At 31.6% G+C, this 230686-nt stretch carries 213 protein-coding genes, 17 tRNA genes, 3 rRNA genes, 1 other RNA gene and 2 pseudogenes (2 of these 236 running past the window's edge); 90 read left to right on the top strand and 146 right to left on the bottom strand.

Annotated elements, in window-relative coordinates; all coding sequences use genetic code 11:
- The 5 genes from ACWJKE_RS13900 to ACWJKE_RS13880 form a co-directional block, all read left to right on the top strand.
- Positions 1-57, top strand: the end of a protein-coding gene (locus ACWJKE_RS13900) for a [Fe-Fe] hydrogenase large subunit C-terminal domain-containing protein (protein ID WP_462952673.1). Its footprint begins 1290 nt before the window's first position; 57 of the gene's 1347 nt are visible here — the last part of the coding sequence; its start codon lies beyond the left edge, outside the window; it ends in the stop codon at positions 55-57.
- Between the two features lie 86 nt (positions 58-143).
- Positions 144-668, top strand: a complete 525-nt coding sequence (locus tag ACWJKE_RS13895) for a phosphatase PAP2 family protein (protein WP_165412351.1) — start codon at positions 144-146, stop codon at positions 666-668.
- A 60-nt stretch (positions 669-728) separates the two neighbouring features.
- Entirely contained in the window at positions 729-1382 is a 654-nt protein-coding gene (locus ACWJKE_RS13890; RefSeq protein WP_216303783.1) for an HAD family hydrolase, read from the top strand.
- 167 nt (positions 1383-1549) lie between these two features.
- Entirely contained in the window at positions 1550-1987 is a 438-nt protein-coding gene (locus tag ACWJKE_RS13885) for a hypothetical protein (RefSeq protein ID WP_462952672.1), read from the top strand.
- A 149-nt stretch (positions 1988-2136) separates the two neighbouring features.
- Positions 2137-3000, top strand: a complete 864-nt coding sequence (locus ACWJKE_RS13880; RefSeq protein WP_216303781.1) for a hypothetical protein — start codon at positions 2137-2139, stop codon at positions 2998-3000.
- Positions 3001-3047: 47 nt separating this feature from the next.
- On the opposite strand, the gene ACWJKE_RS13875 is transcribed toward ACWJKE_RS13880, so the two are convergent.
- Both ACWJKE_RS13875 and ACWJKE_RS13870 read right to left on the bottom strand, forming a co-directional pair.
- The gene (locus tag ACWJKE_RS13875) at positions 3048-4604 is read right to left on the bottom strand and encodes an ABC-F family ATP-binding cassette domain-containing protein (protein ID WP_462952671.1); all 1557 of its coding nucleotides are present in this window, start codon (positions 4602-4604) and stop codon (positions 3048-3050) included.
- A 284-nt stretch (positions 4605-4888) separates the two neighbouring features.
- Entirely contained in the window at positions 4889-5950 is a 1062-nt protein-coding gene (locus ACWJKE_RS13870; RefSeq protein ID WP_462953225.1) for an IS30 family transposase, read from the bottom strand.
- A gap of 261 nt (positions 5951-6211) precedes the next feature.
- On the opposite strand from ACWJKE_RS13870, the gene ACWJKE_RS13865 reads away from it, so the two are divergent.
- On the top strand, positions 6212-7387 hold the full coding sequence (locus ACWJKE_RS13865) for a class I SAM-dependent rRNA methyltransferase (protein ID WP_216303780.1): 1176 nt from the start codon (positions 6212-6214) through the stop codon (positions 7385-7387).
- Between the two features lie 176 nt (positions 7388-7563).
- On the opposite strand, the gene ACWJKE_RS13860 is transcribed toward ACWJKE_RS13865, so the two are convergent.
- From ACWJKE_RS13860 to ACWJKE_RS13820, 9 genes are all read right to left on the bottom strand, one after another.
- Positions 7564-8616, bottom strand: a complete 1053-nt coding sequence (locus ACWJKE_RS13860) for a TolB-like translocation protein (RefSeq protein WP_462952670.1) — start codon at positions 8614-8616, stop codon at positions 7564-7566.
- 33 nt (positions 8617-8649) lie between these two features.
- Entirely contained in the window at positions 8650-9354 is a 705-nt protein-coding gene (locus ACWJKE_RS13855) for a 2-phosphosulfolactate phosphatase family protein (protein ID WP_462952669.1), read from the bottom strand.
- An 89-nt stretch (positions 9355-9443) separates the two neighbouring features.
- Positions 9444-9953, bottom strand: coding sequence for a VanZ family protein (locus tag ACWJKE_RS13850; RefSeq protein WP_462952668.1), 510 nt, complete (start codon positions 9951-9953; stop codon positions 9444-9446).
- 193 nt (positions 9954-10146) lie between these two features.
- Positions 10147-11052: a PhzF family phenazine biosynthesis protein gene (locus ACWJKE_RS13845; RefSeq protein ID WP_462952667.1), complete on the bottom strand. Its 906-nt coding sequence runs from the start codon at positions 11050-11052 to the stop codon at positions 10147-10149.
- A 60-nt stretch (positions 11053-11112) separates the two neighbouring features.
- A complete protein-coding gene (locus tag ACWJKE_RS13840; protein ID WP_216303775.1) occupies positions 11113-12108 on the bottom strand; it encodes a CPBP family intramembrane glutamic endopeptidase in 996 nt (331 codons plus the stop codon).
- A gap of 399 nt (positions 12109-12507) precedes the next feature.
- Positions 12508-13455 (bottom strand): PucR family transcriptional regulator, encoded by a 948-nt coding sequence (locus tag ACWJKE_RS13835; RefSeq protein WP_462958901.1) that lies wholly within the window; start codon positions 13453-13455, stop codon positions 12508-12510.
- Between the two features lie 13 nt (positions 13456-13468).
- The gene (locus ACWJKE_RS13830) at positions 13469-14578 is read right to left on the bottom strand and encodes an ABC transporter ATP-binding protein (protein ID WP_462958900.1); all 1110 of its coding nucleotides are present in this window, start codon (positions 14576-14578) and stop codon (positions 13469-13471) included.
- Positions 14579-14854: 276 nt separating this feature from the next.
- Complete coding sequence (gene mnmL, locus ACWJKE_RS13825) at positions 14855-15793, bottom strand: tRNA modification radical SAM protein MnmL/YtqA (protein WP_462953437.1); 939 nt, start codon at positions 15791-15793, stop codon at positions 14855-14857.
- Between the two features lie 115 nt (positions 15794-15908).
- Entirely contained in the window at positions 15909-16985 is a 1077-nt protein-coding gene (locus ACWJKE_RS13820) for a hypothetical protein (protein ID WP_216303771.1), read from the bottom strand.
- A gap of 248 nt (positions 16986-17233) precedes the next feature.
- Here ACWJKE_RS13820 and ACWJKE_RS13815 point away from each other — a divergent pair, with 248 nt between their 5' ends.
- Positions 17234-18286, top strand: a complete 1053-nt coding sequence (locus tag ACWJKE_RS13815) for a YkvI family membrane protein (protein ID WP_216303797.1) — start codon at positions 17234-17236, stop codon at positions 18284-18286.
- 70 nt (positions 18287-18356) lie between these two features.
- A complete protein-coding gene (locus ACWJKE_RS13810; protein ID WP_462958899.1) occupies positions 18357-19295 on the top strand; it encodes a radical SAM protein in 939 nt (312 codons plus the stop codon).
- 153 nt (positions 19296-19448) lie between these two features.
- Here ACWJKE_RS13810 and ACWJKE_RS13805 read toward each other — a convergent pair whose 3' ends face one another.
- The 5 genes from ACWJKE_RS13805 to ACWJKE_RS13785 form a co-directional block, all read right to left on the bottom strand.
- Complete coding sequence (locus ACWJKE_RS13805) at positions 19449-20138, bottom strand: phosphatase PAP2 family protein (RefSeq protein ID WP_216303770.1); 690 nt, start codon at positions 20136-20138, stop codon at positions 19449-19451.
- Between the two features lie 37 nt (positions 20139-20175).
- Complete coding sequence (locus ACWJKE_RS13800; RefSeq protein WP_216303769.1) at positions 20176-20841, bottom strand: S24 family peptidase; 666 nt, start codon at positions 20839-20841, stop codon at positions 20176-20178.
- Positions 20842-20929: 88 nt separating this feature from the next.
- Positions 20930-21307: a DUF3783 domain-containing protein gene (locus tag ACWJKE_RS13795; RefSeq protein ID WP_216303768.1), complete on the bottom strand. Its 378-nt coding sequence runs from the start codon at positions 21305-21307 to the stop codon at positions 20930-20932.
- Positions 21308-21338: 31 nt separating this feature from the next.
- Positions 21339-21854 carry a peptidylprolyl isomerase gene (locus tag ACWJKE_RS13790; protein ID WP_216303767.1) on the bottom strand — a complete coding sequence of 172 codons (516 nt, stop codon included), beginning with the start codon at positions 21852-21854 and terminating at the stop codon, positions 21339-21341.
- Between the two features lie 155 nt (positions 21855-22009).
- Positions 22010-22390: a hypothetical protein gene (locus ACWJKE_RS13785; protein WP_220286267.1), complete on the bottom strand. Its 381-nt coding sequence runs from the start codon at positions 22388-22390 to the stop codon at positions 22010-22012.
- Between the two features lie 250 nt (positions 22391-22640).
- Between ACWJKE_RS13785 and ACWJKE_RS13780 the strand changes: the two genes are divergently transcribed.
- Positions 22641-22937, top strand: coding sequence for a zinc ribbon domain-containing protein (locus tag ACWJKE_RS13780; protein ID WP_165412371.1), 297 nt, complete (start codon positions 22641-22643; stop codon positions 22935-22937).
- A 126-nt stretch (positions 22938-23063) separates the two neighbouring features.
- Here the strand turns inward: ACWJKE_RS13780 and ACWJKE_RS13775 are convergent, their stop codons facing one another.
- The 17 genes and pseudogenes from ACWJKE_RS13775 to ACWJKE_RS13695 form a co-directional block, all read right to left on the bottom strand.
- Entirely contained in the window at positions 23064-24428 is a 1365-nt protein-coding gene (locus tag ACWJKE_RS13775; protein ID WP_220319869.1) for an MATE family efflux transporter, read from the bottom strand.
- Between the two features lie 220 nt (positions 24429-24648).
- Positions 24649-26097 carry a HAMP domain-containing sensor histidine kinase gene (locus ACWJKE_RS13770; RefSeq protein ID WP_462952666.1) on the bottom strand — a complete coding sequence of 483 codons (1449 nt, stop codon included), beginning with the start codon at positions 26095-26097 and terminating at the stop codon, positions 24649-24651.
- Positions 26090-26779: a response regulator transcription factor gene (locus ACWJKE_RS13765; protein ID WP_216303795.1), complete on the bottom strand. Its 690-nt coding sequence runs from the start codon at positions 26777-26779 to the stop codon at positions 26090-26092. The genes ACWJKE_RS13770 and ACWJKE_RS13765 overlap by 8 nt, the downstream gene beginning before the upstream one ends.
- Positions 26780-27116: 337 nt before the next feature.
- Positions 27117-28442 (bottom strand): pyrimidine-nucleoside phosphorylase, encoded by a 1326-nt coding sequence (locus ACWJKE_RS13760; protein ID WP_216302050.1) that lies wholly within the window; start codon positions 28440-28442, stop codon positions 27117-27119.
- A gap of 68 nt (positions 28443-28510) precedes the next feature.
- Complete coding sequence (gene deoC, locus ACWJKE_RS13755; RefSeq protein WP_462952665.1) at positions 28511-29161, bottom strand: deoxyribose-phosphate aldolase; 651 nt, start codon at positions 29159-29161, stop codon at positions 28511-28513.
- 1 nt (position 29162) lies between these two features.
- Positions 29163-30212, bottom strand: coding sequence for a LacI family DNA-binding transcriptional regulator (locus tag ACWJKE_RS13750; RefSeq protein WP_462952664.1), 1050 nt, complete (start codon positions 30210-30212; stop codon positions 29163-29165).
- 376 nt (positions 30213-30588) lie between these two features.
- The gene (locus tag ACWJKE_RS13745) at positions 30589-31113 is read right to left on the bottom strand and encodes a VanZ family protein (protein ID WP_220286263.1); all 525 of its coding nucleotides are present in this window, start codon (positions 31111-31113) and stop codon (positions 30589-30591) included.
- A gap of 163 nt (positions 31114-31276) precedes the next feature.
- A complete protein-coding gene (locus ACWJKE_RS13740) occupies positions 31277-32215 on the bottom strand; it encodes a polysaccharide deacetylase family protein (protein WP_462958898.1) in 939 nt (312 codons plus the stop codon).
- 346 nt (positions 32216-32561) lie between these two features.
- On the bottom strand, positions 32562-33773 hold the full coding sequence (vanT, locus tag ACWJKE_RS13735) for a serine racemase VanT catalytic subunit (RefSeq protein WP_220319872.1): 1212 nt from the start codon (positions 33771-33773) through the stop codon (positions 32562-32564).
- Positions 33770-34819: a D-alanine--D-serine ligase VanG gene (vanG, locus tag ACWJKE_RS13730; protein WP_220286261.1), complete on the bottom strand. Its 1050-nt coding sequence runs from the start codon at positions 34817-34819 to the stop codon at positions 33770-33772. The genes vanT and vanG overlap by 4 nt, the downstream gene beginning before the upstream one ends.
- A gap of 4 nt (positions 34820-34823) precedes the next feature.
- Positions 34824-35648 (bottom strand): glycopeptide resistance accessory protein VanW, encoded by an 825-nt coding sequence (gene vanW, locus ACWJKE_RS13725; protein ID WP_462958897.1) that lies wholly within the window; start codon positions 35646-35648, stop codon positions 34824-34826.
- Positions 35649-35790: 142 nt separating this feature from the next.
- Positions 35791-36030, bottom strand: coding sequence for a hypothetical protein (locus ACWJKE_RS13720; protein ID WP_462958896.1), 240 nt, complete (start codon positions 36028-36030; stop codon positions 35791-35793).
- Positions 36031-36095: 65 nt separating this feature from the next.
- Complete coding sequence (locus tag ACWJKE_RS13715) at positions 36096-37067, bottom strand: D-alanyl-D-alanine carboxypeptidase family protein (RefSeq protein WP_462952658.1); 972 nt, start codon at positions 37065-37067, stop codon at positions 36096-36098.
- An 848-nt stretch (positions 37068-37915) separates the two neighbouring features.
- A pseudogene (locus tag ACWJKE_RS13710) lies at positions 37916-38146 on the bottom strand (aldo/keto reductase); the annotation flags it as partial.
- Between the two features lie 6 nt (positions 38147-38152).
- Positions 38153-39256, bottom strand: coding sequence for a sensor histidine kinase (locus ACWJKE_RS13705; protein ID WP_462952657.1), 1104 nt, complete (start codon positions 39254-39256; stop codon positions 38153-38155).
- Complete coding sequence (locus ACWJKE_RS13700; RefSeq protein WP_462952656.1) at positions 39234-39944, bottom strand: response regulator transcription factor; 711 nt, start codon at positions 39942-39944, stop codon at positions 39234-39236. Before ACWJKE_RS13700 ends, ACWJKE_RS13705 begins: the two co-directional genes overlap by 23 nt.
- 224 nt (positions 39945-40168) lie before the next feature.
- The gene (locus ACWJKE_RS13695) at positions 40169-40876 is read right to left on the bottom strand and encodes a M15 family metallopeptidase (protein WP_220286256.1); all 708 of its coding nucleotides are present in this window, start codon (positions 40874-40876) and stop codon (positions 40169-40171) included.
- Positions 40877-41240: 364 nt separating this feature from the next.
- Here ACWJKE_RS13695 and ACWJKE_RS13690 point away from each other — a divergent pair, with 364 nt between their 5' ends.
- Together ACWJKE_RS13690 and ACWJKE_RS13685 are read left to right on the top strand one after the other, a co-directional pair.
- Entirely contained in the window at positions 41241-41693 is a 453-nt protein-coding gene (locus ACWJKE_RS13690) for a YsnF/AvaK domain-containing protein (RefSeq protein WP_216302062.1), read from the top strand.
- A gap of 62 nt (positions 41694-41755) precedes the next feature.
- Positions 41756-42211 carry a YsnF/AvaK domain-containing protein gene (locus ACWJKE_RS13685; RefSeq protein WP_253198099.1) on the top strand — a complete coding sequence of 152 codons (456 nt, stop codon included), beginning with the start codon at positions 41756-41758 and terminating at the stop codon, positions 42209-42211.
- Positions 42212-42381: 170 nt separating this feature from the next.
- On the opposite strand, the gene ACWJKE_RS13680 is transcribed toward ACWJKE_RS13685, so the two are convergent.
- From ACWJKE_RS13680 to ACWJKE_RS13655, 6 genes are all read right to left on the bottom strand, one after another.
- The gene (locus tag ACWJKE_RS13680) at positions 42382-43077 is read right to left on the bottom strand and encodes an ABC transporter permease (RefSeq protein WP_462958895.1); all 696 of its coding nucleotides are present in this window, start codon (positions 43075-43077) and stop codon (positions 42382-42384) included.
- A 194-nt stretch (positions 43078-43271) separates the two neighbouring features.
- Entirely contained in the window at positions 43272-43967 is a 696-nt protein-coding gene (locus ACWJKE_RS13675; protein ID WP_220286255.1) for an ABC transporter permease, read from the bottom strand.
- Positions 43960-44883, bottom strand: coding sequence for an ABC transporter ATP-binding protein (locus tag ACWJKE_RS13670; RefSeq protein WP_220286254.1), 924 nt, complete (start codon positions 44881-44883; stop codon positions 43960-43962). The genes ACWJKE_RS13675 and ACWJKE_RS13670 overlap by 8 nt, the downstream gene beginning before the upstream one ends.
- Positions 44884-45042: 159 nt before the next feature.
- On the bottom strand, positions 45043-45978 hold the full coding sequence (locus tag ACWJKE_RS13665) for a sensor histidine kinase (RefSeq protein ID WP_462958894.1): 936 nt from the start codon (positions 45976-45978) through the stop codon (positions 45043-45045).
- Position 45979: 1 nt separating this feature from the next.
- The gene (locus tag ACWJKE_RS13660; RefSeq protein ID WP_462958893.1) at positions 45980-46678 is read right to left on the bottom strand and encodes a response regulator transcription factor; all 699 of its coding nucleotides are present in this window, start codon (positions 46676-46678) and stop codon (positions 45980-45982) included.
- Between the two features lie 150 nt (positions 46679-46828).
- Positions 46829-47794, bottom strand: coding sequence for a MerR family transcriptional regulator (locus ACWJKE_RS13655; RefSeq protein ID WP_462958892.1), 966 nt, complete (start codon positions 47792-47794; stop codon positions 46829-46831).
- Positions 47795-48020: 226 nt separating this feature from the next.
- On the opposite strand from ACWJKE_RS13655, the gene ACWJKE_RS13650 reads away from it, so the two are divergent.
- The 4 genes from ACWJKE_RS13650 (at position 48021) to ACWJKE_RS13635 (ending at position 52568) form a co-directional block, all read left to right on the top strand.
- Positions 48021-48695, top strand: coding sequence for a response regulator transcription factor (locus tag ACWJKE_RS13650; RefSeq protein ID WP_462958891.1), 675 nt, complete (start codon positions 48021-48023; stop codon positions 48693-48695).
- The gene (locus ACWJKE_RS13645; RefSeq protein WP_253198104.1) at positions 48692-49684 is read left to right on the top strand and encodes a sensor histidine kinase; all 993 of its coding nucleotides are present in this window, start codon (positions 48692-48694) and stop codon (positions 49682-49684) included. Before ACWJKE_RS13650 ends, ACWJKE_RS13645 begins: the two co-directional genes overlap by 4 nt.
- Before the next feature lie 128 nt (positions 49685-49812).
- Positions 49813-50604 carry an ABC transporter ATP-binding protein gene (locus ACWJKE_RS13640; protein ID WP_462958890.1) on the top strand — a complete coding sequence of 264 codons (792 nt, stop codon included), beginning with the start codon at positions 49813-49815 and terminating at the stop codon, positions 50602-50604.
- Positions 50604-52568, top strand: a complete 1965-nt coding sequence (locus ACWJKE_RS13635) for an FtsX-like permease family protein (RefSeq protein WP_462958889.1) — start codon at positions 50604-50606, stop codon at positions 52566-52568. Before ACWJKE_RS13640 ends, ACWJKE_RS13635 begins: the two co-directional genes overlap by 1 nt.
- Positions 52569-52783: 215 nt before the next feature.
- Here the strand turns inward: ACWJKE_RS13635 and ACWJKE_RS13630 are convergent, their stop codons facing one another.
- The 9 genes from ACWJKE_RS13630 to ACWJKE_RS13590 form a co-directional block, all read right to left on the bottom strand.
- A complete protein-coding gene (locus tag ACWJKE_RS13630) occupies positions 52784-54646 on the bottom strand; it encodes a glycosyl hydrolase family 18 protein (protein WP_216302070.1) in 1863 nt (620 codons plus the stop codon).
- A 101-nt stretch (positions 54647-54747) separates the two neighbouring features.
- Positions 54748-56955 (bottom strand): glycosyl hydrolase family 18 protein, encoded by a 2208-nt coding sequence (locus ACWJKE_RS13625; RefSeq protein ID WP_462952653.1) that lies wholly within the window; start codon positions 56953-56955, stop codon positions 54748-54750.
- Positions 56956-57001: 46 nt separating this feature from the next.
- Entirely contained in the window at positions 57002-59020 is a 2019-nt protein-coding gene (locus tag ACWJKE_RS13620) for a hypothetical protein (protein ID WP_216302071.1), read from the bottom strand.
- A gap of 407 nt (positions 59021-59427) precedes the next feature.
- Positions 59428-61497, bottom strand: a complete 2070-nt coding sequence (locus tag ACWJKE_RS13615) for an FtsX-like permease family protein (protein WP_462958888.1) — start codon at positions 61495-61497, stop codon at positions 59428-59430.
- Positions 61487-62254 (bottom strand): ABC transporter ATP-binding protein, encoded by a 768-nt coding sequence (locus ACWJKE_RS13610; RefSeq protein ID WP_216302073.1) that lies wholly within the window; start codon positions 62252-62254, stop codon positions 61487-61489. The genes ACWJKE_RS13615 and ACWJKE_RS13610 overlap by 11 nt, the downstream gene beginning before the upstream one ends.
- Before the next feature lie 94 nt (positions 62255-62348).
- Positions 62349-63383 (bottom strand): sensor histidine kinase, encoded by a 1035-nt coding sequence (locus tag ACWJKE_RS13605; RefSeq protein WP_216302074.1) that lies wholly within the window; start codon positions 63381-63383, stop codon positions 62349-62351.
- Complete coding sequence (locus ACWJKE_RS13600; protein WP_216302075.1) at positions 63380-64048, bottom strand: response regulator transcription factor; 669 nt, start codon at positions 64046-64048, stop codon at positions 63380-63382. Before ACWJKE_RS13600 ends, ACWJKE_RS13605 begins: the two co-directional genes overlap by 4 nt.
- A gap of 159 nt (positions 64049-64207) precedes the next feature.
- Positions 64208-64522, bottom strand: a complete 315-nt coding sequence (locus tag ACWJKE_RS13595; protein ID WP_462953426.1) for a hypothetical protein — start codon at positions 64520-64522, stop codon at positions 64208-64210.
- Between the two features lie 348 nt (positions 64523-64870).
- On the bottom strand, positions 64871-65284 hold the full coding sequence (locus ACWJKE_RS13590) for a hypothetical protein (protein ID WP_462953425.1): 414 nt from the start codon (positions 65282-65284) through the stop codon (positions 64871-64873).
- A 292-nt stretch (positions 65285-65576) separates the two neighbouring features.
- Here ACWJKE_RS13590 and ACWJKE_RS13585 point away from each other — a divergent pair, with 292 nt between their 5' ends.
- On the top strand, positions 65577-66386 hold the full coding sequence (locus ACWJKE_RS13585) for a MerR family transcriptional regulator (protein WP_462958887.1): 810 nt from the start codon (positions 65577-65579) through the stop codon (positions 66384-66386).
- A 218-nt stretch (positions 66387-66604) separates the two neighbouring features.
- On the opposite strand, the gene ACWJKE_RS13580 is transcribed toward ACWJKE_RS13585, so the two are convergent.
- On the bottom strand, positions 66605-67363 hold the full coding sequence (locus ACWJKE_RS13580) for an MBL fold metallo-hydrolase (protein WP_216302087.1): 759 nt from the start codon (positions 67361-67363) through the stop codon (positions 66605-66607).
- Positions 67364-67472: 109 nt separating this feature from the next.
- Here ACWJKE_RS13580 and ACWJKE_RS13575 point away from each other — a divergent pair, with 109 nt between their 5' ends.
- From ACWJKE_RS13575 to ACWJKE_RS13555, 5 genes are all read left to right on the top strand, one after another.
- The gene (locus tag ACWJKE_RS13575) at positions 67473-67886 is read left to right on the top strand and encodes an Lrp/AsnC family transcriptional regulator (protein ID WP_462954841.1); all 414 of its coding nucleotides are present in this window, start codon (positions 67473-67475) and stop codon (positions 67884-67886) included.
- 132 nt (positions 67887-68018) lie between these two features.
- On the top strand, positions 68019-68555 hold the full coding sequence (locus tag ACWJKE_RS13570; protein ID WP_462952649.1) for a PadR family transcriptional regulator: 537 nt from the start codon (positions 68019-68021) through the stop codon (positions 68553-68555).
- A 127-nt stretch (positions 68556-68682) separates the two neighbouring features.
- On the top strand, positions 68683-69099 hold the full coding sequence (locus ACWJKE_RS13565) for a YjdF family protein (RefSeq protein WP_462952648.1): 417 nt from the start codon (positions 68683-68685) through the stop codon (positions 69097-69099).
- A gap of 33 nt (positions 69100-69132) precedes the next feature.
- The gene (locus ACWJKE_RS13560) at positions 69133-69843 is read left to right on the top strand and encodes a helix-turn-helix transcriptional regulator (protein WP_462958886.1); all 711 of its coding nucleotides are present in this window, start codon (positions 69133-69135) and stop codon (positions 69841-69843) included.
- Between the two features lie 186 nt (positions 69844-70029).
- Positions 70030-70881 (top strand): pentapeptide repeat-containing protein, encoded by an 852-nt coding sequence (locus ACWJKE_RS13555; protein ID WP_462958885.1) that lies wholly within the window; start codon positions 70030-70032, stop codon positions 70879-70881.
- A gap of 402 nt (positions 70882-71283) precedes the next feature.
- On the opposite strand, the gene ACWJKE_RS13550 is transcribed toward ACWJKE_RS13555, so the two are convergent.
- From ACWJKE_RS13550 to ACWJKE_RS13475, 16 genes are all read right to left on the bottom strand, one after another.
- A complete protein-coding gene (locus tag ACWJKE_RS13550; RefSeq protein WP_462958884.1) occupies positions 71284-72477 on the bottom strand; it encodes an ArsA family ATPase in 1194 nt (397 codons plus the stop codon).
- Between the two features lie 19 nt (positions 72478-72496).
- Positions 72497-72721, bottom strand: a complete 225-nt coding sequence (locus tag ACWJKE_RS13545; RefSeq protein WP_216302092.1) for a hypothetical protein — start codon at positions 72719-72721, stop codon at positions 72497-72499.
- Complete coding sequence (locus tag ACWJKE_RS13540) at positions 72722-73900, bottom strand: ArsA family ATPase (protein ID WP_462958883.1); 1179 nt, start codon at positions 73898-73900, stop codon at positions 72722-72724.
- An 83-nt stretch (positions 73901-73983) separates the two neighbouring features.
- Positions 73984-74472 carry a MarR family transcriptional regulator gene (locus ACWJKE_RS13535; protein ID WP_462958882.1) on the bottom strand — a complete coding sequence of 163 codons (489 nt, stop codon included), beginning with the start codon at positions 74470-74472 and terminating at the stop codon, positions 73984-73986.
- Positions 74473-74582: 110 nt separating this feature from the next.
- A complete protein-coding gene (locus ACWJKE_RS13530; protein WP_462958881.1) occupies positions 74583-75785 on the bottom strand; it encodes a BaiN/RdsA family NAD(P)/FAD-dependent oxidoreductase in 1203 nt (400 codons plus the stop codon).
- A 231-nt stretch (positions 75786-76016) separates the two neighbouring features.
- Positions 76017-76883: a phage holin family protein gene (locus ACWJKE_RS13525; protein WP_216302096.1), complete on the bottom strand. Its 867-nt coding sequence runs from the start codon at positions 76881-76883 to the stop codon at positions 76017-76019.
- Positions 76884-77170: 287 nt separating this feature from the next.
- A complete protein-coding gene (gene rlmH / locus ACWJKE_RS13520) occupies positions 77171-77650 on the bottom strand; it encodes a 23S rRNA (pseudouridine(1915)-N(3))-methyltransferase RlmH (RefSeq protein ID WP_220319886.1) in 480 nt (159 codons plus the stop codon).
- Positions 77651-77861: 211 nt separating this feature from the next.
- On the bottom strand, positions 77862-78659 hold the full coding sequence (locus ACWJKE_RS13515) for an ABC transporter permease subunit (protein ID WP_462954834.1): 798 nt from the start codon (positions 78657-78659) through the stop codon (positions 77862-77864).
- A gap of 50 nt (positions 78660-78709) precedes the next feature.
- A complete protein-coding gene (locus tag ACWJKE_RS13510; RefSeq protein ID WP_462953418.1) occupies positions 78710-79507 on the bottom strand; it encodes an ABC transporter permease subunit in 798 nt (265 codons plus the stop codon).
- Between the two features lie 5 nt (positions 79508-79512).
- A complete protein-coding gene (locus ACWJKE_RS13505; protein WP_216302107.1) occupies positions 79513-80397 on the bottom strand; it encodes an ABC transporter ATP-binding protein in 885 nt (294 codons plus the stop codon).
- A 41-nt stretch (positions 80398-80438) separates the two neighbouring features.
- Entirely contained in the window at positions 80439-81053 is a 615-nt protein-coding gene (locus ACWJKE_RS13500; protein WP_462952643.1) for a TetR/AcrR family transcriptional regulator, read from the bottom strand.
- Between the two features lie 248 nt (positions 81054-81301).
- A complete protein-coding gene (locus ACWJKE_RS13495) occupies positions 81302-81799 on the bottom strand; it encodes an SEC-C metal-binding domain-containing protein (RefSeq protein WP_216302109.1) in 498 nt (165 codons plus the stop codon).
- A 125-nt stretch (positions 81800-81924) separates the two neighbouring features.
- On the bottom strand, positions 81925-82488 hold the full coding sequence (locus ACWJKE_RS13490; protein WP_216302110.1) for a GerMN domain-containing protein: 564 nt from the start codon (positions 82486-82488) through the stop codon (positions 81925-81927).
- Positions 82489-82630: 142 nt separating this feature from the next.
- The gene (locus tag ACWJKE_RS13485; RefSeq protein WP_216302111.1) at positions 82631-83416 is read right to left on the bottom strand and encodes an MBL fold metallo-hydrolase; all 786 of its coding nucleotides are present in this window, start codon (positions 83414-83416) and stop codon (positions 82631-82633) included.
- A gap of 25 nt (positions 83417-83441) precedes the next feature.
- Positions 83442-84698 (bottom strand): UDP-N-acetylglucosamine 1-carboxyvinyltransferase, encoded by a 1257-nt coding sequence (locus ACWJKE_RS13480; RefSeq protein WP_165411760.1) that lies wholly within the window; start codon positions 84696-84698, stop codon positions 83442-83444.
- A 222-nt stretch (positions 84699-84920) separates the two neighbouring features.
- Positions 84921-85079 (bottom strand): DUF1540 domain-containing protein, encoded by a 159-nt coding sequence (locus ACWJKE_RS13475; protein ID WP_165411761.1) that lies wholly within the window; start codon positions 85077-85079, stop codon positions 84921-84923.
- A 248-nt stretch (positions 85080-85327) separates the two neighbouring features.
- Between ACWJKE_RS13475 and ACWJKE_RS13470 the strand changes: the two genes are divergently transcribed.
- From ACWJKE_RS13470 to ACWJKE_RS13445, 6 genes are all read left to right on the top strand, one after another.
- Positions 85328-85876, top strand: a complete 549-nt coding sequence (locus tag ACWJKE_RS13470) for a hypothetical protein (protein ID WP_462958880.1) — start codon at positions 85328-85330, stop codon at positions 85874-85876.
- 38 nt (positions 85877-85914) lie between these two features.
- Positions 85915-86463: a 2'-5' RNA ligase family protein gene (locus ACWJKE_RS13465; protein ID WP_216302113.1), complete on the top strand. Its 549-nt coding sequence runs from the start codon at positions 85915-85917 to the stop codon at positions 86461-86463.
- Between the two features lie 79 nt (positions 86464-86542).
- Complete coding sequence (locus tag ACWJKE_RS13460; protein ID WP_165411764.1) at positions 86543-87028, top strand: dUTP diphosphatase; 486 nt, start codon at positions 86543-86545, stop codon at positions 87026-87028.
- A 143-nt stretch (positions 87029-87171) separates the two neighbouring features.
- Positions 87172-87564 carry a DMT family transporter gene (locus tag ACWJKE_RS13455; RefSeq protein ID WP_220319897.1) on the top strand — a complete coding sequence of 131 codons (393 nt, stop codon included), beginning with the start codon at positions 87172-87174 and terminating at the stop codon, positions 87562-87564.
- A gap of 74 nt (positions 87565-87638) precedes the next feature.
- Positions 87639-88832 carry a S8 family serine peptidase gene (locus tag ACWJKE_RS13450; protein WP_216302114.1) on the top strand — a complete coding sequence of 398 codons (1194 nt, stop codon included), beginning with the start codon at positions 87639-87641 and terminating at the stop codon, positions 88830-88832.
- A 372-nt stretch (positions 88833-89204) separates the two neighbouring features.
- Complete coding sequence (locus ACWJKE_RS13445; protein ID WP_165411766.1) at positions 89205-89714, top strand: ferritin; 510 nt, start codon at positions 89205-89207, stop codon at positions 89712-89714.
- 143 nt (positions 89715-89857) lie between these two features.
- On the opposite strand, the gene ACWJKE_RS13440 is transcribed toward ACWJKE_RS13445, so the two are convergent.
- From ACWJKE_RS13440 to proC, 7 genes are all read right to left on the bottom strand, one after another.
- Positions 89858-91087: a competence/damage-inducible protein A gene (locus ACWJKE_RS13440; RefSeq protein WP_220286238.1), complete on the bottom strand. Its 1230-nt coding sequence runs from the start codon at positions 91085-91087 to the stop codon at positions 89858-89860.
- 73 nt (positions 91088-91160) lie between these two features.
- Positions 91161-92903 carry a MutS-related protein gene (locus tag ACWJKE_RS13435; protein ID WP_462952640.1) on the bottom strand — a complete coding sequence of 581 codons (1743 nt, stop codon included), beginning with the start codon at positions 92901-92903 and terminating at the stop codon, positions 91161-91163.
- 46 nt (positions 92904-92949) lie between these two features.
- The gene (locus ACWJKE_RS13430) at positions 92950-93897 is read right to left on the bottom strand and encodes a phosphoglycerate dehydrogenase (RefSeq protein WP_462958879.1); all 948 of its coding nucleotides are present in this window, start codon (positions 93895-93897) and stop codon (positions 92950-92952) included.
- Between the two features lie 38 nt (positions 93898-93935).
- Positions 93936-96866, bottom strand: coding sequence for an insulinase family protein (locus tag ACWJKE_RS13425; RefSeq protein WP_220286235.1), 2931 nt, complete (start codon positions 96864-96866; stop codon positions 93936-93938).
- Between the two features lie 397 nt (positions 96867-97263).
- Complete coding sequence (locus tag ACWJKE_RS13420; protein WP_220286234.1) at positions 97264-98127, bottom strand: methionyl aminopeptidase; 864 nt, start codon at positions 98125-98127, stop codon at positions 97264-97266.
- 196 nt (positions 98128-98323) lie between these two features.
- Positions 98324-98599, bottom strand: a complete 276-nt coding sequence (locus tag ACWJKE_RS13415) for a hypothetical protein (protein WP_216302119.1) — start codon at positions 98597-98599, stop codon at positions 98324-98326.
- Between the two features lie 277 nt (positions 98600-98876).
- The gene (proC, locus tag ACWJKE_RS13410) at positions 98877-99686 is read right to left on the bottom strand and encodes a pyrroline-5-carboxylate reductase (protein WP_220286233.1); all 810 of its coding nucleotides are present in this window, start codon (positions 99684-99686) and stop codon (positions 98877-98879) included.
- Between the two features lie 155 nt (positions 99687-99841).
- Between proC and ACWJKE_RS13405 the strand changes: the two genes are divergently transcribed.
- The gene (locus tag ACWJKE_RS13405; protein WP_165411774.1) at positions 99842-99988 is read left to right on the top strand and encodes a small, acid-soluble spore protein, alpha/beta type; all 147 of its coding nucleotides are present in this window, start codon (positions 99842-99844) and stop codon (positions 99986-99988) included.
- A 122-nt stretch (positions 99989-100110) separates the two neighbouring features.
- On the opposite strand, the gene ACWJKE_RS13400 is transcribed toward ACWJKE_RS13405, so the two are convergent.
- The 14 genes from ACWJKE_RS13400 to ACWJKE_RS13335 all read right to left on the bottom strand — a co-directional run bounded on the left by ACWJKE_RS13400 (position 100111) and on the right by ACWJKE_RS13335 (position 112737).
- Positions 100111-100992, bottom strand: coding sequence for a DegV family protein (locus ACWJKE_RS13400; protein ID WP_220286232.1), 882 nt, complete (start codon positions 100990-100992; stop codon positions 100111-100113).
- Positions 100993-101121: 129 nt separating this feature from the next.
- Positions 101122-102072 carry an acetyl-CoA carboxylase carboxyltransferase subunit alpha gene (locus ACWJKE_RS13395; RefSeq protein ID WP_216302122.1) on the bottom strand — a complete coding sequence of 317 codons (951 nt, stop codon included), beginning with the start codon at positions 102070-102072 and terminating at the stop codon, positions 101122-101124.
- Between the two features lie 42 nt (positions 102073-102114).
- Entirely contained in the window at positions 102115-102975 is an 861-nt protein-coding gene (gene accD, locus ACWJKE_RS13390; RefSeq protein ID WP_165411777.1) for an acetyl-CoA carboxylase, carboxyltransferase subunit beta, read from the bottom strand.
- Positions 102976-103085: 110 nt separating this feature from the next.
- Positions 103086-104429: an acetyl-CoA carboxylase biotin carboxylase subunit gene (locus tag ACWJKE_RS13385; RefSeq protein WP_216302123.1), complete on the bottom strand. Its 1344-nt coding sequence runs from the start codon at positions 104427-104429 to the stop codon at positions 103086-103088.
- Between the two features lie 50 nt (positions 104430-104479).
- Entirely contained in the window at positions 104480-104926 is a 447-nt protein-coding gene (gene fabZ / locus ACWJKE_RS13380; protein WP_165411779.1) for a 3-hydroxyacyl-ACP dehydratase FabZ, read from the bottom strand.
- Between the two features lie 69 nt (positions 104927-104995).
- Positions 104996-105514 (bottom strand): acetyl-CoA carboxylase biotin carboxyl carrier protein, encoded by a 519-nt coding sequence (accB, locus tag ACWJKE_RS13375; RefSeq protein WP_216302124.1) that lies wholly within the window; start codon positions 105512-105514, stop codon positions 104996-104998.
- A gap of 2 nt (positions 105515-105516) precedes the next feature.
- On the bottom strand, positions 105517-106758 hold the full coding sequence (fabF, locus tag ACWJKE_RS13370; RefSeq protein ID WP_216302125.1) for a beta-ketoacyl-ACP synthase II: 1242 nt from the start codon (positions 106756-106758) through the stop codon (positions 105517-105519).
- 31 nt (positions 106759-106789) lie between these two features.
- Positions 106790-107530: a 3-oxoacyl-[acyl-carrier-protein] reductase gene (gene fabG / locus ACWJKE_RS13365; protein WP_165411858.1), complete on the bottom strand. Its 741-nt coding sequence runs from the start codon at positions 107528-107530 to the stop codon at positions 106790-106792.
- Between the two features lie 67 nt (positions 107531-107597).
- Positions 107598-108536 (bottom strand): ACP S-malonyltransferase, encoded by a 939-nt coding sequence (gene fabD / locus ACWJKE_RS13360; RefSeq protein WP_216302126.1) that lies wholly within the window; start codon positions 108534-108536, stop codon positions 107598-107600.
- A gap of 30 nt (positions 108537-108566) precedes the next feature.
- Complete coding sequence (gene fabK, locus ACWJKE_RS13355; RefSeq protein ID WP_216302127.1) at positions 108567-109499, bottom strand: enoyl-[acyl-carrier-protein] reductase FabK; 933 nt, start codon at positions 109497-109499, stop codon at positions 108567-108569.
- Between the two features lie 309 nt (positions 109500-109808).
- Complete coding sequence (acpP, locus tag ACWJKE_RS13350; RefSeq protein ID WP_216302128.1) at positions 109809-110039, bottom strand: acyl carrier protein; 231 nt, start codon at positions 110037-110039, stop codon at positions 109809-109811.
- Positions 110040-110059: 20 nt separating this feature from the next.
- On the bottom strand, positions 110060-111043 hold the full coding sequence (locus ACWJKE_RS13345; protein WP_216302129.1) for a beta-ketoacyl-ACP synthase III: 984 nt from the start codon (positions 111041-111043) through the stop codon (positions 110060-110062).
- A 19-nt stretch (positions 111044-111062) separates the two neighbouring features.
- Complete coding sequence (locus ACWJKE_RS13340; RefSeq protein ID WP_165411859.1) at positions 111063-111515, bottom strand: MarR family winged helix-turn-helix transcriptional regulator; 453 nt, start codon at positions 111513-111515, stop codon at positions 111063-111065.
- Positions 111516-111663: 148 nt separating this feature from the next.
- Positions 111664-112737 carry an NAD(P)H-dependent flavin oxidoreductase gene (locus tag ACWJKE_RS13335; RefSeq protein ID WP_216302130.1) on the bottom strand — a complete coding sequence of 358 codons (1074 nt, stop codon included), beginning with the start codon at positions 112735-112737 and terminating at the stop codon, positions 111664-111666.
- Between the two features lie 313 nt (positions 112738-113050).
- Here ACWJKE_RS13335 and ACWJKE_RS13330 point away from each other — a divergent pair, with 313 nt between their 5' ends.
- Complete coding sequence (locus ACWJKE_RS13330; protein WP_462958878.1) at positions 113051-114577, top strand: ABC transporter ATP-binding protein; 1527 nt, start codon at positions 113051-113053, stop codon at positions 114575-114577.
- Positions 114578-114837: 260 nt separating this feature from the next.
- Complete coding sequence (locus tag ACWJKE_RS13325) at positions 114838-115485, top strand: tRNA-uridine aminocarboxypropyltransferase (protein WP_216302132.1); 648 nt, start codon at positions 114838-114840, stop codon at positions 115483-115485.
- 28 nt (positions 115486-115513) lie between these two features.
- On the opposite strand, the gene ACWJKE_RS13320 is transcribed toward ACWJKE_RS13325, so the two are convergent.
- The 4 genes from ACWJKE_RS13320 to ACWJKE_RS13305 all read right to left on the bottom strand — a co-directional run bounded on the left by ACWJKE_RS13320 (position 115514) and on the right by ACWJKE_RS13305 (position 119864).
- Positions 115514-115825, bottom strand: coding sequence for a demethoxyubiquinone hydroxylase family protein (locus ACWJKE_RS13320; RefSeq protein ID WP_220286229.1), 312 nt, complete (start codon positions 115823-115825; stop codon positions 115514-115516).
- Between the two features lie 415 nt (positions 115826-116240).
- Positions 116241-117770, bottom strand: a complete 1530-nt coding sequence (gene hutH / locus ACWJKE_RS13315) for a histidine ammonia-lyase (RefSeq protein ID WP_220286228.1) — start codon at positions 117768-117770, stop codon at positions 116241-116243.
- 38 nt (positions 117771-117808) lie between these two features.
- A complete protein-coding gene (locus tag ACWJKE_RS13310; protein WP_216302135.1) occupies positions 117809-119116 on the bottom strand; it encodes a Na+/H+ antiporter family protein in 1308 nt (435 codons plus the stop codon).
- Positions 119117-119585: 469 nt separating this feature from the next.
- Positions 119586-119864, bottom strand: a complete 279-nt coding sequence (locus ACWJKE_RS13305) for a hypothetical protein (protein WP_462958877.1) — start codon at positions 119862-119864, stop codon at positions 119586-119588.
- A gap of 269 nt (positions 119865-120133) precedes the next feature.
- Here ACWJKE_RS13305 and ACWJKE_RS13300 point away from each other — a divergent pair, with 269 nt between their 5' ends.
- The 8 genes from ACWJKE_RS13300 to ACWJKE_RS13265 all read left to right on the top strand — a co-directional run bounded on the left by ACWJKE_RS13300 (position 120134) and on the right by ACWJKE_RS13265 (position 131835).
- Complete coding sequence (locus ACWJKE_RS13300; protein WP_462958876.1) at positions 120134-123202, top strand: tetratricopeptide repeat protein; 3069 nt, start codon at positions 120134-120136, stop codon at positions 123200-123202.
- 57 nt (positions 123203-123259) lie between these two features.
- Positions 123260-125287, top strand: coding sequence for a urocanate hydratase (locus ACWJKE_RS13295; RefSeq protein ID WP_462958875.1), 2028 nt, complete (start codon positions 123260-123262; stop codon positions 125285-125287).
- Between the two features lie 21 nt (positions 125288-125308).
- On the top strand, positions 125309-126562 hold the full coding sequence (hutI, locus tag ACWJKE_RS13290) for an imidazolonepropionase (protein ID WP_216302138.1): 1254 nt from the start codon (positions 125309-125311) through the stop codon (positions 126560-126562).
- A gap of 30 nt (positions 126563-126592) precedes the next feature.
- The gene (gene ftcD / locus ACWJKE_RS13285) at positions 126593-127489 is read left to right on the top strand and encodes a glutamate formimidoyltransferase (RefSeq protein WP_216302139.1); all 897 of its coding nucleotides are present in this window, start codon (positions 126593-126595) and stop codon (positions 127487-127489) included.
- A gap of 68 nt (positions 127490-127557) precedes the next feature.
- Complete coding sequence (locus ACWJKE_RS13280) at positions 127558-129237, top strand: formate--tetrahydrofolate ligase (RefSeq protein WP_216302140.1); 1680 nt, start codon at positions 127558-127560, stop codon at positions 129235-129237.
- Between the two features lie 48 nt (positions 129238-129285).
- Positions 129286-129906, top strand: a complete 621-nt coding sequence (locus ACWJKE_RS13275) for a cyclodeaminase/cyclohydrolase family protein (RefSeq protein ID WP_165411798.1) — start codon at positions 129286-129288, stop codon at positions 129904-129906.
- A 169-nt stretch (positions 129907-130075) separates the two neighbouring features.
- Positions 130076-131089, top strand: coding sequence for a formimidoylglutamase (hutG, locus tag ACWJKE_RS13270; protein ID WP_216302141.1), 1014 nt, complete (start codon positions 130076-130078; stop codon positions 131087-131089).
- 158 nt (positions 131090-131247) lie between these two features.
- Positions 131248-131835 (top strand): ECF transporter S component, encoded by a 588-nt coding sequence (locus ACWJKE_RS13265; RefSeq protein WP_268064044.1) that lies wholly within the window; start codon positions 131248-131250, stop codon positions 131833-131835.
- 103 nt (positions 131836-131938) lie between these two features.
- On the opposite strand, the gene ACWJKE_RS13260 is transcribed toward ACWJKE_RS13265, so the two are convergent.
- Together ACWJKE_RS13260 and ACWJKE_RS13255 are read right to left on the bottom strand one after the other, a co-directional pair.
- Entirely contained in the window at positions 131939-134611 is a 2673-nt protein-coding gene (locus tag ACWJKE_RS13260) for a YhgE/Pip domain-containing protein (protein WP_220286223.1), read from the bottom strand.
- A gap of 229 nt (positions 134612-134840) precedes the next feature.
- Entirely contained in the window at positions 134841-135404 is a 564-nt protein-coding gene (locus ACWJKE_RS13255) for a TetR/AcrR family transcriptional regulator (protein ID WP_220286222.1), read from the bottom strand.
- A 511-nt stretch (positions 135405-135915) separates the two neighbouring features.
- Here ACWJKE_RS13255 and ACWJKE_RS13250 point away from each other — a divergent pair.
- Positions 135916-136560: an undecaprenyl diphosphate synthase family protein gene (locus ACWJKE_RS13250; RefSeq protein ID WP_216302144.1), complete on the top strand. Its 645-nt coding sequence runs from the start codon at positions 135916-135918 to the stop codon at positions 136558-136560.
- A gap of 192 nt (positions 136561-136752) precedes the next feature.
- On the opposite strand, the gene ACWJKE_RS13245 is transcribed toward ACWJKE_RS13250, so the two are convergent.
- The 5 genes from ACWJKE_RS13245 to ACWJKE_RS13225 all read right to left on the bottom strand — a co-directional run bounded on the left by ACWJKE_RS13245 (position 136753) and on the right by ACWJKE_RS13225 (position 140204).
- On the bottom strand, positions 136753-136962 hold the full coding sequence (locus tag ACWJKE_RS13245; RefSeq protein ID WP_462958874.1) for a hypothetical protein: 210 nt from the start codon (positions 136960-136962) through the stop codon (positions 136753-136755).
- A 172-nt stretch (positions 136963-137134) separates the two neighbouring features.
- On the bottom strand, positions 137135-137812 hold the full coding sequence (locus ACWJKE_RS13240; RefSeq protein ID WP_462958873.1) for a nitrite/sulfite reductase domain-containing protein: 678 nt from the start codon (positions 137810-137812) through the stop codon (positions 137135-137137).
- A 61-nt stretch (positions 137813-137873) separates the two neighbouring features.
- Complete coding sequence (locus ACWJKE_RS13235; protein WP_462958872.1) at positions 137874-138536, bottom strand: hypothetical protein; 663 nt, start codon at positions 138534-138536, stop codon at positions 137874-137876.
- A gap of 281 nt (positions 138537-138817) precedes the next feature.
- On the bottom strand, positions 138818-138943 hold the full coding sequence (locus ACWJKE_RS13230; protein ID WP_258280600.1) for a hypothetical protein: 126 nt from the start codon (positions 138941-138943) through the stop codon (positions 138818-138820).
- A gap of 61 nt (positions 138944-139004) precedes the next feature.
- The gene (locus tag ACWJKE_RS13225; protein WP_462958871.1) at positions 139005-140204 is read right to left on the bottom strand and encodes a M23 family metallopeptidase; all 1200 of its coding nucleotides are present in this window, start codon (positions 140202-140204) and stop codon (positions 139005-139007) included.
- Between the two features lie 211 nt (positions 140205-140415).
- Here ACWJKE_RS13225 and ACWJKE_RS13220 point away from each other — a divergent pair, with 211 nt between their 5' ends.
- Together ACWJKE_RS13220 and ACWJKE_RS13215 are read left to right on the top strand one after the other, a co-directional pair.
- Complete coding sequence (locus tag ACWJKE_RS13220) at positions 140416-141402, top strand: DnaD domain protein (RefSeq protein WP_216302149.1); 987 nt, start codon at positions 140416-140418, stop codon at positions 141400-141402.
- Positions 141395-142375 carry an ATP-binding protein gene (locus ACWJKE_RS13215; protein ID WP_216302150.1) on the top strand — a complete coding sequence of 327 codons (981 nt, stop codon included), beginning with the start codon at positions 141395-141397 and terminating at the stop codon, positions 142373-142375. The genes ACWJKE_RS13220 and ACWJKE_RS13215 overlap by 8 nt, the downstream gene beginning before the upstream one ends.
- A 169-nt stretch (positions 142376-142544) precedes the next feature.
- Here the strand turns inward: ACWJKE_RS13215 and ACWJKE_RS13210 are convergent, their stop codons facing one another.
- The 13 genes from ACWJKE_RS13210 to ACWJKE_RS13150 form a co-directional block, all read right to left on the bottom strand.
- The gene (locus ACWJKE_RS13210; protein ID WP_220286220.1) at positions 142545-143876 is read right to left on the bottom strand and encodes an amidohydrolase; all 1332 of its coding nucleotides are present in this window, start codon (positions 143874-143876) and stop codon (positions 142545-142547) included.
- Positions 143877-143902: 26 nt separating this feature from the next.
- The gene (locus tag ACWJKE_RS13205) at positions 143903-145681 is read right to left on the bottom strand and encodes an adenine deaminase C-terminal domain-containing protein (protein ID WP_220286219.1); all 1779 of its coding nucleotides are present in this window, start codon (positions 145679-145681) and stop codon (positions 143903-143905) included.
- 131 nt (positions 145682-145812) lie between these two features.
- Positions 145813-146865, bottom strand: a complete 1053-nt coding sequence (locus tag ACWJKE_RS13200; protein ID WP_462958870.1) for an ABC transporter substrate-binding protein — start codon at positions 146863-146865, stop codon at positions 145813-145815.
- Positions 146866-146910: 45 nt separating this feature from the next.
- Positions 146911-147945 (bottom strand): ABC transporter ATP-binding protein, encoded by a 1035-nt coding sequence (locus tag ACWJKE_RS13195; RefSeq protein WP_216302154.1) that lies wholly within the window; start codon positions 147943-147945, stop codon positions 146911-146913.
- Positions 147946-148000: 55 nt separating this feature from the next.
- A complete protein-coding gene (locus tag ACWJKE_RS13190) occupies positions 148001-148786 on the bottom strand; it encodes an ABC transporter permease (protein WP_165411814.1) in 786 nt (261 codons plus the stop codon).
- 1 nt (position 148787) lies between these two features.
- Positions 148788-149615: an ABC transporter permease gene (locus ACWJKE_RS13185; protein ID WP_216302155.1), complete on the bottom strand. Its 828-nt coding sequence runs from the start codon at positions 149613-149615 to the stop codon at positions 148788-148790.
- A 299-nt stretch (positions 149616-149914) separates the two neighbouring features.
- Positions 149915-149989: transfer RNA gene (locus ACWJKE_RS13180), tRNA-Thr, on the bottom strand.
- A gap of 5 nt (positions 149990-149994) precedes the next feature.
- Positions 149995-150071: transfer RNA gene (locus ACWJKE_RS13175), tRNA-Asp, on the bottom strand.
- A 5-nt stretch (positions 150072-150076) separates the two neighbouring features.
- A tRNA-Val gene (locus tag ACWJKE_RS13170) sits at positions 150077-150152 on the bottom strand.
- A gap of 13 nt (positions 150153-150165) precedes the next feature.
- Positions 150166-150240, bottom strand: a tRNA-Glu gene (locus tag ACWJKE_RS13165).
- A gap of 85 nt (positions 150241-150325) precedes the next feature.
- A tRNA-Asp gene (locus tag ACWJKE_RS13160) sits at positions 150326-150402 on the bottom strand.
- A gap of 5 nt (positions 150403-150407) precedes the next feature.
- A tRNA-Val gene (locus ACWJKE_RS13155) sits at positions 150408-150483 on the bottom strand.
- 11 nt (positions 150484-150494) lie between these two features.
- A tRNA-Glu gene (locus tag ACWJKE_RS13150) sits at positions 150495-150569 on the bottom strand.
- Between the two features lie 337 nt (positions 150570-150906).
- Here ACWJKE_RS13150 and ACWJKE_RS13145 point away from each other — a divergent pair.
- Positions 150907-152136, top strand: coding sequence for a BaiN/RdsA family NAD(P)/FAD-dependent oxidoreductase (locus tag ACWJKE_RS13145; protein ID WP_462958869.1), 1230 nt, complete (start codon positions 150907-150909; stop codon positions 152134-152136).
- 333 nt (positions 152137-152469) lie between these two features.
- Here the strand turns inward: ACWJKE_RS13145 and ACWJKE_RS13140 are convergent, their stop codons facing one another.
- Positions 152470-153219, bottom strand: a complete 750-nt coding sequence (locus tag ACWJKE_RS13140) for an acyl-[acyl-carrier-protein] thioesterase (protein WP_253198110.1) — start codon at positions 153217-153219, stop codon at positions 152470-152472.
- A 282-nt stretch (positions 153220-153501) separates the two neighbouring features.
- Here ACWJKE_RS13140 and ACWJKE_RS13135 point away from each other — a divergent pair, with 282 nt between their 5' ends.
- On the top strand, positions 153502-154095 hold the full coding sequence (locus tag ACWJKE_RS13135; protein ID WP_165411817.1) for an ECF transporter S component: 594 nt from the start codon (positions 153502-153504) through the stop codon (positions 154093-154095).
- Positions 154096-154152: 57 nt separating this feature from the next.
- Here ACWJKE_RS13135 and ACWJKE_RS13130 read toward each other — a convergent pair whose 3' ends face one another.
- From ACWJKE_RS13130 to ACWJKE_RS13110, 5 genes are all read right to left on the bottom strand, one after another.
- The gene (locus ACWJKE_RS13130; protein ID WP_216302157.1) at positions 154153-154338 is read right to left on the bottom strand and encodes a DUF1858 domain-containing protein; all 186 of its coding nucleotides are present in this window, start codon (positions 154336-154338) and stop codon (positions 154153-154155) included.
- A gap of 203 nt (positions 154339-154541) precedes the next feature.
- Positions 154542-155828, bottom strand: coding sequence for an adenylosuccinate synthase (locus ACWJKE_RS13125; protein ID WP_216302158.1), 1287 nt, complete (start codon positions 155826-155828; stop codon positions 154542-154544).
- A 139-nt stretch (positions 155829-155967) separates the two neighbouring features.
- Positions 155968-157380, bottom strand: coding sequence for an NAD(P)/FAD-dependent oxidoreductase (locus ACWJKE_RS13120; protein ID WP_216302159.1), 1413 nt, complete (start codon positions 157378-157380; stop codon positions 155968-155970).
- 220 nt (positions 157381-157600) lie between these two features.
- Entirely contained in the window at positions 157601-158563 is a 963-nt protein-coding gene (locus tag ACWJKE_RS13115; protein WP_462958868.1) for a 3'-5' exoribonuclease YhaM family protein, read from the bottom strand.
- A gap of 279 nt (positions 158564-158842) precedes the next feature.
- Positions 158843-160021 (bottom strand): C40 family peptidase, encoded by a 1179-nt coding sequence (locus ACWJKE_RS13110; RefSeq protein ID WP_462958867.1) that lies wholly within the window; start codon positions 160019-160021, stop codon positions 158843-158845.
- 510 nt (positions 160022-160531) lie between these two features.
- On the opposite strand from ACWJKE_RS13110, the gene ACWJKE_RS13105 reads away from it, so the two are divergent.
- Positions 160532-160690: a CopG family transcriptional regulator gene (locus ACWJKE_RS13105; protein WP_165411823.1), complete on the top strand. Its 159-nt coding sequence runs from the start codon at positions 160532-160534 to the stop codon at positions 160688-160690.
- A gap of 595 nt (positions 160691-161285) precedes the next feature.
- On the opposite strand, the gene ACWJKE_RS13100 is transcribed toward ACWJKE_RS13105, so the two are convergent.
- The 15 genes from ACWJKE_RS13100 to ACWJKE_RS13030 form a co-directional block, all read right to left on the bottom strand.
- A tRNA-Thr gene (locus ACWJKE_RS13100) sits at positions 161286-161361 on the bottom strand.
- Between the two features lie 19 nt (positions 161362-161380).
- Positions 161381-161707 (bottom strand): TM2 domain-containing protein, encoded by a 327-nt coding sequence (locus tag ACWJKE_RS13095; RefSeq protein WP_216302162.1) that lies wholly within the window; start codon positions 161705-161707, stop codon positions 161381-161383.
- Between the two features lie 144 nt (positions 161708-161851).
- Positions 161852-162229 (bottom strand): hypothetical protein, encoded by a 378-nt coding sequence (locus tag ACWJKE_RS13090; protein WP_216302163.1) that lies wholly within the window; start codon positions 162227-162229, stop codon positions 161852-161854.
- 2 nt (positions 162230-162231) lie between these two features.
- Positions 162232-163287 (bottom strand): ParM/StbA family protein, encoded by a 1056-nt coding sequence (locus ACWJKE_RS13085; RefSeq protein ID WP_216302164.1) that lies wholly within the window; start codon positions 163285-163287, stop codon positions 162232-162234.
- A gap of 345 nt (positions 163288-163632) precedes the next feature.
- Positions 163633-164964, bottom strand: a complete 1332-nt coding sequence (locus tag ACWJKE_RS13080) for a replicative DNA helicase (protein WP_216302165.1) — start codon at positions 164962-164964, stop codon at positions 163633-163635.
- Positions 164965-165055: 91 nt separating this feature from the next.
- Complete coding sequence (lonC, locus tag ACWJKE_RS13075) at positions 165056-166960, bottom strand: Lon family ATP-dependent protease (protein ID WP_216302166.1); 1905 nt, start codon at positions 166958-166960, stop codon at positions 165056-165058.
- Positions 166961-167030: 70 nt separating this feature from the next.
- Positions 167031-167474: a 50S ribosomal protein L9 gene (gene rplI / locus ACWJKE_RS13070; protein ID WP_216302167.1), complete on the bottom strand. Its 444-nt coding sequence runs from the start codon at positions 167472-167474 to the stop codon at positions 167031-167033.
- Positions 167474-169465: a DHH family phosphoesterase gene (locus ACWJKE_RS13065; protein WP_216302168.1), complete on the bottom strand. Its 1992-nt coding sequence runs from the start codon at positions 169463-169465 to the stop codon at positions 167474-167476. Before ACWJKE_RS13065 ends, rplI begins: the two co-directional genes overlap by 1 nt.
- 13 nt (positions 169466-169478) lie before the next feature.
- Positions 169479-170486: a DUF2232 domain-containing protein gene (locus ACWJKE_RS13060; RefSeq protein WP_462958866.1), complete on the bottom strand. Its 1008-nt coding sequence runs from the start codon at positions 170484-170486 to the stop codon at positions 169479-169481.
- Between the two features lie 15 nt (positions 170487-170501).
- A complete protein-coding gene (locus ACWJKE_RS13055; protein WP_216302170.1) occupies positions 170502-170816 on the bottom strand; it encodes a MazG-like family protein in 315 nt (104 codons plus the stop codon).
- Between the two features lie 278 nt (positions 170817-171094).
- On the bottom strand, positions 171095-171358 hold the full coding sequence (rpsR, locus tag ACWJKE_RS13050; protein WP_165411833.1) for a 30S ribosomal protein S18: 264 nt from the start codon (positions 171356-171358) through the stop codon (positions 171095-171097).
- Positions 171359-171383: 25 nt separating this feature from the next.
- Positions 171384-171824, bottom strand: a complete 441-nt coding sequence (locus tag ACWJKE_RS13045; RefSeq protein ID WP_165411834.1) for a single-stranded DNA-binding protein — start codon at positions 171822-171824, stop codon at positions 171384-171386.
- 11 nt (positions 171825-171835) lie between these two features.
- Complete coding sequence (gene rpsF / locus ACWJKE_RS13040; RefSeq protein ID WP_165411835.1) at positions 171836-172123, bottom strand: 30S ribosomal protein S6; 288 nt, start codon at positions 172121-172123, stop codon at positions 171836-171838.
- Positions 172124-172219: 96 nt separating this feature from the next.
- Entirely contained in the window at positions 172220-172438 is a 219-nt protein-coding gene (locus ACWJKE_RS13035; RefSeq protein WP_462958865.1) for a DUF951 domain-containing protein, read from the bottom strand.
- Between the two features lie 28 nt (positions 172439-172466).
- Positions 172467-172718 carry a DUF3343 domain-containing protein gene (locus tag ACWJKE_RS13030; protein WP_216302172.1) on the bottom strand — a complete coding sequence of 84 codons (252 nt, stop codon included), beginning with the start codon at positions 172716-172718 and terminating at the stop codon, positions 172467-172469.
- Positions 172719-173045: 327 nt separating this feature from the next.
- Between ACWJKE_RS13030 and ACWJKE_RS13025 the strand changes: the two genes are divergently transcribed.
- The 3 genes from ACWJKE_RS13025 to yyaC are packed head-to-tail and all read left to right on the top strand — an operon-like array spanning position 173046 to position 175913.
- The gene (locus tag ACWJKE_RS13025; protein WP_462958864.1) at positions 173046-174200 is read left to right on the top strand and encodes an aminotransferase class V-fold PLP-dependent enzyme; all 1155 of its coding nucleotides are present in this window, start codon (positions 173046-173048) and stop codon (positions 174198-174200) included.
- 10 nt (positions 174201-174210) lie between these two features.
- Complete coding sequence (gene ytvI, locus ACWJKE_RS13020; protein WP_216302174.1) at positions 174211-175263, top strand: sporulation integral membrane protein YtvI; 1053 nt, start codon at positions 174211-174213, stop codon at positions 175261-175263.
- 47 nt (positions 175264-175310) lie between these two features.
- Positions 175311-175913, top strand: a complete 603-nt coding sequence (yyaC, locus tag ACWJKE_RS13015) for a spore protease YyaC (protein WP_216302175.1) — start codon at positions 175311-175313, stop codon at positions 175911-175913.
- Between the two features lie 196 nt (positions 175914-176109).
- Here yyaC and ACWJKE_RS13010 read toward each other — a convergent pair whose 3' ends face one another.
- The 12 genes from ACWJKE_RS13010 to rpmH form a co-directional block, all read right to left on the bottom strand.
- Positions 176110-176613: a DUF4446 family protein gene (locus ACWJKE_RS13010; RefSeq protein WP_216302176.1), complete on the bottom strand. Its 504-nt coding sequence runs from the start codon at positions 176611-176613 to the stop codon at positions 176110-176112.
- A gap of 38 nt (positions 176614-176651) precedes the next feature.
- Positions 176652-177500 (bottom strand): ParB/RepB/Spo0J family partition protein, encoded by an 849-nt coding sequence (locus ACWJKE_RS13005; protein ID WP_216302177.1) that lies wholly within the window; start codon positions 177498-177500, stop codon positions 176652-176654.
- 3 nt (positions 177501-177503) lie between these two features.
- Positions 177504-178274 carry a ParA family protein gene (locus ACWJKE_RS13000; protein ID WP_216302178.1) on the bottom strand — a complete coding sequence of 257 codons (771 nt, stop codon included), beginning with the start codon at positions 178272-178274 and terminating at the stop codon, positions 177504-177506.
- Positions 178275-178523: 249 nt separating this feature from the next.
- On the bottom strand, positions 178524-179303 hold the full coding sequence (gene noc, locus ACWJKE_RS12995) for a nucleoid occlusion protein (RefSeq protein ID WP_220286214.1): 780 nt from the start codon (positions 179301-179303) through the stop codon (positions 178524-178526).
- A gap of 303 nt (positions 179304-179606) precedes the next feature.
- Positions 179607-180326, bottom strand: a complete 720-nt coding sequence (gene rsmG, locus ACWJKE_RS12990; protein ID WP_462958863.1) for a 16S rRNA (guanine(527)-N(7))-methyltransferase RsmG — start codon at positions 180324-180326, stop codon at positions 179607-179609.
- A 19-nt stretch (positions 180327-180345) separates the two neighbouring features.
- The gene (gene mnmG / locus ACWJKE_RS12985; RefSeq protein WP_220286213.1) at positions 180346-182235 is read right to left on the bottom strand and encodes a tRNA uridine-5-carboxymethylaminomethyl(34) synthesis enzyme MnmG; all 1890 of its coding nucleotides are present in this window, start codon (positions 182233-182235) and stop codon (positions 180346-180348) included.
- Between the two features lie 8 nt (positions 182236-182243).
- Positions 182244-183620, bottom strand: coding sequence for a tRNA uridine-5-carboxymethylaminomethyl(34) synthesis GTPase MnmE (mnmE, locus tag ACWJKE_RS12980; protein WP_220286212.1), 1377 nt, complete (start codon positions 183618-183620; stop codon positions 182244-182246).
- Between the two features lie 66 nt (positions 183621-183686).
- Entirely contained in the window at positions 183687-184313 is a 627-nt protein-coding gene (jag, locus tag ACWJKE_RS12975; RefSeq protein ID WP_165411847.1) for an RNA-binding cell elongation regulator Jag/EloR, read from the bottom strand.
- Between the two features lie 141 nt (positions 184314-184454).
- The gene (gene yidC / locus ACWJKE_RS12970; RefSeq protein WP_216302183.1) at positions 184455-185117 is read right to left on the bottom strand and encodes a membrane protein insertase YidC; all 663 of its coding nucleotides are present in this window, start codon (positions 185115-185117) and stop codon (positions 184455-184457) included.
- A gap of 20 nt (positions 185118-185137) precedes the next feature.
- Positions 185138-185347 (bottom strand): membrane protein insertion efficiency factor YidD, encoded by a 210-nt coding sequence (gene yidD, locus ACWJKE_RS12965; protein ID WP_216302184.1) that lies wholly within the window; start codon positions 185345-185347, stop codon positions 185138-185140.
- On the bottom strand, positions 185319-185684 hold the full coding sequence (gene rnpA, locus ACWJKE_RS12960) for a ribonuclease P protein component (RefSeq protein ID WP_165411863.1): 366 nt from the start codon (positions 185682-185684) through the stop codon (positions 185319-185321). The genes yidD and rnpA overlap by 29 nt, the downstream gene beginning before the upstream one ends.
- Positions 185685-185742: 58 nt before the next feature.
- The gene (gene rpmH / locus ACWJKE_RS12955; protein WP_165411850.1) at positions 185743-185877 is read right to left on the bottom strand and encodes a 50S ribosomal protein L34; all 135 of its coding nucleotides are present in this window, start codon (positions 185875-185877) and stop codon (positions 185743-185745) included.
- A gap of 540 nt (positions 185878-186417) precedes the next feature.
- On the opposite strand from rpmH, the gene dnaA reads away from it, so the two are divergent.
- The 26 genes and pseudogenes from dnaA (at position 186418) to ACWJKE_RS12825 (ending at position 213742) form a co-directional block, all read left to right on the top strand.
- Positions 186418-187770, top strand: a complete 1353-nt coding sequence (gene dnaA / locus ACWJKE_RS12950; protein ID WP_165411851.1) for a chromosomal replication initiator protein DnaA — start codon at positions 186418-186420, stop codon at positions 187768-187770.
- A 271-nt stretch (positions 187771-188041) separates the two neighbouring features.
- Entirely contained in the window at positions 188042-189148 is a 1107-nt protein-coding gene (dnaN, locus tag ACWJKE_RS12945; protein WP_216302185.1) for a DNA polymerase III subunit beta, read from the top strand.
- Positions 189149-189192: 44 nt separating this feature from the next.
- Positions 189193-189399 carry a S4 domain-containing protein YaaA gene (gene yaaA / locus ACWJKE_RS12940; RefSeq protein WP_165411853.1) on the top strand — a complete coding sequence of 69 codons (207 nt, stop codon included), beginning with the start codon at positions 189193-189195 and terminating at the stop codon, positions 189397-189399.
- A gap of 141 nt (positions 189400-189540) precedes the next feature.
- The gene (gene recF / locus ACWJKE_RS12935) at positions 189541-190632 is read left to right on the top strand and encodes a DNA replication/repair protein RecF (RefSeq protein WP_216302186.1); all 1092 of its coding nucleotides are present in this window, start codon (positions 189541-189543) and stop codon (positions 190630-190632) included.
- A gap of 40 nt (positions 190633-190672) precedes the next feature.
- Positions 190673-190936: an extracellular matrix regulator RemB gene (gene remB / locus ACWJKE_RS12930; protein WP_165411855.1), complete on the top strand. Its 264-nt coding sequence runs from the start codon at positions 190673-190675 to the stop codon at positions 190934-190936.
- A gap of 20 nt (positions 190937-190956) precedes the next feature.
- Positions 190957-192861 (top strand): DNA topoisomerase (ATP-hydrolyzing) subunit B, encoded by a 1905-nt coding sequence (gene gyrB / locus ACWJKE_RS12925; RefSeq protein WP_216302188.1) that lies wholly within the window; start codon positions 190957-190959, stop codon positions 192859-192861.
- Positions 192862-192998: 137 nt separating this feature from the next.
- Positions 192999-195569 carry a DNA gyrase subunit A gene (gene gyrA, locus ACWJKE_RS12920; RefSeq protein WP_304518724.1) on the top strand — a complete coding sequence of 857 codons (2571 nt, stop codon included), beginning with the start codon at positions 192999-193001 and terminating at the stop codon, positions 195567-195569.
- Between the two features lie 531 nt (positions 195570-196100).
- A 16S ribosomal RNA gene (locus ACWJKE_RS12915) occupies positions 196101-197618 on the top strand.
- 292 nt (positions 197619-197910) lie between these two features.
- A 23S ribosomal RNA gene (locus tag ACWJKE_RS12910) occupies positions 197911-200836 on the top strand.
- A gap of 190 nt (positions 200837-201026) precedes the next feature.
- Positions 201027-201143 (top strand): 5S ribosomal RNA (gene rrf, locus ACWJKE_RS12905).
- Together the 16S, 23S and 5S rRNA genes with 2 tRNA genes alongside form the textbook arrangement of a ribosomal RNA operon.
- Before the next feature lie 8 nt (positions 201144-201151).
- A tRNA-Ile gene (locus tag ACWJKE_RS12900) sits at positions 201152-201228 on the top strand.
- Between the two features lie 5 nt (positions 201229-201233).
- A tRNA-Ala gene (locus tag ACWJKE_RS12895) sits at positions 201234-201309 on the top strand.
- Positions 201310-201434: 125 nt separating this feature from the next.
- Positions 201435-201953 carry an HDIG domain-containing metalloprotein gene (locus ACWJKE_RS12890; protein ID WP_462958862.1) on the top strand — a complete coding sequence of 173 codons (519 nt, stop codon included), beginning with the start codon at positions 201435-201437 and terminating at the stop codon, positions 201951-201953.
- Between the two features lie 174 nt (positions 201954-202127).
- Entirely contained in the window at positions 202128-202643 is a 516-nt protein-coding gene (locus tag ACWJKE_RS12885; protein ID WP_216304407.1) for a transcription repressor NadR, read from the top strand.
- Between the two features lie 25 nt (positions 202644-202668).
- A complete protein-coding gene (locus ACWJKE_RS12880) occupies positions 202669-203832 on the top strand; it encodes a DUF362 domain-containing protein (RefSeq protein ID WP_462958861.1) in 1164 nt (387 codons plus the stop codon).
- 30 nt (positions 203833-203862) lie between these two features.
- Complete coding sequence (locus ACWJKE_RS12875; RefSeq protein WP_462954344.1) at positions 203863-206550, top strand: UPF0182 family protein; 2688 nt, start codon at positions 203863-203865, stop codon at positions 206548-206550.
- 260 nt (positions 206551-206810) lie between these two features.
- Complete coding sequence (locus ACWJKE_RS12870; RefSeq protein ID WP_216304408.1) at positions 206811-209027, top strand: hybrid sensor histidine kinase/response regulator; 2217 nt, start codon at positions 206811-206813, stop codon at positions 209025-209027.
- 172 nt (positions 209028-209199) lie between these two features.
- Positions 209200-210597 carry an FAD-dependent oxidoreductase gene (locus tag ACWJKE_RS12865; RefSeq protein ID WP_462958860.1) on the top strand — a complete coding sequence of 466 codons (1398 nt, stop codon included), beginning with the start codon at positions 209200-209202 and terminating at the stop codon, positions 210595-210597.
- Between the two features lie 40 nt (positions 210598-210637).
- Positions 210638-210874 (top strand): annotated as a pseudogene (locus tag ACWJKE_RS12860) (DUF1667 domain-containing protein); the annotation flags it as partial.
- Between the two features lie 50 nt (positions 210875-210924).
- Positions 210925-212208 carry a serine--tRNA ligase gene (gene serS / locus ACWJKE_RS12855; protein ID WP_216304411.1) on the top strand — a complete coding sequence of 428 codons (1284 nt, stop codon included), beginning with the start codon at positions 210925-210927 and terminating at the stop codon, positions 212206-212208.
- A gap of 167 nt (positions 212209-212375) precedes the next feature.
- A tRNA-Ser gene (locus ACWJKE_RS12850) sits at positions 212376-212466 on the top strand.
- 27 nt (positions 212467-212493) lie between these two features.
- A tRNA-Ser gene (locus ACWJKE_RS12845) sits at positions 212494-212584 on the top strand.
- A 124-nt stretch (positions 212585-212708) separates the two neighbouring features.
- Positions 212709-212799: transfer RNA gene (locus ACWJKE_RS12840), tRNA-Ser, on the top strand.
- Positions 212800-212826: 27 nt separating this feature from the next.
- Positions 212827-212917: transfer RNA gene (locus ACWJKE_RS12835), tRNA-Ser, on the top strand.
- Between the two features lie 169 nt (positions 212918-213086).
- On the top strand, positions 213087-213614 hold the full coding sequence (locus ACWJKE_RS12830) for a GNAT family N-acetyltransferase (RefSeq protein WP_216304412.1): 528 nt from the start codon (positions 213087-213089) through the stop codon (positions 213612-213614).
- 51 nt (positions 213615-213665) lie between these two features.
- Positions 213666-213742, top strand: a tRNA-Arg gene (locus ACWJKE_RS12825).
- A 250-nt stretch (positions 213743-213992) separates the two neighbouring features.
- On the opposite strand, the gene ACWJKE_RS12820 is transcribed toward ACWJKE_RS12825, so the two are convergent.
- The 3 genes from ACWJKE_RS12820 to ACWJKE_RS12810 form a co-directional block, all read right to left on the bottom strand.
- A complete protein-coding gene (locus tag ACWJKE_RS12820; RefSeq protein ID WP_462958859.1) occupies positions 213993-214877 on the bottom strand; it encodes a phosphatidylserine decarboxylase in 885 nt (294 codons plus the stop codon).
- A 27-nt stretch (positions 214878-214904) separates the two neighbouring features.
- Entirely contained in the window at positions 214905-216506 is a 1602-nt protein-coding gene (locus tag ACWJKE_RS12815) for an ABC1 kinase family protein (RefSeq protein WP_165414905.1), read from the bottom strand.
- Positions 216507-216576: 70 nt separating this feature from the next.
- Entirely contained in the window at positions 216577-216891 is a 315-nt protein-coding gene (locus ACWJKE_RS12810) for a phasin family protein (protein WP_216304414.1), read from the bottom strand.
- A 182-nt stretch (positions 216892-217073) separates the two neighbouring features.
- Between ACWJKE_RS12810 and ACWJKE_RS12805 the strand changes: the two genes are divergently transcribed.
- The 17 genes from ACWJKE_RS12805 to ACWJKE_RS12725 form a co-directional block, all read left to right on the top strand.
- Positions 217074-217150, top strand: a tRNA-Arg gene (locus ACWJKE_RS12805).
- A 91-nt stretch (positions 217151-217241) separates the two neighbouring features.
- Entirely contained in the window at positions 217242-217682 is a 441-nt protein-coding gene (locus tag ACWJKE_RS12800; protein ID WP_220287564.1) for a nucleoside deaminase, read from the top strand.
- A gap of 20 nt (positions 217683-217702) precedes the next feature.
- A complete protein-coding gene (locus ACWJKE_RS12795) occupies positions 217703-217933 on the top strand; it encodes a (2Fe-2S)-binding protein (RefSeq protein ID WP_220287561.1) in 231 nt (76 codons plus the stop codon).
- 238 nt (positions 217934-218171) lie between these two features.
- Positions 218172-218933: a DeoR/GlpR family DNA-binding transcription regulator gene (locus tag ACWJKE_RS12790; protein ID WP_216304568.1), complete on the top strand. Its 762-nt coding sequence runs from the start codon at positions 218172-218174 to the stop codon at positions 218931-218933.
- A 14-nt stretch (positions 218934-218947) separates the two neighbouring features.
- A complete protein-coding gene (pfkB, locus tag ACWJKE_RS12785; RefSeq protein WP_216304569.1) occupies positions 218948-219877 on the top strand; it encodes a 1-phosphofructokinase in 930 nt (309 codons plus the stop codon).
- A gap of 15 nt (positions 219878-219892) precedes the next feature.
- Entirely contained in the window at positions 219893-220339 is a 447-nt protein-coding gene (locus ACWJKE_RS12780) for a PTS sugar transporter subunit IIA (RefSeq protein WP_165414897.1), read from the top strand.
- A gap of 33 nt (positions 220340-220372) precedes the next feature.
- A complete protein-coding gene (locus ACWJKE_RS12775; protein WP_258876463.1) occupies positions 220373-221743 on the top strand; it encodes a PTS fructose transporter subunit IIC in 1371 nt (456 codons plus the stop codon).
- A gap of 102 nt (positions 221744-221845) precedes the next feature.
- Complete coding sequence (locus ACWJKE_RS12770) at positions 221846-222112, top strand: HPr family phosphocarrier protein (protein ID WP_165414899.1); 267 nt, start codon at positions 221846-221848, stop codon at positions 222110-222112.
- 93 nt (positions 222113-222205) lie between these two features.
- Entirely contained in the window at positions 222206-223915 is a 1710-nt protein-coding gene (gene ptsP, locus ACWJKE_RS12765) for a phosphoenolpyruvate--protein phosphotransferase (RefSeq protein WP_220287559.1), read from the top strand.
- Between the two features lie 279 nt (positions 223916-224194).
- A complete protein-coding gene (gene lgt / locus ACWJKE_RS12760) occupies positions 224195-224962 on the top strand; it encodes a prolipoprotein diacylglyceryl transferase (protein WP_220287557.1) in 768 nt (255 codons plus the stop codon).
- Positions 224963-225170: 208 nt separating this feature from the next.
- Positions 225171-225260: transfer RNA gene (locus ACWJKE_RS12755), tRNA-Ser, on the top strand.
- A gap of 10 nt (positions 225261-225270) precedes the next feature.
- An RNA gene (gene ffs / locus ACWJKE_RS12750) (signal recognition particle sRNA large type) lies at positions 225271-225536 on the top strand.
- Between the two features lie 462 nt (positions 225537-225998).
- Complete coding sequence (gene ltrA, locus ACWJKE_RS12745; protein WP_462952630.1) at positions 225999-227408, top strand: group II intron reverse transcriptase/maturase; 1410 nt, start codon at positions 225999-226001, stop codon at positions 227406-227408.
- A gap of 300 nt (positions 227409-227708) precedes the next feature.
- Complete coding sequence (gene dnaX, locus ACWJKE_RS12740) at positions 227709-229322, top strand: DNA polymerase III subunit gamma/tau (RefSeq protein WP_220287849.1); 1614 nt, start codon at positions 227709-227711, stop codon at positions 229320-229322.
- A 227-nt stretch (positions 229323-229549) separates the two neighbouring features.
- Positions 229550-229888, top strand: coding sequence for a YbaB/EbfC family nucleoid-associated protein (locus ACWJKE_RS12735; protein WP_165414974.1), 339 nt, complete (start codon positions 229550-229552; stop codon positions 229886-229888).
- Between the two features lie 42 nt (positions 229889-229930).
- Positions 229931-230527: a recombination mediator RecR gene (recR, locus tag ACWJKE_RS12730; protein WP_165414975.1), complete on the top strand. Its 597-nt coding sequence runs from the start codon at positions 229931-229933 to the stop codon at positions 230525-230527.
- Positions 230528-230587: 60 nt separating this feature from the next.
- Positions 230588-230686 carry the beginning of a DUF2508 family protein gene (locus tag ACWJKE_RS12725; protein ID WP_216304594.1) on the top strand. 183 nt of this gene lie beyond the right edge of the window, so 99 of the gene's 282 nt are visible here — the first part of the coding sequence; the start codon lies at positions 230588-230590; its stop codon lies off the right edge, out of view.

Raw genomic sequence — 230686 nt, 5'->3', positions numbered from 1 at the left:
ACTGTTGATGATTTTAAAGATAAAAACAAAACCAAAATATTCAACAGAGAATTTTAGATAATATTTTGCAATATAAATGCAAATTAAAATATGGTATAATACTCAGTAATTAATATATTTTTTTGCATTCAAAGGGGGGTTTTATGAAAGGATTACTTGAATATATAAGCGATAAAGATATTAGCCTGCTTAGAATTATAAATAATTCTTGGAAGTGTAGGTTTTTAGATATTATAATGCCAATTATGACTTACTTAGGTTCTTTTTCTTTTATGTTTATATTCTGTACCCTTGCTTTTCTATTTAATAGTACTATTGTTCACACCATAGCTATTAAAGCTATGATTTCTATAACAATCAGCACTGGCATTGGTAAGATTCTCAAAGTAAGCGTTACTAGATTAAGACCTTTTATAACAGTTCCAAACTTGAACATAAAAAAAATAGGCATAGATAAATACTCCTTTCCGTCAGGTCATACTACTGGTGCATTTTCATTAGCTATAATAATAGCTTTATATTTCCCTATATTTGGGTTTATAACTATACCCATAGCTTGTTGTGTAGGAATTTCTAGAATTTACATAGGCGTTCATTATCCTACCGATGTTATTATGGGTATTTTTATCGGAAGTACTTGTTCTTTTCTTACTTACAGATTTTTTTAATTTTAAATCCTAGTATTTAATTACATTTCGACCTGTTATACTTATATAAGAGGTGATTAAATGCTAAAAAATATTAAAGCTGCAATTTTCGATTTAGACGGAACCCTAATAGACTCTATGTGGGTTTGGGATAGAATAGATAAAAATTATTTTAGAAGCAGAAATATAGATTTACCTAAAAATCTAAAAACCCAAATAGAGCACCTTAGCTTCAATGAGACTGCGGCATATTTTAAAAATAATTTCGGTATATTAGATACTATAGACGAAATTAAAAATGAATGGAACGATTATGCCCATGAGGAGTATCTTAATAATGTAAAACTAAAGCCCGGTGTAGTTGAGTTTTTATCTTTACTTAAAACCCTGAATATAAAAATCGGTCTCGCTACAAGTAATAGTAAATTTTTGTTAGAAGCTGCACTACATGCTAATAATATATACCATTATTTTGACTGCATAACTCTAACTGATGAAGTATCTCGCGGGAAAGACTTTCCCGATGTATATTTACTTGCCGCTGAAAAATTAGGCGTAATCCCAGAGGAATGCATTGTATTTGAAGATATACTTCCTGCAGTTAAAGGTGCAAAATCCGCCGGAATGAGAGTAGTCGGTGTCTATGATGATTTCTCCAAAGAACAAAGGGACGATATTGTTAATCATGCAGATATGTATATAATAGGATATAACGAGTTAACTACAGCGATTTAAGACTCATGTGTATACATGAGTTTTTTTGTGAATGTTTTTGTTTTCTATCGAATAGAATATACTAAGAATAAATATAACTATTTAACATATGCACAAACTTGCCGATTAAACTCTATCATATTAATATATCATTATCTAAAAGAAGTAATTTACAAGGAGAGATACTATTGCTCATTTTTCTTTTTTCTATTCTTTTGATATGCTTTGGTATTTATTGTTATATTATGGACCAAAAATTATCAACTCAAAAAACCCAGCTAAAGGTTATCTCTAGGCAAAATAGAGAACTCAAATCAAAAATTGAAACTTCACGTTGTGCTGAGGGTCCTATTGTAATAAAATACAAACTACCTCTTTTTAAAAGCGGAACTATAAAAGAGAGTTGTAGTTTGTATTTAAGTCCTATTGAAATTTCACCTGTTCTATCTAATATAGTTAAAAGTACGACCGTAGAGATTCAAGATTCCGCTGATATTTTTGATATTTCATGGTATGAAGTATCTATAAACTCTCAGACCAACATTAATAATAAAGGATGGATAAAAAAAGATAACATAATTACCCTGGACGACACTGTTAGTCACCAAGAGGAGATTCCTACTTAAAAAACAAAAGGCATATATCCATAAAATATATGCCTTTTAAAATTAATCTTTATTTCCATCAGTAATTAGTTTTTTCATTTTCAGAATGCTAATTATGTTATAATTTATAAATCAAACTAACAATCTTGTTAGAACTAAAGGGGTTTAATATGAGAATAATATCTAAAAGCAACCTATGTACAAATAGACCATATATAAATTTAAAAAAACTTTCAATAAAAAGTTCATTGAGAGTTGGTGAAATTACTGAAGCTGGTTTTAAAAGTACTTATATAATAAATCAACATACACAAAGCTTATCTACTAATGAGAATTACATTCTACAATTTAGTAAAGGAATTCAGAAAATAACACTTGATACAGAGCTACTCCATGAACTCTTATTAGTTGAAGTTAATTATTCATCTAAAAGTAGTAATAAATCTGCTAAATTCAAAGTCTACCTTGTCTTAGATAATATAAAATATTCCTTACCATTTAGTTCATTTCAAGATATTTATGATAACTGTATGGATATCCTAGCTAGAGAACTTGATGGAAAAGAAGAATTAACTTACATAAAAGAAAGCTTTAACAATTTAGAAAATGATGAAATCTCAGTAGATATAGAGTTGAATTTAGAAAGATTACAAGAATTTAAAAATAAGGTAAACTACAAACGAAATATTTATTACTTTGTTATAAATAACATTGCTTCAACTACTTCAAAGTATGATATTAACACTAAACCTAAAGAGATACTAATAAGTGATACTTTAAAAGTTCTAAGATACAACCCTTCTACAAGGCTTTATATCATACTAGAACCTATTGATGAAACAACTAAAATAAAATTAAACGAAAGTGATATTATTTGTAACCTCGGTGAAATTGATTTTCCTACTGTTAGCATATGCACGGGTTATGGGCTTGGAAAATTATTAGATGTTAAAAATAATGTTATTCCAAATACTAATACATTATCATTATTTGCAAATATTCTAGACCTAGGATTAGAAGTTTTAAAAAAGTGATATATATAAAAAGAGCTAGAAATTATTCTAGCTCTTTTTGTTGTAAATTATACGATTTTAGTTGTCCATTCTTCACAGTTCCATACATCTGTTACTACGTCTTGATAGAATTCTGGTTCATGACAAACTATAAGTATACTTCCTGTATATTCTTTTAGGGCCCTCTTGAGCTCTTCTTTAGCATCTACATCTAAATGATTGGTAGGCTCATCTAAGATCAATATATTAGTTTCCCTGTTTAGGAGTTTCGCAAGTCTTACCTTTGCTTGCTCTCCACCACTAAGCACAGTAATTCTACTTTCAATATGCTTTGTAGTAAGTCCACACTTAGCAAGCGCAGATCTTACCTGACCCTGAGTGAAGCTAGGGAATTCTTGCCAAAATTCTTCAATACAATTATTTCGGTTGACTCTCTTTATTTCTTGCTCATAGTATCCTATATATTGATAATCTCCTACGTTTGTATGCCCTGAAACAGCTTTTATATCACCCATAAGACTCTTCAACAATGTTGTTTTTCCAACACCATTAGCCCCAACTAAAGCAATCTTTTGTCCTCTTTCCATATATAAATTTAATGGTTTGGATAATGGACTATCATATCCAGTAACTAAATCCACAGTTTTAAATAATATCTTCCCTGAAGCTCTTGCAGATTTAAAATCAAATTGCGGCTTTGGTTTATCTTTTGTAATTTCCATTTTATCAATTTTATCTAATTTCTTTTGTCTTGATTTTGCCATACCACTTGTAGATGCCCTTGATTTATTTTTAGCAACAAAAATCTCTAGTTTGGTAATTTCTTTTTGTTGTCTTTCATAATCAGCTTCCATTTGCTTCTTTTTAGCATCATGAACTCTCAAAAATTCGTTATATGAACCTATATATCTAGTTAGTTTTTTATTTTCCACATGATATATTATATTAATTACGCCGTCTAGAAATTCAATATCATGAGATATTAAGATAAATGCATTTTCATAATTTTGAAGATATCTCTTAAGCCACTCTACATGCTGCTCATCCAAAAAGTTAGTAGGCTCATCCAGTAGTAGAACATCTGGAGCTTCTAATAAAAGTTTTGCAAGAAGAATTTTCGTCCTTTGTCCTCCGCTTAAATCTGCAACATCATTTTCAAGGCCAACATCTTTAAGTCCAATTCCTACAGCTACCTCATCTATCTTAGAATCAATACCATAAAATCCATTATTATCGAGCTGATCTTGTATTGTTCCCATTCTATCTAGTAACTTTTCTAGTTCCTCAGGTGATGCCTCGCCCATTTTTTCTGTTACACTAAGCATTTCATCTTCTAAGTCAAAAAGATATTTAAAAGCATCCCTTAAAACTTCTCTAATAGTTCTTCCCTTTTCCAAAACCGTATGCTGATCCATGTATCCCACTCTTACGCTACTTGACCATTCAACATCGCCCTCATCTGGCATAAGCGAACCTGTAATAATATTCATAAATGTTGATTTACCCTCTCCGTTAGCACCTATAAGTGCTATGTGCTCCCCTTTAAGTAATCTAAAAGATACATCTTCAAATATTACTCTATCACCAAATCCATGGCTCATATTTTTTACTACCAATCTACTCATTTGTATTTCTCCTTACTATAGTATGATTTTATATATTTATAATTTTAAAACTATTTCTAGTTATATATCTATTTGTTCTTAATAATTAGATGTTGTATATAGATTCCCATGCAAAGAAAATACGTCCAATTTTATCTAAATATGCTTAATTCGAGTGTGCATTGAAAAATGACACATATACTAGTGTAATTTATAATTGTCTTTATGTCAAAACAATTTTATGGATCTTATATTACTGTAGATTGCAATATAAAATGTCCGAAATTTTCAAGAAAAATATAATGTTAAGTTGTAATGGTTTTCTGTTCCATCATATTGGCAGATAAACCGTTGAAAATCCTTCTTGGATAATTGTTGATCCAGTGCTGTATTCGCATAATTTGTTTTTTAGAGAATGCTGAAATATCCACACCTTTTGGGATAAATCGTCGTATCATTTTATTGATATTTTCGTTTGTGCCTCGCTCCCATGAACTATATGGGTGAGCATAATACACTTTAGTTCTCTTTCGTTTATTTCTTACTGAGTTCTCAATACCCTCGAAATCAAGGTTCTCACAGCCGTTATCACAGGTGATTGTTTTAAATGTTTTCGAGAATAACATTCCCATTTTACGCTCCAATTTGTCCAATTCTTTCACGACAGCCGCCTGTGATTTAGATGGTATTTTAAAGACTAACTCCTTACGAGTTACTCTTTCACTTAACACCATCAAGACAGTTTTTGTACCCTGTTTGCCAACTACAGTGTCCATTTCCCAGTGGCCTATCTCATCACGTGCAGCTACCGCTGCAGGTCTCTCCGATATGCTAGTTCCTTTGGTATTGTTATACGCTGATCTTATTTTTTTATAGTTTCTCTTTTTAGCATTCTTTTTAACAGGCAGATCTTTGTTACTTATATTTAAAAACAAATTATTATCCAAATAGTTATACACAGTTTTGAAGCAAATAGTTGTTTCAAATTGTAGATCTTTATTTGTGATATTTTGAATAGCTGCATACGGAGATTCGCCATCTATACCAATAGCTTTTTCTAAGTACTTCACCAATTTATGATCTTTTCCTATTTTTAATGCAGGACCTTTAGCGGTACCTTGTTTGTCATGCTCTGACTGCCCAATTTCTGCGCTATATTCCATGCGAGTGGTTAAGTCACTATTCAATAGTTCTACAATTCCTTTAGCAATTTCACGCCTTATTGTACGTTCTGAACGCCCACCTATTTGCTCCGCAATACGAGTTGAATTAAGTCCCATTTTGTGTAAAGCTTCTAACTTTATGCGTTCCTCGTATGTTATGTGTTTACCTTTTCTGCTCTGTGTGATAAAATCTAATTGACTCATTTGAAATCCTCCCGTATATGTTGGTTTAGTCACTTAACATTATACAAGAGTATTTCTCTTGAGTCTTTATTTTTTGTTACTCTTCGGTCATTTCATTATACAACTTACCGGATCTTATATTACAAATTAATTCAGTGTGGTATACTACTATAGATAAATAGCTTAATATTTTATTAAAGATTGTTTTAACTATAAAAAATATAAGAGACATAATAATTATAAATTGTTATGTCTCCTTAAATAACACAGGAGGAATTTAAAATGGCTTGCAAATTTTACTTATATAAAGGTAAAGGCAGAAATTCAGAAAATGGACACCTTTGGATATATGCAAATGAAATCGAAAACTTTGATGGTGAATATGAAAATGGAGATATAATTGAGGTGTACAATTTTAGACAGGAGTTTATAGGGAAAGGTTTCATAAATGACGTTTCTAAAATTGCCATAAGAATAATGACAAGAGATATTCACGAAGAAATAGATGAAGAGTTTTTCAGAAAAAAACTTGCCGCTGCATGGAAATATAGACAAACCGTTATAGATACTTCTAGCTGTAGATTCTTGTTTGGAGAAGCAGATTTTGTACCTGGAATGATTATAGATAAGTATGAAGACTATTATGTTATTCAATCTTTAGCACTAGGAATCGACAAATATAAAGATATAGTTGTTAAGTTACTAATGCAGGAATACAGTGCAAAGGGTGTCTATGAAAGAAGTGACGCTAGAGTTCGCGAGCTTGAAGGAATGGAGAAAACAACAGGATTCTTAACCGAACCCTTCGATACCGATATAGAAATTATTGAAAATGGAGTTAAGTATTATGTAGATATTGCAAATGGTCAAAAAACCGGATTTTTCCTAGATCAAAAGGAAAACAGAGCAGCTATCCACAGATTATGCAAAGATGCTGATGTTTTGGATTGTTTTACCCACACAGGTTCCTTTGCGCTTAATGCAGGTATAGCTGGGGCTAAAAGTGTACTTGGAGTAGATATTTCTGAATATGCAGTAGATTGTTGCAGAAAAAATGCAGAGCTTAACGGACTTTCAGGTACTGTTAAATTTGAATGCCATAATGCCTTTGATGTATTAAGAGAATGGTCAAGAGAAAAAAGACAATATGACGTAGTAATACTTGATCCCCCAGCCTTTTCAAAGTCACGTTCTACTATAGACGGCGCAACACGCGGATATAAGGAAATTAACCTACGTGGTATTAAATTGGTTAAACCGGGCGGATATTTTGTAACTTGCTCTTGCTCTCATTTTATGTACCCTGATATATTTAGAGATACAATAGCCGATGCAGCATTAGATGCTAAAAGAACACTTAGACAAGTTGAGTTTAGAACTCAAGCATCAGACCATCCAATACTATGGAATTCTGATGAATCCTACTACTTGAAATTCTACATATTCCAAGTAGTTTAAAAAAATAAGAGTTTGCCCTATGAACTTTCTCCTGTGTGGCTTGCAATATGAGCTTGAAACATGAAATTTCATTAAGAAATTCTAATCTTTTCTGCTCTTCTTATTGCAAAGCACCCTGGTGCAAGGCACCCTGGTGCAAGGCACCCTGGTGCAAGGTCACTATGGAGAAATCCATACTAATATTTAATATTCATATCAAAAATAAAACTTGAAACTTTAGGATTAAATATGTTTTTTAACTCTTTGGAATTTATATTATAACTAAATATAGCCGTTGGATAGCAGAGTATTTCACTTATCATTACTTCTTTGTTATTTTTAGGCACTCCTGTAAAATATACAAGGCTGTCATCTTTGGACATTTCTACTAAAGCAGGATATGCAATTTTACTTACAATTGAATTGTTATCATTCGCTAAAGTGCTATCTGTTAATATAGTAGTTAAATGCCCTGTATCTAAAGACAACTCATATATACCAACCCCAGGATTTTCATTTATATCAGAACCACCGATAAGAACCTTTTTATAATTAGAATTATATGAAAGCGAATCTACTAGTGAAGCTTTTATCGTAGCAATTTTGCTTAATTTATTTCCATTTGAATTTACTTTAAAAATAGTATGAATCAATGGTTTTAGTTGTCCTTCATTTTTTTTCCAACTATTTAATCTTAAGCTATTCGAACAGGTTGATATAAGCAAATTATTATGTTTAATGCTAAAAGTATCTACTTCTCTATCTGAATCAGTATTGTCAATTATGTCATATGATTTTGTTTCAATTTTTATTTTAGCAACCTTAACTATTCCATGAGGAGCATTTAAAAAAAATATTGAATTATCATCCGAAACTCTGGGATGAGCTTTTCCAGACTTATTATCTGTAACTTGGAAATTTTTATTATCCTTTAAATTATGCAAATAAATTTGCCAAGGATCATAATCATTTAAAGCATCTACATAGACTATTTTAGAACTATCCTTATATAAATCACCAGTAATACATACCTGTCTATCAGTTATAAGATATTTCTCAATTTTACTTTTAACATCCAACGATAATATACTACCTTTATTATCCATGGAAAAAGCAGATATAATTAGTTTATCTTGTGATGATTCACATGGCTCATTTTTTTTAGCAGTAATTTTATTGATTAGAATATATCCAACTAACATAACTACCAATAAACTAAAAATCACAATTTTATAACTATTTTTCACCAACCAATTGCCCCCTAAATTCTTGATAACATTTTCTTAAACTATAATCCCATCCTTATATTCTGGAACAATATCTATAATATCTTTTTTGCAACAGTATTCTAAATCTGCTTCTAATCCTAACTGTGTGATCCTTTTATAATGACTTGCATATTTTATAAAACCATGAATATCTTCATTATTCTTATAAATATAATGTGAAGTTACAGCAATATCCGAAAGTTCTACTTCTATTTCTTTTAACACACAATCAATTATGTACCCACTGCATAAAAAATCATCTATAGAAAATTCACCGTAAGTTCCAGCATTGACTATTACTACATCATTATTTAAAGATACTATTCTATTTGCAGTAGCCTTAGCATTAATCATTGCCCCTATTAAGATGTTGCTTGCACCCACGCAGCCTTTTATAGCTTTAGTACCATTAGTTGTAGTCATAACAAGAGTTTTGCCTTCTATAGTGTCTCTAGTGTATTCTAATGGAGAATTTGAATAGTGAAATCCTTCTATTTTCAATGCGTTCCTCTCTCCACCAAGCATAAACTCTTCTTTGCTATTTCTCACAATCTCAGCTGCCGCGTCAACTGTTAAAACAGGAATTACGCCTTTGCATCCGTTGTTCATCGCAGTAGTTATTACACTAGTTGCCCTAAGCATATCTATTACTACCACTGTTTTATTTGCTATTTTCTCTTTTTTTATATCATCCGCAGAAATTATCATATCTATTTTCATATGTTTTTCCTCCCCTAATAATTCTTTTTGTCTTATGTGTCGCTAATATAATTATAGTACATATTACTATTTTATATAACAGTTTAGGATTATATAACTAATAGTGCTAACAATATAACCACACAAATTGTCCCGATTAATGCAATAATATTAAGAATTTTATTTGTTTTAAAATCTGTTTTGAATAATCTACGAAGAACAAGATAAATTACAATTCCAATAATTCCTCCAAGAGTATTTCCTATAAGGTCAGTTATATCAGTCGCACCTATTTCAAATATAAACTGCAATACCTCATAGAATAAACTCACACTTGCTATCGGAGCAACTTTTTTTAAGAAAGACCAGTTGCTTTTCAACATACTAACGTAAAGTCCAAAAGGAATAAATACAATTATGTTTTTATATATTTCTGAAAATTCAATCTTGTTATTCACTATTACCGATTCATGAAATGGAATTAAGTTAATGCCATGGAAACGGTCTAATTCCTGAATTGAAAATTGCATTTTAAATACTATAATCCAAGTTAATATGAGCAAATACACTATCAATAAGCAAGTTGTTAATAACTCTTGTTTCGTTCTTTTATTTTCCATTTATAACCTCCGCAACGTTTTTTATAAAGATTATTATTTATATTCCAGTGAATTATATCGCTTTTTTACATAACATTATTTTTCTTAATTGATACATACTTTTAAACAACCTTGAAGCAACCGCTATAAATATATCACCATTGTTTCCCATGCAATTATATGCTTTTATAATCACAAGTTCTATCTCAATAACTTAGATATTACTTACAATAAAATCACCTTTAATTATTACTTTACCTGTACCTCCAACTCTCACCATAATATCATCATTCTCTCTATAGGCATATATATCAATTGCACACGGAACTTTTACTATATATCCCTGTTCAGCTTTTATTGATATACTTCTTCTATCAGTATAATGATTCTTTAACAAATACGCACCTAATGCTGCATTTCCAATACCGCATGCCGGATCTTCAATCCCCTCTCTTGCACATATATTTCTTGTATGAATATTAAATGCGTCATCTTTAGTTTCAAAACAAAACACTTGCACCTCTCTTACACCAATAAAATCACATAGATCTTTTAATTGACTTATGTTCCTTTTAACATTCATTAATCCATCTAAAGATTTTATTGGTACAACTAAGTGGCCTAATCCAGTATTTATACATTGTAGTGGTAAATTATCCATTATGTCATCATCATTAATTCCTAAAACTTTAGCTATTTTATACTTTTCCTCAATAATTAGTCCAAATTCAACAGTTTCTTGTTTCAATTTAACAACCATGTCATTATACTGCTCTTCAATATTAACTTCTTTTATTCCATCTTTTGTCTTGATTAAATATTTTTCTTTTATTATTGGACTTAATTTTCCTGCTTTTTCAAGTGCAATAAATGCAGCTACCGTAGGGTGACCTGCAATTTTGACTTCATTATCTGGAGTAAAATATCTAATATCAAAATCTATTCCATCTTCATCACTTTCGGTAATATACACCGTTTCGACTAAATTAAGTTGACGAGCAATATTTTGCATAACATAATCTTCTAACTCACCTTGATGAATAAATACAGCTGCGGCATTCCCACCTCGTCCATTATATGTAAAGCTATTTATGACGCAAAATTTTTTTATTACATCCATTTATGTTTTACCCCCCTACTCTTAATCAACTTAATGTTTTAGAATACCTAGATTTAATCGTTATCCCTCACTCATCTTACCCTTATACTCTTTAGTAAATAGAAATGGTAGGAATACAATAGCACAAAATATTAAACCTAATACTAAATATTTTGCTGTTATTACTGTGTCATAGGCACTACTCTCATTAATAATCATACTATTATTAATTAAATGAATAATTATAACTGACCAAATGTTTCTAGTTTTCATATAGACAAACCCAAGGAAAATACCAAGAAGAATACAATAGAAAATATGAGATATTACACAGTAAATAGGGGTTGATGGGCTATATAACATAAAGCAAAGTGGTAAATGCCATATTCCCCATATAAATCCTAATATAATAACGCCAAGTTTTTTACCAAATAAAACTTGAAGTTTTGGCTGTAAGTATTCTCTCCATCCCAGTTCTTCTCCAAAAAATATTATAAAAGATGAAACAACACCAATTGGTACAATAATAGTAAGTAAAGCAATACGCATCATAGTCTTTTTTAGTATTTCAGATAAATTACCATCAACAAGTCCACCAAACATAACTATAATTAATTTAAGTACAATATACAATAAACCTAATAGTATAACAGTCTTAAAGTTCTTTTTAAAAACCATACTAATTTTTTCAAAACGATTATCTTTGTTAATCATTATTATAGTAAAAGCAAATATACTAGCTATAATTACTAGTGTATTTATAACAATTGATACATGTCCCGGAAAAGCAAAAACTCCAACAACTAAAATAATGATACATAAAACACTAAAAATAATATAGAACGTAAAGAAATCCATCAATCCCTTAGAAATACTATTTTTTTCATAATAAATTCTTATCCCAATAGCCGCTAACGCAGGATAAAGCATCTGTACTATAGCAAATGCTTGGACACCACTCGCATCAATATGTTTATAAACAAAAAACATTATTAGACCCATACCAAATGTAATTGAAAAAGTAGCTAATAAGAATGCTAATATTTCATTTTTAATTTTAGTCAAATTTGTGTCCATAAAATCTCCCCCTTCAATAAACTATTTTTAAATAATTAGCTTTTATTCCCACCAAACTGCTACAAACATTATACCACTATTTACCATAGCAAAAAAAGAAAACTTCAGTGGAGTATAAATCTCCTTCTGAAGTCTTTATATGATAATTTAATCTTTCTTTTAAAACTTATAATTACAGCGCTTTTGCTCTTTTTGAGATAAGCTCTTTTTTCTTAGAAAATGCTAACGAAAGTATATATTACGCAGAATGCGTTTGAACAAGCCTTAGTAATTCACAATTTATTTTATTTTTAGCATATGCAAATAAAATAAATTTTAGAAGTACTTAGCGATGTGAACGCATTCCAGTAATATATACTTTTCGTTATAGCATACTCTAAGAAAAAAATTCCCCATGCCCTATTCCTTATTTTCTTTCCATATTAAAAAGGCTATAAGAAATACAGATGCATCTTTAAAGTTCCTAATATCAAAATTTGTTTCTTTCTTAATCTTATCCAATCTATAGATCAGGGTATTCCTATGAACATATAGTTTCCTAGCAGCATCACTAATATTAAGACCACAATTTACAAATTGCTCAATAGTTGATATCATTTCACTATCGAAAGCATCGAATTTGTCTTTTAACATATATAAAAGTTCCTGCTTAATTTTTATGTCTATGTTATAGACGATTTTCTCAAACAACATTTTATTATAACTAAATATATGATCTTTTATATCAAATTTTTTCCCTAGCTGCATACATTGAACAGCATCATTATAAGCTTTTTTAAACTCGTTTATATCATAAGCTCTATCTCCATAACTTAGATAACATTTACAATACAAATCTGATGATATGGATTCCTTTATACTTTCTGTATGTTCTTGTATTTCAGCAAAGTCACCAATTACAATAATACTATCATTATATATTAAACTTACAACTGGTTCTTTATCATATATTTGTTTTATTATGTTGAGAGATTCATAATTACTTCCATCTGAACTTATTAATATGATATAACACCCATTTTTGAGAAAAGGTAAATTGTAATTAATATTATCAATAGAAATTTCTCTATTCTCTAAAATATCAATAACTGCTTGTTCTTTAGTTAAAAAATGCTGGGTATATTTATTTTCAATAACATATTTAAGTAAGAATGTACAATTTTCATACTTCTTCTCTAAACTTATTATGCCTTTAACTCGTCCAAGCATAATAGTAAAGTTAGTTATATTTGAATTTTCAATATTTAAGTCACTAATATATAAAGCAATCCCATCTTCGGTAACTATATCAAATGGTATGTTTGAAGAGTGACTTAAATCCTTCAGGAATTCAGTAAAATTGTACATAGTACGTTTCCCCCTATATTATCGTGTTCTCCGTTTCTTTATCAAATATATGAATTTTATTAGTATCTAAAGCAATCTTAATTTTTTCTCCAACTATAGCTTTGGACGATCCATTTACTCTAGCTACAATACTTGTATTTCCTTTTGACAAATAAATATTAGTCTCCGCACCCATAAGCTCCGTAACGTCAACTTTGGCTTCTATAACTGAATTTTTATTTTTTTCAATAAAGTCAATACCGTCATCAATATCTTCTGGTCTAATTCCCATTATAACAATTTTGCCTATATAGTCTTTTTCTTTTACAGCTTCTGCCTTATCCTTCGGTAATATTATAGTTTCATTATCGAAAGAAAGCACAACTTCACCATCTTTTTCTAAAACCTTAGCTTCCATAAAGTTCATTTGAGGACTTCCTATAAACCCAGCAACAAACATATTAACTGGATGTTCATATATGTTATGAGGAGTATCTACTTGTTGCACTAATCCATCTTTCATTACAACTATTCTTGTCCCCATAGTCATAGCTTCTGTTTGATCATGCGTTACGTATACAAAAGTTGTTTGAAGTTTATGATGGAGTTTTGCTATTTCTGTTCTCATTTGAACTCTAAGTTTAGCATCTAAATTCGATAGTGGCTCGTCCATTAAGAATACCTTTGGACTTCTTACTATAGCTCGTCCAAGCGCTACTCTTTGCCTTTGTCCACCTGACAATGCCTTTGGTTTTCTATCAAGCAAATGTTCTATATCAAGGGTTTTAGCTACATCAGTAACCTTTTGTTTTATTTGATCCTTTGGCATTTTTCTTAATTTTAATCCAAATGCCATGTTATCATATACAGTCATATGAGGGTACAATGCATAGTTTTGGAAAACCATTGCTATATCTCTATCTTTGGGTGCCACATCATTTACTAATTTATCTCCAATATATATTTCCCCTTGTGATATCTCTTCAAGACCTGCTATCATTCTCAAAGTTGTTGATTTACCACAACCAGATGGTCCTACAAAAACTATAAATTCTTTATCTTTTATTTCAAGATTAAAATCTTTAACCGCTGTTACATTCCCTGTATAAACCTTGTATATGTGTCTTAATGATAAATTTGACATAATATATCCCCCCCTATATGTTTCTATATATATATATTAAACCTTTAAAAGCTATTTATCTATTTGCAAAACACACAAAAATTGTAAAGTTAATTTGTAGAAAGACACAACTGACCCTTTATTAAATTATCACCTGCGGTGCTGCAACATCTTCACAGAAGATACATTGACGACTTCAGAAGGAGATTTATACTCCCACTGAAGTTTCTCTTTGTTATTGTATGTAACTCCCACTCATAAAAGTGGGAGACTTTCCTTCTGAAATGTCGTCAAAACCTAATCCTTAAAATTTTTCCCTTGATATAAATCTAATTCCTTTAATCTGTTATCTATTCCATTTAAAACTTCCCATTTTTTCAAACTCCACATAGGGCCTATTAGTAACTCCCTTGGTGCGTCGCCTGTTAATCTATGAATAACCATATTAGGTGGAAGCATAGTAATTGACGTACAAATTATATCTATATACTCATCTTGCTGCAAAAACTTCAGCTTTTCTTGTTTGTAAAGGCTAACCATAGGGGTATCTTCCATAAGATGAAGTAGATGCATTTTTATACCCTTTATATTTTTATGTGCCACGTAGTCTATGGTTTTTAGCATGTCCTCCCTACTCTCTCCAGGAAGTCCAAAAATGGTATGCACCACCACATCAATGTTTCTCTTATTAAGCTCACTTAGAGCCTCCTCAAATCTCACTAATTTATATCCCCGATTAATAATTTTTGCGCTTTCATCACTACTAGTTTGAAGCCCTAGTTCTACCCATGTGTATACTCTATTAGAATATTCCTCTATAAGATCTAATACCGCATCGTCTAAACAATCAGGCCTTGTAGCTATAGCAAGAGCCACCACTCCTTCTTGTGATACTGCCTCCTCATATTTTTCTCTTAATACATCGATATTTGCATAAGTATTTGTATAAGCCTGAAAATAAGCAATGTATTTCCCTGTTTTCCATTTTTTATTCATCATAACCTTTATATCTTCAAATTGCTTTGTAATAGAAAAATCCCTATTCCCAGCAAAATCTCCTGAGCCCCTTTCGCTACAAAACAAACACCCTCCACTACTAATAGTCCCATCTCTATTTGGACAAGAAAATCCAGCGTCCAAAGCAATTTTAAAAACCTTATTACCGAACTTGTCCCTTAAAAAATAATTTAAACTGTGATATCTTTTGTCACTCCATATTTTCTGCACTAATATCATCCTTTCTTTATTTAAAGACCATTTAAATAAACTAACTAGTCGTAAGACTAGTTAGTTATTTGAAGATTCAAACCCTATATCAATTATACCTTATAGTCTGTGAACAGTGCATTATTTATAATTTATCTACGGTAAAAGTCTTTAAATCAAGTTTCCATTTACCAATTATATCTGCTTCCGAACTGTTAACATTTGGTTTAGGCATTACTTCATAAGTCATAGTATCCTCACCAAAAGAAGAAAATACAATTTGAACTTTTTCTACAGGATAGTCTTTTTCAAAATTAACAGGAATCATATCTCCATTATCTACATTATAAACCCTAATATATTTGCCCGTTTTTTCCTTATTATACTGTACAAGCAAAAATTTTTCATCTAAGGAGAAGGTCATAAATTCTACTTTACAATCAAGCAATAAATCTATTGAAATTAATTCCTTTCCAATTGGTTTTTCCTTAGCTACTTCACCCGATCCTCCACCTTGCGGGGACTCCTCAGTTGGATTTGTAGCACTTCCCTGAACTGCTAGAGATTGATCAATGTTAACAATACCAATAAATGAGTTTTTGTTATAAGTACTAACTGCAAGTTTATCTCCTTCATAACTAAAATTTATAGAGCTGAATTCTTTTGTAGGCACCACTACTTTATATAATCGCGCTCCATCATCTTTCGAATATACATATTTAGGAAACCCCGCTTTATCAATAATTAAATTGGTTTTTACATTTTTTTTATCTCTAAATCTAATACCCATGTCCTCCACAAAAGCTTCATTTTGTGGTGTATTGGTTATTTCGCTTATTTTATATTCAGCCCCATCTTTAATAATTCTGATAGAATATTCATCAAGGCATGACTGAGAGCTATCCATCGATGTTCTTGTAACTCTAACCTTAAAAACCCCACTTCTACCAACTTCATTACTTTCTGTAACTTTATAACCTTTTATCTTCATATCACTAATTGGCATATTAGAAACTTTTTCAGATAATTCCTTACTATATAGTTTTTTACCATTTTCATAATCTTCCTTCATTATAAAATTCATATAGCTCTCAACTACATTAGTTGCAGTTTTAATTTCAAAAGCATTAACTTTTGGCTTTTCTTTATTCTCTTTTTTTGAACATGATGTAAAAGACAAAATACAACACGCTATTAATAAACAACTTAAAATTTTTTTCAATTTTTCACTCCCTTTAATCCAATTTTAATTTAATTATGGAAATTATAATTACTTTTATACTTAGGATTTATAAAATCAAATTCATTATGCTAATTATAGTTTCCCTCTAAATAAATTTTTAATTTATAAAATCATCATTTATTATTAAACAATGCACATATATTTAGAAAGACAAGCATCTTATTTAAGTATGACTATTAATTTAATAATTTTGTGGGGGAGATTTTTTGAAAAAAACAATTGGTCAAATGTTTCAAATTTCAGCTGTATTTATCGGAACAATAGTCGGTGCAGGCCTTGCTTCCGGTCAGGAAATAACTCAATTTTTCAGTACTTATGGGTATATGAGCTTCTGGGGAATCCTCATATGTGGTTTAATCTATATTTTAATAAGTTCTATTATAATTTCTATTAGCCTAAAACATAAATTAAGCTCCTATACTGAGCTTATAACCCTTATAAGCCCCGGTTTTTTTGGTGTAATTACCGATGTTTTTACAAGTTTTTTCTTAATTAGTGGAGCCTCCATAATATTAGCTGGAAGTGGTGCGCTTCTTCATCAATATTTTGGTGTTTCAAAATGGGTAGGAATTTTACTTATGTCTGTAATCTCTTTATATACCTTACTTAAAGATACCAAAGGATTAATAACAATAAATTCCTTTATAGTACCTGCTCTTACTACAATCATTGTAACTATATTTGTATTGTATTTAGTATTCTACAAAGATATAGTAAGCGCTTCCTATATAAAACAAATCCCCTCTTATAAAACCCAAATTGTCCCTGTCCAATGGTTTTTTTCAGCCGTGCTCTATGCCAGTTATAACATGCTATCCTGTAGTGGTGTTCTAGTCCCAATAAGTCAAGAAATAAAGCATAAACGTATTCTTATTCCCGGAGTTATAATAGGCGCTATAGTTTTAACCATATTATGCTATTTTGTTAATGTGATGCTTTTATTAAACATTCCTCAAATTTTTAAATATGAAATTCCACTTCTATATATTACAAACCGTTTTGGCACACTAATGCAGATTCTTCTGCTTTGTGTAATTTTTTGTGAAATGTTTTCAACTGAAGTTTCTAATATATATAGCGTAGGCAAGACCCTTGAGAAAAAGTTTAATATTTCTTATAAAAAAGCGGTCATATTAATACTTATTATATCTTTGCCTATTTCTCAAATTGGCTTTAAAAATTTAATTAAAGTCCTTTATCCTGGCTTCGGTGCAATAAGTTTTATTTTTTTGATTCAATGTATTCTATTTTATAGAAAAACTTCTAAAAATCAGAATTGACATTATATATATTGCGCTGTACAGTTCTTATATATTCTAAAGATTTAAATTATAAAACAAGGAGATAAAGATGATTAATAAAGGCACTAGAGAATTAGATAGTTCATATTTTTTAAAATTGTTAAAAAAATGCAATTTATGTCCTAGGAAATGTTTTGTTAATAGATTAGGTGGAGAATTAGGCTTTTGTAGAGCTTCTAAGGATGTAAAAATAGCTAAAGCTTCCCTGCATCACTGGGAAGAGCCCTGTATTTCTGGCGTAAATGGCTCTGGAACTGTATTCTTTTCCAATTGTAATCTGAAATGTGTATTTTGTCAGAATAATAAGATAAGCCATGAAGATGCTGGGAAAACGATATCTATCTATCGCCTTAGTGAAATTTTTTTGGAGCAGCAGGAAAGAGGGGCCCTTAATATAAATTTAGTTACCCCTACTCACTATGTACCCCAAATAATAGAAGCCTTGAAACTTGCTAAAAATAAAGGCCTTAATATTCCTATTCTCTATAATTCAAGTGGCTATGAAAATATAGATACCATTAAAATGCTTCGAGGGTTTATTGATGTTTATTTACCAGACTTAAAATATTGTAGCAATAAATATGCTATTAAATATTCAAAAGCGCCTAATTATTTTATTGTAGCTTCTGCCGCTATTACTGAAATGGTTTCGCAAGTAGGAGAAGTCAAATTTGATGCTGATGGTATAATTCAAAAGGGAGTAATCATTAGGCACCTTATGCTACCAGGCTTATTATTTGATTCTAAGAAAATAATAGATTTTATATATAACACCTTTAATGATTCAGTATATATCAGCTTAATGAATCAATATACCCCTATGCAAGTCGCAATTAATTATCCTGAAATAGACAAGAAAGTAAACCCTAATCATTATGAAGCTCTAATTGAGTACTGCTTAAACCTAGGCATCACCAAGTGCTTTATTCAAGAAAGCGAAAGCTCATCTTCGACTTTCGTACCTGACTTTGATTTAAGCGGAGTATAATGCTAAAAGGTCCCCATGATTTTAATCATGGGGACCTTTTAGCATATAATCATTCCATATAGGTTGCGCTTTGATCTTTATGAATCATCTCCTGCGGAGCTGGATTAATGACTTCAGAAGGAGATTTATACTCCCACTGAAGTTCTTTCTTTATTACAGTATAGGACTCCCCCCTATAGAAGTGGGAGACTTTCCTTCTGAAATGTCATTAAAATCAAACTTTATATTCTTAAAAGAAAAATACAATACACAAGCGAATATTATGCCTGCAAGCACATCTACAAAATAATGTTGCTTTATAAACATAGTAGATAGAATTATAAAAACAGCTGCAGTAACACAGATCATTTTAATAGATTTACAAACCTTTTCCGATTCATAAATATATAAAGCTACTAACACTGAATTTAAAACATGAATGCTTGGGAAACAGTTATAAGGATTATCAGCCATGTATAAGCTTAAAACCAAATTACTGAAGAAATCCGTTCCTGTTATCATGGGCCTTGGAACACAGGTTGGATAAAAATAATATATTATATAACATGTAATCATACCTATATTTAAAGTTATAAGTAGCTTTAGATACCTTCCTTTATCTACTATACATAGGATAGTCGCAAAAATTGCTATAAATATATACCAAGATATATAAGGTAATATAAAAAATTTATTAAAGGGGATGAGCTTATCTACAAAAGTAAATAGGTCGTTAGTATCTCCTCTATATTGATTTAACATTGGATATGTCATACTTATTAATGGTATACTTAGTCCCAGTAGGCCTCTTTTAATAATATCCTTCCATTCTTGTAGCGCTACCTTCTTTTGTAGTTGTTCCATTTTATCTCCTCCTTCCCTCCTTAATAAAAGCTATATTTTATACCTTAAACTCTACTCTATCTAACCTTGCAATTATCTTTATATCATTATGTTTAACTGTATCAGTTCTTAATGAAACTCTATTGCTTATTAACAATATTTTATTACTATCTAATTTTTTTATTTGTCTTAACACTCTTTCTCCATTGTAATCCACTAGCGAAATAGCATTATTTTCTATTTCATGTGTCAAATGAGCAAAAGCAATGTCCCCACTACAAATTCTAAACCCAAGCATATCGTCATTCTCTATTTCTAAAAACAATACTTTATCTTGAGCATATCCTTCTACTTTATTTGATATTATTGGCATTTGTTTTACACCTATTGCTTTAGCTAAATCATATTTATAAATAGAAACATCTTTTAACACTGAGCTAAACGCATCATTCCATACCTCGTTTACTTTTCCCACGCTAGGTCTTTCGAGCTTTGGTTTTCTTTCTTCTACATACTCAGCGGCTTGAAATGATACAGATGTATCTTCAATTTCTTCCCCTAAGATTTTAGAGATTTTTTCTAAAAATTTCTCATTTATAATCTTTTTTCCCATTTCAACTTCATTAATAAAATTTTCAGAAACTCCGATTTTTTTACCTAATTGTTTTTGACTTATCGCTTTTGATTCTCTTACCTCTTTAATTCTATCTCCTACTCTGCTCATAATTCTCCACCTTTCCAGTTGAATAATTTTCCGTAAAATATAAATCTCCTGCTATCTTGCAGAAGATTTATATTTTGTGCCACATGCCTTATTCCATTTTTCTATAGGCTTCTCTTTCTTCAATTAGATGTTGCATAAGATAATTAACCGTCCAGTTTATAGATGTTGGTGTTACAGCGGCTAGTATTGTATTACTGCTTTTAATTTGCCTTATACTATCAATTAAATCATACAGTTCCTTATCTTTATAACTATTAAATAGAAGTAATTTTTCGTGGGGTAGCTCGATTTTATTTTTTTCACTTTCTATATTCTCTAATACTTCTTTAATTGTTACATTGCCCATATTTTTCTCAATTACTTTGCAAGGTAACATATTTTGTTTTGATAGTAAACTATTAAGTTTTTCTTCTTCATCCTCGTTTAGTCCATATGCAAGGATAAGTTTTTCATTAATAAGCTCCACAATATATACCCCCTACAATTTAATATTTTTATTACATTTTTTCTGGCTGATCGTACTCAATTCCTAAAGTATCAACGCTCATGCTTTTTATTCTTTGCACCTTACGTGGCATATCTCTAAAATCTCTTTCTACCTTAGCTATTTCTAAAGCATGCTCCATACCCTCAGTTACTTTTCCAAAAGCTGCATAACTTCCATCTAAATGATAAGAGTTAGCTACCATAACAAAAAACTGGCTTCCTGCTGAATCTGAATCATTAGATCTAGCCATTGATAGAACACCAACTGAATGCTTTAAATCATTTTTAAATTTATTAGAAGAAAACTCACCTTTTATTGAATAATCTGGTCCACCAACACCTGTTCCCTCAGGGCAGCCACCTTGAATCATAAATCCTGGAATTACCCTATGAAAAGTAAGTCCGTTATAAAATCCCTTGTTTATAAGACTTATAAAATTATTTACCGTGTTAGGTGCAACTTCTGGGAACAATTCAGCCTTTATTACTTTTCCATTTTCCATATTAATTGTTACTATTGGATTCATATATTTATCTCTCCTTCTATTATGTATTCATTATAAATTATATCACATTTTATGTTATTTACTAATTTTTATATATAAGCCGTATATTTAGTAATCTAAAAAAATAACTAGTAACTTCCCTAGTTATTTTTTTAGATGATGCGCCTTGCAAAAAGTTAAATAACTTGATGACCGACACTTATTTGCAAAATCATTTTTTCTTGAGGGTTCTCTAATTTTATATGAATGTTACCTCCAGGAAGTATTATTAGAAAATGTTCATCTAGCATGTCTACCTCTCGATTTTTTTCAATATTTACTGTATCTATTTCTAAGTTTCCGTAAGCCTCCGCTATATTGTATTCATATCCAATGTTTAAACTACCAAAGTTAGTTATATTTTCTAACTGTTTATCCTCATTTGCAATGATTAAATGTGCGATATTTTTATTTTCTTCGGATTTACATACTAGATGATTTATAATACATAAACAATCACTTTGAACTGGATTATTGATAATTATACAATTAATTTTTTTTGCTTCTTCAATTTCCATATTAAATATATCCTGACCTATATGGTGTTCATTATTATTTTTTAATTGAAATACTCTGATTTTATCACCTTATTTCTGTTGTTCTTTGTATAGTTTAGTCTATTCTTATAGTCATGATATTGCTATACTTAATTAAAATAAAATATGTAACATCTTCATGTTTTTTAGTCACAAATACACATTATATTAAATAATATATTATTAAGTCTATGCATTAAATTCAGACTGCCCCATAAAAAGGAGGAATATTATGCCTTCCGCACCCAATTTGGACAAAATTAAAGATTCAATAAGCAATAGTTTAGATATTATATCAAACAAGTCTGAATATTTTATTGAAATATCAAAACTTAAATATAAAATCCATTCTGAAGAGAACAGTATGGAAGATCTCTACAAAGATATAGGAAAAGAACTGTACGCAATTTTTAAAACTAATAATCACATTGATGACTCCCTTTTAGATTATTGTAAGACATTAAAAAAAATAGAAGCCCGAATAAAAAATCTAGAAAAAAAGCTCAATAAAATTGATAATAAAAAATAAATAAAAAAGTATATATTACTATTAATGCATTCATTTCGCTATGAACTACTAATTTCAATGCATTATACGTAATATATACTTTGTTTTGCGCATGAAAATATTTGTTATTTATTTTAACGTACCCTGTTATGTAATTACATCCATGCCTTCAGCATGTAGTTTATTTAAATGTCTTATCTCTACAAAAATAAACACGGCTGTTATAATTGAAGCTAATGCATCTGAACTAGGTCCCGATAACCATACACCATCTAATCCAAAGAACCTTGGCAGAATAAATAGTAATGGTATGAGGAGTATTACTTGTCTGCTTAATCCTAAAAATATGGATATTTTAGCTTTACCTATAGCTTGGAAGTAGTTCGAACTAACTATTTGAAATCCTATTATAGGGAGCATAAACAGGTATATTCTAATGCCATGGCTACCTATTACTATTAGTTCTGGATCTTTATTAAACAAACTTATAATTTGTTTTGGAAATACCTGTATAATTATAAATCCAGTTGTAGTAATAGTTGTAGCTGCGATTATTGCTAATCTTAGGGCATGTTTTACTCGTCCATAGTTTTTTGATCCATAATTGTATCCGATAATTGGTTGACACCCTTGGTTAATTCCAAAAGTAGGCATTAACACCATCATCACCACACTCATAATAACTCCCATGGCTCCGAGTGCCATGTCCCCACCATATTTAACTAAACTTCTATTAGAAATAATAGACACTATACTTGCAGCAAGTTGCATTGAAAATGGCGACATACCTATAGCAAAAATGCTTTTTACAACCTTAGCATCTAATTTTAAATTTTTATAGCGTATTTTTAGCACACTATTCCCACCAAAGAAATAGGATAATACCCATATCATACTTACAGCCTGAGAAAGAATAGTTGCAATAGCTGCACCTCTAGTTCCCATATGAAAAACAAAAATGAAAATTGGATCTAAAATTGTATTTAATACTCCCCCAATCAACATTGTAACCATAGCTGCTCGCGGGTTACCCTCAGACCTTATTATATTATTCAGTCCAAATCCTACACTTTGAAATATTCCGCCTATAAGTATTATTGTTATGTATTCCTTAGCATATGGCAATATATCTTTACTCGCTCCAATTTTAAGTAACAGGGGTTCTAAAAATATAAGCCCTAAAATAGTTACTACAATTGAAAGTATAATAAGAAGAGTAAAGGCATTTCCTAAGATATGTTCTGCCTCTTCTTTTTTTTGTTGTCCAAGTTTAATAGATATAAGTGCGGCACTTCCAATTCCCACAAGCATCGCAAACGCCATAATCATAATAGCAATAGGAAATGTAACTGTAACTCCTGATAGTGCAAGTTTTCCTATTCCTCTTCCTATAAATATTCTATCTACAACATTATATAAACCATTAACTAGCATCCCTATAATGGCAGGAATTGAAAACTTCATAAGTAATTTACCTATATTTTCCTCTCCTAATTGTTTTGAGCTATCCAAAAAATCTCCTCCTCGTATGTATAATTATATCATCTTATCACAAAAGCTATCATTAATACAAAAAAGTATATAATATTACAAATTAGTTTAACGATATTTTAGAATAAAAGTCCTCCTCTTCTATAAGATGGAGTTACGGACTATAACAAATAAAAAACTTCAGAAGGAGTATAAATCTCCTTCTGAAGTCGTCGATGCATTATCTCCGTACCCCTTTAATTTAATTTAATTTAATTATAAATTTGCAACCTTTATCTATATCGCGCCCTAAATATATACTTCCTCCATGCTTTTCAATTATTGCCTTTGATATTGCAAGTCCAAGTCCTGTACCACCATTTTTAGAGTTTCTTGTAGCGTCTACCCTAACAAAAGGCTCAAAAATATCTCCTTCAAATTCCTTAGATATTCCTACTCCATCATCTTCAATAATAATTACAGCCGTGCCATCATCTATTAACAGCTTGATACTAATAGTAATCCCTGGACCATTGTATTTAATACTATTTAGTATAATGTTACTTATAGCTCTATCTAAATTTTTTCTATCAAACGGTATTTCAACTTCATCTTCGGTAATATCAAATTCATATTGAACACCTTTTTGCTCCATCATTGGTACATACCCGGCAATAAGTTCTCTTAAAAACTCGCCTACATCATGATTTCCTATATCTAATTTATATTCCGTACTTTCAACACGAGAAAATTCAAAAAGATCTTGAATTAAGTCATTTGCTCGTCTACTATTATTATTAATAACTTTTAATAACTTATTTTTATCTTCTGATGAGATATCCTCATTTTCTAATAAGAATTCTGAATACCCCAATATACTTGTTAATGGATTTTTTAAATCATGAGATATATCAAGAATCATCCTCTTCCTGTTATGTTCCGCTTTTTTCTTTAGTAGCTTTTCTTGCTGTATTTTTTCAGCCATTAGATTAAAAGCATCTTTTAGTTGACCTATTTCATTCAAAGAATTAATTTCAACTCTCGCTGAATATTCTCCATTTTTTATAGTATTAACCCCTTGTAATAGTTTTTTTAATGGTTTAACAAAAATCCTTGATGTGAGTTTAGAATAAAGTACCATTGTAGATATTAAAAATATAAATATTATAAAGGGAAATATATTTAAAAAAATATGTCTTGTGTTTTTAGGTTTAGCGGCTTCTTCTATTTGATCTTTATGTTCAAGCCCCCAGGTATATGCGTCAAAAATACTGTCAGGCATAGCAGTTATTAAAATAAAGTCTTTATTTTCTCCATATTTACTAGAATAAAAATAACCATCTTTTAAATTATTAGTAATCATATCATTATAATAATCTAGTGAGTACTTAAATCCTGCTTTATGGTTACTTCCATTTTCCATCACAATAACTAGGTTTTTATCAAGCACTTCAACATATCCCTTATGTTTTATAAAATTCGTTACATTAATATCCTTATAATTTTGTTTTATCATATACTGTGCTGTAGCCTTATCCGTTGATGGATCAACATAATCAATAGAAATGTAAAAAAATAAAGCACCCATGGCTAGCATAAATATTGCAATTATAATAACCAAAAATAAAATGTAATTTTTAAATAATTGAGTTTCCATCTTCTTACTTTTAAAATATGTTGCTATCTTTTTTAATTTATTTCTATTAATCATGGTTCTTCTCCATTTTATATCCTATACCTCTTATTGTTTTTAAATATTTAGGATTTTTAGGATCGTCTTCAATTTTCTCTCTAATATGGCTTATATGTACCATAATAGTATTAGAATCTCCATAATATGTATTCCCCCAAACTATTTCATATAACTGTTTTTTGGTATATACCTTTCCTGGATTCTCTAAAATAAACCCAAGCAGCCTATATTCCTTTGGATTTAAAACTATCTCTATATTGTTTTTATAAATAATACAACTTTCCTTGTCTAGCATCAACTCTCCAATTATTATTCCAGTTTTATAAGTTTTATTAGAATATTTATAATACCGTCGTAGCTGAGCCTTAACTCGTGCAATTATTTCAATGGGACTAAAAGGTTTTAATACATAATCATCAGCCCCTAGTCCAAGGCCAAGGATTTTATCCGACTCTTCTTCTCTTGCAGTAATAAAAATCACCGGTATTTCGCTAGTTTCCCTAATCTTTTTTAAAACCTTAAATCCATCAATTTTCGGAATCATAACATCAAGTAGTGCAATATCTATATCTTTATTTTCAAATATATTTAAAGCTTGCATACCATCTTCTGCTGTGAATATTTGATATCCTTCTTTTGATAAATGAATCTCTAGCAATTCTCTAATATCCTGTTCATCTTCTACAATTAGAATATTCATCATATATCTCCCCCCAGCTTATATACATTGTACCTCTAAACTGCACTTTAACTCAAATAAAAAAAGAAAAAAGTATATATTACTGGTGCTTGCTCAAATGCATTTTCCATAATATATACCTTTCTCAGCCTGCTAAAATAATGTAAATCATATAATTTCTAATGAAAAAAGAATAGAGGGTATTCCCCCTCTATTCTTTACTTTATTAAATCATCTCCTGCGGAGCTGCAATATTAACGACTTCAGAAGGAGATTTATACTCCCACTGAAGTTTTCTATTTGTTAGGGTATGTAACTCCCACTTATATATGTGGGAGACTTTCCTTCTGAAATGTCGTTAAAATCTTGTCGTACCGTCTTTCGTAACAATACCTTTGATTAATGACTTAGCTATTATTTTTTCTTGTACTATTTCATACGCATCTAATACCATTTTTACAGATAATTTTTGTTTTTCAACACTACTTGCATAAACAGTTGCAATAGCCTCACCCTTGTTTACAAAATCTCCGATTTTCTTATGAAGAACAATTCCCACTGATAAATCTATTTTGCTTTCTTTAGTTTCACGCCCAGCCCCTAAAACTAAAGCAGCCTTTCCTATGTCGTCAGCTTTTATTCCTTTCACATAGCCTTCATGGATTGATATAATGGGCTCTATAATAGCTGGCACTGGGAATATAGATGGATCGTCTACGTAAGCTGGATTTCCACCTTGTGATACTACAAGTTCTCTTAATTTCTGGATACCTTTTCCTGATTTTATAATATCCACAAGCACTTTTCTCGCCTGCTGCGCGTCCGTTGCTTTTCCTCCTAATACAAGCATATGTGCTCCTAAGGTTAAACAAAGTTCTGTAAGATCTTCTGGACCTTCACCTTTTAATGTATCTATAGCTTCTTTTACTTCTAAAGCATTACCAACTGCGTACCCTAATGGTTGGTCCATATCAGTTATTACACCAATAGTATTTCTACCTACATTAGTTCCTATATCAACCATCTCTCTTGCAAGTTCAAAGGCATCATCCTCATTTTTCATAAATGCACCACTACCTGTTTTTACATCGAGTACTATGGCATCTGCTCCAGAAGCTATTTTTTTACTCATTATACTTCCTGCAATTAAAGACATATTATCAACAGTCCCGGTAACATCACGAAGTGCATATATTTTCTTGTCTGCTGGTGCTAAATCAGCAGTTTGACCACCTATAGCAATTTTGGCTTTGTTTACATTTTGCATAAACTTTTCAATTGACATGGCAACTGAGAAGCCTTCAAAAGATTCTAGCTTGTCAATAGTTCCACCAGTATGTCCGAGTCCTCTTCCTGACATCTTAGCAACTGGCACGCCTGCTGCTGCAACAATAGGCCCAAGAATTAAAGTAGTTGTATCACCTACACCACCAGTACTATGCTTATCAACCTTTACACCTTCAATAGACGATAAATCAATAGTTTCACCACTATTCACCATTGCCATTGTTAAATCTTTAGTTTCTCTCTTATTCATTTTTTGAAAGTATATAGCCATAAGCAATGCTGAAACTTGATAATCCGGGATAGTTCCATCTGTATATCCACCAACAAAAAAATTAATTTCTTCTGTAGTAAGTTCGTTGCCATTTCTTTTTTTTATTATTAAATCATTCATTCTCATACTAATCACCCCTAATTATTCATTTTAAATATATTTATATGTCTTCAAATTTAATAATTATAATTTGACTATTTAAATCCCTGGACTATTGCTATAGAACTACTAGCTCCTACTCTACTAGCGCCTGCTTCAATAACAGCTTTTGCATCTTCAGCTGTCCTTACTGCTCCAGACGCTTTAACTCCCATTTCTGGTCCTACAGTCTCTCTCATTAATTTTACATCATGAATTGTTGCTCCACCTGTTGAAAATCCTGTTGAAGTTTTTACGAAGTCCGTTCCAGCTTCTTTAGCTATTTGACATACCCTAACTTTTTGTGCATCTGTTAAAAGACAAGTTTCTATTATTACCTTTACTAGTGCGTATCCTTTACAAGCACCAACTACTGCTTTAATTTCATCTTTTACTACATCAAACTTGTTTGATTTTATAGCACCAACATTAACTACCATATCTATTTCCTGCGCACCATTTTCAATTGCTTGTTTTGCTTCAAATGCTTTAACTTCTTTTGTTGTAGCTCCCAGTGGAAAACCAACAACGATACAAGTTTTTACGTTACTTCCTTCTAATTCTTTTCTTACAAGTGATGCGTAATATGCATTAGCACATACTGAAGCAAATCCGTATTCTTTAGCTTCAGAACAAACTTTTATAATTTGGTCCTCGCAGGCTTCTTGTTTTAATAGTGTATGGTCTATATATTGTTCTATTTTCATATTAATCTTCTCCTTTATTTTTTATAAAATTATTTCCTATATACTTTTCTGATCCTTTTAAGAGAATCTCTGGCAAAATAGTTACTCTTTTAATTTCGGTAGGCTTGTTACTATTTAAATTTTCTAATAACATTCTCATACCAATTCTGCCAAGTTCAATAGATGGCCCATTAATAAAACTAATGTCCATCCCTATTATATTTAACATATCAAGCTTATCAAACCCAATAATCGCCATATCACGCGGTACATCTATTTTTTCTTCATAAAAAGCTTTTATGCATCCCAAAATCATGGTATTACTACTTACAAAAATAGCAGTAGGTCTATTATCCATTTTCAATATTTGCTTTGTGATTTCATAAGCAGTTTCATATTTGTAGTCACCATAAAAAATATATTCCTTTGCTACAGGAATATTATTAGCTTCTAATGCTTTTTCATATCCTAGCAATCGTTCTTTTGCAGGTCTAGAATTCATATTTCCTGTAATTATAGCAATTTTTGTGTGACCTGCTTCTATTAAAGTAGTTGTTCCAGCATAAGCCCCTTTTATATGATCTATAAAAACTCCACTAAAATCAAGATACTCAACATGCCCATCAATTAAAATTATTGGAATTTCTAAGCTTTTAAGAGCATTTAAGTTTTCACTATTACCTGAATCTTTGTAGAACGTTGGAGTTATAAGGAGTCCTTGAATCCTTTGCTGCTTAAGAACATTAATAGCTTTTAGTTCCTTATCTTTATTCTCATCAGTATCACAAAGAATTATATTTAGATTATGTTCATCCGCAATTTCAGTTACACCTTTAATAATCTCCCCAAAAAACAAATTGTTTATATCAGGAACTATAACTCCAATAGTATTAGTTTTACTTTTGGATAGGCTTCTAGCTATAGCACTAGGTGTATAATTTAGATCTTTTATTACCTTTTGAACTTTTTTTCTTGTTTCATCTTTTACATAACCTGAATTGTTTAACACTCTTGACACTGTTGCATGTGATACTTTAGACTTTTGCGCAATATCACTTATTGTCACTGTCATTTTAGCCATCCTCACTTTCAGGAAAACGATTGTAAAATTCTAAATAAATACCCTTAAGACTCAATTTTCTGAAATATGTTACCGCTTTCACATTTAGTATACTGCAAGGTTATGTAAATTTCAATAGGATTTATTCGACATTTTTATGAATTTTATAACTCTATGTTTGTCTTTCAAAACATGTAGTCACCATTTGAAATATGTCAGAAATAAATAAGATGTACTTTTGGTACACAAAACAAACGCCTAAGGACTATTTCAAAAAGTATACTTTATGAAATAGTCCTTAATACACCTTTTGGATGCTGCATGTAAAAATATAACAGGCATGCCAGTATTAAATAATATGATGGAAAGGAATAGGCAATAAAGAAATTCAGAATCTCATTCTCACCATGAATAAATAATATAATATACAAGGTAATCCGATGGCAGATAGTATTGTGATTGCAGTATGTACTTTTTTCTCATCTCGTAATATACACAATAAAAACTTATACCCTAAAATACCAATCAATCCACCCAAACAATTTAGAAATATATCATCAATGTCTGATGCTCCAATGCCTAAAAGCCCCTGAATGATTTCAACAAACAAACTCACTATAAATATAAACAACAAATTGGTTATTACTCTTTTATCATTTTTGAATAATGACAAATATGTACCAAGTGGAATAAAAATAACTATATTGCCACCCACATTACCAAAAGCAAATGCTTTTATATTCGCAGAACTGCCAGATATATATTGCATTATACTATAAAAAGGAATGAGATTGATTGACCTATGCTCCAAATGCGAAATTCTTGATAACAACAATATTTTACTTAATAAAAGTATGTAACAAATGAAAACACCATATAAAAAGACTGTTTTAATTCTCTCTCGTTTATTCATAATACCTCCATTTATTCCTCTATTGATTTATTTAATGGTGCATGGAAGCTAATCGATATGATGTTCTGTACACTAAAATAAGCGAACTATTAGATATTAAAAAAGCTACGGAAGATTAATAATTTTTCTTAGCTTTTTTTTAGCTACTAAATGAATTTTAGCCCTATTTCAATGTTCTAAATTCATATCCTTTTTCTTTTAAATACCTTATGATTCTAGGTAATGCTTTAGCCGTTTCTTCCTTACCATATGTATCATGCATCAAAAGGACTACCTTTTCAGTAGTTCCTATAGATGCTTTTGTTAACTCGAATATTTCATCTGCAGTTTTCTTTTTCCCCTCTGAATCGAAATCATAGGCATTCCAATCAATCTCATACATATTGTTTTCCTTTAATCTAGTACTAAACTCATCCAAATTAGGGTCATTATAGTGTTTTCTAGACATATATCCACCTGGCATTCTCAGAACTCTTGTATGAAAATCTTGTCCAATAATTCCTCTTATTACCTCATTGGTTTCATTAACTTCATTCATGTAGGTTCCTATATCAATCTTATTCCCAGGATATATCTTTTTTAAATCGTGGCTATATGTATGATTTCCTAAGGCATGACCATCTTCAAAAGCTCTTTTTACTATCTGCTTACTTTTTTCATCAGCTTCTACGCTTTTCCCAATTAAAAAGAAAGTTGCTTTCACTTCTTCTTCATTTAATACATCCAATATTTTAGAAGTCACCGTGACAGATGGCCCATCATCAAAAGTAAGAAAAACCATTTTTTTACCATCTTTCTTATTACTCATTAAACCCTTTAATTTTGAAATATCATAGGTATACTTATCCCCTTTTTCGTTCACATTTGACCCCTTGATAAGACCTCTATCCGTTGTACTACCTTCATTTTTAGGTTTAGTTTCTTCAACATCCTTAACTATTTCTACCCTACTAGCTTGTCCATCTTTATTATAAAAATGATTATATACCTTATAACCCCCAGAAAAACTTCCAATAATTAAGGATAATATTAAAATATTCTTTATTGTTACAAGGCCTTTGTTTTTTCGCCTATTTCTTCTTATCATTTGTGTTATTTGCATTATTTTTTCTCCTCATATAATCTAGTTATGAATTTTATCGCTTTAGTTCTCACAGGGACAATTAAAATGGCCGCCCAAAGCTTCCCATTCCCATACAGAATATCAATAACGGCTCGGGCTTCTTCTCAGCATTTCCCTATTATTTCATAGGTTCAAATTCTGGTTCAGAAGTAAAATTATTTTCATGATCAATAAATGTTATGCATACATTATTATTTTCTAAGTGTACTGAAACTGCTTAGCCATTTTGATCCTTGCTTTGTTTATAACGTACATTTATATACTATTCCTTTTTTTTAATAATTATATTAATTTCAATTGTAATTACTTGTAAATTTTTGCAGATTCATAAAATTACCCTTTTCAACCGACCTCCTAAACGACTTAGCAGTTCACTGGCAATTGTCCCAGCATTTTTAGCTAATTGTTGTGCTGTAATTTTCTCTGGGCCATCACAACCAATCAATGTAGCAATTTCATTTTTACGAGCATCAGGAATATCGGTGACATCAACCATGAGTTGATCCATACAAATCCGGCCAATTGTTGGTGCAAAGCAGCCGTGAATCAAGACATAACCCACTCCACAGGAAAGGCTTCTCGGCAGGCCATCTGCAAAACCTATAGGAAGAATGGCAACGCGTGTCTCCCTTTGTGCAATAAATTGACGGCCATAGCTGACACTTTCTCCTGTATAAATTGTTTTTACGAGTACAATTCTCGCTTTTAAAGCCAGAACAGGTTGCAAATTTATCTGCATTCTTGTTTTATTATCGGGCGAACTTAATGCACCGTATAGTGCATCTCCGATTCTGACATAATCGCATTGGAGTTCTGGATAGTTCAAGACTCCATAACTGCTTTGAATGTGAATTTTAGGTAATGTATGCCCAAGTTTCTCAAGCCGATGCAACAGTGCATAAAAACTATGAAATTGATTTATGGTAAATTCAGTATCATCTGCTTTTGTGCTATCTGCGACGCATAGATGAGTGAAAATTCCACAAACCTTCAAATTCTCGCATCCCAGGATTTTATCAATCTCCATCGTGTTGTTGCAGCGTTCACCCAAACGATGCATACCAGTATCAATTTTGATGTGAACCTGTATAAGTTTTCCGAACACATTAAGCTGTTTTGCGTGGTCATAATCGGTTATCGTCTGCATCAAATTGTAACAAAGCATTTCTCTAGACCTCTTCGGTGAGGTATAACCTAAAATCAGTATATTGCCTTCAATTCCGTGCATCCGCAAATGGATAGCCTCGTCTATTGTGGCAACGGCGAAAGATTTAACGCCCAATTGGTTTAGATTGGCTGCTACCTCCACATCGCCGTGCCCATAGGCATTGGCTTTCACAACAGCCATCAATTCGCATCCATCTGAAAGAACCTCACTTAAGGCTTTCACATTATGTTTTAAGTTGGTTAAATTGATTTCAATCCACGCTCTGTCCATATGTGTTTGTTTTGAATTAAATTCCATTCTTTTCGTTTTTTTTAAAATCATACTGCTAAGGTTCGCAGTATCTTTAGGGTCTAATGTTAGTGTCCTCATCGTCTCATCTCCAGCATTATTAGGGAATCTACAATTTTATCAAAAGTCATACCAATTCCTTTAAGCATATTGGGATAGCGGCTATGAGAAGTAAACCCGGGAATGGTATTGACTTCATTAAAAATGATATCTCTATCCGGTGTTAAAAATAGGTCTACCCGTGCAAATCCGGAACATCGCAGCGCCTGATAAATTATGACAGATGTCCGCTTGATCCGCACAGCCATATCTGCGTCAATGCGGGCAGGCATATGAATTTGGGAGGTTTTCGGGGTGTATTTTTCGATATAATCATTAAACCCATTCGACAGTTCTATCTCATCCACCTCTCCAATAGTAAGTGAATCATTGCCAAGGACAGCGCAACCAACTTCGAATCCATTGATTGCTTCCTCTATGAGGATCTTATTGTCATACTGAAAGGCGACAGCGATCGCACCTTGAAGTTCGCTCTCTTGCGAAACCTTTGTGATGCCAAGAGAGGACCCTCCACTTACGGGTTTAACAAACATTGGAAATTTTAAGGGAACAATCCGCTCCATCAGTTCTGCATCGGAAATCTTAGATCTAAGCAAAATTGATGGGGGCGTTTTTACTCCAGCCAAATGAACGATTTTATGGGCAATGTCTTTGTCCATGCACATTGCCGAGCTCAACGTGTCGCATCCTACAAAAGGGATACCAGCCATCGTCAATAAACCTTGTACTGTTCCGTCCTCACCGTTTTTTCCATGAAGGACGGGAAAAACCACATCAATTCTGGTCGCAATTATCTTATCATCATAAAACTCAAGCATCCCATGAATATGCCGATCAGGTGAAATAATAGCCGGAACACAGGCCCCAATATCCATCCATGTATTGTCACGAATTTGCTCCGGTGAACCATCATATCTCATCCAAACTCCCCACCGCGTAATACCGATTAGGATTACATCGTAATATTCCAGGTTAAGGCTTATAATAACAGAATAAGCAGATTGTAAGGAAACCTCATATTCGCTAGAACATCCCCCAAATATGATTGCAATTGTTTTCTTTTTCATTGTATTATTCTCCTTTTTCTATAATTTCTATATCATCATGCAACTGATATCCTATTTCACATATATTGTTATAAAGAAGACTATCGTAAAACTGTTGTAATTTTTCATCTGACTTTCTTTGATAAATAGATACATGCTGAAATACATTGCACCCTTTTCTATAATAGGATATATCTCGATCAAATATTTCGTACGTGAAATCTAGCTCTTTATTTGTCAAAATACAACCTTGCATATAGCTGTCATCGAATGTAATCTTTATTTGGAATATGGAATTTGTCTCATTTTTAACCTTTAAATCCAACCATCCCTCGCTGACAGTAGCATCCGTAGCTTCGGGAATATCACTTGCTTCTGATGAAAATATTTTAATATCGTGGGTATGTCGCTCTACAATTGTAAGTGGGGTGTGGATCAGCAACCAAAAAACTAAATTACTTAATTGACAAAGTCCACCACCATACTCCCCTACTATTTTTCCATCCTGTAAGACTAATCCATCTTTATAATTTTCATAACGGTCGGCTGATTTGACAAGTTGCCAAAAGGAAAAGGTTTCTCCAGGTTGTATTAAAATATTGTTAACTGTTTTGGCAGCAAGTTTTAGGTTATATACTTTATTAATTTGATATTGTAAATCAAATCCACTGTTGTCGTTTATCAACAAAGACCCTGCTTCGAATACCTTGTAGGGTAATTCATTATCTTCTTTCGTTTTCGCATAGCTGTTTTTATCAAAATACATATGTATGTAGAAGAAATTTTTTCTTTGCATTTTTCTAAGTGGCAATAAAAATGGGAATATCTGTGTAATTCTCTTCCGTGTCATATAATCTATCCTTCCATCTATTTATTTGTAATATCTTTTCCTTACTCTCTAATATTACAAGAATTAGTTTAAGAAAATTGTAATTAAATCTTAAGATTTCTTAAGATTACAATTTATTAAGCAATATAATTAAACAATAGTTTTAATTTTTTTTTGCAGCATTTTTATTGATTTTATCATTTGCATCATATGGAGATATATTCATTATTGAAAACAAATCTGAAAATAGCTTACGTACTGCTGTCTGCCCCGCATAATATTTCATTGAGTTTGGTTCCTCTATAGTAACTATTAAGCTTACCTTTGGATTACTTGAAGGGGCCATACCTACAGTTGAATTTACAGTAATTATATTTAAATACAACAATACAGTATTCTGCATTTATCATATTATAAATTAGGTAATCATTATACGAGTAGTGTTGTTAATAAGTTTTTATGGGAAGCTTATTTTTTCCCTAAGCTGTTGTACACTGTTAATGCATCGGTAATATTGTACTGCTCAGATTTGTGATTTCCCTTAGCACCGACTGTAATCAAAATATATTCTTTCCCGCCTACTTTAGCGAGACTTGCGAGGCATAGACCAGCCTTATCGGTATACCCAGTTTTTCCTCCTAAAATTTTTCCGCCACCAATATTTGAACCGTTAAGTTTTTCAAACATTGTACTGTTAAATGTTATCCCATCAGGGTGCTTATTCGTGGATTGGGTTGAATAGCTGGAAGAAGTGAAAATCTTACGGAATGTATCATTTTTAAGTGCATAGCTAAGAATTATAGTCATATCCTTAACCGTTGTATAGTGATTTTTATTGTCAAGTCCAGTCACATTGTCAAAATGGGTGTTATTCATACCGAGCTCTGCCGCCTTTTGGTTCATCATCTTTACAAAGTTCTGCTCTGAACCAGCAATTTTGTCGGCAAGCCCAATAGAACACTCCCCACCACTTGGTAGCAGCGCCCCGTATAGCAGGTCAATTGCACTGACTTGCTCATTCGGTAAGAAGCCGGCCATTGAAGCATCTGCATTGTACAGCTTTTTAAACATAGAATTAGGGAGTTCTATTTTTTCCTGCAAATTTGACAAATTTTCTATTGCAACAATTGCGGTAATTATTTTGGTCAAGGACGCAGGATTAATTTTTTCTTCACTCTTTTTCTGCATCATGATAGTGTGATCATTTAAGCAGACCAGAATCGCATGAGGACTATTCAGATTATTTGAAGATATAGAACTAGATGGGTCAGATGCTACCATTACCGAGGGCCTCAGCGTGGTTTTATTATCGCCACTCTTATCATGTAAAGATCGGCCTCCAACGATAGTAATAGATTTATATACGAGAAGGACAATGACAACCATCAATAATAATGACAAAAAAATTACTTTTGTTTTCTTCTTAGGTTTTTTAAGCATAATAAAACATCTCCTTATTTTGTGCTGGTTTTGTTTAATCACAGAAGATTGCACTTTTCTTCTCTTATGTATTATTTATTCATCACGTTTTACAGGAGTAAAATTATAAACTCCTTAATTTAATATTTTTAAAACTCATCCTTTTAACCATTTAAAGGATTGCTATTTTAATAACCTGTTTATTTTATGGTATTTACATATCTCGCCTTACCCTCAAAATATATATCTCACCTGGATGTTACCTTTCCATATCTCTGCACCTAGTTTATTATCATGTTCAAAACATATTTACTCTTCAAAGCTTGTACATTACCTTCTTCACTATCTTATTTCTAATATTACCAAAAGGAGTTTAAGAAAATTGTAATTAATTCTTAAGATTTCTTAAGATTACAATTTATTAAGAAATATTATTACAAAGCTTTGGTCCCAATTCTCATATTATAAACAACCGCTCCATAAAAAAAATAAAAAGGCTACATTCCTTTAAATTATCTTAAAGGGAATGTAGCCTTTTTATTTGGATATTTATTCTGAAGTCATAAATTGACTTTATTAAGAATTTTGCGGTAACTTCTAAATTTTTTTACCATTTTATATACCCAAAATCCTAAAATTGATCCTAAAACATTTAATATAATATCATCAATATCCAAGAACCTAAACTAAAAACTAACTGTATTATTTCAATTGATAAACTTACTGCAATTGTATAAAGAAGATATTTTTCAACTTGTTATATTCATTAAATACCTGTAGCCTAAGATGCTTTTATATTAATAGCTACAGATGTGAATTAACCTATACCATCCTTAGGTAATTCACTTTATTACTCTTATATCAGCTATTTATGGAAGCTTATTACCCGCCGCCCTATATATCTCATACCACTCAATCCTTGTTAGTTTAACCTGCGAGGCCTTACAAATATCCTTTAAACGCTTTTGGTTTGTTGTACCCACTAATGGCTGGATTTTAGCAGGATGCCTTAGAATCCAAGTAATTGCAATTGCTGTATTTGATACACCTCTAGTAGCTGCAATTTCGTTTATTTTATTGTTTAGCTCTGGGAATTTATCACCTTATTAACTATCCAAGGGCAATTTAATTATAAAAGCAGTTCTCTCATAATTGCTTTCAACAAAAATTTCACCTTCATGAAGCTCTATTATACTTTTGGTTATAGCGAGACCTAATCCTGAACCTCCAGTAAATCCTGAACGTGATTTTTCAACTCTATAGAACCTTTCAAAAATAAAAGGTACATCTATACTTGGTATTGGCTCACCATAATTAATTATCTCTATAACCGCACTATTATTTTCTTTCCTAGTACATATGTCAATATACTCAGTCCCACTACCATAGTTCATGCCATTAGAAATTAGATTTTCAAATGCCCTAGCCATTTTAACTGCATCAGCCACTATTAAGAGTTTATCCTCCGAAAAATATGTCCTACACTCTATATCTACTTTTCTAAACTCTAGCCTAAATTCCAATACCATTTGATTTATTAGTTCAATTACGTTTATTAATTCTTTATTTAATTTTAAAGTACTATTCCTCATTATAGTATACTGAAATAAATCATTGATTAAATTATTCAATCGTTTTGATTTTTCATAGGCAATATTTACATAATATCTAAGTTCAACTTCATCTTTATATTTATCCTTATCTATGAGTTCAAGATATCCTAGTATTGATGTTAATGGAGTTCGTAAATCATGAGATACATTTGTTATTAATTCATACTTTGTTTGTTCGGATCTCCGCTCTTCCTCTATTGATTTATTTAATTTTTCTATTATTTCATTCATATTTTTAGCTATTTTCCCTAGCTCTGCTTTCGATTGTTCTGGTATCTTTTTATCTATCCTACCCTCTGCTATAGCTTTTATATGTTCATCGACTTCTACAAAGTACTTAATCTTCTTGTAAAGCAATAAATGGGAATAACTTATAAAAATTATTATCCATAGTGCAATTGCTATCTTTATAAAATCGTAATGTAGCCTTGCCCTATAAATTCTATCTAAAACTTGTTGTGAATAGATTACACCTATTTCCAAAAAAAACTTCCACATAATATACATTACTGCCATTGTTAATGCTGATAATAGAAAAGCAAGTAATATATTAAAAACTACTTTTAACTCTAATTTATATATAAGTTTTCTTTTCAATTTTATACCCTACTCCCCATATAGTATGAATAAGTTTCTCACCATCTAAAACCTCATCAAGCTTATCTCTTAATTTACTCATGTGAGTCATAACTGTATTATTAGATTGATAATATTTTTCCTTCCAAACCCTTTGAAATATTTCTTCTGCACTAAAAACTCTCCCTGGATTATTAGCTAAGACGTGTAATATTTCGAACTCTGTAGAAGTTAAAGCAATAATCTTATTATATACTTCTACCCGATGAGTGGATTTTTTAATTTTAAGTGGTCCTATAACTATAATATCTCTATCTTTTAATTCGTTGCTATTTTTATCGAATTCGTAAATTCTTCTAAATATAGACTTAACTCTAACCATAAGCTCTAAAGGATTAAATGGTTTTACCATATAATCATCAGCTCCTGACAATAGCCCTTTTATTTTATCTGAATCTTGATTTTTAGCACTTAACATAATTATAGGTATATTAAGCTTCTCGCGAACTTTGTTACACACTTCTATACCATCAATTTTAGGCATCATTATATCTAGTATTATAAGATTTATATTATAATTATCTATAACCTGCAAAGCTTGTTCCCCATCATATGCTTTGTAAATATTATGTCCTTCATTGGTTAAATATATTTCAATTAAATTAACTATTTCTTTATCATCATCTACAACTAATATATTTTTACCCATATAATCACTCCATTTATTTGTTCAGATAGCATTTTGTTCAATATATAACTTCTAAGCGTACTTAAGGTTGAAACTTATACATTTTTAATAAGTATATAACTTAAAAATATATTTGTCGAACATAAATATAGAAACACAAAATATGGAGGATTTATTCCAAGTTCATTTACTAAAAACACAGGTAATATCATACCAAACATACTTTGATTATATGCTTTGATTGTTTAAGATCCTAAAAACTCCTCCAAAGTAATATCTTTTGAGTAAATTTTCTCTGAATTCTCGACACCTACATACCTTACATGCCAAGGTTCATAATTATAACCTGTAATATCTTCTTTTCCTTTTCCATATCTTATTATAAATCCAAATTTATAAGCATTCTCTTGAAGCCATTTACCTTCTTTAGTGTTTTCAAAACCTGTACTCTTTTCAGCATTAGTTATATCCATTGCTAACCCTGATTGATGCTCACTTTTACCTACCGTTGCCACATACTTATATGTATACCCTTTCCCTCTTATTTTAATACTATTTTCATATAACTCTTTTTGAGTTGCATAAGACCTATAACCAGATAATGCATAAAGTATAATTCCTTCCTCCTCACCTTTATCAAATAGTCTTTTAAGTGCATCTACTGCATTCCCTTCCATTTGCATTTCTTCATTTGACACGTTAGGATAAATTTTAACCTTTGCCACTTTTAAATTATGTGGAACATAATCCTTATCCAGAGTATTTTTTCTATTCACTAACATTAACTCTCCATCATCTACATTGCTATTGTCATTAGACATATCTTTAATAGATTCAATATAAGCATTCCTTTCAATTACATCCCCTATAACTTTTATACTACCATATTTGCTGTTTATATACATTAAGCATACAATTCCTAAAATCAAAATCACTCCGATTTTCTTCTTCACCTTAAACTCCTCCTTATTTACTTTTAAAACTTAATTTCAAGTAAATAACACATTTATTTTATTTGAAATTTTTCAACAAAGTAAAATGTATATTCCTTACTTTCTTATATTACAAAAAGGAGTTTAAGAAAATTGTAATTAAACCTTAAGATTTCTTAAGATTACGGTATGATTATCTTTATGTAGAATACAGCTACACCTTCAAGCTTCATTATTATGTATAAGTAAACAATAAAAAATGGTTAATTTAAACATTTTAGTATTTATTGAATCAATCATTACATACAAATCTTTAGGATAATATATTTCTTTAAAGGACAATATATTAATGAATTAAAATTATTAATATATGGAGGTATTATATATGAGCATACTTGATGGATTTTTTGAAAAAGGTGATTCCGCTGTCAAAAAAACTACTGATGATACCGCAAACCTTAGTCTGCGCAAAGAAGAGCTTGATATTTCGAAAAGCAGAGTACAAAAAGGTGATGTAGAAATTAGTAAGGAAATTTTAGAAGAACATAAAAAAGTTGAAGTACCCGTAATACGTGAAGAAGTAGTAATTGAAAGAAGAACCTTAAACAATGAAGCAAGTGATTCCCCTATTACTAGTGAAGAAACCATTAACATTCCTGTAAGTGAGGAGAAAGTTAATGTAGGTAAACATACAGTAATAACAGGTGAAATTTCAGCTCATAAACACGAAATTGAAAATACAGTGCATATAGATGAGACCCTTAAACGAGAAGAAGCTCGAATAAATAAAATTGGTGATGTCAATATAATTGACAATGGAACCGATCAAAAACAATAAATTAGAAAACACCTCACTAATGGCTCGTGAGGTGTTTTTCAAGATAAGTGGAGGGAAAAAGCATGGCAATGGATTCCACAGAAAACAAAAACGGTAAATATATGCCAAAAGCAGCTGCTTTGAAACAAAGCATATGTGACCCTAATAAAAATGTTACCCTTAAAATTAAAGAAGAACAACTTGATATCTCTAAAGAGTGGATGCAAACAGGAGATGTTAAGATTTATAGAGAGTCTTCTACGCTACAAAAAAGTTTTACTGTGCCTGTTGAACTCGTAGATCTTGTAATAGAACATACAATTCCTGCAGATATTACTACAAAACACAAAGATATGCATACAGAAGTAATACGCATCCCTCTTAGTGAAGAAAGTATCGAATTTACAAGGCACAAAGTTACTTTAGAAGATGTATCCATATATAAACAGAAGATACAAGATATAAAAATCATTGAAGCAACATTAAAAAGAGAAGAAGCTAAAGTTAAGATATCTGGCTCCCTAAGAATTAAAGACTAATTAAGTTTAAAGCGCTTTTAATTTCTAAATTTTATGTTACTTTTTCAAAGATTGAAAATATCCACATAAGTATATTAGGATGAATAGCTCTAGAATCTAGAAATTAAACCATCACCGTGTTATTGAAAACTCACTGTGATGGTTATTCCCATATCTTTCAATACAATACCTTATTTAATCGCATCTATATGTTCTATATTCCTTATAGATAGATACGCAATAAATCCTCCTATAATAGAAAGTGCTATTGATATTGAAATAATATTACTTAATGAGACCCCCCCCATATCGGAGCATACAATAGATACTATTAATATTGAAGATACTATCGTAGTAGGTACCGATTTTTTTCTCATCCCAAAATATAGAGGGATTAGTCCCATACCGGTAGAAGCTAAAGCATTAATACCAATAGTCATAAAACTCCTTATTATTGTGGAACTGGTTAATTTATCAGGCGTAAAATTGTAAAAGTTATTAATAATGCATAAAACAAGATCTATAAAAATATTAGATAAAACTGTAGATATAAAGGTGAATAATACAACAACAAGTAATTTAGCCATAATCAATTTTTTTCTACTTATAGGATACATAAACAATACCGTAATTGTATTGCTTTTATATTCTTCAATTATGAACCTAGCAATAAGCACTGAAGCAAATATTGTGAAATTAGCTTTTACCATTCTATCAACCATAGAAAAAGTAAAAAGAATGCTAGTAAACTCTATTTCCCCTTCATGTTTGGATACAAAAATTATTGCTACTAACATAGCTATTATAATTATGTTTGCGATTATCGCTCCTTTTATATACCCCCCCATCTTAACCTTCTTCATTTCTAATTTCATTAATTTAAACATCCATGTCATCTCCATGTAATAAATTTCAAAAGTGTATTTCCTATTTTTTATACCTCTAAATCTACTTGTAGTTCCTTAATCAAGTTCCTTCTAACAACCTGCACTCATTACTGTACTTACCCTTACCATCATTGATAAATGCAAGAGGTTTCAACTTCATTTATTCCTCTCCTAATATACAAATTTGCTAAATATTATTTAATCAAATCTATATGTTCTATATTCCTTATAGTTAGATACGCAATAAATACTCCTACAATAGAAAGTGCTATTGGTATTGCAATAATATCACTTAATGAGTACCCTCCATTATTAGAACATACAATAGATACTATTAATATTGAAGATATTATTGTAGTAGGTACCGATTTTTTTCTCATCCCAAAATATATAGGAATTAGTCCCATACCGCTAGATGCTAAAGCATTAATACCAATAGTCATAAAACTCCTTATTATTGTGGAACTGGTTAATTTATCAGACGTAAAATTGTAAAAGTTATTAATAATGCATAAAACAAAATCTATAAAGATATTAGATAAAACTGTAGATATAAAAGTGAATAACACCACAATGAGCAGTTTAGCTATGATCAACTTTTTTCTACTTATAGGATACATAAACAATACCGTAATTGTATTGCTCTTATATTCTTCAATTATGAACCTGGCAATAAGCACTGAAGCAAATATTATAAAAGTAGCTTTTACCGTGGTATCAACCATTGAAAAAGTAAAAGGAAGGCTAGTAAAGTCTATGTCCCCTACATTTTTTGATACAACAATTGTCATTGCGAATATAGCTATTATAACTATATTTGCGATTATGGCTCCTTTTATATATCCCCCCATCTTAACCTTTTTCATTTCTAATTTCATTAATTTAAACATCCATGTCACCTCCATTTAACAAGTTTAAGAAGTGTTCTTCTAATGAACTGTTTTTCTTAGTTATTTCTTCAATGAGAACATCATTTAAAACTAAGGTTTTAGATATAATGCTTTGTGGTACTGTAGCTTCATATATCCTTATTACACCAATATCCAGAACTTTAAAATTGGATATATTAAGATTGTTTGATAAAATATACGACGCTTTTTTGTAATCTTTAGTAACCAGTTCTATATATTCTGTATTACTTTCTCTGATGCTTTGCATAGAAACTTCCTCTATTAATCTACCACTATTTATAACTCCTATGGTATCCGCTATTTGCTCAATTTCTCCTAAACTATGACTAGATAACAATATAGTTATTCCGTACTCCTTACTCAACATTTTAAATAAATTTCTTAAATCCTTAATGCCTATTGGGTCAAGTCCATTGATAGGTTCGTCTAGTATTAATAATTCTGGCTTGGTTGTGATTGCTCTTGCAATTCCAAGCCTTTGCTTCATACCAAGAGAAAAATCTTTAACTAGTTTATTATCAATATTTTTTAGATTTACAAGATCTATCGCTTTATCAATTGCTCCCTTATCGTGGTAACCCATGTACCCACAGTGAAGCTCCAAATTTTCTCTGGCTGTAAGCCTTTCATAAAACACGGGATATTCAATGATAGAACCAAGTCTTTTTAAAACCTCATAAGAGGTATCTGTAAGCTTTTCGCCGAAAATTTCAACTTCACCACTTGTAGGCTTAACTAGATTTGTCATTATCTTCATAATTGTTGTTTTCCCTGCACCATTTGGTCCTAGAAATCCATAAATTTCACCCTTTTTAATATTCATATTCACATTTGCTACCACTTCTTTGCCATTATATGTTTTAGTCAAATTACTAGTTTTTAGTATATATTCCATTTTGTCTCCCCCTTCAACCACTTTCCATATTTATATTATAGCAATTGAACTTCTCTTTTTTATTACTTAAATCTTACAAAATTCTTAAGTCTTTTCTAAAAAAAGGTGCCCTATCTTTATAGTGGTACTATAGACAGGTCACCTTGCTTTTCATAATCATTAATAGGTTATTCTTTTTAATTTAAAAATAAATGACGTTTTCTCATAAGGTTTGCTCTCGAGGATTATCTCTCCCTCTAATTTTTCTACAAGTCTTTTAGTTATTGTAAGACCAAGACCACTGCCCTGATACAGTTTATTTCTTGAATCCTCAAGGGTGTACATTCTTTCAAATACCCTATCTTTATGTGTTTCACTAATGCCTTTCCCCTTATCCCAAACCTCTACATATACATACTCCTCATCACTTCTAAGTGTTAATCCTAAAACCATTCCATCGTTTCCATATTTAATGGCATTTGAAATGAAATTATTTATAATTCTATCTAACGCCTCTTCATTTCCTAGACAATAAATGTTGTTTTTTGGAATATCAATAATAACCTCAAAGCCTTTATTAGTTAAAATATCATAAAAAGCTAATATGTTTTTTTTGCAAACCTCATTAATATTAATTCTTGTTAGTGGGATATCCGTGTCCCCTGACTCTAGCTTTGATAAGTCAAAGAACTTATTAATGAGCTTCATCACTTCTTTTGTTTTATTTTCAACCTTTGATAATAAGAAATTTCTTTCTTCGCTGCTTATATCGCTGTCCAGTTTTATTGTTTCAATATACCCAAGCACCACTGTAAGTGGTGTTTTTAAATCATGAGAGATATTTGAAAGCATTTTCTTCATTGTTATTTCAGCCTTCAAATAATCTGCTAGTATTTTTTGATTATGGTCTAAAACCCTGTTAATCTCTATTAAAATAGGTATAATTTCTTTATCGTCAGTAAAGACTAAAAGCTTTTCACTGGTGTTGCTTTTTATAATATTGTTTAACTTTTCATGAATGTACTTTAAATTGTCACTTCTATGTTTTTTGGATTTATGCTGAATGTAAATGATACCTAATAAAATAACTATTACTATTAATAAAAAAATAATCATTTTAAAATTCTCCTAATTTGTAGCCTATGCCCCATAAGGTTTTAAGATATTTAGGCTCTGAAGGATTGTCCTCTATTTTCTCTCTTAATCTTCTCATATGTACATTTATAACATTCTCATCTCCAAAATATTCATCATTCCAAACAACACTGTAGATTTGTGCTTTAGTAAAAACTCTATTTGGATTCGAAATGAATAGTCTTAAAATATCAAATTCTTTTGAAGTCAGCTGTAGATTTACACCCTTTTTAGTAACTGAATAGTTTTTCAAATTAACAGTAAGGTGGTTAACATTAATAATAGTCACTTCTTCTTTCTTATCGTTTTTAGCATATTGATTGGCACGTCTTATCCCTGCCTTAATCCTTGCACAAAGCTCTATCATTGAAAAAGGCTTTGTGATATAGTCATCAGCACCGAGTCCCAGTCCTACAGCCGTGTCTACATCACTGTCCTTTGCTGACATAATTAAAATAGGTATTAAGCTTGTTTCTCTTACAATTTTCATAACTTCCATTCCATCAAGCCTCGGCATCATTATATCAAGAACAATTAAATCAAAGGAATTATTTAAAAACTTACCTACTCCTTCTTCCCCATTGAAAGCAGTAGTTATGTTAAAACCCTCTTTTATTAGGTAATTCTCAACCATTTCACTAATAGCTATATCATCTTCAACAAGTAGAATTCTATTTTCCATAAAAGTGACACCTCTTTTTTTATAAATATTTATAACTTTATTATAACTTAGTTATCAGTGTAAATAAATACCTGTAAATTTACACATTCATTGTTCTCTCTTTCAATAGAAAATACAATGACTAACACCTAATTTGATTATGCAAAATATTTATTTTTCTATAATATATCTTTCAAAAAATTCATTTACATTCATCCCTGTTTCTTCTTCCATCTTTTTATTTAGTTCATCATTCATTTTTATCATGTTTTCCATATATTTTTTATAATCTTCATTAAGAATAGTCAAATATTCACTAAATTTCGTGTGAAAACGCCCAAATTCTTTAGAATAATCATCGCAAAATGAACCGAATTCGTTCACTTGTTCCTTTTCTTTTTCATCTTCTTTTAACAATAGGTAACTGTCCTTAATCCTTTTTATATACCCTTTAATGTATGCTTTATCATAATTTATTATATTTTTAATGCCGGACAAATGTCTTCTCTTATCTTCTTCTGAAATACCTTCATTTTCAAGCTTATTTTCAAGTTCCTTAAAATAGTTATTATCCAAAAAAAATTCTTCGGTATTTATTTCATCCAATTCCTCCACAAGTTTTAACCACACTCTTCTTTTTCCCTCGTTATCAATAACAATATTCAAAAATGGTTCAAAGTTCATAATAAGACTTTCACCAAATATTCCTGGGAATATTCTACTAAGAGCATTTGAAATATATTCTTTCTTTTCACCTATGGACAATTCTAATGTTTCCCTAAGCAGCTTTATATGTTCTCCCGCAGCGTCATAATCAGTTAAATTTTTCTCTATAATATTTAAAATAATTAGTCTACTTTTCTCTAAATTTTCAATATCTTTATCTATTCTAGAAAGCGCTTGCGCCATAACTTCGGGAATACTTTTGTTACCAGAAGTCACAGTTTTGATTTGTGCAATGGGAATACCCAACGTTCTAAGCGCTCCTATTAAATTAAGCTTTATGACATCTTGACAAGTGTACTCTCTATAGTTATTTTGAATATTTTTTAAAGGCATAATTAACCCTTCACTTTCGTAATACTTTATTGCCCTTTTGGTTAATCCAGTTTTTTCAGCAGCATCTTTTATGTTCATGCGTCACCCCTCCCTTATAATAATTCAATTTTAAACCTGACAGTGAGGTACATGTCAATTCTTTTTATAGTATTGTTAAATAATCTAGAGATTTACCCTCATTATTATTAATGTTACAATTATACTAAACAAGGCAAATTTTACTGGAAATTTTCAGATTTCTATTATATATAATATTAGGCGAAACTAACCATTGATGTTTCACCTTATTTTAGGGGTGTAAAAAATGTATAAGATAATGATAGTTGAAGATGATAAACCACTGTGCACTAACATGAATGAAATGTTGATAAAGTGGGGGTTTGATGCAATGCCTGTGGATAACTTTGAGAACATAACTGCAGAGTTTGCTCGCAACAATCCAGATTTGGTTATTATGGATGTAAATCTACCTTGCTTTGATGGATTTTACTGGTGTAATAAGCTTCGCGAAGTATCAAAGGTGCCTATAATATTCGTTTCTTCAAGGGATACGAATATGGATATTATCATGGCCATGAATACCGGTGGTGATGAATATATAACCAAGCCTTTTTCAATGGATATTTTAATTGCTAAAATAAATGCATTGCTTAGAAGAGCCTATTCTTATGGTGAGCAAACTTCTGATTTAGTAGAATGTGATGGAGTAATCCTAAACTTAATTGAAAATACTCTAATGCATAAAGAAGCGAAAATTGAGCTGACAAAAAATGAATTCAAAGTAATGCTACTTCTTATGAAAAACAGGGGTAAGACCATATCTCGCGAGAGGATAATGAGGGCACTTTGGGATGATGATAATTTTATTAATGACAATACTCTTACAGTAAACATTAACAGGCTCCGCGAGAAACTTTGCGGTATTGGCCTCAATGATTTTATAGTTACTAAAAAAGGATATGGGTACATGATACTATGACTATAATGACATATATTAAAAATTCAGCCTTAAAAATATTATATTTCATCTGTATTTTGTTTACTATAAATCTAATCCTATTAAGCAGCAATCCTATTGATGCACAATTTACCGATATAGCATACATGGATTTTTTGCTCCTTTTTATATCATTAATCTTTACATTTATTGATTATAAAAGGTGGGCATACAGTTACAAAGGGATTTGCGAAGCTATAAATAATAAAGATAAAGTAGATACAAGATTACCAAGTAGCAGTTACTATTTTGAAGTTCAGCTTATAAAAGATATAGTCAAACTCAAAAATGTTGAAATGGAAGAAAAAGTTCAAGAAGTAAAGTCAGACCTTGATGAAATGAATGATTATATAACAAAGTGGGTTCATGAAATAAAAATACCTGTTTCGGTATGTGAGCTCATCGCTGGTAAAATAGAGGAAATAACTATGTCAGAGCAGCTTATACTCGAATTTAATCGAATAAATTTCCTTATTAACCAGGTCCTTTATACAAGTAGATCATCTAGCTATTCGGAAGATTTACAAATCAATGAAATTAACATTGAAACTCTGATAAAAAAAGTCGTTAGAAGAAATGCTACACTTTTCATATCAAAAAACATAAGTTTAGAACTTGGGAATCTAAACTACACTGTTACGACAGATGAAAAATGGCTCTCATATATTGTTGATCAGCTTATTAATAATGCCTGCAAATATGTACCTAATGATGGTAAACTAACTATTTGTGTTAATGAAGAATCGAAAGTTATTGTACTTCATGTTAAAGATAATGGTATTGGAATAAAAGAAAAAGACATAAAAAGAATATTTGACAGGGGTTTTACAGGAGAAAACGGAAGAATCTTAGCAAAATCCACAGGCATGGGTTTATATTTATCTAAAAAAATGGCTCATAAATTAAATCATGATATATATGTTAAATCTGAGGAAGAAAAGGGTACAGAGTTTAGTGTGTTTTTTTTATAAACTATCAGATTACGCAAAGGTTACATAAATGTAACCTTAAAACATTAAATGTAACTTAAATTCGATGGCAGGAAGCGAGGTCAATAGGTAGAATAAAGGTAAGCTTTTATTTTATGAGGAGGATTTTTATGAGTATTGTTATTGAAACTAAAAATTTAAAGAAAGTTTATGGCTTAAAAGGTATGGCGTCTAACGCTTTAGACGGACTTGATTTGCAAGTTGAAAAGGGTGAATTTCTAGGCATAATGGGACCTTCCGGGTCAGGTAAAACCACTCTTTTAAATATTATTTCTACCATTGATGAACCTACTAGTGGGAGCTATTTCTTTGAAGAAAATGACATGAAAAGAATTAAGGGACGTGACCTTGCAACTTTTAGAAAAAACAAGATAGGCTTTATATTTCAGGATTTTAACCTCTTAGACACAATGTCTGTTCAGGATAATATAGCCCTTCCTCTTGCCCTTAGTAAAGTAAATCATGATGAAATAATAAAAAAGGTAAATGAGATTGCTGGCTTTTTAGGCCTAAAGGATCATCTAAGCAAATATCCATATCAGCTTTCTGGCGGTCAAAAGCAAAGAACCGCTGCAGCTAGGGCTCTTATAACTTCACCTTCGGTTATATTTGCAGACGAACCTACAGGGGCCTTGGATTCGAAATCGGCAGCAGAACTTCTGCAATGCCTTACAGACCTAAATGAGAAATTTAAAACTACTATAATAATGGTGACTCATGATGCGTTTGCTGCAAGCTATTGCAGACGAATAATGTTTATAAAAGATGGAAAGATTCATGCAAAACTTGATAAAAATCAAGGAAGAAAAGAGTTTTTTAAGCGAATTATGGACATGGGTGCATCAATGAGTGGCGATACAGATTATTACGGACAAAGGGAAGAAAATAGGAGGGCTTTTTAATGAATTCCTTCAGCATAGCTTTCGATAATTTTAAGAGAAACATAAAAGTCTACAGTCTATATATAATGTCTATGATTTTTTCAGTGCTTGTTTTCTACAATTTTGTAGCACTGAAATATAATCCAGATTTTCAAAAAGCTAATGAAACTAGTTATTATATTAAAGACGTATCAAGTTCAGTTTCTTGGTTGCTACTTTTATTTATTATATTTTTCATCTGGTTTTCAAGTTCTTTCTTTTTAAATCAAAGAAAAAAAGAAATAGGAATTTATGCTTTTATGGGCGTCTCCAATTCTCAAATAGCACTTATTTATTCTATAGAACTTATTTTTATGGGAATAACTGCAACAGCAGTTGGGCTTTTACTTGGAATTATCTTTTGTAAGCTGTTTCTAATGATGCTGGCTAAAGTAGCTCTATTAAACATGAAAATAGGTTTTTTCATATCTACTAAAGCAATAATTCAAACTTCCATCACATTTTTTGTAATCTTCTTTTTAAATGCAGTTTTAGGTTATATAAACATATCTAGAAGTAAGTTAATTGACTTGTTTAATGCAACTAAACGAGAAGAAAAACTTCCAAGGGCTAATTATGTAAAAGGTTTGTTGTCTATAATATTCATATTTACGGGATATTACTTTGCAAGAAATGCTATTGGTATGAAATTTACTGCAAACCTACCTCCTGCCATTATATTTGTAGTAATAGGTACCTGTTGGTTTTTTGGCTCTGTGTATTCTATAATAATGAAATTTATAATAAACAGAAAGAAAATATTATATAATGGAGTAAATATAGTATGCATGTCTAACATTGCCTTTAGGATAAAAAATAACTATCGAACTTTAGCGGCAGTTGCCATATTAGCTACAATTACTTTAACTTCTTATGGAACAGTAGCATCTCTTAAGTATTTTATTGGAATAAGAGATTATATACAATCTCCTTATGAAATTTCCTATGTTTCTTCTGAAAAAACAGTTAAGCAGCAGGTAAGAGACAAGTTAAAGGAATATAAAAAAGATATAATCCTTGAAGAAAACACTGAATTTCTTATTATAAAACCTCACGTTTATGTAGAAACCAAATTGAAGGATTCAGAAACAGTAGCCTTAAAATATTCAGATTTTATAAAAATAAGTTCTGACCTAGAAGCAAAGAACATTAATGATTTTAAAAAAGAGACCTTGTCCAGTGGCGAAACAATATATGTAGCACCACCTACTGTAGTAATGAGTCTTTATGATTATAAAAATGAAAAAGCTTCTATAAATAATAAGGACTATACTATAAAGAATACACTTAAAACTCCTGTTTTTGGTATTGGCATACCCACATCATGTCTTATATTAAATGATGAAGACTATGATTTCCTTAAGGCTACTTCTGACACATATCAGTTTAATGGGATAAAAATAAATAATACAGACAATATGAAATTGCTAAAACAGGAATTATACAAGATTAATTCACCTAAAGAGCCTTCGCGTGAAAATGTGAGTGAGAACATATCTTCTTTCCGTGAATTATTCACAACTAATTCAATTAAAGATTCTTTACGTGTAAATGCCAGCAAGGATACATCTTCTTACAATATTTTTGGAATAATTTATTTCCTTGGAGCTTTTCTTTCACTAGTTTTCATAATTGCAACAGGAAGCATAATATATTTCAAAATTGTAAGTGAAGCCTATTTAGATAAAAATAAATATGTTTTATTAAAAAGGCTTGGAATGACAGAGAAAGAAATTTTCAAAGCTACTGCAATACAAATAGGAATGTCCTATCTGTTGCCTTTAGTTGTTGGCATAATCCACAGCTGCGTTGCAATGTCTGTTTTAAGCAAACTTATGAATTATAACATAATAGTACCCGCTATCAGTAGCATTATTATTTTTGTAGCTGTATATATTGTTTACTTTATTGCTACTACAAGGAAGTATATGAAGATAGTTATGTAAATGGTTTTTTTATTATGGACATGAAAATAGATTAGCACATTGACTTGTTATTTATTTAAATGCCCTCTCATTTTTAAAATAAATAGAAGTAGGGAGTCATTCATCCTGTAATCACTTTACAGCTTCTTGACCCCCATACTTCTATTTATTTAGTCTACTTTTCCCCAAGCTGTCCATGGTGTTTCTGGGTTTGTTGTTCCACCCGCTCCAGCACCTTAGTATAAAGTAACTCTACCGAATTCTGGACCATTTGCATGCATTCTTTGAGTCATTTCAATACTTACTATTCCGTCTAATCCATTTAATACTTTATCAGTTCTTAAATTAAACTTCATTGAAGCCCCTGGCTTTATAAGTTTTTGTTCTGACCCATCAAATGAAAGAACATAGTATCCATTTTCTTCTTTAACTGCTGGTGCTGGATATTCTCCTCCAGTAATTTTAACTCCATTAGTTTTTATATATAATTTAGTATGCTTTAAAGTCTTTGCAGCTGTTTCTGTAAGTTGTATAGTTTGGCCGCTTGTTTCTATTTTACAATCATTTTTTAAATCAATAGATAAAGCACCTCCATTTCCCCATGCTGGTTTGCTTGAAGTAACTGAAGCTTTTGCATATACTTTTGGTTGAACTATTTTATAAGTAGGTAATGCATCTTTCCCAAATAAACCTTCTTTAGTTGCTTTTGTTAACTCATCTCTCTTAGTTGAATCTGTTTGCTTATCTTGAGATGCCATCCATGCAATCATCCCACCTAAGTTATTATCCTTAACATACTTAGTTTTTTCTGCAATTGATCTTGGGTTATCATAAGTGAAGAACGCTCCTGTCTTTTCATTGTACATGTATGGTGCTTTTGCAGTATCATCCCAATATTCTTTTATTCCTGGATATTTAGCTTTTAACTCATCTTGATTTCTCCATCCCCAAACTCCACTGTTACGACCACCGTCTCCCGATTTTACCGGAGCATAATTGGTAGCCCCATAAGAGAGTGTTCCATCTGAATCCTTTTTTATTTGAGTTGCTTTTCCAAATAAACCTGGAAGATTTTTATCTGGCACATCATTTGAAACTTTTTCCCAGCCTCTAGTGTAATATGCAGCACCTATAACTAACTTTTCTGATGGTGCCCCAAGTTCAATATATTTCTTAATACTTGAATCAACTGTGAATCCCTTTCCTGCAAACGGATCATTAGGATTATCATAAAGAGCAGTTTGATGACCACTTGTATCTGACCATGCACCTGCTGCATCATAAGTCATAATGTTACCAAAATTTAATACTTTAAACATTTCATTAACATTAATACCAACATTAGTTTTTTCATGTGCCATTGGTAACGCTGCTGACATCTCATATTTCTTATCTAATATTTTTTCCTTTGCATCTAATGCTACTCTAAATTCTTTAAGCATCGTTATATAATTTTCTTTATCTGCCGGAATTGAATCGGGATTACCCATATCATTTTTGTTATCAACCTTGTCTGCCGCCCTAACTTCGCCTGGATATTCCCAATCAAAATCTACGAAATCTAAATTAGCATACTCCATAAAATCTAATACATTTTTAATAAACTTAGCTCTAGTTTGTGGATTTCTAGCTACCCATGTAAAATTATTTGATTTAGACCATCCACCTAAAGATGTACCAATTTTTAAATTCGGATTTTTCTCTCTTAAAGATTGGTATTCATTTATGATACCACCATTAATATCTCCATACGTAACACCTGCATTTCCTAGCGGATGTCCAATATTAGCGTCCTTATCACAAAATACCAATTCACCATCTTTAGTAAAGTCCATGAATGCAAGATTCAAATGTGTTAGTTTATCTACCGGTATATCTTTAGGAAAAAAGTTTCCTTCTCCTCCCCAAATTGACCAATCTCCATAATACATAACATTACGAAGTTTAGAAGTAGATGCTTTTTGCTCGACCTCCTGTGGTGGTGGTGCTGCTAAATTATTAACTGTAGCTGCTGGTACAACACTTGTCATTGTTAACGTGGCAATTGCAGCTAATGCTACTACTGATTTGATATTTTTAAATAATTTCTCTTTTGACATGATTTTTCTCCCCCTTAATAATTTTTTTCATTTAATTACATATCTTTTCCTACTATAACTAAGTCATATATATCAATGATATTATCACCATCTGCATTACTTTACAGCGATAAATCAACAATAACTTTGTAATGTGACACACTCGTTGGTAATGTTCCAGCAGGTGTCCACCACGAAATATTTTCATAAATCTTACCTTCATATACTACCTTTTGTCCATTTGTATATAAAGTTCCGGCATCCCAAATAGCTGCATTTGAATGAGCTTTAGGAATAACATATATTTTTGCATCTTTTTTATCTACCATTCCACCCTTATCTGTAATACTATATTTTACTGTATAAGTTCCAACCTTTTTTGTATCAACTTCACCTGATACAGCTATACTACTAGTTATATCTCCATCTTCTACATCATTTGCAAAAATACCATTCATAATATTAAAAGGTGACCCTTCTACTATAACTTGATCTTTAACACCTTTAAGTGTAGGAAGATGATTACCATTAACAGGTTGACTAGCAGGAATCTTCCCATTAATCTTTATATTTCTAACTCCCGAGAAACATAACTTCATCTTAGCCTTAACTGATGCGGTCCCACCATTTGGAATATCAGTCCAACCAGATGTTTTTAAGTTTACTCTATAGAAATCGCCAACTTCTGTAACAGTTCCAGTTCCTCCTTCCGCTCCAACATATAAAGCAGATTTAGGTATATCAAATTGAATCTCCCATCCCTTAGGAATCGTTGCTCCAGTATTGTTAATTACTGTGAATACGGTTTCTCCATTTGGATGATCATATTTAGTAATAGTATCAACTTTAACATCGATTGCTTGAGCATCTCCAATATCTTCTTTTGTTTCTTTACAATTTCCCATTTTATCTAATCCACTTTTCAGATTTTTAGTTAATGTATCCCCGAAAGTATATTTACCTTCATTTGTCTTATCTGAACCTTTAACATAGTTAGGATTAACACCATAGTCACCATTCATAACCCAGATTAAAGCTCCACCTAAGTTTTTATCTTCAATGTACTTAACTCTTTCATCTATTGATTGTTCGTTTTCGAAAGATAAAAATACTTTTTTATCTCCTTGCCACACATATGGCACCTTACCAACATCGTCCCAGTGAATTCTCAAGTTAGGATCTTTTTCCATAAGGTTTAATACATGCCATAATGGATTAGTGCCAGCGGGGTCCGGAGTTCCATCTTTATTATCATCATCTCCCCAAAGGTTGTACTTTCCTGCGGCAGGTGTTTTACTTTTACCATGTAAACCTGAGCCATTTCCACCTTGTACATTTTCCCACCCTCTTGTATAGTATGGAATTCCCATTAAAATCTTTTCTGGAGGAAGCACCCCTCTATAGAACTTGTATGCCCAATCCATATTAAGAGTTGGCATCGCCATTCCAGTAGTTTCATTATCAGCTGCATCTGGGTATATATTTGCTAAGTTTTCAACATTTCCATTCCATCCACCATGAAAATCATATGACATTATACTTAGAAAATCTAAATAACTTGCATATCTATTATCTTGAACTCCACCAAGCACCCAAGATGAAGCAGTAACTGCTGCAGTTAATAAATATTTTTCATTATCTGCTTTTGAAGCTGCATCTAATTTTTCTCTTAACGTTTTCATTAAAACGTTGTATCTTTCATTTAATACAGCTCTTCTTGGTTCTGATAAATCTGCATCCGCAGGATTCCCAGATGTAGCTACTGATGATGGATATTCGAAATCAATATCCACGCCATCAAACCCATATTTTCTAATAAAGTCAACACAAGAATCAGCAAATGTGTTAATCCCAGAATCTGTATCTATCATTTTATAAAAACCTCTAGTTCCTGTCCATCCACCTACAGATATTAATAAATCTACATCTGGATATTGTTTTTTCATTTGTTGTAATACATTAAAGTGACCTTTATATGGTAGATTTGGATCCAACTTTACCTCCTTCCCATTATGCTCTAATTTATGATCTGCGAAATCCTCTTCAATAGCTGCTTTTTTATCTCCAAATCCAATTTTATTGTCTTCTCCAACCATTGCAAATGAATATTGGATATGTGTTAAAGAATCCCATTGTAAATCAGCTACATCGAAATTACCTTGAACTTCACTTTTGTAAGCCCATTCTGGAAAATATCCAACAACCTTTCTTTCTAAGTCTTTCGTCTTTTCATCGCTCGTAACTGCCTTTGCCGGTGTTGCAAATGTACTAACTGCAAAAACAGATACCATAATTGCTGCCATCGCCTTTTTAAATTTGATTACTTTCACTTATTACGCCTCCTTATTTTTTATATAATTTACACTAACAGAAAAGTTATTGATTTACAGTTTTATTTAAATAAACTGGATTTTTATAATATTTTTGCGCTTTTGTAATCCACCAATAATCTTCAGTAGGTGGTGATCCAACTGCATCAGTACTAGAATTAACACCAGCACCAAACAACATTGATACTACTCCCGCATCTCTAGCTTCACCCATATGACTTCCCCAAGTAATAGTGTCTCCTTGCCTTTTTATATCAGGATCATTAGCCCCATTTGAAGCAAAATAATCTACTCTATCAGAATTTCCAGCTTTAAATGTATCTCCAAAGAAGAATGATGGTGCTGAATCTTCACCTGTCGTATCCTTGTTAGTTAAAGTTTCAAATGGTTTTCCAGTATATGGACTGTTTTCAACAGTTCCATTAATATGTCCCACAGGAATCTGCCATAATATAACCGGCTTTTTTGTAGTTTCATGAAGAGTTTTTGTATATAACAAGTAATTATTCCAAAGGTCTGCATTCCAAAACCATTTAGAAGATTTCGGATTTACAGCTGCTCCTGTTTCGCAAACACCTCCATCTAATCCATACTTATCTATAGAAATAAATTCTGCATCATAGCTTGTAATTCCAGCTGCTAAATAATATTCAGCAGTTTCTTTCGCCACTGCTTCAATTTGTTGTCTTCCCGCTGCCCATCCATCTCTTTCAGTTAAATGCATTAAGCCTTGTCCTGGTATTTCTCCGTTTTCATAAGCCCATGTATTAAATTGCCATCCATTATATGCTTTAGGATAATATTTATTAACAGTATAGTTTATAGAAGTAACAAGGCCTTCCACCGTATTATTAAACTCTGGGTCTACACCCTTTTGTAGCACACCCGATGAATAAGCGGCTTCAACTAAAGCTGATATTTCATTTGGTTTTTTCTTAGATTGTTGCATCATATATCCTAAGAAATCTGGTTCAAATACCATTCCTATAGTTTCGCCTTGTCCATATTCAACACATATATCTAAAAAGAATTTTAAATTTCTGAAATAAGCTTCCATATATTCCTTACTATTGATATGGGCTAAATCTAATTCATAGTTTTCTCCGCTATCCGGAATGTTATAGTAAACAAAGAATGGAATTATTCCAAGCTTTAAACTTTCTTTAATATAATTCTTAGCCCTATCTCCATCAACAGTTGTCCACTCTCTCCACCCATTAGCTAGAGGTCCCCCATTTATATATATATATCTAACATCCATTCTCTTATTTGTATTATCTATATCTATATCTTTCCAAAAATCTAAATCTCCTTTTTTATCTTCTGAGACTTGTCCTAAAGATAAATACTTAGGCATACCTGGTAAGTCACCATTAGCCTCTTTAATTTTTACTCCTATGTATCTAGTTTCATTTGTGCTTGCTTCATGGATTTGAAGTCCACTTCTTCCAGCCGCAAGTCCTTCTAATGTTAAATTACCATCATTGTCTATAGTCGCTTTAAGTACTGATGAATTACTTATTTTCACGCTATATTGTGGCTCCTTTGTATTATTATTAACTACTTTATATTTATTTGTACCCTGTGTAATTACTGCTTGAAGCGCTTGAGAATCTCCATCAATGCCCTCAATTAGTATTTTACTTTCATTCGCCGTTCCAACGGAAACTTCAATTACATTACTTTTTGATTTCCCAAAACTATTAATTAATTCAACATAATAAAAATATGTTGCAGGAATTGTTCTTCCTTTAATACTAATCGCTTTAGATTGTGCTGCTGGTGTGTTATCAGTTAAATCCCCCTCGTCAACCACCTTAAATTCACTTAATCCTCCTATCTTTTCATAAAGTTTGTAGCTTGTCCCATTATTGCCATGCCACATACTTAATGTAATATTGTAATTACCATCTAAATCACCTGACCATTGATCATGAGATAATGATGCTACCCCTGGTGCATCTGCTGCTGACGCAAAAGTAATTTTTGCTGGAATCATAGTAATAAAAAACAACATTACTATAATTACTGATAGGCATGAGTTTTTATTAATTCCTCTTTTCATTTTTTTCTCCCTTATATATGTATTTATTACCATTATTATGTCATGATAGCAGGTCAGGTTTCAACCAAAATCACTCCCTTTTTTCGGTCATTTTTAATTATTTTCCAATTTTCTTCTAGGATTTAATACTTAAAACGATGTTTTCTTTGAATTAATGGTCAATAATGGTTTAAACATGAAGTATAGTGGAACAAATCTTTTGAAAAATTTACACAAACAAATTTGAAAAATGCCTTTAGATCCATTTACATTAACTTTAATATCCCGCCAGGAGCAGTTTTCCCACTAGGTTTTAACTTTTATTCAAAAAAAATTAAAAGTAGAGTATCATCCATCCTGTAAACACCTTACAGATTCCTGACACCTACTTCTAACTTTAGTTATTTATTAGTTTATTTAATCACCCTTTAACAAGATTTACTTCTACCCTTAACGTTCCTCTTAAATGTATAATATGTTGCAAGAAAATAGCATATATAGATAATTAAAATTATTGCCAATGATATACCTATGTTAAACACAAATGCGCTATCCCCTATAAAGACGCTTATTACTTTACTGTTTATGCCTTCAAAATTATACATACATATTATGAATCCTATTATGGCTACCGATATTGGCATAATAAAGTACAATACTATTTGTTTTAATATTATCTTATTGATTTCATTATTGTCTATTCCTAATTTCTTTAGCGTTTTAAATCTTTCCTTATGCTCAATGGAGTCTGATAACTGTTGCAAAGCAAGAACTGTCAAACTAATCATTAATAAGACTGTTCCTAGGTACATTCCTAGTATTCTCATTGCTAGTGTAGCATTTAATATCTCACTAACTTCAGCTACTTTTATGTTAGTAAAAATCGGATAAAAAGCTCGAATTTTATATTCACTTAGTACCTTACTATAGTTTTCCTCAAACCATTGTGGTACATACTGTTTTTCAAAGCCTAATGCCTTATCATAACTAATCTTCTTTTTTGTATTTGCGAAAAGATCAGTGCCGGCTAATATTAATTTTTTACACCATTTATCAGGAACTACTATCAGAGCATTTGTATTTCCGCTATAGATACCTTCTCCAATAGATTCTTTATAGTATGAATTTGAGCTAATCTTTAAGTTATTACTATTTATGTTAATAGTTGAATTTTCTTTTATATAATTTTCAATATCAGTATCTTCTATCATTTTCGCCCATTGCATGGTAAACTCATTATTATTTAGCGTTACTTTCTCATATCCTCGCATTTTCCTTAGCTTATTATAATCACTTAAGCTAATTACTAACATAGGCTTTTTTCTTTTATCTCTTGCCTTAAAATCATCGACATTTAAGAAATATTTCTCTGCCTGACAGTAATCATCCATATTATAGTCATCATTATTTAGATGTTCTATTATTTTCTTATAATCTATTTTAAGTAAATTACTTTTTTTAGATATATCACTTCTATCTGAAATTATAGAATAATCATTGTTTATGATTATATCGTAAGGCACTCTATAATCTAGAAATCCTAAAGTCCATTGTGACATCAGTAAAGTTAGTGAAAAGCTTAATGCAGCGCCTAAAAATGTTATTGAAATTGTGGCCATTAAAATAGGCGCTGTCTTTATTTTTGAAACTATAGCCCCTATTAAAAATAAGTTTGTATATTCATATTTAAAATTTGTCCACTTATCCTTAACATCAATAATTATATACGCTAATGAATAAAACAATGCATATGTTCCTATAATGTATCCTATTAATCCTACTGCTATACAAATTGCCTTATCACCTTCTGTAACTGTAGTTTTTAAAATCTCATAAGAACAATATCCACAAACACTATATAGAACTATTGCCACAATAAATATGCTTACATATACAAACTTACTTCTTTTAAACTGAAACTCTGTTTTCTTTTGTGCATTTATCATATCAATAATCTTAACTTTCCCTAAAGCTTTCATATTGAAAAATCCAATAATACAAAACATAACTATAAAAAATATGAACGTTATAATTACAGTATCCATATATAATTTAAAAGAGAAATTTATGCTCTGCTTTGCAGTCATAAGAACTATTGCAGTAACTACTTGTGAAAATAATGTGCCTATAAAAATCCCTAATATAATTGAAGCAATTCCGATTATTAGCATTTCTATAAAAAACATTAATGCGACGCTTTTCTGCTCAGTTCCTAGCAATATATATGTAGCAAATTCATTCTGCCGTCTTTTTATCATATATTTGTTTACATATCCTATAAGTAATACTAATAAAGCTGTAACTATATATGTGGAATATTTCAATATTTGCTTTAATAGTTCAAGGTTAATAGAATCCTCTGTTATTAATTCATAGCTTGAGCTTGACATTGATGTAAACGCATAGAACAAGCTTACACATAATGTTATTGTTATAAAGTAAATTAAATAATCCTTAATAGACTTTTTTGCATTGTTAATTGCTAGCCTAACGTACATCTCTTATGTCACCTCCTAGCAGTGCAACCACATCTAAGATTTGATTTAAAAATTGTTTACGTGTATTTTCTCCCTTAACGAGTTCCGTGAAAATCTTACCGTCTTTAATAAATAGAATCCTCTCACAATAACTTGCTGTAAATGAATCATGCGTTACCATTAAAATAGTTGCTCCTAATTCCTCATTTAAATGTGAAATCATTTCTATTAGCATCTGAGACGCTCTTGAATCTAATGCTCCCGTTGGTTCATCTGCTAAAATAAGTTTAGGATTTGTTATCAACGCTCTTGCACATGCAGAGCGTTGCTTTTGGCCTCCCGATACCTCATATGGGTACTTTAAGAGTATATCTTCTATACCTAATTCTCTAGCAACTTTACTTACTTTTCCATCTATTTCATTCTTTTTACATCTATTAATTGTTAATGCTAAAGCTATGTTCTCATGAATAGTCAAAGTATCTAATAAGTTGAAATCCTGAAATATAAACCCTAGATTCTCTCTCCTAAACTTTGCAATATCCTTCTTACTTATCTCTGTTAAATCCTTATTATCTATATAGATGAATCCTGAACTAACTTCATCAATAGTTGCTATAATATTTAATAGTGTGGTTTTTCCGGACCCAGAAGGCCCCATAACCCCAACAAATTCTTCTCTAAAAACATCAAAACTAATATCATCAATCGCCTTTACTACATTCCCCTTGTTACCATAATACTTTTCAACATTTTTCAAACTTAATATCTTATCCATTACTCTCACCCCAATACCATTGTACATTATTTATATTACACCTAATTCGATTAAACCTTACTTTTATGTTACAACTTTGTCACCAAAAAAATTCCTACACCTTATGGTGTAGGATTAAATTTGAGTTACTAAAACTTCCCTTTGGGAAAGCAATTATTACTCTGGTATATAAATTTTCATTTGATTCTAATGTTATTAATAAACCTAATTTGTCACATAATTTTTTACAAATATATAATCCTATCCCTGTAGATTTATTATTAAGCCTTCCTTTGGTTCCTGTGAATCCTTTTTCAAACACACGATTAATTTCATTCGATGGTATTCCTATACCGTTGTCTTCAATACTTAACTGAACACCATTTTTAATATCATCTGTATATATTTTAACCTTTGGAAAATTCTTTGTTCTATACTTTACTGAATTAACTATTATTTGATTTAATATAAACTCTAACCATTTGCTATCACAATAAATGCTTTTATCTAGGCTTATTAACTCAATATCTATACCGCTAGAAATGAATATTTGTTTATTTCTTATTAGAACATGACTTACACATTTCTCTAGCGAAATCTCTTTTATAAGATAATCCTTTTCAACTTCCTCACTTCTAGCATAAAATAAAGCCTGTTCAACAAATCTATCTATATTCTCTAATTCTTCTAAAACTACTCTAGAAGTATTCGTCTTATTATTTTCTTCTATTAACTTAATCGATGATATTGGTGTTTTTACTTCGTGAATCCACTGCTCAATATACTCTTTATAATCTTTACGTTGGACTTTGCTCTTATATATTTCTTCACGCATAGATTTACTAGCCTTTTTCATCATAATATAGTATGGTACTGAATCACTATATGGTGGTACTTCTATCACTTCACTAATAAGATACTTCTTATCCAATCTATCAATAGTATTTAGGATATCATTAAAATATAATTTTCTTTTTCTATACTCATATGTAAAAAATGTTATAACCACTGTAATCCAAATTACTACTATAACTTTTATGGTATCAAAAGTATCTCCTACACTAAAGAGAAATATGACTAAGGTACCAAGTGATATAATATTTAGTAGTATCACATTAATTATTCCTTTAAAATAATCACTTAAACTCATATTATATACCCTTGTCCTCTTTTAGTTTTTATAAAGTCCTTAACTCCAATATCTTCAAATTTATTTCTTATTCTAGTAATGTTTACAGTAAGGGTATTATCATTTACAAATAATGAACTATCCCATAAATACTCCATAATATCTACTCTAGATACTATCGTGCCTCTGTTATTTAATAAGTAATGAAGTATTTTCAGCTCATTTTTAGTAAGATCAACTTCATTACCATTGTGCTCTATGGTGCTAGATAATATATTTAACCTTATGCCATTATACTCAACCACATCCATTGTTTTTTCATTAGGGTAGGCTCTTTTTAAAAGCGAATTTATCCTAGCTAATAAAATTTGAGTATTATATGGTTTTGTAATAAAATCATCTCCACCTAATGTTATACTCATAAGCTCGTCAATGTTAGTATTTCTGCTTGTAACAAATATAATTGGTACTGTTGAAAAACTACGTATTTCTGTACATATCTTAAACCCATCATCATAAGGTAAATAAATATCTAACAAAATTAGATTAGGACTGCTCTCCTTAACCAATTTAGGAATATTATTAAATTCATTAGCTTTTATAACAGAATATCCATTGCATATCAAAAGACTTGCTATTTCATTTTTTAATTGTTCATTATCCTCAACTATCATTATGTTAAACATCTATTACCCCCTATTCTTAGATTAACTTCTATACTTTATTATAAGACTACATGTATTTGAAAGACGACGTAAAAATGCCGTAAAATCCAATCTTGAATAATACGGTGTTTTAAATAATTATTCGGTTTTTATTGTTGTGACGTTAAATTAAGAATATTGTCATATGCTATTATTGGGTTGTATAAATAAGTAAAAGTTTTTTAAAACTGTGATGTAAAATAAAAAAAATAAACATTTTAATCCCTTCATTGAGTTACCACAATTAAATTCTAATAATTCATTACTGTTAACAATGAAGTTTGATTTATTACTTCTACACCAATCAATTTTTAGGTAAATTGAATGTTCTCCATTCTCAATATCCAATTCTTTAATTTCACCATCTTTTATATCACCACAATATATATCATCAATATATATTTTATAACTTCTTAAAGAATCAAAATATCTTGGTTGTCTTGATATTCTTATCATAAAATATCCATTCCTTTCTCCGTGAAAATTTACAATTTTGACTTAATTATTGGTAATTATACCATATAATTCACTATTATTTTTAGATAACTAAAGGTTTTAATTTTATTTTTTCACCGTATTATTCAATTTTCAAAGACCATTGTTCGTGCTTTCAATTTCAATAGTTGCATCGTGTAATAATCAAAGGTTGAAATAACTATTTGCGCCTATTATCCAAACCCGTTCTTACTTATCTAATCCCCCTTTGCTATAAATGTAAACAACCCCCCCCTGCAGCGATTACTATCCAAGCCAAAATTACAAATAGGCCATAGGACGATTCAGCACCTATGGCCTATTTGACCTTTAAATACCTTTTCCAGTTCTTCTTTGAGAATAATTCAAATTTTTTATTTTCATATTTCCAATGTCTAAAAGACCCAATTTTAACATTATCTCTTTATAATCTACTTTTAAGCCTAGAAGATTAGAGAAAAACTTCATATAATCCTCTATAGTCATCCTCTCATAAAAATCCTCTTCTCTTAATACAACTCCAACACTACCAATATTAGGTTTAATATACTGGTCGTTTCTTACGTCTTCTATATATATTTCACCTTTGGCTGGTGTTTCGTTTCCTAAAATCAAATTCACCAGCAAATCACTTACTTCATTGCTACACTCTATACTTATGGAACTACCTTTGTTTAAATTAATATCTATATCTCTTATCACATTATTCTTTTGTTCTTTGTATAAACCTTTAATTCTAAGCATATAAAACATCCTTCCTAATTTTATATCCTAATATTATCACATAAATACATAATACGTTAATTTTTAGATTACTAATAGGCTCCTTGGTGATATATATTATTTCAAAAATATAGAAAACATGTTACAATTTTATTGTTGGTTTTGTATATTCTAAAAACACCATACATACAGCATTGTAGAAAATGGTAAAGTAACTTTATTTATATAATATTTCTCTAAAATATAAAAGCCCTATTGACACTCCCTTTAGAGGATACTGTAATCTAACTTCACAAGGAAAGGAGATGTGTATATGTTTCGAATAGGCGACTTTTCCAAACTTACGAAAACTACAGTAAAACCATTAAGGTATTATGATGAAATTGATTTATTAAAACCTGAATTTGTGGATGAGGAAACAAACTATCGTTTTTATACAACGAAACAGTTGATAAAGCTTCACAAAATTCAATCTTTTCGCCAAATCGGTTTATCAATTAATGAAATCAAGCTGATCATGTCCGGACACTGTATAGAATTAATTTTGGAAAAACGAAAAAGTGAAATTGAAGATACTATCGCTGAAAGTAATTCACAGCTCTCTCGAATTGAATTTATATTACAAGGGAAAGGGGAGGAGTTAATCATGAATTATCAAGCGATTTTAAAGGAACTACCAGAGTGTATCGTCTATTCAAAGAGGATTACAGTACCAAGTTATGACTCATATTTTGAGATCATACCGGCAATCGGAGAAGAGGTTACTGCAGCAAATCCTGAATTAAAATGTACTGTTCCTGAGTACTGCTTCATCAAGTATATTGACAATGAATACAAAGATAAAGATATTAACATTGAATTCTGCGAAGCGGTAGACAAAATGGGTAAAGAAACTGGCGATATTAAATTTAAGAAGATTGAAAGTGTATCTGCAGTTTCCATTATGCACAAGGGTGCATATGCTGGGCTTGCAAAGGCGTATGCATTTGCTTTTAAGTGGACTGAAGATAATGGATATATAGTTGTTTACAGTCCTCGAGAAAACTATATCGATGGTATTTGGAATAAAGAAAGCGAAGATGAATGGCTTACCGAGTTACAAATACCTTTGATAAAGAAATAAACTGGGGGATTATTAGCATAATCTTTGAGCTATTTATGTCGCATCCTTCATAAATAGCTCAACAATCATAAATATACGATTGCTGAACAATCGTTAAGTATGCCATTATCTGATTGGTTTGCGACACCAACACTATTAATTGCAAGCGCTTTAATGATCATTGGCGGTCTTAAAACAAAATGATAATATTCTTTTAAACTACTTTATAATGGGAGCCTTTAACTTTTAAAAGATAATACTTCTCCATCTTCGGGTATAGATACATTAATACTAATACTATTAGCACTTAAATAACACTTCAAGCCCTTTCTTGATAATCTGCAATGATTCCATGCCTCCATGTGTACAGCAACAATCTTTATATTTTCATATCTACGGCATAATTCATGTAAATCTTTTGTTGTCATAGTAATAGGTTTTCCATATTTAAATTGTGCACCACCACAATTGCAAACAACTATTCCAGGTTTAAAGTTTTCTATAGACTTTTCAACTTCCGTGCACCATACTGTATCCCCCGCAATATAGACAGGAATTTCGCCTTTTAAAGAAATAACAAAACCAGATACTGGTGCCATTTTCATAGCAAGAACACCGTGACCATGTTTTCCTTTAGTTCTATTAAAAATTATATTATTCCAAGTATAATTATCCTGAATTGCGTATACATCAGTAAACCCATAGGATTTCAATTTCATTTCATCTTCTGGTTGGCAGAATATTGGAATGCTTTTAGGAAGTAATTTTGCTGCCGCATCATCAAAGTGGTCCCTATGAGTATGAGTAACAAGTACAGCATCACAATTAGTAATATCATCGATACTTATAGGTAATTCTACTAAGGGATTATATTTTTGATTTGGTACATTCCCAATAGGAGCTATAGATCCTGCTTCGCTTAATACAGGATCTACAAGTATTCTCTTATTATTTACAGATAATATTAAGGTAGCATGACGAATTAATTGAATTTTCACTGTTCATTCCTCCTGTTGTTTTATATACATTTATTATATAATAGAAATTACTTGATTAGAGAAAGTAAAAGAGTGAAAATAATTTCGTCATGAAAGGATTTTATATATTATGCTTGATCAAACAGATATTCAAATTTTAAATATTCTTACAAAAAATTCACGTATGCAATGGCAGGAAATTGGCCAAGAAGTTCATTTAACTGGACAAGCAGTTAGAAACAGAATAACTAAAATGGAAAATTTAGGTGTTGTTGAATGCTATACTATAAAAATTAATTCTGCGTTAATTGGTAAGCCCTTAACTGGTTTCATAACTGTTTTTATGAAAACAACTGACCATTTAGCATTTCAAACATATATACATAATAATTCTATAATAACTGAAGCCAACAGAATAAGCGGAGAAGGCTGCTATATGTTAAAAGTAACTGCATCTTCTCAAGAAGAAATAGTACAACTGTTAGATGAAATTTTAAAATATGGAAATTATAAATTAAATTTATCCATAGAGAATATAAAATAGTAATGCAGCTCCAGTCACCACCCCCATAACATTATACGTTCCTTTTCTCCCACCTACATCACTTTACATATAACATTGACATATATTTTATATTATGCTATTCTATCATTAGAATAGCAAAGGAGGAAAAAAATGACACAGATTGAAGTCATACTTTTATCACTTTTATGTGACAAAAATTATTATGGATATGAATTTGAAACTGTAATAGAGCAAAGAAATATGAGAGGTTGGACCAATATAGGCTTTTCCTCAATCTATAATTCTTTAACCAAACTTGAAAAAAACGGTCATATAGTTTCAAAATACGAAAAAGAATACGGTTCACCTAAGAGGAAAGTATATTCAATCAAGAATGAAACAAAAATAATTATTAAAGAGCATATTATCAAGATGATAAGTGAATATAACAGTGATCCAAGTGAATTTGATATAGGTATGCTGTTTTCTTATTTAATAATAAAAGAAAAATTAAAGGAAGCTTTAACTACTCATAAAGAAAATTTAGTTAAGAGGAAAGAATTTTTACTTAAAAGATATGACCAGCATCCTACAGCACGACAAAGACCACATATAAAAGCATTATTTGAAAGGCCATTAGCATTTGTAGATACTGAAATTTCATGGCTTGAAGATTTTATAAGTGATAATTTTAAAAAACACAATTAAATAGAGATAAAATCACAGTTTCGGTTGGTAGTCCGAACCTATCTTCTTTTTATAGATAGCAGTATCCTTCCCTCCTGGGGTCGTCCCTTCTCTTTATCAAATTCTACTAAACAGGAGGAATTATGAAATGGAAATTAGCATTAGTTTAAATGTATTTTTTGAGGGTACATTTTGGGTAGGGGTATTTGAGAAGGCTTATGATGGGAAATATGAAGTATCTAAAATTGTCTTTGGGGCTGAACCAAAGGACTATGAAGTGTTTGATTTTATATTAAGCACCTTTTATAATTTAAAGTTTACTAATCCCTTACGTACTGAATCCGTTGAAAAAAGAAAGATAAACCCTAAAAGATACCAAAGAGAAATAAAGAAATCAATGGAAAACAAAGGTACAGGTACGAAAGCTCAACTTGCTATGCAACTACAGCATGAGCTAACTAAAACAGAAAGAAAAATAGTTTCAAAAGAAGAAAAAGAAGAAGAAAGGCAACTAAAATATAAATTAAGACAACAAAATAAGAAAGATAAACATCGGGGCCACTAATTAGTGAAAAATTAATAATAAGGGTGTGATTTCATGAGACTTCACAGGCTGCTCGGAATTATTATGTTGCTTAATACACGAGGAATAATGAAAGCCGGAAATTTATCAAAAATACTTGAAACCTCAGAAAGAACTATATACAGAGATATGGATATATTGTGCGAATCAGGTATTCCTATTTTATCAATTCCAGGTCCCAGTGGAGGTTTTTCTTTTGTTGAGGGATATAAAATCAATTCTAATAACCTAGCGAGCGGAGATGTAGTTAATCTATTGCTTTCAGGTATGGGTATACACTCAGAAAAAAATACTGAAATGTCGCAGCAACTAAAACTTGCCGTCATTAAGCTTGAAAATAGTGTATCAAAGGAACATAGAGAAGAAATTATTAAAGCTAAGGAAAGGTTTTTTATTGATTCGCAACCTTGGTGGGGCACGCGAATACAAAATCAGAATGTAGATATAATAAAAAAATCAGTGCTTAATTTAAAAAAGTTAAAAGTTCACTATAAAAAATTTGACGGAGAAGTATCCGAAAGGATTATAAGACCTTATGGTGCTGTGGTAAAAGATTCTCAGTGGTATGTGGTAGCGTTTTGTGAATTAAAAAACGAGATTAGAATTTTTAAATGTAGCAGAATTGAAAGTATTGAAGTGCTAGATGAAAGCTTCAGCATGGATGAGAACTTTAACCTGGGAAAGTTTTGGGAGGATGGCGACATATTAATTTTATTGGTCGTATAACTTTGATGATAGTTCTGATTACAATTTAATAAATAATATTAGACCTTTGAGGGCGATGTTACAATAATTTGTAAAATTTATAAAAATTACGACGCGAGTGTTATATAGACGTTGAAACAAACGCTGTATATGATATAATTAGAAAGTAAAAATTATTTAAATTTTTCTAATATGAGGTAAATAAATATGATATATACACATGAAGATAAGCGTAATAAAGAATTACGAGTTGACTGCGAAAAATGTTTCGGCCTATGCTGTGTAGCATTATACTTTTCAGCTTCGGAAGGTTTTCCAACGAATAAAGATGCAGGTAAGCCTTGCATAAACTTACAATCAGGATTTACTTGCTCTGTTCACAAAAATCTTAGGAATAAGGGTCTTAAGGGTTGTATTGCTTATGACTGTTTTGGTGCTGGCCAAAAGGTTGCTCAAGTTACTTATAACGGACAAGACTGGCGACAAGCCCCCGAATCTGCTAAGCAAATGTTTGAAGTGTTCCTGATTATGAGGCAGCTGCATGAAATGCTATGGTATCTTGCACAATCATTTATCCTGCAAACGGATCACGGCATTAAAGAGGATATAAGTTCATTGCTGGACAAGACTGAACGCCTTACCATTCTTGATGTTGAGTCTCTATTAGCACTGGATGTGGTAGCTCATCGAACCAATGTTAATATGCTACTTAAAAATACCAGCGAACTGGTACGTACTAAAGCCCGCAGTGAAAAGACCTCTCCTTCAAGAAATCGGAACGCCAATTCTCGGCGATTAGATTATTTTGGCGCAGACCTGAGAAAAACTAATCTTAGAGGTGCAGACTTGAGGGGCGCGTGTCTTATTGCGGCAAACCTCAGAGGAGTCGATTTGAGTATGGCTGATCTCATCGGGGCTGATTTGCGAGATGCCGATATTAGTGGAGCTAATCTCACAAATAGCATCTTTCTTACCCAAGCCCAGATCAACACAGCTAAAGGTGATTCCCTTACAAAGCTACCCATAATGCTAGTTCGCCCAACCTATTGGTCAAATTAATTAACTGATTGACCAACTCAAATCCTAACTTTTTAATTTTGAAGGAATATATTTAAAATATATTTTAAAGTAATTAAAACACCGATATATTCAAAGAGTTTTTTGAATATATCGGTGTTTTAGTAATATATGTCTTAACGTATAAAATGCGCGTTTTGCGATTACTACCCCCTATAGAACTTAGGACGTACATAATTAGAAAAATAAATATAATTTGAAATTTATTTCCTGACATACTGTTGGCAATGATTCCTTGATATAATTGTGATATCAAATAAATGGATGGAGGTATAACAAAAGCTGCTCAAATAATAGGTGTAACGCCTAAAACTATGAGAGTATTTATACCTGCTACCCTAGCTAAAATATTGATTTTAAGATAATCAGAACTTCTTATATCTACTAAATATATTTCACTTTTTGCTCCCTAAAATTAAATTGTATTCTTAATTTCCCATCCTTGTAACCGGCTTTAATGATTTCCTTTGATTGTAATTTTTGTGGAAGTACAAAATTTCGTTTTTCATTTTTAATGGAAATACTAATTTCATCTCCATTTTGAAGTAAATTTAATTCATTTTTATCTACAAAAGGCATATTGATATTTAAATAATAGCTTTCATCTGTACTTGATTTTTCAATTTCAAAAATTTTGTCTTTAAAGAGCACTTTGTCTGCAGAAACTTCTTTAAATATACTTTCTCCCATATTTAATAGGACCTCATAATTCCTAACCTCGCTATGCATTAACTCAGTTTTGAAAATTGGTACCGGGCTAAAACTTTCACTTATCTCCTTAAGATTTTCACTTTGAAGCTTCATCCATTTTTCGAAATATCCTTTCCCTCCCTCTTCTGAAATTATTTTATTTACAATAATTGCGTCTACATTAAAATCATAGAGATGCAAATAAGAAAAATTTCTTTTAGCTTCCTTGATAACAATCTTTTCTGGAGTAGTAACTATTCTAAGGCTTACCTTATCCTTTTGGAGCATTAACTTATGGAGTTCATCAATTTTCTTATATAGCATTTCTATTTCATCAAAAGTTCTCTCATCAGGAAGCGGAATCTTTACTGTATGCTCAATTATTGGCTTTGCAATTTTTGCCATCTTTCTTTTCATAGGAAAAATTTTGTCCATCCACCACTTGAAAAGCTCTGGAAACTTCAAAAGCGACATAGTTTCGCCAGTAGGAGCACAATCAACTATTAACACCTCATAGTTATTTTCATCATTAATCTGTTTAATTTTAAGTAAGGAGATCAGATCCTCGAACCCTGGGAAAACCAGCAATTCTTCAACCTCAATGGTTTTTGCATTTTTTAAAAGCATCAATTTTTCTATATAGCCTTTGATATTCCCCCAAATAGCTTCATTTTCAATAAGAGCATCCACCTCTATAGCTTCTAAATTTTCTGAAATTTGGGTAGGTGTATTCGATAGCTTTGCACCGAAGGCATCGGAAAGACTATGAGCCTGATCAGTGCTCATTATAAGCACCTTTTTCCCCTGCTTTGCAATCTGGCAGGCTGTGGCTGATGCGACACTAGTTTTTCCAACTCCACCTTTTCCTGTATATAAAATAATTCTCATTTTAATCCCTCCAATTCAATTATAAAAAATCTACTTTAACCTTTTTAATCTCTTGGTTTGCTTCCTCTTCCGCTTTTTCACAACCCTCGTTAATAAGATCCAATCCAATATCCTTAATAAGGATAATTGCTTCCTTCTCAAAGTTATTGATCTTGTGCAAGATTTTTTCTGGCAAAACATCTTTTATAACCTCATATTTAAGTTTTTCTATTCTTATCAATTTTTTAATTATTTCACCATTCATCTAATCCACCTTCTCATCAAAATAAATAGATAGATAATCCTCATTAAAATCAGCTTTACTTATTGAGTATTTTCTCAGTGAATTTGGACAAGGAATATTCCTCTTAAAATTGCCTATTTTTATGGATATATCAGAACCAGTTTCATACAGTTCTAAGTCTTTCTTATCTCCAAAGGGCACATAAACTTGAAGCTTATAACCACCCTCAACCTTTTCAAATTTCTCGTTAAAGGTTATTTTTTGAACCTTAAATATATCCTTAACATTCAGAGAATCCACAACTATCCTTTCTAAGCCGCAAATTCCATTAATATCTACCTCATACCATTTAATTTTGAACCTCGTCAAATTCAAAAATACTGAATCTATTTCTTCCATGTACTTTCTTTGAATACATTTCCACTCATCAAAAAATTTATTTCCTATATCCTGGGGTATTATCCTATTAATATATATTGCATCTACATTAAAATTATAAAGATTTAAATACATGTAATTTCTCTTGGTCTCTTCAATAACCATTTTTTCAGGAATTGTAACCAATCTTATACTGCAACTCTCTCTATCCTTAAATAAGTTTTGAAGATCTGTTAGCATTATATAAAGTTTTTCAATATCATTCACAGCTTGCTTATCAGGCATTTCTATCTTAAATGCTATTTTAGAGATAGGTCTGAGCACTTTCATTGCAACCTTTCCAATGGGAAATAATTTCTCCATGTACCAACTCATAAGCTCTGGAAATTTTAAAAGGGATATGGTCTCTCCTGTAGGTGCACTATCTACAATTATTAGGTCATAAGTACCTTTGTCATATAAATCTTTAATTTTCAAAAGACAAAATAACTCTTCCATTCCTGGAAACACAACAATATCCTCAAAACTTTCTGCTTGCTCTTCATCTTTAAAAACCATCATTTTTTTTAAAGCAGCTTGAATACTCCCGTAATAATTCTCCATTTCATAATTAGGATCAATTTCAAGCCCCCATAAATTTTTCCGTATTTCTGTAGGGTCATTCTTTATTTGTTGCATAAAAATATCACTCAAGTTATGTGCCATATCAGTGCTAACAATTAAAGTTTTTATTCCCTCTATTGAAGCCTTAAGTGCATGAGCTGCTGCGGTGCTTGTTTTACCAACTCCACCTTTTCCAGTAAAAATAATTATTCTTTTCATATCATCCCTCCTAATTTTAATTCTTTAATTGAATAGTTCTTTCAACGAAGTATTTCTTCTTAAAATAACTCAGGTTTACTGAGCTATTCAATAATTATTTTTCTTAATTTTTTAACAGGAATCTCTTCTTTAACTGGATTCTTAATTCCCTTAAAAACTCCCAGTACTTTGTTATAAATACTTAGAGCTGAAGAAATTTCCTCGTCGGTAAGCTTTCCGTAAATCTCAATAAAATATTTAACAATCATAGCCTTTTCCTTCTCAATCACTGCATTAGCAATCTCTGTAAGGGTTATTAAAACTATTCTTCTATCCTCTGCACTTCTTATTCTTTCTACCATTAGCTTTTTTTCTAATCTAGCGATAACCCCTGTGGCAGTATTTAATGGAGCATTTATGTACTCTGCTATTTCCGTCATATTAGCATTCTTTTTTCGATGCAAGAATAATAATGCTAATATTTCATTCTTAGAAAAATCTAAGAATATATCACTCCACTGTTCTGGAAAAAACAAAACCTTAAACTCATCAATATGATTAAAAATAATTTGCTCTATTTTGTTTATATCCATAAACTTCCTCCGAATTAGTTCTTGTTACGAATTATATTTTAATTCTATCACCGAAGTATTTTCTTGTCAATAAAATTGCATGAAAAAGTATTACATGTACCCTTCTGTGCTTAATTGCTTCCCGCTAAGTATCCTGTAGAAAATGCCATTTGAAGATTATATCCACCTGTCTCAGCATCAATATCCATAACTTCTCCTGCAAAATAAAGATTTTTTATAAGTTTTGATTCCATAGTTGAAGCATTTATTTCTTTAACTTTAACTCCACCTGAAGTTACTTGAGCTGCTTTAATCGATAAAGTTTCTCTAACTGTTAGTTTCATTTCCTTCATATAAGTAATTATCTTATTCTCATCAGTCTTCTTTAAGTCATTAATCTTAACCTCTGTTACTCCTAACATATCAAATATTTCTTTCAAGTAATTTTGTGGAAGAATGCCTTTTAAATTATTAAGTACAGTCTTATTTGGATTGCTCCACATAATCTCTGATATTTCCTCCTTAGACTTATTTCTTAAAAAATCTAAAGTAACTTGTACTTCTCCCTCTCCTAAAGCTTTGCTTATATAAGATGAAAGCTTTAACACTGCTGGTCCTGATATTCCAAAATGAGTGAATATCATATCACCAAACTTTTCTATACTCTTCTTTTTAATCTTAGCTGAAACTACAACATCCTTCATTGCAACGCCTTGTAAACTCTTAACAAACTCTTCCTTTATAACTAATGGGATTAATGCTGCGTATAAAGGTGTTATAGTGTGTCCACATTTACTTAATACTTCAAACATAGAACCATCTGAACCAGAACCTGGGTAGCTCTTTCCTCCTGTTGTAACAATTACCTTTTCGCCTAAAATCCGCTTGCCATCACCCGTTACTACACCTTTAATTTGTCCATCTTCAACTATCAACCCTTGAACCTTACTGTTATACATAATCTTAACATTATTTCTTTCTAAATCATTTTTCAGTAATTCTATAACTTCATCGGCCCTATTACTTTTGGTATATATCTTTTGGTCAAGCTCCTCCTTATATTCTAATCCAATTCCTTTAAAGTATTCTAAAAGTTGATTATTTGAAAATGTATAAAGAGCGCTATATAGAAATTTCTTATTACTTACTATCTTATCAAAAAATTCCTCTATATCTCTATTATTTGTAATATTGCATCTGCCTCCACCCGTAAGTTTTAGCTTTGCACCAATTTCTTTGTTTCTTTCTATTAATATAACTTCACTATTTTTTGCTGCACTGATAGCTGCCATGATACCAGCAGGTCCTCCTCCAACAACAATAACTTTTAGCATAAACACACCTCACTAATTTTCATTTTTTAGTCCTTTAATACACTTTTTTAAAATCCTCATAATATTTTTATCGCAAGTTTCACCCTGAAAAATAATGCTTAATACGCTACCTTCTAAAATGCCTTTTAATAATTGTGACTCATCTATAATAATCCCTCCCTTCTATTCTATTTATAGTAGTAATTATACTAATAATAAATCCTAGAATTCAAATGAAGCTAGGATTTATTATTATATCATTTTACGTGCATCAATTATTGTTTGATATAAAGCTATTAGAATACAATCAATAATCTGATCTTTTTTCTCCCCTGTAGTTTTCTCAGAGTAACAAATGATTTTTAGCTTCTCTATGCACTTATCTATTTTAGACTGATGTTCTTGCGATATTTTTTCAATATATTTAATTGGAATTTTCTCTTCTACCCATCTCTTATTCGTATCGTTAATGCCTAACTCTACTAATGATAGTATCTTACAAAACAAAATATCTGGATTATCCTGAATAGTTTCATTTATAAGCATGATTTGATTAATAATAGACTTCCATACATCATATTTAATTTCTAAAAACATCCTCATATATTTATCCTCAAAAGTAGGAATTTGATAATTTACTATATCATCAATATCATCAATAGCAGAGGATTCTTCCTTGTTGTGTTTCGAATCTTCCAACAAATTATTTAATCCTGGTATCTTTAAGGTCTTAATCAATAAAGGTAAAAAATTAGAAGGTATAGGCACTCCGACTAATGTTAGATTTTCTAAAATACTTATACTCTCTGTAATTGCTAGAAAAGCTATAACAGTTTGAGATAACATGCTTGTATTTACTATTGGAACTATAATATTCTCTAACAATTTAACTGTAATTATGGAAAGTGTATAAGTGCTAACTTTTTTAGTGAATTTACGTAGTCCCACACTTGAAAACCTTTTATATTTTATAGCAGTATATATTCCTGTAATAGTATCTAAGCTAATAAGCACCAAAAGTATAGTATATGAAGTTTGTATGCTTGTGAATATTTTAGAAAGGATGCCCAATATTCCAGATATTCCATATATTTTTAAAAAAATGTTGTTCTTGTCCATTTTCTCATCTCCATTAATACTAGACAACTATAAACATGGTACAAATAATTAAAACAAATTATTTGTTCCATATAATATATGCAGCATTTAAGAGTACTGGCATAGATATATTTATCCATATTCTAAATAATATTAGTTGGAGATGACAAATGACTGTATACTAATATGAATAAAATGTTGATAAAGTGGAGGTTTCATACTATGGTTGTGGATAACTTTAAGAATACATCTAGCAAGTTCGATAAGCTCGTATTAAGCAAGGTGAACTTCCACAAATAAATTCTCTGTTACTTATGGTACGGTTCCCCACTTATTATTCTAAACCCTCTATAAACCTGTTCCAATAGCATTACTCTAAATAATTGATGTGGAAAAGTCATCTTTGAAAAGCATAATTTATAATTAGCTCTTTCTAAAACAGCCTTAGATAGTCCCAATGAACCTCCAATAACAAAAGCTATATTACTGTCACCTCTTATACCTAAATCCCTTATATAATTGGACAACTCCACTGAGGATAACGTCTTTCCATTTAGCTCTAGAGCAATTACAAACACATTATCCTTTATGCTTCTAACTATTGCCTCTCCTTCTTTGTCCTTTATTATAACCTCTTCCTTTTCAGAGGCATTATCAGGAGTTTTTTCATCACTTAATTCAATTATATTAAGTTTACAATATCTAGATAATCTTTTTGTATATTCATCTATAGCACTTTTTAAATACTTTTCTTTTATTTTTCCTACACAAATTATAGTTATATTCATTTTTAGCTCTCCTTTATTTCACTTATATTACATTTTTCATAAATATAATATAAGATTGCATGACATATTTCAAAATTACAAACCAAATCATTACCTGCGCAGCTATCCATCTTCTTATTCTCATTAAATCATCTCCTGCGGAGCTGGAATGTCGTTAAAAACAAATAACATGGATAAACCCCCATGTTATAACTAAAATTCGAATGGCATTCTATATGCTCAAGTCTCTTTTCTTATAAAACACATATGTGATGCTTATGGTTGCTGAAATAATTATAATTGATAAAACTACAAAACTCAATTGAAAACCACCACCATTAATCAAATTCTTAGCTTCATAATATTTGAATGGTGTAAAGTATTTAAGATTTTTAAATTTACCGCTTAAGTCTATTGCCATAGATAATATATACGTTATTAAAAGAACTGCTGTAGATATTGATGTTGCAGTCTTTGGATTTTCGCTTATTGCAGCTATGGCCGTGCCAATAAACATAAATATAAGCTGCAAAACAAACATTCCGCTCATTAAGATTACTATCTCTGTGGTTACTGCTTCCCCTTTACTGTATTTCCCTACCACAATGATCGAAGAAACCAAAGTAATAATATTAAATATTAAAACATTCACAAAGGCTGCCAATAGTTTTGATGTTATGATTTTATTTCTTGAAATAGGTTTTGAAAGTAGAAACTCTGCTGTTTTATCTCTCTCTTCTTTTGAAATTATATCAGCCCCAAGCATAGCAGCATGAATAGTTGCCATAAGCGCTAAATATAAAAAGAGCATTCCATAATAACCACTAGCCTTTGACAAATCAAAACTACCTATACCAAAGATTGTTTGCATAGATTTTGGCATTTGATCAAATAAATCATTCATTGACTGACCTGAGGCTGATAATGCAACATATTTGCCCATACCAGCAATAACCATAAATAAAATACCAAAAGCCCATATAATAAGCCCTTTTCTATGGGCCCTCATCTCTACAATAAATACATTCATAAACTAACCCCCTCGTATCATTCATTAATAAATATTAAGTGTTAACATATCTAAGCAGCATGAACATCTTTTTTAGAATATATAAAATAGCTGGCAGTAATTGCAAAAGCAATAAATCCTATTCCTATTATAATAAATGAAACCTCATAACTTGAATTTTTGATGATGTAATTTGCGTCAAAATACTTAAAAGGAGTAACGTAACGCATGGCAGCATCTCCCGATGTAGCTGCAAACATACCAATAATGAAAAATGTAAATACAGTACCAAGGGAAATAGGTAGCACCGATTTAATCTTTGGCATCACAACTGAAATTATAATCCCCAAAGCAAGAAACATAATCTGAACGAAAAACAATGTAATAGAAATCATAAAAAATAGCTTGTAACTATAGTCTTTTTTTGAAACAATGGACACCATAATGCTAGAAGCTAACAAGTAGATTATATTAGTAATTACAAGACAGGTTAATGCAGCCATTAGCTTTGATGTCATAATCGCCCTGCGAGTAACAGGCCTAGTTAAAAGAAAATCTGCTGTTTTTGCGCCAACTTCCTTTGATACAATGGAGGTTCCTAGATTCATAGCTTGAATGGCACCACAAAGTGTTGTATATAAAAACATATAGGAGTAAAACCCTAAAATAGAAGACATACTATCTACAGAGAATCCCATTGCTTTTCTTACTGGCTCTGGAAATCCTTTCATTATTTCTTTAAATGCCTCAGCTTCCTTTGAAAAAGCGGGGAACATTGATAAGAAAAGAATAACAAGTGTTATTAAAGAACAAGTCCATATAATAGTGGATTTCCTATAAGTCTTTAATTCATGAAGAAACATATTCATAGCTTTTAGTCCTCCTTTTCATAGTAATGCATAAAGATCTCTTCGAGGTCTGGCTCTTCAATCCAAAGATTACTTATTTCTATTTCCGAAATCTTTTTCATAATAAAATTAATATTACCACTAAACAAAAAGCTTACTACATTATCCTTTATATCTAAATTGGCGACTCCACTGATTTTAAAATAATTATCATCTATTTTTGATTTTACCTCAATTTTAATTTTTTTATGGTTACTTTCTTGTAATGTACTAATCTTATCAACCTTTATTATTTTCCCCTCTTTAATAATTGCAACACGATTACATAGCCTCTGGACCTCACTTAAAATATGAGAAGAAAGTAAAATTGTTGCACCTTTTTTGTTCTCCTCCTCAAGAAGCTCAAAGAATTTTTGTTGCATAAGCGGGTCAAGTCCACTAGTGGGCTCATCAAGTATAATAAGTTTAGGTGAGTGTAGCAGGCCTTGAACAATACCCACTTTCTTTTTATTCCCAAAAGATAAATCATCAATTTTCTTATTGAGGTCAAGATCCATTATCTCAGCTAGTTCTGTAATTCTTTTGCTACAATCTTTCTTGTAAAAACTAGCAGAATACTTTAGTAAATCAATAACTTTCATATTATCATAATAAAAAATTTCTGACGGTAAATATCCTATTTCCTTCCTTATCTCAGGACCAAATTCTATACAGTCTTTACCGAAAATTGTAGCACTACCACTAGTAGGATAAATCAGAGATAATAACGTTCTTATCGTTGTTGATTTACCTGCACCGTTAGGTCCAATAAAACCAAAGATTTCTCCTTGTTCAACATTAAAACTTACATTTGTAATACCTCTTGCTTTACCATAACTTTTAGTCAAATTTTTGATTTCAATAGCATTCATTAATAATCCCCCCTGTAATCTTGATACAATTATATTGTTTATTATAGATATTCCTCCTTGTATACTGCATTTTTATAAAAATCATAAATATCAAGTGCCTGTTCATACATTTCGCTCATACTTGAATGATTTTTAACACCTTCGTTCCAGATTCCTTCTGAACACCATCCAATCATTTTATTTAGCTTTTCAATATCCGTGCCATCTTTGAACTTATTTAAATCGATTTTTTCAAACATTTGCTTATACATTTTTTCTTCGATTTTATCATTGATTTCTTTCATTGAGTCAGCAATCTCTGGCATTTTTTCGCAACTCGCTTTAATCACAAATTTATACATATAAGGATATTTTTCTAAAAGAACCATTGTAAAATTCAGACTTTGCGTAAGCATTTTAAAATAATCTTTCTCATCAAAATTAAACTTTTCGTACACTTTTTTCTCCAAAATCTTCATAGCATATTCATATAAAAAAATAAATAATGACTTTTTGTTCTTAAAATATTGAAATAATGAACCTTTGGAAATTTTAGCCTCCGCTGCAATATCGTCTGTTGATGCATGTTTATAGTCCTTTATAGAAAATATATTCGTCCCTGCATTAATAATTCTATTTTGTTTTTCTTCATCCAATTTATAAAAGATCTGATACATAAAAAACTCCTTTCTGATTAGTATAGTCATAATATTACCCCGATGACTGAAAAAAACAACCCCCACAGGAAATATATTGTTATTTTACCAACAATATCTTCGTTAATTAATATATTTATCCTTTTATTAGAATAGCATCTAATTGATTAAATTATAAAAAAATGCAAAAAAAATAAATAAAACTTACCACAAAAGTGCAAAGTTTTATTTACTACAATTCATATATTGTTTTACATAATTATACTATATTATTTCCCACAGCATTTTTTGTATTTTTTCCCACTCCCGCAGGGGCAAGTGTCATTTCTTCCGATTTTGTCGTTATTGACCACCATTTTGGAATCTCTATAAGCTATTTGAATTTCTCTTCTTTTTTCTTTTGAAAAAATCCCTTCCCATTGTGGAAGTTCATATAAATAATCTGCTTTTGCGTCTAGCATATTGAAATAAAGTTTTTCAAAATCTATTTTGAAATCTACTTTTGTATCACTTTCAGTTTCTTCTAGTTTTATAGGGTCTAAAAGACTATCGTTTATCCCATCAGCAAATCCCATAAAATATATGTTAGATACATCAAAGTATTTTGCAAGCTCGTCCATTGTACCCTTAACTTCATCTTTATGGTTTGATAATAATTTTGTATAGACACGTTTTTCTATTTCCCCATAATCATGCCAAAATGCAGGTTCTCCTTTACGTTTAACATAATCAACTACCATATCTGTCCACTCTTTATATAAACTCATTCTCTATTCTCCTCCGAATCATACTATATTTTGTTATATTACATTATTTTAATAAATATTTCGCTAGCATTCAACATAAAATTGTTAAATCGAATATACTTTCAGAATTTCTTACAACTAACCTATTATTTTTTAATTGGAATTAGGTCCTCTTTACTAAAAGGCTTTGATATATCAAAATTTCCACCTATAGTATCAATATTCCTATTTTCCACTGTTATCTTTACTTTCTTTACAGATGACAATTGAGTTAATGACGCCGATATCCCTTTTAGACAGCTTTTTTCTTTTGTTTCTGTCATATCTATTTTAGCTTCTTTACTTAAATTAACATAAGCAATATTATCTTTAATAGAAAAACTTAATATCCTAGTCTCTTTAGGAAGTATTGGTTTTAGCTCACTTTTTACAGTAGGCCCTTTTACAAGTTCTTGCATAATAGTTTCCCCGATAAGTTCTTCTTTATTAATAAGTCTCTCATCTTTAACTACTCCTACATCAGAACCCTCTTTAGTGCCATCAAAATAAACACCCAATTGGATGAATCCATCTTTTTCTAGGGGCAGGTTTAGATTTTGAAGCTTTTCTTTATTTGTGACACTTTTCTCATCTTTTTTTTCGCACCCATAAAATGACATTGTTGAGCCAACTAGCAATGAACATAATAATATTTTGATTGCTTTTTTCATATTTGACCTCCCTTTAATAATCCACTAAAGTGGCCTAATTAACGACTTCAAAAGGAGATTTATGGCACTCACTAAAGTTTATATTCGTTATATTATGTAACACCTGCTTATAGACGTAAGTGACTTTCCTTCTGAAATGTTGTTAAAAGTTGATTACATCACTTGGCATATCTCTTCTAGCTAAATTCAAAGAAATATCCCTACCTATTTCAATATGATTTTCTTTGAGTATATTGACCACTGTTTGATAGGCTAAATCAGGATAATTATTAGTTTTACTCAAATGTCCCAAAAAAATATGTTTTTGCTTATCATTCATTATTTCTACTATAGCTTTCCCACATGCATCATTGGATAGATGTCCCATATTACTTAATATTCTTCTTTTCAACGGATACGGATATGGACCAAATTTCACCATTTCCACATCATGATTACTCTCGAGTAGAATTACATCTGCATCTTTTATCATATTCTTTACTTCATCAGAGAAATATCCTAAATCTGTAGCTATGCATGCCTTCTTATTACCACTATATAAAGCATATCCTATAGGCGCTGCCGCATCATGTGATATATTATAATTTATTATATGCATGTCTTTTATATCCACAGAATTATTATTGATGATTTTTATATTATTTTCTTTTATCTTACCTATCTTGATTTTCATAGCTTCCCAAGTATTCTCATTGGCATATATCGGTATATTATATCTTCTAGAAATAATTCCTGCACCCTTTATGTGGTCAGAATGTTCATGAGTAATAAAAATGCCATCAATATCATTAGGATCTTGGTTTATTTCTTTAAGTGCGCTTTCAATGCTTTTACCTGGCATACCAGCGTCAACTAAAATTTTTGTATTTTCTGACGCTACAAATATGCTATTTCCGCTACTTCCACTATATAATGGACAGAATATCATAATTGTCTCCTTTAATTTCAAATTGTTACATAGTAACTCTTTTTATATCCGCCCCTATGCTTCTAAATTTTTCTTCAATATTTGGATATCCTCTATCAATATGCTCTATGCCTAAAATTTCTGTAGTACCTTCTGCTATAAGCCCCGCTATAACCAAAGCTGCTCCCGCTCTTAAATCTGATGCAATAACTACTTTCCCTATAAGTTTATCTACGCCATCTACCGTAGCGACACTTCCTTCAACCTTTATATTAGCGCCCATTTTTTTAAGCTCGTCCACATGCTTAAATCTAGCTTCCCAAATGCTTTCATTTATTATGCTTCTACCCTCTGAAACAGATAACAATGTGTTCATTGGTTGTTGGACATCCGTTGGAAATCCAGGATAAGGCAAAGTCTTAATATTTACAGCCTTCAGTCTTCCTTCAGATTTAACAGTAACACTATCTCCACCTTCATGTACATCTGCTCCCATTTCCATAAGCTTTGCTGAAATTGATTCAAGATGTTTTGGAATAACATTATTTATAGTTACTTCCCCACCACAAGCAGCAGCTGCTATCATAAAAGTACCTGCCTCAATTTGATCTGGAATTACACTATAGTTGCATCCTGTTAATTCTTTTACACCTATAATTCTTATAACATCCGTACCTGCCCCTTTAATATTAGCTCCCATAGAGTTTAAAAAGTTAGCTACGTCAACAACATGTGGTTCTTTTGCAGAATTTTCTAAAATAGTTGTACCTTCTGCAAGCGTTGAAGCGGCCATTACATTTATTGTTGCACCTACACTAACAACATCAAAATAAATACTAGTTCCAATTAGTTTATCTGCCTGAATGTTTACAGCACCATTCTCAATAACTACTGTTGCTCCAAGTGCTTCAAACCCTTTTATATGTTGATCTATAGGTCTTACACCTATAGGGCACCCCCCCGGAAGCTCTACCCTAGCCTTTTTAAACCTAGCTAAAAGCGCACCAATCAAATAATAGGAAGCTCTCATTCTTCTTACATCTTCTGTGTTAGCATCAATGCTAGTTATATTTGTACTATCTATAGAAACTGAATTTTTTTCTCTTTTAATTTCACAGCCTAAATTTTCCAATATTCTTTCTATACAATTTACATCTTCTATATTAGGAATATTTTCAATGATACATTTACCCTTACTTGCTATTATAGCTACTGGTAAAATTGCTACTGCTGCATTTTTTGCACCACTTATTTCTACCTGACCAAAAATACGTCGGCCTCCGTTAATTACCAATTTATCCATATTTGTATCATCCTCACTATGCATTATATATTAATTACTTTCATTTTTATACATACAATTGAATTATACCATAATAACATTATATTTTAACATTTTTTTTAAATGTTAGACGATATTATTTTATTAAACACAGAATTTCTTACAATATTTATACTTTGCAAAAAAAATAACGTAAAAAATCACCCGTGCTTCCACGAGTGATCTTTACATTGTTTAACTTTATTATATTGTTTTAAAACTTCCGCAGTCTGTACATTCTGGTGTTTTAGCAACACTTTCATGTTTTACAACTTCAATTTTGTTTAAAGTGCAGTAATTATCATCTTTACAATGGTATTCACATTCATTTACGGTACAACCTATACTGTCATTATGTTTCATAAGAAAAGCACCTCCCTTTATTAATTATAAAACTATTGTTAGCATAATCAAAAATAATTATGCTAACAATACAAAAATATTTGAATTATAACATCTTCATTTTTTCCCCTTAATAAGTTACAAACAAATCTTCATACATAAATTTACACAGGAAATACAAAACCTAAAAATTATGTTATAATACACTTATAATTTACTCAAAATAATGTTAACCAACATTGGTTATTAATTTTGCTTGGAGGAAACATATGAAATATTTTTTAGTTGCGTTATTTGATGATTTATCTAATTCTACAGTTCAAAATATTCAAAGAAATATCTGTAGAAAATATAAACTATATAAGAGTTCTCCTAATCTTTTTATACCTATAGTTTCAATAATTAATCCTGATTTAGAAAAATTAGATGTTGTTGTTTCTAAAATTCTATCTCCTTATAAAAAATTTAAAGTGGGCATAAATAATAGTATTAGTTTAAACGAAAATTTAAGTCAAGTTAATCTTGATGTTGAAGATAAAGGATATATTTCTCGATTAGCAAGAAATATTACAGACACTTTAGATTTACATAGTTTTAACGTTAAAAGTGATGATTATAATATTGATTTAAATATTCTATTAGCTAATGCCAATCACATCATTAAAAAGTCATATAACGGAAGTACAATTTCTATTAATGACGCTTTAGATAAGGATGATTTCTTGCAGTTTGTAAAGGTTTCTAAACTTGAATTGTGGAAACAGGTTAGTACTAAAAAGGAAATGCTAGTTAAAAGTTATGCGCTAAGGGAATACTAAAAACATAAAGTTATATTTTAGGTTTGAGGGGGATGACAATGATTTACTACTTGGTTGGCTTATTTGATAAAGTTTCTTATAAATATATAGAATCTATGCAAAAGGCAATCTGTGAAAAGTATAACCTATACAAGTCTGATGCTAATTTACCTATGCTTCATGTAACTCTAGAAATAATAACTAATCCCAATCTTTACGATTTGGATACTGCTTTAAAAAACATTCTTAAGAATTATACTAAATTTGAAGTTGAATTGAATGGTGTGATATGTTTTGACCCTCCCTATAAGTCTGTAAATTTAAATATTGGTAATGAAGGCACTATATATCAATTATCTAAAGATATAAATTCAATTTTAAATTTACATGGCTTTAAGGTTAGAGATGATATTGAAACTTGGAATTTGCATATCTCACTAGCTAACACAACTTTTGCTGATAGAGAATGGTCTAATAGTGAATATTTAGCAGCTTGTGCTTCAGCCAAGGATGAAAATTTCTCAAGAACTATCACAGTGGATACTGTCGAACTTTGGAAACCTATAAATAACAATGATGAAATGGTGACTAAGAAATATATTCTATAAAATATATCATTCGATTTTCTTGCACCTTAATATCGATTAAAATGAATATACATAATTCAGTAAAAAGGCGGTTTCAAATATGAATTTACAAAAATTATTCCAGATGCAAAATACTTTAGACCATAGAATTCAAGTGCAACATAACCTTGAAGGAGTACCCTTATTACAAAAAAAAATACTTTCCCTTCAAGTGGAACTAGGCGAACTCGCGAATGAAACTCGTTGTTTTAAATTTTGGAGTACAAAGAAACCTTCAAGTAACGATGTAATTCTTGAAGAATATGTTGATTGTATACACTTTATTTTAAGCCTCGGAATAGAAAAAAACTTTCAAGATATTACTTTGAATACTAAATGTATTACCTCTGAATTATCTCAGCAGTTTTTAACTGTGTATACAAATATTTCAGATTTTATAATTTGTTCTTCTCTTGATAACTATTTAAATATTTTTCAAAACTTTTTGAGTTTAGGTCAAAATCTAGGATTTTCAGAAGAAGATATTGAAAATGCATATTTCTATAAAAATAAAATTAATCATGAAAGACAGGATAATGGATACTAATTCATATTCAAATATAGTGAAAACCTTTCTTCTGAAAGGTTTTCACTATATTTTTTTAATATTATAACACATTCTGGGTAAACTACTCTAGAGGAGTGTGATTGTAATTGGGATTAATATTTTCTATAGTCGCAGGCATCTGTATGAGTCTTCAAGGTGTTTTTAATACAAGGGTAAGTGAAAAAGTTGGGCTTTGGGAAACTAACGTATTCGTTCAAGGAACTGGATTCATCGTGACCTTAATAATACTCCTTATAGTTGGCAATGGTAATATCAAAGCTATAAAAGAAGTAAATAAATTATATTTACTAGGAGGATTCTTAGGGGCTATAATTATATTTTCTGTTATGCAGGGAATATCAATAATGGGACCGACCTGCTCCATTGCAATTATATTAGTTGCTCAACTACTAGCCGCCGGTGTAATTGATAGATTTGGAATGTTCGGAGCTCAGCAAATTAAATTTGCTTTATCTAAGTTTATAGGTATTGGCATAATGATTGTAGGTATAATAATTTTTAAATGGAAATGTTAATAATCTTTTTTATTAACATTTTCAAAAAATTTGCATATACTATAATAATGTAACAATACATTTAGGAGGCATACATGTTTTCCTTCAAAAATAAGTTAGGTCCCAACTTAAGGTGCGCTTTACTTAGTAACCTATATGAAAACTATAGGGTAATAATACATTGCAAATCCCTTGAGACTAAGACCGTTAATAAAATTAAATCTTTAAAATGTGATATTCTGCGCCATATCCCCTCAATAAATTGTATTTGTGCTATTTTAACTTCCAGTGCTATATATAGATTACTAGAATATCCCCAAGTAGCATATATAACTTTTGATTCTTATGCACATTTATGTGGTAATAGTATACTCGCGTCTAATGGCGTATCCTTTCAAAATGACTATAGCCTTACTGGAAAGGGCATTGGCGTTGGAATAATTGATAGCGGTGTGTATCCCCATCCTGACTTATTAAATCCTTGTAATAAAATCAGAAAGTTTGTAGACGTTGTTAATAATTTAAACTATCCTTATGATGATAATGGTCACGGCACCTTTATGAGCGGATTAATTTGTGGTAGTGGTTATGGATCTAAGGGTATGTATAAAGGTGTCGCCAAAAATAGCCATATATACATGATTAAAGCCTTTAATAAACTAGGAAAGGGTTTTGTATCTGATATTTTGTTTTCATTAGAAACCCTATTGAGCGAAGATAATGACTTTAACCTTAAAATCATTTGCCTTCCTTTTGAAACTTTTGAAACTAATGAATTTGTCCTTTCTTTATTCTCAAAGCTTTTCGACCTTGCAATCTCAAAGGGCATAGTAGTAATCGTTCCTAGTGGTAGCAATAAAAATGTTAAAAGTTCTGTGCGGGGCATAGCTACTCTTAAAAATTGTATAACGGTAGGTGGGTATGATAGCATAGGAAGCCCAAAAATATATGAATATTCTTCCTGTGGTCCTTTCCAAAAGCTTGATAAGCCAAATTTGATAGCTGCCTGTGTTAATATTTGCTCTTTGATTTCTGATGCACAATTTATCTCTGAAAAAAATGGTGTGAAGCTTTATCCTACTCGCATCACTAATCTGTATACGACCTACACTGGAACTTCATGCTCTGCGGCTTTTATAAGTGGATTATGTGCACTGCTGTATGAGAACAATATAAATTTATGTTATAAGGATACATTGGCTTTATTAAAGACATCTTCAAGCCTAATAAATTCCCCAAAATATATGCAAGGTTCTGGAATTGTAAACTTAGAAAAATTATTACCTTAAAACATCACCTGCGGAGCTGAAACATTAACGACTTCAGAAGGAGATTTATACTCCCACTGAAGTTTTCTATTTGTTAGGGTATGTAACTCCCGCTTATAAAAGTGGGAGATCTTCCTTCTGAAATGTTTAATGTAATTATATTTTAAAGCCTAATTCCTAATATATATGGCATGTTAGCACAATAACTATACATTCGCTGTATAATTATTGTTTAATAAAAACACATTTGGTGTATAATATAGATATCGTTTAATATTTATAATTAAGTAAAAACAATTATCAACGTCAAACAATAATATTATACTATTGTAAATTTACATTTCCAAGGTCATAATCATTGTTTTAGACCAGAGGAATATGAGGAGGATTATTATGATAAGCGAAAGATTGTTCAATGAACTAAACAAGCAAATGAACTTTGAATTTTATTCTGCACACCTTTATTTAGCTATGTCAGCTTATTGCGCAGCAGAAGATTTTGATGGTTTTTCTAATTTCTTTAAAGTACAAGCTGAAGAAGAAAAATTCCATGCTATGAAATTTTATAATTATATAAATGAAATGAACGGACGCTTAACTTTAGAAGGAATGAGTGAACCTCAAAACGATTATGAAACACTTCTTGATGTTTTTAACATAGCATATGCTCATGAAAAAGTTGTAACTAGTAATATTTATAATCTTACTGACATTGCTACTGAAGAAAAAGAACATGCTACTATAAGCTTACTTAAGTGGTTTATTGATGAGCAAGTTGAGGAAGAATCTAATTTTAATGGCCTTATAAAAAGGCTTGCGAGAATCAACGCTGATCCTACAAGTATTTATATGCTGGATAACGAACTCGCAACTAGGGTTTTTGTACCACCTGTTACTAAATAAAATAGATAAATTCATAAAAGTAACATATATGTTTTAAATAGATTTTTAAAGGCACATATCAATATTGATATGCGCCTTTATTAGTTCCATTATACAATACTATAAATTTTTTTATTTAATGACTTTTTATAAGTGCAAGTTAACTACAATAGCTCTCTCCTAACTAAATCAAGTAACTCCATAGTTGCACTCTCACGTATTTTCTGCCTGTTACCAGATAATTTAAGCATCTTAGTTTTAACTTCACCATTAATATATAACCCAACATATACAAGTCCCACTGGTTTTTCTGCACTTCCACCATCTGGGCCCGCAATTCCCGTAGTTGAAAGGCCAATACTAGTGCCTGCAGTTTTTGCTATACCTTGCGCCATTTCTGCTGCTACTTCACTACTTACTGCACCATACTTATCTAATGTTTCTCTCGCAACTCCTAATCTATTAATTTTAGCCTCATTGCTATATGTAATTGCCCCCTCTATAAACGCAGAAGATATCCCTGGGTAATTTATAAGCTTTGCAGCTACCATTCCTCCTGTGCAAGATTCTGCTGTGGATATAGTTAACTTCTTATTTATAAGCATTTCTCCAAGTACATTTTCTAAGGTTGTATTCCCTTCGCCATAAATGTTATTTCCTAGTCTTCTACGTATTTCATCTTCCATAGGCGCAATCAGTCTTGTGCCTTCTTCCTGTGTATTAGCCTTCGCTGTAATTCTAAATGTCATTTCCCCTGCTTTAGCATAAGGTGCCACAGTTGGATTAGTTTGATTATTCAATATATCTTCTATCATTTCTTCCGCACTGCTCTCTCCCACTCCAATAACTCTGAGCACCTTTGAAACTAATACACCTTGGGCAAACTTTTTAAGATAAGGAATAACAGCCTCCTCAAACATAGGTTTCATTTCCCAAGGTGGACCAGGTAAAAGCGCAATTATCTTTCCATTTTTTTCTATTATACATCCTGGCGCTGTGCCATTATTATTAGGAATCACTACCGCATCTACTGGAAAATACGCTTGTTTCTTATTGCTTTTCGTCATTGGTCTGTTCATATCTTTAAAATAATCCTCAATAATTTTTAAAGAAGCTTCATGAACAACGCTACGCTTGCCAAAATATTCAAAAGCTACTTCCTTGGTTAAATCATCCTTTGTAGGTCCAAGTCCCCCACTAGTTATAACTAAATCAGCTCTACTAAATGCTAATCTATATGATTCTAAAAGTCTTTCTGGATTATCTCCAACTACGCACTGATGATAAACTGATATACCTAAATCTGCAAGTCTCTTAGCAATATATTGTGCATTTGTATTAACAATATCGCCGAGTAATATTTCCGTACCTACTGATAATATTTCTGCTTTCATAATAACTTCCTCCCTTAGATGCCACTTACGTAGCAAGTGGTATTTACATATTTACATTAAAGAGTAATTTCGCTTAAATTTTACTCTTTATAATTCTTTCATTGGTTCTATGAATAATTTCTTCTGGATATCCCATAAATTCAAGTACTTTTATTGCATTTCTGGTAGAAGATACCCCTTTTCTTATTTTATAATCAAACTCTAATCCATGCTCCCCTACACTCTCAGTAAAATAATAGCATTCATATAAGTCTCCTACCATTTTAGTTATTTCAAGATCATGTGTAGCTACTGCAACCAAAGAATTGTGAATAGACAAATAAGCTAAAATTTCAGCAGAAGCATTAACCCTCTCAATAGGGTTAGTTCCCCTAAAAATTTCATCAATAAGACATAGGTTTGTTACTTCCTCATTGCAAACATTAATTATTCTAAATATTGCCTCTGCCTCACTTAAATAATAACTTTTCCCACCAGTTATATTATCACTTACAGTCATCGAAGATACTATATTGAAATATCCACCTTCATAGCTTGTAGCAAGGCAGGTAAAAATAGTTTGTGCAAATAGTGCATTTAAGCCCACAGCCCTTAAAAAAGTAGATTTACCTGACATGTTTGAACCCGTTATAATAACACCCTTTTCTATAGTTAAAGAATTACCTACAGCAGCTTCTATTAATGGATGTTTTATATTCTCACCTTTTATCTCTTTAAGTCCTTTTGTTAATTTAGGCTCCGTATATTCTAAAAGCCCATCCCTATAGGACGCTACAGATATTAATGCATCAATTTCTCCTAAAATTAAATAAATTCCTCTTATTTCTCCAATATATGCTTTAACCTCATCTATTATTCTATAAAAGCCTCTAGCTTCTTTTAAAAAAAACATATTAAAGTATTCAAAAATAACATCTGCACCTTCTATTCTTCCTATTCCAATGGAGGTAGCTTTTTTCATTATCACCTTGCAACCCTTTGCTTTTTCTTTAAGCTTTAAGGTATATTCCTTTATCTCTTCATCCTCTACTCTTCCCATAACTTCAGCTAACGTAATTATCTTTCCTAAATATCCCATAGCTTCAATTTCTGCCCCAACCTGTTTTTTAATCTTAACATTAATAAACCCATTAGCTAAAAACATTATAAATAAAAAATAAAAGGCTTTAGATATTCCAATAAAAGCTATTGAAACTAAAGAACCATAAGCTAGTAATGTTAAAAGATATAGCAATGGCTTCATTGAAGTTTTATATAAGATCTCATTCCATAAAAACGATGTTACAGTATTATTACGCTGTCTTCCCAGCTTTAATAAACTAACTTGTATTTTTTCTCTTGTTTCCTTATTTTTTTGAAAAAAACTAATAGTCTTATTTCTATTAATTAGTTTTTCTTCTTTTAAAATTGGATTTCTTAAAATATGGTATAAGTACTGTTCCCCTGGAGATGACAATGTTCTGTCTACCTTTTCAAAAACCTGGTTCATATTTAAATCTAAGTAAGTTTGATCATCAACATATATTTCCTGCGGGTTTTTATACTTTAATACATCAAATAATAATTTAATATCTTCAAATTTCCTCTCTCGCTTATTTTCCACACCATAGTTTTCTCTAACCTGTTTTAATTTCTTATAAAATATTGCTTTGCTTCTTGCTACTAGACCTAGCATCACTAAAACTAAAGAGATAATAATTCCCCACAAATATATCTCTTTTGCATTTTTCCCTAAAATAATTGTTATGTAAGTTATGATTGCAGCCATAACCATGCTTGTTATAAATAAGTTGCTAAATTTTTTATCCTTGTCCACTTACCTTATCCCCCTTAAAAATCACTAACTCCTTTTTATAAATAATCTAATACCCTCTTTTTAAATCTACTACATTTACTAGTTCTTCCCCTTGTACATATTTTTTCATATTCTTATATATAAGGTTAAATCTTCGCTGGTTTCTCATCTCTGAAATCCAGGAATTATGAGAAGTTAATATAACATTATTTAGATTCCATAATGGATTATCCACTTTTAAAGGTTCTTCTTCATATACGTCTATTGCGGCTCCTGCTAGTTTACCATTTTTCAAATTTTTAATTAAAGAAGCTTCATCCACAATACTCCCTCTAGCTACATTTATGAAAAAAACTCCATTTTTCATTGCAATAAATCTATCTTCATTAATTAAATGATGGGTAGCTTTGGTATATGGCACTGTACACACAATCACATCACATAACTTAATCATTTGGTCTAATTTACTCATAGCATAGCATGTATTAAAATATTCAACATCTCTACCATCTGTATTTACACCTATTAAGTTTACGCCGAACCCTTGAAGTCGTTTAGCTGCCTCCGCAGCTATTGTGCCTGTCCCTATAAATCCTATAGTTTTACCATATATCTCCCGAATACTTGTATCCGTTTTCCATTTTTTATTAGCTTGATTTTCATATAGCCCCTTACTATTCTTAAAGAGCTCTAGAATTTTTAATACAATCCATTCCCCCATTGGTATACTATAGCCACCTTTATTATTCGTAATTATAATAGAAGTGTTTTTAACATACTCTGTTGGCAATTGGTCAATACCTATGCTAGATAATTGAATCCATTTTAGCTTTTTCATTTTCTCTATGGCGAGTGTTTTAAATGGATCATAACAAATTAAAACCTCTATGTCCTCAAGCTTTTCACTATAAATTAAATCTTGCTCTTTAGCTACCTTTATATCATACCCAAAATCTTCTATACCTTTCATTTTTTCTTCGCCATAATTATATGTAAAGAGTGCTTTAATAGCCATGCAAATCCTCCTTCGAAAAAAAGGTGCCATAAGGCACCTTATTTAAATACATTTACCAAATTAGTAAATATTTCTTTATTATCTTTAAGTTTAGTTTCATTTCCCAGTACACAAAAGTAGTTTTCCTTTATAACATCATTTAATAGTGCTTTAAAAGACTTAATGTCCGCAGGATTTGTACTTAATACTTCTTCTCTCTCCTTTTGTCTTTGCTCCTCAGTAATACCTCTTATATAATATGCTGTCGCCCGCTCACCTTTCATAGAAGGTGTTAATGGTGAGTCAAGCTCACTGATTGTTCCAATAATGTATTTTGTCATTTCTCTTTCTGAGGCTTCAAAGCTTCCTATATAATCGCATATTCCATCGTAAGCTTTTAAAGTCTCTTGGACATTAGGATCACGATAAGATACAAAGACTATATTCCCACTTCTAGCTATATTTGCAAAACCACCATAGGCGCCACCTTGCACACGCACTCTATTCCATAGGTAATCGAGACTTGCTATAGTTTTAAGTACTAGCATTTTACCTGAATATGAATATCCCTTCTTAATGAAGTTATATCCTTTAGCTACATACTGAACATCTGATGAGGTTAATAATCCTTCATTATTTTTATTTAGATCAAAATTATACAATGCATCTGGCAATTTTTCTTCTCCTAAGACGCTTATAATCTTAGGTAGCTCTGTAGTAAATGCAGTATATATGTCTTCTTCTCCTGTAACACTTATTATAAGATTATTTTTGTTAAATATAAGCTTTGATACCTTGTTTAAGTTTTCAATGATCTCTTCTGCTTTGTTATCAAAATCTCTTTCAATCTCATCAATAAATTTATAAAAAGCTATTCCTGTAGTTTTTTCTATATAAGCTGAAGCTGGCGAGAAGTAAGATGTAAGTCTTCCAGCTGATACCATATGTCCTCTATCAAGAATCTTCATTTCATGCCTTGATTTTAATTGTTGAATTAGCTCCTTCAAACGTTTCTTTTCATCAAATTTAGTATTGCTAATTATATCTGCCATAATATCAAATAATTTAGGAAGCTTTTCAGTTAAAGCTTTAGTCTTTACTACTAACTTGGGGCTATATTTTTCAAAATTTCCACTTTCGCCAAATACCTCTGTGGTAAAATGAATTCCGCCTGTATGAATATTAACCTCATTAGATAAATCAGAATAACTAGTATTCTGCGTACTTACCCTTCCTAAAATAGTTGATAATAATGTTACATAAGGTAGTAACTTTATATCTACTTTTTTAGAATCAAATAATACATTTATATAGGCAATTTTATTAGTGAATATATTATGAGATAATACTTTTACTCCTTGCTCATCCTTTTCTTTTAAAGGTAAATGTTCTACTTGTTTCTCAATATCCGTTAGTTCAAGTAAAGGAATAGTTTCTAGCACTTCCACAGCATCTGGCGTCATTTGTCTTTCTTTAAGAGCTTTCCCCTGCTTAACTATTTCCTCTATTTGTTTTTCTGAAAGACTTTCCTTATACTTAGCTAGTTTTTCTTCTACTGCCTTGGACTTTTGTTCTGCTAGGCCCTTTTTACCATTCAATATAACCATAGAACTATGGGTATTATTTATTAGGTACTTTTCTATAAGTTTTTCAAAATAATTAGTAGTTAATGCAGCTTTTATTTTGATCAAATAACTTTCATACTCTAAATGCATAGTTGGATCTTTATCATAAAGCCAGCTGTCCATACTAGTTATATAGTAATATAATCCCTTTGGAAAACCACCTAAGTCAGCTTCCCTTAATTTAAATTCAGTACTATTTATACAAGCTTCTATTAATTTTTTATCTATTCCTTCTTTAACTAAATCCTTTAAAGTTGTAAATACAACTTCCTTAAATCTTTCTTTTTCACTTTCATTAGAGTTTTTTACTACTATACTAAACACCGGTTGTAATATGCTATTATCAAAACCTCCAAATACATCTTTACCTATCTCGGCGTCTATAAGTGCTTTCTTCAAAGGTGCTGCAGCGCTTTCTAGTAATAAATACTCTAAAATTTCAAAGGCTAAATGCATTTCTGGATGGCTAATATTATCACCTGATACAAAGTTCATACTTAAGAATGTTTTGCCATTCTCATCGTCATCACATGAAATAGGATAATCCATCTTAACTTCTTCCATTTTGCTAAATGGTTTCTGTAAGCTAATAGATGACTCTACTGTAATTTTATCAAAATTATTTAAATACTCTTCACTAATAAATTGTAACTGTTTATCAATATCTCCATCTCCATATAGGAATATATAACTATTTGATGGATGATAATATTTTTTATGAAACTCTATGAATTCTTTCTGCGATAATTCTGGTATACATTCTGGATCTCCACCAGATTCTACGCCATATGATGTGTCCGGAAATAAGGACTCTTGAACCTTGCGCATGAGGCACCCTTCTGGAGATGAAAATGCACCTTTCATTTCATTATAAACTACACCTTTATAAGTTAGTTTATCTTCCTTGTTTTCTAATTCATAATGCCAGCCCTCTTGCATTAATATTTCAGGTTGTGAGTATATATTCGGATAGAAAACTGCATCTAAATACACATCCATAAGATTAAAAAAATCTTTATCATTTTTACTAGCTAGAGGATATATCGTTTTGTCAGAAAAAGTCATAGCATTTAAAAATGTATTTAAAGATCCCTTTATTAATTCAACAAAAGGCTCCTTTGTTGGAAACTTTCTAGAGCCACAAAGCACTGAATGTTCCAGTATATGTGGAAGCCCATTACTACTTTTCGGTGGTGTTCTAAATCCTATAGAAAACACCTTGTTATCATCATCATTTTCTAAATGCAACAGTCTAGCCCCACTTTTAATGTGTTCAAACAACCTTGTAACAGAATTTAGCTCTCCTATATTTTTCTCTTCAATTAACTTAAATCCGTGATATATACCGCCAATCGTAAACTTCATTTCTGTCCTCCTCGTACTTTTTTTAAAAGTTTAAATACTTATTAAGTGTTTCATATCCTAAAACCTTGCCCCATGTAAATTACACCTGTCAATATCAATATTTACCTATTATATTCATTATACAACATTTTATTCCGCGCTACCATCAACATAAATTATAGATTTATCTTTCCTCATTTTTATTTTGTCTATACTACACCTAAACAACAAAATCATATAATGCTATTTTATCTTCGCTTTCTCCATTTATGTTCATAAGCTTAATTAATCCTATTTATAAAATTTAACGACATTTACAATACCATTGGTACATAAATAAAAATAGAATAGTCACTTATAAAACATTATATATAAAAATACCTCCATTTCTGGGGGTATTTTTACATATAATGTAGTCTTATGTTAGTATCTCATATCCTGTTTTAGTAACAAGTATTGTATGTTCCCACTGAGATGACAATGAACCATCTACTGTAACCGCTGTCCAATCATCTTCAAGTACATCTGTTTCAGGACTACCCATATTAATCATAGGCTCAATAGTAAAAATCATATTAGGTAGTAATATTGACCCCTCTCCTTTTTTGCCTATATGAGGTACAAATGGTTCTTCATGAAACTCCAATCCAACGCCATGACCACCATAATCGTATACTACCGAATATCCAAAACCTTCTGCATGCTCTTGAATAGCACACCCTATATCTCCAAGGGTATTGAAGGGTTTTACCTGCTCTATACCCCTTTCTAAACACTCTTTCGATACACGCACCAAATCTAACGCTTCCTTAGACATTTCTCCAATTGTATACATTCTACTAGCATCACCATAATATCCATCTAATATGCAAGACACATCTACATTAATTATATCACCATCTTTTAGAACTGTATCATCGGGTATACCATGACATATTACATCATTTATAGATGTACATACACTCTTAGGAAAGTCCCCATAGCCGAGTGGTGCTGGATATGCATTATGCTGCACAGTATATTCATGTACCCAAGTATTAATTTCATTTGTGGTTACTCCAACTTTTATTCTCTCCCCAACAATATCGAGTATATCATGAGTTAACTTGCAACTTTTCCTTATACCCTCTATTTGTTCCTCTGTTTTCATTATATCTCTAGGTATTTTATAACCTACTTTTTCCTCTATATTCCCTATAAATATATCCTGATCCATGTGACATTTTTTATATTTCTTACCACTGCCACACCAACAAATATCATTTCGCGATAGTTTATTCATTATATTTCCTCCCAATTGAAATTATTCAAACCGTCAATTACAACCACAGTTTAGTTGTAAGTATATTCTATATTGATGATTTCATCTTTAATTATAGTTCATAATCCCAAGTATTCAACCGTTTCGCAAAAACTTTTTGTGATTGTGTCAATGTATTCATTGAAAATTCAAAATACATAGTGGTATTAATGCGCATTTATGTTAACCCTATTTCAGATGTTGATAGTTTAAAATACTCATATTTATTAACTCCTGCTTTGGCCACTAGATTATTATTAGCTATTTCTGAAGCTTCTTCTATATTTTTAGCCTTAAACATTATAGTTCCACCATTTCTATTATACCTTCCTCCACAAATTAAATACTTAGAAGAATGATTATCCTTATTTATATTAGTAGTATACGTTATTGCTAAACTCTCATTACCCTCTTGCGAATAATTAATCTTAACCAATAAACCCTCTGTTTCCATTTGCTTTCCCTCCAGTTAAATCATCTCCTGCCGAGCTGAAATGTCGTTAAACTATCTGCTAAAGTGGTGCTTTAGGGATGCAAATTGCTCAAACCCTTAATAAATGTATATGTTTTTCATGTAATTTTATTACAAATATTTTCCGGGGTAATTCTTTGTTGCACAATAAAAAAGGTACAGGATTAGAGCATATTTTATACCCTAATCCTGTACCTAGTCACCAAACAGTTTCATTCTATTGAGATTCATATGTAATTGCCTCTATTTTTTGAAAATCTTATTTTTCACCCATTTTAATTGCCTTTTCTGTACAACTCTCCATAGCTGAAATTACTGATCCTCTAAAATTATTCTTTTCTAAGGTGTATACGGCCGCTATAGTAGTTCCACCTGGTGAGCATACATCGTCTTTAAGTTTTCCTGGGTGTTCTCCTGTTTCAAGTACCATTTTAGCTGCCCCTAGCACTGCTTGCGCTGCCATTTTATAAGCCTTTTCTCTTGGCATTCCTTGAAGTACCGCCCCATCACCTAAAGCTTCAATAAACATATAAACATAAGCAGGAGATGAGCCACTTACCGCCGGAACTACATCAATAAGCTTTTCCTCTAATATCTCTATCTTACCAAAACTTTCAAAAATATTTACTACGTCTTGCAATTCTTCTTTAGTTATATTTTTATTAGAACAAAGTGCACTCATACCCGCGCCAACAAACGCTGGAGTATTTGGCATAGTTCTTATAACCTTTGCAGCGCCTCCGAGTGTATTACTCATATATTCTAAAGTTACCCCTGCAGCTATAGTTACTATAACTACCGTCGGCTTTAAATATGGTTTTATTTCATCGATAACCTCAGAGTATTTATAGGGTTTTACAGCTAAAATTAATATATCAGAAAATTCAGCAACTTCCTTGTTGTCATTAGTTACTAGAATATTATATTGTTCTTTTACCTTATTTAAACTCTTATCTGATGGATTACTTGCTATCACTTGTTGGCTAGAAACTAAATTTGATTTTACTATTCCACTTATCATAGCCTTTGCCATATTACCACAGCCTATAAATCCTATCTTTTTATTCATATAATTATTTCCTCCTATATAATTTTTTTTAATAATACTAATTATATCACATACATTTCATGAACTTGGTTATACTAATATTGAAATATTTATTATAAAGGAGCAAAGCAATTAATAGTTATTTGTGCTCTAAGTAATATAAGGAGGATCTTGAAATGTCACATAAAAACAATAAAAATAGTAAAGATAATAAAAAGGCTAATCCAAAAACGAAAAAAGAATTAGATAAAATGAGAATGGAAACTGCCAACGAAATAGGTGTTTCTAAAGAATCTAAGAAATTAGGAAATGAAACAGAATAGTTCTTCTCTATATTAGTAAAAGAAAGATATCTTACCCTGTCTTTCTTTTACTTCATAAATTAATTTTTAATTTATGATATTATATAAATTGCAATTCCATTTATCATAATACGCCTTAACCATTATCTTTCATCACCCATAAAATATAATCCTAATATTTCTGGTCCTGTATGGGACCCTATTGCTGTACCCACATAATTTAAAATAACATCTTTAACATTTCCATTTTCTCTAACCAAAGCCTCTAAAGCTAATGCATCTTCAATACAATCTCCATGACTTATAGCAATAACTTGCTCTTTATTTGGGTCTGTTCTTTCCTTAAATTTTTCAACTAAGGTATTTATTGCCTTTTTTCTACCTCTACACTTAGAAAAAGGAGTAAGTCTTCCTTCATTATCCACAAACAAAACTGGTTTTATATTTAACAAGGTGCCAACAGCTGCAGCGGAACTTGAAATTCTTCCACCTCTTTTTAAATGGTTTAAATCATTAACTGTAAACCAGTGGTTAATCTTAAGTTTATTTTCCTCAAGCCAGGTAACTATCTCTCCTTTTGAATTTCCTTTCTTTAACATTTCATAAGCATAATGCACTAACAGTCCTTGTCCAAGGCTTGCGCATTTACTATCAACTATACTTATATCCGCCTCTGGGAACTCTTCAAGTATAGTCTCTATTGCTATATTTGCACTGTTTATAGTTCCTGTTAATGCAGAAGACAAAGCAATATATATTATAGATTTTTCTTCCTTCACATACTTTCTAAAAACCTCTACATATCTTTGACTATTTATTTGTGATGTAGTAGGCATCTCTCCCTGCCTTAAAGCATCATAAAAGTCCTTACGAATAATATTTTTCCCAAAATCATCCTCTATTGCTTGACCTTTAAAATTACATATTATTCCTATCGGTACTATGTTTTCTTGTTTAATATAATCTAAAGATAGATCGCATCCTGAATCTATCACTAAAATCGTCCCACTGTGTGTTCTACTCATAACTTAATTCCCCTTTGCCATTATCTTAAATATTATTCTCACCTTCTATTATGTATGATTTATATAAACACTTCAATACAAAAAAAAAGAAAAGTATATATACTTTTCTTAACATCACTAAAATTAAAATTATTCCACTACCTTACCAATCTTTCTAAATTTATAATATCTCTTAGTAAGTAAAGATTCTATAGGTTCCCGCATTAATCTAACAATTGACTCCTCTAAATTACGTTTAATACTTGCCGCCATCTCATCTAAATTAGTGTGCGCCCCACCTAAAGGCTCTTTTATAATTCTATCTATTATTCCAAAATCAATTAAATCCTGAGCTGTTATTTTCATTGCAGTAGCCGCTTCTTTAGCAAGACTTGCATCTTTATATAATATGCTAGCAAAACCTTCCGGTGACAAAATAGAATAAATTGCATGTTCTAGCATCCAAACCTCATCTGCTACCGCCATAGCTAAAGCTCCACCACTTCCGCCTTCTCCTATAACTATTGAAATTACTGGTGTTTTTAATGTTGCCATTTCCATAAGATTTCTAGCAATTGCCTCACCTTGACCTCTTTCTTCTGCACCTAGTCCACAATATGCTCCCGGAGTATCTACAAGACAAATAATAGGCCTTTTAAATTTTTCTGCCTGTTTCATAAGTCTTAAAACTTTTCTATACCCCTCTGGATTTGGCATACCAAAGTTTCTCTTTATGTTTTCCTTGGTGTTATTTCCCTTTTGCTGGGCTATAACAGTTATAGGAATACCATTAAACTCTGCTATTCCACCTACAATAGCAGAATCATCTCCATAATACCTATCACCATGTAGCTCCATAAAGGAATCAAAAATCAGATTTATATAATCAAGAGCAGTAGGACGTTCCACAAGCCTCGCAATACTTACTTTATCCCAGGCAGTTAAGTTTTTATAGGCTTCCTTTTTCATATTGTAGAGCTTAATTTCCATCTGTCTTATTTCTTTTTCTAAATCCATATTTTGATCTATTGCTAAATTCTTTAGTTCATCTATTTTACTTTTAAGTTCATACATGTGCTTTTCAAAAGGTAAAGTTACCATAAAATTCCACTCCCTACCGTTACTTTTGTCTTTCTCTTAATGCTATGAATGAATTTTCAATATTTGCGTTAAAGTATCCTTCATAGCTTTTCTATCCACTACTTTATCTATAAAACCCTTTTGGAGCAGAAATTCAGCCCTTTGAAAACCATCAGGTAATTGTTGCTTTAATGTTTGTTCAATAACTCTTTTACCTGCAAACCCTATTAATGCATTAGGTTCAGAGATTATTATATCTCCCAGCATAGCAAAACTTGCTGTAACTCCACCTGTAGTTGGGTCTGTAAGAACAGTTATATAAAGACAACCTTTTTCATTATGCCTTGCAATAGCAGCACTAGTTTTGGCCATTTGCATTAGCGAAAATATGCCTTCCTGCATCCTAGCTCCCCCTGAGGCAGTGAATATAATAATTGGTTTTTTAGCTTCTGTTGCTCTTTCAATGACCCTTGTAATTTTCTCTCCGACAACGCAGCCCATGCTTCCCATCATAAAATTGCTATCCATTACTGCAATTAACGTATCCTGTCCATTTATCTTTCCTTCTCCAGTTATTACAGCTTCTTTTAATAAGGTTTTATCATGCAAACTTTGGAGTTTATCTTTATATCCCTCAAAATCTATAGGGTCATCTGAGATCATATCTTTATCGTATTCTATAAAAGTCCCTTCATCTATAGTATAATTTATTCTTTCTCTAGACCCAATTCTGAAATGGGTTCTACAATTATCACATGTCATTATGCTACTCTCTAAATCCTTATTATAAAGGATTTTGCCACATGTTTCGCATTTAACCCACATTCCTGTAGGGATATTAGGTTTTTTCTCACCATATTCATCTTCTAAACTTTTAACCTCAATATATTTACTTTTTTTAAATATACGTTTAAACTCAAACATATAGCTACCCCTTTCTAAAAACATACCTACACTATAATTTATAGCATACCAAATAGATACCACTCTCATAGTATAAAACTTTTATGCAATAAATTCCAGTATGTGTTTAGCTACTTGTTAAATTCTTTACTAATAAAACTAGTATCAAATTTTCCTTTTATAAAATTACTATTATTTATTATTTTAAATTGAAAATCTATATTAGTATCCACACCCTCTATTATAAACTCCCCTAATACTCTTCTCATTTTACGTATTGCTTCATCTCTATCTTTTCCGTGGACAATGAGTTTTCCTATCATGGAGTCATATGTGGGTGGAATCTTGTATCCTTGATATGCCGCACTATCAATCCTTACTCCATATCCTCCTGGAATATGTAGTGATTTTATAACGCCAGGACAAGGCATAAAATTTTTAGAAGGATTTTCTGCATTTATTCTACATTCAATAGCATGGCCCTCAATTTTTATATCCTCCTGTTTATAAGGAAGTATTTGGCCTGCAGCAATTCTTATCTGCGCTTTAACTAAATCTACTCTAGTGATCATTTCTGTTATTGGATGCTCTACCTGTATACGTGTATTCATCTCCATAAAGTAATATTTTTCATGTTTATCTAATAAAAACTCTATAGTTCCAGCATTTTTATAATTAATAGACTTAGCCGCTTTAACTGCAACCTCACCCATCTGTTTTCTAAGTTCTCCTGTCATTCGGACTCCTGGTGCCTCTTCTATTACCTTCTGATTACGCCTTTGAATAGAACAGTCTCTCTCACCAAGATGAACAACATTTCCATGCTCATCTGCAAGTATTTGAAACTCTATATGTCTTGGCTCTTCTATGAATTTTTCCATATACATTGTATCATCACCGAAAGCAGTTTTCGCCTCAGCTTTTGCAGTGTTGTACGCAGGTATAAGATCTTCTATTTTACTAACGACTCTAATTCCTCGTCCCCCGCCTCCTGCTGAGGCCTTTATCATTACAGGATATCCTATTTTTTCAGCTTCCGTTAAAGCATCTGCTTCAGAGTCAATCGCTCCGCCCGAACCAGGGACTACTGGTATCCCAGCATTTATCATAATTTCTCTTGCCTTTAATTTATTTCCCATATTATCAATGTTTTGTGAATTTGGGCCTATATATTTTATATTACACTCCTCACACATCTGTGCAAACTTACTATTTTCTGATAAGAACCCATACCCCGGATGAATTGCCTCTGCGCCCGTAAGCACCGTGGCACTCAAAATATTTTGCATATTTAAATAACTATCCTTAGATTTACTAGGTCCAATACATACAGCCTCATCTGCCATTTGAGTATGAAGAGCATCTTTATCTACCTCAGAATATACTGCAACAGTTTGAATACCCATTTCATTACACGCCCTGATTATTCTTACCGCAATCTCGCCTCTATTTGCAATCAATATCTTCTTAAACATATTATTACCTTCCCCACACTAAAAATTATTAACAAAAGTGTTTTTAATGTTTATTTCCCTACCGCAAATGTAATTTCAGCTTGTGCCACTTTAACTCCATTTACTGTAGCTATGCCTAGACCTATCCCAACAGGTCCCTTCATTTTGATTATTTCTACCTCTAGCTTTAACACATCTCCCGGAACAACTTTCTTTCTAAATTTAGCTTTATTAATACCACCAAAGTAAGCTATTTTACCTTTATAGCTCTCCATACTTAAAAGTGCCACTGCCCCAACCTGCGCTAAAGCCTCAATAATTATTACTCCCGGAAGTATAGGTTCTTCTGGAAAATGCCCCTGAAAGAAATACTCATTCATAGTAACATTCTTATACCCAACAGCTCTTTTGCCTGGTTCTAGTTCCTCTACTTTATCCACAAATAAAAATGGATATCTATGAGGAATAATTTCTTGTATTTGTTTTATATCTAAAGTAGTACCTTTTATATCTTCCATATTAATGATTCCACCTTTCATGCAATTACACCAGTCACCATATGACAGTTTTAAGCTGTCTTTTCGCCACTAGTTTTCAATTATTTTGAACAATGGCTGTCCGTACTCTACCATATCTTCATTTGAAACCAATACTTCTACAACTTCTCCATCTACTTCGCTTTCAATTTCATTCATAAGCTTCATAGCTTCTAAAATACAAAGTGTGTCTCCAACTTTAACCTTAGTCCCAACCTTTACAAAATTCTTTGATTCAGCACTTGGAGAAGAATACATAGTTCCAACAATAGGTGATTTAACTACAAATAGGTTTTCCTTGGGTATTGCCTTTTCTGCATTTTCTGTAGTTATAGCTATATCCTTTTCTAGTTTTTCTAAATACACTTCTTTAGAAGCTACATCTTCCCTAGTAAGGATTTCCTTAGCAACTCGCTCTAAAGGTGCAGCATTTAAAGGTGTTTTTTCTATTACCACCTGTTGTTCTTTTTTCTCCATCATTATTCTGATACCTTCTGTCTCAATTTCAAAAGAAGTAAGAATCGATTCACTAACGGTTTTTATTAACTCTTGAATATTTTTATAATCCATAATTATCTACCGTCCCATTTTTTTAATATAATAGTAGCATTATGACCACCAAAGCCTAATGAATTTGACAATGCATATTTAAGTTGCTGTTTTCTTCCTACGTTTGGAACGTAATCTAAATCACAATCTTCATCTGGCACTTTATATCCTATAGTCGCTGGCACAAAACCTTCTTCTAATGCTTTTGCACATACTATAGCTTCTATAGCCCCTGATGCTCCTAAGAGATGACCTGTCATGGACTTTGTTGAACTTACAGGTATTTTATATGCATATTCGCCAAAAGCAGATTTTATAGCTATAGTTTCAAACTTATCATTATATGGAGTACTTGTTCCATGTGCATTAATGTAAGATATTTCTTCTGCCTTAACATCTGCGTCTTTAAGCGCTATTATCATTGATCTTGCTGCTCCTTCTCCATCTGGAGATGGTGAAGTTATATGGTAGGCATCACAAGTTGATCCATAACCCTTAACCTCTGAATATATTTTTGCATTTCTTTTTTCTGCATGCTCTAAAGATTCAAGTATAACTATACCTGCACCATCGCCCATAATAAAACCATCCCTCTCTTTATCAAAAGGAATCGATGCTCTTAAAGGATCTTCACTTTTGCTTAAAGCTGTTAGTTGTGCAAACCCTGCTAAAGCTAGCGGGCTTATTGAAGCCTCTGCACCTCCAGCTATTATTATGTCCGCTCTTCCATCTTGAATCATGTGAAAAGCATCTCCTATTGCATTAGTTCCTGTAGCACAAGCCGTAACAACGCTCGAGCACATACCTTTAGCACCATATTTTATTGCAATATTCCCGGCCGCCATATTACCTATTATCATAGGTATTAAGTAAGGGGTAATTCTGCTTGCTCCCTTTTCCATAAGCTTTGCATGCTCGTTCTCAATAGTACCAATTCCGCCTATTCCTGAACCAACTATTACTGCTAATCTTTCACTATCTATAGTTTTTAAATCTAATCCTGAAATTTTAATTGCTTCATCTGCTGCAACCATTGCATACTGACAATATTTATCCATTTTTCTAGCTTCTCTTTTGTCGAGTGCAACCGTTACGTCAAAATCCTTAACCTCTGCAGCAAGCTTACATTTAAATTTAGAAATATCGAAAGCCTTAATTACATCTATGCCACAAGTACCTTTTTTTATATTATCCCAAAAACTATTTACATCATTTCCTATAGGAGTAACTGCTCCCATGCCTGTTATAACAACTCTATTTTTCATAAAGTAAACCCTCCTTTAATCATCAACTAAGTTACATTACCATTCCACCATCTACATTTATAACTTGACCTGTTATGTATGAAGCTTCCTCTGAGGCTAGAAATGCTACTACATTTGCCACATCTTCTGGCGTTCCAAGTCTCCTTAGCGGAATAGTGCTCATTATAGTATCCTTTACCTTCTCGGTCAAACCACGTGTCATATCTGTTTGAACATATCCTGGGGCTACTGCATTACAAGTAACTCCGCGGCCCCCAAATTCTCTAGCCACAGCCTTAGTCATACCTATTATACCTGCCTTTGCGGAGGAATAATTCACTTGGCCTGCATTTCCTGTAAGCCCAGACACTGAAGATATATTTATTACTCTTCCACTTCTCTGTTTAAGCATTATGGCTGATACATGTTTTGTGCAATTAAAAGCACCCTTCAGGTTAATATCTATAACACTGTCAAAATCAGCTTCCTTCATTCTCATTAAAAGACCATCTTTTGTTATGCCAGCATTATTAACTAGAATATCTAAGCTTCCGAACTCTTCAACACTTTTTTTCATCATATTTTCCACATCACTATAACTGCTAATATCACATTGAATTGCTAACACCTTAACTCCTAAATCTTCTATTTCTTTAACTACTTCGCGCACTGCGTCTTCACTATTTCTATAGTTAACAACTACATTTGCTCCAAGCTTTGCTAGCTTTACGGCTATTGCTCTTCCAATACCCCGACTAGCTCCTGTAACTACTGCTGTTTTCCCTTTTAACATAAATTCATGCTCCTTTACATCTTTCATAGGATTCCACTTTTTAATCAATTCTATTGTTTAAGCAATTCTATCGCTTACTTAAAGATGCAACAGCTTTGTCCAAAGATGCCATATCTTCTACATTAACTACTGTAAGTTTTCTATCTATTTTCTTGATAAATCCACACAGGACCTTACCTGGACCTATTTCTACGAAAGTATCGACACCGTCTTTTATCATATTTCTTATAATTGTTTCCCATAAAACGGAACTCATAACTTGAAGTTTTAAATTACCTTTAATATCATCCTTGCCTTTTACATAATCACCATTTACATTTGTCATTACTGGAATAGTAATGTCTTTAAGGTTTATATTTTCAAGTTCAATTTCTAACTTCTCCGCTGCTGGTTTTAACATAGAAGTATGAAATGGTGCGCTTACAGGTAAATTAATAGCCCGTTTTGCGCCTTTTTTCACAGCTCTTTCGCAGGCAAGTTCTACCGCCGCTATTTCCCCGGCAATTACTATTTGTCCTGGGCAGTTTAAATTAGCGATTTCTACTATCCCAGAGGTTCTAGCCTCACTACAAGCTTCTTCAACTAAGTTAACTGCAAGGCCTAAAATAGCTGCCATAGTTCCTATCCCTACAGGCACTGCTTCCTGCATAAATCGTCCACGCTTTTTAACAATCTTTACCGCATCTTTGAAATCCATAGCTCCACTACAAACCAGTGCTGAGTACTCTCCAAGACTAAGTCCTGCAGTTACATCACATTTTATGCCATGTTCTTTTAATGCCATAAGGGCTGCTATACTAGTAGTTAAAATAGCTGGTTGAGTATTCTCTGTGATATCTAGCTCATCTTCTGTGCCCTCAAAACAAAGTTTGCTTAGCTCAAATTTAAGCTCCTTATCTGCTATATTAAATATATTTTTGCAAACCTCTATATTTTCAAATAATTCCTTACCCATACCAATATATTGGGCTCCCTGTCCAGGAAAAATAAAAGCAATTTTACTCATATTTCCCTCCTTAAATAATAATATTCTTTTTTATCTAAATTTTATAATACCTTCTTCTGCCTCTGCAAACATTTCTTCTATAATTTCTCTGCAGCTTTGTTCTTTCTTTACAAGACCTGCGATTTGACCTGCCACAACAGATCCCATCTCAATATCGCCTTCTTTTACTGCCCTTTGTAGACATCCTCGTCCGAGGGCCTCTAGCTCCTCTACTGGAGCATTTTCCTTTTCAAGCTTTTGAAATTGTCTTGATAACCTATTTTTTAAAGCCCTAACAGGGTGCCCTGTAGGTCTTCCTGTAACTACAGAGTCTATATCCTTTGCAGCCAATACCTTCTTTTTGTACTTTTCATGTATTGTGCATTCATCCGCCACTAAAAATCTTGTTCCTACTTGAACTCCCTGGGCTCCAAGCATAAATGCTGCCGCAATACCACGCCCATCACCTACACCCCCTGCTGCAATCACCGGAATACTAACTCCATCGACAACTTGTGGAACCAGAGCCATAGTTGTAAGTTCACCGATATGTCCTCCAGATTCACAACCTTCTGCGATAACTGCATCTGCGCCTGCCCTCTCCATGCGTTTAGCCAGTGCCACTGATGGTACCACTGGTATCACCTTAATTCCATGTGACTTCCAAAGTTCCATATACTTACCTGGATTGCCTGCACCCGTAGTAACAACTTTAATACCTTCTTCACATACAAGCTGTGCAATTTCTTCTGCATTATCACTTAAAAGCATTATATTAACGCCAAATGGTTTATCTGTTAACTTCTTTGCTTTTCTAATTTCATTTCTTATATAATCAACTGGTGCATTAGCCGCTGCTATAATACCTAAGCCCCCTGCATTAGATACTGCAGATGCTAAGCTACTGTCTGCAACCCAAGCCATACCACCTTGTATTATCGGATATTTCACACCTAAATCTTCAAAAAATACGGAATTAAACATTTTATCCCTCCTTTGTTCCTTAAAAGTATATAGTTAAATCATCTCCCGCGGAGTTGCAATATAACAACCCAAGAAGGAGATTTATACTCCCACTGAAGTTTCTTCTTCGTTATAGTATGGAACTCCCACTTATAAAAGTGGGAGATTTCCCTTTTGAAATGCCGTTAAAGTCAGATAATTATAGAAAAAAAGCATATATTACGTGGACTACATTTCATGTAATATATACTCTTTTATCATACTGAAATAAACTAAATTTTAATATGATTAGTATCTCAGTTCTCTAATCACCTAACCCATTAATTCCAATTATTTTAACTTTTCTTCTATATAGTTAACAATTCCCTTTACATCTTTAATGTTTTCTATATCTTCATTCGGTATTTCAATTTCAAAGGCCTCTTCGAGTGACATTACAATTTCAAATATTTCAAGAGAATCTATTCCTAAATCATCTGTGAAATTCGCCTCCATTTTAACCTCTGCTTCGTCTATCCCTAATTGTTCAACTATTACATTTTTAACTTTTTCAAATACCATTACTAATTCCTCCTAATATTTTATTTATTGATTGTCCATTCTATTAATGAAGCTCCGTAGGTTAATCCACCGCCAAAGCCTACAAGTATAATCTTATCTCCAGCTTTTAATAAATTCTTCTTATTCATCTCATCTATTGCTATAGCTATGCTTGCCGCTGAAGTGTTCCCATAACGATCTAAGTTCACAAAGAATTTATCTTTATCAGCCTTCAATTTTCTAACTACAAAATCTATTATTCTGTAGTTTGCTTGATGGCAAACTACATATTTAACATCCTCTAAGGTATAATTATTTTGATTTAAGATTTCGTTTATACTGCTTGCAATAGTTTTTACTGCAAATTTAAAAATCTCTTTGCCATCCATACTTATTTTCGCATTAAAATTTTCATTTCCTTCTATAAAAGTGTTTTTTACATCTACAGTAGGACAAGTTAAAACTCCACCTTTTTCACCCTCTGAAGCTGAATTTATAGAAATAATTCCTTTTTTACTGCCTGCCTCAAGAACTGCTGCTCCTGCTCCATCACCAAAGAGTATACAAGTTTTTCTATCTGTCCAATCAACAATCTTTGATAGAACCTCTGCACCTATTATTAAGGCTCGTTTACGCTCTCCTGTTTTAAGAAATTGCATTGCTATATCAAGGGCAAATATAAACCCCGTACATGCTGCTGATATGTCAAAGGCCATAGCATTAACTGCTCCAATATTCCCTTGAACTATGCATGCAGTGGCCGGTACAAATTGATCAGGCGATGTACTTGCAAGAATTATCAAATCTATATCTTCCGCTTTAACTTGTGCATCCTTTAATGCCTCAAAGGCTGCTTTTGTTGCTAAGTCTGAAGTGTTTTCACCTTGTGATATATGTCTCTCTTTGATACCCGTCATAGAAACTATCCATTCATCAGAAGTGTCTACAATCTCTGCCAATTGATGATTAGTCATTATGTTTAGAGGAGCATAACTTCCTGTACCAATTATTTGTACTTCATTCATTCCTTAATCGATCCTTTCATTAACTTTCTAATCTATATTTTTTTTTGAAGAAATCATTTAATTTTTCTAGAGATTTTATTAGTACATCTTCTTCTTCTGCATTTAGACCATCTATAGTTGCGTGCACCATATCAGAATGAAATTTTTCATGTATTCTATAGGCGAGTTTCCCTTTTCTAGTAAGCGCAATCATTACTGATCTTCTATCTTCTTCTCCTCTTTTCCTATTTACATATCCTTTTTTAAGAAGCTTATCGATAGCCGTTGTAAGCGTACCTACAGTAATTTTAATATCTTGAGCTGCTTCTGACATAGTTCTGTACTCATACATCCCTATTGCATCAATAGTATGTATTTCCGTTATAGATAGGTCTTTAAGTATACCCTCTTTAAGTGCCCTCTGTTCTATCTGTAATATATCGTTAAAGGTCTCTACTAAAAGTTCATTTATAACACCAACAGATTTGCTCATATTTATCACCATTTCCCATACTTTGATTTTCATGTACTTTACTTTTCATATACTTTGACAATCAAAGTATATCGATGTAATGATTATTTGTCAATATACTTACCATAAATATGCAAATTTTCTTTTTTAATTTATATTTGTAATAAAATTAAAAATCGTGTTCTGCCTCTACTACTAGTTCACTCATAAGTTCTTTAACCGATATAATTTTATCTACTTTGTAAGCATTACTTCCAACGAAAATAAGTCCCTTATCTAAATTACCTTTTACTGATTGTATTAACGCTTCCGTAATACAATAAGGAGTTTTTTGAGGATTACAGTCCTTTATGCATAAATAACATTTATCCACTTTGCAACCACTTTCCTGAGTGAGCTTCATAAACTTATTGTTAATAGCCCTCCCTGGCATACCTACAGGACTTTTTACTATCTTTATATCTTCTTCTTTTAAATTAACATAAGCCATTTTAAAAGCTAAACTAGCATCACACTCCTGCGTAGCCACAAATCTAGTAGCCATTTGTACCCCTGCTGCTCCAAGTTTCATGATTTCTGCAATGTCTGCGCCAGTATAAATCCCACCAGCAGCTACTACAGGAATTTTTTTATTATACTTTTCTTCAAAAGGCTTGATTGCCTCAATAACTTCTTTAACTATATCCTTTAAGTCTTGGGTTTTCTTTTCTAGTAATGATTCCATAGAGAAACCAAGATGTCCACCAGCTTCAGAACCTTCAACAATAATTAAATCTGCAGCACAATTGTTTTTTTTATCCCACATTTTTGATATAACTGTAGCTGCCTTTGCTGATGATACTATTGGTGCAAGCTTTGTATTAAACCCCTTAGCCATTTTAGGCAAATTAAGTGCAAGTCCTGCACCAGATATTATTAAATCTATTCCTTCTTCTAAAGCAGTTGCTGTAAGTTCTTCATAATTATTCATAGCTACCATAATATTTATCCCAATAATACCCTTAGGACTTAATTCTCTAGCTCTTCTGATTTCACTTCTTAATGCTCTTATGTTTGCTTCCTTTGCATTGGTTCCAAAGTCTTTTTCATTATATCCAATTTGAGCAGTAGATATTATCCCAATCCCGCCTTCATTTGCAACCGCTGATGCTAGACTCGAAAGAGACACTCCCACTCCCATACCGCCTTGAATTATAGGAATACCTGCTATTAATTCTCCAATTTTTAAAGGAGGTAACTTCATAATTATCCGCTCCCTTTACTTTGATTTTGAATTAGTTTGATAGTCAAAGTATATATATCTTTATATTCTATGTCAAGACAAAAGTATCTTATAACTTTTTTGAGTATTTTTTTGATAATACCGTTTTACATTACATACTTCTTAGTATTTACTATGTTTTGAAAATTATTTATTAATTTAATATTTTAATTGCCTTTAGCATATATTGTATTATAATGAATTAGCACTATCCGTTATTATTATGGGGGGCAAATATGAAAAAGTTTATTAGGCAAAATAAAAAATAGTGGTAATTGCAAGTATTTTGAATATATTGTCATCGTTGTTATTGGTATTAACAGCGTTAATGTTAGCAAATCTCTTGAATGTTATTATTGCAGGTGATGTACATGCCTTAATAAAACAAATTATTTTTATGATTTTGATGTGGACTATATCTATCATTATGGATTATGAAAGTAAAATAAATACAGCAAAAGCCGTTGCAAAAATGAATTTCACTTTAAGATATCAAATTACAGATAAATTAACACAAATGGACTATGAGCAATTTTATAAAAACGAGACCGGAAGCTATGTTTCTTGGTTAACTAACGATGTAACTCAGATTGAAAGTACAACATTCAACCAATTTTTCGTATTAATTTCACAATTATCTATGATTATATTTTCATTATGTGGATTAGTATATATTCACTTGTGGGTCGCAATGCTTGCAATTGTTTTATGTGTTTTAATGATAATTCCCCCAAAGCTTATGAACAAAACTGTTGAAAAAGATTCAAAAGCTATGTCTGATCAACAAGAAGAATTTGTAAAAGTTACAAAGGAAACTATGATGGGACATGAGGTATTATATAGTTATAATTTATTGTCACGATTCAAATCCAGCATTTTAGAAAATTCTAAGATTTTAGAATTAATGAAGTATACATTTAAGAAGACACAGATAGTAGTTAACACCTTAATTAGTTTATCAAATATAATTTCTCAAATTGCAATGACTTTTATTACTGGATATTTGTCAATTAAGGGATTAACATCTGTAGGTTCAATTTTACCAGCTGCAAATTTAGCTGGTTCATTTTTCGGTTCATTTGCTACTTTATTAAATTGTGTTACAACAATAAGGTCTTCTAAACCTGTTTTGCAGAAATTTGATACCGATTCTAATCAATTTACAACTTTAGAAATGTGCCCACCTTTTTCTAGCTCCATCGAACTTAAAAATGTAAGTTTCGGTTATAAAAATGAAGATGTTTTTAAAAATATTTCACTTATCTTTGAAAACGGAAAAAAATATGCAATCATTGGGAAAAGCGGAAGTGGTAAAACCACATTGATTAAATTGATTTTAGGTCATTTAAATAATTATGAAGGAAACATATATATTGATAATGTTGATATAAAACAATATAGTCAAGAAAGTATTAGGGATAATTTTGCATATATTAGTCAAAATGTATATATATTTAGTGGGACTATAAAAGATAATATAACATTGTGCGAAAACTTTACTGAAGAGGAATTAGATAATTCATTAAAAGAAAGCTGTCTAAGTGATTTTGTTTTATCTTTAGATCAAAATTTAAATACTTTTTTAGGCGAAGAAGGGAATAACATTTCAGGTGGCCAAAAACAACGCCTTTCTATAGCCAGAGCTTTGATCCGTCATAAACCAATCATCATTATTGATGAAGGAACTTCAGCATTAGATAAAAAAAATGCATTTGAAGTCGAGTCAATGTTATTAAAAAATCCTAATTTCACTATTATTCTCATCACACATCGTTTAAGCGAGGAATTGATAGATAATTTCGACAAAATAATTGAGTTATAATCACTTAAAAGATTAAACCGGCATTAGAGAGGGTATAGCCGACATACGTACAAAGACCGTCCACATGGTGGAATGAATATCCATTATGTGGCTTTTTAAGCGTTATACTTTATTAGATCATGAATTTAAGTGCTGTTATGCTCCCTATTATCCACTGGTAGTTGAATAGATTTTTAGGGTTAGCCACGTTGATAATAGTATTTTATGGTAGTATAATGAACTAAATATAAATGAAATATTAAAAGGATTTAGGAGGCATTATGAATTGGATTTATAAAGTAAAACAAATAACAAGTCTATATGATAGTTGTAATACATGTGGGTTACCAATTATAAATTGCCTTTGTGATAAAGCACCTAAAATAAAAACTAATGCAAATATTTGGATTCTATCTACAGAAAAAGAATTTTACAGACCCTCTAATACTGCAAGAATATTAAAGATAGTTAATCCACATTCAACAGAAATTTTTCTTTGGGAAAGAACGAAGATACCTGAAAAATTAGTAGCAAATATAAATAATGAAATATATGAGCCATTCTTACTTTTCCCTATAGAAAATTGTGAGGCTGCGCTCCGAAAAGTTGAATATAAAAGGACTGGTAAAATCCCTGTATTTATTATCATAGACGGTACATGGAAGGAAGCACGAAAAATAGTTAGGAGAAGTGCCTATCTAGAGAAACTTCCAATTATTTCATTGAATCCAAGTTTTAAGTCTAAATATGATTTAAGACGAGGTGCGGTCGATGGTAATTTATGCACAATAGAAGCCGCGATCGAAGTATTAAAACTAAATAGAGAGATCGAAAGTGCACAAGTAGTAAATACATTTTACAATCTATTTTTAAAAAGCTATAAGGCAGGTTCAAGTGGACATGAACTTTCACCTTCTAATAAAAATTGAAAATGCCACCCAAAAGGCGGCAAAAATTCTACATCGGTTGCTGGAAATTTTGAGACTGCTGATCTTTAATTTTCTGTTTACCATCCTCCATAAATTGAGAATCCTTTGGTGATAACATATACAAAACCTCTTGAAGCTCCCCAACGTGCCTTCTTTCTTCATCTGAAATGTGATTTAAAACCTTTTTAACTATTTCATGAGATGTTGACATTGCATGAGCTTCATAAGCTATGATAGCCTCAAGTTCACCAGCAATGTCCACACGAATTGCTTGCGCCAGCTCTTCATTTGACATTTGTCTTGGTACATTTGCAACGAATGGATTTCCTAATAACGCCATAGTTTCTTCCTCCCTTTCAATCTTAAATTTATTTTTAGCATCATACTGAATTATTATTCATTTATAAATGCTACTTCTAAAGTCTTCTCTTTGTTATAGTGTATACCCCCCTCTTATAGAATAGAGAACCTTTCCTTCTGAAATGTCGTTAAAACGAAAAGGTGTGTTATCATAGTTTAAAACTTTTCTATGCTGCAACATGTATACCTATCTATAAATATATATATATATATATATTTATAACTACAAATGTATGTAATCTTTTCTGCTGAATTTATGAGCAGACCTTTAGCAAAATATTACACCAAATAAAACCTCATACGGATTATATATATTAAAAAATAAAAAGAGAGGGTGAAACAAAATAGAAATTAATTTCTATTTTGTTTCACCCCCTTTTCTAATCCAGGTTATATTAATATTCTATTTCAACTACTTTTTCTACTGCTGCTAATAACTTTCCGCTCTTAACGAGTTCAGTAACTTTATCTAGATCTTTATACATAACTATATCATATTCAATAAAGTCTACAGATTTTCTAACTAAATCGTAAGCTTCTTGAGTTGCTATGCCAAGTTTGAATCCAGATTCTTTTCTGAAATCTATAGCTTGACATGCAGCTAATATTTCTGTTGAAACTACTCTAGATGCATTATCAACTATATCCCTAGCTTTTCTTGCTGCTATTGTTCCCATACTAACTAAGTCTTCTTGATTAGCTGAAGAAGGTATTGAGTCTACTGATGCAGGATGAGCTAATATTTTATTCTCAGATACTAAGGCTGCTGCTGCATATTGTGTAATCATAAATCCTGAGTTTAATCCACCATGTTTAGCTAAGAACGCTGGTAAATCGTTTAATTGAGGGTTGATCAATCTTTCTAATCTTCGCTCAGATACACTAGCAATTTCAGCTGATCCAATTCCTAAGAAGTCAAAGCTTAATGCCATAGGTTCTCCGTGGAAATTACCTCCTGAAATTACGTCTCCCTCTTCAGTTACTATAGGGTTATCTGTTACTGAATTTATTTCTCTTTCAACTTGAGCTTTTACATAGTTTATAGCGTCTTTACTTGCACCATGAATTTGAGGCACACATCTTAATGAATAAGCATCTTGTACTCTTACTTCACCTTGTCTTGTTACATAAGTACTACCTTCAACTAGTTTTAATATGTTTCTGGCTGTTGCTAATTGTCCTGGCTGTGGTCTTAGCACATGAATTCTTGGATCAAAAGCATCTGTAATTCCTCTTAAAGCCTCCATTGTCAAAGCTGCTGCTATATCACTAGTTTTTAATAACTTTATAGCATCATAAGTAGCTAACGCTCCTGTTGCAGTTAAAACTTGCGTACCATTTATAAGCGCTAAACCTTCTTTAGCATCAAGTTCTATTATAGGAATTCCTGCTTTTTCCATAGCAACTTTACCTGGTAATATTTCACCTTTATACTCTGCTTCACCTTCACCAATCATAGGTAAAACCATATGTGCAAGTGGAGCTAAATCTCCTGACGCTCCTAAAGATCCTTTTTCAGGAATTGTTGGGTAAACACCTTTATTAATCATTTCAATTAATGTTTGCAAAGTTCCAGGTCTTATACCTGAAAATCCTTTTGATAGTGCATTAGCTCTTAAAAGCATTATTGCTCGTACGACATCAGTTGGAAATTTAGGACCATATCCACAAGCATGTGAGCAAATTAAGTTTCTTTGAAGTGTTTTGCAATCTTCTTTAGAAATACTAACATTACAAAATTCACCAAACCCTGTAGTTACACCATAAACAGCTCTTTCATTTTCAACTATATCATCAATTATTGCTCTTGATTTTATAACTCTTTCTATAGCACTCTCTTTTATAGAAACCCTGCAACCATCTCTAGCTATAGATACCATTTCCTCTAAAGTTAAATCATTTCCTGTCAAAAGTATTTCTTTCATTTTTATTCCTCCTAAAATTTATTAGTAATTTATTTAGACTAGAATATCATAGATCCTATAATCCCAAATATCATAAGTGGTATAGTATAATGTAAGAATGTCGGTACACATGTATCCCAAATATGATCATGTTGACCATCTACACTAAGTCCTGATGTTGGTCCAAGTGTACTATCTGATGCTGGTGAACCTGCATCTCCAAGCGCTGATGCAACACCTATTAGAAGTATAGTAGCTAGTGGAGAATATCCAAGTTTCATTGCAAGTGGGCAGTAAATTGCAGCCACTATAGGAATAGTACCAAATGAACTCCCTATACCCATCGTTACTAATAAACCGACAAGTAACATTAAAACTGCACCTGCCAGTTTACTTCCATTAACCATTCCTGCAAGAGATGTAACTAAAGCTTCCACTGCTCCAGTTTTCCTTAAAACATCCCCATAACCTGATGCAACGAGCATTATAAATGCTATTAACCCCATTATTTTAATTCCACCATCAAGTAATCCATTAACATCCTCAAACTTAACTGCTCCTGAAACAAATATTATAATTAATGCTCCCAACGCTCCAAGAGGAAGCGATCCTGTAAGAACTTGAATTACAAATGCAGACACAGCTCCAATTAGAACACGCCAATGTTTTGAATTCATTTTAAGGTCTCCATCTTTAATTTCATCCAGCCCTTCTATTTGAATATCCTTGTATTCTCTTGGCTTTCTATAAGTATAAAATACAGCTATAAGAAGACCTATAACCATTCCAATCCCTGGAAGCCATAGCACTTTAGCTACATCAGCTGTCATAACAGGTATACCATTTTTAGTCATTTCAGAACTTATAATCCCATGAAATATTAGACCAAACCCTACTGGTAAAACAATATACGGAGCCTTTAATCCAAATGTAAGAGCACAAGCTACTGCTCTCCTGTCTATTTTAAGTTTATTCATTAATAAAAGTAGCGGCGGTATTAATATTGGAATATATGCTATATGAACTGGTATAAGGTTTTGAGAAAAACAACCTAAAAAGGCTAATAACATTATAAATACATATTTCTTTTGTCCAACAATTTTAGATATTTTCTTAGCCAAAATCCCTGCTAGTCCAGTTTTATTTACTGCAACTGCTAATGCGCCAAGTAATATATAGCTTAATGCAGTTTCAGCATTTCCTCCCATTCCTCCAATGAGTGTCCTCATAGTATCTCCCAACGACATACCAGAAACTAAGCCTGCTGTCATGGCTGCAATTAATATAGACAGTAGCACATTAAGTTTAAAAAGACATAAAACTATCATTACAATAACTGATACAACAACTGGATTAAATAATAACATATATTCCCTCCTCGTGGCTAATTGTTATAGATAAGCTTCACCTTCAGCAACAATTTTCACCTTACCTTTTAAGTAAAATATCTACGCTTCTCTCTTGTTTTTGAGTTAATTCTCCCGCTAAAGCGGATGTGCCTGAAGCACAACTTCTTTCCCAAAATAAACTATCTGTTCCCTTTACTATCTACTATTAAATGAATTATTCCTGGAAACTCTACCATCGCACTTGTAAACGATTCCATTGTGATTAACATAAAAATCTTTAGTCTCTTTAACCAAAGGCATAACAATTTTAGATTTATATTCGTTGCTATTTTTTAAATGCTCTACCTCACAATTTATTACTCCGTTAAATCCTGATACTTCTAAAGAACAATAAGTTTTTCATTTTCCTTTTTCACACAAGGATACTCCTTGTCCACTAAAACTGCCACTAACGACTTTGTCGCATTTCCACAAAACTCGCCTCCCATCATCTGAAGCCTAGGACAGTACTATCTTTTCCTTCTTCTGTACAAGGTTTTTCTATGAATTCAACCTGTTCAGCATGGGGGCTTCCATACTCCATAATTTTATTAGCAACATTGATATGAAATTGTCTCGATGCAGACTCTAAAATAAAAACGGTCATATTTTCTACTGGATTTACTTTAATGAAATGTAACTTTATTGTTATAACTTCCTTTTTGTTTTTATTATAAATCAATTTTAACATCCAAACGTCAAATAAGTGTCTATTATGAATTATCAATTAAATTTGATAAAAATTTTAAGTATATACTGCACATTATTAGTTCACTGTTTTTTTTACCATAAAAATACATTTTCCCCCTTGTCATAGTACTATTTTGCCTTTTTACAGTTGCATTTATATTACATTTTACTATTTACGTCTATATTACATCTATTAATCCAGAATTTCCACATAAAAGGTTCAGCTATAATCTTATTTTGGCATTTTATTTATATTGTAGTATAATTTACATAAGAAATTTTATGGCATTATACGGGAGTGATTCGATGGATTATATATATTGTAAAATGTTTGGTAATTTTTGCGTAACTGTCAATGAAAAAGAAATATTCTTACCATTCAGTAAAGCTCAAGGCCTATTTTGTTATTTACTACTAAATAAACAAGATAACAGAGAACATCTCTCAGAACTTTTTTGGGCTAACCAAGAAGAAGGCAATGCTAAAAAGAATCTAAGAAATGCTATCTATAAAATAAATAAATGCTCTAATGTTCCGGTATTGGTATCCCCTCAAAAATCAATAATTATGCTCAATCCAGATATAAAAATAGACGTAGATATATATACTTTTATGAGTGATGAAAGTGAAATAGATGTCTTTAAAGGAGAATTTCTACAAGGATTTTGCCCTAAAAATGCAGAAAATTTTGAAATTTGGCTATTAGAAATGCGTGAAAGTTTTGAATGTATGTATATTGATAAATTGAATAAAAAAATAGAAAAGGAATTACAAAATAATAATTATGATATTGTTGAAAAATATTCAAAGCTATTGATAAAAATAGATGAATTCAATGAAAATGCTTATATATATCTACTGGAAAGTTACAAAAATCAAGGTAAATATAACCAAGCAATTGAAACATATAATGATGTTAAGAAATTATTTAAAGATGAATTATCCATTTCTCTTAATGATAAAATATTAAATGTAGTTAATGAAGTAATAGATATTATGAATACAGTTAAAAGCAGTAAAAACGCTGATGATTTTTTCTATGGAAGATATAATGAATTGAGGATATTACAAAACAATTACAATAACTTCATGAAAAACGAATCTTCGAAATCCGTATTTTTGGTAGGCGAAGCTGGTATAGGAAAAACAAGATTGAAAGATAAATTTCTAGAAGTAGTAGATGAGGATACAACTTATATTTTAGAAACTTATTGTTTTCAATTTGAAAAGGATTGTATTTTAAAACCATGGACCATAATATTATCCAAGCTCTCCGAAATTATGAAAAATAAAAATATAAAAATCCCAACTTTATGGGAAGATATTTTAGAAAATTGTTTTTCTGAGATTGATGAATTAGATAATAAAGAACGAAGCCTTAAGGTTATAGAGAGTAACTATACATTAAAATATGAAGTCATTGGGAATGTAATTACTAATATACTTACTAAAATAGCATACGAAAAGAAAATAATGCTTATTTTTGAAGATATACAGTGGATTGATTATGGTAGTTTAACCTTTTTAAGCAGTATAATTTTACATGGTCATGCTAACATTTTGTGTTTCATGACATATAGAAATGAATACAACATCGAAATAGATAAATTCTTAGCTTCAGCAAATAAACACAATAAGATTTTAAGGATGGATTTATTAAGATTTAATAATGATGAAGTCGAAAATTTCATTAAAATTGGTCTTCCAAAAAATCATTTCAATAAAGATATAGTAAATAAAATATACAACGAAACTGAAGGAAATGCATTTTTTTTAACAGAATATATTAATACTATAAAATCTAATAGTAGTATAAATATTATGTCTTCTAAAATGCAAGATGTAATGAAAAGCAGGCTTTTAGATATTTCTGAAGGGTGCAAAAACATTTTAAGAATTTCATCTTTATTTTTTGATGAAATACCTTTGTATATTTTACATGAACTTACAGGAGAAGATGAACTTAAGATAATTGACTCAATAGAAGAACTTCAAAATAAATTTATATTAAAAGAAACAAATAACAATAATATAATAAGCTTTATGTTTACTCATCAAAAGTTAAGAGAATTTATTTACATTAATCAATCCTTGGCAAGAAGAAGAATTCTTCATAATAATATAGGCTACATTATTGAAAAGGGTTTAACAAATAATAGAAGTGATATAACCATTTACAATAAACTTGTTTATCATTTTTCAAACGCAAATAATAATTTAGCAACATTAAAGTATAGTATAAAAAGTTTAAACGTATATTTAAATTTTAGTCATGAACTTTATCCAGTACTATATTATAAGGATGTTAATTTTTATAACAATCTATATTTTAGTAACAATAAAACCATTAAAAGCATAAAGAAGATAGAAATTCTACTATTAAAAATAAAAAATGACTGTAGAAACTCTAAAGAAGTTTTAAGATTAGAGATCGAATTTTTACATATTAAAGGAAGATATCTTATAAGAGAAGGAAGCTATGAAAAAGGCGTTGAATTCATAAATGAAATGATAGAAAAAGCTAATGAGATTGAAGATTCAGATTACTCTATAGAAGGGTACAAGCAGATGATATATTATTGTATACAAACTAATAATATTGATGATATGATAAAATATGTAAACATCGGTTTAGATAAAGCAGCAGATTGTAATTATCATATGGAAATAGGCGTATTTCTACGATTTAAAGCCTTATATAAAAAAATGCAGGGAAAATACAGTGAAGCAGAAAGACTCTTTAATGAATCTATAAATATCTTTAATGTAACTAAAAGTGTAGCTGATAAATACGCCTTGAGTATAGCGGCCGCTTATAACTATATAGGCGATATAAGAAGACAAAGCATGAAATTTCAAGAAGCTTTAGATTTTTTTAATAGAGCAATAAAAATATGCGAAGAAAAAAATGTATTCCCCAGTCTTTCTATTTTCAACATAAATGCGGGTGAAACATGTTTCAATATGGGATCATATCCTGAGGCAAAAAAATATTTCGAAAGGGCCATGGATATCTATAAACAATTCGATTTAATGTGGGAAAAGTCTATTGTAGAAGCCTTTATGTCAAGAATACTAATTAGTGAAGGAAATTATGAAAGTGCCTTAAAATATTTAAAAAATTCAGATGTGCATTCAAGGTTGCTAAAAAACCCTCATGAAATTGGAATTGTATATATGGTAAAAGCTCAAATTAAAAGTGAAATGAAAAATAATGAAAAGTTAAATAAAATTTTTAATATGTACTTAAATGAAAATTTACAATTCTATTGTGGAAATAGTATTAATTTTTTAACTACCTCAAAGGATAATTATGAAATAGATTTGCTAAATACCTTAATAAAGGAAAATAGTTATGAGTGCCCCAAAAAATAGACATTTTAATGACGACATAGTATTAGAATGTGATTATAAAGAGGGGAGTGATCAGTAATGATTAATAATATTGATATAAAAAATGCAATGACAGTTTCTTTAGATGATTGTTTACCTACTATGCCTGAATTTATTGAGGGAATAAGGAGAGCTCCAGATAGAGGCTTCCACCTTTCAAAATCACAGACAGAAATATCACTTAAAAACGCACTTCGTTACATTCCAGAAAAGTATCATGAGGAGCTTATCCCAGAATTTATGGAGGAGCTTACTACAAGAGGCAGAATATATGGATACAGGTTTCGTCCCGAAGGCAGAATATATGGAAAATCAATAGATGAATATAAAGGAAACTGTATTGAAGGTAAAGCTTTTCAGCTTATGATTGATAATAATCTTGATTCTGAAGTGGCTTTATATCCTTATGAGCTTGTTACTTACGGTGAAACAGGAAGTGTATGTCCAAATTGGATGCAATATAGACTTATAAAGAAATATCTAGAAATAATGACTCAAGATCAAACATTGGTTTTAGAATCAGGACACCCTCTTGGGCTTTTCAAATCAAAACCCGATTCACCAAGAGTAATAATTACAAATGCACTAATGATAGGCATGTTCGATAATCAAAAAGATTGGGAAATAGCAGAGGAAATGGGTGTTGCAAACTATGGACAGATGACTGCCGGAGGATGGATGTATATAGGACCTCAGGGCATAGTTCACGGTACTTACAATACTTTATTAAATGCAGGTAGAATGAAGCTTGGAATCCCAAATGATGGTGATTTAAGAGGACATATATTTGTAACATCAGGTTTAGGCGGTATGAGCGGTGCTCAGCCAAAGGCAATCGAAATCGCAAATAGTGTAGGCATCGTAGCTGAGGTTGATGAATCAAGAATTAGTACAAGACTTGAGCAAGGGTGGGTTATGAAGCAATCATCAGATCTTGATGAGGTATTCAAAATTGCTGACGAATACTTGGAAAAGAAAGAGCCAATGTCAATTGCATATCACGGAAATATAGTTGATTTGCTTGAGTATGCAGTAAAAAACAACAAAAAAATTGATTTATTATCTGACCAAACATCTTGCCATGCGGCATACGAAGGTGGATATTGCCCTAAGGGAGTAACTTTTGAGGAAAGAACAAGTCTTCTTGCAAAAGACAGAACTAATTTTTGCCAATTGGTTGACAAAAGTTTAAAACGTCATTTTGAACTTATAAAAACATTAGTTGAAAGAGGGACATACTTCTTTGATTATGGCAATTCATTTATGAAAGCAATTTATGATGCCGGTGTTAAGGAAATATCTAAAAATGGAACAGACGAAAAAGATGGCTTTATATTTCCATCTTACGTAGAAGATATAATGGGACCACAGCTATTTGACTATGGATATGGACCATTCAGATGGGTATGTTTAAGTGGAAAGAATGAAGATTTAATAAAAACAGATCATGCTGCAATGGGATGCATAGACCCAAATAGAAGATACCAGGATAGAGATAACTATAACTGGATAAGGGATGCAGAAAAAAACAATCTTGTTGTTGGTACAAAAGCAAGAATACTTTATCAGGATGCTACAGGAAGAATAAACATAGCTCTTAAGTTCAATGAAATGGTAAGAAATGGAGAGATAGGACCTGTTATGATGGGTAGAGATCATCATGATGTAAGTGGTACTGATTCACCATTTAGAGAAACTTCCAACATAAAAGATGGAAGTAATGTTATGGCAGATATGGCTGTACAGTGCTATGCCGGGAATGCAGCAAGAGGTATGAGTCTTGTAGCACTTCATAACGGTGGCGGTGTAGGAATCGGGAAATCAATAAATGGAGGATTCGGTCTTGTACTTGATGGAAGTTATAGAGTAGACGAGATAATCAAATCCGCTCTTTCATGGGATGTTATGAATGGAGTTGCAAGACGTTCATGGGCAAGAAATGAACATTCTATAGAAACAGTCATAGAATTTAACAATACACATAAAGGTACAGACCATGTTACTATTCCTTATTTAACAAACGAAAAACTTGTAAGGGATACTGTTAGCAAGTATTTTGATAAATAATATATTTAAGGGGATGTATTTATGAAAAAAGGAAATTTGCTTATAAAAAACTCCTCGGAACTTGTTACCTGCAGTGGTAGCAATGCAAAATACGGTGAGGAAATGAAAAACATTCATATCATAAAAAATGGAGCCGTTGTCATTGAAGATGGCATAATTAAAGCTGTTAATACTACAGAAGAAATATTGAAAATTTACAATGAAGCAGATTATGAAGTTATAGACGCATCTAATAAATGCGTCCTTCCAGGATTTGTAGACTCTCACACTCATTTTGTATTTGGTGGCTACAGGGCAGATGAATTTGCTTGGAGACTCCGCGGAGACAGCTATATGGATATAATGGAGAGAGGCGGCGGAATACAAAATACAGTAAACGCAACAAGGAATGCTTCAGATGAAGAACTTTATAATATTGGATTTGAAAGGCTTAATGAGATGCTTAAACTTGGAGTAACAACTGTAGAAGGTAAAAGCGGTTATGGCCTTGATTTTGATACAGAAATAAAGCAACTTAGTGTTATGAAGAAACTTAATGAAGATCATGCTATGGACCTCGCAATTACCTTTTTAGGTGCACATTCTGTTCCACCCGAATACAAAGGTAAAAATGATGAATATATTGACTTCATTATAGATAAAGTTCTCCCTGTGGTTAAATCAGAGAATCTTGCAGAGTTTTGCGATGTTTTTTGCGAAGACAAAGTTTTTTCTGTAGATGAATCACGAAAACTTCTTTTGAAAGCAAAGGAAATGGGTTTTAAACTTAAACTTCATGCGGATGAAATAGTAACCCTTGGAGGATCAGAGCTCGCAGCAGAAGTTGGCGCAATATCAGCCGACCATCTATTACATGCTTCAGATGATGGAATAAAAGCCATGGCAGATAAAAAGGTAATTTCTACCCTCCTTCCCTGTACTGCATTTTGCCTAAAAGAACCATATGCAAGGGCAAGGGAAATGATTGATAAGGGCTGCGCTGTAGCACTGGCATCGGATTTTAATCCAGGAAGCTGCTTTACATATTCAATACCTCTGGTATTCGCAGTGGCAGCTATATATATGAATATGAGCACGGAAGAAGCTATAACAGCACTTACAATAAATGGTGCTGCTGCTGTCGGTAGAGCAGATTCCATTGGAAGTATCGACCCTGGTAAAAAAGGTGATATTGTTATTTTGAAATATCCTTCTTATAATTTTATACCATATCATACGGGTATAAACATTGTAGAAAAAGTAATTAAAGCTGGGAATGTAGTTGTTAATATATAATTAATCTTAAATAGTAAAGGAGAGAATATTATGTTAAAATTAGTAGAATGCGTTCCAAATTTTAGTGAAGGCAGAAACAAACAAATAATTGAAAGCATAGTTGACGAGATAAGAAATACAGAAAACGTAAAATTACTTGACTATTCTTCCGATAAAGACCATAACAGGACAGTTGTTACATTTGTTGCTTCACCTGAAGATGCTAAAAAAGCAGCTTTTAAGCTAATTAAAAGAGCATCAGAGCTTATAGATATGAGGACTCAAGAAGGTGCTCATCCAAGAATGGGAGCTACAGATGTGGTTCCATTTATTCCAATTCAGGATATTACTACAGAAGAATGTGTTGAAATGGCTAAAGAACTTGGCAAGAAAGTTGGAGAAGAATTAAATATTCCTGTTTATCTTTATGAAGATGCAGCTACTTGTGAAGCACGAAGAAATCTTGCTAAAATTAGAAAAGGTCAGTACGAGGGATTCTTTGAAAAAATAAAACTTCCAGAATGGAAACCTGATTTTGGTCCATGTGAAATGAATGAAAAAAGTGGCTGTATAGTTATAGGTGCCAGATTTCCACTTGTAGCATACAATGTAAACTTAGGCACAGACAATATGGAAATAGCAACTGCTATTGCTAAAAAAGTAAGATTTATAGGTGGAGGGCTTAGATTTGTAAAGGCTATGGGCGTTAAACTTTGTGAGAGAAACATAGTTCAGATTTCTATGAATCTTGTAAATTATGAAAAAACCGCCGTATACAGAGCCCACGAAATGGTTAAAATGGAAGCTTTACGATATGGAGTACCCGTTGTTGGCAGTGAAGTTATTGGATTGGTTCCTTTGAAAGCATTAATAGACTGTGCTGAATATTATCTTCAAATAGAAAACTTTGATATAAGTCAAATACTTGAAAAGAAACTTTCAGAATAAAAACTTAAAAAGCTTTCAGGGTAAGGAACCAAGAAAATATAATTAATTATGATGAGGAGTCGAATTATATGAGTATTGTTCCGAGTGATATTGAAATAGCTCAAAAGGCTAAAATGCTACCCATTGCAAACATTGCTGAAAATTTAGGAATTGAAGATGATGAATTAGAAGTTTATGGTAAATACAAGGCAAAAGTTTCTTTAAGTATTTTTGATAGATTAAAGGATAAAAAGGATGGAAAGCTAATCCTTGTAACAGCAATTACTCCAACTCCTGCAGGTGAAGGAAAATCAACTACTGCTATTGGTCTTGGAGATGCCTTGAATAGAATAGGTAAGAAGACATGTATAGCATTAAGAGAGCCCTCTTTAGGACCCGTATTTGGTATGAAGGGAGGAGCAGCCGGCGGCGGATATGCCCAAGTAGTTCCTATGGAAGATATTAACCTTCACTTTACAGGAGACATGCATGCTATAACTGCATCAAATAATTTACTTACTGCAGCAATTGATAACCATGTTCATCAAGGGAATAGCCTTAAGATAGATATTAGGCAGATTGTATTTAAAAGAGTTATGGATATGAATGACAGATCTCTTAGAAATATAGTTGTTGGTCTCGGTGGAAAGGTGTGTGGTTTCCCACGAGAAGATGGTTTCATGATTACCGTCGCATCAGAGGTTATGGCTATTCTTTGTCTTTCTAAAGATTTAATGGATCTTAAAGAGAGGCTCGGTAAAATAATAGTAGCTTATAACATGGATGGTAATCCAGTAACTGCAAAAGATCTTAAAATTAATGGAGCGATGACCCTTTTGATGAAGGATGCTATAAAGCCGAATATAGTTCAGACATTAGAAAATTCGCCAGCAATAATTCATGGCGGACCATTTGCTAATATAGCTCATGGTTGCAATAGCCTCATAGCTACAAAGCTTGGTCTTAAACTTTGTGATTACTTAGTAACTGAAGCAGGTTTCGGTGCTGACCTTGGTGGAGAGAAGTTCTTTGATATAAAATGTAGATATGGAGAATTGAAACCATCCGCTACAGTTATAGTTGCTACTATAAGGGCACTGAAAATGCATGGTGGAGTATCTAAATCAGATTTAGGCATAGAAAATCTTGAAGCCCTTGGTAGTGGGTTTGAGAACTTAAAAAAACAAGTTGAAAATATAAGAAAATTTAATGTACCTGTAATGGTTGCTGTAAATAGATTCAGTAACGATACAGAAAAAGAAATAGAACTTCTTATATCAAAATGTAAAGAGTTCGGAGTTGACATAGCCCTTAATGAAGTATGGTCTAAAGGCTCCGAAGGCGGAGTTGATATGGCCCGAAAGCTTATAAAACTTGTTGAAACAGAGGAGTCAAACTTTAAACCTATTTATGATGTAAGCAGTTCTATAAACGAAAAAATCAACACAATTGTTAGGGAAATATACGGTGGAGATACAGTAGTGTTTGAAGCAGCTGCTAAAAATCAGATGAAAAAACTTGAAGAATTAGGCCTTGATAAGATGCCCCTATGCATTGCTAAAACTCAATACTCCCTATCTGATGACAATAAACTTCTTGGAGCTCCAAAAGGTTTTAAAATTACAATAAAAACTGTAAGAGTCTCTGCAGGTGCAGGATTTATTGTATGCGAAGCTGGCACCATAATGACCATGCCAGGACTTCCTAAGGTTAGCGCCGCAGAAAAGATGGATATAGATGGAAGTGGAGTTATAACAGGATTATTTTAGACATATGCTCATATTATGTTGAAAAGATAGAGAAAGGAGTACATTATTATGTTATTAGTTGATAAAAGCGTTAGAGAATTCATTGACCAAACCTCCCAAAATTGCCCCGTACCAGGAGGGGGAAGCATTGCCGCACTATCAGCTGCATCTGCTGCAGCACTTGTTTCAATGGTTGCAAGTTTGACTATTGGTAAAAAAGGTTATGAAGATAGTGAAGTCATGATGAAAGAAGTTTATGAACAAGCCAACAAATATAAAGAAAGATTTATAGAGTATATAGATGCAGACTCTGAATCTTTTCATGGAGTAATGGATGCCTTCAAATTGCCAAAAAACAGTGATGAAGAGAAATCTGCAAGAAAAGAAACTATTCAAAATGCATTAAAGCATGCATCAGAGACTCCATATAAGATAGCAGAAGATGCGTATGCACTTATGGATTACTCAGAAAAAGCAATAAAACACGGAAATAAAAATGCAGTAACTGATGGTGCTGTATCAGCTATGATGGCAAGAAGTGCAGTTCTATCAGCTCTTTACAATGTAAAAATAAATCTATCCTCAATCAATGATAGTGAGTTCGTAGCTCGATTTGAAAAAAAAGTATCTACTCTTGAAAAAAATGTAGTTGAAAGAGAAAAACAACTACTAAGCAAAGTAGTTTTATAATAGGGATAGATCCCCATAGCCATCAACCTAAGGTAAATCATAATTTGCCTTAGGTTGTTTTTTAATATGTTTAAACATACTTAATATGCTTATCATACTGAAAACTATATTTAAAATAATGATAGTGATGTAATTATAAATACATAAATAATTTGGGAGGCTAAATACAATGTTTGATAAAAATTATAAAATAACGGATAAAACAGTTTGGCAGGGACGCACTGATAGTGAAACCAACTATGATGCTTTTAGATGGCATCAATGTGTAAAGATAATAGATTTAAAAAGAGATGATTTAATTTCCTACACCGGTAAACTGGGATTTGCTTTTATTGGTTTTTGTTGTGATGAAGGTGTAAGGCTTAATAGTGGCAGAGTAGGGGCATCAAAGGGTCCTAAAAGTATAAGAAAAGAATTATCTAACCTTCCATGCAATTTTTCACAAGAAGTTAAACTTTTTGATGTAGGAGATATATTATGTGAAAACTGTACCCTTGATGAAAGCCAAGCTCTTCTATCAAAAGCAATCGAAAAGATTTTAAATTTAAATCTTTTTCCTATTATTTTGGGCGGTGGTCACGAAGTTGCTTTTGGAAGTTATATGGGTACATTAAATTACTTATCACAAAAAAGCCAAGAACCTAATATCGGGATAATAAATTTTGATGCTCATTTTGATTTAAGACCTTATACAAAAGTGACCAGTTCCGGAACAATGTTTAGACAAATAGCAGATATTTGTAGTGATAGGGATCTTCAATATTCTTATTTGTGCATCGGAGTTCAAAAGCACAGTAACACCATAGATCTTTTTAAAACAGCTGATAGACTTGGAGTTAAATACATGCTTGCGAAAGATATAATAGATAGTGACAGTTGGCCGCTTATGGAGGAAATAGATAATTTCATAAAATTTAAAGATTATCTATATGTAACTATATGCTCCGATGTATTTTCTACAGCTTTTGCACCAGGAGTAAGTTCGTCACAACCACTTGGTCTCGATCCTGAACGTGTATTAAAGTTTCTTAAATACATTTTAAGGTCAAATAAAGTAGTAAGTTTTGATATAGCTGAGGTTTCGCCAAGATTTGACCAAGACGACGTTACAGCAAACTTAGCAGCTGTATTGATTTTTTCTGTTATCAATACACTTTGTGAAACAAATAGTTTGTCTATCTAAAACTTGTTACATATTAATAATAAATTTGAGTTTACCAAGTCCGTGAATCAGTTTTTTATTGGTGGTGCAGGAGCTATGAGAATTAGCATTGATGTATTTTCTATATTCTTCCTGAAATTATTTTCGGACCAATTTATGGGGCACTTGCTGGTGGTCTTGTGGATATTCTTGCATATATTATAAGACCTCTGGGACCTTATATTCCACTATTTACTTTAACAACAACGCTTGCAGGCTTTATTCCAGGACTAATATGGAAACACACAAAATTTACTAAAGTTGCAAAACAAGTTAAATACTATATTACTTGTTTTGCAACTTTAGGATTAATAGGAATTGTTAATACTATTGTAATATTGCTATTTCCAAAATCAAATTTAGGCAAACTTATATTTTCGCTTGGAAAGAAAACTCAATTTATTGGTATTGGACTCGAGATTATAGCACTGCTTGGTTTTGTAATTTTGGTTATTAATAATGTGATTAAAAGAAACAATAGTGAAAATAAACTATATGATAATTATATTAAAATGATTTTAGCAATAGGATTGCCTGCAATTGTAATTTCATCTATTAACACTTATTTTCTAATATTATTTATACCAGGGCTTTCTAGTGTAGGTTTTATGGTTTTATGGCTTCCTAGAATTGCAGAAACATGTCTAATGATAATAATTCAGTCGTATATAATATCTATCCTTTTAAATGTTTATGAATTGGTCTTTAGAATAGATCTTAAATGTTAATTTAGTAATAATCATTGATGATTATATTAAAAAACCACACTCCTAATAATATAGGAATGTGGTTTACAAATATCTAAATTTTTTAATACGTTGTTACTTTATACTATGCAGTTATATTTGTTGCTTCATCTCTTTTATCTTGTATCAATTTTTGCACTTTATCTGCATGCCCCTTCATTGATATAGATATGAATAAGAATACAACTAACATTGCAGCAAGGACTATTATATCTTTTGTAAATACGCCATAATCAATACCTGATATTACTTCTCTTAACCCAGATACTGCATAAGTAAATGGCATAAATGGATTTAAAACCTTAAACAAATTAGGTACAACTTCTATTGGGAATGTACCTGCACATGAAGTAAGTTGAAGAATTAATAATACAATTGATATTAATCTTCCTGCTTGCCCAAGTAAGAATACCATGCATTGAATAATCGCTATAAACACATTTGATAAGAAAATATTAAACAAGAAATACAGTAGTATATTACTTGGTCTAAGACCTAATAACATTACAGCTCCACTTGCAAGTACCGCTTGCATAGCTCCTATAGCTCCATATGATAAGAACTTACCTGCTACTACAGAAGCTGGGCTTGCTGCAATATCTGCATCTACCTTATCTGTAATTACAAAGAACATCATTAAAGCTCCTACCCATAATGATAGTGGAATGAAATATGGAGTAAATCCTTCACCATAAGTTTTAACAGGATTTATTGGCTTTTGATCCATAACTACTGGCTCCGAGAATGTCTCTCCCATAGTTTTACTATCATTTTTCAAGCTACTACTAAGGTCCTTATGGCCATCTGCAAGCTTTTTGTTAAGTTCTTTAGAACCATCTGCTAACTCTGTCATGCCACCATCTAATTTATTAGTACCATCATCTAACTTGCTTACCCCATCTTTTAGCTCAGGTAATTTGCCATTTAAAGTACTAATTCCTTTTGTAAGCTCTGCTGAACCTGCATTTAGTTTCGCCGTTCCATCTGCTAAAGCTGGCATCTTTTGACTAAATTGTGCTAGCCCTCCTGATAAAGCTCCTGAACCTACAGCTAACTTCTGCACGCCTCCAGTTAAAGTTGGAATTTTATCATTAAGCTCTGAAATTCCTCCTGATAAAGCTCCTGAACCTGCAACTAACTTTTGCACGCCTCCAGTTAAATCTGGCATTTTACCATTAAGTTCTGAAAGTCCATTCCCAAAATCACTATTCATACCATCATACAGCTGATTTAAACCTCCACTGATTTTAGCTGCACCGCCCGCTGCTGCACCTGTTTTTTCTGCGAACTCTCCAGCTCCTTTTGAAAACTCATCTGCACCTTGTGCAAATTTTTGTGTACCATTTACAAAATCTGAAGATTTCTCTTGTAATAGCTTAGATCCTTCTGCTACTCCATGAGCACCCTTTTGAAGTCCATTCATCATCGCTACGTTGTTTTCATCTGTAGCATTTTTATTTAATGCATTTAATGTAGCTGAAACGCCTTGCATATTTGCATTATCCTTTGCTTCTGGATGATCTTTAAAATATGCTTCCAGTTTCTCATTTGCTTGTTGCAATGCCACTTGAGATTTTTTACTATTATCTACTAAACCATCTACTCCGCCAGCAACTTTTGCACTGCCCACGCTAAGATCACTCATGCTATCTTTCATTTTATCATATCCACCACTAAGCTCTTTTGATCCACCATTTAACCTAGTTGATGCATCATTTAACTTAGTTGATCCATCTTTAGTTCCTGCAAGCCCTGAAGCAAGAGTTGATGCTCCTTCTTTAAGTTCTTTAGTTGGAGGTATTATTTTTTTTGTATATCCCTCATTAAGCTGTTGTACCCCTGTTACCATAATTGATACTTTCTTGTTAAGCTCCAATAATCCATTATTCAATTGGACTGCACCACCATGAAGTTTTTGTACCCCTGTTCCCATAGTTGGTACTTGGTTGTTAAGCTCTGATAATCCATTATTCAATTGGTCTGCACCACCATGAAGCTGATTTACCCCACTGACCATTGTAGGCACTTGAGCTTTAAGCTCCCCTAGCTTACTAGTTAATGTATTAGAACCCACTAGTAATTTCCCTACTCCATCCATCATTTGTGGAACATTGCTTTTAAGTTTCCCAGTTCCATCTTTTAACTGGTGCGTACCATCTTTTGCGGTAACTACACCGTCAGCGAGTTTTTTGCTTCCATCAGAAGCTTTTTTCATACCATCTTTAAGTTCATATAAACTATCAAACACTGCTGTTGCGTATTCTTTTGACATACTTTTGGTTAGTTCTGATTTAAGCTGATCTAAAACTTTACCATTGATTTGTGCTGCTAAAAAATTTCTCTTTTCATTTGCACTATATAATATAGTAGCCTGTTCTGGTTTACCTTTAGTCGAACTTAAAGCATTTTGCGAAAAATCTTCAGGAATTACGAACATGGCATAATAATCCTTTCCCTTGACTCCATCTTCAGCTTGCTCTTTTGTAACAAACCTCCAGCCTACTGCTTCCTTATCTTTAAGATTATTTACTAAATCTTGACCGTAGTTAACTTTTTTTCCGTCCTTTAAGCTTCCTCTATCTTGGTTTACCACAGCCACTGGCATATCCTTAATTCTAGCATATGGATCCCAAAAAGCATCAAGATAAAGTAAACTATACAAAAGTGGAACTATAATAATTGCTACTACCGATACTCGTATGAATCTATTTTTAAATATACTTGAGATATCTCTCCAAGCTACCTTTAAAAAGTTCATGTTATCACCTCATCCTTTATATATATAATTATTTTCTACAACAGTTTTAACAACATTAATTTATGAACTGACTGGTCAGTCATATATGTATATTTTACATTTTTTTTTCATAAAGTCAATGTATTTTTTGTTAACAAAAGAAGTAAACGTGCTCATTAATTTTATAGTTTCATTTGAAATAAAAAACAGTAAGATATCCTATTATCTAGAATTATCTTACTGTGTATTTTTACTTTATTCCATTTAGTAGGTGCTCCATAAAATTATCTGTAATTTCATCTAATTTCATACTATCATTTTTAATAACATTATAAACGGCTACTGATACTAAGTTTCCAAAATACATATATGTTAAAAAAGAGGATTCACATTTTTTTATAGCTCCCTCAGCCATAGCACTTGCTAAGAATTTTTCAATATCTTCCATATACGCCTTTAGCATTCCTCTAAGCTCAGAATGTCTTATTTTCCCGCCCCATGCTTGGCTCATTATAACCTTAAATAAATCCCTATTTTCATATGCCAATTTTAACTGATCCTTGGTTAGTTCTCTTAATTTACAGGTATAGTCTCCCTTCCCTGTAGTAATTTTTTCTATTTGTTGCCTAAGTAAGCTTACTCCCTCTGTAATTATGTATTTAAAAACCTCATCCTTACTTTTAAAATAATAGTACACCGTACCTTTAGCTACTCCAGCATTTGCTGAAATCTCATCCATAGTGGCTCCGTCATATCCATTAGTAGAAAAAGTTTTAATTGCAGACTGAAATATAGCTCTTTTTGTTTTATTCATTAACTCACCTCAACTTATCAATAAATTTATCTTATATAGTTATTTTAGTATTAAGGAACATTAAATCTTATTTCAAATATCTTAATCGATATTTCAATAATACTATACTATATCCCTATAAATTGAAAGTATTTTTATACATTATCTAAAATTAACTTTTCAACTTTTAGTTTTCCTAAAGTATTAAAATATACAGTATGTCATTAAATCATCTTCTGCAAAGCTGCAATTTCAACGACTTCAGAAGGAGATTTACAATTTCGCTGAAGCTTTTTTTACTGTACTAACTACCCACACTTATAGAAGTTGGGGGACTTTCCTTCTGAAATTTCGTTAACCATTCATTTCTATTTTTACTATTTATGTAATATATATTTCTGTTAAAATCAAATATTAATTTAAAAATTCAATAAATTAGATTGTTTAATTGTAAATATAATGGATTAATATATTAATAATGGATATACTATGATTTATAAGTTATAAAAATTCATAATTAAAGGGTGATAATATGAGAATACCAAACCACATAGGAGTAATTCCCGATGGAAATAGAAGATGGTCGGTAGATAATGGTTTATCAAAAGACAAAGGGTATTCCTTTGGACTAGATCCTGGTCTGTCTTTGTATAAACTTTGCAAAGCTGTGGGCGTAAAAGAAATAACTTATTATGGGTTTACTACTGATAATACAAAAAGACCACCCTTGCAGAGAGAAGCTTTTGCTAAAGCTTGTGTAGATGCAGTAAAACTTTTAAGTACACAGGATGCTGATTTATTAGTAGTAGGAAATAGTGCCTCACCTATGTTTCCTAAAGAACTACTTCCTTTCACCTCACGTAGAACCTTTGGTAAAGGTGGTATGAAGCTAAACTTTCTCGTAAACTATGGCTGGGAATGGGATCTAAGTAACCTAGATCAAAACAAAAGTAGCAAGAGAAGTAATATATTTAATTGCATAAAAACTAATGATATCTCTAGAGTAGATTTAATTATTCGTTGGGGTGGAAGAAGGCGTCTTAGTGGATTTTTGCCTTTACAATCCATATATTCTGACTTTTACGTTATAGATGACTTTTGGCCTGACTTTAAACCGGAGCATTTATCAAATGCTTTACATTGGTATGATGATCAAGATGTAACACTTGGTGGTTGATATATATAAAAAAATAACTAAGTCACCTATTTTGAAATAGATATAAGTTTTTAATAGACTATATCTATTTTTTTATATGGTAAAAATGATTATTAGATTAAATCACCGATATATTTATTATCTAAAATAAAGCATACAACTAAACATTATAAGTGGCAGCTCTAGTTATATGCTCTGTGAGTCCCTGAAATACTAATCTGTAAATCTTTTATTTTGCTCAACTACCTCATATGCGTAGGCTTCATTTTTTTCTTGTCTTATGCTTCCATTATTATTAATTCCTGTAACTATTGTAGGTATGTTTACTAACTTGATGTCTGTGCCTTCAATCTCAACATACCTTTCTAATCCATCTTTAGATGATTTTTTATTACTTATTTCTCTTGACTTCATACTCCCCACATTTCATCTCTCCTTTCAAATATTATGCTATCCATTAACAAATGCTTATATACTTAATAATTTCTAAAATATTTTATTTGCTATGCGATATTTTAATAAAAGGAGATGCTATTATTTTTGACAAAAATAAAAACGCTTATTATGCGTTTTTATTCAATGGACTTATTAATCATCACCTGCTGTGCTGCAATAACGACTTTAGAAGGATATCCGCTTTAAATTTTTCTAGTCCTATTCGTTGAATGAAATCTCCTAGTTTTTCTCCCATATTTCCATTAACCTTGTAATATTCCATTAAAATATCAACCACAATCAATACCTTTTCTTCTGTTAATTTATCTGCAATAATATCAGCTACCCTAGGGTTAAATCCACCACTACCACCTGCGACTATCATGTATCCTTCCTTGTCACCTATTATGCCTAAATCCCTAGCGTACACACTAGTGCAAGCATTCCTACAACCAGCTACTCCAATCTTTGTTCTACAAGGCATCTCCATTCTATGGTAACGCTTATCTAAAAGCATTCCAATTTTCAAGGAATTTTGTTTCGCTCTTTTGCAAAATGCTGCAGGGCACATATGAACATTTTTTACAGAGTTTAGGGATTTAACTCCTGGCTGCATACCTAATTCTTCCCACACTTTTGCAACATCTTCAGATTCTAGTCCTAATATTGCAATTCTCTGCCCTGAGGTCATTTTTAAGATTCCTTTATATTTTTCAGCTACTTCAGCTATTTTTGATAGCTGTTTTGAGGTTATAAATCCCCCCGGGATATGAGGCGTTACACCATAAGTTCTTTTTCCATCTCTTACTTTTTGAAGTACAGCATATTTAGGTTCCATTTAATTTCCTCCTATTCCATGGGGATCGTAACAACCATTAATTATTATATTGCTCTTTATGTTACTTTCTTGTGATTTGATTTGTTCCTATTATACCATTATATTCTAAACCTTTAATGAAATTATAAGTATATTCCTCATTAGAATTTTCAATAAACGCTTTAATCCATACATGTCTAAGCATGTAAAATATATTTACATTTCCATTTACCATTTCCCAATAATTTTTATGAATACAGCTTGTAGTTTCCCATTCAAATATGTCATTTTCAGATTTTATAACCCTCATTACTCTATCACAAGGCATACCTTCTAACAAATTATTATTGAGGGCGTTAAATACTTCTTCTGGCCTTCCTTGCATTTCTTTTACTTTTAAAGTTTCTCCAACAGTTTTACCTTGCTTTGCAAAACATGCTTTGGCGATAACTTCTGCTTCTTCTCCATAATTTTTAATCATTTCTGTTATTATAAATGCTGTTCTAGTTTCCACTTTTCCGATTTTATCCTGTAACCAGCCATGAATATTAGATACATCAATTATATCTTCTATATTTTTCGTGGTATCTATTGGACTTCCGTAAGCCGCTGATTTTTGGGCAACATCTTTTGCATTGTCACCGTATTCATCTATATAAACTTTTCTTAAATTTGTCTCTAAATCCTCTGCCAATAAAATTTTACTAAATAACCATGTGTGAATAGGTGCTAAAAAAGCGCTCATTATTATTCCTCCAATATCTATTTATTCTTTTATATCATCTCCTGCGGAGCTGCATTAACGACTTCAGAAGTAGATTTATACTCCCCCTTATAGCATTGGGAGACTTTCCTTGTGAAATGTCGTTAACTTATAGTCTAATAATACTATATTCAGCCAATACTTACGGTAACTTATGTTACCATAAACATATCCCTATAAATTAATTACTATTTCAGAAATGGTTAATTATATTTTAAAAAAATAAAAAGAGCATTAAAGCTCTCTTTACTAAATTAGTTTTATTATTCTTCAGCTCTTATTGCTGATTTGCGTTTTGCCTTCTTCATATCAGATGCTTCTATAGTCTGTGGTTTTTTAGGCTTATTATCTTTTTCTTTTGCTGGTGTCTTCATTTCTTTATATGGCATAAAATCACTCCTTCATAAAGTATTTTTTACTTTTAGTACAATTTTATTCATATATTTATTTTTATTTAATGTATTTTTGAGGATTTTTAGGCTCACCCTTCTCTCTTACCTCAAAATGCAGATGAGGTCCTGTGCTATTCCCGGTACTTCCTACTTCTCCTATTTTCATACCACCCTTAACTACTTCACCTTCTTTTACAGTAATGACACTACAATGTGCATATGTAGTTTCTATTCCTCCGCCATGGTTGATTTTTATCACATTACCATACCCATCCTGCCAAGCTGCATAAGTGACACTACCATCTAATGCCGCACTTATTGTTGCACCAAAACTCGCTGCTATATCAACTCCTTTATGCATTTTTCCCCAGCGCGCACCAAATCTTGAACTTATACTACCTCTTGATGGACTATTTATAGCTTCCAATCGAGGTGTTATTGGGTTATTAGTTCCTACCAATATTTCTTTGCTTTGCGCTGGCGTTATAGTATCTTCTTTTAAGACCTTTTCAGATATGATATTATTGTTAATGGCTATTACTTCGGTAGTAACCTTTTTCATTCCATCACTACCTTCACGACCTACCTTTTTAACACCATTCATTAGTTTACTTGAAGATTTTATAATTGTAGTAGGGTATATCGCTTGTTCTTTAATTATATTTCCTACTATCTTTACTGTAATTAATGGAACTTGTGCTTTATTGTTATATTTAATTAATTCCTTAATAATTTCATTATTTTCATATAAGTTTCCTGTTTTAACCTTAACCGGTTCATAACTAATTTTATTCTCTATATCTGTTTTTATTATGCTATTTAGCTTCGAACCCTCAGAATAATAATCTTTTACAGAGTTCAAAATTTCTTTCCCTTGATTTTCATTTGTTACATATGCCATTTTTCTATTATCTGATTTCATTAAAAATACGTCCACTACTACATTGGATTTTTTTAACATTACTTTTTTAAGGCTATCTCCACTTATAAACATAGCATCATCATTTACCTTTACTTTACCTAAAGTTAAACCTTTTATTGTAATTACATTCCCATATTTGGATTTAATTTCGGATTGCAATTCCTTATATGTTTTATTAAATTCATTCTTATTTTTTACAAATGTTATGGTACTGCTCCCTATACAAACTTTATAACCATAAAACCTATATACATTTAAATACACCATAGTAGCGGTAATCATAAGTGTTATAATTACCACACCTATATTCATTTTATTTCGTTTTAGAGCATTCAATATTCTACCTCCCGTAATACTTACTTAATATTACCTTTTATTACAAATAATATACATTCTTGAAACATCTTTTTTATTTGTATCTTTCACTGTATGGTATACTATATGTTGAATAATAAAATCCCTATAGATTAATACATTATATAAATAACCAGCAATTTTGTATTTTAAAATTATATTTCTATAATTTTAAAAGAAAGGTAGTGACTTTATGAGTACTTTCATGTTTAAGAATGAAAACTATAAATATACTCCTGTGAGTAATATCTTTATAGATAAGTTTATGCCTAGAGCTAGAGGAGAATTTGTTAAAGTTTATCTTCTTGGGCTAAAATATTGTACAACTGGAGAAATAGGTGCTACCTCTTCAGTTATAGCAAATACGCTTGGACTTCTAGAAACAGATGTTGTAAATGCTTGGAACTATTGGAATGATGAGAACCTAATTAAAATGACCCCCATTGATAATATGGGTAACTTTAATGTTGAATTCTTGGATTTATTAGATGTTCCAAGTGACAATATCCAAAACATAAATTTGCTTGAGGAATTAACCAATTCTTCAATAAAAGGTATGCTCCAAGATATTGAAAAACTATTAGCCAAACCTCTTTCACCGAAAGAAATGACCATGTACCTAAGTTGGCAAAAAGATTATAATTTCCCCCCAGAACTAATCCTTTTATTAATTCAATATTGTGTATCAAAAGGTAAAGTTGACTATAGATACATTGAAACCATTGCAATTGCATGGCATGATGCTAATATTCAAAATATTGAAGGTGCTCAATCCTATATAAAAAAACATGAGGATAAATGGATAAACATCAGAAAAATCTTAAATTACCTAGGAATAAAAGCTCCAGAAATAATGAAACCTCAAGAACAAATATTAGATAAATGGATAAATGTTTATAAATTTTCTCTAGAAATTATATATAAAGCTTGCGATATTTGTTTTGATAGGCTTAGCCGCGCTGATTTTAAATATATCGATGGGATTCTAAATAGTTGGTTTAAAGACGGCATAAACTCTTTAGAGGATATAGAGAAAAAAGATAAAAAACGTTTAGTTACTAATAAAAAAACTACTGCCGGTGGAAAGCCTGCTAAGGGAAGTTTCAATGATTATGAACAAAGAGCTTATAACTTTGATGAACTAGAAAAAAAATTACTAGGATGGGATAATAATGATTAAAGGATATCAAACCAAAATATTAGCTATATATGATCGAATAAGGCAAGAAGAAGAGGCTGACTTTAGAAAAAGAAAAGTTCACATAGAAAAGACTCACCCTGAGATTATTGAACTAGATCACAAAATAGGTAAGCTATGTATAGAATTATCCATTAGTGCTTTGAAAAGTATCAACAATAGAGATGAATATTTACATTCTTTGAAAGAAAAAATAATAGATCTAAGAATGAAAAAATCTGAGCTATTAGTCTCTAATGGTTTTGATATGGAATACTTGAATTTGCATTATAGATGCACAAAATGTCGCGATACAGGTTTTATTGGAAATACTAAATGCCCTTGCTTTAAGCAAAAGGTTATAGATGTTTATTATACTAGTTCTGAACTTCAAGGTATGTTAAATACCAATAACTTTGATAATTTCAAATTAGACTACTATCCTTCTAGAAAAAGTGAACTTGAATCAGAATCTCCTAAAAAGAACATTGAAAAGATTTTATCTAGGTCTATGAGCTTTTTAAAGAATTTCAATACCACTGATGAAAATTTATTATTCTATGGAAGTTCTGGTACAGGAAAAACCTTTCTGTCTCATTGCATTACAAAGGAATTACTCGACAAAGGTTCTTTTGTAGTATATAGAACAGCCGAACAATTGATAAAGGCTTTAAAAGAAATTCGATTTAATGGCGACACCTCTTTAGAGGAACTACTAATAAATTGTGATTTACTTATTATAGACGATTTGGGAACTGAGCAAATTTCAGATTTTACTAAAACAGAAATGTTCAATCTACTTAATACCAAATTATTAAAACAAAAAAAAATGCTAGTATCTACTAATTTAACTCTTGAAAATTTATTAAATACCTATACTGAGAGAATAACCTCTAGATTAATTGGAAATTTTACACTTTGCAAATTCTTTGGAGACGACATAAGAATTAAGAAAAATTTGAGTAAATCAAAATAATATAAAAATATGCACATTAATAAAAAGCACATATTACTATAAATGCGTTTGTCCTCATGAATTACTTCTAAGACCCTCAAATGCATTTTAAGTACTATGTGCTTTTGCTATCATATTTCTTTATCTTCTATTTTGATATATAAATGAATCATATAAGAATATTATTCATTTATAATTTTCCAGCTACCTTCTCAATCTTGTCCTTCAATTTTAAAAGCTCCCTTCTTATCTCCTTAAAGTTCCCAGAAACCAATTCCTTATTTCTAACTACAATCTTCCCATTAACTATTACCGTATCCACATTCCCTGCATTAGCTGAATATACCACCGCTGAATAGTAATCATATATTGGTTGCATATTTACTGATTTAGTTTCTATTAATGTTATATCAGCTTTTTTACCGACTTCAATGGATCCCACTTTATTTTCTAAACCTAATACCTTTGATCCTCCCATTGTTGCCATTTCTACTAATTCCACTGCGGGGAATAAGCTTCTATCGTTATTATATAATTTTTGTATTTTTCCAACTAGACTCATTTGGGTGATTATGTCCATGGTGTTTCCGCTCATTGGACCATCACTTCCTAGTCCTACATCTATACCTTTTTCTCTCATTTTTAATATGGGAGCCACTCCCTTTGCTCCTTTAGCATTTGCCCCTATATTATGACTTACCTTAACATTATGCTTTTTAAGTATATCTATGTCTTGTTCCTCTAAAGTTACAGCATGTGCTGCTATAAAGTTAGAATCCAGTATTCCTAAGCTTTCTACATACTCCACTGGGGTTAGCCCTAATTCTTCCTTATATTTTTCAAATTCGAAGTCCATTTCTGCTAAATGCATAGTAAAAGGCACCTCATATTTTTTAGATATTTCATAGGCCATTTTTAAACTTTCATCACTATTGGTATAGGGTGCATGGGGTGCTATTCCTGGTGTTATTAATTCATGCCCCTTCCATTTTTCAATAAATTCTATAGAGTAATCTAATCCACCAAAGGGTTCCTCAGCATCTGGTGCTTGGAAATTTATAATACTATTACATAGTATTCCCCTCATATTTAACTCTGATGTTGCCTTTGCCACTTCATCTTCAAAGTAATACATATCACAATAGGTAGTTACTCCACCAAGCAACATTTCCGCCACTGCATATTTCGCTCCAATATAAACCAATTCCTTATTCACCAACATATTCTCTAATGGGAATAAATATCTTTTTAATCTATCCTTGCAGTCATCCGCTAAGCTTCTAAACGGAACCATAGAACCGTGGCAATGACAATTAATCATTCCTGGCATTAATATTCCATCTTCACCATCTATTATGTTATATCCTTGAAACTTATTTTCTAAATCAGCTCCACCAACTGCCTTTATTTCATCTCCCTCTATTACGAGCGTACCATTTTCTATAACTTCTTTATCCTTATTCATAGTAATTATATTTACATTCTTTATTAAAATTCTATTATCTTCTATTCCTTTTTTCATATGCTAATACCGCCAATTTTTTTATTTTATCTTTCACTACTTTCTTTAAACAATGAAACAATCTCCTGTTTTTTAACATCTATTAATCCTTTATCAGTTATCTTTAAAGCTGGACTAACTGGTAGTGATAATGTACTAAATGACATTATTTCATTCTTATGGTCATATCCCAATTCCTTCATAGCGTTTCTTATTTCTTTTAACTGCGATGCTAAAACCTCTATAGGAACATCACTTACTATTCCACCAATTGGTAATGGTGCTGAACCTAGAATGTGACCTTTATTTGCCACCGCATATCCACCTTTGCAGTTTATAACTTCATTAGCTGCCGCTATCATATCCTTAACATTTCTTCCCATGACCATAAGATTATGATGGTCATGGGCCCAAGTAGTAGCCACAGCTCCTTCTTTTATTATATTACCATCTACTATCCCAAATGCTTTACCCTTAGTTTTTCCGTATCTTTCAAAGACTACTATCAATGCACAACCCTTTATTTCCCATTGAAGTTCCCCATTTAATGATTTAATTATAACTTCTCCCTCTTCAGTGAATGTTGTATCTTGCTCCACCTTCATTGTTCTACAAATAAGTTCTCCATTTAATATAGGAGTTTCCACCTTAAAATCCTCTTCATTTAAAGAATTTAACTTTATGCTATTATAAAATTTCCTAGGAAATCCTTCTTTTTTATTTTCTTTCACCTTTACAGTTTCTTTTATGTTTATACCTTCTTTTGAATTTATTTGCGAATAACTATTCCCTTCACACTCTTCCTTATTATATATCACTTTTCCATTTTTATATACCGAGTGTATCTTAAACTCTTTAACATCTTCTAATAATATAAAGTCTGCCATCTTTCCTGGGGCAATAACTCCTCTATCTAAAAGTCCCATTCTTCTAGCAGGAGTATATGTAGATACATATATAGCGTTTTCTTCACTAATTCCCATATCCATAGCTTTCTTCACTAATTTATTTAAATGTCCACTTGTTAGCTCGTCAGCCATTACATCATCTGTAACCAAACAAAAGTGCTCATATAAATTATTATCCCTTAAATAATTCATATTTTCTTGACTCATAGATTTCTCTTGTATTTCTAAAAACATTCCACCACTTATTTTTTCTTCTATAGATTTTAAACTCTGCTGAGTATGATCTCCATCCACCCCCCTATATATGTACATAGCTAAATCTAACCCTTCAATCTTAGGACAATGACCTTCTATTGGAAAATTATTCTTTTCTCTCTTGATTAGATTTATAATCCTATTTATATTAGAATCATCCTCTTCTATTAAATCCTTAAAATTCATTACCTCTCCTAAACAAATAACCTTCGGGTATGCTAAAAGCTCACCAACTTCTTTATCACTTATAAATCCCCCTGTGGTTTCAAACTCCTTTGATGTTGATGGTACTGAGCTTGGTATTCCATAAAATATATCTATTTTTTCCTCTTTACTTATAAAAGCTATTATCCCCTCCACACCAAAAACATTAGCAATCTCATGTGGATCAGCCACCACCGTAGTTACTCCATGTGGTATAACAGCCTTAGAAAACTCACTGGGAATAGTCATCGAACTCTCTATATGCATATGAATGTCAATAAGGCCAGGGATCATATAATTCCCATGTCCATCTACAACTTCTTTACCACTTAATTTACCTTCATATTCTTTGCCTATATATATAAATTTTTCATCCATTATTGCTACATCTGCATTAATGAATTTCTTAAAATAACTATTATACACTCTGATATTTTTAACTATTAATTCAACTTCCATAATACACCTCTTTAATATATATTTATCTATTCAAATTATGCAGGCTTATTTTTTACTTTTATACCTGAATTTAAAAAATAACTAGTCTCAATCATAAAGATTTTGACTAGTTATTTATTTAATCTATATAATTAGTTCATAATTCTATTCCAAGTATCTATCCATTCACTCATTAATGGATTAACCACTTTATAATCTATAGTTTTAGCATTTTTTACTGTTGGTCCATAGGTTAAATTTTTACTTTCCTCTTCAGTCAAAGAAACCTTTTTATTTACTGGTGATTCACTTAAATTCTTAGCACCTTTATATTGAATCTCTTCACTTAAAACATAATTTATAAACTCATAAGCTAAATCTTTATTATCTGAATTCTTATTTATGTTTATTGAATTAAGGTTTAAATATCTTCCTGACTCTGGAGTTATAAGCTTTATTTCTGGTGATGCATTAGTAATCATTTCATAAGCAAAGTCAGCTGTTACCGCTACTGTTATTTCTCCACTAGCAAACATATTAGATAGGTCTGAAGATTTACTATAAGTTTTAACTACATTAGGCTTTAATTTTTGTAATTCTTTAAATGCAGCTACACCCTTGTCTTTAGATACATCTACTCCTGCTTTTTCTGCTGCTATATAAAGCATAGCTGGACCAAAGGTTGTTGTTATATCTGGTATAGCTATTTTACCCTTTAGTTCAGGCTTCCATAAATCTTCCCAAGAAGTTATTTCAAACTCTACTTCCTTTGGATTAACAGCTATTCCTATGCTGTTTAATGCATATGCTGGTCCAAATCCATCTTTTATTGTTCCTTTGCCCTTATCTACTACATTTTCACTATTAGGAATTTTACTGTAGTCAAGCTTTTCAAATACCCCTGCCTTTATTCCTTGCTCAGCATAGCTCTCAGCTAAGTATATTAAGTCTACTGTTGACTTTGGGTTGTTTTTAAGTTTTGTTAATCTATCAGAGTTATTACCTGTTTCTAATACTATTTTAACTCCATGCTTTTCTTCGAAAGGTTTAAGTACATTTTCTGTTAGCTTGTCTTCATTTAACCCAAAAGTTGAAATTACAAGTTTCTTTTTTTTACCCGAGGCTGAAGATCCACCACTACATCCAACAAATACAGTTGCTAGCAATCCTAACGCTACCGTTACTACCAAATATTTTTTTAACATATCCATTCCTCCTAATTTGCTCAAATTAATAATATCCATTTCAGCTTATACTAATACTATTTTATTTTCAGGTAAGTAAAGATTTATTTTATCTCCTTGAGAATAAACTACATCATTTTGGCTATTTACAACTAAATTTCCCACAGTGGTATTTACATTATACTGATATGATTTCCCTAAGAATGTTCTTATTTCTACAGTTCCCTCTATAGTATTTGACGCTTCTATTGATGCTATAACTATATCATCTGGTCTTATTGTACCTTTAACTTCTGCCTTGTCTATTTTAGGATTTTCCACACTAAACTTTAATCCTTTATTACTTTCATATAATCCATCTTCTACCTTTGTTAAATCTATAAAGTTTTCAAATCCGACAAATCTAGCAACAAACTCTGTGGAAGGATTTGAGTAAATATTTTCTGGAGTATCAAATTGCTCTATTACACCTTTGTTCATTACCGCCACTTTATCTGATATAGAGAAACACTCCTCTTGGTCATGGGTAACAAATAAAGTAGTAATGCCTAAGCTTTGTTGAAGCTTTCTTATTTCAACTCTCATCTTCAATCTAAGCTTCGCATCTAAGTTGCTTAAAGGTTCATCTAAAAGTAATAGACTTGGCTCTATTACTAACGCTCTAGCTGTTGCAACTCTCTGTCTTTGTCCTCCCGAAAGCTCCTTTGGATATCTTTTAGCATATTGATTCATATCTACTACTTCTAATATATCTTTTACCTTTTTCTTTATTTCATCCCTTGATATCTTCTTCATTTTTAAACCAAATGCTACATTTTCTTCTACTGTTAAGTGCGGAAATAATGCGTAGCTTTGAAATACTAATCCGAAATTTCTATTATGAACAGGTATTTTTGTATAATCCTTGCCTCCTAGCATAAACGTTCCATTGTTTGGCTCTATAAATCCAGCAATTACTCTTAATGTTGTAGTTTTACCACATCCACTAGGTCCTAAAAGAGATACAAGCTCCCCTTTTTTAATGCTTAAATTAAAATTTTGTAATATATTGTCTTTTCCATCATATGATACTGCTATATTTTTCAAGTTTATTAAATTCATGTGTTACCCCCACGTTTATTAGCATTATTTAAGGCCTATTACGAACATATTTCGCCTAAGAAAGACTATCTAATCCTAAAGTTTTTTCTACTATAAACATTATTCCAATTGTTATTAACATTAATATAACTGATAATGCTGATACGGTTGGATCATAGTTATACTCTACATAACTCATCATACTAATTGGCAAAGTACTTACTCCTGGCCCTGTTAAAAATATTGATACAGGCACATTGTTAAAGGAGTTTATAAATGCTAACATAACCGCTGCTATAATTCCTGAAGTTATATTTGGCATAACTACCTTAAAAAAAGTATTTATTTTTGTATAGCCAAGACTCATTGCAGCCTCTTCTATTGAATAATCAAATACCTCTAAACTTGAACCAACAACTCTAATTATGTAAGGTACTATTACCAATGTATGACCTATAAATAAACTCATGTATACTGAAAATTCTAATTTTATTACTAAAAACTGAAATAATGCAAAACCAACAACCACTCCTGGTATTATTAATGGTGAAAAGAAAAAACTCTTTAAAACACCCTTTCCTTTGAAATCAAATCTGCTTAATCCGTAAGCTGCCGGTATTCCAATTAACAGTGCTAATACTGTAGACCCACAGGATACTAAAAAACTTACAAACATTGTATTCATAAACATATCTGATTGAAATACATTTGCATACCACTTAATGCTAAACCCCTTTGGTGGGAATGCAATATAACTTTCTGTTCCTATACTTGTTAACGCTATAATTACTAATGGTGCTAGTAAAAATATATATACTAATGCTACGAATATAGTAAGTAATTTGCTTTTTTTGCCTTTCATGTTATAATCCCCTCTTATCTAATCTAGACGCTAATAAGTTTATTCCTTTTATAACCAATAATGTTGTAACTATCATTATTGTTGCAACAACAGACGCCGCTTGCCAGTCACTTAAGGTCATCGCTTCTTGATAAATTAATGTGGCTAACACTGTATTTTTATTACCACCTAATAACTGTGGTGTAGTATAAGCAGTAAGTGCTCCTGTAAATACAAGGACTGTTCCAACTATTAATCCCGGTAAACTCAGTGGGAATATAACCTTAAAGAAGGCCTTCACTTTATTAGCTCCTAAACTTTCCGCTGCTTCTAATAAGTCATTATCTATATTTTCTAAAACTCCTACTAAAGAAATAATCATTAGCGGTGAAAATAAATAAACTGTACCAACTATGATTGCGCCTTCAGTATACATCATAGTTAAAGATTCATTAATAACGCCTAAGCTAAGTAACACTTTATTTATAACTCCATTTTTACCTAAAATACTCATCCAAGCAAAAGAACGAACAATTGAATTTGTAAGAATAGGGAATATGGTTAATGCCATGAATAACCCTCTAATCTTCTTTGAGGTTCTAGACACAAAATATGCTGTTGGAACTCCAATAACCACGCATATTGCAGATGATATTAAAGCAATTCTTAATGTTCTATAAAATATCTGCAGCGTATACTTATCTCCAAAGAAATTTAAATAATGATCTAAACTAAAGCTTCCATTAATACTAAAAGTAGGAATTATAGTACTAACTAAAGGTACTATAAGAAAATAAGCTAGTAATATTAAACACGGTACAAATAATACGTAAGTCCATTTTTTCTTCATAGGTTTAACTCTCCTAAAATTTTATCTTAATGATATTTTTGTTCGGTATATATAATTTATATTTATTTCACAAAACCAATAATGTGGCAAAATATTGATATTCGTCCAGAAAATACGAACATTAATTTATTTTAATTGCTTATTATATGTGTTTATGCTACTATAACGATCGAATGTTGTCAATATTTTTATTTTTTCAAGACAAAAAATCAAATCACTCTAAATACATTTTGAATCTTAATTTTCCATCAAATATGCTGGACGTAAAAAAAGTCCTAAACAAATGTTTAGGACTTTTTTGGAGCTGGCAATAGGAATTGAACCTACAACCTGCTGATTACAAGTCAGCTGCTCTACCGTTGAGCCATGCCAGCAAAAATGGCGACTCAAAAGGGATTCGAACCCTCGACCTCCGCCGTGACAGGGCGGCACTCTAACCAACTGAGCTATTGAGCCATATATGGTGGGAACAACAGGGTTCGAACCTGTGACCCTCTGCTTGTAAGGCAGATGCTCTCCCAGCTGAGCTATGCTCCCATATATGTTTTAATGGTGACTCCTAGGGGAATTGAACCCCTGTTACCACCGTGAAAGGGTGGTGTCTTAACCGCTTGACCAAGGAGCCTTATTATTTTTCAATGATTCTTTTGATAAGAATCAAACTTATAAATTAGATGTTCTTTTATTAAACTATAACAGTTTAGTAAAAATGGCGACTCAAAAGGGACTCGGACCCTCGACCTCCGCCGTGACAGGGCGGCACTCTAACCAACTGAGCTATTGAGCCATATATGGTGGGAACAACAGGGTTCGAACCTGTGACCCTCTGCTTGTAAGGCAGATGCTCTCCCAGCTGAGCTATGCTCCCATGTATGTTTATGGTGACTCCTAGGGGAATTGAACCCCTGTTACCACCGTGAAAGGGTGGTGTCTTAACCGCTTGACCAAGGAGCCATACTAATTTGTCACTTTATTTATTATGGGCTTACGTCTTGCAACCCGACATAAACTATAATACCTAATTTTTCTTAAAGTGTCAACATATTTTCTTATTCTTTTTATTATTTTTTTTCGCAAAACACTCAAATCCAGTTAAATCAACGGTTCCCCTTATAGAATTTTTTTTATGTTTTTTTGAAAATAACTACTTTTACTAAACAATCACAAACAAATTCTATGGTTACTTATAAAACAAAATAAAAATTCATTTTCATCCTACTGATTTTAGGGTAAGATTATATGTAACCACTTTATAATCTAAAAATATTTTTTCTCGAAAGGAGAGATTTTCTTGAAACATTCTCTTATAATAATTGGCGGAGGTGCCTCTGGTTTAACCTCTGCTTTAATAGCAAAAGATTTTGGTATAGATGTAGCAATAATTGAAGGAACCGACAGAGTAGGTAAAAAAATACTAACTACCGGTAACGGTAGGTGTAATATCAGTAATGTACATATAAATAATGATAGATATCACAGTGAAAATCCAAATTTCGCAGGTTATACGCTAGATTCTTTTACCATAAAGGATACTATAAATTTTTTCGAGTGTTTAGGAATACCTTTAGTTACAAAAGATGGTGGTAAAATGTTTCCTATGTCATTGCAAGCCTCATCAGTACTTGATATACTACGCTTTGCTATAGACGAAAAAAAAATTCCACTATATACAAATACCAAAGCTAAGGAGATTATTAAAACAAATAAGGGTTTTAAAGTTTATAGCACAGATAATTCTACATATGAATGTGAAAGGTTGATTATTGCGACCGGTGGTAAATCAGCTCCTAAAACGGGTTCTGACGGTTCCGGATATTCATTGGCTAGGCAATTAGGTCATAGTATAATCTCTCCTGTACCAGCCCTTGTACAGCTTAAATTAAACTATAATAAACTAAAGGCTCTATCTGGAGTAAAGTTTGATGGCTTTGCGGAAATATTTATAAACGATAAATATGTTCATAAGGAATTCGGAGAAATACTTTTCACAGATTACGGCATTTCTGGTCCTCCTATTCTTCAGCTTAGTAGAACTGCATCTTATGGTTTATCTAAAAATAGCAAGGTTTCTTTAAGTATTGATATGCTACCAAATATTAGCTACGAAGATCTAAAAGCATTTTTAAATAATCATTGGTCAGTATTCCCAAGTCGCTGCGTTCATGATTCATTCATCGGAATAATCAACAAGAAGATCATTCCAATAATTTTAAAAGAAGCAAATATAGATGACATTCATAAGCCTTGTTGCGATTTGGCCTCAAACGAAAAAAATGCTCTATATACTTTGCTAAAGCGATATCAATTTGATGTTTCAGGTACTAATTCTTTTGCAAATGCTCAGATAACTGCAGGAGGCATTAATACAAAAGAAATTAATCCCGAAACCCTAGAATCTAATATTACTAAGAATTTATTCTTTGCGGGAGAAATATTAGATGTAGATGGCGATTGCGGTGGTTTTAACCTTCAATGGGCATGGAGTTCTGGTGCTATTGCCGGCATCAACGCCTCCAAATAAAAAATAAGAGTGCGATCAGCATGAAGTTTCTCCTGCGTGAATTGAAATAAGAGTTTGAAACGTGAAAGTTGATTAAGAGATTCTAATATTTTGTAAATGTAAAATGCTCTAATGCTCACATTCGGCATACTGCCGGTTTGCTGGCCTTCCTTCCAGGAAGTCTCACGAGAATTTTATATTTACAAAACAAGAATTTCTAAATCAACTTTCAATGTTTCTGCACTTCTTATTTCAATTCACGTCCAGAGAAATTTCATACTATATCGTACATACTAAGATGTATCTAAGAGGTATGTCGAATAATACAAAAACTACTTGTGATTAACGATTTTCTTATATCCAAGTACTTTCTAAGAGAGTCAGCTCAGTTCCCTCTTCATTTATAATTTTATGTCTACATATTATCTTATCTTCTTCTCTTATAACCTGCGTGCTTACCTTTATGGTCTCTCCGTATGTTGTTTCCTTGATGTAAGTTACCTTAATATTCCTTAGTTCGTAGTTTAATACTATATCCTTAGGAACTGTTTCTAAAGCCCAAGCAACATATTTAACATTATTTACGTGCATATTCGTGTCAATATCACTATACCTAACTTGAAAGTTTTTCTCGCTATGCACTGTAGTTATTGGTACTATATCCTCAATGTCTATGGGTGTATTATTGCTATCATCTATACCATAAGCCTCATACATATCTTTCGTAATCCTTATTGGTCTTCTTCTGTCTGTATTTATTAAAATCCACACAGAACTCGCATGTCCTATTTTATTCCCTTTCATATCAATAATTTCATATTTCCTGTATGCATAAAATTTATTGAAAGAATGTGCAAAAGTTCTAATCTTTATAGTTTCATTTAATAAAGGATACGACTCCATTGTTATGTCCCATTTATATAACACCCAAGCTGATTTATTCTCTTTAAGATGTTCTATGCCAACTCCAAGCACTTCACTTTGATACATTGCCATATCACCAAGATAATCTATAATGCTTGTCATCAAAGCTCTTTTATGAATATCTACTTCATAATAATGAATATTATAATCTCTATCTGTAACCTCTGGCATTTTGCCCATAATACCCCTCCTATATTTCTCATGAGTACATAATATAATAACTATTAATTTCTACGCTTCTTAGTTTTCTTCATACTTAAAATAATACCAAACTAAACCAACACAGTAAACATTAACTGTATAGTATTAACATAAAGTTTGTTAAATTTTTATTTATCTATGTAATTATTATCAAAATAGTGTTAAAATATTGTTGTCAGTATTCATTATGAAACTGAACTATAAATAAGGATTATGAATAGGACGACTTATATCCTTATGGAATAAGAGCGGGGGGAACACATGATTAATAATAATTCTATTAAACTTAGAAGAATAAAAACAAGTGAACTTACAACTATTGGTATGCTATCAGCTATTTGCATCGTACTTGGTTTAACTGGATATGGCTTTATTCCACTTCCTGGTGCCAAAGCTACTATCATGCACATTCCCGTTATTATAGGATCAATAATAGGTGGCCCTATGGTAGGAATGACTATTGGTTTAATATTTGGGATGTTTAGTATTATGCAAAACATAACAACTCCCAATTTACTCTCTTTTGCTTTTATAAATCCTTTAGTATCTGTATTACCAAGGGTTCTTATTGGTCTTACTTCTTACTATGTTTATAAACTAATCCACGTTAAAAATGATAGCCTAAGGATTGGACTCGCGACCGTTGTTGGTTCGCTAACTAACACTTTTGGGGTTCTTACTATGATATATGTTTTTTATGCGGCTAAATTCGCTGCTTCTAAGGGCATAGATCCATCTATTGCTGCAAAGACTATTTATGGTATAGGTATAATAAATGGTGTTCCAGAGGCCATCATAGCTACTGTAATTACAATACCTGTTATCCTCGCCATTAAGAAAATAAAGAAAAGATAAAAAGATAAAAAAATAAAAAAACAAGACACTTAGCAAATGCTAAGTGTCTTAATTTTTTTATGCATTTAATGCAGTCATTAATTCTTCCAAATTAAGACCATGAACCATTGCTGCTTCTTCTAATGTTTCAGCTTGCGCTGAAGGACATCCTACACAACCCATTCCAAAGCTCATTAATACTTCAACTGATTCTGGATTTTGTCTTACAACTTCACCTATTGTCATATCTTTAGTAATTTTCATATTATATACCTCACTTTATGTTAATTTAACCCTAATTCTCATTATATTTTATATGCTTAAATTTTACTAGTACGCACTTTTTTAATCTATAGTATGCACTTGTATACCTTAATATATATTTCCTACAATAATTATAATTCCCTATAATATAAAAACCATACATATAAAAAAAATATCTTTTGTATAATATGCATGTCTATATGCTATATTTCAGTTAACACCATTGTTTGATCTCTTTTAGGTCCTACTGAAACTATGGAAACTTTAACTCCTGTAAATTCTTCAATTTTCTTTAAGTATATTTTTGCATTTTCAGGAAGTTCTTCATAGCTTCTTGCATCAGCTATCTTTTCATCCCAACCATCAAACTCTTCATATACTGGCACGCATTTAGCTAAATCCTCTAAACTTGCTGGGAAATAATCTATAACACTACCTTCAAATTTATATCCTACACAAATTTTAATTTTTTCAAGTCCTGCTAAGGTATCTATTTTAGTTACAGCAAAGCTAGTAAGTCCCGAAACTCTTGCTGCAGTTTTTAATATAACAAGGTCAAGCCATCCACATCTTCTTGCTCTACCTGTTGTTACTCCAAATTCAAAACCTTTTTCGCGAATCCAGTCTCCTACTTCATCATCAAGCTCTGTTGGGAATGGTCCTTTTCCTACTCTTGTAGTATAAGCTTTCGCTACTCCTACAGCATTTGTTATCATAGTAGGTCCTATTCCTGCCCCAACACAAACTCCACCTGCAATAGTGTTTGATGAGGTTACAAAAGGATATGAACCATAATCTATATCAAGCAACGTTCCTTGTGCTCCTTCAAATAAAACATTTTTTCCAGACTTTATTGAATCGTAAACTTTAACTGATATATCTTTTACAAAAGGTCTCATTCTTTCTGCATACTCTAGGTACTCCGTATATATTTTATCAAAATCTAAAGCTTTTCCACCCAAAACTTTTGTTATTATATCATTTTTCATTGATAAACTAATTTTAAGCTTCTCTTTAAAAACATCTTTTTTCATTAAGTCACAAACTCTGATTCCACTTCTTTCAAACTTGTCAGTGTAACAAGGTCCTATACCTTTTTTTGTAGTTCCGATGTCATTTTTACCTCTAGCTATTTCATATAAATTATCTAACTCTTTATGATATGGCATTATAACCTGTGACCTATCACTAATTATTAATCTTTCTGGAGTTATTTTTTCGCCTAGTGCTTCTAAGTAGTCAATTTCTGTAAATAACGCTTCTGGGTCTACAACCACGCCATTACCTATTACATTCAATTTATCTTTATATAATATTCCTGATGGTATTAAGTGAAGTTTATATTCCTTTTCTCCTACAACTACTGTATGACCTGCATTGTTTCCACCTTGGAACCTGACTACTACGTTAGCTCCCTCAGCAAGATAATCTGTCATCTTACCTTTACCTTCATCTCCCCATTGGGCTCCTAAAACTATAAATGCTGACATATAAATTCCTCGCTTTCTTTCAGTTCACAATAAAATTTCTTAACTACTACCGTTAAGAACTTTTATTGTCTTCTATGTTTACTTCATGTTGAATTATACACTTTTAATATTCATATAACCAATTATTTAGATTAAATTCTTAGTCTTCTTTCTGAGCTATGTCTCTTGCTACTACAACTCCTGTTGTAGATGCTTGCATTAGACCTCTAGTTATTCCCGCTCCATCCCCTATTGTATATAAATTTCTAACAGATGTTTCAAACTTATCATCTGTACTAATCTTACTAGAATAAAACTTCACCTCAACTCCATATAGCAATGTGTTTTTGCTATATAAACCTGGTGCTATCTTGTCAAAAGCCTTTAATGCTTCCACAATAGACGTTAAGTGCCTTTGTGGTAATACAAAGCTTAAGTCACCTGGTACTGCTGATTTTAAAGTAGGCGTCGTAGTTGATTTACCTAATCTGTCATAATCTGTTCTTCTTCCTTTTAGTAAATCCCCGAGTCTTTGAACCATTATCCCTCCACCAGTTAACATATTACCTAGCTGAGCTATATATTTTCCATAACCTATAGGTTGATTAAATGGCTCAGTGAAAGTAGTAGATACAAGCATCGCAAAATTTGTATTAGTTGTTCTAAGCTTTTGGTCGGAGTAACTATGACCATTTACAACTGCAATCGTGTTGCCATCATAATATTCCGCTGACACTACTCCCCCCGGGTTCATGCAAAAGGTCCTAACCTTGTTATCAAATGTATCAGAATAATATACTAATTTTGCTTCATATAAGTCCTTTGTTAGATGATCCATAACAGAATTAGGTACCTCAACTCTTACTCCAATATCTACTGCATTATTAGTAACCTTAATATTATGTTTTTTAGCTTCATTTGAAGCCCATTCCGCTCCACCTCTACCCGGCGCCGCTACAACATACTTTGCATTAACCTTAAACACACCATCTTTATTCTTTAATAATACTCCAGTAGCCTTATTATCTTCTATTAATATTTCTTCCACTTCACTAAGTTCTATAAATTCTGTATTTGTATTATCAACTAAATGATGGTACATAGATTTTAAAACTTCATAGGCAAGTTCTGTTCCTAAATGCCTTACTGGACATTCAACAAGACGAATATTGTGCTTACTTGCTTCATATTTAACTTCGTCAACTTTGTCACTATTAATCCCATATACCTTCTCATTTGCTCCAAATTTTATATATATATCATCGCAATACTTTATTAATTTTTTTGAATCGTCTTCAGAAAAATATTCAAGAAGTCTTCCCCCCACCTCAGGGCTTAGAGAAAGCTTACCATCTGAAAAAGCTCCAGCACCTGCCCAACCAAACGTTATCCCACAAGGATTACATTTAACACACTTTCCTGTGTCTCTAGCTGGACATTTTCTTTTTTCTATATTTCTTCCCTTATCAACTATAAGTACACTAAGTTCGGGTTTTTTATTAGAAATTTCTAGTGCCGTAAATATGCCCGCTGGTCCAGCTCCTACAATAACTACATCATAAAAATTTTTCATTTCATATTCCTCCTTGTATTACTCTGTAGGAAATAAAAACTATTAATGGTTACCATACTACTTAATGATATCAGAGCAGTATAAACCAGTCAATATAAAGTGCGAATATTAATAAATTATTTTAAGTAATAGTTCGTATATACATTGTTTATCTAAAATAAAAAATACACTTACCCATATTGAATAACTGTATTTTTCTGTTAAATAATTTTCCTTAAGACTATTTATTAACAAAACTTTTATAAACATTTATATTATCTAGAGACCTTATTCTTTCTGAAAATTTGCCTTCCTTTGTATCCCCTAAAGCCTTATTCATATCATACATTCTTGCATCCATTATATCTAAATGATGTAGCATTTCCGCTTCTGGTATCATAGGTTTTTTAGGGCTCCCATATTCTGCTTCATAATGATGAGCTAGCACCATATGCTGTAACAACATAGATACTTCAGTATCTGCTTTAACCTCAAGACTCGCCGTTTCTATCATTTTAATTCCTTGAACTATATGACCTAAAAGTTGACCCTCTACTGAATACTCGCTTACAATTCCAAGTTCACTAGCATTCATTTCATATATTTTGCCAATATCATGAAGTATTATACCTGCATATAGCAAATCCGTATTTAGAAAGGTGTAAATTTCGCTTAATTTTTCTCCTGCCTTAAGCATGGTGGTTGTGTGATATAACAGACCCGATCTTATAGAGTGATGGTTAGACTTAGCAGCTGGATAATGCATTAGCTTTTCCTCATTATGCCCTAAAATATTGGTAACTATATTTTGAATATCTATATTTTTGATTTTAGATAAATAATTTAAAATATCATCATACATTTTTTCTGGTGAATACGGTGCCACTGCAACATAATCACAAATGCTTACTCCATCTTTTTCCTCAGTTAGTCTTATCGCTTCAACTTTTAATTGAAGCTTTCCTCTCCACTCATTTACCGTGCCCTTAATTTTCACTAAGAAGCTTTGTTTAAATGTATTTTCTAATTTTTCATTCCATTCCCAAAGTTTTGCATTTATATCACCGGTGGCATCCCCTAAATTAAAATCCAAATATTTATTTGTGTTACTGTTGTTGGAAACCTTGCTATCTACAGATTTTATAACATAAAAACCTTCAATCCTATCACCTTTCTTCATTCCACTTATCTTCTTCATTTCCATATTTATCTCCTTATATTGTAATAAACTTATTATATCTAATACATTATGCCGATACAAGTGCTTAATATCTCTATGTCAATCAATTAAATTACATAACTTTAATATACCTTTTAATTATACATCAATATTGTTTGTAAAATTTAGAAATCCTTAAGTTAAGAAATATTTTTAATTCTTTTTTAATTATGATAAATTGGATATAAAAAATGAATGTATGATTTAATAAAAATCATACATTCATTTTTTATATTAATTATTCCTGGTTTATATTAAATATACTTATTTTACTACTCTTTTTCCTATTATAAAATTACTTTTATAATATCCAGTTAATTCAGATATTTTTACAACATCACCAGTTTTGGGAGATTGTACAAATTTATTATTACCAATATATATTCCCCCGTGAGATGCTTGGGAAGGCGATGCTGGATTTGTCCTAAAGAATACTAAATCACCTTTTTGGAGACTATTTATATTAACTGAGGTACCTATATTTATTTGGTCCATAGTCGTTCTAGGTAAATTTATACCTATGTTTTTATAAGCATATTGTATAAGACCTGAACAATCAAAACCCCCACTTACATATTTGCCATTAGAATTAAACTTCGCTGGTGTTGTACCACCCCATAAGTATGGCATTCCTAAAAACGTGTTTAACTGCGAGATTAAACTCTCTATGTTTTTTGTTGCAGTACCTTGTTGTCCATTTGAGTCATTTTCTATGACATCACCTCTACTTGGAGTGTCATTACCTAGGCTTACGTATGTTTTAGCTATATATCCCCATTGTCCATTATACTTGATTTTATAAAAATCATTTTGTGTTCCATACAAATCCACTTTTGCATTTATTTTTATTGTGCCCATGATATTATTACCCATAGACGCCGTTTTTCTTACATTTAAACTTGATGCTGTAATATTACCAATTCCAGTAATCACACTGCTTGTACTATCTGTGTTTGAATCCTGTGCTGTTGTAGCTTTCACATATTGCTCACTTACATAACCTGTTTTGCCACCATAATTTATCTTACAAAAACCATTTGATTTTTCATACATTGTCACTTTAGTTCCGCGTGTAATAACATTAGCAACAGAATAATTTATCCCGAATCCTGTTCTTACATTTAAATAATCTGTTGTTACTGTTCCTGACGTCCCCGCTCCATTTGTTGTACTCGTAGAACCAGACGTATTTGCCGATATTTTTATATATGAGCTATGTACATATCCAGTTTGTCCTTTATAATTTATTTTATAGAATTCCCCTTCTTTACCAAGTGTCTCTACCTTCGCATTTCTCGCAAGAGAAGATATAATTGATGATGAAATTGATGATTTTTGCCTGACATATAATGAACTTGCAGTCACCGTTCCATTATCAGCGAACACAACATGTGAACCCGCCATAGTTAATAACATTGCTATAAAAGCTACTCTTTTTTTCATATGCTTACCTCCTATATTTTAAATGAATATGAATTATCGAAATATGTAAATTATTTCTAATGTAAATGTTTTATTTTTTTCTCCTAGAGTTTTACTTGCATTTTTAGTCTCTGCAATATTTTCCAGGAAATATTTTGAGAATTTAGCTTGTCTACTTATTATAACTAGTACTATTCATATTTTTACATCAATCTTCCCCTTTAATTTAAGACTAATACCAATGTCACAAATTTTTCCTTTTTTTTGTACAATACCATTGTAACAGAAAGTAATAATTTTTTATATACATATAATTTATAAAAAACCACTGATTTTCATGACTTTTACCTGTATTCCACTTATTAAATCAAATAAAACGAGGATATAATTATACAAATAATCTTTATATTTCTCAATTCAATTACGTGGTAATATTTGTTAAAATGTATTATAATTATTATTGTGTTACAACATTCTATTTAGCATCTATGAGCTTATTTTATGTAACACGAATCTTGCGAGGTGATAATTATGCCCAGAGGAAGAAAGAAAATTGAAAATTCTAAAAGTGAATTGATTCATGTGAGAATAAGTGAAGAACTATCAAATGCCCTAAAAAGTTTTTGCAAGGCAAGTAATATAAATAAAAGTGAAGGAATAAGACTCCTCCTTGAAAGTATTCTGAAATAAATGCTACACTAAAAAAGTAGTTAAGATATAACTCTCAACTACTTTTTTACTATCCTTTTAAATTATAATCCTCGGTGCTTCAACAGCTCCGAAGGAGCTGCATTAACGACTTCAGAAGTAAATTTATACTCCCGCTGAAGTTTTCTCTTTGTCATGGTAATCAACTCCCATTTATGGGAATATGAGAATTTTCTTCTGAAATATCGTTAAAAGTTCTTGCCACAAGCAACAATTCGTTTGTTACCTTTTATTAATTTACTTTTATCTACTCCAACTTTCACTTTTATCTTTTTCATTTATATTCAACCTCACCTTATATATAATTACACTTCTAGTGCTAATAAAACACGATTGTTTCCTCTTATTTGTTCTGTCTATCAGTATTATTACCCAATATATGTAATATTAATCAATCCGTTAAATATAAAAGCCTGGAGATAGATTTCTTTACCCCCAAGCTACGTTTTACTATATTTCTATTCATACTATGCCACTTTATAACTCACCGTCTGTCTACTTTTGCTCTGCTGAACGTACAAAAAAGCACCAGCAGTTATGCCAGTGCTAAAAAATATTTGTTTCCATATTACAAACTTGGAGCTGAAAAAGGGGATCGAACCCTCGACCTACGCGTTACGAGTGCGTTACTCTACCAACTGAGCTATTTCAGCATATACAAAACAATTTAAACTAATACCTATACATGTTTTTATTTAGTTGCAACCCATTTATATCTTTAAATGAATTAGTAGCAATCAAAATAATATCAACTAACACCCATATTCCAAAACCACCAAAGGTTAAAATCATTAAAATTCCCGTACCTATTTTACCTACATAAAATCTATGAATACCAAATGCCCCAACAAAAATACACAGCAATAAAGCAACTAACCAGTTTTTTTCACTAATAATCCGTTCACCAGTCGTATTAGGTTGAATTAATAAATTAATCCCACATATTTTACAAAAATTAGAGCTATCTTCGTTTTGAGATCCACAACTAGGACAGAACATTAGATCACCCTTTTTAGCTTATTTTGAATGCCTTTCTTATATTTTATCATATATGGTATCATTTTACTATATGTATGGGCTAAGTGTTTTTAAAATAATTATGATTCTTAAAGTAAAAAGGAGTGACGAAAACGCCACTCCAAGCTATAACGACATATCTTTCACACAATTAAGTTTTTTCATATACTCACTTTCAACAGAATCTATATCCCTCTCATTTGATTTTTTGACAATAACTTCATCGTTAATTTGTGGAATTGAATTTGGCATAGCACCTTTAAAAAGCTCTCCAACTATATTACCTATATAATTTTTAACTTCAGGGTTATCTAAAATATTTGCAATATCTACTGTATCTAGCTTCTTAACTTTGTTGCCGTAGTCCCTGTAAAATCTCAGAGCCTGCTTTATAAGTTTAGAATTATTAATACCTTTCTTCTCCATATTGCTCACATAATTAATTAAGTCTTTATCTGTTTCCTCTCCTAGATTTGATGATACAGTTTTACGGAGTGCTCCCATAATTATTGACCTGCTACTGTAGTTGCAGCAACTTCTTTATTTCCATCTAAGTATTCAAGTACTAGCAATTCTTTATATCTTTCAGCGAACAGTATAGAATTTGCACATTGAGGGTTTTTATTATCTATGAGCTTTGGCTCAGTTTTTATGAACTCTGTTTGTAAATATTCTAGTAGTAACTTTGCAGGTCCACCTATTATTCTTATATCTTTACAAGTATTTGGTTTAAAAGAGCTATTAATTGAACTTATTGCTTTCTCCACATATGGTTTTAATACTAAATCTTTAATGTCTTTTAATACATTTGCTTCCCCAAAAGGTAGTTCGTCATCTTCTAAATATTCGATAGCATCTGATATATCATAATTACCATCAGATCCGTCAGCAGAGTTGAACTTAGTGAGTAATGCTTCTATTGTTGGCTCAAACCCATGTTGTGCAAAACTACTAGCCTTAGTCATCCCAAGCACCTTGTTACCAAATTCATCTTTCTCATATTTCCAATGAGATACATCTAAAGTACCACCACCAAAGTCAAGTAATAACATTGGATAAGTAAATGTTTCCATGGTTTCAGCACTTAATGTACCTCCTTGTTTAAATACTTGTACATCTATTATTTCTATATCATATGTTATATTATTTATTGTTATAGATTGTTTTTCCATCTTCTTTATTTCATTTTTAAGTGGAATACTATGGTCTATATAATATTCTGCGGGAAGTCCCACAGCGAGTCTTACCTTTATTTTAGTTTCCCCCTTAAAACTTAGTGCAATAGCGTTAAGCAGGTTTAACTTATAATGATCGGACATGTATTTGTTAGATTCCATGTTAAGCTTGCCTTCTTTATTACCTACGGTGTATAACTTTCCATTCCAAGTGATGTTACTTATTCCAGTAGCCCTAGAACCATGCTTGCTTACGGCAGACACCCTACTAGCAAAAGTTACATTGGTACTTGTTTTTGTAAATGTATTTCCTATGTCAACAGTTAGTACAGATTCTAACGCTTTCTTTAATATAGGATATTTTTTTGATATCTCTGTTAAGTTCATTTATTTTCCCTCCTAAATTTTTCTAATTGTTCCTTATCGGTATATATTCTATATTATGTATTAATATCCTTCTTTTGTAATGAAATATTTATAAATATATTTATTAACCTATTTATAGATGTTTATCTACATACTTGTAAATATATAGATATATATATTTATATATCTACAAATGTAAACATATATATATCTACATTAAAGAAATGTCCTTAATAGCTCACTAGTCATATCAACGTCTCCCACACTATATATACATAAATAAAAATAGGATAACAAAATTTTATAAATTTTGTTATCCTATCATAATTTATCTAGATTAATAGATAAATCTACTTTAGTGTATTCTTACTCTCTATGAATTACATCAAGTCTTGCAAATTTACTGAATTGGCCTATCCATGCAAGTTTTACTGTGCCTATAGGACCATTTCTTTGTTTTGCTATTATAAGCTCTGCTACATTTTTATCTTCCGTTTCCTCATTATAATACTCATCTCTGTATAAGAACATAACAAGGTCAGCATCCTGCTCAATAGACCCTGACTCTCTAAGATCAGATAACATAGGCCTATGGTCAGTTCTTTGCTCTGGAGCACGTGATAGCTGTGATAATGCTATAACAGGGCACTGCATCTCCTTTGCAAGAGCTTTAATAGATCTTGATATTTCTGATACTTCTTGCTGTCTGCTTTCTGTATTGCTACCAGTCATAAGTTGAAGATAATCTATAACTATCAGATCTATGCCATGCTCCATTTTTAATTTTCTACATTTTGAACGCATATCCATAACAGAAGTTCCTGCTGTATCATCAATGAATATTTTAGCAGCAGCAAGCGGTCCGGATGCTTTCGCTATGTTTTCCCAGTCCCTATCTTCCAAATCACCATGTCTGAGCTTTGACATGTCAACATTTGCTTCTGAACAAAGCAGTTTATAAGAAAGTTGTTCCTTAGACATTTCCAGGGAGAATACAGCTACACTTTTCCCTTGCCTAAGAGCTGCATACTCTGCTAAATTTAGTGCAAAGGTAGTTTTGCCCATAGACGGCCTTGCAGCGATAAGAATCATATCACCCTTTTGAAATCCAGCGGTTTTATCATCAAGTTCTGGGAACCCACTAGATATTCCTGTTGTTTCCCCTTTATTATTAAATATTCTTTCTATTTCTAAGAACCCTCGCTCTAGAACCGTGTTCATTGGTTCAAAGTCACCCGCATTTTTTTTCTGTGATATGTTAAATACTTTTTGCTCTGCAAGATCCATTACAGCTTCTACATCATCTTGCTTATTATAACAATTTTCCATAATCTCAGTAGAAGCTCTAATAAGTTTTCTTAAAGTAGATTTATCTTCTACAATCTTTATGTACGAACTTAAATTAGCTGTGGAGGGTATTGAGTTACTTATCTCTGAAATATAAGTAATTCCCCCTGATGCTTCTAACTTTTCAGAAGAACGTAAATGCTCGAGTAAAGTAATCATGTCAATAGGCGTGTCTTTTTGATATAAATCAAAAATAGCGCTAAATATACCTTTATGGGAATCTCTGTAAAAATCATCACTTTTTAAAACTTCTACTACTCGTGATATCGCGGTTTTATCTATAAGCATTGATCCAATAACTGATTGTTCTGCTTCTAAATTATAGGGTAAACTTCTAAGAGGTGTATCCATTTTTTTATCTCCCCTAAAGTAATGTTTTATGCCCTGCTAAAAATACATCACCGCAGGTGATGATTTAACAGGGCCATTAATTATAGTTAATTTATTTTATTTCAAACACTAATTTCATTAGCTCTTCAATGTTTGATGATGTTTTTATTTCAATATCTTTAAGGTCAATAGGAACTTCCTTTTCATTATCACTCGGAACTATAACTAGCTTAATTCCCTTTCTTCTTGCCCCGTAAATTTTTTCAAATATGCCACCTACTGGTTTTATGATACCCCGAAGGGATATCTCTCCAGTTACTGCAACATCCTGTCTTACAGGTTTGTCTAAAAGAGAACTGATTATACATACAGTTATAGCGGCTCCAGCCGATGGTCCATCAATTTTACCTCCACCTACTATATTTACATGTATGTCATAATCCTTAATATCTTTATTTGTTGTTTTTCTTATTACGGATGCAGCATTAAACACTGAGTCCTTAGCCATGCTTCCAGCAGTATCATTAAATCTTACTTGACCTTTACCTTTTTCCTTGGCTTCAAATACTGATGTTTCTATTTCTATAGTTGATCCTATATATCCCGATACCCCAAGTCCATATATGTGGCCAACTTCAGATTTAACTTCTTTATCTAATTCCTCATAGGGAGATAGTCTACTTATAGATATAATATCTAACAAGTCCTTAACCTCAATTTCAACTTGAGACGCATCCACTGATTTTCTATTATGCAGTACAAATCCATAAGCATCTGCTAAAATGTTTATAGCTTTTCTTCCTTCAATAGTATATCTACCAATAGTTTTCGCAACGCCATCTCCTATTTTAACTCCTAATTTATTCGCAGCATTTACCACTATATTTTCTATATCCATAGCAGTTAATGGTTCAAAATAAACTTCAGTACATCTTGATCTTAATGCCGGATTTATTTCTGATGGTTCCTTGGTAGTAGCTCCTATTAAAACAAAATCTGCTGGAGCACCTTTATCAAATAAATATTTTATATATTTAGGTGTGTTTTCGTCTTCAGGATCATAATAAGATGATGAAAACTCAACTCTTTTATCCTCTAACACTTTAAGTAATTTATTTTGAAGTATACTATCGAGTTCACCTATTTCATCAATAAATAGTACTCCGCCATGAGCCTCTGTTACAAGACCTGTTTTTGGCTCTGGAATCCCACCCTCAGCTAGATCTCTTTTACTTCCCTGATATATCGGGTCATGTACAGATCCTAAAAGTGGATTTGTTATTTCTCTTGGATCCCACCGTAGTGTTGTACCATCCACTTCTACAAATTTAGCATCTTTATGGTAAATTGTATAACTTAGCTTTTTAGCTTCCTCAAGAGCAAGCCTCGCCGCAGTAGTCTTTCCAACTCCTGGTGGCCCATAAAGAATAATGTGTTGAGGATATGGCGATGCCATTTTAGATAACAGAGATTTTATAGCTCTTTCCTGACCAACTATTTCACTAAAACTCTCTGGCCTTAACATAGCTTGTATATTTTTAGTAAGTTTTCTACTATCAAGTTCTTCTAAATCCGCATATTTTTTAAGTGTTTTAGCATTTTCAGGCCCTTTTTGTTTCTTAATTATTCCAAGTCTTACTTCATCAATATACTTATCTTGCTTTTCCATTAGATTTTTTTCTACTTCAGCTTCAATCTTATTTTGCACATATCTTTTAGCTATTTCATCAGTCAACCATTCATTAGTATCATCTAGTGCTTCTTGTATATTTTTTTCATTAGGCACTATCTCTATACCCTTACCATTGCTGATAATTTTATTTAAAGCGAATAACCTTCTATAGATACTTTCACTTTTAATGTGCTTCTGAAGTTTAAATTTTATAGTTTTAGACTTTATAGTGCCTTCATCTAGTACATTCCTCATTATTTCATATAAAACGTCTATTTGTGTGTCCAGAGGTAATGCATCTCTTTCAACCTGTTCTCCAATTTGATTAACTAATAATGTCTTCAAACGTAATCCGCTTTAATAAATATGATTATCATTTATTTACTAAAGCGTTTCCTCCCTTCGGTTTATATAATTATTCCTCACAAACAAGAACTTTTATCTTAGTAGATATTTCTGGATATATTTTAATTTCTACTTCATAAGTTCCTAATAATTTTATTGTATCTGTTACTATTTTCTTTTTATCAATATCTAAATTGCATTGTTTATTTAACGCTATTGCTATATCTTTAGTTGTAATCGCACCAAAAAGTTTTCCATTCTCTCCAGCTTTACCAATTATTTTTATAACTTTATCTTTAAGTTCATTAGCTGATTTCTGTGCATCCTCAATTTCAGATGTTTTCTTTTTTCTTTCAATATCATTTTTTTTATTTAATATGTGCATATTTGAGTCTGTAGCCTCTTTAGCTAATTGCCTAGGAAATAAAAAATTCCTCGCATATCCATCTGCAGCGTTTATCACGTCGCCCTTTTTACCTGTGCCTTTAATATCCTTTAATAATATAACCTTCATTATTTTTCGCCCTCCTTTAAATATTCATCTATAGCTTCATTTAATTTCACCACTACTTCTTCAAGTTTCAGTGAAGTAAATTTCGTACCAGCCATAGTCATATGTCCGCCTCCCCCTAATGTCTCGAGTATTAACTGTACATTTATTTTCCCAAGAGACCTTCCACTAATAAATACTTCATCTCCTGTCTTTACAATAACAAACGACGCTTCGATACCAGTAATATTTAGAAGTTCATCCGCAACTTGGGCAGCTAATACAGTATCCTCTATTAGTTCTGGACAAACGGCTACAGCAATTTCATTTTTAACTTTCGCTGATCTTATAATATCAGCTCTTTTCAAATAAATACTCAAATCATCAGAAAACATTTTTTTAACATCCATAGTATCTGCACCATGACGCCTTAAAAAAGCTGCTGCTTCAAATGTCCTAACTCCCGTTTTAAAAGAGAAATTTTTTGTATCCACACATATTCCTGCCAAAAGACTTACCGCTTCTATATGTTTAAGTTTAGGCTTGTCAACCATATATTGAATCATCTCAGTAACTAATTCAGCAGTAGATGATGCGTAAGTTTCCATATAACTCAGGACTGCCCCTTGTATAAAATCTTGTGACTTTCTATGATGGTCAATTATAACTACTTTTTCTACCTCTTTAACTATTTCTAAATTTTGAACATGACTTTCATTGTGCACATCCACTAATATGATTAGGCTATTTGAATTTTTAACACTTTTAAATTTTTCACTTGTTATAAAAGTATTTTTGTATTCTTCATCTGCAAGTATTATATCCATCATGCTTTTTATACCGCTATTTATTCCTTCGAGAATAATATAGCATTCTTTGTTTGATTTTTTAATAATACTATATAGACCTATAGCCGAGCCTAGACAATCAGGATCAGCATTTTTGTGTCCCATAAGGAAAATTGTGTTACTCTCATTTACTAAATCCATTAATGCATGAGCTATAACTCTTGCGCGAACCTTAGTCCTTTTCTCAACTTCCTTTGTTTTCCCCCCAAAGAAAGATAATTTTTCACCTTTTTTCACAACTGCTTGATCACCACCCCTGCCTAAGGCAAGTTCCTTAGCTGATGTAGCAAATTCATAGTTTTTAAGTGGTGTATCTTCTCCCCTACCAACGCCCACACTTAAAGTAACTGCGAGTTTATTACCATTACTTATTTCGCGAACACTATCTAGTATATCAAATTTCTTTTCTATTTCTTTTTCAATATACTTATCTTGGACTATAATAACATATTTATTCGATGTATACTTTTTTACCACCGCATTTACACTCTGTCCATAGCTGTTTATTGTTCTCTCAATCTCTGCTACAAGTAAAGGCGCCTTATCTTCTTCTGTAGTTTTAACAACATCATCAAGGTTATCAACTTCCACTAGCATAACGCTTTCCCTATTACCGTTAATGCCTTTTATTACACTGGTTTTTTCCGTTATATCATAAAAATATAAAAGCATAATCTTATCTTTAACATTTTTATTCTCGTTTGTATCAACAATATTTGTGTAGATTTCATACCATTTATCTTTTATTTTAATATTTGGAAATATATTCTTTTTACCCTCTAAAACTTGCTTTAGATTTAGTTCCTTAATTATATCTCTAATATTTTTATTTAAAAGATCTTCCCCTTCAAGCATTGTAGTTACACTTTGATTATACCATAATATATTTCCCATATACCCTATTATTATTAGTGGAAAAGGAAGTTTTACTAAGGTGCTTGTGGTTGCTATATCCAGTTTAGATGAAAAATTTTCAATGAATTTTTTCCACTCATTTTTTTTAACCTTAGAGTTGTAGATATTATACACTACTAGTATCGCGTATAGTCCCAGTGTTAAAATTCCCACTTCAAGGTGTCCGTAATAAAATATTATACATATGAGTAGGGCCATGGTCACCATATATATTTTATTATTAACACTAAAATAATTGTATTTATTCTCCATAATCAGCCCCCAATTATTTTCTTTTAATTCTATATGGATCGAGCTTTCTAAAATCAAAAGCCATCTCCATGAGTCCTATTGAAAAGTAAATACTACCTAGACGCGAAAATGATGTTAACACTAAAATTAGTGCTACTACTGGTTTAGATAAATTTTTTTTAACTCTTAGAAAATATGTAGCTGCCGCAAGTCCATTTATCATAAATACAATTTGCACAAGTAATTGGGAGGAATTTAGTATAAAATCCCCACCTGCTATTTTTTTTGATGAAAGTATTATGCCTATACATACTATACCTATTAATACAGCTCCTAGTATGTTAGTAACGTAAACTTTGCTGAAAGGTAATACTTTATCCATTTTGTAGTTTAGCTTCTCTAATATGGCTCTAGACACTATGTAATTCAAATAAGCTGATATAAATGAAGTTATTAAAATAATTGCAGGTATTACTACCAAAACTATCGTAACATCCATTTTGTTTATCATTTCAAAGTTTTCATTTAAAAGTTTCAACTGCTTTGGAGTTATTCCTTGTTGTAAATAAACCATTTTTAATTGATCCAAGGATACCTTCATATTTTGCTTAAAAAATTCTAAGTTTTTGGAAATAAAATTCATAAAACTTACTTTTTCTATAAATGCCATAGAAAAAGCTATGGTTAGTATATTAGATATTACAGAACTAATACCTAAAAATAATAACGTTATAGATGACTTTTTATTTTTCTTAACACAATAACCAAGCGCAATTCCAACAATGCTATAAGTTATAGCTGAATATATCGCCATTATTGGATTATACACTAAGGATGTTAGAATTATACTCAAAAATATAGCAGTGATTGTTATTTTTCTATTATGCCTTATATAGAGTATTGCAACCGGAATTGGCAATATTAAAGCACCTATAAATGACATAATTGGCAAATATCCCGTTATAATCATTGTTACTGAAATTATAACAGCTATAAGTGAAGCCTCTACAATTGCCTTTGTACTATAATTTTTATTCTCCATTTTTTCCTCCATTACTTATCTTTCCTTTATATGCGAATATAGTTTACTTAGATCTTTTCCATCTTTTTCTATATTATCTCCTTCAACTATTCCCACCTTTAGTTTCTTTTTCATACTCTCATCCACGGCTACATTTGAATATCCTAGCCTTTCGCCTAATATATATAAAAGTATTATTGCCCCCGAAATGCAATCTAGTATGGCGTCTTGAGCAACATTGCTTCCTTTACTTAGCAACTTGAAGAAATCACCTATTATACATAATAGCTCAGCCTTCAAACTTTCAACTATCTTAACATTAGACATTATATTAAAATCTTGTTTCTTCATAGTATATCATCTCCCCTTGTAGGCTTATGCTTATAACTCCATTTTAGTTAGTTTTCTAAATTTATGCAACTAAAGTTTATTTCTATATAGACAATTTGCAGTTTAATATCTAATATTTTCTATGTTTACATTTTATGGGTTACAACTACAAGTATACTACAAATCGTACTGCATAATATATACTTTTATATTTATATTTTGATTATTGAGTATAATATTTATTTTTATTTGTAAAAAAATAAAAGCAGCTACCTTAAGGCGCTGCTTTCAGTCATTTACTATTCAGTAGTAAATGGTAATAATGCTATGTTTCTTGCTCTTTTTATAGATACAGTAAGCATCCTTTGATGTTTTGCACAGTTTCCAGAAATTCTTCTTGGAAGAATCTTTCCTCTTTCTGTAACATATTTTCTCAATTTATTTATATCTTTATAGTCGATTGCAGTTGCTTTATCCATACAGAAAGCACAAACTTTTCTTTTCATTCTCTTTCTGTTTCCGCCAGCACCGCCGCCGCTTCTTTTATGTTCGTTCATAGCCATTGTTGTTTTTCCTCCTTACCTAATATTAGAATGGAATATCTCCATCATCAATTGGTGTTATATCACTATCACTGCTAAAACCATGAGATCCAGCATTTGATTCGCTATTATTTCCACCTTGATTAGTATTCGTACCTGATGTTTTATTTCCTCCCCATTCAAGGAAGTCAACTTCATCAGCAATTACTTCAGTAACATATCTCCTAGTACCATCTTTAGCCTCATAATTTCTAGTTTGAATGTTTCCAGATACGCTTAAAAGCTTGCCTTTACTCATGTAATTAGCAGTAGCTTCCGCTTGCTTTCCAAATACCACTACTGGTATAAAGTCTGCTTCTGGTTGACCTTCTCTTTTAAATCTTCTATTGACGGCTACAGTGAAAGTGGCTACAGCTGTTCCTGTCCCTTGAGCAAACTTTAACTCAGGGTCTTTTGTTAATCTACCAACTAAAACAACTTTATTCATAAATGCACCACCTATTTTTCTGGATTTATTATGATATGTCTTATAACACTGTCAGTAATTCTGAATACTCTATCTAATTCTTTCGGTAATTCAGGTTTTGCATTGAAATTGATTAATGTATAGTGACCTTCACCAACTTTTTGTATTTCATAAGCTAGTTTTCTTTTGCCCCACGCATCAACATTTTCAATTTCTCCACCATTATTTTCTATTACACCTTTAAATTTTTCAACGTTAGCTTTAACAGCTTCTTCGTCTAATGAAGGATGTAATATGAATATAGTTTCATATTTTCTCATTAATTTCACCTCCTCCCCTCGGACTAACGGCCATGCATTGCACGGCAGGGATTACAATAATAGATTATATCATTTAATTATGCATTAATCAAGTAATTATTTTTTTATAGGTGCTTTTTCTTTATTTAGTACATTTTCTTTTATAATTTTCTTTACACCCGAATCAAATTTTATTCTTGGAAGCATTACTATCCGATCGCAACCTAAACATTTTATTTTTATATCCGCACCTAACCTAATGATTTCCCAATTCTTGCTGCCACAAGGGTGAGTTTTTTTCATTTCAACAATATCTCCTAAATTGAACACCTTCATTAAACATCCCACCTTTAATTTATTTTTACTATATTGTCATAACTTTTACACTTTCTTTATCTCGTACAAAAATTTCTTTTACCTTTATCTTTTCTAACTTAATTAGCTCAATTATACTTCGAATATTCTCATCCTCTATTTTTAAACTAATCCCACAACTTTTAGTTATATATGTAGGCGTAGGAACAACTACTACCTTAACCTGTTGTCGCAGTGCTTCTCTTTCCGCTTTCATGGCTTCATGTGTATTTTGAAATGTTACTATATAATATTTATTCAATGTTTTTCACCCTACTTCCATGCCATAATATTAATCACTTCATATACATTTACATAACTTTAGATTATAATATTGTATAATATATTAATTTAAAGTTTTGTATTTATAATGCAACATTGTATATTATTTCATAATTAGAATTTAAAATTCTAATTTCTAAAATATTCTTATAAAAAGTGTATTTTATTATTTATCTAATTTTATTATAAACTATTTATAGTCTTAATTGTATGAAAACAAAATTTAACTTGTTATACATAATATTAATAGCCTCTATATTTTTTATAGAATATACTAATAAATCATTGTGTAATATTGGAGGAAATCATGAAAATATATTTAGATAATGCAGCCACTACCTTTCCTAAACCACCCGCAGTGTATAATTCAATGATGAATTATATGATGAATATAGGTTCAAACCCAGGAAGGGGTGTATCTACAACTTCACTTGCCGGAAATAGAGTTATTTTAAATTGTAGGTATGCTTTAATGGATTTTTTTCACTTTGATAAAGTTGAGAATGTGATTTTTACATCAAATATTACCACTTCTTTAAATATACTTATAAAATCTACATGCCAAAAAGGCTGGCATGTAATAACTTCTTCAATGGATCATAACGCTACTTTAAGACCATTAAACTCCCTTTGCGAAAAAGGCGTTATAGAATTAGGCATTGTCCCTTGCTCAAAAGAAGGCTTAATCAATGTAGACGATTTTGTAAATACACTTAAACCTAATACAAAATTGGTGGTTCTCTCACATGCTTCTAACATTATTGGAAGTATTCAGCCTTTAGAATCTATTGGTAGGATATGTAAAGAAAAGGGCATTTATTTTGTTATAGATACTGCGCCAACTGCAGGAATATTACCAATAGATTTCTATAAATTAAATTGTAATGCCCTAGCTTTTACAGGCCATAAAAGTTTACTAGGACCTCAAGGTACCGGTGGATTTTTAATTGATGATAATTTAAATGAAAGATGCTCTGCATTTATAGAGGGTGGGACTGGTAGTCTTTCATCTAGTATTGTTCAACCAGATTTTTTGCCTGATAAATTTGAAAGCGGGACTCTAAATGCTCCAGGTATAGCTGGCCTTTTAGAAGGTATTAATTTTATTAATGACCAGGGTTTAGACTCTATTCGCGGAAGCGAAGAATATTTGTGCAAAAATTTTATAGAGGGGCTTCTAAATATATCCTCTGTTAATGTCTATGGTCTCACCGATAGTTCTAAAAGAACCGCTACTATCTCTGTTAATTCAACAAAAATTGACAATTCCGAGTTAGGGTTTATTCTAGATAGTGAATATGGAATTACAACAAGAACTGGACTTCACTGTGCTCCACTAGCTCATAAAAACATTGGAACATATCCATCTGGTACTTTAAGATTTGGCATTGGCCCTTTTAATGATATTAAAGACATCAATTATACCCTTAACGCCCTCAATACTATTATTAGAAAGGTGTGATTTTATTTACATGGAAAATATTCTAAAAAAAATTGATAAACTAGCTATATTTTTTGTTTTGTATACCTTTGTTTTTGTAATCTTTTTTGGAACTATTGGGTTCACCCTTCCCTTTGTATTTGCTTTTATTTTAGCTTCACTACTTAAGATACCAACAAAATTTTTGATGAAAAAATTCAAACTTCAAAACACTATAGCTTCATTATTTACTACCACCATATTTTTCACTGTAATTGTTGTATTATTATCTTTAATCATCACTACTTTAACTTCAGAATCGATACTACTCGGAAAAAACATCCAATCATATATAACTTTAAACAAAGACATTGTAATTAATATTTTCAGTAACTTACAAAATTATTATAAAACTTTAGATCCAAACGTGGTTAGTAATATTGAGTCAAATATTACTAATTATATAAGCAAGACTATAAATATTAGCATGAATGCATCCACAAAAATTTTTTCTCAAACTCTAGATTTTGTATCTACTATACCTTATATTTTAATGGTTTTATTATTTACTTTACTTACTACTTATTTCTTCACAAAAGATTTGTCATCTTCAAGCAAAAAAAAGTTTGATTTAATTCCCCGCAAAAATGAAGATAGATTACATTCCATATTTGATGAATCAAAAAAGATGCTTAAGAATTATTTACTTTCTTACTTACTGATAATCACTATAACATTTTTAGAAACATTAATTGTTTTTATAGTTTTCAAAGTTAAGTATGCTGTAACTCTGAGTGTATTATGTGGATTATTTGATTTACTCCCTATTTTCGGTATAGGAGCTATATACCTTCCCGTAATAATAATATTTTTTATATCTAATAATTATGTAGCTGCTTTAGGCCTCTTGATATCTTATATAATTATCACTATAGTAAGACAAATTATAGAACCCAAGATTGTGTCTTCATCACTAGGCATTCACCCCGTAGCAGTTCTCGCTTCTATATTTATAGGATTAAGAGCAAATGGTATTGTTGGGATGCTATTCTGTATGTTTTTTTTAGTTTTTTATAATATATTGAAAAAAGTTGAAGTTTTATAGAATAGAAAACCTCCTAAATGGCTAATATCCCAATAGGAGGTTTTTTTATGGTAGATAAAGTTATTTTAGATTCTATGTCCAGAGATTGCACTTTTAAATTAAGAGATATTATAAGTCAATATATTTTTCCCATAGCAAAATGCTCACGCCCTATTGTTATTTTATGTATTGGCACCGACAGATCTACTGGTGATAGCTTAGGACCCCTGGTTGGAAACAAGCTTAAATTTTTAGTTAGAAATAGACTTCATGTTTACGGTAGTCTTGAATGTCCAGTCCATGCAAAAAATTTATGTGAAACAATTGATGAAATTAACTATTCCTATACTAATCCTTACATTATTGCAATAGATGCTTGCCTCGGAAGTTTGCAAAATGTAGGAAAAATCATTATTGAGGAAAAACCATTAAGTCCTGGTGCTGCTATGAATAAAGATTTACCTAAGGTGGGTGATTTAAGCATAACGGGCATTGTAAATATATCTGGAGCCTTTGAATTTATGGTTCTTCAAAATACAAGATTATATACAGTAATGATGCTTGCCGATACTATATCCACTGGTTTATACCATTCAATACTCAAAATCGCAGGCGAAAAAAAATTAAATTCCATTTATGATGATTTCAACATTAAAGACGTTGAAGGTTGATTTTTATGCAAAAAAAGTATATATTGCGCATAATACATTGAAGCGAGCTTTAGAACTTCTTAGTTATTTTTAATTAAGATGGGTTAGGAAAAACATACGTTTGAGCTACAGCGAGTTTATGATTTTCACCAGATTAATGAAAAATAAAATTAGTAGTTCTTAACGAAGTAAATGCATAATCGCAATATATACTTTTTTATTTTTTTAAATTTATAGCTTGCTCTAAAACTTTACTTTCTTCCTGAGATAGCTCATACCTAGATATTCCTTTATCTATTGGTTTAGCATAAGTAGTACTCTCATTTCTACCATAGATACTTGTTAATATAGCACCATTACCATTCCCATCAATCAATGTTATAGAGAAACTTAAATCACTTCCCATATCATCAAATGCTTTATATCTTATCATTGAAGTTTTTTGCACACAAGTTTTCAGTTCCCCATTTATCTGTTCATACCTTTGTTTTATAACTTCATTTTCATCTTTAACTTCGTCGATTTTGTCTAAATAAGATATAACCACTTCTTCTAAATTTTTATTATTTACACCTCTCATTAATTTTCTGTATCTTCTCTCTAGTTTATTTAAAAATGCATAGGTTATTATAATTATTACTATTAGCATAAATACAATAATCATAAGAGCTATTATTATATAAATCTGTTCATTCTTTATAAAATTAATGATACTTTTCATTCTGAATTACATCCTCTCTATTAGTTTCACGTGAAACATTATATATTAAAAACCTCTAAAATTCTTTCAAAATCTTCTTCTGAATAATACTCAATTTCTATTTTACCCTTGTTCTTATTCTTAGAATTTATAAGAACTTTAGTACCAAAACGATTTTCTAATCTATTCATTATATCTTTATAATATATATCATTTTCATTTTTTACTACTTTTTGTGGCTTTTCATTTCCAAAGTTTTTCACTAATCTTTCTGTTTCTCTCACGTTGAGATTATCATCTATAACCATTTGAGCAATTTGATACTGAAGCTGTCTATCACTTATACCGAGTATTGCCCTTCCATGTCCCTCGGAAATTACTCCATCTATTATGTAATCTTGAACTCTTTCATCTAAGTTTAATAATCTCATGCAATTTGTTATAGCTGTTCTTGATTTCGAAACCTTTTTACTTATTTCTTCCTGCGTAAGATTAAACTCCGTTAATAGTTTTTTGTAAGCTATAGCTTCCTCAATTGGGTTTAAATCTTCTCTTTGAATGTTTTCTATTAATGATATTTCTAGTACTTCTTTGTTGTTTATATTCATAATGATTGCAGGTATTTCTGCGAGGCCAATACTTTTCGCTGCTCTGAATCTTCTTTCACCTGCTACTACTATATATACATCATCTTCTTTATTCAAAATAATAGGTTGAATAACTCCATGTTCTTTTATTGATTGTGCTAATTCAGATATTTTTTCAGGATCAAAGTTTTTCCTTGGCTGATCTTTATTAGCTTTAATCAAATTCATAGATATTTTAAAAACATTGGAACTATCTTCTGTACTTTCTTCTTCAGGTATTAAAGCTCCCAACCCTTTACCTAATCCAAATTTTTTATTCAATATTTAACATCCCCTTTGTCTATTTAAAAATTCATTTGCTAATTTTTCGTACGCTTCTGCTCCCTTGCACTTATCATCATACAACATAATTGGTAATCCAAAACTTGGAGATTCAGCCAGACGAACATTTCTAGGTATTGTTGTTTTATACACTTTATCATTGAAATATTTTTTCACTTCTGATACAACCTCATTACAAAGTTTTGTTCTATTATCATACATACTAAGAATTATACCCTCAATTTCTAATTCTTTATTTAAAGATTTTTTAACTAATTGGATTGTATTTACTAATTGCCCCACACCCTCTAAAGCATAAAATTCACATTGAATAGGTGTAAGCACGCTACTTGCGGCTGTAAGCGCATTTATGGTTAAAATACCCAAAGAAGGTGGACAATCTATAAAAACATAGTCAAATTCACCCTCAATTTCTTTAAGCTTTTCTTTTAGCTTATTTTCACGATTATCTATACTAATCAATTCTACTTCCGCCCCTGCAAGTTCCATTGTAGAAGGTACTAAATACAAATTATTAACTAACTCGCATTCTTTTATAGTATCCCTAATTGAAATATCCGATGTTAATAAATCATATATTGATAAATTTATTTGCTTTTTATCAAATCCTAATCCACTTGTAGTGTTTCCTTGAGGATCAATATCTATTGTTAATATTTTTTTCCCTTGCATAGCTAAATAAGAACATAGATTTATATTTGTAGTAGTTTTGCCTACTCCTCCCTTTTGATTAAAGATACATATGGTTTTCATGGCTACACTTACCCTTCATAATATTATTTGTGTTTCTATAGTTTATAAATTGTATAAACCCCAATAACTTACAATTTATATAGGTTACAGGTAATATAAACTATACTTTATAATTCATAACTTATACTTTAATTTTTCTATATAGTTCATTATATATTTATGTTAAATATTTTAATAGTACTTTTTTGAATTTTCCAAAAAAACATTAAAAAACAGAATGTTTCACGTGAAACATTCTGTTTTTAATGTCTATTTTTTAGGTATTCTTATTGTCACTTCTATACTATCTTCTAATTCTTTAGACTTGTATTCTGCATTTATTCCATACTTATCAAAAACTTGTTTTATAGTATTTATATATACTCTAGGCGCGAAAATTCCTTTGATTCTTTTCTTACCACTAACAATCACTCCATCTCTGCATAACTTCAATAGTTCTTTTTCAATAAGTTCTTCTGTATTTTTAACATTAAGCGATTTATCAACAATTATTTTAAGTACTTTCTTTTGAATGTTTATATCAGTTAATCTTAACAAAGCTCTAGCATGTCTTTCAGTAAGCTTATTTTCTACTAAGATACTTGTTATTTGATTATCCAATTTTAGTAATCTTAATTTGTTTGCAATAGTTGATTGTTTTTTCCCTATCATTTGTGCTAACTGTTCTTGTGTGTAAGAATGATCTTGAATAAGATTATGATAAGCTATAGCTTCTTCTAAAAAATTTAGATCTTCTCTTTGCAAATTTTCTAATAACGCAATTGCTGCGGAATCTTTATCTGTAATATCTATAATAATTACTGGGACTTGTTCAAGCCCTATTTTTTTTGCTGCTCTTAGTCTTCTTTCTCCCGCTACTAGTTCATACCCGTTTTCCCCAATTTTTCTAACTGTTAGCGGTTGGATTATTCCATAAGCCTTTATTGACTGTGATAGTTCTTCAATAGTTTCTTCATTAAAATGCTTTCTAGGCTGATAAACATTTGGAGAAATTAATTCTATAGATACGTGATTTACATTATTTTTCATAATATACCATCCCTCAATTTTTCCTTTTTTTTACCTTTTATTAACAATTCTCCATTTTTATCTTATTTCCTTCTTCTTTTTTATTCTTTCGTACGACAAATTATAACATTACTTATCCCCTGTTTGGTGCACTCATCACTTGTGGTGCTGTCGTTAAATCATCTCCTGCGGAGCTGCATATTAACGACTTCAGAAGTAGCTTTATACTCCCACTGAAGTTTTCTATTTGTTAGGGCAAGTAACTCCTACTTATAGTAGGTACTCCCACTTATAGAAATAGGAGACCTTCCTTCTGAAATGTCGTTAAAATAAAGGCTCTTTAGTAACCATCCCTGCTTTTCTAGGATATTTCCTATGTGTTTGCGATATTTTACTTATTATTACCAGGTTATGATTTAAATCACTATCTTCAATTTGTACCTTTTCTATATGTTCGATTCGTCCACCCAGCATCCTAATTGCATTTTTAGATTGCTTAATTTCCTCTTCAACTGCAGGCCCCTTCATTGCAACAAAATATCCTCCAACCTTTACATAAGGTATACAATATTCACTCAAGACTGTTAAATTAGCAACTGCCCTTGATACTGCAACATCAAACTTTTCTCTATATTGTATTTCTTGTGCAAAATCTTCTGCTCTACCGTGAATAGCTTTAATACTTTCTAGTTGAAGAGAATTAATTACTTCATTTAAAAATTTAACTCTCTTATTCAGTGAATCTAATAAAACTATATTTACTTCAGGCTTTATTATTTTCATAGGAATACCTGGAAACCCTCCTCCAGTACCTATATCTATAACATTCTTTGCATTCTTTAACTGATCAAACTTAAAAACCTTCATAGAATCAATAAAGTGCTTCTTTACTATTTCTTCATCTTCTTTTATAGCAGTCAAATTTACTTTTTCATTCCATTCCTTTATAAGGTCTTTATATTTCATAAATTGCTCGTATTTTTTTTCGCTAAATTCAAGTCCTTCATTACTGCTAGCCTTATTTAATATATCAAAGTATTTCATATTTCAACTCCATGTTTTTTTATTGTTGGTTAATGTTAAGTCTTTTCTGTTGCTCAAGATATATCATTAGAACAGACATATCCGCAGGCGAAACACCTGATATTCTAGAAGCTTGACCTATACTTTCTGGTTTTATTTTACCTAGTTTTTGCATAGCTTCTATCCTTAGTCCCTTTATATTGTCATAATTTATATCTTTTGATATGATTTTGTTTTCAAACTTTTTAAATTGCTTAATTTGATCTAATTGTTTCTGGATATACCCTTCATATTTTGAAACAATATTAACTTGCTGCTGTATATATTTATTTAATTTAGGTCTATCTGCATCCAGTCTTTCAACTATATAGTAATCAAGTTCAGGTCTTTTTATAAGTTCGTATAAACTAATAGGCTTTTTCAGTGGAGTAGAATTACAAGAAATTAAAAATTCCTCAATTTCTTTTTTATTTGTGATCTGCAAATGTTTTATTCTCTCAATTTCCTCTTCAATTTGCATCTTCTTTTTCTTAAATATTTCATATCTATCTTCTTTAACAAGGCCTACTCCATACCCTATTTCAGTTAACCTTAAATCAGCGTTGTCTTGCCTTAGCAATAATCTATACTCTGCTCTTGAGGTCATCATCCTATATGGTTCATTAGTGCCTTTAGTAACTAAATCGTCAATTAAAACCCCTATATATCCATCAGATCTTTTTAATATTAATGGATCCTTATTTTGAATAGTAAGTGCAGCATTGATCCCTGCAATAATCCCCTGCGAAGCAGCTTCTTCATATCCTGAGCTACCATTTATTTGCCCCGCTGAGAATAAACCTTGAATATTTTTAAATTCTAGTGAAAGTTTTAACTCGGTTGAATCTATACAGTCATATTCTATGGCATAAGCCGTTCTCATAATTTCTACATTTTCAAGTCCAGGTACTGTTTTTAGCATTTCCACCTGAATTTCCTCAGGAAGTGAGCTAGACATACCTTGAACATACATTTCCTGCGTATTCTCACCTTCAGGTTCTATGAATATTTGGTGCCTTTCTTTATCTGTAAATCTCATTACTTTATCTTCGATAGACGGGCAATATCTAGGCCCAGTACTCTTAATTGATCCATTATATAGCGGTGATCTATGAATGTTTTTTCTAATTACATTATGAGTATTTTCATTTGTATAAGTTAAATAGCAACATAGCTGATTTCTACTAATATCTTCGCTAATAAATGAAAATGGAACTACCTCTTCATCACCAACTTGCTCATCCATTTTAGAAAAGTCTACTGACCGTTTGTTTATTCTAGCTGGAGTTCCTGTTTTAAATCTTCTTAAAGTTATACACATATCATCTAAAGATTTAGAAAGTTCATTAGCTGGAAGTAATCCACTAGGTCCTTCATTATAAGAACAATCTCCGATAATAACCTTTGATTTTAAATAAGTTCCAGAAGCTATAATAACAGCCTTAGTAGTAAAATATGCGCCATTTTTCGTGCATACACCCTTTATTTTCCCTTTTGGTGCATCTATAGATACTACTTCTAATTGTTTTAATTGCAAATTTTCTTGATTTTCTATTACATGTTTCATCCTTTGTCCATATGCTTTTTTATCCGCTTGAGCTCTTAACGAGAATACAGCTGGTCCTTTTGATTTGTTTAGCATTCTTGATTGTATATATGTATTATCAATATTTATTCCCATTTCACCACCAAGAGCATCTATTTCCCTTACTAAATGCCCTTTAGCCGTTCCACCGATATTGGGGTTACATGGCATCAAAGCCACACTATCTAAATTTATAGCACAAATTAAAGTCTTGCACCCTATTCTTGCAGCTGCAAGTGCTGCTTCGCAACCTGCATGACCAGCTCCAATAACTATAACATCATAATTTCCTGCATCATATTTCATATTTATCCCTACTTTCCTAAACAAAATTCTGAGAATATCTTATGTATAATATCTTCTTCTAAAATCTCTCCTGTAATCTCACCTAAACTTATCCATGCATTTCGTATATCAATTGATGCTAAATCTATAGCTAATGTATATTCTAGTGCATTTAATGAAGATTCTAAGTTTTCCTTTGCTCTTATTAAAGATTCCTTATGTCTATTATTTGTAACAAATATTCCTTCAGTTTTAATCTCACCCTTAAAGAATAAATCTTTTATATATTCTTTAACATGATTTAATCCTTCACCTGTTTTTACTGAAACATTAGTTATGTACTTTGATTTTAGACTTTGTAATTCTTCTATCTCTATTTTACCACCTAAATCGCTTTTGTTTAATAGTACAATGTATTTTTTGTTTTTAATATATTTAATAATTTCTCTATCTTCATGACTTAATTTCTTACTTGAATCTAATATTAAGATAACTAAATCCGCCTCATCAATTTTTTCCTTTGATTTTTCTACTCCAATTTTCTCAACTATATCTTCAGTTTCGCGAATTCCTGCAGTATCTACTATTTTAACTGGTATACCTTCAATGTTTATATACTCTTCTATTGCATCCCTTGTAGTACCGGGTACATCTGTAACAATAGCTCTTTTTTCTTTAACAAGGGCATTAAGAAGTGATGATTTCCCTACATTTGGCTTCCCAACTATAACAGTGCTTAGGCCTTCTCTTAGAATTTTCCCTTCATCAGCCGTACTTAAAAGTGTATCTATCTCACTAATTATATCAATAACATCTTCATTAACTTTTTCTGCAGTTACTTCTTCAATATCCTCTTCAGGGTAATCAACTGTAACCTCTATACTTGCAATTACACTAAGTAATTTATTTCTTATATTTTTTATTTCCCTGGAAATTGAACCTTCTGATTGCATAAGAGCTGACTTCATACTTAGATCTGTCTTTGCTCTTATTATATCTATAACTGCCTCTGCCTGGCTTAAGTCAATTCTACCATTCAGAAATGCTCTTTTAGTAAATTCACCAGGTTCTGCCATTCTTGCTCCAGCAAGAATAACCTCTTGTAAAATTCTATTAGTTCCAACTACTCCACCATGACAATTTATCTCAATAGTGTCTTCTGCAGTAAAGCTTTTAGGGCCTTTCATATAGGAAATAATAACTTCATCAAGTCTACTACCATTTTTATCAATAATATGTCCATATCTCATAGTATAAGATTTTAAATCATGAAGTTTTCTATTATTTTTGCCTATAAATATACTATTGACTATATCTATCGACATATCACCAGATACTCTAATTATAGATATACCACCTTCTCCTATACTAGTTGCTATTGCAGCTATAGTATCAAATTCTTTCATTAAATATGACCTCCTAATTTTATAATTAATATTAAACTTAGTTTCATAAATTTAAAAAAAAAGCCCTTAGGCTTTCTTCAAATCAACTACAACTCTTCTATAGGGCTCTTCACCTTCACTATAAGTATAAATATATGAATCATTTTGAAGTGTAGAGTGTATTATTCTTCTCTCATAAGGATTCATAGGCTCAAGTTTTAATATTCTACCACTAATCCTTACCTTATAGGCAATTTTTGATGCAAGTCTTTTTAAAGTTTCTTCTCTTTTTGCTCTATAATTTTCAGTATCTAATGTTACTCTTTTATACTCTTCATCATGATTTTTGTTTACAACTAAACTTATAAGATATTGAAGTGAATCTAAAGTCTCGCCTCTATATCCTATTAATAGTCCCATATTAGGTCCGATTAATTCAATCTTTATTTCATTGTTTTCATATTTAAGGTTTACTTCAGCTTTCATACTCATAGACTGCAATACTTCCATTAAAAAAGTTTTAGCTTCATTTAAACTATCTCTTTTAACTGTAACTCTTATTTTAGCAGGTTTTACCCCTATGATATTTAAAAACCCTTTGCTACCTTCATCAAGTGTTTCCACTTTTACTTTATCTCTTGTAACTTTTAACTGCATCAATGCATTATTAATTGCATCTTCTACATTTTTACCCATAATTTCTATATTATTCATACCACACTTCACCCGCCTTTCTAAATATCAAAATTAGGCACTTGTGTTAAATCATCATCTTCGATGCTGTAACATTAACGACTTCAGAAGGAAATTTAGACTCCCACCTATAAAATTGGGAGGCTATCATTTTAAAAGTCGTTAACTTTCTTTTTTTGGAAGTTCCATTTTATTTATAACTAAAGTTTGAACAACTTGTAATAAGTTATTTATTACCCAATATAATACTAATGCACCTTTAAATTTAAGACTCATAAATCCCATAAAAATAGCCATTGCTGTATTCATTGTTGAAGTCTGTTTAGATTTAGCAGCGTCTCCTGGTGGTTGCATAAGTTTTGATGAAAAGTATGTTGTAACGGTAGACAATATTGGTAATATATATAGAGGGTCAGGTTTTGTTAAATCATTCATCCATAAGAACCCAGCACCCTGCATATCTAAGTTGTTAAACACATAAAACAAAGCAAATAAAATAGGCATTTGAACAAGCATTGGTAAACATCCACCCATTGGATTTACTCCATTTTCTTTATATAGCTTCATTACTTCTTGCTGAGATTTTTGTGGATCTTTTTTATATTTTTCTTGAACTTTCTTCATTTCTGGCTGAATTGCACCCATTTTAGCAGTTGATTTAGTTTGTTTAATACTTAATGGCAATAATATTACTCTTATTATAACTGTAAATATAATTATTGTTAATCCAAATGATATATCATTATTTGGTATAAGCGTATTCACTCCATTATGTATCAAGAAAAAGAACTTTGAAAGTGGATCACTTAAAAACTGTAATTTCAAATACAAAACCTCCCAAGTGGTTATTTAACTGGATCAAAGCCGCCCTTATTATAAGGATGACATCTAAGTATTCTCTTTATTCCCATAATAGATCCTTTTATTGCTCCGTGTTTTTCAATAGCTTCTAAAGTATACTGAGAACATGTAGGGTAAAATATACAACAAGGCCTCTTAAACGGTGATATATATTTTCTATAACATTTAATTCCCAGTATAAGTATTTTTTTCATTATTAATTAAACCAGCTTTCTTAAGTAGTTTAGTCAAAGCACTCTCTATTTCTTTATAATTTTTAGAGTTAGAAGGGTTCCTTGCAATAAACACTAAATCATATCCTGTTTTTAATCCTACATTATTAAGCCTATAGTTTTCGCTTATTAATCTTTTAACTCTACCGCGAATTACACTGTTTCCTACCTTTTTACTAACGGATATTCCACATCTATTAATATCTTTACCATTTCTATAAATATATAATACTAATAATTGGTTAGAAAAAGATTTTCCTCTTCTATATACTGTTCTAAATTCAGTATTCTTTCTAATTCTATATTTCTTAACATTAATATTAATATTAGCCGCCCTCTTTTCCGCAAATTGCAGAAAAAGGCCACATTAGCGGCCTTTATGCTGTCAATTTTTTTCTACCTTTTTGTCTTCTTTTTTGAAGAATGTTTCTGCCAGAAGCGGTTTTCATTCTCTTTCTAAATCCGTGTTCTTTTTTTCTTTGTCTTTTCTTAGGTTGGTAAGTCATGAACATATCTACTACACCTCCTTCTTTAAACCATACATTATAGCAATCATCTTACAATCGCATTTTTACAGTTTTACTATTAGATTATATAGTCACATCATCTTAATGTCAAGATAAGCATTTTTATTACTATTGTTAATATTTTTTATATTTATATGTTTTTTTGTGGATAACTTCTTGAACACCTTGTTATTTTTTGATATTATATAAGAAAGAACTGTGAATAACCTGTTTATTGATAAAGTTATTCACAACTTGTGGACAAAACTGTTAATAACTACTACAATATTGTATTAAACTTCTTTTGCTTAGCTATATAAGCAGATTTATTTCTTAATTTAATATGTTAATAGTTTTTTTTTGTATTGTTAACAATTTAAGTCCTGTTAAAAATATAAGCATAGTTATTAACATGTGTATATTTTTAATGCTATTTATCAACAACCTACAATGTATTAATTTATTGCTTATAACTTTGTTTATAATGTTGTTTATATATTGTTTGTTTTTACATAAAATTTTTTTATTTGAACTGGAGGGTAGGAAATGAGCACCCAAATTAAAGATATCTGGGAAAAAACTTTAAGTATAATAAAAGGTGAACTTACAGAGGTGAGTTTTAATACTTGGATTAAAAGTATAGAACCTATGGCCTTAGATAATAATACTTTTAAATTAGGTGTTCCTAATAATTTTACCAAAGACATTCTTGAAAATAGATATAAGGATTTAATAATGAATGCTGTTAAATTGATTACTTCTAAAACATATAAAATAGAATTCTTTATATTATCTGAGGACGTAGCCGAAATTGAAACACCTAAAGCGAAACGAGAAGCTAATAGGAATAATATAATATTTAATGATGAAATGTCTGCAACACTAAACCCAAAATATACCTTTGATTCTTATGTAATTGGCAATAGTAATCGATTTGCTCACGCTGCATCACTTGCTGTAGCTGAATCCCCTGCGAAAGCTTATAATCCACTATTTATTTATGGAGGGGTTGGTCTTGGAAAAACGCATTTAATGCATGCTATTGGTCATTATATATTAGCAAACAACCCAAAGTCTAAGGTTGTTTACGTTTCTTCTGAAAAGTTTACAAACGAACTTATCAATTCTATTAAAGACGACAAAAACGTAGAATTTAGAAACAAGTACAGAAATGTGGACGTACTTCTAATTGATGATATTCAATTTATTGCAGGTAAAGAACGTACGCAAGAAGAGTTCTTCCATACATTTAATGATCTTCATGAAGCAAATAAGCAAATTATTTTATCTAGTGATAGACCACCTAAAGAAATACCTACTCTAGAGGATAGATTGAGGTCTAGATTTGAATGGGGTCTTATAGCTGATATACAACCACCGGATTTTGAAACTAGAATAGCTATTTTGAAGAAAAAAGCAGATATAGAGAATTTAAATATTCCAAACGAAGTATTGGTGTATATTGCTACTAAAATAAAATCTAACATAAGAGAGCTAGAAGGCGCTCTTATTCGAATTGTAGCTTTTTCTTCACTAACTAATAAAGAAATTGGTATAGATTTGGCATCAGAAGCACTTAAAGATATTATTTCTAGTAGAAATTCAAAACAAGTAACTATTGAGCTAATACAAGATATAGTTTCTAGCTATTTCAATTTAAAAATTGAGGATTTTAAATCTTCGAGGCGAACTAGGAACATAACATTTCCTAGACAAATCGCAATGTATTTGTGCAGAAAGCTTACTGATATGTCTCTCCCTAAAATAGGTGAAGAATTTGGAGGTAGGGATCATACAACTGTAATCCACGCATGTGAGAAAATATCTAATGGTCTTAAAGAAGATGAAAATTTACAAGATAACATAGCAGAACTAACTAAAAAAATAAGTCAAAAATAGTATAATCCCGATATTAACAGGTGTTGATACTATATATATATAATCCTGTGTATAAAATAATACATAAAACGTAGCTGTTGATATTGTGGATAACTGTGATTTTTTTTTGCATACTTATCCACAATCATTTCTACCTAGCATTGTTGCAGCTTATAGTCTAAGATAGGTTCTTAACATATCAACAGCCCCTACTACTATTACTACTAATAATTTATTATTATCTTACCTATCTTTAATAAATTTCCCATGTGGATAAGGAGGTCTTTATTATATGAAATTTATATGTGAAAAAAGTATATTACAAGAAGCAATTTCAAACGTTCAAAAAGCTATTACAGGAAAATCAACTTTACCCGTATTACAAGGTATATTAATAACTGCTAAGAACGGAGAAGTAACTCTTATAGGATCTGATGTTGATTTAAGCATTGAGGCCAAAATTAATGCAGAGGTTATGGAAGATGGAAGTGTAGTTTTAGATTCTAAGCTTTTTGGTGAAATCATAAGAAAATTACCCAATAGTGCAATAGAGATAGCAACAGATGAAAATAACTCTATTAAAATCGTTTGCCAAAAATCATATGCAACTATAATACATATGAATAGTGATGATTATCCCAATTTACCAAATATAATAGAGAACATGATCTTTTCAATTTCTCAGAAAGTATTAAAAAACATGATGAAAGGTACTATTTTTGCAGTTGCGCAAGATGAGACTAGACCAATTCTTACAGGAGTCTTATTTGAAATAAAAGATAAAAACCTTAATCTTGTAGCTTTAGATGGTTATAGGGTTGCATTTAGAAGTGAACCAGTAGATAACGATTTTAATATAAATGCTGTAATTCCAGGTAAGACATTAAGTGAAGTATCAAAAATACTAGAAGAAACAGATGAGAACGTTAATATAACATTCACACCAAATCATATTTTATTTAATATTGGAAAAACGAAGGTTATATCAAGGTTACTCGAAGGTGAATTCATAAAATATAGCTCAATAATACCTGAGGAATATAATCTAAAAATTACAGCTAAAAGACATGAATTATTAAGCTGTATAGAACGGGCTTCTCTTATGGCAAAAGAGGGAAATACCAATTTAGTTAAATTCAACATAGAAGAAGATAACATGATAATCACTTCTAATTCTCAATTGGGAAAGGCCAGAGAAGAAATAAATATAATTTTGCAAGGTGAGTCTCTTCAAATTGCATTTAACTCAAAATACCTAATAGAACTTCTAAAAATAATGGAAGAAGAAGAGATAATTATGGAGTTTTCTAGTGGAGTTAATCCTTGTGTTGTAAAAAACAAAGAAAAAAATAATTGTACGTATATGGTATTGCCGGTAAGAATAAGAGCTAATAATTAATTTAAAATATATTTTTAATAATATTTGGAAAAGAAGGTTTTGAAATGAATGAAATAAAAATAGAAACAGATATAATAAAATTAGATTCTTTTCTAAAATGGGCTGGGATAGCTTGTTTAGGTTCAGAAGCAAAATTTTATATCAAAAATGAGGATATTAAAGTCAATGGAGAAATAGAAACTCAAAGAGGTAAGAAATTATCTAAAGGCGATATAATTGAGTTTAACAGCGAAACTTATAAAATAATTTAAATTATATGAATGCACCGGAAAATTTTAAAATAATCTCCGGTGCACAATTTATGTCTATAATAATAAAATTTATAAGAAGTTATTTATATATATAAAATAATAAACTTATATATATATGTTATAATCATAATAGGTGATTGTATGCATATAAAATATTTACAACTTGAAAATTTCAGGAATTATAATAAATTATTTATAGAATTAAATAAAGGTACTAACGTATTTGTAGGGGATAATGCACAAGGAAAAACAAATATTTTGGAAGCTATTTATTATTGTAGTTTAGCTAAGTCTCACAGAACCAATAGGGATAAGGAATTGATAAATTGGAACGGCACAGAAGCATATATAAAGCTTTATGTGTGTAAAACTAGATTAGATAAAAAAATAGAAATAAAGATTTTTAAAGAAGGTAGAAAAGGAGTTAATATAAATTCTATAAAAGTTCAAAAACTCTCCGAGTTAGTAGGAAGTTTCAATGTGATTATGTTTTCACCCGAAGATTTAAATATTGTTAAAGAATCTGCATCATACAGGAGAAAATTCTTAGATATAGAGCTTTGTAAGTTAAGCCGTCGTTACTACTATAGTTTATCGCAATATAAAAAAGTTTTGAATGAGAGAAACTTGACTATAAAAAAATGGAATACAAATAGTGATATTATAGATGTATATGATAAGCAACTTAGTGAATTCGGTGCAATTATAATAAAAGATAGAATAACTTATATAGAGAAATTAAACAAAATATCAAAAACAATACATAGCAATATAACATCCAAAAGTGAAGTAATAGATATTAAATATCTAACGCCTATTAAGGAGTTAGATAATATACGAGAAAATTTTTACTTGCTTTTATGTAAAAATAGGAAAAGAGATATAGAAACTAAAACTACATCAATAGGCCCACATAGGGATGATTTTTCCATAGACCTTAATGGTATCAATGCTAGAATATTTGGATCCCAAGGTCAACAGAGAACTTCAGTTTTAACAATTAAGTTTGGAGCTCTAGCGATAATAAAAGAACTAACTGGAGAATACCCAGTATTATTACTTGATGATGTTTTGTCTGAATTAGATACAAAAAGGCAAGAATATATATTAAAATCTATAAAAGAAGTTCAAACATTAATTACATGCAACGGGATTAATGATATAAGAAAATATTTAAACTCAGGAAGTAAGATATTTGAAGTTATGTCAGGCGAAGTAAAAGTAATGACATAGATTCAAATAAAGTAGAATGTATTATCAAGGAGGATATTATATGTTTTTACATTTAGGGGAAAATGTAGTAGTGCCTATAAAAGACATTATAGGTATATTTGACATGGAAACTACTATGTATAGCTCGGACACTATCCAATTTTTAAGAATGGCCGAAGAAGATGGTTTTGTAGAGCGGATAACAAAAAATATTGCTAAATCTTTTGTAATTGCAGAGGTAGATAAAAAAAGTAAAATATATATATCACCAATATCATCTTCAACTTTATGCAAAAGAACAGAAACTGTATATTATGCGCTTTAGAGTAAGTTAGGAGGATATACATGGAAAATAATAATATTTATGACGAAAGTCAAATACAAGTACTTGAAGGATTAGAAGCAGTAAGAAAAAGACCTGGTATGTATATAGGTAGCACTAGCATTAGGGGTCTTCATCACTTAGTTTATGAAATTGTAGATAATAGTATTGACGAGGCCTTAGCAGGCTTTTGTAAGAATATTAATGTAATTATACACAAAGACAACTCTATAACTGTTATAGATGACGGTCGTGGTATGCCCGTAGGAATGCATCATAAAATGAAAATACCTACTGTAGAAGTTATAATGACTGTACTACATGCAGGTGGTAAATTTGGTGGTGGAGCATATAAAGTATCCGGTGGTCTTCATGGTGTTGGTTCATCTGTAGTTAATGCATTGTCTGTGATTTGTGAAGTAGAGGTTAAAGTTGATGGTGATATATGGAAACAAACTTTTTCAAAGGGTAAAACTACTAGTACACTTGTAAATATAGGAACAACGCAGGAACATGGAACAAAAGTGTTCTTTACCCCTGATCCAGAAATTTTTGAAGAAATTGATTTTGATTTTGAAACTTTGTCTCAAAGACTTAGAGAGTTGGCCTTTTTAAATAAAGGTTTAAGAATAACCCTTGAAGATGAACGAGAAGAGAAAAAGCAAGATTTCTTGTATGAGGGAGGAATAAAATCTTTTGTAGATTATTTGAATAGAAATAAAGGAACAATTCATGAAACCATATACATGGAAGGAAATAAGGATGATTATGTTGTTGAAATAGCATTACAATACAACGATACATATACAGAAAATATATTTTCATTTGCTAACAATATAGATACTGTGGAAGGTGGAACACACCTAGTTGGTTTTAAGTCGGCATTAACAAGAGTAGTAAATGATTATGCTAAAAAATTTGGGTTTTTAAAGGAAAATGATAAAAACCTATCAGGTGAAGATGTAAGGGAAGGTCTTACAGCAGTAATATCTATAAAGCTTACTGATCCTCAATTTGAAGGGCAAACAAAAACTAAACTTGGTAATAGTGAAGTAAGGGGCATAGTTGATAGTATAGTTGGTGAGTCTATCAGTAATGTTCTAGAGGAAGATCCACAACTAGGTAAAAACATAATTGATAAAGCATTAAATGCAGCAAGAGCTCGCGAAGCAGCAAAAAAAGCAAGAGAATTTACAAGACGAAAGTCTGTACTAGAAAGTACTACACTTCCAGGTAAATTATCAGATTGTGCTTCAAAAGATCCTATGGAATGTGAGATATATCTGGTGGAGGGTGATTCAGCGGGTGGTTCAGCAAAACAGGGTAGAGACAGAAGATTCCAAGCTATACTTCCTCTTAAAGGAAAAATAATGAATGTTGAAAAGCAAAGAATTGATAAAATGCTCGCATCTCTAGAGATTAGGGCTATGATAACCGCTTTTGGTGCTGGTATAGGAAAGGATTTTGATGTAAAAAAAATAAGGTACGATCGTATTATTATTATGACAGATGCGGACGTAGATGGAGCACATATTAGAACTTTATTACTAACATTTTTCTATAGATACATGAAAGAATTAGTAGAGCAAGGACACGTATATGTAGCTCAACCTCCACTATATAAAGTTTCTAAAGCCAAAAAAGAGCATTATGTATATACTGACAAGGAATTAAAAGCTTTGCTTTTAGAAATAGGCGGAAAAGATAATAACACCGATATACAAAGATACAAAGGTCTTGGGGAAATGGATGCACACCAACTTTGGGATACGACAATGAACCCTGAAGAGCGTATACTCCTTCAGGTACAGGTTGAGGATGCAATGGCAGCGGATGAAATATTCACTATTCTTATGGGCGATAAAGTAGAACCTCGTAGAGAGTTTATACAAGAAAATGCTAAAGGTGTGCTTAACTTAGATATATAGCTTGATAATGCATTCAAGCAGATCAATCTACTACTACGAAGGTTAATCCATTAAGGTAATTACCGTCACCCATGGAGTATGATGAAATTGCTTTCTAGAGTGGCATTAAAATATTTTGTTTAAAGAGGTGTAACATGATTAATAATCAGGGAAAAATTTTACCTATTGATATAAGACGTGAAATGAAAAAATCTTATATAGATTACGCTATGAGTGTTATTGTAAGCCGTGCGCTTCCAGATGTACGAGATGGGCTTAAACCTGTCCATAGAAGAATATTATTCTCTATGCATGAATTAGGATTAACACCAGAGAAAGGATACAGAAAATGTGCCAGAATTGTAGGGGATGTTTTAGGTAAATATCACCCACATGGGGATACTGCAGTGTATGGTGCATTAGTTAGAATGGCTCAAGATTTTTCACAAAGATGTACGTTGGTAGATGGGCATGGAAATTTTGGGTCTGTAGACGGTGATTCAGCGGCGGCAATGAGATATACAGAAGCTAAAATGAGCAAAATTACAACGCAAATGCTTAGAGATATTAATAAAGAGACAGTAGATTTCATTCCTAATTTTGATGGAGAAGAAAAGGAACCATCAGTGCTACCATCAAGATTTCCTAATCTTTTAGTTAATGGATCAACAGGAATTGCTGTAGGGATGGCAACCAATATACCTCCACATAACCTAATAGAAGTTATAGACGGAGTACTTATGGTTATTGATGAACCAGAAGTTGCTATAAGTGAATTAATGACAAAAATAAAAGGTCCAGATTTTCCTACGGGAGGAATTATCCTAGGAAGAGCAGGAATAAAAAGTGCCTATGAAACAGGAAGAGGAAGAATCCTCGTAAGGGCTAAAACTGATATTGAAGAGAACAAAGGCAGAAATACGATAATAGTAACAGAATTACCTTATCAAGTTAATAAAGCAAAACTTATAGAAGGTATTGCAGATTTAGTAAAAGATAAGAAGATAGATGGAATATCAGATTTAAGAGATGAATCAGATAGAGAAGGTATGAGAATTGTTATAGAACTAAAAAGAGATGCAAACCCTAATATAGTATTAAATAGGCTATTTAAACATACGAGGATGCAAGATACTTTTGGGGTTATAATGATAGCACTTGTAAATGGTGAGCCTCAAACTTTAAATTTAAAACAAGTTTTAGTTCATTATTTAGACCATCAAAAAGATGTAATAAGAAGAAGGACTCAATTTGATCTTGATAAAGCATTAGCTAGAGCTCATATTTTAGAAGGTATGAAAATTGCGCTAGACCATATTGATGAAGTAATTCGTTTAATAAGATCATCTAAAAATATTAGTGAAGCTAAAGAAAGTTTAATTAATGCTTTTGATTTATCAGAAAAACAAGCAACTGCTATTGTTGAAATGAGACTTGGGAGACTTACAGGTCTTGAAAGAGATAAAATAGAAGCTGAGTATAACGAAATAATGAAGACAGTTAATTATTTAAAAGGAATCTTAGCAGATGAGATAGTATTATTGAACATAATTAAAGACGAACTTATAGAAGTTAGAAATAAATATGGTGATACTAGAAGATCGTCAATAGAAAAAAACCCATACAGTATAGATGAGGAAGATTTAATTCAAGAGCAAGATATTGTAATAACGCTAACTCATGCAGGGTATATAAAGAGGCTTCCAGCTGATACTTATAGTGCTCAAAAAAGAGGGGGTAGGGGGATACAAGGTGTTACTACAAAAGAAGATGATTTTGTGGAACATATTTTTACAACTACCACTCATAATAATATTTTATTCTTCACAAACAAAGGAAAATCATTTAAATTAAAAGCATATGAGATTCCAGAAGGTGGAAGAACAGCTAAGGGAACAAACTTGATAAATATTATACCTTTAGATAGCGATGAAAAGATTCAAGCAGTTATATGTCTTAAGGAATTCTTAGAGGATAATTATCTTGTAATGGGAACAAAACATGGCTTAATTAAGAAAACATCACTTGATAAATATGCTGCTATAAGAAAGAATGGTTTAAATGCAATAAATTTAAGAGAAGATGATGAACTAATTGGAGCTGCAATAACTACTGGAGATAGCGAAATGCTGTTTGTTACAAGAAATGGTTATTCTATAAGATTTAGTGAAAAAGATGTAAGAGGTATGGGAAGAACTGCAACTGGAGTTAAGTCTTTAACTTTAAGACAAGGCGATATTGTAGTGTCTATGAATATAGTTAAGCCTGAAGAAGAACTTTTAGTTATAAGTGAAAATGGATTTGGAAAGAGAACCTTGGTTTCAGAATACTCACTCCAACGTAGAGGTGGTAAGGGCGTAATAACTTATAAGGTGTCAGATAAAACAGGAAAACTTGTAGGGGCTAGAATAGTAAAAGATGGAGACGAAATGATACTTATAAACAGTAATGGTGTTGTTATAAGATTAAATGTAGATGGAATATCAACTACAAGTAGGAATACCATGGGAGTTACTTTAATGAGGAATGGAGAAGGAGATAATATAGTTGCTATAGCTAAAATAAATTGTAGTGATGAAATTAATACAGATGAGAATTCTTTGCAAGAAGAAACAAATTCTGTACAAGAAAAAGCTGACTCTGTTCAAGAGAACATTAAAGAAACTTCTGATAATGAGGAACATGAATTAGAAACAACTAGTGAAGTAAATGATAAAATAGAATATTAAAATATTAAAGTACTTATTTGGAGTTATTTCAAATAAGTACTTTTTTTAATCTGTGGTTATGTATTATAACTAACCTAGTGTATCTCAAGCAGTAAATCAGAGAAAAACAAAGATATATATATAAGGATTAGTATAATCTATGTAGGAATAGAACTATTGTAAATACAGTAATAAATAGATTTGATACAATATTCCTTGTCGTTACGAATTAGTAACAATAGCAGTTTAATTTTAAAGATCAAATAATTTTCTAAACTCAAAATAATATTTGAAAAAATAGAAAAATATATTGACAATTTTAAAATTAAATAGTAAAATAGTAGAAGTCGTCACATGATGACAAAATAAATTGGTCTTTGAAAATTAAACAGAGAAATAGGTAAAGATAGCGAAATAATATTTCGTTAAACCAGTTAATTACTTTAGTATAAAGTGAAATTTAGTCGTAAGATTAAAAGTATGTAATGAGCTTGCGTAACAACTTAACAGTTGTCGCAGATTAATCATTTCAACTAAAAAAGTGTAAACTTTTAAATTGAGAGTTTGATCCTGGCTCAGGACGAACGCTGGCGGCGTGCCTAACACATGCAAGTCGAGCGATGAAACCTTTCGGGGTGGATTAGCGGCGGACGGGTGAGTAACACGTGGGTAACCTGCCTCAAAGAGGGGAATAGCCTCCCGAAAGGGAGATTAATACCGCATAATATGTTTTGGTCGCATGATCGAAACATCAAAGGATTTTTCTTCGGAAAATTCCACTTTGAGATGGACCCGCGGCGCATTAGCTAGTTGGTGAGGTAACGGCTCACCAAGGCGACGATGCGTAGCCGACCTGAGAGGGTGATCGGCCACATTGGAACTGAGACACGGTCCAGACTCCTACGGGAGGCAGCAGTGGGGAATATTGCGCAATGGGGGAAACCCTGACGCAGCAACGCCGCGTGAATGATGAAGGCCTTCGGGTTGTAAAGTTCTGTCTTCTGGGACGATAATGACGGTACCAGAGGAGGAAGCCACGGCTAACTACGTGCCAGCAGCCGCGGTAATACGTAGGTGGCAAGCGTTGTCCGGATTTACTGGGCGTAAAGGATGCGTAGGCGGACATTTAAGTCAGATGTGAAATACCCGAGCTTAACTTGGGTGCTGCATTTGAAACTGGGTGTCTAGAGTGCAGGAGAGGTAAGTGGAATTCCTAGTGTAGCGGTGAAATGCGTAGAGATTAGGAAGAACACCAGTGGCGAAGGCGACTTACTGGACTGTAACTGACGCTGAGGCATGAAAGCGTGGGGAGCAAACAGGATTAGATACCCTGGTAGTCCACGCCGTAAACGATGAATACTAGGTGTCGGGGGTCGAACCTCGGTGCCGCCGTTAACACATTAAGTATTCCGCCTGGGGAGTACGATCGCAAGATTAAAACTCAAAGGAATTGACGGGGGCCCGCACAAGCAGCGGAGCATGTGGTTTAATTCGAAGCAACGCGAAGAACCTTACCTAGACTTGACATCCCCTGCATAACCCAGAGATGGGCGAAGTCCTTCGGGACAGGGTGACAGGTGGTGCATGGTTGTCGTCAGCTCGTGTCGTGAGATGTTGGGTTAAGTCCCGCAACGAGCGCAACCCTTATCATTAGTTGCTACCATTAAGTTGAGCACTCTAGTGAGACTGCCCGGGTTAACCGGGAGGAAGGTGGGGATGACGTCAAATCATCATGCCCCTTATGTCTAGGGCTACACACGTGCTACAATGGTGAGTACAAAGAGATGCAAGACCGCAAGGTGGAGCCAAACTCAAAAACTCATCCCAGTTCGGATTGTAGGCTGCAACTCGCCTACATGAAGCCGGAGTTGCTAGTAATCGCGAATCAGCATGTCGCGGTGAATACGTTCCCGGGCCTTGTACACACCGCCCGTCACACCATGAGAGTTGGTAACACCCGAAGTCCGTGAGGTAACCGTAAGGAGCCAGCGGCCGAAGGTGGGATTGATGATTGGGGTGAAGTCGTAACAAGGTAGCCGTAGGAGAACCTGCGGCTGGATCACCTCCTTTCTAGGGAGTAGATGTATTGACTTCGGTCGATGCAATAGAAGAATATTAATTTGTTCTTCAAAAATATCTATTGTAATTAATCGTACCTAGTTCTCTGTTTAATTTTGAGAGACTAATTTTATCTAACTCTTAGGAGTTAGATAATGAATAGTTTTTCTTAAAATGTTCTTTGAAAATTGCACAGTGAAAAAAGTTGTTTTAAAAAAATTAAAACTACGCAAGTAGTTTATAAATTAATTTAATACAATTTCGCAAAATTAATATAACCGTCTATGTAAATAGACAGAATCAAGGTCAAGCTACAAAGGGCGCATGGCGAATGCCTTGGCACTAGGAGCCGAAGAAGGACGCGTTAAGCTGCGATAAGCTTTGGGTAGGCGCAAATAGCCTGTGATCCAAAGATTTCCGAATGGGGGAACCCACATAGTAACAACTATGTACTGCATACTGAATAAATAGGTATGCAGAGGTAGACCCGGGGAACTGAAACATCTAAGTACCCGGAGGAAGAGAAAGAAACATCGATTTCCTAAGTAGCGGCGAGCGAAAGGGAAAGAGCCCAAACCCAGGTCTTTGATCTGGGGGTTGAGGATAGATCATAAATACTGCAATTCCTTAATTGAAGATAGCTGGAAAGCTGCTCCGCAGAAGGTAATAGGCCTGTAAATGAAAAGGAAAAACAGTCAGATCTAATCCAGAGTACCACGAGACACGTGAAACCTTGTGGGAAGCTGGGAGGACCACCTCCCAAGGCTAAATACTACCTAGTGACCGATAGTGAAGAAGTACCGTGAGGGAAAGGTGAAAAGAACCCCGGAAGGGGAGTGAAATAGAACCTGAAACCGTGTGCCTACAACCGGTCGAAGCACTTTATATGTGTGACGGCGTGCTTTTTGTAGAACGAGCCAACGAGTTACGATATGTAGCAAGGTTAAGTACTTAAGGTACGGAGCCGAAGGGAAACCAAGTCTGAATAGGGCGCATAGTTGCATGTCGTAGACCCGAAACCGGGTGACCTATCCATGGCCAGGATGAAGCGGAAGTAAAATTCCGTGGAGGTCCGAACCACGTTGGTGTTGAAAAACCATGGGATGAGCTGTGGATAGCGGAGAAATTCCAATCGAACTCGGAGATAGCTGGTTCTCCTCGAAATAGCTTTAGGGCTAGCGTCGATTAATTGAGTAATGGAGGTAGAGCACTGAATGGGCTAGGGGCTGACAACAGTTACTGAACCCTATCAAACTCCGAATGCCATATACTTTTATTTCGGCAGTCAGACTGCGAATGATAAGATCCGTAGTCAAAAGGGAAACAGCCCAGACCATCAGCTAAGGTCCCAAAGTGTAAGTTAAGTGGAAAAGGATGTGGGATTTCTAAGACAACTAGGATGTTGGCTCAGAAGCAGCCACTCATTTAAAGAGTGCGTAATAGCTCACTAGTCAAGAGATCCTGCGCCGAAGATGTCCGGGGCTAAAACTTACCACCGAAGCTATGGGTGTACACAATTGTGTACGCGGTAGAGGAGCTTTCTGTACTGGCTGAAGTCATACCGTAAGGAGTGGTGGACGGTACAGAAGTGAGAATGTTGGCATGAGTAGCGAGAGTTAAGTGAGAATCTTAACGGTCGAAAACCTAAGGTTTCCTGAGGAAGGCTCGTCCTCTCAGGGTTAGTCGGGACCTAAGCCGAGGCCGAAAGGCGTAGGTGATGGACAATCGGTTGATATTCCGATACCACCAATGGACGTTATTAGAAATGGGATGACGCAGGAGGATAAGATGTGCACACTATTGGATGTGTGTCTAAGCATTTAGGCGGAGCAGACAGGCAAATCCGTTTGCTCTTAACGCTGAGATGTGATGGGGAAGGGAATTTATTCCTGAAGTATCTGATTCCACGCTGCCAAGAAAAGTCTCTATCGAGGATATTGGTGCCCGTACCGCAAACCGACACAGGTAGGTGAGGAGAGAATCCTAAGACCATCGGAAGAATTGTTGTTAAGGAACTCGGCAAATTGACCCCGTAACTTCGGGAGAAGGGGTGCCTACGTAAGTAGGTCGCAGAGAATAGGCCCAAGCAACTGTTTAGCAAAAACACAGGTCTCTGCTAAAGCGAAAGCTGATGTATAGGGGCTGACGCCTGCCCGGTGCTGGAAGGTTAAGGGGATTACTTAGCGCAAGCGAAGGTATGAACTTAAGCCCCAGTAAACGGCGGCCGTAACTATAACGGTCCTAAGGTAGCGAAATTCCTTGTCGGGTAAGTTCCGACCCGCACGAATGGCGTAATGATTTGGGCACTGTCTCAACAACACATCCGGCGAAATTGTAGTGCAAGTGAAGATGCTTGCTACCCGCGATTGGACGGAAAGACCCCGTAGAGCTTTACTGTAGCTTAGCATTGAATTTCGGTATTGTCTGTACAGGATAGGTGGGAGACTGAGAAACATGGGCGTCAGCCTGTGTGGAGTCATCCTTGGGATACCACCCTGACAGTACTGAGGTTCTAACTGGAGGCCATGAATCTGGTCACAGGACATTGTTAGGTGGGCAGTTTGACTGGGGCGGTCGCCTCCAAAAAAGTAACGGAGGCGCCCAAAGGTTCCCTCAGCGCGGTTGGAAATCGCGCGAAGAGTGCAAAGGCAGAAGGGAGCCTGACTGCGACACTTACAAGTGGAGCAGGGACGAAAGTCGGGCTTAGTGATCCGGTGGTACCTCGTGGGAGGGCCATCGCTCAACGGATAAAAGCTACCTCGGGGATAACAGGCTGATCTCCCCCAAGAGTCCACATCGACGGGGAGGTTTGGCACCTCGATGTCGGCTCGTCGCATCCTGGGGCTGAAGTAGGTCCCAAGGGTTGGGCTGTTCGCCCATTAAAGCGGCACGCGAGCTGGGTTCAGAACGTCGTGAGACAGTTCGGTCCCTATCCGTCGCGGGCGTAGGAAATTTGAAGGGAGCTGTCCTTAGTACGAGAGGACCGGGATGGACAAACCTCTGGTGCACCAGTTGTCACGCCAGTGGCATCGCTGGGTAGCTATGTTTGGAAGGGATAAACGCTGAAAGCATCTAAGCGTGAAGCCCACCCTGAGATGAGATTTCCCATAACTCGCACGTAAGTGCGATGTTAGTAAGACTCCTGGAAGACCACCAGGTTGATAGGTTAGAGGTGTAAGCATGGTAACATGTTCAGCTGACTAATACTAATAAGTCGAGGGCTTGACCTAAATATATAATTAAAAGTAATGCGATATACTTCTTCTGCAGGAACCATTTCTTTCGTAAGAAAGAAACTAAGCTTCTGACAAAGGAAGAAGATTAATTCACTGTGCAATTTTGAGAGAATATCTCATAAAGTATATTGACAAGTTAACAATAGCTTGGTATACTTTAATTGTAAGGTTAATGCCTTATAAATCTGGTGATTATGGCATGAAGGTAACACCCGTTCCCATACCGAACACGAAGGTTAAGCTTCAATGCGCCGATGGTACTGCAGGGGTGACCTTGTGGAAGAGTAGGTTGTCGCCAGGTCAATACATGGATCTTTAGCTCAGCTGGTTAGAGCTACCGGCTCATAACCGGTCGGTCCGGGGTTCGAGTCCCTGAAGGTCCACCATATGTGGGGATATAGCTCAGCTGGGAGAGCACCTGCCTTGCACGCAGGGGGTCAAGGGTTCGATTCCCTTTATCTCCACCAAAAAACAGTCCAAATATGGGCTGTTTTTTATTTCGTTAAAAATTAGTCCTTAACGACATTTCAAAAGGAAATGATTTAATTATAGATTTATTAGGTAAGATGTATTACAATATAAAAGCAATAATATGAAATATGAAAGGAACTTTATGATGTCACTATATAGAGTAAAGCAGTTTTACAGGTCAATGGTTTCGAAGATTAATGATGAAGATTTAGAGTTTCTTAAAATGCATTTAGAAACTTATGAATTACAATTATTAAACCAATTACCTACTTATGAGCAAAAACACTGTATAAATGTAGCTAGGGATGTAAAATTAACTTGTAATCAAAGAAAGTTAGAATCAAATGATTTGATAAAGGTTGCATTGCTTCATGATATAGGTAAAATATATAATAGTATGAATCCAATAGATAAAGCTATAATGGTTATAATTAACAAGGTGACAAATGGAAAAATTAGAACATATAAGAAAAATAAAAATGTTAATATTTATTATAATCATGGATATATAGGATATAGTTTATTAAGGAAGTATGGTTACAACGATAGAATTTTATTTTTAGTGAAAAATCATCATAATAATAATATAACAGGTGATATAGAATTAGATTTATTAAAAGAATGTGATGATAGAAATTAAGAAACTAATATATAGTTTCTTTTTTTGATTTATCACAGTAAAAGTATATATTAGATAAATATACTTATAAAAAAGGATGCTTTTAATTTAAAATCATTTATATGTTATAAAGTATTTCTAATAATACATAAAGAGTGATAGAATATAATTAAATACAAATATTGGGAGGAAAGAATGGATTCAAAGGAAAGAAGAGGATATATTAAAAACAAATTATTTAAAGACAATATTACATGTAAAGGTAACTTTTTAGCAGAGAAACTAGGGGTTACAAGACAAGTTATAGTAAAAGATATTGCAATTATAAGGGCAGAAGGTGTAAATATAATTGCGACTTCAGAAGGTTATTTAATACCTAAAGAAGAAAGTAATTATGTAAGGCGGGTAATTGCAGTTTCACACACAAGAGACGATATATATAATGAGCTTGAATGCATTGTAAAATTTGGGGGTATAGTAGAGGATGTAACAGTAGAACACTCTTTATACGGTGAAATAAGAGCAATGCTCATGATAAAGACAATTATGGATATTGAGAAATTCACAAGAAAGTTTAAAGAATTTAGTGCCAAGCCATTATCCTCGTTAACTAAAGGAATACACTTACATACTATAAAAGCGGATAATGAAGAGATTATAGAGTGTATTATAAAAGAATTAAAAAATAAGAATTACTTAATTTGTGAGTAATTTAATTATTAAAGGAGAAAGTATTATGGAAAATGTTGCACTTTTAAAATGTACGGAATATGATGTCGATTTAGTAGAAAAAAAGTTGCGAGAGGGATTTGAATTATTGGGTGGACACCAATTTTTGAAACAATTAATACCAAAAAACAGTAAAGTACTTTTAAAGCCTAATATGTTAAGTGTTGAGAGTAAAGGATCGCCAGTAGTAACTCATTATGCTGTTTTTGAAGCAGTAATTAGAGTTATTAGGGAATATTCTAGTTACATTAGCTTTGGTGATTCGCCTGGCTTCGGAGATTCAAGAAAAGCAGCAGAAAAATCTGGTCTTATGGAGGTTGCTGATAAATACGGAGTTACTTTTGAGGATTTTAAAGAGTCAGTACATATTAAATTAGATAATTCTGTTTTATGTAAATCTTGGAATATCTCTAAAGCTGCTTATGAGGCAGACGTTGTTATATCACTGCCAAAACTTAAAACACATGCTATGGCCTATTATACAGGAGCTGTAAAAAATCAATTTGGTTGTATACCAGGAGCGCAAAAAGCAACTTGGCATACAAGAATGCCTGATGCAAATAATTTTTGCAAGATGCTTTTGGATTTGAATACGGCCGTTGGGACTAATTTTGCTATTTTAGACGGTATAATTGCTATGGAAGGTAATGGACCTAAAAGTGGACAGCCATATAAAATGAATACTTTAATTATGGGACAGAGCTTAACAGCTGTGGATTCCACTGCCGTTAGACTTATAGGTTACGATGATCCTTTGGATACACCTGTTTTAAAAGAAGCATATGATAGCAAATGGGGAGTAGTACTTTCAAAGGATATAAACATACTTGGTGAAGACTTAGAATCTATGAAAGCAAAAGATTTTAAACTATGTAGGAAGGGAGGTAACTTTTATTTTATAAACCCAGGGGTAACTAATTTTCTAAGAGAAATGATAGCACCAAACCCAACCCTAATTAAAGAAAAATGCATAGGGTGTGGAAGGTGTGCTGAGGTATGTCCAGAGAAGCCTGCGGCGATTGAGATGGTACTAAAAGGAGACATATTAAATCCTAAATGGAATATGCATGAATGTATTAGATGTTTTTGTTGTCAGGAATTATGCCCAGTTGGTGCAATTGAAACAAAATATTCAAAGTTAGCTAAATTACTAAAATTAGATAAGAGGTGATTTTTTACGAAAAGAAAAAAGACCGTAGCTATCATTATAGCAATAATAGTAATACTTTTAGCTTTCTTAGGTAACATAATTAATTTTGCTATAAACATACAGTGGTTTAAGGAAGTAGGATATTTATCAGTATATTTTACTAAATTAACATCAATTTTAAAGTTAATGATACCAGTGTTTATGGTGAGTTATATTGCAATATGGATGTATTATAAAACATTTAAAAGTAGTATTTTAAGATGGAAAAAGGTTGTTGAAGTGAATAAAAATAAAGAAAGATTAAAACGCAAAATTATTATATTTATAAATGTTATAATCTCTTTTATAGTTTCGATTACCTTTGCTTCTAACTATTGGTATACAATACTGCAGTTCGCGAATGCTACAAGTTTTAATACTGTAGACCCATTATTTAAAAAAGATATTTCATTTTTTATATTCAAACTTCCATTAATTGAATCACTATATCGAATGTTCATAACTTTGCTAGTAGTATTAGTAATTATTACTATAGTAATATACATTACATTAACTGCTAAGGATCATATATTACATTCCAATAAAGAAAATATATTTTCTAAACTTAAAAACTTTAAGAGTGGAATAACTAAATTTGCAGGAAGGCAGCTTTCCATAGTGTCTTCACTAATATTTATGCTGGTAGCTCTTGGATACTTAGTAAAAGCTTGGAATCTAGTATACTCGCCAAGAGGAATAGTATTTGGAGCAGGATATACAGATATACATGTAACCTTAAGGTTTTACCAAACAATAGCGGTGGTATCTTTAATTGCAGCCATAATTACATTTATAAGTATACTAAAATATAAAACAAAGCCTGTGATTATATCTGTTATTGTGGTTGTTGCATTAATTTTTGGGGAACATATAACAGCAAATCTAGTTCAAAAGTTTCAAGTTCAATCGAATGAAAAAACTTTAGAAAAACCATATATTCAATATAATATAGACAATACGAGAAAAGCTTTTAATTTAGCCACCATAGGAGAAGTTCCATTTGAAATAAAAAATGATTTAACGAAAGAGGATATTAATTTTAATAAAGATACTATTGATAATATAAAAATAAACTCTTTTAAACCAGCATTAGAATTTTATAATCAATTTCAATATATGAGGTTTTATTATGGATTTAATGATTTAGATATTGATAGATATAATATAAATGGGAAATACAATCAAGTATTTATTGCACCAAGAGAAATTGAGTTAGAGTCATTAAAAGACAATTCAAATACTTGGCAAAATAGACATCTAGTTTATACTCATGGATACGGTGTGGCTATGAGTAAGGTAAACTCTGTAACAAGTGAAGGTCAGCCGGATTTTGTGATTAATAATATACCTTTAGAAAATAAAACAAGTATAAAAACAGATAATCCTAGAATATATTTTGGTGAAAGTACCAATGATTATAGTATAGTCAATACAAAAATTGGAGAGTTAGATTATCCTAAGGGTGGAGAAAACCAAATTAATAACTATGATGGAAAGGCTGGAATAAAGATGAGCGTCGCAAATAGAATTTTATTTGCAATAAATAAAAAAAGTACTCAGTTTTTATTATCCAACGATATAACTTCTAATAGTAAAATATTAATTGATAGAAATATAGTTCAAAGAGTAAAAAAAATTGCTCCATTTTTAACATATGATAGTGATCCATACATTGTAATTAACGAAGGAAGATTATACTGGATTATAGATGCATATACAACCTCCGATAGATATCCGTTTTCACAGCCACAAAATGGTGTGAATTATATGAGGAATTCAATTAAAGTTGTCATTGACGCAGTAGATGGAATACCTGAATTTTATATAGTTGATAAAAAGGATCCTATAGCAAATAATTATTCAAAGATATTTACAAAACTATTTAAGCATTCAGAGACAGTTCCTAGTGGTATAAAAGAACATCTTAGATATCCAGAAGTCTTATTTAATTTACAATGTAATGTACTTGGTAAATACCACATAACTGATCCTGGAGTATTTTATAACGGAGATGATGTGTGGTCTATAGCAACTAACAAAGAGAAGGTTGAGGGTAAAAATGAAAAAAACAAAGCTTCTTATGTAATAATGAAACTACCGAATGAAAGCACAGAAGAAATGATCTTACTTGAATACTTCAACACTAAAGGGCGAGATAACATGGTATCGTTATTGGCAGCAAGGATGGATGGGGACAATTATGGGAAAATGGTTTTATATAAATTCCCACCGAAGCAAACAGTATATAGCCCTGTACTATTTAAACAAAAGATGAATCAGGACACTATAATATCAAAAGAATTATCACTTTGGAATACACAAGGTTCACAAGTCCAATTTGGAGAAACATTAATTATACCAATTAAAAATTCTTTGATTTATGTAGAGCCTATGTATTTGAGAGCTAAAGGCGAGAAAAGCATACCAGAGATGAAAAAGGTTATAGTGTCTTATGGTGATAAAATAGTTTTAGCTGATAATATAGAGTTAGCGCTTGAACAAATATTTGATTATACAGACAAAAATAATATATCCCAAACTAAAGAAAAATCAAATTTAGATGAAAAATCATTGGAAAATATAAAAATTGCTAAAGAAATTTATAACAAGGCGTTGGAAGCTCAAAAAAATGGTAAGTGGGCTGAATATGGGATATTTATAAAACAATTAGGTGATACATTAAATAAAATAAGTGAGTAAAATATATTTAAATATAGTTAACATAATCAATCATATTAAAACCTCCTCAGTTTTAAATAGGATTATGTTACATTGTATTATCATGGAATGTTATCTTAGGACATATATTGTTGTATGTCCTTACTTTTATAGTATAATTTGTTTTGCGTTATGTAAAAATATATAGAGTGAGATAAATATTGTATAAAACAAAGGAATTTGAAATAAAATGTCGAATAAGTTTATATATATAAGAGTGTAAGGGGTATGGGGGTTATGTTATGAAATATACAAATAATAATTTGTATAAGGCTGGTAAAAATTCATTGTGTATAGGTACAGATTCTTTAAATATTAATAATTTACCTAAAGTAATAATAAAAAATATTTCAGATGCTCTTATAAACGGAGAAAAAATAATATTTTTTACAGATGATATATTCTATAAAAATATTGAAAAAAACTTTGATGGTGATGAAGACTTCATAAGGCATAATATAAATGAAGGTATCTTTAAAATAAAAACGTATAATATTGATACTTTTGATTATGACTATAGAGAGTTTTTAGATATTATTTTTGTTGTTAGACAAAAATTGAGAATAGTATGGGATTTTAAAAATGTAATTAGAAGAGTTGGAAAAGTAGATGTTTTAATTAAATGTGTTCAAAAAATAATAGAGTGTTCAAAAGATAATATTTCTAATATGATATACATTAACAATAATGTATATAACTTCAATGAATTGCATAGATTTAGCAATTTATTTCAAACATTAATTATTATAGATAGAAATAAAGAAATGGAATTTAAAAATAAGGGTGAAATAGAAAAAGCAATTTGGATGCTTCAGTCTAATTCACAACTAAAATATCAGAATAAAAATTTAGTTTTATTTAATGATATTTTTTCAGATATACCCCAAAATACAGATGAAAATGAATTCAGAGAAATCGTAATGAATAAAATTAAGGCTGTATGTGATGTAGATTTTTGTATTTTACATAGTTCAGTTAAAGAGCAAAAAAATGCGATAGAATTGGGTAATTATTATGGGATCACTAAAAAACATAAATATTATTTGATTAAGGATATAAAAACGATCCATTATATTAATAGCTTCAATGAAATGGTATTAAATAGTAATGGAGATTCATTATTAAATTTAAGTGAAATAGAGGACTCAGAATTAGTAGAAAAATTCAAGTTATTAGGCATAGTAAGCTATATGGCTATTAATGTAGAATATTATGATAGTTCTAAGGGTGTAATATGTATAGGAAGATATAAAAATAATAGAGAGCTATCTAAAAATAACATAGAACATTTAAAATCAATATGTAAAACTGCATTTTATTTAATACAGGATCAAAAAAGATTTTCTGATATGCGAAATAGACTAATACAAAACGAAAAACTGAGAGCTATGGGAGAAATGGCTGCGGGAATAACTCATGATATAAATAATATACTTACACCAATTGTAGGCTCTGTTCAACTTTTAAAGGATAAAACTAAGGAAAAAGAAAATTTGAAGTTGATTAGCATTATAGAAATATGTGCGTATGATGGAATCAATATTACTAATAAGGTTAAAAAATTAACCCAAAAATGTAATGGAAAAGATAATGATTTTGAAATTTTTAGTGTAGATAATGTAATTTCAGATGCAATAGATTTAACTAAAAGTAAATGGCTAACAGGAAGTAGTTTTAAAGGAATAAAAATAAGCATAATTAAATCATTAAAATCTAATGAGGAGATGCAAGGAAATATAACAGAAATAAGAGAGGTATTTATAAATATAATAGTAAATGCTATAGATGCTATGCCAAAAGGTGGTAAAATAGAATTCATTACTAAAAATAAAGCTAATATGGCTATTATAGAAATAAGAGATAGTGGAATGGGAATGAAAAAAGAGATTCAAAAAAGAATATTTGAACCGTTTTTTACAACAAAAGGTAATGATGGCTCAGGGCTTGGATTAAGTATCTCTTATAATATAATACTTTCACATAAAGGGAGCATGGAAATTGAAAGCAAACAAAATGTAGGAACTTCTTTTATTATTAAATTACCCCTATGTGAAAAAATAACTAAAAGTGATGACGTAGGATTAAGGGATGTAATTGATTTTGAAGGCAACATTCTTGTTATCGATGATCAGGAGCAAATAAGAAATGTTGTTGCTAGTATGATAAAATCAATTGTTAAATGTAAAACAAAGGCTTGTGGATGTGAAAATTTAGACTCAGAGTTACAAAGGAGAAAATATGATATAATTGTATGTGATTTTACCATGCCGAGTATTAATGGGTTTCAAGTTGCTGAAAAAGTTAAAAAAATAAACAATCAGACATATTTTTGCTTAATGACAGGTTGGGTGGGATCTTTTGAAGGTCAAGATATGAATAATGTTGATTTCATTTTAAATAAACCTATAAATAAAGAAAGTTTAAAAAAAATGCTTTCTTGTTATAGTATAAGAGATTGAATATCCATCAAATAACAATTACGTCTAAAATACGGGCGAAAAGAAGAATGGATGACTGTTCTTCTTTTTTAGTGAAATTAGGAAAAAATTTAACATATTGAGTCACATGTTTAAAAAAGGATATAATAATAATGTAAATTAAAACAGTTTTGTTTTATGCTGGAGGGTTACGATGGACTATGATGTACTTATTTTGGGCGGAGGAATAATTGGATGTGCAGTTGCTTATGAGATCTCAAAATATAATCTTAATATAGCTGTTATTGAAAAAGACTATGATATAGCGGATGATGTAGCATTAATAAACACTGCTATGATATATAATGGTATTGAAAGTGAAGATGTTTTAACTGCAAAGCTTGAACGTATGGGTAATAAAATGATGGATACTATAAGTGCTAAATTTAATGTTCCCTTTAAAAGGTGCGGTTCCTTAATAATTGCTCAAACTGATGAAGAGGTTGAAATAATCAAAAAAATATATAATAGAGCAATAGAGCGAGGCACGAAGGACGTATTTATTTTAGACCCAGAATACATATATGAAATGGAACAAAACTTAAATATAGATGTTAAAAAAGCGTTATATTCTAAAAATACGGGGGTAATTTGTCCATTTGATTTAGCATTATCTTATGGCGAAGTGGCATTTGATAATGGTGTAAAATTTAAATTAGAAGAAGAAGTAATAGATATTCAAGAAATATCAAAAGGATTTAGAGTTGTTACTAATAAAAATAAATTCACTTGCAAAATGGTAATAAATACAACACCTTCAGAAAATTACAGTATAGTAAATGAAAAAAAACTTCATGTAAATAATAATGAAGGAATATCAAAGTATATACTTTTAGACAATGATAAAAAAGCAAGATTTTCGCATGCATTATTTATGATTAATGTTAAAGGGGAAAGTATGTATACAATTCCAACTATGGAGGGCGATACTGTAGCTGCTTTTGATACAAAAAAGAATGTCAGTTATGATGAAATAGTAAATAGGGTATCCAAGATAACAAATGGTCTAGACGATATGGATGTTAAAATGTTTTTAGAATGGCCCTTTTTCGAAGAGCCTATGATAATTGATGATAGCGGTATAGATGATGGACTTATTCAGATTAAAGGAAAGCACTACGGTCAAGTTACTATGACACCTGCTATAGCAAGCATTGTATGTGAGAGTGTAGTGAGCAAGATGGAATGCAAGCTCAAAAAAGATTTCAATGATAAAAGGCGTGAGTACTATAAGTTTAGAGAATTGTGTGACGAGGAAAGAAAAAGTATTATTAAGATAGATAAAAAATATGGTAATATAATATGCGGATGTGAAAAAGTAACTGAAGGTGAAATAGTGGATGCTATAAGGAGACCTTTAGGTGCACGGACGGTAGAAGGAGTTAAAAGAAGAACCGGTGCTGCATTTGGAAATTGTCAAGGATCACATTGTTTAAACAAGATTGTTTCTATTTTAGCAAGAGAAACCAATAATAAAATGACAGAGATAGTTAAGGACTCAAAAAATTCTAATATTGTGTTATATAGAATAAAAGAATTTGATAGTATGTAGGAGATGATTTTATTTGAGCGAAAAAACTGATTGCAAATTTAATGAAACTAAAGCAATATTAACAACTTTAGTTAGAATAAAAGGATCTAAATTACGAAATGTAGTTCCAGTAAAAAGTAGTAAACCTATTAGTAAGAAGTTATGGATCGAATGCTCAAAAGCATTAAGCAGGATACATGTAGGTCCTCCTATAAAAATAGGGGATATAGTATGTAAAAACGTACTTAATACTGGAGTTGATATTATTTGCACAAAAAATATTGAAAGAAATACTTAATTAAAATTTTACAAGAATAAATAATTAATAATATTTAAGGAGGAATAGTCATGTTAGATTTGAAAAGAATAAGAAATAATCCAGAAGAAATAAAAAAATTAATGAAAAATAGAGGGGAAAATTTTGATTTATCAGTAATTGATGAAGTGGTATCTCTTGATAAAGCAAGAAGGGATATATTAGTTGAGGTTGAAGAATTAAAAAATAATAGGAACACTCAATCTGCGCTTATACCAAAGCTTAAGAAAAGTGGAGAAAATGTAGAAGAAATTATGTCCCAAATGAAAAAACTTTCAGATGAAATTAAAAATTTTGATATTGAGCTATATGAAGTAAATGAAAAAATTAAAAATATTATGTTAAGTATCCCAAACATACCGAGTGTAAATGTGCCAGAAGGGGATACCGAGGAAGATAATGTTGAAGTGAAAAAATGGGGAGAGCCTAAACATTTCAGCTATGCAGCTAAAGCGCATTGGGATTTGGGAACAGACAATGATATTTTAGATTTTGAAAGAGGCGCAAAGATTACGGGTTCAAGATTTACAGTATATAAAGGCCTCGGAGCAAGGCTTGAAAGAGCACTAATAAGTTATTTTTTAGATCTTCATGTGGATAACAATGGGTATACAGAAATACTGCCTCCATATATGGTTAATAGACAAAGTATGATCGGTACGGGTCAATTACCTAAGTTTGAAGAAGATGCTTTTAAAGTGGCTAATACAGACTATTTCTTAATACCGACAGCAGAGGTACCTGTTACAAATATTTATAGAGATGAGATATTAAGTGGTCAAGATCTTCCTATAAAGCATGTTGCGTATAGTGCTTGTTTTAGACAAGAAGCAGGTTCAGCAGGAAGGGATAGTAGAGGACTTATAAGGCAACATCAATTTAATAAAGTAGAACTTCTTAAATTCACAAAGCCTGAGGATTCATATGCAGAGCTTGAAAAGTTACTTATGGATGCAGAGTCAGTATTACAAGGACTTGAATTACCTTATAGAATAGTTAAGATATGTAAAGGCGATTTAGGATTTACAGCATCATTTAAATATGATATCGAGGTTTGGATGCCAAGCTACAACAAGTATGTTGAAATATCAAGCTGTAGTAATTTCGAGGATTTCCAAGCAAGGCGTGCCAACATTAAGTATAAAGATGATAAAAAGGATAAAGCTAATTATATTCATACACTAAATGGATCAGGGGTAGCTATTGGAAGAGCATTAGCTGCAGTACTTGAAAACTACCAGAATGAAGATGGATCAGTAACTATTCCAAATGTTTTAGTGAAGTATATGGGACAAAAAACATTAATTTCAAAATAAGTATTTAAATTATTAATTTATATCATAATAATAAATGAGCAACTTAAGTATTTAATATTAAGTTGTTTATTTATTATAGTATATGAAATTGAAGTTTATGGCATGAAATATAAATGTGTTGACAGGTGATGTTTATGCTGATATAATAAATCTTGTCGTTAAGATATGGAGGGATGGTCGAGTTGGTTTAAGGCACCGGTCTTGAAAACCGACGTACGTGAAAGCGTACCGTGGGTTCGAATCCCACTTCCTCCACCATTTTTTAACGACATAAAATTAAGCTATGGAGAAATACTCAAGTGGCTAAAGAGGTGCCCCTGCTAAGGGTATAGACTGGGAAACTGGTGCGAGGGTTCAAATCCCTCTTTCTCCACCAGCAACATCTAACGTTTGTTAGATGTTTTTTATTTTCACATAATATATTATGTTGGTAAATGTTTTCAAAAAAATATTGACAGGATATCAACATGCTGATATAATTAACCTTGTCGTTAAGATATGGAGGGATGGTCGAGTTGGTTTAAGGCACCGGTCTTGAAAACCGACGTACGTGAAAGCGTACCGTGGGTTCGAATCCCACTTCCTCCACCATTTTTTAACGACATAAAATTAAGCCATGGAGAAATACTCAAGTGGCTAAAGAGGTGCCCCTGCTAAGGGTATAGACTGGGAAACTGGTGCGAGGGTTCAAATCCCTCTTTCTCCACCAAAAGTATCTAACAATTGTTAGATACTTTTTTTACTTTATTGAATAACTACAAGGTGAATTATACGCCCACTAAAAAATCGTTATATTACAAAATAAGTAATTTGATTATTGAATTAAAAGTAAATAAAAGGTATAATTATAGTATTAAAATAATAAAGAAGGCTAAAATATGTTAAAAGGTAATAAAATATTATTGAGATGTGTAGAGAGACGAGATTTGAATATATTTTATGATATTTGGGCTGATGAAGAGGTTAGGAGACTTGATGGTAATTTTAGATTGCCTCCATCTAAAGAGGATATATTAAATAATTTTAATAAGTTTATTAATCTTGATAAGAAATATCTTAGCATTATAAATGGAAAAGGCGTAGTTGTAGGATATATAACGTTTAGAGAAATTAGTGAAAGTAAAAATGTATATGTATTAGGTATAACTGTAGGTCAAAACTTTTGGAATAGAGGATATGGGCAAGATTCTGTAAAGGTTTTGTTAAAATATTTATTCATGGATATTGCTGCGCATAGAGTAGAGCTCGAAGTACTAGATTTTAATTTAAGAGCAATTCAATGTTATAAAAAATGTGGGTTTATAGAAGAAGGAAAGAAGAGAAAGACTTGCTTTTCCTATGGGAATTATAGGGATGTAATTATTATGGGAATTCTTAGAGAAGATTTTGTAAATAAAAGTTTGTAAATAAATCTTTACTCTTAGCATATAATATGGTAATATAGTAATGATATATATGCGTTGGTAGCTCAGTTGGATAGAGTAGCTGGCTACGAACCAGTTGGTCGCAGGTTCGACTCCTGTCCGACGCACCATAAGAACCCAGTAACTGTAATAGTTACTGGGTTCTGTCGTTTTTTTTGAAGGTTGTATAAAATATAAAAATGAAGAATAATTCCATATGTGAACAGAGATGCTGCAAATGGTGTACCGTACACCCTTTGTTAATGGCTATATGGCACCAAAGAAAAAACTGCACCAGTTCCAATGACTAAGGATCTAAATGTGAAAAATCTAAATTTAAAGTTAAGAACTAATTATGCATAAAAAAATAGGACTGAAAAGTTATTTCAGTCCTATTTCTTCTCCCATTAATACAGAAGTTTCAAAACCTAATTGTGTTTGGTTTAGTAAATCCTCATGAATTTTTACGACATCTTTTTTTAAAAACAGGATTACAGTGGAACCACCGAATTTGAAGTACCCTTTTTCCTCTCCTTTTGTAATTTTGGCATCTGTACTATAACTTTGAAGAATTGAACCTACGCAAGTAGCACCAACCTCCATGCAAATAACATCACCAAAGTTATCTGAGTGAAAAATGCTCCATTCTCTTTTATTTTGACAAAATAATTTTTTTATATTTTTTAATGCTATAGGGTTTACAGAATAATAATGACCTTTGATTCTAGTTGTATCGCTACAGACACCATCATCAATAAAATGAAAGCGATGATAATCAGTTGGGCATAATCTAAAGATTAAGCAGGTACCTCCATCGTACAAATTGTATACTTCATTATCTTGGAGTAGTTCTTTAAGCGAATAAGTAAAGCCTTTTACTTGGACTAAATCATTCAAGTTAATATTATCGTAAGCCAAAATTTTGCCGTCACAAGGCGAGATTAAAGCATTATTATTTTTATCAATTATTCGGGCACTTGTATTTAAAGGTCTTATAAAAAAATCATTAAAAGACGAATACTCATTATAAGTCTTAGTGTATAAAGACATATCAATATCAAAATCTTTAATAAAATCTTTGATTTTTCTAGAACTTATTTTTGTGTCGCAGTAATAACCATATAATTTTGAAAATAGCTTTTTCTTAAGTAATAACTCAACTAGTCCTTTTCCAGAAGGAGAGGAATAAGACCAATTTAAATACTTTTCACCAGCGACCTTTTCAATTTCATATTTATTTTGTTTTCTATTGTAATACTTAATCATAAAAATACCTCGTTTTTATAGTTTATGTTATAATTTGCCGGATTTTATTATAGAGATTAATAACCAAAAGCCCATAAATGCCGCAGCCAAAAAACCAGTTATACCAATAAGTGATATGTTATATATTTTAGGCCCTATATTAGAATTTAAAATTGTACAAGATCCTATAATCATTGAAGAAATAATAAGGCCAAAAACTAATCGGTTTATACCTTTATTTAATTCATTTATAGGAGCGTTTAAATTTTTATGTTCTAATTGAAGTTTAGCTCTTCCCGTTATTAGACTTTCAGATAATTCTATAATTTTTGATGGAAGTTTAAATGAATCTTTTATAAATGAATATGTATAAATAAGTAAAGTATTAGAATCTAGATTTTTTAATAAAGAAAATTTATTATTATCCTTTACATAAGGGATAGCTATATCTATTATTTTTATATCAGGAGCGATACTTGCTATTACACCTTCTAAAATTACAAGAGCTCTTATTAGAAGTGTAAAATCACGAGGTAGACGAATATTGTTTTGTTTAGCTATATTAAAGATTTCAGAGAGCATAACGGAAATCTGAATGTTGTTTAAAGAAACTGAAAGATAATTTACAATTAGATAATCTAAGTCTTCATATAGTTTATTTCTATCTACATAGCCCTTTTTTATTCCTATAGATAAAAGAGATGAAATCATTTTATTTATGTCATTAAGAACAACAGCTGATATCATATCATTTAGTGTTGATTTCAATGAATTCGAGAGACTCCCCATAATTCCAAAGTCAATAAAACAAATTTTACCTTCGCATATAAATATATTTCCGGGGTGTGGATCTCCGTGAAAAAAGCCATCTTGTAGAACTTGTTTTAAGTAAGATAAAGCTAATTTCTTACCTAAATCATCAAGATCATAATGAAAAGTTAGGAGCTTTTTCATATCATCTACTTTAAAGCCATAAATTCTTTCCATAGTTAAAACCCTAGTACTAGATAAATCTTGAACCACGTAAGGTACATATAAAAATGCAACATCTTTGTTGAGATTTTTAAAGTTATTTATATTTTTAACTTCATTGTTAAAATCAAGCTCAAGTTCAGTTGCTAAAAGTATTTCATGTAAGGCTTCTTCAGGGTCGATTGGTGAATCAGAGAATTTTGTTTTTGTGAATTTTATTATACGAACGAGTATAGAAATATCTAATTTCATCTTTTTTGCAATATCTGGTCTTTGTATTTTAACTACTACATCCCTACCATCCTTTAAGGTAGCCTTATGCACTTGAGAAATAGATGCAGAGGCTAAAGGTTCTTCGTAAAACTTTTGAAAACACTCAGTTGTTGATTTTCCAAATTGATCAAAGAATACTTTTTTTATGGTTTCAATGTTTTCTGGAAGTACGCTATCTTGGAGCTTTGACAGTTCTACTATATAAGCTGAGGGTAATAAATCTGGTCTAGTACTCAATATTTGGCCAATCTTTATAAAAGTAGGGCCAAGCTCTTCAAAGGCTTTCCTTAAATTTTCAGGGAGTTTATTTTGTTTGTTAAATTTAGAGTCTATAATATATCCAAAGCCATAAGAGCCAAGAACTTTAATAATTGTTCTAAATCGATTAACAGAATTACGTCGCATTTTATACCTCACTTAAAAATAAAAGACCTGAAAGAATAGCAGGACTTTCATTTGACTTTCATTTGTGAATTTATGGCTGAAGGGTTTCTAAATTTGATAATCTTTTATTCAAAGTTTCAATATCTTCTTTAGTTGCAAAGCTCATTTCTGAAAGGAGTAATAACATATCTTCTTTTGTCAAAGGCTTTTCTTCTTCTGTAAAAACTTTAGATTCTTCTTTTTTTCCTTTTACGGTTCTTTTTAGTTCTTCAGATAAATTCTTACCCTCTTCTAAGGTTAATTTACCCTTTTGTACAAAATCATCTATTAGATTTGTAGCTTTTTCATAAGTATATGCTGCAGATCCTAGTCCAGCGAGGAAAAAATTTTTTATATCATTATTCAATTAGAACACCTCCAGTTAATAGTATATAGTATACAGTATATACTATTAACTGTATTAAAATTCTAATAATAAATAAACACTATAAGATTTTTAATAATTAATATAAAATTTGTGTTTTAATTTATCTATAGGTTGACATACTTATAAAAGTGTAATATTATGGTTAGGTAGAAATAAAATATGCACCCGTAGCTCAGCTGGATAGAGCGTCCCCCTCCTAAGGGGAAGGTCGGAGGTTCGACTCCTCTCGTGTGCACCAAAAACTAGTAAAGTAATACTTTGCTAGTTTTTTTATTTACCGGGAAATAAAAATTATTAAAAATAATTATTTATATAACAAAGGGGTTTAAATGAAAAAACATTTTATTAATGAATCATTAAAAGAAGCCAAAAGATCATTATTATTAGGGGAAGTACCTGTAGGTGCAGTTATAGTTAAAGACAATGTAATAATTGCTAGGGCGCACAACCTCAGAGAAACGCTTCAAGATGCTACGGCCCATGCAGAAGTTTTAGCTATAAAAAAAGCCTGTGAAGTAATAGGAAGTTGGAGATTAACTGGATGTGATATGTATGTAACGTTAGAACCATGCCCTATGTGTGCAGGTGCTATATTACAGTCTAGGATAAGCAAATTATATATAGGCATCTTTGATCCTAGCGTAGGGGCTTGTGGGTCAGTTATAAATGTTCTTCAAAATGATGATTTAAATCACTGGACAGAAATAAATTGGTTATACACCGAGGAATGTGGTAATTTATTGACTGATTTTTTTAAAGATAAAAGATAGTGGAAAAGGAGGAAAACATCATGGAACAGAATATAAACAATGAAATAATGGATAAAATTACAAAAACATGTTTATGTAAGGCAATACCGAGGTCTACAATAAAAAAAGCTATACAAAATGGTGCAAGAACTGTAGAGGAAGTTCAAAAAGCTACAGGGGCGGGAACAGGCGGATGCAATGGGCATAGATGTACTCCTAAAATTGAGGAGATACTAAAACAAGAATTAGAGAAAGAACAAAATAACGCATAATAGGCGAAAAACTATATAGCTCGATATAATGAAAGCGAAGCCAAAGGGTTTCGTTTTTGTTTTTGAAGGATATTTTTATTCATAGTCTAGAATTATAAAATTTAAATTTAAAATAGTTTATATAGCTTGACAACGTTATCATAATATATTAAAATGAACACAAGCGAAAGCAAATGAAACAAATACGAATACAAACGTACATTGTTATCCCAAATATGATAAAAGGAAGATTGAAATTATGTTTGCTGAAGAAAGAAAATCAAAAATATTAGATAGTTTAAATAAGTATGGAAAAGTAAAAGTATGCGATTTATCGCAGCTATATGAAGTGTCAGAAGTTACAATTAGACGTGATCTTCAAGAATTGGAAGAAGATGAACTTATAAAAAGAGTACATGGGGGGGCTATACTAAACCGCAATACTAAATTTGAACCCACTTTTTCAGAAAAAGTAGATAAGTTTTATGATGAAAAAGAATCTGTTGGAAAGATTGCTGCATCAATGATAGTAGATGGAGATACAATAGCAATAGATGCAGGGACGACTACTCTTAGTATTGCTAAGTATATAACAGCTAAAGATATAACGGTTTTAACAAATTCTGTAGATGTAGCCTATGAACTTTCTAAAAAGCGAGATGTAGAGGTGATTGTTACTGGAGGTACATTGCGATGGGAAACGAGAGCTATGGTAGGACCAGTATCAGATAATACACTTAAAAATTTCAGAGTAGATAAAGCATTTATGGGGTCTAATGGTGTATGCATTATTAATGGGCTAACTACTCCCAATATTATTGAAGCGAGCACAAAACAAGAAATGATAAAAATTGCAAAGCAAACTATATTATTATGTGACCATACTAAATTTGGTACAGTTTATTTTGCCAAAATCGTTGATTTAGATAGTGTTGATATAATAATAACGGATAATCAATTAGATAATGAATTATTAGAAAAGTTTGAAGAAAAAGGTGTACAAATTATGACAGCAAAATAAATGGCGGTGAAAAAATGATAATAACAGTGACTCTAAACCCAGCAATAGACAAAACTATTGAAATAGATGAATTTAAAATTGGTAGTGTTAATAGAATTGTGTCTACAAGAATTGATGCTGGAGGTAAAGGTATCAATGTATCTAAAGTTATTAAGGAATTACAACATAAAAGCTTAGCTTTAGGTTTTTTAGGTGGGAACAGTGGAAATCAAATAAAAGATTATTTAGATGATTTAAATATTAAAAATGAATTTTTATCTGTTAAAGGTGAAACTAGGACTAATTTAAAGATTTTTGATAAGATTAATAATACACATACAGATATAAACGAAAGTGGTCCTAGTTTAGTAGAAGAAGATATTACTAATGTAAAACAGAAAATCGTGGGATATTGCCAGGGAAATTTTCTAGTAGTTCTTTCAGGTAGCGTTCCAAGTGGAGTGCGCGGTGATATATACGGTGAAATAATTAAAGATATAAAAAGCAAGGGTGGCAAGGTTATATTGGACGCAGATGGCGATGTGTTAATGCAGGGAATTAAAGCTGGTCCATATATGGTAAAGCCAAATATTGATGAACTTGAAAAAGCTTTTGGTGTCAGCATTAATAGCGAAGATGAAATTATTGAAACTGCTAAAAAAATATTAGAGTATGGAGTAAAATATGTAGTGATCTCGAAAGGCTCAGAAGGATCTATATTCATAAGTCGTGATAAAGTTGCAAAAGTAAATGGTTTAAAGGTAGAAGTTAAAAGTACAGTAGGGGCTGGAGATTCTATGGTCGCAGCAATGGCTGTAGCAATTGAGAATAATTATAGCTTTGAAGAAACTATAAAGCTAGCATGTGCAACAAGTACAGCTAATGTAATGACTGAGGGAACACAAACAGGAAGATTTGCTGACATAGAGAAACTAAAAAAGCAAGTAACTATAAATTACCTATAGAAAGGATGATTATTAATGAATATAACTGAATTATTAAGTGTTAATCTAATTAAACTTGAACTTACTAGTAAAACAAAAGAGGCTGTAATAAATGAGATGGTAAAAATTTTAGATGAAAATGGTAAGTTACTAGATAAAGATAAATATCTACAAGCTGTAATAGATAGAGAAAAAGAATTTTCAACAGGTATAGGTATGGGAATAGCAATTCCCCATGGTAAAAGTAGTGGAGTTAAAGAGCCGGCATTGGTATTTGGACGAAGCACAGGCGGCATTGACTATAAGTCTATGGATGATGAGCTAGCTCATGTATTCTTTTTAATAGCTGTACCAGAAGAATCAAGTAATGAGCATTTAAAGATATTAAGCCAAATTTCTAGAAAATTGATGCATAAAGAATTAAGAGATAGTTTGATGAACGCTAGTAGCCCTGAAGAAATAATTACTTTACTAGAAAAATAAACATTAGCCAACAATTTAAAAGGAGGAGAGTTCATGAAATATGTAGCTATAACTTCGTGTCCAACAGGAATAGCGCACACCTATATGGCGGCTGAAGCTCTAAAAATGGCAGGAGAGGAAATGGGCATAGAGATTAAGGTGGAAACTCAAGGCTCGGTAGGTGCAGAAGACCAGTTGACGCAGGAAGATATAAAGGAAGCTAGAGTAGTAATAATTGCAGCAGATACTAACGTTTCAAAGGAACGTTTTTCAGGGAAAAGTATAATTGAAGTTGGGGTAAAAGATGCAATTAAAGACCCAAAGGGGCTTATACAAAGAGCGATAGATATAAAAGTAGAAAATAAAAAAGATTCAGAAAAAGTCAGTGATATTAAAGAAGAAAAAACTACTGAGAAAAAAGGTCCTTATAAGCACCTTATGACAGGGGTTTCTTATATGATTCCTTTCGTAGTAGCGGGGGGAATTCTAATTGCAATTTCATTTGCTTTTGGAATACTAGCGTTTAAAGAAGAAGGTAGTATTGCAGCAGCTTTAATGCAAATTGGTGGAGATTCAGCCATGGCACTTATGATTCCAATATTGGCAGGGTTTATAGCGTTCTCAATAGCGGATAGACCAGGTCTTGTACCAGGTATGGTTGGCGGTATGATTGCACTATCTTCAGGTGCAGGCTTTTTAGGGGGGATTATAGCAGGTTTCCTAGCGGGTTATACTATTGTTTTCTTAAAGAAAACAATAAAACTACCAAAATCATTAGCGGGCTTAATGCCGGTTTTAGTATTACCGGTTTTATCTTCATTGGTAGTAGGACTTGTAATGATATATGTTATAGGAAAACCTGTAGGTATAATAAATACCGGAATGGCTAGTTGGTTAAGTAATTTAAGTGGAGCAAACTCAGCTTTACTCGGAATTATTATTGGCTTAATGATGGCTATTGATATGGGTGGACCAATTAATAAGGCCGCTTATGCTTTTGGAGCAGGAACTATAGTTGCGGGCCAAACTTCTATGGTAATGGCAGCAGTAATGGCGGCAGGGATGACTCCTCCGCTAGGAATAGCTCTTGCAACAGTTATAGCAAAAAGAAAATTCACATTACAAGAAAGAGAAGCGGGGAAAGCTGCTTGGGCACTAGGGGCTGCATTTATAACAGAGGGTGCGATACCATTTGCTGCAGCAGACCCATTTAAAATGATACCGTCATTAATGGTGGGTTCAGCAACTACTGGATTACTATCTATGCTATTTAAAGCAGGGTTAGCAGTTCCTCATGGTGGAATATTCGTATTATTTATTCCTAATGCAGTTTCTAATCTAGGTGGATATATAGTATCCATAGTAGTTGGTACAATGGTAACAGCTCTTATGATTTTTTTATTAAAGAAGGATGCTGTTAAATAATTCAAAGTATTAATGGATTAAATCATTGTATTTATATGGGATATAGGGTAGCGTGTAAATTATAAAAATAAGTAAAATAAAAATTAAAAAGGGGATGTTTTTATGTACGAAGTTGAAATTGTGTTGATGAACGAGCAAGGGTTGCATGCTAGACCAGCGAGCATTGTTGCTAAAAAAGCATCAAAGTTTACTTCACATATAACTTTAATTAAGGATGAAGAAAAGTATAATGCAAAAAGTATAATAAATATATTAAGCATGGCAGCTACAAAAGGCGATAAACTCAAAATTGTTGCTAATGGAGACGATGAAGTTAAGGCTGTAGAGGAATTAAGAATAGTAATTGAAAAAGAAATTATAAACCTTTAAAAAAATCATATATAAAGTTAAATTCACTCCTAAGATAGTAAAGTATTTAAGATTGCTATAAGGAGTGAATTTAACTTATTAGGAGGTTATTTAATGAAAGGCATTGGAGTTTCGCCTGGAATAGTAATAGGAAAAGTAATATTAAAAGAAGAAAAGAAAATGATTATAGAGAAGAAAGAGATTTGGAGTTATGAAGAAGAAATTAAAAGATTTAAGACTGCTATGGAAAATAGTAAGAGTGAAATTCAGAATATATATAATAACGTATTGAAAAAATTAGGTGAAAAGGAAGCTAACATATTTGAAGCTCATTTAATGATATTAGAAGATCCAGAAATGCTTGACCAGATTGAGAAAAAAATTGAAGATGATAAAGTTAATGCTGAGTGGGCACTAAAAGAGGTTTCAGAAATGTTCATTTCTATGTTTGAAAATATGGATAATACATATATGAAAGAAAGAGCAGCAGACATCAAGGATGTAACAAGTAGACTTATGAAAAAATTGATGAACATTGAAGAGGTTAACTTTGAAGAATTAGCTAATGAGGTTATAATTGTAGCTCATGATTTAACTCCTTCAGACACATCACAGATAGATAAAAACAAGGTTTTAGGGTTTATAACGGAAATTGGTGGAGGAACTTCACACTCTGCTATAATGGCTAAGACTTTAGAAATACCAGCTATAGTAGCGGTAAAAGATATAACTAAGAAAGTAAAAAATGGAGATTTAATTGTTTTTGATGGCGAAGAGGGATTGATATATGTTAATCCAGAAGAAAAAATAGTTAATATTTATAAAGAGAAAAAAGCTGAATATAATAAAAATAAAGAAGAGTTAAACCTACTAATAGGGAAAAAAAGCATAACTACAGATGGAGTAAGAGTAGAATTGGCTGCTAATATAGGAACCCCAAAAGATTTAGAAAGTGTTATCAATAATGATTGTGAAGGGGTAGGCTTATTTAGATCTGAGTTTTTATATATGGATAGGGATTCAGCACCTACTGAAGAAGAACAATATGCAGTATACAAAGAAGTTGCAGAAAAAATGCAAAATAAACCTGTGGTTATTAGAACTTTAGATGTTGGTGGAGATAAGGAATTAGATTATTTGAAGTTACCGAAGGAAATGAATCCGTTCTTAGGATATAGAGCTATAAGAGTTTGCTTAGATAAGGTAGATATATTTAAAACGCAATTAAGAGCTATATTAAGAGCTAGTACCTTTGGAAATATTAAAATAATGTTTCCTATGATTTCTAGTATTGAAGAATTAAGAGCAGCAAAGGGTATTTTACAAGGAGTAAAAAATGATCTACAAAAGGAAAATATAGCATTTAATGAAAATTTAGAAGTTGGAATTATGATAGAGATACCTGCAGCAGCGATTATCTCTGATTTATTAGCTAAAGAGGTAGACTTTTTTAGTATAGGAACTAATGATCTTATTCAATATACAACTGCGGTAGATAGAATGAATGAAAAAATATCACATTTATATACTCCATTTCATCCAGCTTTACTAAGGCTCGTAAAAATGGTTATAGATAATGCTCATAAAGAAAATAAATGGGTTGGTATGTGTGGCGAAGTAGCAGGGAATCCTAAATTAGTACCTATTCTAATTGGAATGGGATTAGATGAATTTAGCATGAGTCCTATATCTATTTTAAGAGCAAGAGGAATTATTAGAAATATATCTCAAGGCGAAATGAGAAGTTTAGCGGAGCAAGTTGTTAACTTGCCAACAGCTGAAGAAGTTGAAGAATTCATAGAAAAAAGCATAAATGTAAAATAGTAAAACACGGCATATGAAAAAAATGGGTTAGTATAATGAGTTGTTATTTATTCTCATGTACTAGGATGTTTTTAAAATAAATAGAGAATTCTATAATATAGAGTTCTCTATTTATTTAAATTTTAAATATTTATCTTTACTTTTTTATCATAGTCATACACAATTGTTATGAGACTTATATAGAGAGTCAAGTTCAATTTAAAACTTGATTTTTTATTATCTGTATTAGTGGTTTTATGAACAAATGACGAAATATTAATATAAAAGGAGAGGTTACTTATGGAACCAATAGCTTTTAATATATTTGGACTCACAATTAGATGGTACGGTATTCTTATTTCGATAGGAATGATGGTTGGAATTATATTGGCAAATTACACTTGTAAGTTAAAAGATGTTGATTATGATGAATTTCTAAATATTGTACTAATATCTTTCCCGATAGCGATTATTGGAGCTAGAGCTTATTATGTTATTTTTGAATTTAATCAATATAAAGATAATTTAATAGAAGTGTTCAATACACGTCAAGGTGGGCTTGCTATCCATGGCGGGATTATATTTGGTATGATAGCAGCGTTAATATATACAAGATATAAAAAAGAGAATCTTTTAGAATTTGTAGATGTAGCAGCACCATCTATAATTATTGCACAGGCTATAGGCAGATGGGGGAATTTCTTTAATAGTGAAGCTCATGGTGGGCCGGTTACTCAAGGCTTTATAAGCAAATTCCCGGATTTTATACAAAATGGAATGTTAATAGAAGGAGTTTATTATCACCCAACGTTTCTTTATGAATCAGTATGGAATGTTATGGTAGGGTTATTGCTGATTTATTTATTAACAAAAACACTTAAGAGAGGAACGGTGTTTTTTAGCTATATAGGATTATATTCCTTAGGAAGATTCTTTATAGAAGGATTAAGAACTGATAGTTTAATGTTTGGAGATCTAAGGGTAGCACAGCTAATAAGCTTAGTAGGAATTGCTTTATGGGTTATATTTCTTGCTATAAACTGTAAGAGAAGGGATTCATGCCACTAATTTATAATAATCATTATAAATTATACAAATAATTATTTAAATATGTATATATATAAGTAGATTGAGAAATATAAGATAATACAATATTAATGATTAGAAAAAAATTCGAAAAATATTTTAGCAATTAACTATTGAAATTACTATTTATTAATAGTATAATTATTTATGTTGCACTACTTATGTGTATACAAAGATTAAAACAATTTATGGAGAGATGTCCGAGTGGCTTAAGGAGCATGCCTGGAAAGCGTGTGTAGGGGCGACTCTACCGAGGGTTCGAATCCCTCTTTTTCCACCAGTTTATATTTCCGTACTAGCCGGGGAGTTAGCGGTGCCCTGTAACCTGCAATCCGCTACAGCAGGGGTGAATTCCTCGCATAGGTTATAAAATGTGTGGTCTGCCCTATATAAGTGGTGTTGAGAACTTGGTCCCACGCAATGGAAATTCATGAACCCCGTGAGATCCGGAAGGAAGCAGCGGTAAGTGAAACCTTCCATGTGCCGTGGAGCAACCTGGTTTGAGCTAACTGTATAGGTAACGCGCATAGTTTATATATCGAAGCGAGGTGTACGGTTTACATAAAAAATATAAGATGCCTATAAAGGCATCTTTTTTATTGTGCGCCCGGCATGGGCGCAATCTAATGGGTGAAAGTCCCTAGCACGGGTTAATAGTGCCAAGTGCATAGCTTAAGACAAGGGTGTCCATCGTGAGATGGAATCTGAAGGAAGTTGGCGGCCAAACTCCGGTCTGACGAACAGAAACTACATATAAGGCATATGCTTGTGGGTAAGTTTGCAATACAAAACGAAGCCCAAAACTATTCGAAACAAGTGGTGTAAATGTAGCAGATAGATGGAGTGAAAGATTGCGTTCTTACCCGGGGAGATCTGATAGGTAAGTTGTGGATATGAATTTAGAAATAACAACCCATACAGTGATGTATGGCTGAACTATCAGAAGTCAGCAGACGTCATAGTACCATGCAAAACGCGTTAGCGTGGGAAGGACTGAACAATAGGAGGTTTTGGAATTTTGAAGGATACGAGAAAATATGATAAAAGCAGACAACTTCATAAAGAAGGCTCTCTACGAGAGAATAGAGTGGAACTCGAAGGTAATGTAGAAGTGCATAGTATTTCCTCTATGTCAGAAGAAGGAAGAAACGATGTGAATGAATATGATAATGGTTTACTCGAGCAGATATTATCGAGAGATAATATGAATAAAGCATATAAAAGAGTAAAAGCCAATAAAGGAAGTCATGGGATTGATGGTTTGACAGTAGATGAACTTCTACATTATCTAAAAGAGCATGGACAAGAATTAAGGCAATCATTATTAGAAAGTAGATATAGACCTCTAGCCGTAAGAAGGGTAGAAATACCAAAACCTGACGGTGGAATTAGGCTACTTGGAATACCTACTGTATTAGATAGAGTTATTCAACAAGCGATATCACAAACTCTAATACCAATATATGAAAAGAAATTTTCTGATAATAGTTACGGTTTTAGACCTTTAAGAAGTGGAAAACAAGCTGTTGAAAAATGTAGGGGATATATTAATGCTGGACATACATGGACGGTGAATATAGACCTTTCTAAATACTTTGATACGATAAATCATGATAAATTAATAAGGATACTATCGGAAGATATTAAAGATAGTAGAGTAATTTCTCTGATACGAAAGTATCTACAAAGTGGAGTGATGATAAATGGGGTATTTATGAATACAGAAGAAGGAGCACCTCAAGGCGGGCCTTTGTCCCCATTATTAAGTAACGTAATGTTACATGAACTCGATGTAGAACTAACAAAACGAGGACTAAACTTTTGTAGATATGCTGATGATGCGAATATATACGTCAAAAGTGAGAAATCAGCAAATAGAGTAATGAAGAGTATTACGAGATTTATTGAGGAAAAGTTAAAGCTTAGAGTGAATAAAGAAAAGAGTACAGTAGATAGACCTTGGAAACTTAAATTTTTAGGATTTTCATTTTACCGAGCAAAAGGTGAATACAGAATGAGAGTTCCTCAAAAACCTATAATCAAATTCAAAGCAAAGCTAAAAGAATTAACTTCAAGAAGTAATGCGATGAGCATGAAATATAGGTTTATGAAACTTAAGCAAGTGATAGTTGGATGGATAAATTATTTTGCTATTGCAGACATTAAAAGTATTCTTAAAACACTTGATGAATGGTTAAGGCGAAGAATTAGAATGTGTTTTTGGAAACAATGGAAAAAGATTAAAACAAAATATGGGAACCTTGTTAAATTAGGAATACCAAACAATAAAGCTTTGCAATATGCAAATACAAGGAAAGGCTATTGGAGAACATCCAATAGCCCTATATTAAACAAAACATTGACCAATAAATACCTTAAAAATATAGGATTAGTTTCTATATCTGAGACATATTTATTAAAACATTAATTTCTATTGAACCGCCGTGTACCGAACGGTATGCACGGTGGTGTGAGAGGTCGCTAAATAAATTAATTATTTAGCTCCTACTCGATTGTTTGAGAATTATAAATAAAATTTAAATTAATTGTTAAATATAAATTAGTCATGTGGAATATGATTTTATTTTTTATATAAATATAAACTAATATTTTGATTTAAATGATATAATTATTTAAATAAGAGAATACGGGATTTTAATAGTTAAGTTTACAAATCAATAAGGAATTGCGATAAAAACAAATACCATACTTAAAAGAGGTGAAATTTGTGGCGTATAAAGCTTTATATAGAGAATGGAGACCAAAAACTTTTCAAGATGTAGTAGGTCAGGAGCATGTGACTATAACTTTAAAAAATCAAATAAATAGCGAGCGGATAGCTCACGCATATCTTTTATGTGGCACAAGAGGAACGGGAAAAACTTCAACAGCTAAGATACTAGCGAAAGCGGTTAATTGCTTAAATTCGGATCATGGAGAGCCTTGCAATGAATGTGAAATGTGTAAGAAGATAAATGCAGGAACAGCGATAGATGTTACTGAGCTAGACGCAGCATCACACAATGGAGTAGATAATATTCGCGATATAATTGAGGATGTTCAGTATCCACCACAGGAAGCTAGGTATAAAGTTTATATTATAGATGAGGTTCATATGTTATCCATAGGGGCAGTTAATGCATTCTTAAAAACACTAGAGGAACCGCCGAGCCACATAATATTTATATTAGCCACAACTGATCCTCAAAAATTACCAATAACAATACTATCAAGATGCCAGAGATTTGACTTTAAAAGAATAAAAAGTGCAGATATATTTGAAAGACTTCGAAAAATTGTTGAGCAGCAAGGCATTTTTGTCGACGATAATAGTTTAAAATTAATATCAAGAATTTCTGATGGAGCAATGAGAGACGCCCTAAGCGTTCTAGACCAAGCCATATCAATGAATGACGGCAGGGTAGAATATGATAATGTTATAGATATGTTAGGACTTGTAACGTCTGAGAGTCTTATAAAACTTTCGGAAAGTGTAATAGATAGGAATATTGAAGGGGCAATAAAGGTCATAAATGAAATAGTTATTAGTGGTAAGGATATATATGTATTTATAAAAGATATGACCACTCATATGAGAAATCTTTTGATGGCTAAAGTAAGTGAAAATGTAGAGGATATTTTAGATATGTCCAGTGAAAATATATATATTTTAAAAAGGCAAGCAGCTAAAATTAGAGTAGAAGAGATTATGAGAAATATAAAGATACTTCAAGATGCGCAGGAACAAGCTAAATGGAGTAAGCAAAATAGAATTTATTTAGAGCTTGCAGTTATTAAAATGTGCAAAATAGAGTATGACACATCAAAAGAAGTACTATTATCTAGAATAAACAAATTAGAGGAAATAATTAAACAAGGAAAGATAACTGTAGCATGTGAAAGTGTAACTCCTAGAGTTTCCGAAAAGAGTAGTCCCTTAAAAGGTAAAACAAATAAAAAAACAGAAATAAGACCAGTACAAAAGCATAATGCTAACTCTAATTTAACCGTCGACATTGTAAAAAAATCTTTTAAGGATATTTTAGATATGTTTAAAGCACGAAGACATATGGTTATATATGCGTCTTTAATGACAGGAGAAATTGTGTCATGCGATGGAGGTGTAATAGAACTAGGTTACGAAAAGCAATATGCCTTTAATAAAATTAGATTAGAGAAAGAGGATAATAGGAATATAATAGAAGAAATATTTTCTGAATCACTAAAAGAACCAGTAAAAATAAAATATACTATAGAATCTGATGAAATACAGGCTAGATCACCTGAGGATATACTAAAAGAAACATTTGGAGAAGATCTTGTGGAAGTACTAGATGAATAAAGTCTAGGATCCTAGAATAAATGCATATTATTAATAAAAAATATTTATTTATTTAATGGAAATTATTATAGGTATTAGTATATAATAATATAGAAAGTTATAATGGATTAGCAATATGTTTCCTTTTAGATTATAAACTTTTAAATTAAATTTTAGTAGTTGCAAATCTAGAGGAGATAAATATTATAATATTAACTTGAATAACTAATATATAGGAGGTAACTATTATGGCAAAAGGTGGATTTCCAGGTATGGGTGGAAATATGAATAGTTTAATGAAGCAAGCTCAAAAATTTCAAAAACAAATGGAAGATATGCAAAAAGACTTAGGAGACAAGAAATTTGAATCATCTGTTGGCGGTGGAGCGGTAACCGCGATAGCTAACGGAAAGAGACAACTTGTTGAAGTGAAGATAAAACCAGAAGTAGTAGATCCAGATGATATTGAAATGCTAGAAGATTTAATTATGAGTGCTTGTAATGAAGCTCTAAAGAAAGCAGAAGATGAATCAAGTAATGAAATGGGTAAATTAACAGGTGGAATGAACATGCCAGGAATGTTCTAATAAACAGTAGCTTAAAAACTACATTGTTATGAGGTGACTAGATTGGATTTATATCCAGTAGCAATAGAAAAACTTATAGAAGAATTTGCCAAATTGCCTGGTATAGGGCGAAAAACAGCTCAGAGGCTGGCTTTATTTGTTCTAAATCTTCCAAAGGAAGAAGTAGAAGAGTTTGCTCATGCACTGGTAGAAGCTAGAGGGACCGTAAAATACTGTTCTATATGCGGAAGTTTTACAGATACAAACCCTTGCGCAATTTGTTCTAACCCTAATAGGGATAAGAGCACCATATGTGTAGTTGAAGATCCAAAAGATATTATGACTATGGAAAAAGTAAGGGAATTTAATGGGGTTTATCATGTTCTTCATGGGACAATATCGCCTATGTCAGGAAGGGGCCCTGAAGATATAAAATTAAGAGAACTGATAAGAAGGATTAATGGAGAAGTTAGCGAAGTAATAGTAGCAACGAATCCCAACATAGAGGGGGAAGCTACAGCTATGTATATATCTAAAATATTAAAACCTTTAGGCGCAAAAGTCACAAGGATTGCACATGGTATCCCCGTTGGTGGAGATTTAGAATATATAGATGAAGTAACCCTTTCTAAAGCTTTAGAAGGAAGAAAAGAAATATAGAATATTACTCCTGTTTTATGTCAAGAATTTAGAGAAGATATAAAATGGGAGGTTTTTATTATGAATAGAAAAAAAATAATTGAAATATTATTTTCAACTTTAAAATATACACAGGAACAAAAGGATATTATTATCCAATTAGAAGAAGCCAAACTTGAG

It is taken from the genome of Clostridium sp. CM036, from assembly GCF_055081135.1.
The sequence above is the reverse complement of the archived record's forward strand: the minus strand, read 5'-3'. Positions and strand labels throughout refer to the sequence as shown.

Excerpts from the sequence above, each read along its gene's own strand:
- ACWJKE_RS13895 (WP_165412351.1), top strand. The coding sequence starts at position 144 with ATGAAAGGATTACTTGAATATATAAGCGATAAAGATATTAGCCTGCTT.
- ACWJKE_RS13890 (WP_216303783.1), top strand. The coding sequence starts at position 729 with ATGCTAAAAAATATTAAAGCTGCAATTTTCGATTTAGACGGAACCCTA.
- ACWJKE_RS13880 (WP_216303781.1), top strand. The coding sequence starts at position 2,137 with ATGAGAATAATATCTAAAAGCAACCTATGTACAAATAGACCATATATA.
- ACWJKE_RS13875 (WP_462952671.1), bottom strand. The coding sequence starts at position 4,604 with ATGAGTAGATTGGTAGTAAAAAATATGAGCCATGGATTTGGTGATAGA.
- ACWJKE_RS13870 (WP_462953225.1), bottom strand. The coding sequence starts at position 5,950 with ATGAGTCAATTAGATTTTATCACACAGAGCAGAAAAGGTAAACACATA.
- ACWJKE_RS13865 (WP_216303780.1), top strand. The coding sequence starts at position 6,212 with ATGGCTTGCAAATTTTACTTATATAAAGGTAAAGGCAGAAATTCAGAA.
- ACWJKE_RS13855 (WP_462952669.1), bottom strand. The coding sequence starts at position 9,354 with ATGAAAATAGATATGATAATTTCTGCGGATGATATAAAAAAAGAGAAA.
- ACWJKE_RS13850 (WP_462952668.1), bottom strand. The coding sequence starts at position 9,953 with ATGGAAAATAAAAGAACGAAACAAGAGTTATTAACAACTTGCTTATTG.
- ACWJKE_RS13845 (WP_462952667.1), bottom strand. The coding sequence starts at position 11,052 with ATGGATGTAATAAAAAAATTTTGCGTCATAAATAGCTTTACATATAAT.
- ACWJKE_RS13840 (WP_216303775.1), bottom strand. The coding sequence starts at position 12,108 with ATGGACACAAATTTGACTAAAATTAAAAATGAAATATTAGCATTCTTA.
- ACWJKE_RS13835 (WP_462958901.1), bottom strand. The coding sequence starts at position 13,455 with ATGTACAATTTTACTGAATTCCTGAAGGATTTAAGTCACTCTTCAAAC.
- ACWJKE_RS13830 (WP_462958900.1), bottom strand. The coding sequence starts at position 14,578 with ATGTCAAATTTATCATTAAGACACATATACAAGGTTTATACAGGGAAT.
- mnmL (WP_462953437.1), bottom strand. The coding sequence starts at position 15,793 with ATGATATTAGTGCAGAAAATATGGAGTGACAAAAGATATCACAGTTTA.
- ACWJKE_RS13815 (WP_216303797.1), top strand. The coding sequence starts at position 17,234 with ATGTTTCAAATTTCAGCTGTATTTATCGGAACAATAGTCGGTGCAGGC.
- ACWJKE_RS13810 (WP_462958899.1), top strand. The coding sequence starts at position 18,357 with ATGATTAATAAAGGCACTAGAGAATTAGATAGTTCATATTTTTTAAAA.
- ACWJKE_RS13805 (WP_216303770.1), bottom strand. The coding sequence starts at position 20,138 with ATGGAACAACTACAAAAGAAGGTAGCGCTACAAGAATGGAAGGATATT.
- ACWJKE_RS13800 (WP_216303769.1), bottom strand. The coding sequence starts at position 20,841 with ATGAGCAGAGTAGGAGATAGAATTAAAGAGGTAAGAGAATCAAAAGCG.
- ACWJKE_RS13790 (WP_216303767.1), bottom strand. The coding sequence starts at position 21,854 with ATGAATCCAATAGTAACAATTAATATGGAAAATGGAAAAGTAATAAAG.
- ACWJKE_RS13785 (WP_220286267.1), bottom strand. The coding sequence starts at position 22,390 with ATGGAAATTGAAGAAGCAAAAAAAATTAATTGTATAATTATCAATAAT.
- ACWJKE_RS13780 (WP_165412371.1), top strand. The coding sequence starts at position 22,641 with ATGCCTTCCGCACCCAATTTGGACAAAATTAAAGATTCAATAAGCAAT.
- ACWJKE_RS13770 (WP_462952666.1), bottom strand. The coding sequence starts at position 26,097 with ATGATTAATAGAAATAAATTAAAAAAGATAGCAACATATTTTAAAAGT.
- ACWJKE_RS13765 (WP_216303795.1), bottom strand. The coding sequence starts at position 26,779 with ATGAATATTCTAATTGTAGAAGATGAACAGGATATTAGAGAATTGCTA.
- ACWJKE_RS13760 (WP_216302050.1), bottom strand. The coding sequence starts at position 28,442 with ATGAGAATGAATGATTTAATAATAAAAAAAAGAAATGGCAACGAACTT.
- deoC (WP_462952665.1), bottom strand. The coding sequence starts at position 29,161 with ATGAAAATAGAACAATATATAGACCATACACTATTAAAACAAGAAGCC.
- ACWJKE_RS13750 (WP_462952664.1), bottom strand. The coding sequence starts at position 30,212 with ATGACAGTGACAATAAGTGATATTGCGCAAAAGTCTAAAGTATCACAT.
- ACWJKE_RS13745 (WP_220286263.1), bottom strand. The coding sequence starts at position 31,113 with ATGAATAAACGAGAGAGAATTAAAACAGTCTTTTTATATGGTGTTTTC.
- ACWJKE_RS13740 (WP_462958898.1), bottom strand. The coding sequence starts at position 32,215 with ATGCAAATAACACAAATGATAAGAAGAAATAGGCGAAAAAACAAAGGC.
- vanT (WP_220319872.1), bottom strand. The coding sequence starts at position 33,773 with ATGAGGACACTAACATTAGACCCTAAAGATACTGCGAACCTTAGCAGT.
- vanG (WP_220286261.1), bottom strand. The coding sequence starts at position 34,819 with ATGAAAAAGAAAACAATTGCAATCATATTTGGGGGATGTTCTAGCGAA.
- vanW (WP_462958897.1), bottom strand. The coding sequence starts at position 35,648 with ATGACACGGAAGAGAATTACACAGATATTCCCATTTTTATTGCCACTT.
- ACWJKE_RS13720 (WP_462958896.1), bottom strand. The coding sequence starts at position 36,030 with ATGCAGAATACTGTATTGTTGTATTTAAATATAATTACTGTAAATTCA.
- ACWJKE_RS13715 (WP_462952658.1), bottom strand. The coding sequence starts at position 37,067 with ATGCTTAAAAAACCTAAGAAGAAAACAAAAGTAATTTTTTTGTCATTA.
- ACWJKE_RS13700 (WP_462952656.1), bottom strand. The coding sequence starts at position 39,944 with ATGGGTAAAAATATATTAGTTGTAGATGATGATAAAGAAATAGTTAAT.
- ACWJKE_RS13690 (WP_216302062.1), top strand. The coding sequence starts at position 41,241 with ATGAGCATACTTGATGGATTTTTTGAAAAAGGTGATTCCGCTGTCAAA.
- ACWJKE_RS13685 (WP_253198099.1), top strand. The coding sequence starts at position 41,756 with ATGGCAATGGATTCCACAGAAAACAAAAACGGTAAATATATGCCAAAA.
- ACWJKE_RS13680 (WP_462958895.1), bottom strand. The coding sequence starts at position 43,077 with ATGTTTAAATTAATGAAATTAGAAATGAAGAAGGTTAAGATGGGGGGG.
- ACWJKE_RS13675 (WP_220286255.1), bottom strand. The coding sequence starts at position 43,967 with ATGTTTAAATTAATGAAATTAGAAATGAAAAAGGTTAAGATGGGGGGA.
- ACWJKE_RS13670 (WP_220286254.1), bottom strand. The coding sequence starts at position 44,883 with ATGGAATATATACTAAAAACTAGTAATTTGACTAAAACATATAATGGC.
- ACWJKE_RS13665 (WP_462958894.1), bottom strand. The coding sequence starts at position 45,978 with ATGATTATTTTTTTATTAATAGTAATAGTTATTTTATTAGGTATCATT.
- ACWJKE_RS13660 (WP_462958893.1), bottom strand. The coding sequence starts at position 46,678 with ATGGAAAATAGAATTCTACTTGTTGAAGATGATATAGCTATTAGTGAA.
- ACWJKE_RS13655 (WP_462958892.1), bottom strand. The coding sequence starts at position 47,794 with ATGAACATAAAAGATGCTGCTGAAAAAACTGGATTAACCAAAAGGGCA.
- ACWJKE_RS13650 (WP_462958891.1), top strand. The coding sequence starts at position 48,021 with ATGTATAAGATAATGATAGTTGAAGATGATAAACCACTGTGCACTAAC.
- ACWJKE_RS13645 (WP_253198104.1), top strand. The coding sequence starts at position 48,692 with ATGACTATAATGACATATATTAAAAATTCAGCCTTAAAAATATTATAT.
- ACWJKE_RS13640 (WP_462958890.1), top strand. The coding sequence starts at position 49,813 with ATGAGTATTGTTATTGAAACTAAAAATTTAAAGAAAGTTTATGGCTTA.
- ACWJKE_RS13635 (WP_462958889.1), top strand. The coding sequence starts at position 50,604 with ATGAATTCCTTCAGCATAGCTTTCGATAATTTTAAGAGAAACATAAAA.
- ACWJKE_RS13630 (WP_216302070.1), bottom strand. The coding sequence starts at position 54,646 with ATGTCAAAAGAGAAATTATTTAAAAATATCAAATCAGTAGTAGCATTA.
- ACWJKE_RS13620 (WP_216302071.1), bottom strand. The coding sequence starts at position 59,020 with ATGAAAAGAGGAATTAATAAAAACTCATGCCTATCAGTAATTATAGTA.
- ACWJKE_RS13615 (WP_462958888.1), bottom strand. The coding sequence starts at position 61,497 with ATGTACGTTAGGCTAGCAATTAACAATGCAAAAAAGTCTATTAAGGAT.
- ACWJKE_RS13610 (WP_216302073.1), bottom strand. The coding sequence starts at position 62,254 with ATGGATAAGATATTAAGTTTGAAAAATGTTGAAAAGTATTATGGTAAC.
- ACWJKE_RS13605 (WP_216302074.1), bottom strand. The coding sequence starts at position 63,383 with ATGAGTTTAAGTGATTATTTTAAAGGAATAATTAATGTGATACTACTA.
- ACWJKE_RS13600 (WP_216302075.1), bottom strand. The coding sequence starts at position 64,048 with ATGTTTAACATAATGATAGTTGAGGATAATGAACAATTAAAAAATGAA.
- ACWJKE_RS13595 (WP_462953426.1), bottom strand. The coding sequence starts at position 64,522 with ATGATAAGAATATCAAGACAACCAAGATATTTTGATTCTTTAAGAAGT.
- ACWJKE_RS13590 (WP_462953425.1), bottom strand. The coding sequence starts at position 65,284 with ATGCTTAGAATTAAAGGTTTATACAAAGAACAAAAGAATAATGTGATA.
- ACWJKE_RS13585 (WP_462958887.1), top strand. The coding sequence starts at position 65,577 with ATGTTTCGAATAGGCGACTTTTCCAAACTTACGAAAACTACAGTAAAA.
- ACWJKE_RS13575 (WP_462954841.1), top strand. The coding sequence starts at position 67,473 with ATGCTTGATCAAACAGATATTCAAATTTTAAATATTCTTACAAAAAAT.
- ACWJKE_RS13570 (WP_462952649.1), top strand. The coding sequence starts at position 68,019 with ATGACACAGATTGAAGTCATACTTTTATCACTTTTATGTGACAAAAAT.
- ACWJKE_RS13565 (WP_462952648.1), top strand. The coding sequence starts at position 68,683 with ATGGAAATTAGCATTAGTTTAAATGTATTTTTTGAGGGTACATTTTGG.
- ACWJKE_RS13560 (WP_462958886.1), top strand. The coding sequence starts at position 69,133 with ATGAGACTTCACAGGCTGCTCGGAATTATTATGTTGCTTAATACACGA.
- ACWJKE_RS13555 (WP_462958885.1), top strand. The coding sequence starts at position 70,030 with ATGATATATACACATGAAGATAAGCGTAATAAAGAATTACGAGTTGAC.
- ACWJKE_RS13550 (WP_462958884.1), bottom strand. The coding sequence starts at position 72,477 with ATGAGAATTATTTTATATACAGGAAAAGGTGGAGTTGGAAAAACTAGT.
- ACWJKE_RS13545 (WP_216302092.1), bottom strand. The coding sequence starts at position 72,721 with ATGAATGGTGAAATAATTAAAAAATTGATAAGAATAGAAAAACTTAAA.
- ACWJKE_RS13540 (WP_462958883.1), bottom strand. The coding sequence starts at position 73,900 with ATGAAAAGAATAATTATTTTTACTGGAAAAGGTGGAGTTGGTAAAACA.
- ACWJKE_RS13535 (WP_462958882.1), bottom strand. The coding sequence starts at position 74,472 with ATGGATATAAACAAAATAGAGCAAATTATTTTTAATCATATTGATGAG.
- ACWJKE_RS13530 (WP_462958881.1), bottom strand. The coding sequence starts at position 75,785 with ATGCTAAAAGTTATTGTTGTTGGAGGAGGACCTGCTGGTATCATGGCA.
- ACWJKE_RS13525 (WP_216302096.1), bottom strand. The coding sequence starts at position 76,883 with ATGGACAAGAACAACATTTTTTTAAAAATATATGGAATATCTGGAATA.
- rlmH (WP_220319886.1), bottom strand. The coding sequence starts at position 77,650 with ATGAATATAACTATAATTTGTGTAGGAAAAATAAAAGAAAAGTATTTA.
- ACWJKE_RS13515 (WP_462954834.1), bottom strand. The coding sequence starts at position 78,659 with ATGAATGTATTTATTGTAGAGATGAGGGCCCATAGAAAAGGGCTTATT.
- ACWJKE_RS13510 (WP_462953418.1), bottom strand. The coding sequence starts at position 79,507 with ATGAATATGTTTCTTCATGAATTAAAGACTTATAGGAAATCCACTATT.
- ACWJKE_RS13505 (WP_216302107.1), bottom strand. The coding sequence starts at position 80,397 with ATGAATGCTATTGAAATCAAAAATTTGACTAAAAGTTATGGTAAAGCA.
- ACWJKE_RS13500 (WP_462952643.1), bottom strand. The coding sequence starts at position 81,053 with ATGTATCAGATCTTTTATAAATTGGATGAAGAAAAACAAAATAGAATT.
- ACWJKE_RS13495 (WP_216302109.1), bottom strand. The coding sequence starts at position 81,799 with ATGAGTTTATATAAAGAGTGGACAGATATGGTAGTTGATTATGTTAAA.
- ACWJKE_RS13490 (WP_216302110.1), bottom strand. The coding sequence starts at position 82,488 with ATGAAAAAAGCAATCAAAATATTATTATGTTCATTGCTAGTTGGCTCA.
- ACWJKE_RS13485 (WP_216302111.1), bottom strand. The coding sequence starts at position 83,416 with ATGATATTCTGTCCATTATATAGTGGAAGTAGCGGAAATAGCATATTT.
- ACWJKE_RS13480 (WP_165411760.1), bottom strand. The coding sequence starts at position 84,698 with ATGGATAAATTGGTAATTAACGGAGGCCGACGTATTTTTGGTCAGGTA.
- ACWJKE_RS13475 (WP_165411761.1), bottom strand. The coding sequence starts at position 85,079 with ATGAAACATAATGACAGTATAGGTTGTACCGTAAATGAATGTGAATAC.
- ACWJKE_RS13470 (WP_462958880.1), top strand. The coding sequence starts at position 85,328 with ATGAAATATTTTTTAGTTGCGTTATTTGATGATTTATCTAATTCTACA.
- ACWJKE_RS13465 (WP_216302113.1), top strand. The coding sequence starts at position 85,915 with ATGATTTACTACTTGGTTGGCTTATTTGATAAAGTTTCTTATAAATAT.
- ACWJKE_RS13460 (WP_165411764.1), top strand. The coding sequence starts at position 86,543 with ATGAATTTACAAAAATTATTCCAGATGCAAAATACTTTAGACCATAGA.
- ACWJKE_RS13455 (WP_220319897.1), top strand. The coding sequence starts at position 87,172 with ATGAGTCTTCAAGGTGTTTTTAATACAAGGGTAAGTGAAAAAGTTGGG.
- ACWJKE_RS13450 (WP_216302114.1), top strand. The coding sequence starts at position 87,639 with ATGTTTTCCTTCAAAAATAAGTTAGGTCCCAACTTAAGGTGCGCTTTA.
- ACWJKE_RS13445 (WP_165411766.1), top strand. The coding sequence starts at position 89,205 with ATGATAAGCGAAAGATTGTTCAATGAACTAAACAAGCAAATGAACTTT.
- ACWJKE_RS13440 (WP_220286238.1), bottom strand. The coding sequence starts at position 91,087 with ATGAAAGCAGAAATATTATCAGTAGGTACGGAAATATTACTCGGCGAT.
- ACWJKE_RS13430 (WP_462958879.1), bottom strand. The coding sequence starts at position 93,897 with ATGGCTATTAAAGCACTCTTTACATATAATTATGGCGAAGAAAAAATG.
- ACWJKE_RS13425 (WP_220286235.1), bottom strand. The coding sequence starts at position 96,866 with ATGAAGTTTACGATTGGCGGTATATATCACGGATTTAAGTTAATTGAA.
- ACWJKE_RS13420 (WP_220286234.1), bottom strand. The coding sequence starts at position 98,127 with ATGAATAAACTATCGCGAAATGATATTTGTTGGTGTGGCAGTGGTAAG.
- ACWJKE_RS13415 (WP_216302119.1), bottom strand. The coding sequence starts at position 98,599 with ATGGAAACAGAGGGTTTATTGGTTAAGATTAATTATTCGCAAGAGGGT.
- proC (WP_220286233.1), bottom strand. The coding sequence starts at position 99,686 with ATGAATAAAAAGATAGGATTTATAGGCTGTGGTAATATGGCAAAGGCT.
- ACWJKE_RS13405 (WP_165411774.1), top strand. The coding sequence starts at position 99,842 with ATGTCACATAAAAACAATAAAAATAGTAAAGATAATAAAAAGGCTAAT.
- ACWJKE_RS13400 (WP_220286232.1), bottom strand. The coding sequence starts at position 100,992 with ATGAGTAGAACACACAGTGGGACGATTTTAGTGATAGATTCAGGATGC.
- ACWJKE_RS13395 (WP_216302122.1), bottom strand. The coding sequence starts at position 102,072 with ATGGTAACTTTACCTTTTGAAAAGCACATGTATGAACTTAAAAGTAAA.
- accD (WP_165411777.1), bottom strand. The coding sequence starts at position 102,975 with ATGTTTGAGTTTAAACGTATATTTAAAAAAAGTAAATATATTGAGGTT.
- ACWJKE_RS13385 (WP_216302123.1), bottom strand. The coding sequence starts at position 104,429 with ATGTTTAAGAAGATATTGATTGCAAATAGAGGCGAGATTGCGGTAAGA.
- fabZ (WP_165411779.1), bottom strand. The coding sequence starts at position 104,926 with ATGGAAGATATAAAAGGTACTACTTTAGATATAAAACAAATACAAGAA.
- accB (WP_216302124.1), bottom strand. The coding sequence starts at position 105,514 with ATGGATTATAAAAATATTCAAGAGTTAATAAAAACCGTTAGTGAATCG.
- fabF (WP_216302125.1), bottom strand. The coding sequence starts at position 106,758 with ATGAAAAATAGAGTTGTTATAACAGGCATGGGAGCAGTTACTCCTATA.
- fabG (WP_165411858.1), bottom strand. The coding sequence starts at position 107,530 with ATGTTAAAAGGGAAAACAGCAGTAGTTACAGGAGCTAGTCGGGGTATT.
- fabD (WP_216302126.1), bottom strand. The coding sequence starts at position 108,536 with ATGAGTAAAATTGCTTTTATTTTTCCTGGACAGGGAGCCCAATATATT.
- fabK (WP_216302127.1), bottom strand. The coding sequence starts at position 109,499 with ATGTTTAATTCCGTATTTTTTGAAGATTTAGGTGTGAAATATCCGATA.
- acpP (WP_216302128.1), bottom strand. The coding sequence starts at position 110,039 with ATGGTATTTGAAAAAGTTAAAAATGTAATAGTTGAACAATTAGGGATA.
- ACWJKE_RS13345 (WP_216302129.1), bottom strand. The coding sequence starts at position 111,043 with ATGAATGAAGTACAAATAATTGGTACAGGAAGTTATGCTCCTCTAAAC.
- ACWJKE_RS13340 (WP_165411859.1), bottom strand. The coding sequence starts at position 111,515 with ATGAGCAAATCTGTTGGTGTTATAAATGAACTTTTAGTAGAGACCTTT.
- ACWJKE_RS13335 (WP_216302130.1), bottom strand. The coding sequence starts at position 112,737 with ATGAAGTTACCTCCTTTAAAAATTGGAGAATTAATAGCAGGTATTCCT.
- ACWJKE_RS13325 (WP_216302132.1), top strand. The coding sequence starts at position 114,838 with ATGAATTGGATTTATAAAGTAAAACAAATAACAAGTCTATATGATAGT.
- ACWJKE_RS13320 (WP_220286229.1), bottom strand. The coding sequence starts at position 115,825 with ATGGCGTTATTAGGAAATCCATTCGTTGCAAATGTACCAAGACAAATG.
- hutH (WP_220286228.1), bottom strand. The coding sequence starts at position 117,770 with ATGAAAGAAATACTTTTGACAGGAAATGATTTAACTTTAGAGGAAATG.
- ACWJKE_RS13310 (WP_216302135.1), bottom strand. The coding sequence starts at position 119,116 with ATGTTATTATTTAATCCAGTTGTTGTATCAGTTATTGTAATGATAGTT.
- ACWJKE_RS13300 (WP_462958876.1), top strand. The coding sequence starts at position 120,134 with ATGGATTATATATATTGTAAAATGTTTGGTAATTTTTGCGTAACTGTC.
- ACWJKE_RS13295 (WP_462958875.1), top strand. The coding sequence starts at position 123,260 with ATGATTAATAATATTGATATAAAAAATGCAATGACAGTTTCTTTAGAT.
- hutI (WP_216302138.1), top strand. The coding sequence starts at position 125,309 with ATGAAAAAAGGAAATTTGCTTATAAAAAACTCCTCGGAACTTGTTACC.
- ftcD (WP_216302139.1), top strand. The coding sequence starts at position 126,593 with ATGTTAAAATTAGTAGAATGCGTTCCAAATTTTAGTGAAGGCAGAAAC.
- ACWJKE_RS13280 (WP_216302140.1), top strand. The coding sequence starts at position 127,558 with ATGAGTATTGTTCCGAGTGATATTGAAATAGCTCAAAAGGCTAAAATG.
- ACWJKE_RS13275 (WP_165411798.1), top strand. The coding sequence starts at position 129,286 with ATGTTATTAGTTGATAAAAGCGTTAGAGAATTCATTGACCAAACCTCC.
- hutG (WP_216302141.1), top strand. The coding sequence starts at position 130,076 with ATGTTTGATAAAAATTATAAAATAACGGATAAAACAGTTTGGCAGGGA.
- ACWJKE_RS13260 (WP_220286223.1), bottom strand. The coding sequence starts at position 134,611 with ATGAACTTTTTAAAGGTAGCTTGGAGAGATATCTCAAGTATATTTAAA.
- ACWJKE_RS13255 (WP_220286222.1), bottom strand. The coding sequence starts at position 135,404 with ATGAATAAAACAAAAAGAGCTATATTTCAGTCTGCAATTAAAACTTTT.
- ACWJKE_RS13250 (WP_216302144.1), top strand. The coding sequence starts at position 135,916 with ATGAGAATACCAAACCACATAGGAGTAATTCCCGATGGAAATAGAAGA.
- ACWJKE_RS13240 (WP_462958873.1), bottom strand. The coding sequence starts at position 137,812 with ATGGAACCTAAATATGCTGTACTTCAAAAAGTAAGAGATGGAAAAAGA.
- ACWJKE_RS13235 (WP_462958872.1), bottom strand. The coding sequence starts at position 138,536 with ATGAGCGCTTTTTTAGCACCTATTCACACATGGTTATTTAGTAAAATT.
- ACWJKE_RS13230 (WP_258280600.1), bottom strand. The coding sequence starts at position 138,943 with ATGCCATATAAAGAAATGAAGACACCAGCAAAAGAAAAAGATAATAAG.
- ACWJKE_RS13220 (WP_216302149.1), top strand. The coding sequence starts at position 140,416 with ATGAGTACTTTCATGTTTAAGAATGAAAACTATAAATATACTCCTGTG.
- ACWJKE_RS13215 (WP_216302150.1), top strand. The coding sequence starts at position 141,395 with ATGATTAAAGGATATCAAACCAAAATATTAGCTATATATGATCGAATA.
- ACWJKE_RS13210 (WP_220286220.1), bottom strand. The coding sequence starts at position 143,876 with ATGAAAAAAGGAATAGAAGATAATAGAATTTTAATAAAGAATGTAAAT.
- ACWJKE_RS13205 (WP_220286219.1), bottom strand. The coding sequence starts at position 145,681 with ATGGAAGTTGAATTAATAGTTAAAAATATCAGAGTGTATAATAGTTAT.
- ACWJKE_RS13200 (WP_462958870.1), bottom strand. The coding sequence starts at position 146,865 with ATGTTAAAAAAATATTTGGTAGTAACGGTAGCGTTAGGATTGCTAGCA.
- ACWJKE_RS13195 (WP_216302154.1), bottom strand. The coding sequence starts at position 147,945 with ATGAATTTAATAAACTTGAAAAATATAGCAGTATCATATGATGGAAAA.
- ACWJKE_RS13190 (WP_165411814.1), bottom strand. The coding sequence starts at position 148,786 with ATGAAAGGCAAAAAAAGCAAATTACTTACTATATTCGTAGCATTAGTA.
- ACWJKE_RS13185 (WP_216302155.1), bottom strand. The coding sequence starts at position 149,615 with ATGAAGAAAAAATGGACTTACGTATTATTTGTACCGTGTTTAATATTA.
- ACWJKE_RS13140 (WP_253198110.1), bottom strand. The coding sequence starts at position 153,219 with ATGGGCAAAATGCCAGAGGTTACAGATAGAGATTATAATATTCATTAT.
- ACWJKE_RS13135 (WP_165411817.1), top strand. The coding sequence starts at position 153,502 with ATGATTAATAATAATTCTATTAAACTTAGAAGAATAAAAACAAGTGAA.
- ACWJKE_RS13130 (WP_216302157.1), bottom strand. The coding sequence starts at position 154,338 with ATGAAAATTACTAAAGATATGACAATAGGTGAAGTTGTAAGACAAAAT.
- ACWJKE_RS13125 (WP_216302158.1), bottom strand. The coding sequence starts at position 155,828 with ATGTCAGCATTTATAGTTTTAGGAGCCCAATGGGGAGATGAAGGTAAA.
- ACWJKE_RS13120 (WP_216302159.1), bottom strand. The coding sequence starts at position 157,380 with ATGAAAAATTTTTATGATGTAGTTATTGTAGGAGCTGGACCAGCGGGC.
- ACWJKE_RS13115 (WP_462958868.1), bottom strand. The coding sequence starts at position 158,563 with ATGGAAATGAAGAAGATAAGTGGAATGAAGAAAGGTGATAGGATTGAA.
- ACWJKE_RS13110 (WP_462958867.1), bottom strand. The coding sequence starts at position 160,021 with ATGAAAAAAAGAGTAGCTTTTATAGCAATGTTATTAACTATGGCGGGT.
- ACWJKE_RS13105 (WP_165411823.1), top strand. The coding sequence starts at position 160,532 with ATGCCCAGAGGAAGAAAGAAAATTGAAAATTCTAAAAGTGAATTGATT.
- ACWJKE_RS13095 (WP_216302162.1), bottom strand. The coding sequence starts at position 161,707 with ATGTTCTGTCCTAGTTGTGGATCTCAAAACGAAGATAGCTCTAATTTT.
- ACWJKE_RS13090 (WP_216302163.1), bottom strand. The coding sequence starts at position 162,229 with ATGGGAGCACTCCGTAAAACTGTATCATCAAATCTAGGAGAGGAAACA.
- ACWJKE_RS13085 (WP_216302164.1), bottom strand. The coding sequence starts at position 163,287 with ATGAACTTAACAGAGATATCAAAAAAATATCCTATATTAAAGAAAGCG.
- ACWJKE_RS13080 (WP_216302165.1), bottom strand. The coding sequence starts at position 164,964 with ATGGATACACCTCTTAGAAGTTTACCCTATAATTTAGAAGCAGAACAA.
- rplI (WP_216302167.1), bottom strand. The coding sequence starts at position 167,474 with ATGAAGGTTATATTATTAAAGGATATTAAAGGCACAGGTAAAAAGGGC.
- ACWJKE_RS13065 (WP_216302168.1), bottom strand. The coding sequence starts at position 169,465 with ATGGAGAATAAATACAATTATTTTAGTGTTAATAATAAAATATATATG.
- ACWJKE_RS13060 (WP_462958866.1), bottom strand. The coding sequence starts at position 170,486 with ATGGAGAATAAAAATTATAGTACAAAGGCAATTGTAGAGGCTTCACTT.
- ACWJKE_RS13055 (WP_216302170.1), bottom strand. The coding sequence starts at position 170,816 with ATGAAGAAACAAGATTTTAATATAATGTCTAATGTTAAGATAGTTGAA.
- rpsR (WP_165411833.1), bottom strand. The coding sequence starts at position 171,358 with ATGGCTATGAACGAACATAAAAGAAGCGGCGGCGGTGCTGGCGGAAAC.
- ACWJKE_RS13045 (WP_165411834.1), bottom strand. The coding sequence starts at position 171,824 with ATGAATAAAGTTGTTTTAGTTGGTAGATTAACAAAAGACCCTGAGTTA.
- rpsF (WP_165411835.1), bottom strand. The coding sequence starts at position 172,123 with ATGAGAAAATATGAAACTATATTCATATTACATCCTTCATTAGACGAA.
- ACWJKE_RS13035 (WP_462958865.1), bottom strand. The coding sequence starts at position 172,438 with ATGAAGGTGTTCAATTTAGGAGATATTGTTGAAATGAAAAAAACTCAC.
- ACWJKE_RS13025 (WP_462958864.1), top strand. The coding sequence starts at position 173,046 with ATGAAAATATATTTAGATAATGCAGCCACTACCTTTCCTAAACCACCC.
- ytvI (WP_216302174.1), top strand. The coding sequence starts at position 174,211 with ATGGAAAATATTCTAAAAAAAATTGATAAACTAGCTATATTTTTTGTT.
- yyaC (WP_216302175.1), top strand. The coding sequence starts at position 175,311 with ATGGTAGATAAAGTTATTTTAGATTCTATGTCCAGAGATTGCACTTTT.
- ACWJKE_RS13010 (WP_216302176.1), bottom strand. The coding sequence starts at position 176,613 with ATGAAAAGTATCATTAATTTTATAAAGAATGAACAGATTTATATAATA.
- ACWJKE_RS13000 (WP_216302178.1), bottom strand. The coding sequence starts at position 178,274 with ATGAAAACCATATGTATCTTTAATCAAAAGGGAGGAGTAGGCAAAACT.
- noc (WP_220286214.1), bottom strand. The coding sequence starts at position 179,303 with ATGAAAAATAATGTAAATCACGTATCTATAGAATTAATTTCTCCAAAT.
- rsmG (WP_462958863.1), bottom strand. The coding sequence starts at position 180,326 with ATGAAATACTTTGATATATTAAATAAGGCTAGCAGTAATGAAGGACTT.
- mnmG (WP_220286213.1), bottom strand. The coding sequence starts at position 182,235 with ATGAAATATGATGCAGGAAATTATGATGTTATAGTTATTGGAGCTGGT.
- mnmE (WP_220286212.1), bottom strand. The coding sequence starts at position 183,620 with ATGAAAGAATTTGATACTATAGCTGCAATAGCAACTAGTATAGGAGAA.
- jag (WP_165411847.1), bottom strand. The coding sequence starts at position 184,313 with ATGAATAATATAGAAATTATGGGTAAAAATGTAGAAGATGCAATTAAT.
- yidD (WP_216302184.1), bottom strand. The coding sequence starts at position 185,347 with ATGAAAAAAATACTTATACTGGGAATTAAATGTTATAGAAAATATATA.
- rpmH (WP_165411850.1), bottom strand. The coding sequence starts at position 185,877 with ATGTTCATGACTTACCAACCTAAGAAAAGACAAAGAAAAAAAGAACAC.
- dnaA (WP_165411851.1), top strand. The coding sequence starts at position 186,418 with ATGAGCACCCAAATTAAAGATATCTGGGAAAAAACTTTAAGTATAATA.
- dnaN (WP_216302185.1), top strand. The coding sequence starts at position 188,042 with ATGAAATTTATATGTGAAAAAAGTATATTACAAGAAGCAATTTCAAAC.
- yaaA (WP_165411853.1), top strand. The coding sequence starts at position 189,193 with ATGAATGAAATAAAAATAGAAACAGATATAATAAAATTAGATTCTTTT.
- recF (WP_216302186.1), top strand. The coding sequence starts at position 189,541 with ATGCATATAAAATATTTACAACTTGAAAATTTCAGGAATTATAATAAA.
- remB (WP_165411855.1), top strand. The coding sequence starts at position 190,673 with ATGTTTTTACATTTAGGGGAAAATGTAGTAGTGCCTATAAAAGACATT.
- gyrB (WP_216302188.1), top strand. The coding sequence starts at position 190,957 with ATGGAAAATAATAATATTTATGACGAAAGTCAAATACAAGTACTTGAA.
- ACWJKE_RS12890 (WP_462958862.1), top strand. The coding sequence starts at position 201,435 with ATGAAATATGAAAGGAACTTTATGATGTCACTATATAGAGTAAAGCAG.
- ACWJKE_RS12885 (WP_216304407.1), top strand. The coding sequence starts at position 202,128 with ATGGATTCAAAGGAAAGAAGAGGATATATTAAAAACAAATTATTTAAA.
- ACWJKE_RS12880 (WP_462958861.1), top strand. The coding sequence starts at position 202,669 with ATGGAAAATGTTGCACTTTTAAAATGTACGGAATATGATGTCGATTTA.
- ACWJKE_RS12870 (WP_216304408.1), top strand. The coding sequence starts at position 206,811 with ATGAAATATACAAATAATAATTTGTATAAGGCTGGTAAAAATTCATTG.
- ACWJKE_RS12865 (WP_462958860.1), top strand. The coding sequence starts at position 209,200 with ATGGACTATGATGTACTTATTTTGGGCGGAGGAATAATTGGATGTGCA.
- serS (WP_216304411.1), top strand. The coding sequence starts at position 210,925 with ATGTTAGATTTGAAAAGAATAAGAAATAATCCAGAAGAAATAAAAAAA.
- ACWJKE_RS12830 (WP_216304412.1), top strand. The coding sequence starts at position 213,087 with ATGTTAAAAGGTAATAAAATATTATTGAGATGTGTAGAGAGACGAGAT.
- ACWJKE_RS12820 (WP_462958859.1), bottom strand. The coding sequence starts at position 214,877 with ATGATTAAGTATTACAATAGAAAACAAAATAAATATGAAATTGAAAAG.
- ACWJKE_RS12815 (WP_165414905.1), bottom strand. The coding sequence starts at position 216,506 with ATGCGACGTAATTCTGTTAATCGATTTAGAACAATTATTAAAGTTCTT.
- ACWJKE_RS12800 (WP_220287564.1), top strand. The coding sequence starts at position 217,242 with ATGAAAAAACATTTTATTAATGAATCATTAAAAGAAGCCAAAAGATCA.
- ACWJKE_RS12795 (WP_220287561.1), top strand. The coding sequence starts at position 217,703 with ATGGAACAGAATATAAACAATGAAATAATGGATAAAATTACAAAAACA.
- ACWJKE_RS12790 (WP_216304568.1), top strand. The coding sequence starts at position 218,172 with ATGTTTGCTGAAGAAAGAAAATCAAAAATATTAGATAGTTTAAATAAG.
- pfkB (WP_216304569.1), top strand. The coding sequence starts at position 218,948 with ATGATAATAACAGTGACTCTAAACCCAGCAATAGACAAAACTATTGAA.
- ACWJKE_RS12780 (WP_165414897.1), top strand. The coding sequence starts at position 219,893 with ATGAATATAACTGAATTATTAAGTGTTAATCTAATTAAACTTGAACTT.
- ACWJKE_RS12775 (WP_258876463.1), top strand. The coding sequence starts at position 220,373 with ATGAAATATGTAGCTATAACTTCGTGTCCAACAGGAATAGCGCACACC.
- ACWJKE_RS12770 (WP_165414899.1), top strand. The coding sequence starts at position 221,846 with ATGTACGAAGTTGAAATTGTGTTGATGAACGAGCAAGGGTTGCATGCT.
- ptsP (WP_220287559.1), top strand. The coding sequence starts at position 222,206 with ATGAAAGGCATTGGAGTTTCGCCTGGAATAGTAATAGGAAAAGTAATA.
- lgt (WP_220287557.1), top strand. The coding sequence starts at position 224,195 with ATGGAACCAATAGCTTTTAATATATTTGGACTCACAATTAGATGGTAC.
- ACWJKE_RS12735 (WP_165414974.1), top strand. The coding sequence starts at position 229,550 with ATGGCAAAAGGTGGATTTCCAGGTATGGGTGGAAATATGAATAGTTTA.